Origin of the sequence: Nocardia vinacea (genome assembly GCF_035920345.1) — a bacterium.
Taxonomy (GTDB): Bacteria; Actinomycetota; Actinomycetes; order Mycobacteriales; family Mycobacteriaceae; genus Nocardia; species Nocardia vinacea_A.
Genome location: NZ_CP109149.1, coordinates 5,048,318 through 5,279,003 on the forward strand (window position 1 = coordinate 5,048,318; position 230,686 = coordinate 5,279,003).

Sequence of the window (230,686 nt, forward strand, 5' to 3'; positions counted from 1 at the left end):
GATACCGAGTCATCTCGCATTGAGACTGCCGTGGTGGGAATGGAATGGACCGAGCGCCAACTGCTTGAGGTTGTCGAACGTCGACTCAATAGAAATCTTACGGCAAAATTCGATCTAAAGGGAGGCACTTGGCAGGCATTCTTTGAACGGCCGGAGGATGCCTGGCGAAGCGTACTCGATTACTGCCAGCGGCGACCACGAGATGTTCTCATTTACGCCAGTAATGCAGTAGAAGCAGCTCAGACTGCTGGACATGACCGAATTCTAATAGAGGATGTTCAGCAGGCGAGAAGGCGCTTCTCCGACAACCGTTTTAAGGACCTGGGTGATGAGTACTCGGAAAATTACCCGCGCATAGCGACCGTGCTTTCCCGCTTCTATGGTCTAGGAACGGCATATACATTCGGAGGAGTCGAGTCCTTTATTAGAATGCTTCATAACGATCCGGAAGTATTGAGACTCTGCGGTTCGTGGATTTATGAGAACTCATCTCCCGAGAAATTCATCAGACTACTTTATGACATCGGATTTGTCGGCATACGGAGCGAAGGCAAAGCACCGAAATTTCGCGCGCTCGGACCGATGGATACCAGTCCACCTCCTGTTGCGGATACGACCGATGTAATTATTCACCGATGCTACTGGGATGCTCTAGATCTTCAGGATCGACTAGTTCGCGATCTTTCTGGGAAGAAGGAGTTTGGGAAGATTGGAATTATCGAGGATCTTCCCGGCGGCCTCGACCCCACCGAATATGCTGATAGTATAGAAATGACTATCTCGACGTTGCAAGAGTTGCCATTGGGAACTAGTGGAGCAACGGACTTTGAAGAGGTGGTCGGCGACGTCCTGAAGCTTTGCTTCTTCCGAAGTCTTGTAAATGTTGAAGAGCGAGTCAGAAATCATAATGGGCGAGTAATTCGAGATTGGATTGCGTCGAATCGAGCTACTAGCGGCTTCTGGGAATCGGTACGCTCACGATACGGCGCCAACCAGGTTATCTGGGAATGCAAGAATTACGACGAATTACATGCCGATGACTTCCATCAGCTCGCTTACTACATGACCGAGGCAGCGGGAAGGTTTGTGGTTCTGGTATTTCGCGGCGAGATGAAGCCAAGCTATTACGAACACATGCAGCGGGTGATGGCAAATACTAAAGGACTAATTCTCCCCCTGAACTCTAAAGATCTAATGGTGTTTCTTCGTCAAGCACTCAACGGAAAAATCAAAGAAGATCATATCCAAGATCGTTACGATGGCGTAGTTCGGAAGCTTTCGTAGTTTGCTTATCTGCTTCCAGTCATTGTGGGTCGCAATATTGGCCACCATATGCCCGTGTACCGCACAGGCAATTTCCGATCCCGAGCACATGTTGCTAATGCCGGCAACGTGGCTATTGGAGGTACGCGAGGAATGACAGCTAGGCATATTCCTGGAGATTTTTGGCACGCCGCGACCAGAATGCGCTCAGATGGAGAGATCGTCTTAGGCGACTACGGGCAGCGACCTGTTTTATCTGTTCACCGACAGATAATTCAGGAAAAGGCCGTCAAGATAACACGTATAGGCGACCACGAATTGCAGGCGGCATACGGAGGCAGCCCCACCGATATCGTAGAAGACTACAAGCCACGCACTTTCCTCGGCGAGGCCGAGGATGGCACCAAACTTACCCTGATCGGTGCGCAGGGTGGCTACAATCTCACGGGACTTCATGGATTGGGGCAAGAGTTCAGATGCTACGCAGTAGTGGAAGGCGACCATGTGGACGAATACCAGAGATACTCGCATGCAAGATATCTATTCGATGGCCCCTGGAAGAATGTGGTCATCTCTGACAGAGAATCATTCCACGCTATCGGCGGAGGCGGCCTGGAGGTCTATCGACAAGAAGCATCAACTTGGATTGAAGTGCAAGCGTCCAACGGTGCGAGCCTCAGGGAGTACGAAACCCGTATCTTAATTCCGTTGATGTCATTCTTGGCAGTTGCAGGGCAGTGCAAGATTTCAGTATCAAGGATGAATGTCCGGAGTAACTCAGATTCGCCATGGCTTGAAGTTCATCCATCACGCTCGCCGGAATTCCCGGCGCGCGCCTCTCGTCCTGGCCCCATTCCGATAAAGCATCTCACCCTGGAGCGCGCAGCTAGTTGGATCGATGCCAGCGAGAAGGCGGAGGGTCTGATTGAAGCTCTTGCCGGGCTTGACGAATCGTTGCCCATTGAGACTCAAGTAATTACACTTGCGGCAGTAGCAGAGGGCATGCATCGGAGATTCCATTGCGATAAGGTGGCATTTCCAGAACTGAACAAAGCGCAAAGAAGGGCAGTGCGGAAAGCCGCAAAAGATGCTGCTACCGCACAACTTGCGGAATTTGGAATTAATGACCATGATCGTATCGACCCTGCCTTGGACGGCCCATTGGCCCAGATAAACGATATGAAATTCCGAGAACGTATGCGAGAGTTAGCGGAAGTTGCACGATGCTTTGACCCGGAAATCGTTTCAGATTTCCACGACTGGACAAAATCGGTAGCCGAAATCAGGAACAAGTTCGTGCACCAATTGATGGACGATGACGACGAATGCGAACAACCATGGAATCCGGAAGAGTCGCGGGTCGAGAAGCAAAAGTTCTACAATCTGGCGACTGCGGTCGGATACTCACTTTCGTGGGTTCTCAAACTCAATCTGCTTGCACACGGAGGATTCGAGCGCGGACTAGTCAGTTCCGAGATTTTGCAGTATGAGCCCTACGAGTATTCACGAGCCTATGTTGCCAGTTTAATTTCAGATAGCGCTGCTCGGAGTAAAGGCGGTATTCAGGATTAGCGACCAAGCTTCAAAGATCTAGAGCTTAGGTGGCAAGCCCCGGAGGGGCGCGGCAGCACTTTCTAGTACGGGGGCACCGCTGTTGTGCTGGCTCGGTCCCCATCATCCTGGTGGGTGTGCCGGGGTGCCCGCCTGGGAGCGGAGCGGGAGGGCGGGCGCACCGGGCGGCGCGCGTAGCGCGCCGCTCTTGATTCTGTAGAGGGAAATTCGGCAAGTTCTCTTACTTGGGTTTCCGGCTTCTTTTTCTTCTTTTTCTTTCTCTTCCGGGGGCTCCCAACTCTTCTCACTCTTCTACATGAACCCATCAAGCTTGCGGCACAAAAGATTTCGCGGGACTGATCGGATTCCCCGCACATCCAGCGACGCACCCCGGCAGGCACCTACGGCGCAAGGCTCCAGGAGTGGGGCGCCGAATCCGGCAGGACGGGGAACTCACGCGTGCCGGGATCAGGTGACGAAGGCCCCCTCGCCTCGAGGTCTGTTCTGGAACGGCACCTCCGTGCGTAGGGAAGAGTCCCTTCGCAGCTTGCGCTGGGAGCCTGGATCAGGTCGGTTGCAGCATGATCGCGCGCCCGGTCCAACTGGCCCAGAACCGTCGCGCCGGAACCTCCGAATGCTCGGCACCCCATCGGGACGGGTCGGCGAATCCCGCGATGGTGTCACCGTCGCGGTCTGCCTCGCCGGTAAACACGATCAGGTGTCCGCCCTGGCGTCCGTCTTCAGGCAGTTGCCACGTGCACGAGATGATGCTGGGTATGCCGTCAGCGGCCATACCCTGAAGCGTGGAACGGTCGACCGCTTCGGCAGTACCGGCGAGGCCGTGCCGTGTGGCCAGCGCGACCAGTCCGGCGTGTGTCCAGCCCACCCCGGTGGCATACGCGTTGGTGGCCAACCCCTCTCGGAGTAGTTCACGCTGTAGCGGCACCGGCAGGCCATGGAACCGGAGCAGCATTCGCAGGCACGCAATGCCGCAACACCGATCGCCCCATGTCTGTGGGCCACCATCGGGCCATGGGAAACCGGGGTCATCGGTTTCGTCGTCGGTGAAGTGTTGCGGGAACCGGTGGACATCCAGCGGAAGGCGGTGCAATCTCACTCCGTTCGATCCGGGGTAGCCAGCCCAATGTAGGGCAACATCGCCCCAAGCTGGAGCGAAGGGCCGCGGTTACTGCTCAACAAACGGATCGGACGACCCACGGAGGACGAACCCCGTTCTCGATCGCATCCGCGAGCAGCATCAGGATCAGCTCCCGATATCCGATTCCGACCGCGTGGGCCGCAACCGGCAGATTGCTGTGCCGCTGCACACCGGGAGTCGTGTTCACCTCTAGCGCGTATGCGATACCAGCCGTATCGACCATGTAGTCGATACGGATTGCGCCACGGCACTCCAGGAATCCGTATACCGCCAGCGCACCGAAGGACATCGCGTCGAGGGTGGGCAACGCCAGATCATCGGGAACCTGATAGGTAACCGCTGGGCCATCGCCGCCGCCGAGCTTGGTTTCCTCGTCGTAGTAATCGCGTTCGGTGATCACTTCCAACGGCGGCAACGCTTTCGGCCCGGTCGGAGTGCCGAGCACCGCAACCGTCATCGCACGACCGACGACGAACTCCTCGAGGAAGAATCGGCGAAATCCGCGCTCACGGAATCGATGCGCCGCATTGGCGACTTCGGCCAGAGTCTCGACTCGTTGCAACCCGACGCTAGAGCCGCCGTCGACCGCTTTCAGCATCGCGGGCATCGGGAACACCGGGACCGCCGATTGCGTGATCAGCCCGGAGTCGCGCAGTGTCGGGATGCCGACGTATTTGAACACCGCCTTCGAGGCCAGCTTGTCCGCACCGATACTGCCCGGGAGAACACCCGACGACGTGTAGGGCACGTGCAGGTAGTCCAACAGACCTTGCAGACGGCCATCCTCACCCCAGGGGCCGTGGACGTTCACGTATGCGACGTCGAACGTACGGACCCGCTCAACGAAATCGGCGGCGGTCGGGTCGAGGTGCTCGGCATCGATACCGGACTCGGTGAGGGTTTCCATGATCGCAGTCAGCGACCATTTCTCGTGCGGTGTATTGAGAATGTAGACGCGATCCTCTTCTGAGACCGGCCCGTACAGGACTGCGACGCGCACGCCCTTCAGACTCGCGGGGACGTTGATCATGTCCGGCTCCTTCGGGATGACTGGGGGATCTCTGGAACACATGTCCGAGGCGCGCCGGTTAGAAGCAACCATCGGTCGATCGTGCATGAGGCAATCGAATACGCTGTGTAGGTAGATGATTCGGCCGAGTGGGTGCCCGCACTCCTGGGAACACACTGTTCGGACGCGATCACCGTTCCCCGCCGGATCGCGGCACAATCCCTGCTGGAGTCACCAGATCGCACGCCAATGCGACTGCCTTCGTGTGTCCGCCGAAGTGGGCTAGGTCGGGGGTTAAGATGGCGGAAGCTCCTGCCTTGCAAACGGTTTCGACTATCAGTGTCGTCGGCATATAGGTGTCGGTACCGATGGTGAGCAGTCCGGCTAGCTCATAGCCTTGGCGCTGCGCCAGATGTCTGATCACCTGCTCGTACCGTTGCCGATCCGGTCCGGTGATTTCGAGCAGCAGTAGACCGATTGCCTTGGGTTGCATGGGTCTTCCTTTGCTCGCGCTCTCCGCTCCCACCCCCGTCAGGATGCAACCGCATCGCCGCGCCAAATCTGCTGAGCAGTCTCGTTGTCGAAACCCTCGTCGTCACTGAGGCCCATCAGTGGTGTCCTTCCGGTGAATTCGTGTGCTCGCGGTGGCGGTGGGTTGTTGTCAGGACGGTGTCCACGACGCTGACCGGTTCGACGGTGATCGCGTCCTGTGCGGTCGTGTCGTCGTAATCGGCGCACCAACCGTCTTGGTCCACCTCGGTTATCCCGTTGACGGAGTGGCGGAGTGTGACGCCGTCGACCGGGGCGATAGCGAGTTTCGCTGGGGTCTCTTCGTGGAACTGCGCGAGCAATTTCCATACAGACACGTCGATTTCGCGCCGCTGGCGCTGGATCTCGGACACTCGGCTACGCTCCCGTGGTCGGGACCGGAAGGCTGGTCCGGCGCAGCAAGACGTTCCAGTAGTCCGAGCGCACCGCGTCCCAGAGATCGGTATATCTGGGGAACGCGTCACGCGCTTCCCACAAGTTCGGCGGTCCGTCGAGAATCACCAGGCCCGGCTTTGCGGCGGGCAGTGCTGTTCCGCTGGGCCACCGGTAGGCCGGTGAGGCGTCCGCCCGATTCTGGATGTGGAGCAGCTGGCATTCGCGCCGCACAAGACGCCATGTGGCGACCTTCCGACCGTCCGGTGATTCGGTGGTACGCAGGCGATCTCGGTTCACTACGCCACCTCGTCGTTGGTACGCCCGGTGTCGGAGGACTCGACACCCCGACACCGGGACGATTCGGTCGACGCTGGATCAGTTCCCCACTCCCGGACCGCTTCCGCGAAGAGTTCAACCTTTTCGGCCGGTGCTCCTGTGTAGCTGCGGGGTGGCCCTACGAACGGGTCGCGTTGTTGAAGCTCGTTGTTCGGCATCTGCCGACCTCCGGTGCGTCGACTGCGGCTTAGGTGCGCCCGGCCCCTGAAACAAACTCTCAAGTACTGGGAGAGGGTCGTCTCTCCGGGCGCATATCTAGCTGACCATGGGAGATGTCCGGAAAAATACGAGTTGACGTCCACAGCGCGTCCACAAAACGGCCGGACGCGTTCACGAAACAGCTAGATTCGACGGTATGGACGGTCTCGCCGCTGTCGTCGGCGCACAGCTTCGAGCGGCTCGCGAAGCCGCCGGGGTTTCCCTGGCCGCGCTCGCCGCTCAAATCCCGTACAGCAAGTCCGCGCTCTTCTACTACGAGACCGGACAGCGCACGCAGACACCCGATGTCATAGCGTGGTACGAAAGGCGTTTTGGTGCCATCCAAGACCCTGTAGCAACCTTGCTCAACCTTGGAAAGGCTGATGTGGAACGGCGCTCTTTCCTACGTGTCGGATACTCCACAGCCATCAGCGCATCCGTGTTGCTCCCTGGATGGCTCGACCGGGGGGCATCTGTCGCGTCGGACAAGGCGACCGGTCTTCGGCACATTGGCCAAGCCGATGTAGCCGCGGTACGAGACGTAATGGTGCTGTTCTCCCAGATCGACCAGCGACTTGGCGGCGGACATGGACGGACAGCTGTTGTCCAGTACTTGACCAATGAAGTGACCAGCTACCTGAAAGGGTCCTTTGCCAGCGACGCTGTTCGTCGTGAAATGTTCGCAGCAGCAAGCGAATTGGCATATCTGGCGGGGTGGATGGCGTTCGACAACGACGAGCACGCCGCCGCGCAGCGCTACTTCGCCGCATCGACCAAGCTTTCCGCCGAAGCGAACGATGCCCCACTGACGGGTCACGTACTGCGCGCCATGGCACACCAAGCCATCGACCTGGGTGAACCTCAGCAAGGACTACAGCTCGCCGAAGCATCAGTCAGCGGTACCCGATACCAAGCCGCCTGCCCACGTGAACGCGCGCTCTTAAAGGTTGTGCACGCCAAAGCATTGAGCGCAGCGGGTCAGAAAGCCGAGTCGGCGAAAGCCCTGCTCGAGGCCGAACGTGATCTTGCCGCCGCTTCCGACTCCGATCATGAGCCCGCTCGGGTGTTCTTCTTCTCCGAAGCGAGCCTCGCCCACGAAACCGCGTGCGCGCTACGCGATTCGGGTGACATGGCCGGTGCCGCCGAACAATTCCAGCTCAGCGTCCGCAAACGCAAAGCCACGACGTTTACCCGGACCCATGCGGTAACCCTCGGCTACCTCGGTACCGTGCAGGCCCGCAGCGGCGAACTCGAACAGGCATGCACGACATGGACATCCGCGCTCGACGCAATGGACGGCGTCCAGTCAGGGCGCACCAGGAATGTTGCCCGCGATATACGCGCAACCGTGGCACCGTACCGGCATATTGCGGGTGCGAGCGAGATCGATGAGCGGGCAAAGGAATATCTAGCCGCCAGTGGAATGTAGGACAGGGGTCATATGACAGACGAAGTGTTCGAAGTCGTACCGATCGCGCATGTGATCGGCGGTCGAAGCGAACCGACAGACGATCACTGGGGAGGCACCGAGACAATCATCCGCATAGATGACCCCCGGTTCACCGAAGAGTCCGTTCAGGGTTTGGACGCGTTCAGCCACCTCGAAATCATCTTCCGGTTCCACTTGACCGATCCAACGGACCTGCACTTCGGTGCACGCAGTGCCCGCGACAACCCCGCATGGCCCAAGGTCGGCATCTTCGGGCATCGGAATATGCGGCGCGTCAACTGGCTTGGGGTTTCCCGTGCTCGACTGCTTCGCGTAGACGGCTTAGACCTACACGTAGCCGAGCTGGACGCGGTGGACGGTACTCCCGTGCTGGACATCAAGCCGTGGTTTGCCGAGTTCGGGCCGCGTGGCGAGATCCACCAGGCTCCATGGTCAACCGAGATGCTGAAAGACTACTTCTAAGTGGCGGCCATTGCCCTGAAGCCGAAGCGGCCCCCAACTTCGATGTTGGGGGCCACTTTTCGGTCAACCGCTGGTATGGCTACGGGGGAACCTGCCGCAAGTGTGATGGAAATCACCCCACCTATTCTCCGTCGCTCTAGCGTGCCTTTTGAGTGCGTTCAGTCTTGTTGGGTCGGTTTCGTGCCGTTTGGTGCCGTTCGGTGCCGAATCGTCCGGTTCGGTTCCATTCAGTCGGGTTGGTTCGTTCCGATTCACTCTATGGGGCGAATTCGCGCCAAATTCCGGATAGAACAAGGGTTGTAACCGATTCGCGGGTACACGTCGGGTGCGCGATTGTGCAGGAAGGCTGGACAAGCCTCGTACTGTTGTTCTGTAGAACGATCGCGAGCGGAAGGTGGATGCTTTGTCATTGGCTGTAAACCATTGGTGTGCAAGCAGTTTCGTAACCATCGAGGCGGGTTCTCAAGTGGGAGTATGCTCGATGGTGCCGTCTTGTTTGTGAGCGATACGTGTTAGTGGCGGCCCCCGCGCGATACAGCGCTTGCATTGTCACCGAATCCTTTTCGCGCGTGTAGCGCCCGTGGCGTCGACCCGGCGGTGTCACCCTTCTTCTGAATCCTTGTTCCGGTAGCGGATTTTCCGATGCGGATGCCTTGCTGTTTGCGTGTAATGCGTGCGGCCGGTTGCGGCGTCTTCTACTGGCAGACAAGGAGATTCAGTGCTGAGCAGGTCTATCACGCAGCTGTGCCGATACATGGCATGGAGTGTGATCCACGCGACATGCGTTGGGGTTTCCCAAGATTTGTGTGAACCCAAGTTGCGGGCGTTGCTTGACGCGTGCAGCCGGGACGGGTCCAATGGAAGTGCCAGGGGATGGCTTACGGATCGGTGTTGGGAGAAAGGAGGTTCTTCCCGTGTCGCCGGGTTCCGGCCTGCCCTGGTACGAATCGGTCGATGGGCACCCGATCATGGGTGAGTCCCGATTCACGCGCGGAAGTGTCCGTGCCGCTGAGTGTTGCGCGGTACGTGATGGTGTGGTTTGCCCGCGCGATTTCTGTTGTCCTGCCATGTGCTTGGAGGCTGTGGCCTCGCGTGGACATATGTCCTGGGCAATCGATGGCACACCGCGAGTGTGGGTAGGCCGCACATCTGCGGTTCATCGGGTGACCATGGTTGCTGGAGAAAAGGAGGTGAGAATTATGCGAAACGAATTACATATCGGTAATTCCGGATAAGTTTCGCGAGCTGTCCCCCCGCGCCAACGAGGGGACAGCCGTGAACGAAAAAGAAACTCCAATGCGATTGATGGTCGGTGTTGGAGTCCCCTCTTATCACTTGTCGCAGAAACAGAGGTTCTGCTGTGTCCACAGTAGTGCATGGGGGCGTGCGTGGAAAGTCGGACGGTGCTGTCAGGTCTGGGGAGCTGGCGGGCTGGTGCCCAGGTACTGGGGTGTGTTGCGGGGCGCGTGGTCCGCCGGTTGCGCTGGTCATGAGCCCTTGACGGCGCGGTTGTCGTGCCGTGTCGTGACCGTCTGTGAGGTTGCTGACGGTCTTCTCCGAGACAGATCAGAACAGAACCCAGAAAGGCTAAGCCCTTGACTACTGAATCACTGAAAGATCAAAAGGACCCACGCAAGGAATACCGGTTCCCGGTGCCGTTCGAAAATCATTTCCACGCTGGTCTCTACCAGTTGGGAGAGGTCCGTGCGGATACCGAATATACCGGTGATCCGAACCGGGTGGGACCGCACAAGCGCGACCCGGTGACCGGATTGTTGCAATGGAAGATCACCGTGAGTGATCCCGCCGTACGCAACGCCCGCCGCGCCAGCTACGAAATCACCTTGCTGGCGAATGAGGAACCGGTCCCCACGACAGCGGAGATCGGAAACAACCTCCGGCCGATCACGCTGACCGATGTCACGCTGCAACCCCGCACCGCTGGTCAGAACGAATTCAAGTATCTCGACTACACCGTGCGCGCGACCGGATATGCCCCGGCTCCCGGTCCCCGCTCGAGCGGTTCGGCTGCGAAAAGCGCCTGATCTCAGGCGTTGACACACAAAAGCGGGGTGGGTCCGGCCGTCTGCGTGACCGGACCCACCCCACCCAACCCTGTTGGGCGTCGTAATCGCCTGTAGGGCAAGCAGATTCGCAACATCTCGAAAGGTTTTGTCATGGTCCGTTCAGCGGAATATCAGAAACCCCCGACCGGAACACCAACGGTGTTAGACGATCTCGGCCAAGCGTTGATGTTCACCCTCGAAGCCGCGGTGCTGGGGTTGGTACATGTGCTGTGGTGGGCGTTGCTGTTCCCGATGATCTCGCTCCCCGTCGCGGCCGTGGTGGCGCTGTGGTGGTGGCTGGGCTGGCCGTACGCGGTCGGGGTGGCGGCGTTGTCGGTAGCAGGCTGGGCGTTGTGGTGGGCGTGGTGGCCGAACTCGTGGCGGCGGTGGGTGTGGGGGCGGATGCGGTCGCGGTACCTGACGTGGAAGCGCTACCGGCGCGGGTGGAAGACCCTCACCGCGCTGCACAAGCTGACGACGATCCTCGATACCGGGGTGCTGACACCACGGCTGGCGACGGTCACTATCGGTGATACCGCCGATGAGTTGCTGATCAAGCTGTTGAAGGGGCAGACCGCAGAGCAGTGGGCCAAGCAGGCCGATGCGTTGCGGCACTCGTTCGGCGCGCTGCGGGTCCGCGTGCGGCTCGCGGAACCTGGGTGGGTGCGGGTGCAGGTCATCCACACCGATCGACTCTTGGAACCGGTCGCGTTTCCTCGGGTGGAACCGAAAACCGTTGATCTGGAAGCACTCACGATCGGGTTGACCGAGATGGGCACACCGTGGCGAGTGCGGCTGCTGGGCAATCAGATCTTGGTGGCCGGTGAGACCGGCTCGGGTAAGGGCTCGGTGGTGTGGTCGTTGATCGCCGCGTTGGGTCCAGCTATCCGGGAGGGCTGGGTGGTGTTGTGGATGATCGACCCGAAGGGCGGTATGGAATACGGTGCTGCCCGAAAATGGTTGGCGCGCTTCGCATCCGATAACGGTCCCGGCGCCGTCGCGATACTGCGGGACGCGGTGGAGCTGGTGCAGAAACGCGGAAACACCTACATGGACAAGTGGGAACGCAAGATCACCCCAACCGTGGATGAGCCGCTGGTGGTGGTGCTCATCGATGAGGCCGCGAGCCTGACCGCCTACTACAACGACCGCAAGATCAAAGACGAAATCTCGCGGTTGTTGGGCGTGGTCCTGACCCAGTCCCGCGCGGTCGCGGCTCCGGTCGTGGCGTGCCTTCAGGACCCGAGCAAGGACATCGTTGAGATGAGGCAGCTTTTTCCGTGCCGGTTGGGGCTGCGCATGGCCGAACCAACTCAACCGAACATGCTGTTCGGGCCGTCCGGTCGCGACCGGGGCGCACTGTGCGACGAAATCCCGGAAACGACACCCGGTGTCGCTTACGTCCAAGAAGAAGGCTCCACCGACATCACCCGGGTACGCGCCTACCACGTCACCGACGACGATATCCGCTGGATCATGGCCACATACCCGCTGCTACCCCGCGATACCGAAGGCAAGCCGATCGTGGACATGACCAAACCGGCCGAAACGGACGAAGATCACGGCGGAGCAGCATGAACAAAAGCGATCTGCCTCGATGGTCATCGCCAGCCTCGCGGTAGGCGAACGCCCTGATCAAATACCCCCGATTACCAGGGGAAACACGCACTTGGACAGCGATAGGTAGCCTGGCATAAGCCGCGCGGGGCGACAGTATGAAACATCCTCTGCGAGCGGCATTCTCATTCACCGCGGGTAGCGCATCTGAACTTTCTTGATTCCAGCGCGGGTAGCGCATCCTCGAAAATCTTTCCGGCGCGGGTAGCGCCTGGTGATTGTCGTACCGGCGGCGTCACCCCAATAACTGAAATCTGTTCCGGCAGTGGCTCTTTCGTACTCTGCGGCATCGCGCTGATGTATGCGTTCGATCGGTGCGTCCAGCGCGATGCCTCTCCTACCACGGGACAGGTGAATCTCATGACAGACACGGTCGATAACGACCAGACACACGCCAGCGAGGACGACGAGCAACCACCGCCTCGGCGGGGGCCGTCGTTCGATGAAGTGGCGGTAGAGACCGCGAAACGGTTCGGGGTGTGTATCCGGCCGATGGTCCTCGAACGCACCGACACCATAGCCGGGGCGGTCTCGCATGTTCCGGTGCCGTGCGGCAACACGATGGAAGCGGTGTGCCCGGCCTGTGCGAAGAAAGCGAAGGCGTTGCGGCTGGCCCAGTGCCGGGAAGGCTGGCACCTGGACCACGAGCCCGAAATCCCGCGTGCACGCCCGAGTTTCGATCAGACCGGGCTGATGGCGTACCGGGCGGATCTGATCGCCGAGTGCGAACGGGTCCGCGCCGGGGAAGCCGGGCACCTGGGCGAGATTCCGGTACTGCTCGATGACATCGCGTGGGTGGATAAACAACTGGCCGCGTTGGGGATGCGAGGCAAGACGCCAGCACCCGAATCGGCCGACGCCAGCGACGACGGCACCGCCCCAGACCCAGATTCTGATTCTGATTCTGGGAATGGGAAGCAGGATTCCGGGCATGCTCGGTCGACTCGTCGCCGCCCGGATGTACCGGAGCTGCCGCGCAACCCGATCCAGAACCGCACCATCGGGCGCGAATACGCGGGCAAGTTCAAGCCCTCGATGATGATCACACTCACCCTGCCCAGCTACGGGCACGTGTACCGCGACGACGGCACCCCCATCGACCCCGACACCTACGACTACGACCGGGCGGCGTGGGACGCGATCTGGTTCGCGCGGTTGTTCTCCCGCTGGATACAGAACCTGCGCCGCGTGGCCGGCTGGAACGTGCAGTACTTCGCCAGCGTCGAACCCCAACGACGCGGCGCCCCACATGTCCACATCGCAATCCGCGGCGACATCCCCCACCGGATCATCCGCCAAGTCACCCAAGCCACCTACCACCAAGTGTGGTGGCCACACCCCGCCGAAATGGTCTACGGCAGGGCGCGGGTGCCGCTGTGGGACCGCGACAAGAAAACGTTCGTCGACCCGGACATGCGGACACCGTTGCAAAGCTGGGACGCCGCGATGGAAACCACCTGGGATCACGATGCCCCGGCGCACCTGGTGCGGTTCGGTACACAGGTCCATTCGAAAGGCATCCTCGGCGGCACAGAGGAAGCAAACCGCCACATCGGCTACCTGTGTAAGTACCTCACCAAATCGGTCAGTGAGGTTCTGGAGGCGAAAACTCCTCGGCAACACACCCATTACGACCGGCTACACCAAGCGCTGTGCCGCACTCCATGTTCGGAACGGTGCGCGGTGTGGCTGCTGTACGGGATCGTCCCCAAAGGCGCGAAGTCCAGGATGCAACCCGGCCGCTGCAAGACACGAGCACACCGACGCGAAACCCTGGGCCTGCCCGGTAACCGGGTACTGACCTCGGAACTATGGACCGGGAAAACCCTCGGCGACCACCAAGCCGACCGCATGGAATTCGTCCGCGCCACCCTCGCGGCGGCAGGGATCGACAAACCCGCCCCCGACCCGCACCGCTACACCTGGTCGAAACTCGCACCGGGAACCCGAATCCCGTCACGGGCGCATCTGCTCATGGCCGCCATCGCTCAACGCATCGCCTGGCGCAACGAATACGACCGGGCCATGCTCGCCGCCGAACCTCCACCCGGCCCGGAGAGATCGACCGCCATCCAACACAGCTAATCTGGAGCAATCAAATGAGTATTGATCTTCCTGCCGGGCCGGGGTCTTCTGAACACGCACGATCACGGCCGGTTCGACAGTGGGCCACCACCAAAGCCGCCGCGGCGCACATCTGCGTACATCCCGAAGTGCTGCGCCGCTGGAATCGCAATCGTGACAAGTACCCGTGGCTACCGCGACCCAAGCGGGTCGGAAAGGATTTTCGGTGGGATTTGAACGCGCTCGACGCGGCGCTAGAGGCACGCACCGACGAGTGAACCGCGCCCCTGAGAAGATGCGGCGGTGAGGCGGGGCAGACCGGCCCGCCCTATCGGCGTCCCCGGCACGCCCATGCTGACCGAGTTATCGGCCGGGCACTGGGAAGCGCGGATACTCGTCCGCGACGCCTCCGGCAAGAGGCGTGACCTGAGACGGGTCTCCCCGATCAGGCTCGACACACGCGGCCGAAAGATACCCGACCGCAACGGGTCTCACGCTCTGGATGCGGTGATGGCGGCTGCGGCGGCTATCCGGGTGGACCTCGGCGGGGAACTGTCGGACTCCACCACGGTGCAACAGCTGTGGATTCTGTACCGGGGCTATCTGGTCGAACAGGGCCGCGCGGGCAGCACACTGGAACGCTACGACGTGGCAGCGGAGCTGTTCACCACCGCGTTCGGGCAGCGGCGGCTACTGGAGGTCACCACGTCATCGGTTGAGGCGTTCCTCAAGCAGGTCGGCGCGGTAAAAGGACCGTCTTCGATGCGGACCGGCCGCAATGTCTTGTCGGGCATGTTCCGCTACGCGGTGCGCAAAGATGCCCTCACGGTCAACCCTGTCCGTGAGTCGGAGATGGCGAAGAACGTGGAGGCCAAGGGCCGTACCGGCGGCGCACGTGACATCACCATTGATGAACTGCGGTTCATCCTCGCGGCGGTGCGGACTTCGCAAGTGCCGTGCCCGCGCAAGCTCTCGCGCGCCGAGCGCAGCCGGAATACTCCGGTGAAGGCGTACACCCCGCCCACGGTCGCGGACTACTGTGACAGTGCCGATCTGGCCGACGTGGTAACCCTGCTGGCGGCAACGGGCTTGCGGCGCAGTCAGATTCTCGGCGTCCTCTGGACTGACATAGATCTCGATGCCCGGACTCTGCGCAGTACCGGCAAGGTCGTGCGCGTCAAAGGTGAGGGCCTGGTACGCATAGACCGCGACGACGACCCCAAGAACCGCCGGGGAACAATCGCCCTGCCTGACTTCGCCGTTGAGATGCTCAAGCGGCGCAAAGCGGTACTAGCGGCCCGCAAGCTGGTCGCCCCGCCGGACCCGGACACACCGACACTCGACCTGCTTTTTCCCTCGGCCGTGTGGACGCTGCGCGACCCCCAGAACGTCGGCCACGAATGGCAGCGAGTACGCGAAGCGCTGGGCATGGCCGATGACATCACCGCGCACAGCTTCCGCCACGCCGTCGCGACAATTCTCGATGACGCGGGCCTGTCGGCACGGATCACCGCTGACGTACTCGGCCATGCGGACCCCGCCATGACCCAGCGGCGCTACATGGCACGCGGGCGAACTCACCACGCGGCGGCGGAAGCACTCGAACGCGCCGTCAATGGTCCGGGGAATTAGTTGGGAGTTTGTTGGAGGATTGGCCGCTTCCGGTTCGTCTCACCGAACCAAAAAGCGGCCCTCACCTGCGAAAAGAGTGGAGCTAAGGGGACTCGAACCCCTGACCCCCACACTGCCAGTGTGGTGCGCTACCAGCTGCGCCATAGCCCCGAGTGGGTCGCTGTCGGGTTTCCCTGACTGCCTGAACGAAGTTACACCACTGGCGTGTCGGCAACCAAATCGCCTCGATTCGGGGGTGGCGGAGTGAGTTGTTGGACCGTAGAATCGAACACATGTTCGATTGCGATGATCTCTCATCCGTGGACTTCGGGGGCATGACCGACGAGGGGCTGATCGAGGCCCTGCGGGCGGCGCATGGGTGGGCGGCGATGGCGCAGGCCGCTGAGGTGTTCGCGGCGCGGGAGTTGTATCGACGGCATCGGGCCGAGAGTGCGGAGCCGGGGCCGGGTGGGGTGCGGGCCGGCGAGTTCGCCGCCAGTGAGGCCGCGGTGGCGTTGCAGGTCGACGAGGGGACGGCGGGGGCGTTGATCGATATCGGTCTGGCACTGGAGGATTCATTGCCGCGAACGCGGGCGGCTTTCGCGGCGGGACGGATCGATCTAGCCAAGGTGCGGGTGATCGTGGACAGCACCCGAGCGATCGCCAGGGAGGTGCTGGACGCGCTGGAGCCGCGACTACTCGAGGCGGCGGGACGAAACAATCCGGTGCGGCTGCGGCAGGCGGCGCGGCGGTGGGCGGCGCGACTGGATCCCGGCGGCACGCAGCGCCGGCGGGAACTGCGGCAGGACGAGCGCGACGTTCGGCTGCGAGCGGTGCAAGACAGCATGGCGGTATTCGACGGATTACTGCCCGCGCCGGGGGCACAGACAGTGGCGATGCGACTGCGCGAGATGAGTACGCAGGTGTGCGCATCGGATCCGCGGAATATGCCGCAGCGGCGGGCGGACGCTCTGGTGGCGCTCGCGGATGGTTCCGGACGGCTGAAATGCCAGTGCGGACGCGGTGAGCGTTGTCCGAAGTTCGGTACGCCGATCGAACAGCCGCGCAGACCACTGATCCAGATCGGGATTCCGGCGGACACGCTGCTCGGGATTGAGGAGGCACCGGCATTTCTGGCGGGGTACGGGCCGATCGACGCGGCGCTGGCCCGGATTCTGGCCGAACACGCACGCTTCCAGGTCATACCGGAACGTTCGAACGCCGACGACGATGCGGCCGTTGTCGATGAGGCGATGCAGTGGCGGCCAACGCCGCGACTGGAGCGCGAGGTGCGGGCGGTGGACGGCATGTGCCGCTTTCCCGGATGCGTCATGCCCGCCGCCGAATCCGAACTGGACCACAATCACCCCTTCGACCACCAACGCCCAGGCCGCGGCGGACGCACCATCCGCACCAATCTAGCCACACTCTGCACACGGCACCATCGCCTGAAAACGTTGGCGGACAACAAAAGACTCCCCTGGCGCATCTGGCGCGCCGATCCGGATCGCCTCCAATGGACCGTGCCGACCGGCGATATCCACACCACGATCCGCGAGGGCGCGCGATACCTATTTCCGCGCACCGACACCGACGCCCCCGTTGCCCCCTACACCGGCCACCACAGATCCGAACCGCCCGAAACTCCTCCCGCAATCCCCATCCATCCCGCCGACCGACCAACCGCCGAAGACATCGCCTACCCGCTCGACGGCTACATAGTCGTCCACGGCCAACTCCGGCGAATCCGCCCCGAGGACGAGATCCCCGACGACCACCCCAAGCCAGCCCGGTTCCCCGCCCCCTGACCGGGCGATTCTGCTCCGAGCGGGGCGCCAAGGCTGTCGAGTACCGATCCACCCCGACCGGGTCGCAAGGCCGTCCGGATGCCGCTCCACCCCGAGCAGCACATGGGCCGCCCAGATTCCCGATCCACTCCAAGCGACACACCGGGTACCTATCCCTGAGTGCCGCTCGTGGGGCTGACCGGGCCATTCCGCTCCGAGCGGGGCACCGAGGCCGTCGAGTACCGATCCATTTCGAACGGCTCACGGAGCAGCCCGGATACTCGATCCACCCCGAGCAGCTCGCAGGGCTGCCCAGATGTCCGCTCCACAAGCAACTCGCAGAGACTCCCCGATGCCCAACCAAAGCCGGGGTTGACGCGCGTAAGTGACCACAACCGCGCTCGACAGCCATCGCCACACGTTGCTGTGCGCGATTCCATGCCGCCGTTTGCGACCGCGCATTGCCGTTCGGGACCCGATATCGCCGATCACGACCGGATATGTCCAATTGCGCGTGTGCTGTCGGCAACAGCTATGTGCCTTCGACATCACTCAGGCATGCGAGGCACCGCCGAAGCCCGGCTGGTGACCTGCTGCGCGCCCAGACCGACGTCGGCCACATTGGGAACGCCCAGCGCGAAGCGTCACCGAAAATACTGGCGTGCTGCATCGCTCGGATTCGTTGAAGCTCGAATAGGGTGGAGCAGGCTTCACAAGCACCCCAGCGGATAACAATTTCACCATCCGTACCGCACAGGACGTGCATCGAACCGGCGACGCAACCGGACATACCTCGCTGGATCCAGCGCTCAAACGCGATCCAGATCACTATTTCGTAGTGATCCCGAACACATAACGTAACTATCACGAACGATCGTATATATACATTTTTACGCATTCGAACTGCGCGAATGCCGATAATCCGAAGTTGTGGTCGAGGCAATTCGGACGTTATCTCAACGTGATCTGTCGCGAATTCTTCGCTAGCGTCGTCGGCAGCCCCGGATCAACGCGAGGGGCTCGAACTCGAATCGCTGAACGCCGGTAACCCTGCCCCGCGGTTTCGAGGGTCCCCGACATCGCTGGGGGCAGGGACACGGCGGAAGTCCGCCGAGGCCGAGCGGGCGCAGCCAGGAAACCACATGACTCAGAACCGCAAGCTCACCCGTGCCCTTGGTCTCGCCGCCGTCGCCGGTGCCATCGCCGCCGTTCCGTTCGGCCTGTCCACCGCCACCGCATCGGCCTCCGGCCACAACTGGGACGCCGTTGCCCAGTGCGAGAGCAGTGGCAACTGGAACACCAACACCGGAAACGGCTTCGGCGGCGGCCTGCAGTTCACCCAGAGCACCTGGGCCGCCAATGGCGGCTCGGGCAGCCCCGAGAACGCCAGCCGCGAGGAGCAGATCCGCGTCGCGGAAAATGTGCTCGCCACCCAGGGCCCGGGCGCTTGGCCCGTGTGCGGCGCTTACCTGTAAGCCCGAATAGACCTGACGGGGTCCGTGCCATCGAGCACGGGCCCCGTTGTCGTCAGTACGGTCGAAGACATCAAACGAAATCGCCGGTGCCGGAATTATTTCCAGCAACCAAGTGAACAACCACCGTACAATTCAACCGACCGCACGCTCGACATCGCGATCGAAAACCCCTCCGCGGCGGCAGAATTCATAACTCTCACCCCAGCTCGAGATGCCTGCGACGTCAACCGAGAGTCCCACTCATCGGTACCGCCTATTTCAATTCCGCAAATCGAGCGTTCTTATGGTCCGAAACACCTGCGGGGAGTGATCCATCTCACTACCCTGTGTCCACCCGGCAACTCGTCCTGATCCACGCACGGTTCAGGTCTTTACGAAATGCCGTGGCTAGAAAGGCATCTCGACCATGAGCTCGACCCAGACCGCAGATCCGCCGACCCTGCTCACGGGGCTGTGGCAACGCAAGCTACCGCACTATCCCGATACACCCGCCCGCTCCTGGTATCTGGCCGTCGTGGTCATCGCCTCGATCGCGCTCTACTACCAACTATTCGTCACCGGCGCCGTGGGCAATGAACTCATCGGCTACTTCGACCTGTCCTTCGCCTACTTCGTCTGGATCTTCATCATCGGCGCCGCCTTCGGTGCGGTGGCCTCGGTGCTCGCGGGCGTGCTGGATCGATGGGGTCGGGCGAATATCGTCGCCTACGGCGTGGTGATCTGCTCGCTGCTGACCCTGTTCGCGGTGCCCGCGACGACCACCAAGGAGCAGTACCTGTTCGTGTACTGCCTGGTGAGCATTGTCGAGGGCGCGGTGCTGGTGGCCACACCGGCACTGATCCGCGACTTCTCCCCACAGCTGGACCGGGCATCGGCAATGGGCTTCTGGACGCTCGGACCGGTGATCGGCGCCCTGGTCACCACGCAGATCTCCACCCGCACGCTCGACGCGCATCCGGACTGGCAGTACCACTACCGACTGTGCGGCGTGATCAGCCTCGTCATCGCGGTGGTCGCGGTGGTCGGTTTGCGTGAGCTGAGTCCGCAACTGCGGGACCAGATCATGGTGACATTGCGCGACCGTGCGCTGATCGAGGCCCGTGCCCGCGGGCTGGATGTCAAGGAACTCGAGCAGGGTGTGTGGCGACAGATGTTGCGCCCCAACATCATCGGCTCGGCGTTGGCGATCAGCCTGTTCCTTGCCTTCTTCTACACCATCGTGTCGTTCCTACCGGTGTATATGGCGACGAACTTCGGCTTCAGTCCGGCCAAGGCCAATGCGCTCGGCAACTGGTACTGGGCCGCCAATGCGATAGCGCTGGTGCTGGCCGGGATCGTGTCGGACAGACTCAAGGTGCGCAAGCCGTTCATGATCGTCGGCGCGCTCATCAGCATCGTCGGCATGTACCTGTTCATCGGCTACACCGATCAGCCCGATACCGATTACTACTCGTTCGCAACGGTTTTCGTGGTGATCGCGGTCGGCACGGGCATCGCTTACTCCACCTGGATGGCGAGCTTCACCGAGACGGTCGAGGCCCGTAATCCGGCCGCGACCGCGGTGGGTCTCGCGGTGTGGGGCGGCACGCTGCGCAGCGTCGTCACCGTGGTGCTGTTCGGATTGCTGATCGTGGTGAACGCGGCCGGTCCGCTGGTCAATTACGGACCGCGGCTGTCGGAGATCGCGCACAAATACGCCCAGCAACTCGCGACAATCCAGACGGTCGGCACGGAAACCCTTGCGGCACTGCAGCAGAACCCCAATGATCAGGTCGCACAGGTTACCGCGCTGACCAAACTGACCGGCGCGTCACCGGCCGATATCCAGACGACCGTCGGCCTCAACACCCGCTACCCGCAGGAATTGGCGACGCTGCAGGCGATCGATTCGGCGACACTGGCTTCGCTGACCACGAATCCGGCCGATGCGAACGCAGGTCTGGCAGCGGTCGGACAGGTCGCGAAGAAGTTCGGCATTCCGGTGGATCAGGCGATCGCGCGCCTGCAAGCCGTGCAGCAGATTCCAGCCGCTGACCTCGCGGTGGCGGCGACCGTCGGCCCCAAACTGGCGCAGGCGACTACGCAGTTGCAGTCGGTCGGCACCATTCCGGCCGATGATCAGGCCTACCTGGCCGCGCACGCCAAGGAAGTACAGCAGGCACAAGCCGATTCGCCGAAGCAGTGGGAACGCTGGTGGTGGATCTGCCTGGCCGCACAGGTCGTGTTCCTGCCGTTCGTCTTCCTGATGGCCGGACACTGGAGCCCGAAGAAGGCGGCCGCCGAGGCCAAGGCGCACGATGAACTCGTCGAGCGCGAACTGGCCGCGATCGCGGAGGAAGAGCCGGAGCCGGAACCCGCCGGTTAGTTGCGTCGTGCCGGGCGGTACGGCCGCCCGGCACGATCACTTGGTCAGGTCGACGACCCATTCGTGGTTGTTCACATCGATCTTGTTTTTGCCGTCGAAGACGGCGGGCGTGGCGACCTCGCCATTGGCATCCGTCAGCGCAGCACGTGCCATCTGCGCGTGGATCTTCGCCGCGTCGAGTTTCGCGCCCGAGCTGATGCACTGCACCCCCTCGAGCGAGGCGCCCGATTCCTTGGCGACATTCGCGAGATCGTCATTGCTGAGATCCGCGCCGCCTTCGCCCGGCTGCTTCGAGGTGAACAGCAGCGCATGGAATTTCGAATACACCGGACCCGAACCGGTATCCGCGACACATTCGTTCGCGGCGACCGCACGGGTCGAATAATCCTTGCTATTCGACTTCGGGTCGAGGAATGCCACGAGGTGGTAGCGGACGGCGAGTTTGCCCTCGTCCATCTGCTGCGCGATCTCCTGACCGTAGAGTCGCTCCAGCGCGCCGCAGGACGGGCACAGCGGATCCTCGTACACATCGATGGTCTTCGCCGCGTCCGGGCGACCGAGGAGAATCGTGCCGTTGTTCTGGTCCACGACCGCGCGCACGTCCGCGCTGTGCACCGATCCATAGCCGTCATTGCGGATCGTGGCGTCGTCGCGCCCCCACCGGAACGCGAGGATCACGATCAACACGATGAGCGCGAGCGCCACGCCACCCAGGGCATATGTGGTCGCACTGGACATCGGCCGCGGCGTGTACTTCGATCCCGATTCGCTCACCCCGAATACTCTGCCCCAATCACACGCCACCCCGCGCATGGGGTGCTGCTGGACCACTGATCACCATCGGTGCTTCGGCGACCGCGCCGCAGGCATTGACGAAATAGACGAGGCCGAGCAGTCAGGGCCGCCGCAGCGTCATTGATGCAGGCAAACGTCGACCCTCCGGGGTTGCATGGTGGTCAGACGTCCCAGATCAGCGAGAGGCGTAGTTGTTGCCTCGAGGGTCGGGAGTGGGGGCGTCGTCGAGGCGCTCGGAGCCGTCGGGGCCGTAGGTGTAGGCGGGTGGGCTGTCCGCGATGGCTTCCACTTTCGATTCCACACCGCGTCGGTGCAGTGGTTCCGGGACGAGGGCCCAGATGGCGGCGGCGATGGCGAGTAGTGCGCCGGTCAGGGCGAGGGCGAGGGCGTAGGAGAAATGTTGGGCGACGGCGCCTACTGCGACCGGGCCGATGACGGTGCCGAGGTCGGCGGCCATTTGGAAGCCCGCTAGGACCGGGCCGCCGCGAGCCTTCGGTCCGATGACGTCGGCGACCGCGGCCTGCTGGGCGGGAGTGAACATGCCCGAGCCCAGTCCTGCCACGAATGAGGTCACCAGCAGCCAGGGCAGGTTCGACGCGAGTCCGAGTCCGGCGGTACCGGCCGCGCAGATTAGGGATCCGATGATCAGGAAGGGTTTGCGCCCGAAGCGGTCCGAAAGCCTGCCGGATGCGAAAAGCACCGCCACATTGCCCGCGGCGAACACCGTCAGCGTGACACCGGCCATGCCCGGTTGCTGATGCAGCACTTCGACAACGAGCAGCGGCACGAGCGCCATCCGCACGCCGAATACCGCCGCGCCATTGGCGAAATTCGACAGCAGTACCGCCCGATACTCCGACCGTTCCAGTCCATCCCGGAAGGACATCAGCCGCAGCCCGCCCACCGGTTCCGGTGCGGCCAGGGTCGAATGCCGCAGGTTCACATAGACCACAGCGGTAGCGAGCAACAGCGCCGCCGCGTAGATCAGGAACGGCGCCCGCAATCCGAGCCCGGCAAGCGCACCACCGACCAGCGGCCCGCTCACGGATCCGATCAGAAAACTCGTCGACCACAGCCCGGACACCCGCCCGCGCTGCGCGGGCGGTGACATCCGGATCACCAGTGCCAGCGACGACACCGTGAACATGGTCGACCCGACCCCGCCCGCCGACCGCAAAACTATTAGCTGCCAATAACTCTGGGCGAACGCGCTGGCCCCGGTCGACACCGCGACGATCAACAGGCCCCCGAGATACACCGACCGCTCCCCCAGCCGCTGCACCAACCGCCCACTGACCGGCGCGAACAACAGCCGCATCAACGCAAACGCACTCACAATCGCCGAAGCCGCGGCAACACCGACCCCGAAGCCCCGCGCAAACTGCGGCAACACCGGCGCCACCAGACCGAACCCGACGGCGATAACAAACGATGCCCCGACCAACACCCAGATCTCAACCGGCAGCGCCCTGGAAGCCGCCCCACTCCACCCAGCCCCCGCCCCGCCCTGCTCCCCAACAGAATCCGATGCCCCAACCGATCCCGCCGACCCCCATACCTTCGCCGCTCCCGCTGGCACCGTCGCCCCCGCCAATGCTGCCGAACCCAGCGCCCCTGCCTCCTCCGAACCGGACACCGCCTCAGCTTCCGCCCCCCACACCTTCCCCGGTCCCACCGACCCCGAGGCCGCTGCCTCCCCCGCTGAAGCTCTCGAACCTAGCGACTCCGACGACCCCGCAGTCGATCTATCACTCACCGGACAGCGCCTGCCCGACCACTTCTTCCGCGGCCGCCTGGACCTGGGTCAGGTGTTCGGGGCCCTCGAAGGACTCCGCGTAGATCTTGTACTTGTCTTCGGTGCCGGAGGGGCGGGCGGCGAACCAGGCGTTTTCGGTGGTGACCTTCAGGCCGCCGAGGGGGGCGCCGTTGCCGCGGGCTCGAGTGAGGACCGCGGTGATCGGCTCACCGGCGATCTCCTTTGTGGTGATCATGTCCGGTGTCAACTTCCCGAGCAGTGCTTTCTGTTCCGGAGTCGCGACGGCGTCGATGCGGGCATAGGCCGGACTGCCGTAGCGCTTCTCGAGTTCGACATAGCGCGCGGACGGGCTCTGGCCGGTGACCGCGGCGATCTCGGTGGCCAGCAGGGCGAGCAGGATGCCGTCCTTGTCGGTGGTCCACACGGTGCCGTCCATCCGCAGGAACGATGCGCCCGCACTCTCCTCACCGCCGAAAGCCAGACTGCCGCTGAATAATCCGGGCACGAAGAACTTGAAGCCGACCGGCACCTCGTACACATCGCGCCCGAGCACACTGACCACCCGGTCGATCATCGACGAACTCACCGCCGTCTTGCCGATCTTGGTGAGCGCATCCCAGCCCATCCGGTTCGCGACCAGATATTCGATGGCGACCGCGAGGAAGTGGTTCGGATTCATCAGTCCGCCATCGGGTGTGACGATGCCGTGCCGATCCGCGTCGGCGTCGTTGCCGGTGGAGATGTCGTAGTCGTCCTTGATGGCGATCAGCGAGGCCATCGCATAGCGCGAGGACGGATCCATCCGAATCTTGCCGTCGGAGTCCAGCGTCATGAACCGCCAGGTCGGATCGACGAACGGGTTGACGACCTCGAGTTCGAGGTCGTAGCGCTGCCCGATCTCCTCCCAGTAGTCGACGCTGGCCCCACCCATCGGATCGGCGCCGAGCCGGATCCCGGCGCCGCGAATGGCATCCAGGTTCAACACATTCGGCAGATCCGCGATGTAGTGGTCGAGGTAGTCGTAGCGCTCGACGCAGTTTTCCAGCGCATGGCGAAGCGTGGTCCGCCGCACCCCGGCCAAGCCGTTGCGCAACAGTTCGTTGGCGCGGTTGGCGATCGCGTCGGTGGCCTTGGTATCGGCCGGACCGCCGTGCGGCGGGTTGTATTTGAAGCCGCCGTCGCGCGGCGGATTGTGCGACGGCGTGACGACGATGCCATCGGCCTGATGCTTTGCCCCACCGCGGTTGTGCCGCAACACCGCATGACTCAGCGCGGGCGTCGGGGTGTAGCGATCGCGCGCGTCGATCATCGCGGTCACATCATTGGCGGCGAGCACCTCGAGTGCGGTGGTCCACGCGGGTTCGGACAATGCGTGGGTATCGCGGGCCAGATAGACCGGACCAGTAATCCCCCGCGTGGCACGGTATTCCACGATCGACTGGGTGATGGCCAGGATATGCGCCTCGTTGAACGCGGTATCCAGACTGGAACCCCGATGCCCCGAGGTGCCGAACGCCACCTGCTGCGCCGGCTCCGCCGGATCCGGGATCCGGCTGTAGTAGGCCGTCACCAGACGCGCGATGTCCTCCAGGTCGGTGGGACGCGCGGGTCGCCCGGCTCGATCATGGGCCATGCTCGGGTCTCCCTTCCGTGTCGGCTGCGCCCGGCTCGTCATCAAAATCATGTCCACAACCACTGGGTCGTGGCCGCGGCGACGAACACCGCGGTCAGGCTGGTCACGACGCTGATCACCACATTGCCCACCGCATAGGCGTAGGCACCCTCGGCCGCGAGCCTGATCGTCTCGTAGCCGAATGTGCTGAATGTGGTCAGCGCACCGCAGAAACCTGTTCCCGCGGCGGCCAGCAGCCAGCTGTTCGCGCCGGCGCCGATCAGTCCACCGAGCAACGCCGAACCGACAATGTTAACGGTCAATGTGCCCAGCGGCAGCAGAGATTCGAATCGCGCGGCCATCGCACGGTCGATGAGATACCGCGCAGGCGCGCCGAGCATGCCGCCGGCTAGGACGAGCACCGCCATCATCGGGCGACCCCCAGCGTCGGCTGCCAGATCTCTACTTCGGACAATGCGACATTCACCGCGGCGAGCACCTCGGAATTCTGTTCGACGAAGTCACGCAACCGCTCGGTCTCGTCAATGATCATCACCAGCACGGGTAGGTGTTCGGCCAGATCGAGGATCCGACTGGTGTGGATGCGCGAGGACGCGCCGTAACCTTCCACGCCGCGCCACACGCTGGCACCGGCCAGTCCGGTGTCCCGGGCGCGCCGCACGATCTCGTGGTAGAGGGGCCCGTGTCGCCACTTGTCGTCCTCGTCGAGCAGCAGTGTCAGCCGCGCGGCCGACTGCCACTGTCCCGCCGCCGGACCAGTGCCCGTCGGTGAATCTTTCATCGCCTGACCCCCTTCCGTCGCACTCTCCACTATTCAACTCGTCCGCCGTGCCGTACCAGTAGCCCACCGCGCCAAAACCATGCCGAGCACGACCGCCCCAAGGCCCGCCACCACCGTCCCCCCGAGATAGCCGAGCGCCTCGACCGGCGCACCCGATTCGAGCAGTCTACGAACCTCGAGGCTGTAGGTGGAAAAAGTGGTGAAGCCGCCGAGCACGCCGATACCGAGAAATGGGCGGAGCAGTCTGTGGGCTACCCATACCTCGGTGATCAGAACCATCAGAATTCCGATCGCAAAGCATCCCACGACATTGATCGTGAAGGTCGCCCAGGGGACCCGGTGCGGTTGTGCGGGCCACCACACGCCGATGCCGTAGCGCGCCAGCGCGCCGAGACCACCGCCGAGGGAGATCACCACCAGCACGGACGGCTCGACGGCAGGGTTGCGGGCCCGCTGACCCATGCGCTGACCTCCTGCCGAGCCGAATGTCACCGGCGCAATGCTAACGGTCGGGTCGGCGGAGCCGAACATCCGGGACGACGGCACGCACCATGACCAGCGTCGTTCGTTGACACGGCGGCGGCGAGAACGTACGAATGCCTGGAAGGTTCGGCCGAAGTTCCCACCCAACCCCTACGGACACTGGTCGGGAGCGATGATGGCGGCACGAATGGCGATATCCGAAGCGCCTCGAAAGACGGCGCAAAACGGGCGCCAGCAACTGTTCGGCAGATCGATTCGTGGCAACTGGGGGTCTTCGGTCCGGCGACTCGGTGTCGCGGCATCGGCGGTCGCGCTGGCCGCACTCGGCTATGCGCCGCCCGCCATGGCACAGGCGATCTATCCGATTCCAGAGCCGGACGGTTTCTATTGGGCGCCACCGGATGTGGGCAACTTCCAGCCCGGCGATGTGATCCGCAGTCGGCCGGTGGCCGCGGCGGGCTTTCCAGGCGCGACAGCATGGCAGTTGCTGTACCGGTCGACCGATTCGGCAGGCAATCCCATCGCGGCCATGACTACCCTGCTGCTACCCGCGGGCGGCGGACTCAACCGGCCGCTGGTCTCGTATCAAGCGTTCGTCAATTCGCTCGGCCTGCAGTGCGCGCCGTCGCACAGCCTCTTCGATGGCGGCATGCAAGAGGGGCCCGCGCTGAATCTGCTGCTGGCTCGCGGCTGGGCGGTCGCCGTTCCCGACCACCTCGGGCCGACCAGCGCCTATGGCGCGGCCCGCCTCGGCGGTCGGCTCACCCTGGACGGGATACGCGCGGTAAAGCGTTTCGCGCCAGCCGATCTCGCGGCTAGTCCGGTCGGTATGGCGGGATACTCGGGCGGCGCTATGGCGACCGGATTCGCGGCGGCGATGGCACCGGAGTACGCGCCGGAGCTGCCGATCGTCGGGGTCGCGCAGGGCGGGGTTCCGGTGAATATCGGTAAGCTGGCCCGCGATGTCGGCAGGCAGCCGAGCCCGCTGTTCGGCCTCGGATTCGCTGCCACCGTCGGTCTGGAGCGCGAATATCCGGCCCAGCTCTCGATGGAGCGGTTCCTCAATCCCGAGGGTTGGGCACTGCGCAGCCAGGTTGCGAATGCCTGCACCTCCGAAATCATCGCGGCGGGCGCGAACAAGGACTTCGACGATGTCTTCAACGGCTCGATGTTCGACACCGACGACGCCGCGATCGGGATCCTGCACGAGAACAGCCTGGAGATATATCCCGGTGTACCACGCGCTCCGATCTACGAATGGCACGGCGCCAACGATCAGGTGGATCCGTGGCTGGCCCGCGAGGTGGTGGACCGCTATTGCACGGCGGGCACGCCGGTGCTGTTCGACCTGATTCCGGGCACCGACCACAATGCGGCGATATTCGCCGGTGCGCCACGGGCATTCAACTATCTGTCCGACCGGTTCGCGGGACTCCCGGCCCCGAGCAACTGCTGAGGGATACAACACTGCGCCCGCGTCGATGCTGACGCGGGCGCAGTGCCGTCGGACAGACCTTGAGTGAACACCTCATGCGGCCACCACGGAGCGAGTCTTACGAGCGACCCGTTCGCGGCCCGTCTCGCGTCCGAGTCGTCGAAGCGCATGCGCCGTAGGCGCGAGTCTCGACGGCTCGGACGCGAGACACCGGGGGCCGCGAACACGCGGCGCCCGCGCCGCCAAAAACTCAGTGCACGATTACTGGTTCGCCTTCCGACGGAGCCGGAACCGTATTCGGCATCAGGAATGCGGTGATCACCGCACCGGCCACGAAAATCGCGGTGGCCCACCAGAAGCTGGTCGTGTAGCTCTCGATCTGGGCCTGTGCCACGGCGAGTGGACCCGGCGTATGCGACGACAGGTAGTCCGTCGCGGCCGAGGCGGCGATGGTGCTCAGCAGCGCCGTGCCGATCGAACCGCCGACCTGCTGGCTGGTGTTGATCATCGCCGAGGCGACACCGGCATCCTCGTGGTGTACACCGGCCGTCGCTCCCTGGAAGGCGGTCGACATCGCACCACCGAGACCGAGACCCATCAGGATCAGGGCGGGCAGGATATTCGCGACATAGCCGCTGTCCAAGCTGATCTGGGTCAGCCATGCCATGCCGAACGCGGCGACCAGGAAGCCACCGGCGACCACCATTTTCGGACCGACCTTCGGCAGCAGCAGCGAGGGCACCGTGGTCGAGGAGACGACCATGCCCGCCACCATCGGCAGGAACGCCAGACCGGTCTTGATCGGCGAGTACCCCATGCTCAGCTGCATGTAGTAGGTCAGGAACAGGAAGATCGCGAACATTCCGATGCCCATGACGAATACCGTCAGGAACGAACCGCCGCGAGTGCGGTCCAGCACGATGCGCAGCGGCAACAACGGATTCGCGACCCGGGTCTCGATCCACACGAACACCGCGAGCAGGGCGGCGCCACCGATCAGGAAACCGAGGGTGACCGGGTTGCCCCAGCTGGCCGACTCGGCGTGCGAGAACCCGTAGACGATGCCGAACAGTGCGGCGGTCACCACAACGGTGCCTGGGATGTCGAGCTTGGGCCGTTCGGCGACCACATGCTTGGCCAGCAGCAGCACCGCGCCCACCAGCGCGACCGCAGCAAAGCCGAGGTTCACGAACATCACCCAGCGCCACGAGGCCCATTCGGTGAGCATGCCGCCGAGCAACAGACCGATGGCGCCACCCGCACCGGCGACCGCACCGAAGATGCCGAAGGCCTTGGCGCGCTCACCCGGTTCGGTGAAGGTCACCGTGAGCAGCGACAGTGCGGCGGGCGCGAGCAGCGCACCGAAGACGCCCTGTCCGACGCGGGCCGCGACCAGCATTTCGAAGCTGGTGGCCGCGCCGCCGACCGCGGAGGCGACGGCGAATCCGATCAGGCCGATAATGAAGGTGTTACGTCGGCCGAACAGGTCACTGAGTCGGCCACCGAGCAGCAACAGGCTGCCGAAGGCCAGCGCGTAACCGGTGACGACCCACTGCCGATCGCCATCGCTGAAACCGAGGTCCTGTTGCGCTGCGGGCAGCGCGATATTCACCACGGTCGCGTCGAGCACAACCATGAGCTGAGCCACGCCGAGTACGGCGAGCACCCACCAGCGCAGGGCGTGCGAGCCGCGGCGGCCCGAGTCGGTTTTCTCGGGGGCGGGTGCCCCACGGTCCAACGTGGTAGTCATGTGTCCCCTTTGTCTCGAGGCTTGATCCGGAGAAGGCGCCTCCGCTTACCGAGTTAAGCTAACACAATAACGGAGACATCCCCTCCACTTAATCCCGCTTATTGCTAGGATGTGCCTGTGAATCCCGCCACTACCGTGCCTCCACCTCGGCGTCTACGCGCCGACGCTGCCCGCAATCAGCAGCGCATCGTCGAGGCAGCCCGCCAGCTCTTCGCCGATCACGGCCTGGAGATCACCCTCGATGACGTGGCCGAACGCGCGGGGGTCGGCGTCGGCACCGTCTACCGACGCTTCGCCAACAAGAAGGAATTGATCGCCGAGGTCTTCGAACAGAACGTCGGCGAATTCGCCGTCGCCGCAGAGACCGCGGCCAAGCATCCCGACCCCTGGCTGGGACTGGTCCAGTTCTTCGAGTACGCCTGCACCCATCTGGCCACCAATCGCGGCTTCAGCGAGGTCATGCTCGAACTCGAGGAGGATCTGGAGCGCTTCGCCCAGTTGCGCGACCGGATCAAGCCGACCGTCGCCGCGGTCATCGATCGCGCGCGCGAGGCCGGCGCACTGCAGCCCGATATCGAGCCCTCGGACTTCTTCGCGCTGATCCACATGGTCGACGCGCTCGCCGAGTTCTCCAAGCCGGTGAATCCGAATGCCTGGCAGCGCTATATGGCCATCGCGCTCAACGGCGTTCGCAGCGATGACACGCCGCGCCGACTACTACCGGCACCCCCCTTGACGGATGAGGAAGTCGAACAAGCCAAGTCGTTCGCCTGCGCGGGCCGCAAGCGCTAGCGCAAAAAACCGGGGATATCTAGCGCTCAACTGAGCCAACCCTTACAGTTGGACGCATGACCAACTCGTGGGGGAACTGGGCCGGGGATCAGCAGTGCGCGCCAGCCGCCATCGTCGCCCCGCGCGATACCGAAGAATTGGCCGAGATCATCGGCCGCGCCGCCACCACCGGACAGACAGTACGCGTCGCCGGTGCGGGTCATTCGTTCACCGATGCCGTACTCACCGACGGCATCCTGCTCGACCTCGCGAAGCTGAACCGCATCCTCAATGTGGACCGGGAGACCGGCCGCGTTCGAGTGGAGGCGGGCGTCACCCTCAATGCCGCGAGCAATGCATTGCATCCGCTCGGCCTGGCCTTCCCCAATCTCGGCGATATCGACGTGCAGACCGTCGCGGGCGCGACCGCCACCGCCACCCACGGCACCGGCGCGACCCTGCAAAACCTCTCGGCCGCACAGCAATCCATCGAACTGGTGCTCGCCGACGGCAGCCGAGTCGAGTTGAACGAGGAGTCCGATCCGGACGGCTGGCGCGCGGCGCGAGTCAGCGTCGGGGCGCTCGGCGTGGTCAGTGCGGTCACCCTGCAGATGGTGCCGTCGTTCGTGCTGGAGGGAATCGAGCGGCCGGTGCCGGTCGAGGACGTCCTCACGGATCTGGACGCCTATGTCGACGGCAACCAGCATTTCGAGTTCTACATGTTCGGCCACAGCCCGCTGGCGATGACGAAGCGCAATAACCCCGTCGACCTGCCGGAACAGCCGCGCGGCCGGGCCGCCGACTGGTTCGCCGACATCCTGATGTCCAACTACGCCTTCGACGCGCTGTGCCGACTCGGCAAGCGCCAGCCGCGGCTGGTGCCGTGGATCCATCGCGGCGCGGCGTATGCGGGCAGTTACCGCCGCCAGGTCGACCGCTCCTATCGAGTCTTCGCCTCACCCCGGTTGATTCGCTTCACCGAGATGGAATACGCGATCCCGCGCGAACATTCCGTCGCCGCCATCCGCGAGATCAAGGACCTCGCGACGCGGTTCGATACGCTGATGCCGATCGAGGTGCGCTGGGTCGCCCCCGATGACGCGTTTCTCTCCCCCGCCGGTGGCCGCGAAACCTGCTATATCGCCGTGCACCAGTACCGCGGCATGGACTTCGAGCCGTATTTTCGCGCCTGCGAAGCGGTTTTCGACAAGTACGACGGCCGCCCGCACTGGGGCAAGCGCCACTTCCAGAGCGCCGAGACGTTGCGGCCGCGCTATCCGGACTGGGACCACTTCGCCGAAGTACGCCGCCGCTTCGATCCCAAGGGCCGCTTCGCCAACGCCTACGTCGAGCGGGTACTCGGCTCTGTTTGATTGCAGCGCCTTCGGCGCTGCGTGTTCGCTCGTAAGACTCGCTCCGTTGCGGCTGGGAAGGGCTTGGATTCTTACTGCTTCAGCGCTGTCTGGTGGTTACCCGGGTCCGCTCGTGCACCTCGCGATGCGTCGGGAGCGCGGACTCGGGCGCGAGACGGGCCGCGAACGGTCGCTCGTAAGACTCGCTCCGTGGTGGCCGAGCCGCATGGTTCAGCTGGCGAGTATCTCGGTGACCAGGCGCGGTAAGACGGTGCCGATGGGTTCACGGATGACCTCGGTGGCGATGCTGTCGTAGGGCGTCGGTTCGGCATTGACGATGACCAGATCCGCGCCGCTGTCGACGGCGATCGCGCACATCGATGCGGCGGGCTCCACCTGCAGCGAGGAACCGATGGCCAGGAAGATATCGCTGGCCTCGGCGGTCAGCGCGGCCTTGGTCATGGTGCGGCGATCCATCTGCTGGCCGAACATGATGGTCGCGGATTTCAGGATGCCGCCGCAGGCCGGACACGGCGGATCCGCCTCGCCCGCGGCCACCCGCGCCAGGGTGGCCGCCATGCTCGTCTGGTATTCGCAACCGACACAGACGACTTCGAACATATTGCCGTGGATTTCGATCACCCGGCCGGGTGAGGATCCGGCGCGCTGGTGCAGTCGGTCGATGTTCTGGGTGATGATCGTGATGGTGCGCCCGGCGCGCTCCAGGTCGGCCAGTGCGGCGTGCGCGGCATTGGGTTGGGCCTGCCAGGCCGGATTGTCGCGGCGGGCCAGCCAGGAGCGTTTGCGCAGCTCCGGATCGGCGAGGTAGGCATCGTAGGTCGACAACAGTTCGGCGATGGGGTCTTTCGTCCATACGCCGCGGGGGCCGCGGAAGTCGGGAATGCCGGAATCGGTGGAGATGCCCGCGCCGGTGAGCACGCCGATCCGCCCGTCCCGTTTGCGCCAGTCGGTCGTCACATCGATTCAGCCTAGGGGGCTGCGTTATCAGTGCCCAGGGCACGCGGTCGACAAGCCAAGTTCATGAGAGATTGTTACACTAAGTCTCTCAAGCTCTTGGATGGTTGATCAAAGGAGATCGCAATGACCGCCGCCGCATTCGATGCCGATTCACGGACCGCACCGGAGCGCCGCCCGTTCGCACCGGGTACTCGAATGTGGGACGAAACCGGCCTGATCACCTTCTCCCTCACCGCCGGCTCGGCATTTCTGCTGCAGACCATGGAACCGACCATCGCCGCCGTGGTCGACGAACACTCCACCTTCCGCACCGATCCGCTCGGACGCGCGGTGCGCAGCATCGGTTCGGTGATGATGTGGATCTACGGCGGCGACGAGGCGATCGCCGAAGCGGATCGCCTGCGCAAGATGCACGCCTCGCTCAACACCACCACCCCCGATGGTGTCCGGCACAAGGCGCTGGCCTCCGGCCCGTGGGCCTGGGTGCTGCACACCGGTACCTTCGCCTTCACCGAGAATGCCGAATACTTCGCCCGCCGCCCGCTGACCCCGGCCGAGAAGGACGCGTACTACCAGGAAACGGTGCAGCTCATGCGCAATTTCATGGTGGCACCCAAGGAGGTTCCGGCGAACTACACCGAATTCGAGAAGTTTTTCACGGATATGGTGGAGAACCACCTGCAGGAGACCGGCACCGCGCACGATTACCTGCGGGTGATCCGGTCGATCGCGCCGCCCGAGCAATTGCCGCGTGCATTGCGCCCGGCCTGGAAGCGCATGGTCGCACCGGTCGGTCGGCTGCAGTATTTCGTAACCGTCGGCACCACCCCGGAGGCGGCCCGGCGCAAGCTCGGCCTGACGTGGTCGGAGTCCGATGAGCGCAAGCTGAAGGCGTTGGGCTGGTTCATCGCTCGCACGGTGCCGCTGCTGCCGGAGCGGGTGCGCTACTTCCCGATCGCATACGAGGCGCGGCGGCTCGCGCGCGATCGCGCGCGGCTGCGCAAGGTCATCAATTTGCGTCCCATGTGACGCCTCGCGCGCGTTCACGGCCCGCGGTTGCCGCTCCGGCACCGCGGGCCGCGTCGTATCCAGGCAAAATGCCGATTTCCTGACCGACCGGTTTCTTCTTGATTCATATCCCGCGTGCGGCAACAACTCTCGAGCGACGGGCCTCGAGATGCCTTGGCGGACAAAGTCGCCCCCTCGTCGCGAAACATATTCCACCCGTCCTGGTATACGTATCACGCACCCTGCGACGCAGCCCCGGTGCAGCCGCCCGACAATCCCGACATTGCGCCCAGAACCACGGCACAGCTCCGATTCACCAGCCTGAAAGGTATTCCCGCACATGGCTCACAAGCCCAGCGTGCTGTTCGTCTGTGTCCACAATGCGGGCCGGTCGCAAATGGCCGCCGGATTCCTCGATGCGCTTGCCGGCGACCGCATCGATGCGCACACCGCCGGGAGCGCGCCCGCCGACGTCATCAATCCGGCCGCCGTAGCGGTCATGGCCGAACTCGGTATCGATATCTCGACACACGCGCCGAAGCTGCTGACCGTGGACGCGGTGGCCATGTCCGATGTCGTCGTCACCATGGGTTGCGGCGATGCGTGCCCGTTCTTCCCCGGTATCAGCTACCGCGATTGGATGCTGCCCGATGCGACCGGTGAGGACATCGTCATCGTGCGCTCGATCCGCGACCGGATCCGTATCCTGGTGGAAAATCTGATCGCGGAACTGATCCCGGCCACCGCCTGCTGAGTCCGATTTGTTCAAGACGCCTGCCGAAGTGCCGCATACGCTGCGGATATGACTCCACAACTCAATGTCATCGGCATTGTCGTCAGCGATATGGCCGCCTCACTCGCCTTCTACCGACGCCTGGGTCTCGAGTTCCCGGAGGCGGATGACGGGCATATGGAGGCCCCCTTGCCCGGCGGTATGCGGCTGACGCTGGATACCGAGGCCGTGATCAAGTCGTTCCACTCCGACTGGCAGCCACCGACTTCCGCGGGGCGACTCGGCCTGGCCTTCCAGTGCGCGGACCCCGCCGAGGTCGACGCGGTCTACAGCGAACTCATCGATGCCGGATACCGCGGCGAACTGAAGCCTTGGGACGCCTTCTGGGGCCAGCGCTACGCGACGATCCTGGACCCGGATGGCAGTAGCGTCGATCTGTACGCCCCGCTGTCGGATTGAGCCGTCGCTAGGAGCGGGTGAGCAATTCGCTCAACGGCATGCCGGCCAGTTCGCGCACATCGCGCGCGAGGTGGGCCTGATCGGCGAATCCGGTGCGAAATGCGGTGTCCGCGAGCGGTACTCCGCTGCGGGCGACCGCGAGCGCCCGCTGCAGCCGCAGGATTCGCGCCAATGTTTTGGGCCCGTAGCCGAAGGCCGCGAGCGAGCGTCGGTGCAACACCCGCGCACCGAGCCCCGCGGCCTCGGCCGTCGCCGCGACCGACCATCCGGCGTCCAGCGCATCGACGATTCGCCGCAATACCGGGTCGGGCGGTTCGGTGTCGTTGGCCCGCCGCATTGCGATCGCCTCCAATGCGGCGGTCTGATCCGCTGCCGTCCCGACCTCTTCCGCGAGCCGCCGAGCCGCCGCCGCGGGCCACACATCCGCCAACTCGACCCGTTTATCGCGCAATTCGTGCGCGGGCACCCCGAGCAGTGCGGGCGCGCTGCCCGGTGCGAATCGAATCCCGACCCATCGAGTGCCCGTCGCACCATCGGCCATATACGCCCGGGTGTCCGGTCCAGCCACCAGCAACCTGCCATTGCTCCACAGCAGATCCATGCATCCGTCCGGCAACACCGGTACGGCCGCGGCCACGGTGACATTGGTATTCGTCCACACCACGGCACCCGGGAGCCGCGACGGCCGCTCCCGATATCCCGGCACTACCTCTGCCACGAATCCGAGGCTACCCGCGCCGCCTCGCGCCTCAGCCGAGGAAGGTCAGCAGCCGGTCGGCCAGCCACTGCGGCCGCTCTTCCGGCACGTAGTGACCGCAGTCCGGGATCCGTTCCAGGCGCATATCGTCGGCGTAATCGCGATAGCTGTCCGGCACGCCCTCGGAGAGCGGATCGCAGGCGCCGTTGAGGTGCAGGGTCGGCACCCGCAGCCGCATCATGCGGTAGTGCCGTGCGAAATGCGGTACCTCGTGCAACATCACATTGCGATTGAAGTCGATGGTCGCCGAATGCGCACTCGGTGTGCGCATCCGGGACAGATAGACCGCGGCCTCCGCATCGCTGAAGCGCCCCTGGTGCCGCCACGCGCGCAGACTCCGCTTTGTCAGCACCGTTTGCAGTGCTGACGAACGCCCAAGCGCGGCAAGCGCGTAGACGTGCCACGGTCTGGTGAATACCGCGGGACGCACCCCATCGATAGTCCACGGATGCACACCGGCCAGCGCGACGAACTGGTCGAACCGCTCCGGCCAGTTCAGGCAGGCGCGATACCCCACGACCAGCCCCCAATCACGTCCGACCACCCGCGCTCGATCCACTTCCAACCGATCCAGCAATTCGACGAGATCACGCGCCAAGCGCTCGAACGTATAGCCGTCACCGGATCCTTCGGACCACCCGAGGCCGCGGATATCCGGACATATCACCCGATACCGCTGAGCGAGCGGTGCGATCACGTGCCGCCACTCCCACCAGTGCTGTGGCCAGCCGTGCAGCAAGATGAGCGGTTCACCCGCGCCCGCCTCGGCGTAGTGGATGCGCAGGCCACCGATCTGAACGAAGTGGTGGCGCACGTCAGTCGGGATATCGGCGGAAAGTGCGGTGAGTTCGGCGGAATTCGTCAGCGATGTAGTCACGGGTCTCTCCTGAGTTCGACCAACCCCCGACTCGAAGCTAACATAAGATTTAGAAGTAAGCACACCATGATTTCGAACTAAGAGGATGGCGATGGCGCGGCGCACCTACAACCAGTACTGCGGACTGTCCCGCAGCCTCGATCTCGTCGGCGAACGCTGGACGCTGCTGATCATCCGCGAACTCATGGCGGGCCCGAAGCGCTACACCGACCTCGCCGACGCACTCGACGGCATCGGGACCAGCCTGCTCGCCGCGCGCATCAAACAGCTCGACGACGACGGCCTGATCAGCCGGACCACCCTGCCACCACCGGCAGCGTCGCAGGTGTACGAACTCACCTCGGCCGGTCGGGAACTCGCGGCAGCGCTTGTCCCCCTTGCCATGTGGGGCATGCGGCACCATTTCGACGAACCGCGACGGCCCGAGGAGAGCTACCGCGCCGAATGGACGCTCGTCTTCCTCGCGACACTGATCGACCCGCCCGCCGACATGCGGGCGACGATCCAGTTCCACATCGACAGTTCCGCCGCGGCCATCGTCATCGACGACGGACGAGCCACCGTGACACCCGGTGAACTCGGCAATGCCGATGCCACCGTCACCACCGACCTGCACACCCTCGGTCGCCTCGGCACGCGCCAACTCGATCCGGCGGATGTGGTCGACCGCGTGCACGTCACGGGCGATACCGAACTCACCTTGCGCCTACTGGGATTGGTGATCGGTCACCGATGAATTCCCGGCAGCCGCGTCGCATCGAGCAGACCGGACCATACCGCCGAGGAGGCGCGTCACGCGGGCTGGGCGCGCCCGCGTCACAGCGATTCAGTGCGGGGTGATGCCGCGCGGGACGACCCGGATCAGATAATCGTCGCTCGCGGCGATTTTCGACTCCGGATCCTTACATCCGACGGTGACCTCGGCGCCGGCGGGTGAGGAAAAGGTCCACAGCGTCATCCACTCTTTTCCGCCGATTGTTTCCTGTTTTTTCGTATTGGTGGAACGGAGGTCTTCGTTGCGGCCGGTGCTGTCGGTTACCGCGCAGCGTAGGCTCCCGCTCGCCGCGCCCCAGTCGACGGGCACCTTGATATCCATTACGGCATCGGCGGGAATCGGCACTTTCTTGGTCTCCCCCAACGGAATCCGCACGCCGCCGTCCGGCTCCTCGTTTTCGATGGGCGTCGCACTCACCGAACTCGTTTCCGATGGTGCGGACGAACTCGACGCGGCCGTCGTGGACTTGTCATCGGTGCATCCCGCCACGGTAACGGCAAGTGCCGCCGTCGCCGTCATCCAGATCAGTTTCACAGGTCAACCTCTCTTCGACAGAGCATGACTACAACTTCCAGATGGACGCAGACTACATGGCGCGAAAATCGGCAATTTGTTCGCAAATAAGAGGACTCGGCGGATATCGAAATCTCCGATAGCGTCATATGCCATGACGATGCCCGTCGCATTCAGCACCCTCGATGTCCGCACCGCGGACGGCAATGCCGACGCCTACCTGGCCCGACCCGATGACGGCACCGCCCATCCCGGGGTGCTGTTCAATATGGACGCCTACGGCCTGCGGCCTTGGCTGCGCGAAATGATGCAGGCCATCGCGGCCAACGGCTACACCGTGTTGGCGCCCAATATTTTCTACCGAACCGCGCCCGCGCCGGTGCTCCCGATGCCCGATTCCGCCGATCCGGAAGGGCATGCGAAATTCTTTGTCGCACTGGGCCCGGCGCGGGCGGCGCTCACTCCCGAAAAAGCATTGCAGGACACCCGAACCTATCTCGATTGGCTGGACGCGGCCGACTTCGTGGCACCGGGTCCGGTGGCGGTAACCGGATACTGCATGGGCGGCCGACTCGCCTTGCGCGCGGCGGGCACATTCGGCAATCGCATCGCCGCAGCCGCCAGTTTCCACGGCGGCCGCCTGGCGGTCGACGAACAACCCGACAGTCCGCATCACACCGCCGCGGGCATTACCGCCGAATTGTTGATCGCCCATGCGAGCCAAGATGATTCGATCCCCCCGGAGCAGATCAGCCGTTTGGAAAAGGCCCTCGACGCCGCGCACGTCCGCTATACATCGGTGGTCTACCCAGATACCCGCCACGGTTTCACCATGCGCGACACCCCGGTCTTCGATCAGGCGGCCTACGACCGCCACCTCACCGATCTGCTCGACCTCCTACACCGGGCGTTCCGCAGCGCCTGACGAGAAGGGCAAGATGATCAGTGAGGACAGGAGCGCGAATGGAACTGAGCTACGGCGACGTGAAGGCCGCCGCCGATCGGATCACCGGACATGTGCGGCCGGTCGCCATCGCATCCGGGGACGCGATCGCGACGAACGGCGAGCTGTGGCTGGCACTGGAATTCATGCAGCACACCGGCTCGTTCAAGGCCCGTGGTGCCCGAAACTTCATCCAGGCGCACCAGGACGACGGGACGCTGCCAGATGCGGGCGTGACCATCGCATCCGGTGGAAACGCCGGACTCGCGTGTGCGTGGGCGGCCCGTGAACAGGACGTACGGGCGACGGTATTCCTGCCGACCACCGCGCCGCTGGTGAAGGTCGAGCGGTTGCGCGGTTACGGCGCGGATGTGCGCCTGGTCGGCGCCGAATACGCCGACGCACTCGCCGCCTGTCGCGAATTCGCCGACACCAGTGGCGCTTTGCCCTCACACGCGTACGACAACCCCTACATCGCGGCCGGAGCGGGCACCCTGATGGTGGAGATCCACCACCTGCTTCCCCAACTGGACACCATCGTCGTCGCGGTCGGCGGCGGCGGTCTGTTCGCCGGGGTCGCCACGGCCGCGGATCACTACGGCGTCCGAACGATCGCGGTCGAGCCGGAGCACTGCCGTGCGCTGCACGATGCGATCCAGGCCGGACGGATCGTCGACGCGACGGTCGATTCGGTCGCCGCCGATTCCCTCGGCGCCCGCCGCGCCACCGAATTGGCATTGCACGCGGCCCAGAACTATGACGTGACCTCGGTGCTCGTCCCCGACGCCGACATCATCGCGGCCCGTCTGGCGCTGTGGCAGGACCGCCGACTCGCGGTGGAACACGCCGCCGCAACGGCGGTCGCGGCGCTGACCACCGATGTGTATCACCCCGAGCCCGGTGAGCGGGTCTGCGTCGTACTGTGCGGGGCCAATACCGATCCGGCGGATCTGGCGCGATAAAGCGCACTACGCTCGATATCGACTCGGATGGAGGCACATCATGTCGGTTCAATCCCTGATGGTCCCGATCGGAACGCCCGCTCCGGAGTTCAGCCTGCCCGACCTCGACGGTCAGCTGCACACCCGCGCCGACTATGCGGACGGGCCCGGGCTACTGGTCATCTTCGCCTGCAACCACTGCCCGTATGTGCGGCACCTCGAGTCGAAGCTCGGCGAGGTGCTCGGCACGCTGACCATCCCCACGGTGGCGATCTGCACCAATGACGCCGACGCCTACCCGGATGACGCGCCGGAGCACCTGCGGGCCCAAGCCGATCGCGCCGGTTGGAAATTCCCCTACCTGATCGACGAAACACAACAGGTGGGTCGCGCCTTCCGGGCCGCGTGCACGCCGGACTTCTTCCTCTACGACGCACGCCTCGAACTCGCCTACCGCGGCGCATTCGACGAATCCACCCCGGGCAACGGTAAACCGGTGACCGGCAACGAATTACGCGGTGCGGTCGAGGCAGTACGCACCGGAGCCCCCGCGCCCGAGCCGCATCGGCCGAGCATGGGTTGCTCCATCAAATGGCGCGCCTAGGTGCCGATCACGGCATTCATGATGGTGCCCGCGCTGGTCGCGACGACACCGCCGATCATGGCTCCCGCCACCATCTTCGGCGATTGCAGGCCGCCGCCGGACCACTTCTCCCAGGCGAATCGACCGCCCGCGTAGGTGATGGCGGTAATGCCCGCCAGCAGGATGAACCAGGTGAAATAGCGCACCATCTGCAGGATCTTGTCCGCGAGGGGCGGCGCCTCAGGTGTCGGGTTGCCGAGTTGGGCCAGGACTGCTCCATACGTGTCATGTGCCGCGGCGAGAATCATGCTCACAGTCGTACCCCTCTTCTGATATCGGCGACGCTGGTAAGCGTCTAGCCAGATAATAGCGGCTCGACTCGAGACAGATTGTGCAGCAACCGGATTCAACGACATACCGGTCAGCTGGATTCCGACACGGTTTTGCGATCACGCCGCAGCATGTACAGCGCCATCGCCGATCCCGATATCGTGAGGACAGCGGCTATCGGATAGATCGAACGCAGTCCCGGTCCGTCATCGATGGCCCAGCCGCCGATGCGGCCCGCGCATGCGGCGGCGAGTTGGAATCCGGAGGCATTCACCGCGACCGCCAGTGTGGGTGCCGCGCCCGCGGCGGTCACGACCCGGATCTGCATACCGGGAATAATCGCGAAGGCCAACACACCCAGCACGAAAATCAGTGCCACCGTGATCAATTGAATTTCGGCGACGGCCCAGAGCAGCGCAGGTGTGCTCGCCAGCGCGGCGAGCAGACCCACCAGCGATGGCATCAGCGCCTTATCGGCCAGCCGCCCGCCGAGATAATTGCCGAGCACCGCGCCTGCGCCGTACACCAGCAGCAGCGCGGGAACCACGCCCGCCGCGAAGCCGCTCACCTCAGTGAGCAGCGGGGTGAAGTACGTAAAGACCGTCACCACACCAACATTGCCGAGCGCGGTGAGCGCAATCGCCAATTGCACACGGCGATCGGCGAATACGCGCAGCTCCCCGCGCATCGATCCGCTCGACGGCGCGGGCATCGTCGGCAGGAAACGCAGCACGAGCAGCAGCGCGACGGCCGCGCACACCGCGACCGACACGAATGTCGCACGCCAGCCAAAAGTTTGGCCGATGGCCGCGCCGATCGGAGTGCCGCCGACAATGCCCAGATTCATGCCGAGCGCCACCTGTGCCACCGCCGCTGCCTCACGGCCGGGTTCGGCCGTCGAGACGACCGTCGCGATGGCGACCGCGAAAAACGTTGCCACCACGAGTCCTGCGGCGAATCTGGCCAGCAGCACGGTCGAATAGTTCGGTGCGAGAGCCGAACCCAGATTCGCGACGACCGCCACCGCGACCAAACCGACCACAAGCGGTTTGCGCGGCAGCCGCGCCGTCGCCACGGTCACCACCGGCCCGCCGACGATCATGCCGAGCGCATAGGCGCTCACCAGCAGGCCCGCCGCGGCCACCGACACCCCGAGACCATCGGCCACCTCGGGCAGGATTCCGGCGATTACGAATTCGCCGGTGGTCAGGCTGAAGACCACCAGCATGAGCGCAAAAACAGCAGGACGCATACATCCGCTCCAGATAGTTACAACTCAAATGATTTGAACTATAACTATCATAGTTCGAAGCATGACACTAGACTCGGCGGCATGAAGGAGCAGGCGCCGCCGAATCTCGCCGTGGATACCGAGATCGATCGGGATGTCTGCAAGCTGGTACATCAGTTCACCCACCGCCTCGACGTGCACGTTCGCCGCGTCGCCGAAGCGTTGGATATGACGCCGTCGCAGGTAATCGCCCTGCGTGAACTGTCGGATCCGATTACCGCGCGCGAATTGGCCACCAGAATGTCGTGCGAGCCGTCGAACGCGACCTTCGTACTGGACCGCCTCGAACAGCAGGAGCTGGTTCGGCGGCAACCACATCCGACCGACCGGCGCGCCAAGCAGATCGTGCTGACGGCAGCCGGGAAGCGGCGGCGCGCCGAGGTGCTCGACCTGCTGGGCGCGCAGTCACCACTGACCTCGCTCACCGCCGCTCAGCAGCAGACCCTGCGCGATCTGCTGCAGGTGATGGTGCAGCCGATTGTCTAACCATACGGTCGGACGTACTCTTTAGCTATGACGACTGAGGACAAGCGCCTACTGCGCGGTGCACGGAGTCGCCAGCTCGTGCTGCGCCAAGCGGTCGACACCGCATCCCTCGACGGTCTCGAGGGTTTGAGCTTCGGCAAGTTGGCGACTGATACCGGACTCAGCAAGGCGGGTGTGCAGACCCTGTTCAAGACCAAGGAGACGCTGCAACTCGCGGCGCTCGATTTCGGCCGCGATATGTTCATCGATGCCGTCATCCGTCCCGCCCGCGCGCAACCGCATGGGGTGCAACGACTTCGCGCCCTGATCGAATGCTGGATCGTCTACGCGCAGACACCGCTGTTCGCGGGCGGCTGCTTGCGGGTCGCGAATATGGCGGAGTTCGACAGCCGTCCCGGTCCGGTGCGCGATGCGCTGGTCCGCGAGCAGCGGGAGTGGGTGGCGACCATCGCGCGCGAACTCCGGTATGCCGTCGATGCGGGCGAAATCGCCGATCTGGATATCGATCTCGCCGCCTTCCAGATCGACGCCGTCCTCTGCGCCGCCAATACCGCACTGCGCCTCGGCGAAGTCGATGCGGTGCCCAAGGTCCGTCGAGTTGTCGAAAGCTTCCTCATCCCGGCGAGCTAGGGATCAGGGGCAGTCGGCGGTCTGCTGCAGCTCGATCCTGATCCGGTCGTCGCTGAGGATGAGGGTGCCGTCGCCGGTGGTGGTCCATGTGGGCGCGAGGAGCAGGAATTCGAGTAGCCAGGAGTCCTGGTCGGTGAATTCCGGCGGATAGGACAGCACGGTGGAGAACGGGGATCGGGTTTTCAGTATGCCGCTGTCGGCATCCACCTCGAACATCACGGTATTGGCGCCCGCGTGTGCGGACAGGCGGCGGGTCTCGTCGACGAACCACAGGGTGATCCAGGTGCCGCGGACCAGGAATCGTGGTCGGCCATTCTCGGTGACTGATGAGGAGACGTAGCGGTGGCCCCAGAGATCGGAGTCTTGCATCGGTGGATCGGCCCTTACTCGCAGCGTTCGACAGCCCATCTATCCTGATTCCCCCGCCGAGCCTGCAGAACGGCCCGGTCCACTGAATGAACCGATCAGCGAAGATTCTTCTCGATTTCGCGGGCGGCATGTGCGACCAGCCCGGGCAGATTCGGCGGAAACTGTTGGGACAGTGAGATACAACCGATCGCGGCCGCATCGCACATCCCAGGTTGACGGATTGCCGCTGCGGCACAACAGATCCCGGCTATCAGCTTGTGATGATCGACGGAAACCATTCCGGCATCGACGATTCCGGAGCAGACACGCTGCCATTCGGTAGCCGAATAGGTCGGCGGCGGGACGGTGTTGTCGGCCCGTCCCGCGAAGAGCACCTGCGCCAGCGCGGTGCGATAGACCAACTCCGGATCGACGGTGGTGTTGACGAAGAACTCGGCCCCCTTGATCCCGGAGACCATCCGAACCGCGCCCCCGTCGAGAATGCACACCGCGACAGTCGAATTCGTCAATGCGGACAATACCCGGGCGGGCCGTTGCGCGGCCCGGCGCAGCATAGGCGCGGCCTGCCAATGCCGCCCGAGCTCGGCCATCCGCTCGCCGACGAAATACCGCTGCTCCACCCGCTGCACGGCACCGAGCGCCACCAACTGTTCGGCCAACCGATATGCGGTGGCCTTCGCCAATCCGGTGGTGCGGGCCAGTTGGGACAGTCCACAGCCCTCCGGTGCCGCCGAAATGGCCTCCAGTATCTGGAAACCGGCGTCGAGCACACCGCGGCTCGTTCCGTCAGCCGATGGGCTACCGGCCATCGCGACCGTCCTCCTCCTTGCCGCGGCTCCTATCGGCACACGGCAAGAAAAGATGGTACGCCGGTTGTCGTTCGCAACAAGGCGTTCCGGAACGGGTCAGCTCACGTTGAGGACGACCTTGCCTGGGCCACGCCCCTTTTCGCTCTCCTCTTGTGCGGCTGCGGCCCGCTCGAGCAGGAAGGTCCGCGCCTCCCCCGGCAGCCGGAACGCACCGCTGGCGACACGTTCGGCGACCTGCTCGAGCAGTTCGGTAGGCCGCTGGGGACCGCTGCCCGCGAGGAAGGTGATGCCGAGTTCGCGGGCAGCCGGATCGGCGATCGTCACGATCCGGTCGGTGCCGCCGCGCAATTCGATTGCGGCGGGCAGCACACCGTATCCGGCCGCGTCGAAGACCGCGTCGATGCCGTTCGGCGCGAGTTCGCGCACGCGCTCGGCCAGCCCGGCACCGTAGGTGGTCGGGGTGGCGCCGAGTTCGCGCACAATGTCCTGATTGGCCGCGGATGCGGTGCCGATCACGGTGACGCCCTCGGCCGCGGCCAGCTGCACCGCCATCGACCCGACCGCACCGGACGCACCGTTGATCAGCAGCGTTTCGCCCGGTTGTATTTTCAGTGCCGCCAATGACTTCGCCGCCGCCGACACCGCGACCGGGAGCGATGCGGCGTCCGGCCAGGACAATTCCTCGGGTTTCTTCGCGACGGCATTGCTGAGGGTGTATTCGGCATACGCCGCGACGGCCCAGCCCAGTACCTCGTCGCCGACCGCCACATCCGTGACATCCGGACCGACCGCATCGACCACCCCCGCGATCTCACCACCCGGATACTGCGGAAACACCGGTTCGCCGAAAGACAGGGCGCCGGAACGGATCTTCCAATCCGCTGGATTCACCGCCGTGGTCCGCACCGCGACTCGGACCTGACCCGGGCCCGGTTCCGGGATCGGGATGTCGACGATCTGCAGTACGTCCGGACCGCCGAATTCGTAGAACGCAATCGCCCGCATCGTCCCAGCCTACGGGTCGGACCGCGCGCTTACGGGTAGCGCCGCCGGGTTTTCTCAGGAGAGTCTCATCGAACACCTACCCTTGGTCTCAGAACCGTTCCGTTCAATGACCGGTGGCTGCCCCGCCCGGTCCCAGTCTCACCCGGGCGGTAGGCAGCGCCAACTTCGGCAAGAATCCGAAACGACCTCGAACCTAATCGACGGCTATCTCGTAACTCCTACCACAACGAGCCGACAACGCCGAGGTCATGATGAGCGTCGAACACGTCAACCGTCGAACAATCGTCATCGGAGCAGGGGCCGCGGCAGTTGTCGCAGCCTGTTCTACGAGCGAAAACTCCTCGACGCAGGCCACCTCCAGTTCCACCGCGATACCGACGACGACATCGAGTTCCGTTGCCGCCGAACCTTCGCCGCCCCCGAACGAGGTGCCGGCCGGGCCGGAACCCACCCCCGGCACCGCACTCACCCGCACCTCCGATGTGCCGATCGGGTCCGGGGTGTTACTCGGCGATACCGTCGTCACCCAGCCGAGTCCGGGTAATTACCAAGCTTTTTCGGTGATCTGCACGCATGCGGGCTGTGCCGTCGACACGATCAGCCGCGGCACCATCAATTGCCCTTGTCACGGCAGCAGATTCAATCTCGACGGATCCGTCGCCACCGGTCCGGCCAGCCGGCCGCTTGCCGCGCGCACCATCTCGGTACAGGGCGAATGGATCGTCGCGGGCGCCTTCGCACCGCTACCCGCCGCCCGGCAAGAGGTCCAGGAGCAACCCGCACCGGCACAGCAGGGCGCACCGGAGAACGCCCTCGTCCGCGCCTCCGACGTACCAGTCGGCTCCGGGCTCATCCTCGGCGACACCGTGGTAACGCAACCGAATCTCGGTAATTACCAGGGCTTCTCGGTGATCTGTACGCATCAGGGCTGTGCCCTCAACGAAATCGCGGGCGGCACCATCAACTGTCCGTGTCACGGCAGCAAATTCAATCTCGACGGATCCGTGGCGACCGGTCCGGCAAACGAACCGCTGTCGCGCCGCGAGGTATCGGTACAGGGCGACTGGATCGTCGCGGGCGCACCGGCGACACCGCCGGTCATCAAGCCGTGGTGGTGCGAAATCCCGATATTCGCGCCGGGTAGTGCGGACTGCTGACTATTTCCGCCGCGCTGTTCGGGTGGCTCCGATGGAGGCCGCCACCACGCAGATGACGCCCGCCCATTGCGCCGCGTGCATGATCTGGCCGAGGACAATCAGTCCGGCGAGTGCGGCGGCCGCCGGTTCCAGGCTCATCAGCACGCCGAAGACGCGCGGTGGAATGCGCCGCAGTGCTTCGAGTTCCACGGAATACGGCAGTACCGACGACAGCATCGCGACCGCGAAACCGGCAGCGAGGACCGAGGGCTGGAACAGTGTGGCGCCCGCGTCGGCAATGCCGACCGGGACCATGAGCACACCGCCGAAGGCCATCGCAATGGCCAATCCCCCACCGCCGCTGGTCCGGTCACCGAGTGCGGCACTCAGCAGAATATAGCTCGCCCACAGGGCTCCCGCGGCCAGCGCGAACAGCACACCCGACCAACCGACATCGCCGCCCGCCTTGGTCAGCAGCAGTACGCCGCCACCGGCAAGTACGGCCCACACCGGATCGGTCCAGCGCCGCGAGCCGGCCAGCGCGACGGTGAGCGGCCCCAAGAATTCGAGGGTGACCGCCATACCGAGCGGAATCCGGTCGATGGCCTGGTAGAAGCACAGATTCATGGAGGCGAGCACGGTGCCGTAGCCGAGCACCACCGGTAGCGCCCGCCGCTCGATCCGCAGCGCGGACCGCCAGACCACCAGCAGCACCACCCCGGCGAAGAACAGTCGCAGCGTGACCGCACCCGCGGCCCCGGTGGCGGTGAACAGCTGCTTGGCCAGTGCCGCGCCGACCTGCACGCTGACGATCCCGATCAGCACCAAGGCCGTCGGCGGCACCCCGCCGAGCCCGCGCGCGTGCACCGCGCGCAGGGGCGTCAGCGGCCACGCCGACTTCGGATTCCGTTCGATATCGATCGCGACCACGCGGCGTCCTCCGTCCAAAAGCCCAGCATCCCAGAAACGGTCAGGCCGCCGGGCGAGGACCTGCCAGATCGACGAGATCGATATCCTTCGGCGCGGAATCGCGTTCGCCCGCTTGTGACTTCGCCCGCTTGCCGGCAACGAGATACGCAACGACCAGCAACACGCTCAGCCACACGTAGGTGTTCCCCCACAGGTGTTGCCAAGGCGTCCAAGCCAATTCGCGGCGATTATCGCCCGGCAGCCAGTTCTGCGGCCCGTAGACGAATGCCGCGGTGGTGAGGACGATCGCCACATACCAGCCGATCGCCCGACCGCGCGGCAGCGTGGTCGCGTAACAAACCATCGCGAACAGCGCGGGGGCGATCATCACCCAGTGATGCGACCAGGAGATCGGTGATACCAGCAGCGTGAAGACGGCGTTGATCGACAGCGCAAGTGCGGGCACCTCGGCGGCCTGCCGCATGGCCGGGACCACCAGCGCGAGCAGCGCCGCACTCAGCACCAACCACAGCACGGTGAACAGCGGCTTCTCCACGCCGAATCGGGCGAGCACGGCCTGGATCGACTGGTTGGTATGGAAGGACGAGCCGCTGAGTCCGGAGACATTGCCGAGTCCGCCGAACCAGTAGTTGACCGATTCCTTGGGCAGGATCGCGAAGCTGAGCGCGGTCGTCACCGCACCGGTGATCGCGGCGGTGACCGCGGCGCGATAATCCCGGCGCACCAGGAAGTAGAGCACGAATGCGGCCGGTGTCAGCTTGATCGCGGCGGCAACGCCGACCAGCATGCCGCGCCGCCATTTCGGCTTCGCGGCGAGCGCATCCGCGGCGACCAGCACCATCAGCAGCAGGTTCACCTGTCCGAAGTCCAGGGTGGAGCGGACCGGCTCCAGCAGCATGGCCAGCGGTGTCGCGCAGGAGGTGGCAAGCAGTGCGAGTTGCAACGCGCCACGCTCGGGCCAGCGCCGCCGCGCGACCAGATACAGCGTGACGGCCAGCGCCAGCGTCGAGGAGATGAAAAAGGTGAAGGCCGCGGCATCCCATGGCAGCAGCGCGAACGGGCTCAGCACCAGCGCGGCGAACGGCGGGTAGATGAACGGCAGGCCGATGCCGATGGTGGTCTGCGGCAGCTGGCCGTACATATCCGCGCCGTCGCGCAGCGCCTCGATACCGAGCCGGTACACCTGCAGGTCGATGAACCCACCGGTGATCCGGTGGAAGGGCCACAGCGGCGCCATCAGGCACCAGGCGGCGAAGGCGACGAGCAGTACCGGCACCAGCCACACCGCGCGCCCGAATCGTCGGTTCACGGGCTTCGACCTATCTGGGGTGGTGACACTACTCATCCGCGGCGACTATACCGACCCGCACGAACGCAGCCGAATCCGCGTTGTTGCTCATGGCAATCGGCCAACGCTCAGGACGCTCCGAACAAGCCCAGCAGATCGTTCTTGCCGAACATGGCGGCCGCGGCCCGCGCGGACGGCGTCCCGGCGTCCGGATCCGCACCCGCGGCGAGCAGGGCGCGCAGGATCTCGGTCTCGCCCTTGAAGACCGCACCGGCCAACGGGGTCTGTCCCTTGTCATTGGCTCGATTCGGGTCGGCATCGCGCGCGAGCAGCACCTGGACGGCGTCCTGATGACCGTGGTAGGCGGCCAGCATGAGCAGCGTGTCGCCGTTGTCGTTGGTGAGGTTGACCGGGACTCCGGCATCGAGGTACGCCGTGAGCCGCTCGGCATCGCCGTGCCGAGCTAGATCGAAGATCTTGGTGGCGAGTTCGATGAGGTCCGGGTCCGTCTCGTCATTGCCCATCTGCCAGTACTACCACTCGCGATGCGCCGGAGACGGCAGTTGTCACGGAATGATTCGGCCTGTCGCGGTCGATAACAGTTTCATAACTCGGCGATCGGGTAACCAGTGAACATGACAGTGACGCACAAGCGATTTCACCGCCCCGCCGGTGTCGATCGCGGAACCGCGCTGCTGGCCTCGGCAACCTGCCTGGTTTTTGTGGTCGGCATCGCCACCATCACCCGTTCCTTCCCGACCAGCGCGGCGGCCGCCGGATGCATCGCGGCCGGACTTGCCCTGACACTCGGCATCCTCCCGCACAGTCGGTAGCCGATCCACCAGAACCTCGACTCCACCACCGATACGGCAGGCTTACCGCCGTGCGTGTACTGCTGCTCGGCCCCTTCGAGGTCCGCGATGACGAGGACCGACCGCTCCGGATCGCCGGGGTCAGGGTGCGCGCATTGCTGGCCCGGCTCGCTATCGAACCCGGCCGGGTCGTGCCCGCCGATGCGCTCGCCGATGCGATCTGGGACGGACGCCCGCCGGATAACGGCGCGAATGCGTTGCAGGCCTTGGTGTCTCGAGTCCGGCGCGCGGTCGGCACGGCGCGGGTCGAGGGGCTCGCGCCCGGTTATCGGCTGGTCATCGATCCGGTCGATGTGGATGTCGTCCGGTTCGAACGTCTGGCCGCGGCCGGGCGGGAATCGGATGACCTGGCCGCGCTGCGCGAGGCCAAGTCCCTGTGGCGGGGTCCGGCGCTGACCGAACTGCTGGAGTTGCGGTTCGCGGCCGATGCGGCGGTGCGGTTGGACGAGTTGCGGCTCGGCGCGGCCGAGCATCGGCTCGGGCTGGAAGTCGCCGCGGGCAATGATGTCCTCGACGAAGTGCGCGCGCTTGCCGAGGCGCATCCGCTGACCGAGCGCATCCAGGGTCTGTTGATTCGTGCGCTGTATGCGGCGGGTCGGCAGGTCGACGCGTTGGCCACCTTCGAACGCACCAGGGATCGGCTCGGCGATGAACTCGGCATCGATCCGTCCCCCGAACTGAGCGAACTGCACCTGTCGATTCTGCGGCAGGAATCCGCGGCGCCGCGCCGACGCACCAACCTGCGCGCGCAGGTCACGAGTTTCGTTGGGCGCGAAGATGATGTGGCCGATCTGACGGCGCGACTCTCGGCCGCCCGGCTGATCACCATTGTCGGACCGGGTGGTGCAGGCAAGACTCGACTCGCCGTCGAAGTGGGCGAGCGGGTTTCCGGTGGCGTCTGGCTGGTCGAACTCGCCGCGGTGCGCGATCCCGAACAGGTTGCGTCTGCGGTGCTCACCACGATCGGTGTGCGAGAGGTGGGGTTGCTGGAGCCGTCGGCGGGTGATCCCGTCGATCGGCTGGCGGAATTCCTTGCGCAGCAAGATGTCCTACTGATCTTTGACAATTGCGAACATCTCGTCGATGCGGTCGCCGAGCTCGTCGACCGGCTGCTCGGTGCGTGTCCGGAGCTGCGGGTGCTGGCCACCAGCCGGGAATCACTCGCGGTCGATGGCGAACACATTCACCAGATACATCCGCTGTCGTGGCCCGATGATGCGGCCGCGGCCGAAAGCTTTCCTGCGGTGCGGCTTTTCGTGGAACGCGCGCGAGCGGTCCGTCCGGATTTCGCGCTCGATGCCGGTACCGCCCTCGCCGTGGTCGAGATCTGCCGACGGCTGGACGGTTTGCCGTTGGCGATCGAATTGGCGGCGGCGCGGCTGCGGGCACTTTCGGTCGGCCAGATCGCGGCGAAGCTCGATGATCGGTTCACGCTGCTCGGGCGTGGCAGCCGGACGGCGCAGGCCAGACATCGGACACTGCGCGCGGTCATCGAATGGAGTTGGGCACCACTGTCGGAGCCCGAAGGTGAACTTGTCATGTGGCTGGCGGTCTTTCCGGCCGGTGCGACCCTCGATGCCGTCGACGATCTCGAGTTGCTCACCGGGTTGGTGGACAAGTCGTTGGTCGAACGCGGCGGCGAGCGGTATCGGATGCTCGAGACGATCCGGTCGTATGGGTTGGAACGGCTGGCGGAGTCCGGCCGGGAGGAGGCGGTTCGGGGCAGGCAGGCGCAGTACTTGCTGCGGCTCGCCGAATCGGCGGAGGCCGAACTGCGGTCCGCCGCGCAGCTCGATGCGCTCGCTCGGCTCGATGTCGAGCGCGACAATATCGCCGCCGCATTGCGATTCGCGGTCGACACCGGTGCTGTCGAGTTGGGCATTCGGCTGATCGCTGCGATGTTCTGGTACTGGACGTTGCGCGGGATCCACAGCGAACGGCTGCACTGGATGCGGGCGGTGTTGGAGCTTCGGGGCGAGGTGCCGGACGAGCTGCGGGCATTGCGCGATGTGCTCGATGGGTTGTCGCGATATGAGGGCGGGGCGATCGAGGATGGGATGCGGGCGGTGGCGGCCGGTCTCGAAATCGCAAGGAGCTCAGGTTTACCCAGTGGACCTGCTCGTACGGTGTTGCTGGTAGCGCCCGCATTCCTCGAGGGGCAGGGCCTTTCGGCTTCATGGCAAGGGCTCGTCGGATGGGAGCGGGGTATTGCGCTCTTGCTCGATGGTACGAGCATCGACCAATTGGTCAGTGCGAAAAAGGAATTCGAGTCGGCGGGCGAACGTTTCGGTCTGTCGACGACACTTCAGTCGATCGCGGATGACCAGATGCGCCATGGTGATCTGCTCGAGGCGATCACTTCGCTCACCCGTGCCGCTACGGCCTTCGAAGAGCTCGGCAATGCGGGTGATGCCGCGGCCGTTTGTGCCGAATCGGCCACTGCGCTGGCTCGACTCGGCGAACTCGACCGTGCCGAAGTTGCGCTGGCCCGGGCCGGACAACACGTCGAGGCGGCCGGAGAGCCAGGCACCGCGACGTATGTGCGGCTTGCGCGTGCGGAGTATCTGCTGCGTCGTGGGGATCGGAAAGCGGCACTGCGTGAACTCGAGCGGGCCGAAACCGGTCTCGCGAACACTGCCTTCGGTACTCGAATTCGGGCTCGGAGTGCTGGTTTTCGAGCGCTCATCGCGATTCTCGACGACGATCCGGCACGGGCTCGGCGAGTCCTCGATACGGCGACCAGGGGGCTGATCATCGGTCGAAACGGATCGATGACCACTGCGAGCGGGGCACAAGCAGACGATTTGGCAATGTTCGCGCAACTGTATGCCGCGTTGGCAATGCGCGACGGGAACGCAACCGCCGCGGCCCACTTACTCGGTGCGGCGGCCGCCATGCTCGGCACCGAGGATCGGCGTGGGTACGACAATCTCATCGCACCAGCAGACCGAGCCCGCGAAGCACTCGGTGCTGAAGCCTTCACCACTGCCTGTGAGAGCACAGCGGGCTCGCGACCCACCGCCGCAATCGAATTCCTGCTGTCACAGGCGACATGAACGCCGCTTCTCTTGGCGCAGCAACTCCCCGCCCGAGACTGAGTCAGCTATCGGAATCCACTGGTACGGAATCGGATTCGGGGACCGCACCCGCGACAATCATGCCGAGCAACGCGAGTGCGCGCTCATCGGCCGAATCCTGTTCGGCGTGATAGGCGATGAGGATCTGGCCCGGAGCTCCGTTGACGGCGAACGTTTCGTAGGACAGCGTGAGGTCGCCGACCAGCGGGTTGCGAAAATGTTTGACGCCTGCCGTTTTCGCGCGCACGTCATGACGGGCCCACAGCCGCCGGAAATCCTCGCTCTTCAGCGTCAATTCGCCGACCAGTTCGGTCAGGCGCGGATCGTCGAGGTCGGTGCCCGCGGTGGCACGCAGGCTGGCGACGGTATCCGCGGCAATGCTCGGCCAGTCGGCATAACACGCACGCGCCTGCGGGTCCAGAAAGATCGCTCGCACCATATTGACGCCCTCGGCCGAACAGGAGTTGACCGCGGTGGCCAGTGGATTCGCCGCGAGCACATCCATATGTCGGCCGAGTACCAATGCGGGCGTATTCGGCCAGGAATCCATCAGGCGCAACAGCCCGGGCGCGACCCGCTCGGGCCGTCGCGTTGCCCGCTTGCGCCGGGCCGTCGGCCGCGCCAACTCGCGCAGGTGCGCGACCCCTTCCTCGTCCAACGCGAATACCCGGGCCAATGCCTCGACGACCTGCTCGGACGGATGCTTATCCCGTCCCTGCTCCAGCCGCACGTAGTAGTCCGCGCTCATGCCCGCGAGCATGGCCACTTCCTCGCGGCGCAGTCCGGCCACCCGCCGCTGGCCACCACCCGGAATACCGAACTCCTCCGGACGCGCCAGTTCGCGGCGGGCGCGTAGGAACACGCCCAATCGGTTCTCGGAGTCCATGTACCCGAGGGTAGGACAACCGGGCCGGGCCTGGGTGGCCCCGCTACTACCAGGAAGTCCGCAGCCTGGCGGGTGGCGATCTCGGATACGAACGTGGTGCTCATGACAAACAACCTCGAAGGTCGCACCGCAGTAGTCACCGGCGCATCAAGTGGTATCGGCGCGGCCACCGCCCGACAGCTCGCACACAACGGCGCCCGCGTCGCCCTGCTCGGCCGTCGCAAGGATCGGATCGAAGAACTGGCGGCCGAGATCGGCGGACCGACCCTCGCGGTGGTCGCCGATGTGGCCGATCGGCAGTCAATGCGCGACGCCGCGGCGACGGTGCGCGCGGCATTCGGCCCGGTCGACCTGGTGGTCGCGAATGCGGGCGTCATGCTCGCCGCGCCGTTCGAAGCCGCGGACACCGGCGAATGGGATCAGATGGTGGGTACCAATATCAACGGATTGCTCTACACCGGAAGAGCTTTCATCGATGACCTGCTCGCCGCGGCACGCGCTGGCCGCCGCGCGGATCTGGTACATGTCGGCTCGATCGGCGGGCATACCGTCTTTCCCAACTACGGCGTCTACACCGCGACGAAGGCCGCGGTTGCCCATCTCACTCGCAATCTGCGCGCGGAACTCGGCCCGCGCGGTGTCCGGGTGAAGAACATCGAACCCGGATTCGTCGAAACCGAACTCGGTGCGGGGATGCGCGATGAAGAGCAGCGGGCCGGGCTCACCCAGTGGCGCAATGAACTCGAAATCCTGCGTTCCGACGATATCGCCGATGCGATCGCCTACGCCGTCGCCGCACCGCCGCGGGTCAATGTGGCCGAGCTCATCGTCGTGCCGACCCAGCAGGGCTGAACGGGATGCGGCGGACGTCCTTCCGGACGTCCGCCCGCTCCGTCAGAAGCGCGTTATGACAGCGCTGCCCATCCGTCCCACACCCGTGGGCCGATATCGCCGCGCATACAGGCCAGGCGAAGATCCGCCTGCTCCTGGTACTCCGAATTCGCGGCGGCCGCCTGTGCGGCCATGGTCGCCATCCGGAACTCCCGGATATCGCGCAGCAGGTAGAAGCCGTCCCAGCGCATCACGTCACAGCCGTAGGCCTGGCAGTACTCGGCATACTGCGCATCGGTGATCCAGCCGAACGACGCGCATTCGATCGCCGCATGCACCAGATCCCATTCCGGCGGGCCGATCGATACCAGTCCGGTATCGAGCAGGATCACGCTGTCGTCCTCCGCGACGACCACATTGCCACTCCACGCGGCGCCGTGGATGACGGACCACGGCCGTCCGTTCGGCAGCGCGGCCCAGCGACCCCGAAGTTCCGCCAAATGCCTTCGCAGCCAGGATCTGTCGTCCGTGCTCATGGTGTGCGCGGCTTCGATGCGTTCATCGAGTCCGACGAATGGGGCCACCTGTCCGATTTCCATATCGGTCGGCGGCGCCAGCCCGTGCAGCCGCGTCAGCGCCGCAGCCACCTCCGCGGGTGTGCCAGCGCGGTGCTGCGGCAACTCGTACCAGAAGGTCACCGCGCGACCGTCCACCACCACCGGCTGCGGAAGATCGGAAACCACCTGTGCCACTGGAATTCCGGCGGACTCCAGCCATCGAGCGACATCGACCGCACGCTTGGCGGCACCCTCCTGTCCCGGAGCGCCGATCCGCGCTATCACACCTCCGGGCAGCCGGTAGTCGATCTCGTCCGTCACTCGAAGTAGTTGGGCCCCTGCGGCATTGATGCCCACGCCCGCGCAGGCGACCCGCAGCATCGACCACGTATCGTTACCAAGCCGCATCGCGGTCATCTGCCCATGGTAACGGTTCGATCTGACGAATTGCATTGATTCACAACCAATCTGACTTGCCATGCCCGGCAACCAGGTCGTTTGGATCGCCTCGAGTCTGCTCGAGGTCCACGCCTGGGTACACGGGCCAGAGTCTTCGCATGCGAGCCGAAGATCTTACGGCCGTGGTCATTACGTCCGTCACGGACGCGAACGGCGGCCTGGAAGAAACCCGGATCAGCCCGGAGTCGTCGCTGATCGACGAACTCGGCGCTGAGTCGATCGACCTGTTGGATATGTGGTTTCGCATCCACCGGGACTCCGGTGTGGAGATCTCCGGCACCGATGTCGCCGCGCTGTTGCGAGGTGACATTCCGGACGACGAATTCGCCAAGCGTGGTGGGGTTGGCCCATCTCGAGCGAGTACTACCGCAGTTCCGTCGCGATTCACTGGCCGACCCACTGCGAAATGACCAGGTGCACAGTCCGGTAACCGTAGGCAATCTGATCGATCTGGTGCATTCGCTGGCGGCGCAGCACAGAACCGAGGCTACGCCGCTGGAGGTGGAAACAGAACCCTGATCGCGCGGATTCAGGCTATTGGGGTCACCCGGACCGCGCCGAAATCCCGGCACTCGCACTGGGCATGTGGCGCGGCGAGTCGCTGGCCGGACAGCGATTGGACTCGGAGGTTCCGGGAAAGCGCCGGCTCCGTCACGAGGCGCTCCTCGAATGGGCAGATGCCGATCTGCGCCTCGGCAATCTCAAATCGTTGCGGCCGAGCTGCGCAAGGCACTGTGGAGTGTCGACCCGAGCCCGGCGAGTTGCACGACCTGCTTCTGTGCTCGAAATCCACCGCCTAAATGGCAAATATCTGACTACCTACGGTCTGCTAGCCTGACTCGCCCGGGCCGACCGTGAACGGGACGCTGCGACCGCGGGCGTCCAACCTGCCATCACCCCAACTCGCGCTGCCGTAGGCGTCGACTTCGATGGCGTACTCACCGTCGGCCAGATCAGCTGGTAGCTGCACCGTTGCCGACGGCTGTCGGTCCACGAGGACCAGGTACGTCCGCTGCGGATCGCCGCCGAGCGCTACCAGGAAGATCCGCGCGTACTCGAACTTCTTGCGGGCAGCCGATGCGTTGGCGGCCGACCACGTGATGCCGAGCGCTCGGCGCCCGGTATCGGTGAACTCGACGGCGACTCGCAATGTCGCCTCGCCCTCCAGCCCGGCCTGGTACCGCACGGCTTCCTCCTCGTGTGCCTGCTACGTCGCATTATCTTCCGGGCCGGGTCGGCGGCGCGTAAATTTCAGCCCACGCGGTTTCCAGCTGATCCATGCATATGAAGGGATCACCCAGATATGTGTGTTGCGAGTCGCCAGTGGATCCACAGCGCAGCTTCGGTTGCACTCAGCGTCATGATCGTCCTCGCTGCCGTCTCCTGCGGATCGGATCACGAACACAGAGCACAGGATTCGGCTGTCCCGCAAACGGACAGCCCCGAAGCCACGCGAATCGTGGACATCGTCCGCGGCAAAATGACCGAACTCGATCTCAGCGCAGCCGTATTCGGAGTATGGCGCGGCGATAAGCAGATCGCCTCGGGCGCACTCGGCGGCTCCCCGCTCGGAGTTCCGGCGACACTCGACATGCAGGTGCGAGTCGGCCAGCCGATGGAACCCATGCTCTCGACGGTGCTGCTACAGCTGAACAAGGAAGGCGTCGCTCGGCTCGACGAACCGATTACCAAGTGGGTGCCGGATTTTCCCCGTGCCGACCAGATCACGCCGCGGATGCTCGCCAATGGCACCTCTGGCATCTCGGACTACGTGACCGATCCCGCGTTCCTGAAGACTTTCTACGCGAACCCGATCAAGGGTTTCACCAGCCAGGAGCTCTTCGACCTGGCCAATGCGCGCCCGCCGCTATTCGCACCGGGTTCCAGCTTTTCCTACGCCCACAGTGATTTGGTCGTACTCGGCGTAGTGCTGGAGAAGGCCACCGGCAAGTCGCTCGGCGATCTGATTCAGCAGCGCGTCCTCGATCCGCTCGGTATGAAGCAGAGCCGAGTGATGCTGACGCCGCAGATGGTCGAGCCGAGCCTGCACGGTTACACCAATGAGCGCGGTGTTTTCGAGGACTCCACATTCTGGAATCCCACGGCATTCCTGCACAGCGGCAATATGAACAGCACGGTTCCCGACATCGCTCTATGGGTGCGCGCTCTCGCCGACGGGAAGCTGTTGCCCACCGAAATATTCAAGGAGATGATGGCGCCCTCGACAGCAGGTCTGGGCCCACTCACCAAACAAAAGTTCTTCGCCTACGGCGCCGCCCATATCGACGACTGGCTGTTCATGAACCCGGCATTCGGCGGGTACAACGGTGTGGTCTTCTACGACACGGTTACCAAGACCATGATCGTCCTGTACTGCACGCTCGGCCCCAGGGCCGATGCCAACGTCGACAACGCCATTCCTATCGGCACAGAGCTGGGCAAACTTCTCGTGCCGGACCGCCCGCCGCGTATCTGACGCCAAAATGTTCAGCGGAACGTCGTTTTCAGGTAATCGGTGACGTCGGCACTGCTCGCGGTAGGCCGGGCGAACCCGAGATAGCCGTCCGGACGGACGAAAAATACCGAGCGGTGCCCCGCACGGTAGCTGTGCGCGAATTTTCCGGCGGTATCGCGGATGAGCGGCAGGATCGTCTCGGCGACATCGGCTTGTGGTGCAGCGATGAGATAAGCATCGAGATGACCGTGCGCCGCAACGTTTGCGGCAGCCCTGCGCGCCGGTCGGCGGATGAATGTGCGCGGCATCGCCCGCGACGAAAACCCTTCCGCGACTGTAGGAATCGACGATCCGGTGGCTGATCCGAAATACCGACGACCACCCGATGAATTCGAACGGCACGTTCGACGGCAGCAACAAATCCATCCGCGCGACCTCGGCACCGTTGACATAGAGGATCTGGCCGCGCAATTGGATCGCCGCGTCCAGCACCTGACGCAGTACGCCCATACCCTCGAACACTTCGAGCGTGCGGGGTTGGATACCAACGGCTTTCGCGTACCGGGGCGGTTCCAGCAGTGGGTCGACGATCCGACACGACACTCCCCTGCGGCGCAGCTCGATCACCGCGGTCAGGCCGATCGGACCTGCACCTGCGATGAGTACGGCGGTCTCATCCATCCGACATCACCGTCATGTCATCGACCGGGGGTAGTCGTCTCGGTGGTGCTGGTCGGACTCGCGCCAGTGGTCGCCACATCCTTCCCCGGCAGGGCATCAGCACCGTAGAAGGTCGGCAGCATGCCTTTGACCAGCACCAGGGCGGACCCCTCACCCGACGGAACCGTCGCAAGGTTCGTGGCAACCACGATCGTTAGGTCCGATGCCGGGTCATGGCCCATGAAGGTCATGAAACCCGGGAGCTGACCGTCGTGTCCGATGAGGTGGGTACCGAATCGCACGATGCCGAGGCCGTATCCGGCTTGGTCCGGATTGGCGGGATCGATCGGCTGAATGCTGTCCAACCGAGTCTTCTGCATCTTCGCATCGAGCAGGCCACCGCCGACGAGCGCCTTCACATACGTCGCCATATCGGCGGCCGTCGAGATCGCACCACCGGCGGTCCACGCCCAAGACACGTTGGTATTTGTTTGGTTGCTCGGTTTCAGGGTGCCCGCGAAGGCCTCGGCCTGTTCCGCGGGAGGAAGTGCGTACGTGTCGATGGTGGAAACGTTGGTGCCGAAGGCATAGCCCTGGGGATGCGGATCCGGAATCGAGGAGTCCGTGGGCGCGGGCAGTGATGTGTGCTCGAGGCTCAGCGGTTCGAAGATGCGCTTCTGAAAACTCTCGGCGGCCGTCATTTTCGTGAGCTTCTCGATGACCAGACCGAGCAGGATGAAGTTCGTATTGCTGTATTCGAACTTTTCCCCGGGCTGGAAGTTCACCGGGTGCGCGAACGCGATGGCCAGCAATTCCTCCGGCGTCCATACCTTCTGCGGCTCGTTGTCGAGTGCGGCATTGAACTGCGGGTCGAAGGTGTAACTGTATAGCCCGCTTCGCATTTCGTTCAGCTGAGCAATCGTGATCCGATCACCGTTCGGCACGCCGGGCCAATACTTGTCGATGGGGTCGTCGAGCGAGAGCTTGCCATCCTGCGCCAGCTGCAGGATGGCCGTCGAAGTCATCGTCTTGGTATTACTGCCGACGCGAAAATAGTCGTCGACTTTGATCGGCTCGCTCGTGTCGATGGCTCGGGTACCGAATGCCGCGGCCCAATCGCCTTGCTTCGGCGATTTGACAACCACCACAGCGCCCGGAATGGCATTGTCCTTCATCAGCGTGGTTATCACCGGCCGGATAGCGGCGGCGTATGCGGGCTCGGCACCCGACGTGGTCGATTGCGTGGAAGTTCCGGTGGTGTCCGTCGACGTTCCGCAACCCGTGGCGATCAACAGCCCGGCCGCAACGCACGCGGCGATGCCTGTCCTGTGTCCCATAACGCTCCGTCCGAGGTTTGCTGGAACGTGGCTATGTAGCGCGGTGCAACACTAACTCCGTGCGATACGGTTTCGGGCCGGAATGCCGGGCGACCCGTCAGCTGCTCATTGCCACGTCCTCCGGCAGCGACGCAACGAGTTCCACTCGGACGGTCCGCACGCGCGACGATGCTCCGACCTTTCCGAATTCTCGGCGCGGCCTGCGCCGATGTGATCCGCGTCTCAGGTACCGTGCGACGACCTACGCCCGGGCCATGAGCGGCTCGGTCGGCACAGCGAAAGGCGGGCATGATGGGCGGACTCTCGCGCGGGGCGGCCGGTGTGGCGCTGGCGGCGGCGTGTCTGGCAGTACCGACAACCTTGGCACCCCAAGCGAATGCGATGATCGCCCCGACGCTGTCAGTGGCGATGGTCGGCCCGGCACTCGGTGCGAACAGTGTCGCGGCAGTCGGCTGTGGACAGACGGCGCAGGCGACGGTGCAGCGCCCCGACGGCACTCCGGTGCAAAGCGGTGTCGTCGAATTCACGAGCCGCCTGCCCGGCCTGGGCGGGAATATCGTCGGGACCGTGCCGGTCACCAACGGCACCGCGAGCATCCTCTGGATTCCGGACATCGTGGGCCAGCACATCGTCAGCGCCGTCTACTACGACGGCCTGCCCGACTACCAACCAGCAGCCGGGTACACCACCGTCACCGCAGTAAACCTCGGCGGCGTCTGCGTGTAGTTCCGAACGATCCACCGAAACGACGAAGGCCCGGTCCGTGTGGACCGGGCCTTTTCGTGGAGCTGCCGGGAATCGAACCCGGGTCCTCCGCCGCGTCTTCAGGGCTTCTCCGTGTGCAGTTCGCTAGGTCTCTACTCGGATCTCCGGGTCTCGCGAACAAGCTCGGATGACGATCCCAGTCGCTGTTGGATGTCCCGTCCGACTCCGCGACCGAGCCGGACGGTAATTCCCTCTAGCTGATGCCAGTACCCGGGTCGAGGGACGAACCCGGACTGACAGAGACGACCTGCTACTTAGGCAGCGAGGGCGTACTCGCGCTGATTGGAATCGGCGCTTAATTGGTTGCAACGACGCTTACGGTGGTCTCTTGCCTGCACCGACACGCTTCCCCTAAATCTACGTACGCAGTCGAAACCGTTCAGCCCCGTACGTCCCGACACCTTGTCGGGCTAGTTACTTTAACACTCGGCCATGCCGCGTTCATTCCATTATCCATGCCGCGCGAATCACGCTCCCGACCTGCACGTATGTGGTCGCCCCCCGACCCAGCCCATCGCTGTCACCCGAGTCGGACCAAGATCAATGAGGCGCTGTTTTCGCGCCGGCCCCGGAGCGCTCCACCATGAGCTCGCCTCGACCTTGGTCAGGCGAACTTTGATGGGTGCGACTGGGCGACGGACGAACGGTGATCAGGCCGCAGCGATCAACCCGACCGAGGCCAATGCCAACACCATCCCGACCTGCTGCTGCCGACCCACCCGTTCCCCGAGCAGCACCATTGCCAGCAGGACGGTCGCGGCCGGATACAGCGAACCGATCACGCTCACCAGCGACAGCAGCGAACCGTGGAAGGCATACAGCAGTGCGGCATTCGCGATGGTGTCCAGCACCGCGATATAGGCCGCCAACCGCAGTGGTTCACCGCGCAGCGGCCGGAACTCCCCCGCTGATAAGGCGATCAGCCAGACCATCGGGCTTGCCGCACCGCGTTGGGCCAGCAGCGGCCAGACCCCGGCGCTCGCGTGAGTTTCGTGCAGGAAGACGAACGCGAGTCCGAAGGCCGCGCCAGAGCCGATGGTGAGCAGCGCGACTTTCCTGGTGAAGCGCAGCTCACGCCCGCCGATGATCTCCTCAGTGACGTCATCGGGTGACTCACGGCTCACCAGGTACACCGCGCCGAGTGCAAACACGATGCCGGCGATTGCGAGCGGACCGGGGCGCTCGCCGATCACCAGACCGACCAGCACCGGAATACCCGCCACCAACAGCGCTGTCAGCGGCGACACCACCGCCATCGGACCGCTGGCCAGCGCGGCATAGAACCACCACACCGCGAAGCCGCTCGCCACACCGGCCGCGAGTCCCCACAGCATCGATGCGGTGTCCGGGGTTCCACCGACCAGTGGTAGCAGCGCGAGGACGAACAGCGTCGACATCGGATAGGAGACGACCACGACACGCAGGGCAGTCACCCGTCGCGACGCAACACCACCGAAGAAATCACTCACGCCGTAGCCGACTGCGGCGACCAGCGCAAGGAGGACAGCGGTCAACGCATGCCTTTGATCCGCCGCCCCAGTTCTCGGGTGACCTCGCGCTCGGCGGTGCGCTTGGCCAGATCCTGTCGCTTGTCGTAGTCCTGCTTACCCTTGGCGAGCGCGAGCTCGACCTTGACCTTGCCGTCGGAGAAGTACATCGACAGCGGCACCAATGTCTGGTTGCCCTCACGTGACTTGCCGACCAGCCGCTCGATCTCGCGCTTGTGCAGCAGTAACTTGCGCACCCGGCGCGGGGAGTGGTTGGTCCAGGTCCCGTGGCTGAACTCGGGAATGTGCAGACCCCGCAGCCACACCTCGCCGTTGTCGACGGTCGCGAAGGCGTCCACCAGCGAGGCCTTACCCTCGCGCAGACTCTTGACCTCGGTACCGACCAGCGCGATCCCGGCCTCGTAAATGTCCAGGATCGTGTAGTTGTGCCGCGCCCGGCGGTTGGTCGCGATGACCTTGCGCCCCTGTTCCTTCATAACGGTCAACTCTAAGTTACTCGGCAATCGAATTATTCCGCGCCTGTTGCGCTAGCCACCCGGCCGGACCGCGAGATACAGCAGCAGCACCGCGATGAAGGCCGCGACCAGCAAGACCGTGGTCATGCGTGGTAGGCCGCGGGGACGCGGCGGTGGCGGCGGACGGTGGCGCAGCCAGACGGATTCCACCGCGGGGTCGTGGGTGCCGCGCCGATACGGCGGCGGATCGCCAGGGTCGGTGGACGGCGAGCCGCCCAGGTCGGGCCCGTCGTCGGTGGGGCCATCACCGGATGCCATAACGTGCACGCTAGCCGCCGAACCGCTTCGACGCCGGGCAATTTCATTGCGATTCAGGCAAGTCGGTGCGCGAACGCCGCACTGGCACCACCGCTCGCGAGATCGACGGTGACCACCGTGAGGTCGACGGTGCTCGCGGTGAGGTCCATGACCATGAAGCCGAGCTCGTGATAGTTCTCGAACAGGACGGCGTTGCCGGAGCCGCCGGGATTCAGCTTCGGTTCCGCCGCTACGGTTTTGGCAGCCGCACCGGAGACGAGCTGGCGTGTGCCCTTCGACCCCGCAGTCGGCTCGAGCACCTGCAGCGAATGATCGTGCCCGGAGAGGATGAAGTGGCATTTGCCGACGACATGGTCCTCGAAGAACTGCTTCGCGTGGATGCCGTTGATCGGTGCTACCGAAAGCCCCTCGTAGTGACCAGCGTCACCGTGCGGACCGTTGTTCGCATACGGGTGGTGGGTGCAGGCGATCTTCCACTCAGCGGGTGATTCGGCGATCGCGCGATCGAGCCAGGCGCGCTGCTCGTTCATGAACTGGCCGTCGACCGCCCAGTACGGGTCGAAGATCGGCGGGATGTAGGCGGCGAGCGGATTGACATCCAGCACAAAGAATTCGACCACCGGCTGCTGCTCGGGTATCCGCACCGAGTAGTACCGGCTCGGCATCCACCAGCGTGGCGAATTCGCGTGGTACTCGACCTCGCTGTTGCCGCGCAACAGCCAGCCACCGTCGCCGCCGAGGACCGAACTGTTGTCGTGATTGCCGAGCACCATGAGCCACGGGAAATCCAGTCCCGCATTGGGGTTTTCGAATTTGTCCGTGAACTGGGCATCGACGGCGCTGTAGGGTCCGCTCTCGTAGATATTGTCACCGAGGCCGAGGGCGAGCGAAAACGGTTGGCGGCGATGATAATCCCGCATTGCGTCGGCGACGGCCCACTGGGTGCGGGTGCCGGTGCCCGCATCGCCGGTGACGAGCACCCGCACATTGCGGTCGGTCGGGAAGTCGAATTTGGTGACACCGCTCGCGACCGGAACCGCGTCGGCGGGCGATAGACCGACCAGCGATGCACCTGCCGCTGTGGTGGCCGCACCCGCCAGGAACCCGCGCCGCCCGATCATGCGTTGCTCACTTCTCCGGCCAGGACGGCGAGTACTCCTTCGCCGTACTTGGCCAGTTTGTTCTCACCGACACCGCCGACCGTCCCGAGTTCGGACAGGCTCGCGGGCTTGCGTGCGGCGACCTCCCGCAGCGTCGCGTCGTGGAAGACGACGTAGGCGGGTACGCCCTGCTCCTTGGCCGTCGCGGCCCGCCATTCACGCAGCTTCTCGAACAGCGGCACGTCTGCGGTAGACAGGTCGGCAGCCGGGGACTTGCCCTTCGCCGCCTTGGGTGTCCTCGCCGGTTTGACCGCACGCTCCGGTTCGCGGCGCAGTAGCACTTCCCGGCCGTCGAACAACACCTCGTTGCTGGCCTCGGTGAGGATGAGCACGCCGTAGTCGCCGTGCACGGCGAGTAGTCCCTGTGCGAGCAATTGCCTTATGACACCGCGCCATTCGACATCGCGCAGATCGGTGCCGATGCCGAAGACCTTCAGCTCATGATGATCATGTTGCAGCACTTTGGGATTCGATTTGCCGAGCAGGATATCGACGATATGGCCCGCGCCGAAGCTCTGACCGCGTTCACGTTTCAACCGCAGCACCGTGGAGAGCACCTTTTGCGCGGGGACGGTGCCGTCCCAGGTTTCCGGCGCGGTCAGGCAGGTGTCGCAATTGCCGCACGACTGCCCCGACTGTCCGAAGTAGGCCAGTAGCTGAGTTCGCCTGCAGGACACCGTTTCACACAGCGCGAGCATCGCGTCCAGATGCAGCTGCAGTTGCCTCCGGTGGGTGGCGTCGCCGTCGGAGGAGTCGATCATCTTGCGCTGCTGCACCACATCGGCGAGTCCGTAGACCATCCACGCGGTCGACGGCAGCCCGTCGCGGCCCGCTCGCCCGGTCTCCTGGTAGTAGCCCTCGACGGACTTGGGCAGATCGAGATGGGCGACGAAGCGCACGTCGGGCTTATCGATGCCCATACCGAAGGCGATCGTCGCGACCACGACGAGGCCATCCTCGCGCAGGAATCGTGCCTGGTTGGCCGCGCGGGTGCGCGAGTCCAGGCCCGCGTGATACGGAACCGCCTCGACGCCGTTCTCGGTGAGGAAGGCCGCGGTCTTCTCCACCGAGTTGCGCGACAGGCAGTAGACGATGCCGGCGTCGCCGGCGTGCTCGGCCTTGATGAAGTCCAGCAGCTGCCGATCCGGCCGGTTCTTGGGTTCGATCCGGTACTGGATATTGGGCCGGTCGAAACTGGCGACGAAGCGGCGAGCCGCGCCGAGGTCGAGGCGCTCGATGATCTCGTCGCGGGTCTTCGCCGTCGCGGTCGCGGTGAGCGCGATCCGCGGCACGTCGGGCCAGCGCTCGTGCAGCATCGACAGGCCCAAATAGTCGGGTCGGAAGTCATGGCCCCACTGGGATACGCAATGCGCCTCGTCGATGGCGAACAGCGCCACCTTGCCACGATCCAGCAGGGCGGCGGACGACTCCAGGCGCAGCCGCTCGGGCGCGAGATACAGCAGATCCAATTCCCCCGCGACGAACTGCGCCTCGACCATCCGCCGCTCGTCCGGGAACTGCGTCGAGTTCAGGAATCCGGCGCGCACGCCGAGCGCGCTGAGCGCGTCCACCTGATCCTGCATCAATGCGATCAGCGGTGACACCACCACGCCGACGCCGGGACGCACCAGTGCGGGCACCTGATAGCACAGCGACTTACCGCCGCCCGTCGGCATGAGCACCAGGGCGTCTCCGCCGCCGACCACGTGCTCGACGATCTCCCGCTGATCACCGCGGAAGCTGTCGTAGCCGAACACCCGGCGTAGAACCTCTTGTGCCGCACCGGATTCAGCGACCGGGGCACCGTCGGTCGTTACAGCCGCGAAAGCATCGGGGGTTTCCACGCGGCCCATCCTACGAGCGCCGTCGGACATCGGAACCCCTACATCGGCGCGGATCCCAGGTGACAGGCCGAGTTGTCCACATGTGGACAACCAATTCCGATCGCCGATCGTCGGCGTCGTCGCACACCCACCGACGGCCTCGCACAAGGTACATGGTGCGCGAGGTCGTCATCAGCTTTGCGAGAGTCAGTCCCGAACGTAGTAGCGCAGCGTGCCGTAGGCGGTTATCGCGGCGAATACGATGCCGAGTGGTGCGATGGTCAGGGACACCAGTGCGACGTCCTCACCTGTGATGTGCGGGAAGACATTGCTGTTGAAGAGCGCACCGAGTCCGCGGTTCACCACCAACGGTTGCGCGAGGAACAACCCGACAACCGCCAGAATCGATCCAGCCAAGGCCGCGACCACCGCTTCCAGGAGGAACGGCAACTGCGTGTACCAGCGCGTCGCACCGACCATCCGCATGATGCCGACCTCCTCGCGTCGACTGAACGCCGCGATCTGCACCATATTCGCGATCAACAGCAGTGCGGCCAATGCCTGCAATGCCGCCAACGCGAATGCCGCATTCCGCAGGCCGTCGAACACCCCGACCAAGCGGTCCACGGTGTCCTTGTCGTTGAGTACGCTCTGGATCCCGTCCTTACCGTTGAATGTCTGGTAGATCCGCGGGTACTGATCGGCATCGGTCATCTTCACGCGCAAGGACGCGGGCAGGCGGGTGTCCTTGATCATGTCCAGCATTTCGGGCTGGTCCTTGAAGGTCACCTCGGTGGCTTCCTTCATCGCCTCGTCGCTGTTGATGAACTGGACCGAGACCACACCGTCGGTCTTCTTCAGATCCGACATCAGCTGCTGACACGGATTCAGTGAACAGTCCCGATCGTTCGCCGAGACCAGATCGGAGAGGTAGAGCCGGATCTCGACCCGATCCATGAAGTAGTTCTGGGTCTTATCCGCAATTCGCAGCGCGAGCAGACCGCCACCGAGCATGGTCAGCGATACCGCGGTGGTCAGGATCATCGCGATGGTCATGGTGACATTGCGACGCAGGCCGGTGAGGACCTCGTTGAGCAGGAATCCAGCGCGCATTACCGGCCCACCCCGTAGACGCCGATCGCGTCGTCGCGGATCAGCCGGCCCCGGTCCAACTCCACCACTCGCTTACGCATCGCGTCGACGATGTGATTGTCGTGTGTGGCCATCACCACGGTCGTGCCGATGCGGTTGATCCGCTCCAGCAGCAGCATGATGTCGCCGCTGGTGTCGGGATCGAGGTTGCCGGTCGGCTCATCGGCGAGCAGGACCAGCGGACGGTTCACAAAGGCCCTGGCGATCGCAACACGCTGCTGCTCGCCACCGGACAATTCGTGCGGCAGCCGATCGGCCTTGCCGCCGAGCCCGACCATATCCAGCACCTCGGGCACGGTCCGGTCGATGAACTGGCGCCGCTTGCCGATCACCTCCAGCGCGAACGCCACATTCTGGGCCACGGTCTTCTGCTGCAGCAGCCGGAAGTCCTGGAATACGCAACCCATGCGCTGACGCAACTTCGGCACCTTCCGCCCGGGCAGCCGGTCGACCTGGAAGTCGGCGACCCGGATCTCGCCCGCGGTCGGGGCCTCTTCCTTGAGCAGCAGTCGCATGAAGGTCGACTTGCCCGAACCGGACGGGCCGATGATGAAGACGAATTCGCCCTTGCGCACATCGACGGTGATGTTGTCCAGCGCGGGTCGCGTCGAGGTCTGATACGACTTGGTCACGTTCCGCATAGCGATCACGGTTGGCCAGTGTAACCAGCAACCGTCGCGCAGCCACCAGCTACATCATGGTCAATGACCGGGCGTAGCCGTATTCATCACTACGGGAACGGTATTGAGTTTTTCGGGCGATGTCACGATCGGTTGATCGGGCTTGACGAGCAGGTACAACACGAATGTGGCGACCCATGATGCCATCAGGATCGCCGTGGATCTACGTGGTCTCACTGATTCCCTCCCGGCGCAATGCCGCGGCGACTCGCACCCGCAACTCGCGACCGACCTCGAACTGCTTGCCTGGCAACGTTCGGGCAACCATTCGAATATTCATCTGGTCCACTGTCAGGTCTTCGACGCCCATCACGGTGGGCTCGTCGAGCAGCAGCGGCTTCAATCTGCGGTCCTCGTACGCCTTTGTACCGACCTCGTGCAGGATCTCGTTGATCCTGGTGATGTCGACGCTGGCCGCAACCGGAACGTCGATCGCGGCGCGCGCCCAATCCTTCGAGAGATTGGTCACTTTGACGATCTGGCCGTTGGGCACGGTGATCACCTCACCGTCGGCATTGCGCAGTGTGGTGATCCGCAACGTGACGTCCTCGACCGTACCCTCGGCGTGCTCCGCGGATCCAGTGACAGCGATGCGAACCACATCACCAAATCCGTACTGCCGCTCGGTAATCAGGAAAAATCCGGCAAGAATGTCTTGCACGATCCGCTGTGCGCCGAAGCCGAGTGCGGCGCCGAGTACGGCCGCGGGTGCGACCAGACCGGTGACCGCGAAACCCATCCGCCGCAGCACTTCCATGCCGACCAGGACATAGACGACGGTCAGCACCACCCAGGTGACCACCTGGGCCAGCGCATGGCGATGTTTGGCAGCCTCGGACCGGACGAGCGCGTCGCTGCTGCGGAATCCGGCGTCGATCTTGCGGGTGATCCGATCCCGGATAAAGGTGGCGAAACGGCTGAACAGCACCACGCCGAGGAGCAGCAGGACGATCTCTAGACCGGAGGACCGCAGCCAGGTGGTGAAGTCGGTGGACGTGGAGAAAGCCTGGGGTACGTCCAACTAGCTCGCCTGCTCTCGCATTCGCCAACGAATTCCGGATTCGATGAAACCATCGATATCGCCGTCGAGCACGGCAGTCGGATTGTTGACTTCATAGTTGGTGCGCAGATCCTTGACCATCTGGTACGGATGCAGCACGTAGGAGCGCATCTGGTTACCCCAGGACGCGCCCTCGTTGGTTTTGAGCGCATCCATCTCGGCGCGCTCCTCCTGCCGCTTGCGTTCCAGCAGTTTGGCCTGCAGCACCCGCATGGCCGAAATCTTGTTCTGCAGCTGGGATTTCTCGTTCTGACAGGTCACGACGATGCCGGTCGGGATATGGGTGAGGCGCACCGCGGAGTCGGTGGTGTTGACGCTCTGGCCGCCGGGACCCGAGGACCGGTAGACGTCCACGCGGACCTCGCCCTCGGGAATTTCGATGTGGTCGGTGGTCTCGACCACCGGTAGCACCTCGACCTCGGCGAAGGAGGTCTGGCGGCGGCCCTGATTGTCGAACGGACTGATCCGGACCAGGCGGTGCGTGCCCATTTCCACCGAGAGGGTGCCGTAGGCATACGGCGACTTCACCGCGAAGGTGGCGCTCTTGATGCCCGCCTCTTCGGCGTAGGAGGTGTCGTAGACCTCGACGGAGTACTTGTGCCGGTCCGCCCAGCGGATGTACATGCGCATCAGCATTTCGGCCCAGTCGGCGGCATCCACACCACCTGCGCCGGAGCGGATATTGACCAGCGCCTCACGCTTGTCGTACTCGCCGGAGAGCAGGGTGCGGACCTCCATGGCCTCCACATCGCTGTGCAGCGTGGCCCGCTCGCCATCGGCGTCGGCGAGCGCGGCGACCCTGGCCTCGCCCTCTTCTTCCTCGGCCAATTCATACAGAACGGACAGATCGTCTAGGCGCTGGCGCAGGTCCTCGACCCGGCGCAACTCGCTCTGCGCGTGCGACAGCTCACTGGTGACCTGCTGCGCGTGCTCCTGGTTGTTCCACAGATCGGGATCGGCGGCCTGGTGCTCGAGCTCATCGATCCGTCGACGCAGCTCTTCGACATCGAGGACCGACTCGACGGTCTTGAGCGTGGCGTCGAGTTCGGCGAGGTCAGCGGAGACGTCAGGATGCACGATGCTCAAGCCTACTGGGCGCGGCGAAGACGGTGAAACACGCGGTGGTGTGGGGGTGGCCGTCCTCAGCCGGAGACGGCACGCAGCCCGCCTGGGCGACGGCCGGCGAGGGCGTCGAGGGCGGCCGCGGTGGCTTCGTCGGCGGGGAGATAGACGATGAGCTGCTGGTCGTCATCGGCTGAGAGTTCCAGGGTTTCGTAGGTGAGGCGCAGGTTGCCTGCCTCGGGGTGGGTGAGGCGGGTGGTTCCGGTGGCGGCGGCGAGGCTGGGCACGGATTCCACGCGGCGGGTGAACTCGGCACCGGCGGCGACGGTCAGTTCGTCGGCGAGGGCGGCGATGTGCGGGTCGCTGCGGAACGGGCCTTGTTTCAGTGCGGCGACCAATTCGTCGGCGATGTGGTCCCAGTCGGGAAAGGCGGTGCGGGCGCGCGGGTCGGTGAAGGCGAACAGGGCGAGATTGGCGCGGTGTTCGTGGTCGAGCAGTCCGATCGGCGCCATCAGGCGCTCGAATCCCTCGGTCCAGGCGAGCACCTCGCGCAGTCGGTTGACGACCAGCGCGGGCGCGGGTTCCAGGCGATCGAGGATGGCGCGGACCGCGGGCCGCACCTCGCGCGGCGGTTGCGCACCGCCCATGCAGTTGAAACCCGGATCGGCGCCCTTGGTGAGACGGTGCAGGTGGATGCGTTCGCTCGGCATCAAGGCGAGGGCGTCGGCGAGCGCGGACAGCACCGGTGGCGAGGGTCGGCGGTCGCGTCCCTGCTCGAGGCGTGTGATGTATTCGACGCTCACACCCGCCAGGGTTGCCAGTTCGGCGCGACGCAGGCCGGGGGTTCGGCGGCGCGGTCCGGTGGGCAGGCCGACCTGGGCCGGTGTCACCGCCTCACGGCGGGTGCGCAGAAAAAGACCCAACTCGTTGTCGCTCACTCCTCGAAGGTACAAGCGCGGCCGGCGCCGAGGGTGTCCCTGCTACTACCACTCTTCGCGCGGTCTTCCTGGTGGCGATGCCGGGCAGCAGATTGGGACTCGAACAATTCCTGATCGAAGGAGAACACCATGTCCTTGAAGCTCGCGGTGATCATCGGCAGCGTCCGGGAGGGACGCTTCGCGCCGACCGTGGCCAACTGGTTCGTCGAGGAGGCCGCCCGGCACGGACAGTTCGAGATCGACCTGATCGATCTGGCGGAGGCCGATCTGCCATTGGCGCTGCCCGCGGTTTCCCCAGCGATGGACCCCAACCCGGAACGCCCGGCCGGGATGACCGACCTCAGCAACCGGCTCGGTGAAGCGGATGCGTTCGTCATCCTCACTCCGGATTACAACCGCAGCTACCCGGCCGCGCTGAAGGCCGCCATCGACTGGCACTTCACCCAATGGGACAGCAAGGCAATCGGTTTCGTCGGCTACAGCGGCGCGAGCGGCGGCCTGCTCGCCATCGAACACCTGCGCCAGGTCTTCAACGAACTCAATGCCCACACCGTCCGCAACTACGTCAGCTTCCCTCGCTACTACTTGCTCTTCGACGCCGAAGGCAAACTCCTCGACCCGACCGAACCCGCCGCAGCCGCGCAGTCCATGCTCGACCAACTCCACTGGTGGGCAAGCGCCCTCGCCGCCGCCCGCTCCGTCCCCGCCGCCGCATAGCGGGCACCTCGTGGCTGCCTCGCACAAGGTACGTCCTATGCGAGGTGGGCACTGCTTATGCGACAGCAGGGATGCGTCTGGCGGGGCAGGGGAAGGGCGATAGGGTTCGGGGGTGGCTGACTACTCCTCCGATCTCGAACTTGCGCTGCGATTGGCCGATGAGGCCGATGGGATTACCCGGGCGCGGTTCGGAGCGTTGGATTTGCGGGTCGACGCGAAGCCGGATCTGACGCCGGTGTCGGATGCGGATCTGGCGGTGGAGAAAGCGATACGACAGGTGCTCGGGCAGGAGCGGCCCGGGGATTCGGTGCTCGGTGAGGAGTTCGGCGGTGACGTCGAGTTCAGCGGACGGCAGTGGGTGATCGATCCGATCGATGGCACCAAGAACTTCGTGCGCCGGGTGCCGATTTGGGCGACGCTGATCGCGCTGCTCGAGGACGGCGTTCCGGTGGTCGGCGTGGTGAGCGCGCCCGCATTGGCGCGCCGGTGGTGGGCGGCGGCCGGTTCCGGTGCCTGGGCCCGCGTCGATTCCGATGCGCCGAAACCGATTTCGGTCTCCGCGGTCGGTGAGCTCGGCTCGGCCAGCCTGGCCTTCTCCAGCCTGTCGGGCTGGCGCGAACGCGATCTGCGGGAGAAGTTCCTCGACCTCACCGACGCGGTATGGCGGGTCCGCGGCTACGGCGATTTCTTCACCTACTGCCTGCTCGCCGAGGGCGCGGTCGATATCGCCACCGAACCCGAAGTCTCCCTGTGGGACCTGGCCGCCCTCGACATCCTCGTCCGCGAAGCAGGCGGCCGCTTCACCTCCCTCGCCGGCACCCCCGGCCCCCACGGCGGCGACGCCATAGCCACCAACTCTTTACTCCACGACGCTGTCCTTACAAGGTTGCGCTGAGCCTCGAGAAACTTTCTATCGTCTCGAATCGGCCGGAGTCAGGTCGATGCCCGCGGGCGGACGTAGTCGACGCAAGGTTCCGTCCATGCTCGTGACGAACAGTGCCCACCCGTCACCGTCGCGAGCGATCCGCACGGAGGTCGCGCCGTCCGGCGGGTTGCGCATCGGGCCGGGTTTGATCAGGCCGGTGATGATCGTGCAGCCCGCGCCGGTGGCCGGGTCGATCTGGTAGACGGCGCCCTGGATATGGTCGGCGACGAAGAGCTGACCCGCGCGCGTCGCTTCCATATCGTCGAGCAGCGCAACCAGATCGGGAGCACCGGCGACGACCGTCGCATTGCCGGGATCGTCGAGCGGGACGCGGAAGACGCGCAGGGTCATATTGTCGGTGTAGATCGACTTCCCATCGGGAGCGAGCGCCAATCCGTTGGTCCAGGGCAGGTTGGACCAGGTCTTCGTGTACTCCCCCGTCGAGGGCCGATACCGCGAAATGCCGGTCGGCGGGCCATTGATGCCGATGGTGGCGAATACAAGGTCGCCGTCCGGCAATTCGAGCAGTCCGTTCGGACCGTTCAGCTCGGTGAGCAGAATCGTCACCGCACCGGTATCGATGTCATAGCGTTGCAAGGTGCCCGGCGCCTCCGCCAAACCATCGCCCGTGACGAAGTACACGGACCGCCCGACAACCCGCACACCCGCAGGGTGATCCAGACCGGTTACCAGCTTCGCGAACTTGCCCGCGGCATCGATATGAGCCAGGTACCCGTCGACGATTCCGGTGACATAGAAACCACCAGACCCGTCGGTGTCGAGATTCTCCAGATTGCCGACCCCGCTGACGATCGTCGAAACGTCCCACCCATCCGCACACGACCCGGACGGCGTCTGCGCCCCGGCAGTCGCCGCGGACATGATGCCCGCCGTAATCGCCGCGGTCAGCAGCGTTGCCCTCAGTCGCCGACTCCGCGGCCGTCCTGCCATGCGGCACAACCTAACAGCCGCGCTGGAATGTTGCCCGGGACGGACAGCCCGCCCCGGGCGACTCGACTCACGGAACGAACAACAGCGCGATCATATTGACGACCCCGGAGACGAACTGATCGACAATGCGAAGAACCATGGCATCTCCTTTACTCGTACAGCGGGATTCAGCCTCGACGAAAGGGCGCGGCCGAGCACTGTGGACGGCACCTATGTAGATAGGCGTCGATCGTTCTTCGTTGCGGTCGGGCTCGTGGATGGCCGCAACCGGACCGCTCAGCTCAGATGTTTCGCCGCAGGCCACGTTTCGGACATGGGGGCTCGCGGATTGCGGCAGATGAACAGCGGTTTGCCCTGTTCGTCGTTGTCGATGCCGAGACCGTTGTCGATGTGACCGGCGGTTTCGACTTCGGCGAAGTACCCGGTCAGATTGTCACGATCGACGCCGACGAACGATCACGGCGGAGGCTGTGTCGCTGGGCGGGCCCCACCACCAGTAGGAGTTATGGCCGCTGCCGCTGTGTGGGGTGGGTAATCCGTACTCGCCGCCGAAGCGTTCGATCGCGCCCGCCTCCCCGTAGTTGTCGGTAAGGATGGCGACGTCGGGTCCGAGCGTGGCGCGCACCTCGGCGATTCGGTGCACGAATCGCGGCCAGCCATTGCGCCACTGCCACAACAGATATGGCAGCCAGATCACGATCGTCAACCCGACTGCCATCGGAAAGTACTTGGTGGCGAATATCTTTCGCGGGCCGACGAGCACCAGCGCAAGTACCAGCGCCACCACCGGAAAGATCAGCAGTGCCTTGTTCTGCAACCCGACCCCGACGACCAGCCCGACGCCGAGCCAGCACCGCGACCCCCACCCACCGACACCCACGCGCCCATGTGGCCGCACACAAGCACCTGCACCCTCGCGCTCATCCGGGGGCGAATGCGGTGAGTAGTGCGGCGAAAAGCACAGCGACGACGGATAGCGGTCGTCCGACGACTTTGGGCACTTGTCCAGCCTGACACGGTTCGGCGGCGTATGCTGCACCTCGACGCACTTCTTACTCTGGAGTAAGATAGCCTTACTCAGGAGTAAGATAGCTGGGACAAGACCTCACCCCACCCACCCGAGAAAAACAGGTGATGATGAGCACTCGAGACAGCGCAACGAAGCGACGTCCAGACACGTCCGCGGTCGGCCTGAACCACCCCAAACGGGACTGGATGGGCGCGGCAATGCGGGTGATGACGACCATTACGGGGTCGGAGCTCGCCGAGAAGTACAACCTGCGCAAGCCGATCGAGCGGGTCACCTACGAAGGCACCAAGACCGGTTTCCGCACCCTCGGTGCCGCCACTCGCGCCTTCGGCAAGGTCGCCGGTGGTGGTGCGCCGAAACGCTTGGCGGACAACGAGTCCAAGAGCAAGGACTTCTTCGACCTGACCCCGAGCGACGAGCAGCAGATGATCGTCGAGACGGTGAAGGAATTCGCCGCCGAGATCCTGCGCCCGGCCGCCTACGAGGCCGATAACGCCGCCAAGGCCCCGCGCGACCTACTCGAGCGCGCCGCCGAACTCGGCATCACCCTGATCAATGTGCCCGAGGAGCTGGAAGGCGCGGCCGCCGAGCGCGGCGCGGTCACCAACTCGCTGGTCGCCGAGGCGCTCGCACACGGTGATATGGGTCTGGCCCTGCCGATTCTCGCGCCGAGCGGTGTCGCGGTCGCCCTGTCCCAGTGGGGTACCGACGCGCAGCAGCAGACCTACCTGCCCGCCTTCACCGGCGAGAATGTGCCGCAGGCCTCGGTCGTGATCAACGAGCCGCGCGCGCTGTTCGACCCGTTCGCCCTGCAGACCAAGGCCACCCGCTCCCCCAGCGGCTACCGCCTCAACGGGGTGAAGAGCCTGGTCCCGGCCGCCGGTGATGCCGAACTATTCATCGTGGCCGCCGAGCTCGACGGCCGCCCCGCCCTGTTCATCGTGCCGTCGGACAGCCAGGGTCTGGTCGTGGAGGCCGATCCGAGCATGGGTCTGCGTGCCGCCGGTCTCGGTCGCCTGCTGCTCAACGACGTCGCGGTCGGCACCGACGCCATCCTCGGCGACGGCGATGCCAAGACCCGCGCCGAGGAGTACGCCGACGCGGTGCGGCTGGCCCGCCTCGGCTGGGCCTCGCTGGCCATCGGTACCGGACAGGCCGTGCTCGATTACGTGATTCCGTATGTGAACGAGCGCGAGGCATTCGGCGAACCGATCTCGCACCGCCAGGCGGTCGCGTTCATGGTCGCGAATATGGCAATCGAACTGGATGGCCTGCGCCTGGTGACCCTGCGGGGTGCGTCACGCGCGGAGCAGGGGCTTTCCTATGCCCGCGAGGCGGCACTGGCCCGCAAGCTCGCCACCGACAAGGGCATGCAGATCGGTCTCGACGGCGTGCAGCTGCTCGGCGGCCACGGCTTCACCAAGGAACACCCGGTCGAGCGCTGGTACCGCGATCTGCGGGCCATCGGCGTCGCCGAAGGTGTCGTGCTCGTCTGACCGGCCGGTTCCTTACTTCCAGGAGACATCACCATGATCAATCTCGAACTCCCCAAGAAGCTGCGGGCCAGCGCCAACCAGGCCCATCAGGTCGCCCAGGAAATCTTCCGGCCGATCTCGCGCAAGTACGACCTCGGTGAACACGACTACCCCGTCGAGCTGGACACTATGGCCGCCATGGTCGAGGGCCTCGCCGACTCCGGCACCCAGAAGATCGGCGGCGCGGCCGGTGGCCGTTCCGACGGGGACGAGCACGCCACCGAGCTGCTCGGAAACACCAACGGCGGCAATATGTCCGCGCTGCTGAACGCGCTGGAGACCTCGTGGGGCGATGTCGGCCTGATGCTGTCGATTCCCTACCAGGGGCTGGGCAATGCGGCCATCGCGGCCGTCGCCACCGATGAACAGCTGAAGCGGTTCGGCAAGGTGTGGGCCTCGATGGCCATCACCGAACCGTCCTTCGGCTCCGATTCGGCCGCTGTCACCACCACCGCCGTACTCGACGGCGACGAGTGGGTGCTCAACGGCGAGAAGATCTTCGTGACCGCGGGTCAGCGCTCCACCCACATCGTGGTGTGGGCTTCGGTGGATCGCAGCCTGGGCCGAGCGGCGATCAAGTCGTTCGTCGTGCCGCGCGACGCTCCCGGTCTTTCGGTGGCCCGGCTCGAGCACAAGCTCGGCATCAAGGCCTCCGATACCGCGGTACTGCTGTTGCAGGACTGCCGGATTCCGAAGGACAACATTCTCGGCAGCCCGGAAGTCAACGTGGAGAAGGGTTTTGCCGGGGTCATGCAGACCTTCGACAACACCCGTCCCCTCGTGGCCGCAATGGCGGTCGGTGTCGCGCGGGCGGCGCTGGAGGAGTTGCGCGCCATCCTGAAGGATGCGGGCATCGAGCCGTCCTACGACATCCCGGCCAATAACCAGACTGCGGCCGCCGCCGAATTCCTGCGGATGGAGGCCGATTACGAGGCCGCCTACCTGCTGTCGCTGCGCGCGGCGTGGATGGCGGACAACAAGAAGCCGAACTCCTTGGAAGCCTCGATGTCCAAGGCCAAGGCTGGCCGCACAGGCACCGACGTCACCCTCAAGGCCGTCGAACTCGCGGGCACCATCGGGTACTCCCAGCGCACGCTGCTCGAAAAGTGGAGCCGTGACTCGAAGATCCTCGATATCTTCGAAGGCACCCAGCAGATCCAGCAGCTCATCGTGGCGCGCCGCATCCTCGGCAAGACCAGCGCCGAGCTGAAGTGATGCCGAACTAGCAAGTGCTACAAGGGAAACCGGTGCGAGTGACACGCACCGGTTTTTCTATTCAGAGCGGGTTCGAGGCACCCGCCGTAACCGGTGAAGTAGCGCACGGTATCTTGGCGAGCTGATATTCAGCGGACGAATTCCATCGAGCAGTACCAAGAACCCCAACAGGAGACTGGTTATGCAAAGGCTGGGTTTGATACATCGCTTCACCGCCGCAATCGCGGCAACCACCGCATTCGTCGCCGTCTTCGCGGGTCATGCCGCGGCCGAGCCGGCGACGATCGACTGGAATACGGCCACGCAGCAATTGCGGAAGGCCGCCATCGGCAATCCCGCCGCCGAACAGGCAGTGGACCGGCTGCTGGCATCCGGGCAGGTCGCCACCCAGGTGGCAGTGCCCGCACAGCCGTTCCAGATCCCGGCGCAATCCGATATCGGACGCGGTGACGGGCCGGGTGTCTACGGGTCCGGCGTCGCCCTCGGTTACGACGGGTTGCGATTCGGATTCTTCGGCGGACCGGGCACGATTGCACCGGATCAGGCCGGGGCCAAGCTGCAGATCCTCTGGATCAATCTGTCCAACGGCCGCAGCGGCACCGAGGTGCTCTCCGAGCACAACGACGCCACGGTCGACACCACGATCCGCACCCGTCCGGTCGACACCGGTGGCGGCCTCATCGTCGGCGCGGTCTACGGCACCCTGTTGCACCGCTGGCCCGTCCCGGTCAGCGACGCCAACCCGGACGGTTTCCAGTACAAACTCGCAACCATCTCGGTCCCGTCCTTCGGATCGATCTACAACTGACCATCCGGCACGCGAGCCCGGCACGGATTTCCGTGCCGGGCTTCTGCATCACATCAGCTAACCATTGCCAGCAATTGCGTAACTCCGTAAATTTGCGCTCGTGAGCGTGGAGGACCGACTAGCGAAGCTCGAACGCCGACTCGCGGCCATGGACCTCATCAAGGATGGCAGCGGGCAAGCGAGTGGATCCGCCCCGCAGGGCGGATGGGCGCTGCGGCGGCTTCATGAGGAGTTCGCGAATGCGGACCAGCGCAATGGCGGGGTGATGTTCGCCGGTTCGGGCTCACTACCCAGCACGGAAGAGTTCGACTGGCAAGTCCAGTTCAGCACCGATGACATCGTCGGCTACGACTGGGACGATGCCGCCGAATGCCTCGCCGCCCTTGGTAGTCCGGTCCGCCTGCGCATTCTTCGGGAGATACTTCGGGGCAGCAGAACCGCCGCCGAACTCACAGACCTCGGTGAGGTGGGCACCTCCGGCGAGATCTACCACCACCTCCGTCAACTAGCAGCGACCGGCTGGCTCCACACCGTGGGCCACGGCCACTTCGAAGTCCCCCCGAATCGGGTCGTCGCGCTACTCGTCGCGCTGGCTACCGCACGCAGATGATCGAGACCCGGTGGGAACTGGTGGCGGGAGCCTCTCACGTTTCGCCGCCTCGGTTTCTACCCAGCCCGCCCGGCTTCGGGTGTGATGTGGGTCATAGCGCTGCTACGGTTGGTGAGACAGAACGGTGGTTCAGATCGCTTGGGCGAGTGCCGACGCGAGTTGCTGTAGAGGTGGTCGACGATGAAGTTGGCGCATGCGCTGGAGGTTGTGAAGGCATTCGAGGTGCTGCGGGCGCGCGGGGTCAGCGATCCGAAGAAGCCGCTGGAAACCTTGCGGACGGTGAAGGAATCGAAGGTCTACGGGCCGCAGGCGACCTTGATCCGGCATTCGGCCCGCATCGTGCCCAATGCCCCAGGGCTGGTTGACGAGCGCGGCGAACTGATCTACCGGCAACTCGACGAGCAGTCGACCGCGATCGCTCGCGGGCTGCGACAGGCGAATCTGACCGAGGGGTCCGTGGTCGGTGTGCTCGCCCGCGACCATCGCGGTCTCATCCTTGCCATGGCCGCAGCGGGCAAGCTCGGCGTGCGGGTCGCGCTGATGAATACCGGCTTCGCCAAACCGCAGTTCGCCGAGGTCTGCGCCCGCGAGAAGGTCAAGGCCGTCCTGCACGACAGCGAGTTCCTCGGCCTGCTCGACGCGCTGCCGCCGAATCTGCCGCGCTACCTCACCTGGGTCGACGAGGGCACCGAATTGCCCGAGGGCGCACAGACTTTAGACGATCTCATCGCCGCCAACTCGACCGCGGACCTGCCCGCACCGTCCAAGCCGGGTGGGTTCGTCATCCTCACCAGCGGCACCACCGGCCTGCCGAAGGGGGCACCGCGCAGCAAGGTGACCCCGCTGGCCACCGCGCAGATGGTGGACCGAATCCCGTTCCCGGTCAGGGGAACTCAGGTCATCGTGTCGCCGATCTTCCACAGCACCGGCCTCGGCACCTACCTGGTGGCCTCCGCGATGAGCAATAAAGTGGTGGTGCGCCGCCGTTTCGACGCCGAGGCCACATTGAAGATGGTGGCCGACCACAAGGCCGAAATGCTGGTCGCGGTGCCGACCATGCTGCACCGGATGACCGAACTGGCTCCGGAGATCCGCGCCAAATACGACACCACCTCGCTGAAATGCATTCTGCTCGCGGGTTCGGCGCTGTCGCCGGAGTTGTGCGCCAAGGCCACGCAGATCTTCGGTCCCGTCCTGTACAACCTGTACGGCTCGACCGAATGCGCCGTCGCCACCGTCGCGAACCCGGACGATCTGGCCATCGCACCCGGCACCGTCGGCCGGGCGCCGATCACCTGCGAGGTCCGGCTCTACGACGACAACGACAAGCAGGTCAATGCGATCAATACCACCGCGCGCATCTTCATCCGCAGCGGTGCGCCGTTCGAGGGCTACACCGACGGCAGGCATAAGCAGATCATCGACGGCTATATGTCCAGCGGCGATGTCGGCCACTTCGACGAGCACGGCCTGCTGATGGTGGACGGCCGCGATGACGACATGATCGTCTCCGGCGGCGAGAACGTCTTCCCGCAGGAAGTCGAGAACCTGCTGCTGGAGCGGCCGGATGTGTTCGATGCGGCCGTCGTCGGCGTCGACGACGTGGAATTCGGCAAGCGCCTGCGCGCCTTCGTGGTCCCCGAGGCCGGTCGCTCCCCCGACGGCGAGGAGATCAAGGCCTACGTCAAGGAGAATCTGGCCCGCTACAAGGTGCCGCGCGAGGTGATCTTCCTCGACGATCTGCCCCGCAACCCCACCGGCAAGCTGCTGCGCCGAGTGCTCGTGGAGTACGAAGTCAACGCTTAGACCTGGGCCGTAGGGATAACTGAGATACGTGACACAGCGAGTCACAGATGCTTGCTATTGTTAGCGGCAGCACTGGATCTCGAAGTTGCGGTCCACACCACCCCCGGTCCTGGTGGGTGGACCGCGGAAGGCGTTGACGAATGTCCCTATCCCTGCCTGCGCTGAACGACTCCGTCCGGAAAGCGGGCGATCTCGCCCAGGGCGTGAATGTCATGGTCAAGCGGCGCTTGTTCAATCCGCTCCGACCCGATCACGCGGCACGGTCCGCGTTCAATGTGCTCAAATTCGGCCCATTCGCCGGTGTCGTCATGCACGCGGCGCAGACCAGACCGGATGCGGCGGCCATCGTCGACGAGCGCGGCGAGGTGAGCTTCGGCGAACTCAACGAGAAGTCCAGCGCCCTGGCTCGCGGGCTGGAAGCACAGGGAATCAAGCCTGGTGACGTCGTCGCGCTGCTGGCGCGCGACCATCGCGGCATGGTGCTGAGCCTGCTCGCGACCGGCAAACTCGGCGTGCGCACGGTGCTGATGAATACCGGCTTCGCGAAACCGCAGTTCGCCGATGTGGCCGCGCGCGAGAACGTCAAGGCCGTACTGCACGACAGCGAATTTTTCGACCTGATGAGCGCGATCCCGGCCGAGATCCCCCGGGTGCTTACCTGGGTGGACGAGAAGGACAATGTCGATCCATCGGTCCCGACCATCGAATCGCTGGTCAAGGCCCGCTCCACCGCGCCGCTGCCCGCGCCCGCCAAGCCCGGCGGCATGGTCATCCTGACCAGCGGCACCACCGGCACACCGAAGGGTGCGCCGCGCGACCGGGTCAGCCCGTTCGCCTCGGCCCAGTTCGTCGACCGGGTGCCGCTGCCCAATAACGGGACCATGATCATGGCCGCGCCGATCTTCCACGGCACCGGACTTTCCCAGTTCACCCTGGGCCTTGCCCTCGGCAACCGGGTGATCTTCCAGCAGCGCCGGTTCGATCCGGAGAAGACGCTCGCGAATATCCAGCAGTACCAAGCGGATTCGCTGGTCGTAGTGCCGACCATGCTGCAGCGCATCCTCGATCTCGGCGACGAGGTGCTGGCCAAGTACGACCCGCGCACCATCAAGGTGATCTTCGCGGCGGGTTCGGCCATCGCACCCGATGTAGTCACCCGCACCCTCGACTACTTCGGCGACAGCCTCTACAACCTGTACGGCTCCACGGAATGCGCGGTCATGACTGTCGCGACCCCGGAGGATCTGCGCAAGGCCCCGACCACCGCGGGCAAGGCGCCGGTCGGCATCCGGATCGTGCTGCTGGACGAGAACCGCAAGCCGATCACCGAGCCGAATGTCACCGGCACCATCTTCGTGGACAACGGTTTCGCCTTCACCGGCTACACCGACGGCCGCACCAAGGAGATCGTGGACGGCATGATGTCCAGCGGTGACGTCGGGCATTTCGATGCCGACGGCCTGCTCTACATCGACGGCCGCGACGACGACATGATCGTCTCCGGCGGCGAGAACGTCTTCCCGCTCGAGGTGGAGAACCTGATCGCAGGCCGCGACGATATCTTCGAGGCCGCGGTGGTCGGCGTGGACGATCGCGAATTCGGAAAGCGGTTGCGCGCCTTCGTCGTTCCCGGTCCGGAGTCCAAGCGCGATGCGCAGGAGATCAAGGACTACGTGAAGGCGAATCTGGCGCGGTACAAGGTGCCGCGCGAAGTGATCTTCCTCGATGAGCTTCCGCGCAATGCGACCGGTAAGTTGCTGCGCAAGCCGTTGATCGAGATGGAAATCGACGCGGACTGATTCAAGGCCGAGCCGCACACCTGCGAATTCACCAGGTGTGCGGCTTTTGCTTTTCTTCCAGCTGGAAACTCGATACATCCCGGCTGCCACTCGGGTGGGAATCGGCGGGTAATTCGTCGGTTATCATCAGCGCGTGAGTATCGAGTTCGGCCCGGCCGCTGCGGGGCATCGCAGCGCCGTCGCGCGGATGCGCGGCGCATGTGCCGGTTCGATCTCCGGTGCCATATCCGTTGCGGCACACGGTTGGGCCTCCGATGGGATACCGCCGAGCAGTACCACGCTCGCGCTCCTCGCCGCCGCTTCCGCGGTTGTCGGTGCACTGGTCGCCGGGCTCGCACCGCTGCGCGATACCTCGATCGGGCTGATCTCGGTGCTCGTCGCAGGTCAGCTGCTCGGGCACGTCACCATGGGCTGGAATTCGGGGCATATGCATCACGTCGATGCACAGCTCACGCCCGGTATGGTGGCCGCGCACGTCGTCGCGGCCGTGCTCGCGGCGGTGGTGATCCGAGGTGCGGAGGCCGCGTATCGGATCGGTTGCGCGATGCTCTCGCGGGGGCTGCCGATGCGGTATCACCCGCCCGCGATCCCCGGGCCGGTGTCGCTGCGCCTGACGCATCGCGATCGCGTTGTGCTGCGCATATTCGCCGTGGAATCGCTGCGCACGCGCGGTCCGCCGTTGGCGTTCGGTCACTGATATTCCTTACCCGGTGCACGGGCCCCTGCTTGTGCGTCGTCGTTACCGCGCAACACCTTTGCGAGGGCGAGATTTCACACGACCATATGAAATCTATCCTTGGATTGCTGGTTCGCCGGTCAGCATTGCTGCCGATTCCGGACTCGCCCAGTTGTCGTGCGGAACTCTGTTCACCCGGCCAATGCCGGGATCCGCTGTCCGTCATGAATTTCGGCGTTTGCCGCTTTGCCGTGCGTCCAACGGATTCCGACGACCATTCGCCGATTACGAACGGCCGACGATCTTCCGGGTTCTTCCGAACTCCAGAAACGAATAGCCATGAGCATTACGGACACCAGTCCGCCGGATGCCGAATCGTCGGCTCCGGCAAAGGAAATACGGTCGCGCAACGGCCTCTATCCACTCGCGATGCGGTTGCATTTCTATGCGGGCATCTTCGTCGCACCGTTCATCCTGATCGCCGCGGTCACCGGAGCGCTCTACGCCATCTCCCCGACCCTGGAATCGATTACCTCGCACGACCTGTTGAAGGTCGAGGCGAACGGCGAGATGCGGCCGCTGTCCGAACAGGTCACCGCGGCCGTCGCCACCCAGCCGAATCTGAAGCTGGTCGCGGTGGCGCCGGCCCCCGAGGCCGACGACACCACTCGCGTGCTGTTCGACGACCCGTCGCTCGGCGAGTCCGAACGGCGTGCGGTGTTCGTGAATCCGTATACCGCACAGCCGGTCGGCAGCGATGTGGTCTACGGCAGTTCGGGTGCGCTTCCGATGCGCACTTGGATCGATAGGCTGCACCGGGATCTGCACCTGGGCGAACCGGGACGCATCTACAGCGAACTCGCCGCCTCCTGGCTGTGGGTCGTGGCGCTGGCCGGTCTGGTGCTGTGGATCCGTCGGGTACGCGGACGCCGCAACCGCAACTCCGCCGCCTGGCTGCTGGCACCGGACGGTTCCCAGAAGGGTCGCGGCAGTTCGATGAATTGGCATGGGGCCGTTGGCGTTTGGATCATGCCGGTGATCCTGCTGCTGTCGGCGACCGGGATGACCTGGTCGACCTATGCGGGTGAGAACATCACCGAACTGCGCGAGCAGCTCAGCTGGACCACGCCTGCCGTGAGCACCGCACTGCCGGGTGCGGCCACGCAGGAACATGCCGGAGGCGAGCACCACGGCGGCGGCCATACGCCCGCGCCGGTCGATGTACCGACCCGGATCGCGCAGCTCGATGGGGTTTATGCGGCGGCCCGCGCCAATGGCATCACCCAGGGTTCCGAGATCGCCATTCCGGCCGAGCCCGGCGGCGCATTCGCGGTGAAGGAACGGCGCATGCCCGGCACCTATACCGTCGATGCGGTCGCCGTCGACGGCGCGACCGGCACGGTCACCGACGAACTCGCCTACGCCGACTGGCCGATCATGGCCAAGCTCACCAACTGGGGCATCCAATTCCACATGGGCCTGATGTTCGGGCTGCTCAACCAGTTGCTGCTGCTCGCGGTGATGATCGGGCTGATCGTCGTGCTGGTGCTCGGCTACCTGATGTGGTGGAAGCGGCGGCCGACCCGCGGTGCTTCGCGGTTCGCCATCGGACGCCCCCCACGTCGCGGTGCATTGCGCCAGACCTCGCCGTGGCTCGCGGTGCCCATCGTGGCGGCCGCACTGGTTGTCGGCTGGTTCGTGCCGCTGGTCGGGCTGAGCCTGGTGGCCTTCCTAGCCGTCGACATCATCGTCGGCCTGGTCATGGGCAAGCGCGCCACCGCCTAGTGCCGCGGGATGTTCCCGCACACCGATTCACGTGCCGCGCACATCATCACGCCGCGATGTCATGCGCGGCGCGGACGAAGCGCGCGGGACGCACCAATTGAAACTGCCGGGGCGTGAGGGGCTCCGGCAGTTACCAATTCGACCTACCGAACGTCAGAGGTACGGCCGTTGTATCGCCATGCCTCGAACAGACAGGATTCACCAATCTCATGAAGATCAATAAGTTCGCCCTGGCCGCCGCGTTCATGACCACCGCTGTGGGGATTGCCGCCGGTGCGAGCTCCGCCGAACCGATCGAGGCCGCCGACCCGATCAACTTCACCGCCCAGGCCACCGACACCCAGTCGATCATCACCACCGACTCCGGTTCGCTGATCGTCGAGGACGGCGCGCTGAAGATCAAGGCCGCCAACGGAACAACCGTCGCTGGCACGCCGCTCACCTTCCGGGTCGACGAATTCGAATTCCCGGTCGCGGCCGAAATCGCCGGTAACACAGCAACTCTCACGCCGCAGCTCGATATCGTGCGCGCGACCTACAAGCCGGTCGCACTGCCGTACGAGGACAAGGCGCCCTGGAAGACCGAATACGATCGCGAACAGGCCGCCTGGTCACGCATGACCAGCACCATCGGCATGGGCGCCACCATCGGCACCCTGGTCGGCGGTATCGGCGGCGGCGCAATCGGCTGTGTACTCGGTGGTATCGCCGGTGCAACCGTCGCCTCGGCCACCATCGTCGGCCTATTCGGTCCGTTCATCCCCGCCGCCGCCATCGGCTGCCTAGGCGGCATCGTCGCGGTCGGTGCACTCGGTGTGCTCGCCGGCCAGATCCTGGTGACCGCACCGGTCGCGATCGGTGCCTCGATCCAGTACCTCACCACGGTGAATTCGCCTTTCCAGGGGAAGTAGGCAACGCTCGCCCGATCAGCGCGGACTGTCGGCTCCATTGCGGTTTCGACAGTCCGCACCAGGCGGTCCGTCCCCCGCGCGGCAGCCTGGGGGGCGGACCCCACCGGCTGCCACGGACGGATGAAACAGCCCTGATCGCGTGACCGAATAATGGCCTCACCAGCTAGTCAGGTAGCGTGGTTGGTGAGGAACCGGTACGCCGTTCGGTCTGTGACGGTCAGTGCTGTGGGCCGGGATGTCGTTGCGCCCCTTGAATATTCGCGCTTGGATGGGCTGGCGAGGGGCTAGCAAGTAGCGTCGATACCCAGAAGAGCTTCAGTCCCGTTTGCTAGTGGCACCCTTGGTGTCACGTTGCCCCCGCTTCGCGTTGAGAATCTCCTCAGCCTGACGGCGGCGGGCCTGGACCTGCTTCGGCGACAACTTCACCCTGACCGGGTGCAACACATCCCGCGTAAGTGCACTCACAGCTCGCCCTCCATCACAACGGCGTATATACGCCACATACTACGCACGCTATCGAAGGCAACGTCAACAACGAAGTAGCTCCGCGCGTCAATGATAAGTACCTCGCGTTCCTCCGCGATCTCAGCGAGTTCACCGAGCCTGAGGACTGGAGTTCCCGCCGGTACGACCAGGTCGAGAATGACCGGATCCGCATGCCTCGTCGAGTGCGGCGGAATCTCCACACCACTGGTTGAGAGAAAACCATCCTCGCGAAACTCTACGTCGATAAGCGCCCGTGCCGACTCCTCGTCGACAAGTCCGTAGACTGCTGCATCAGTCTCCCGAGTGACTCGCACGGCTTCCGGCAACGGGTACTTCTGCAGGCCACACCGGATCGTTTCGATCCGACGCTCGAGTTCGACCGTCATCGGGATCTGTCCGCGCATGGCCTGATTGATCCTTTCATATCCGCCAAGCGCATACGCTTCGATTACATCGCGCTCCGTACTGCTCAGTCGATCGACGCCCTGCCCAGCGAGAACGACCTCGGCGAGAGGTACCACGGCGAACCTGCTGTCGGCATCTGTCACGCCTGCATTGTTCCGTAATGACGAGTGTCGTGGTTCAAATCCGCTGGGGCAGAGGTGGACTCGATACACGCAATGGTGCAAGCGCCCAGGGCTGGTCGAAATCTGTCTCTTCCGCTGCGTGGCCGGATTCACGCTGGGATCATTGGCACACTGTCGTTCCACCGATGCAAGGTCTGGTTCGCATTGTTTGCTCGAGTTACGGTGTGGGAGCCGACGCCCGACGACGATCGGCAGTGGGTCATCGATGCGGCGAAGGCCGTTCCTGGGGTGCTGAACGCCTACCACCTCATAGACCCGGAAACCGGCATGGACTGTCGGTCGCGTTCTTCGAGGACGACGTCGATCCCACCGCCGGCCACGGTCCTGCCGCGCTCCGGCGTGATCCGGCCCTCGGCAGATCGCCGTCACCCAGCTCCACGACCGAATTGCGTTGTCGCCCAAATCCTTGGGTTCCAATTGCCCTCTTAACGAGGCCATGTGCGGTCTAGATCGACGAACCGGAACGCAGCATGAGGGGCATATGTCTCGGCGGGGTTCACAGTGTTCAGTTCGCACTGCTGCACTAGCCGTTGTGGCACCAAACCACCGAAGTGTGCCAGGCTCGGCGCGATCACCGCATCGATATCGAGAGCCTGAACCACGTTCACCAGCCGCCCCTCCGGGTCGGTGGTCGCGGCACCGAACGTGACAGTCTTGGCCAAGTCATAGCCGAGTCGCTTTGCTCTGCTACGGATCTGAATCTCATCCCATTCCTGCGAGACCCCGGATATGTCCTTGCGCAGGTAGCCGATCGCGGTGGGTGTCTGCCTCATCGCGCGTTCCCGTTCGTCGAAACCAGTGACCGGCACTCGCGGCACCTCGACGCCCACAACAGCGAGTGCACCAGAATCGCCCGCGCGGCATCAACTTTCGTCTGGCGCTTAGTCAGTGCCATCGTGCCCTCCGTCATCGATGGCGGGATCGAGTAGACCGTCTAGAACATCCAGCAAAGTCCGAAGATCCGGGCCGACACGCACTGGGAGATCGTGTTCGGCCAGTGGGAACGCCAAGCCACGGGCGGCGGCGCGTTCGCGGGGACTCATCGCTGCGGGCGCGAGTTTGCCCGCCTGGACCAGACAGCGTAGCGCGGTCGCCTTGTGCGGGCACATGACAGCACGACAATCCTTGTGCTGCTGCATAATCCGCTGAGATTCGGCCACCGTAAGCAGGTAATTGGGTCGCGCATCAGTGGTGTCCGCTTGCTCCACGTCACGACCCGCCAATCCGTACAGCCTTGACCACCTTCGCATTTCATCCCCTTCGCAGCGATTGGCAGGCCAGCCCGAAGTTGGGAGTCCTCACCAACTCCGGGCGGCCGGTTACGACGCTATGGCCACCACGCGGACACCTGAACTGCGCAGAGGACGTTTGCGCGGACACTTCCAACTCACCGAAACGTCCCATGTCTGTCCCGTATGGTTCTGATATGAGCCAACGCCTCGAATCGGCGATGCTGCGAGCCGAACTCGACTCGGCAATGCTTGCCCAACGGGTCGGAGTGGACGTGAAGACAGTCAATCGGTGGCTCGCCGGACGAATACCTCACCGGCGAACAAGACTCGTGGTAGCTGAGGTACTGAACGAATCAGAGACCACGCTGTGGCCGCAGACACGACCGGACCTGACTGCAGGGGCACCCGCGACGGCCGAAGTGCTCAGCGCGTATGCCCACCGAGCCGATATCCCGAACGACTTGTGGACATCGTTGCTACTCGGAGCTACCGAACGAATCGACATCATCGGGTACGCCTATCCGTTCGTCCTCGAACTGCTACCCAACGCTGCCGACATCATTGCCGGCAAGTGCCGAAGCGGTGTTCGAGTCCGGCTGGGGTTCGCGGACCCTGATTGCGATCACGTCGCAGAGCGAGACAACCTGGAACAGATGCACGGAACACTGCCCGGTCGCATCCGCAATGCACTGAGCATGCTCGGCCAACTGACAGCCACGCCGGGTTGTCAGATCGGATTGCACACGACGCATCTGTACAACTCGGTATTCCGATTCGACGATCGAATGATTGTCACCCCATATCTTGTACGCGCCCGAGGATATCAACACCCAGCGCTCTACCTGAGACAACTTTCCCCATACGGCATATTCTCGTCGTTCGCTGATCAGGTCGAACAGATTTGGGACACTGTTGCCTATTACTCGCTAGGAGTCCCAAATGAGCAGACGGCGTGATTATTACCGAGACCCGAACGCGCCGAAGGCCAACAGTCTGGTCCCAGGCGGCTCGGCGCTGGTTGTCGATGACGATGGTGCGATTCTCATGCAGCGCCGGAGTGACTCCGGCAATTGGTCATTGCCCGGTGGCGTCATGGAGATTGGGGAAACGCTGGAGCAGTGCGTGATTCGTGAGACCAAGGAAGAGTCCGGCTTGGATATCGAGATCACGGGACTGCTCGGTATCTATACCGATCCTGAGCACATCATCGCGTATGCCGATGGCGAGGTGCGCCAAGAGTTCAACATCACGTTCTACGGCCGCGTTGTCGGCGGCCGTATCGCGATCAGTGATGAATCCACAGAGGTTCGCTTTCTCCACCCGGACGAGCTTGCGGATGTGCCGGTGCACGATACCGTCCGGCTCCGGCTACAACACCACATGGAGCAACGCGGCCAGCCATATCTGGGATAGGTCCTTAAAAATGCCCAACGGCTACCGCGAGGTTCAGCCACCTGGCTGTGCGGACGCGCCTTCAACTGGCGCTACTCGCTTCCGAGCAAGTCACCTATGAGTGCGGAACCGGCGAGCGGGATGCCTCCGAAATGCGCAGATCTGCCGGTCGGACGGGATGCCGTAGCTACATGTTCGCTGGGATTCGGAATCTTGGCTGATCCTGGGCGGATTCGGTGGTGGCTGTGAATCTGTCGGTGGCGTGCGGCATCATCTGTGCACGCAGCCATCCACGAATACCGCTCGGAGTGCCACCATGCCGTCCCCACGAACAAAACCACAGCCGTTGTCGGACACTGAGATTCAGCAGATCGCCACGGACATCGCCGGCGGCCGCCCGCCGATGGTGTGGTTCACCGCGGCCGCGGTGGGCGTGCCGGAGGGACGGTCCGGCAAGGTGGTCGAGATCGGTGATCGATCCGAGAGCGACTTCCTGCGGGTCAAGCCGACCGGATCGAAGGATGTACTGTCCTTTTCTCCGACCGAAGTCACGTTGACCAAACCGCCGCGGGATAAAGCGGCAACCACAAGCTCTGCCCAGCCGAAGTCGACAACCAGGAAGGAATCCACTGTGACCCAGCCGTCGACCTTGACGAGCACCGCGACACCGGCCCCCCGGCCGGCCCCGAGCCCAACCCCGCCCGCCCCAGCCCCGAAACCCGTTGCCTCCGCGGCCGAACCGGCCAAATCCGCGACACCCGCAGGCGCCGCGAAGCCCGCGGCGAAGGCGACCGCCGCGCGGAGCAAGGCGAAGGCGCCGGAGGTCACCGTGACGCTCACCGGTACCGCGGATGGCGAATGGTCGGTCGATGTGGCCAGCGGCAAGAAGAAGTCCGTGCGCGGTCTGCCGGTGACCAGCTCCGCGGTGGCGCAGGCGGCCAAGGTGCTGCATCCGGAGGTGGCCGAGGTGGTTGCCGGAATCCTGGAGGCGGCCCGGGTGGTCCAGGAGTCCAAGGTGCAGCAGTTACAGGCGGAGTTAGAGGAAGCGCGGCGACTGCTCGACGAACTCTCGGACTAGACCGCGGTGCTGGCGGATTTACCGTTGGCGTTGTGGGAGCGGCCGCTCGGGCGCCAGATCCGGCGTCCCGAGTCGGCGGTGTTGTGTCGCGGTTCCGCACCGTGGCGCAGATCGTCGTGGAAGGCGTAGCCGAGCGAGTACTCCTTCGCGTGGTACATCGCCGAATCCGCATCCCGGATGAGGTCGTAGATGGTGTCGTCGGAGCTACGTGGGCTGCCGCAGGCCAGGCCGACACTCGCGGTGATCGGAATTTCGCCCGCGCTCAGCTCGAACGGCCGAACGAAGGCGCCGAGTAGTCGCTCCGCGAGCATGGCCGCCTCCTGTCGATCCAGCGGTGCGAGCACCACGAATTCATCGCCGCCGTAGCGGGCCACCACATCGTCGCGCCGAATGATGTGCCGGATCCGGGATGCCGCGTTCGCGATCAACTCGTCGCCGACCGCGTGGCCGTAGCTGTCATTGACCATCTTGAAGCCGTCGAGATCGATGAACAGCAGACACAGCGGCTGCTCGATCCAGTGCTCCTCGTTGCGATTCAGCGCGCGCAGCAGCGCGGACCGGTTCAGCAGGCCGGTGAGCATGTCGTGATCGGCCTGATACTGCGCACGCCGTTCACTGCGCGCACTGCGGACAATCGCGCGCTCGCTGCGCACCAATACACCGATGAGCAGCAGCGCGCACAGTGACGAGACCACCACCCGGTCGAGGGTGTCCAGACTGGAGCCGACCACCGGAATCAGCGAGGCCACGATCAACGCGACGGCGATGAAGCTGGCCCGCTGCCGCGAGTGGTGCGGGTGGATGTGCCGGGGCGCACCGAGACTCGCCATGGTCGGATGCAGCGCGGCGACACCGACGATCGGATAGGCCACCAGCAGCGGCACCAGCAGCAACTCATGCACGACGGGTGCGCGACCGACGGCGTCGAGGCTGTACCCGAAATCGCCGATCAGCACGGCGATCAACCCGAGGTGCAACAGACGCAGCGAGGTCTCCGAACGGGTCGCGGTCGCCATCGAATGCGCGACCAGGGTCAGCAGCAGGGCGTCGAGCACCGGATAGGTTGCGGCCACCACAGTGTTCGCGGTGGTGTCGTGCGACTGCAGGATCGGTGAGATCAGAAAGGTCCACGAGGCCAGCAATGCGCCGAGTCCGATCAGCGCCGAGTCGAGCAGCAGATCGTAGTTGGGCCGGGCCTGGCGCGGGCGCAACCACAGCGCCGCGGCCACGCCGGTGCCGAAATAGCCTGCGAGAGTGAACAGGTCGTCGACCGGATGCAGCGCGTGGCCGTCGACCTCGCGGATGGCCGTGCCCACCGCGAACAGCACGGCCGAGGCCGAAAGCAGATACCAGGGCACCGGCCGCTCGGGACGATATCGCCGCAGGCCGATACAGATCATGGTGAGCGCGCCGAGCACCACGGCAGCCATGGTAAGCAGCGACAACGGCCGGACGTCGATGCAGAGCAGCACCGCGAGACCGACTGCTGTCAGCGCGAGAAGTACTGTGCACCACCGCATTTCGAGGCGGTGCCGAACGATGGTCGGCTGCTCTTCGCGGACGGTCATCAGCCCCCCTTGGTCGCTCCATCCCCAGTGAACCGCGCCGCGTAGTAGGTCTGCGAATCCTCCACCGCGACTTCGACGTTCGCCTCCTGCTCATCGAGCACCGCTCGAATGCTGTCAGCGAACGAAAACCGAGTGTTGTTATACGAGCAGATGTCCCAACCGACCGCCGCGCGCTCGGCCACCAATACCTGGACAACTGATTTGATCATGGCATGAAACGCCGCCCCTTGTCGGGCACTTGGCGCAACAAGGGTGAAACCCGCGTAATAGATCGCATCGCGCGCCGCATGTTCGGGATAACGGGCGGCGAAATACTCCGGACTGATCCACGGGACGGTCTCGAGATGTTTGGTCAAAGTCGTCACGCCGATGGGTTCGCCGGTCGCGGTGCGCGCGACATGTTTGGCAACCCGCGGGTCGATCATCTCCTCGCGAAATTCGGATCGATGCAGCACCTGCCTGGCAATGGCCTTGGTGCGCAAGGGGCCGAAGGCCTCCTCGTACAGCCGGTGGAACATGTCGATCCGGTCGTCCGGAATGGTCGATTCGATAGTGACCTCCAATTCGGGCAGCCCACCCGTCGCCCGACCACCAACCCTCATGAAATCGCTGCGCGATGCTGTCATTGTCGACCCCACGATGTCGTGTGGTACGCCGCGAGCACCAGCGCGCAGGTCGGCGTGCCATCGGAGCGGGCCTCGGTGGTGCAGAGTTGAATCGGGCCGAAACGTTCCGGCCGGTTGCGGGTCATATCGGTCAAACTCGCGCGAATCAGCGTCGCGACCTGCGCCGCCGTCTCCGCCTCGTGCTCGACGAAAAGCCCGGCACCGGAACCATCGTCGCGCAGCACCCAGCCGATGCCCGCCCCCGCGCGCTCGCCCGCCGCATTCGCATGCTGCGCGGCGTAGACACAGTAGAGCCGATCACCCCAGGGAATCGGCTTGCGGACGCGACCGTTTCGGACCAGAACGGCGCGCGGTGGAATGACCGATGACAGGCGGATCAAGTTGGCATCACCTACTCCCAGGTCACGCAGTGCCGCATCGAAGGCCGACATAGCCGTCGGGCCAACCCCTGTCGCCGCGCCGATCTCGATCGTCAGTGGAGCTCCGGAGTCACGCTGATCGCCGCGGTCCGGCCTGCCCATTGGCGGGAGTAGTCGATCGATCCACTGCAGCCCGAGTAGGCCGCCGCATGGGGTTGTCTGAATCATAATGCCCTCCCGTAACCATCGGCCGGATTATTTAGGCCGGTATTGCGTCAAAACCGACTGTGCGTCAAGACGATCGATCACGCATCCACGCGGGGTGAAAGACATGCTCCGGCGGCGTGTCTCGTAGGGTGTGATGCCCAGGGTCGCTGGGATGACATGCGTGGGCACTGGCAACGCGACGAAGTGAGGAATTCGTGCCGAAGTGGGTGGCGCCGGGGCGGGTCAACATCATCGGTGAACACACCGATTACAACGACGGTTTCGTGCTGCCCATCGCATTGCCGCTGGTAGTCGAGTGCCGGGCGGAAGCGCGAACCGACCGCCGGGTCCGGGTGGTCTCGCGACAGCGGCCGGGTGAGACGGTGCTGGTCGCGGTGAGCGAGCTTGCCGCCGAACGGGATCGGGTGCCCGGATGGTCGCGGTATCCGCTGGGCGTTGTGTCCGAATTCGCCCGGCGCGGATATGCGCATGACGGCATCGATCTGGAGTTGGACGGTGCGGTGCCGATCGGCGCCGGATTGTCCTCCTCGGCGGCGCTGTCGTGCGCGGTGGCGGTCGCGCTGCGAGATATGTTCGCGCCCACCGTCACCGATCGGGAGTTGATCGACCTGGCCCGCGCGGCCGAGAACGACTACGCCGGGGTCCCGACCGGACTGCTCGATCAATCCGCATCGATTCTGTGCACGGCGGGGCATGCGTTGTTCCTGGATGTGCGGCGATTGGTCACGCACGACGGTGTCGCGCACGAACAGATTCCGTTCGATCTCGATCGGTTCGGACTGGAGTTGTTGGTGATCGACACCGGACAGCCGCACGCGCTGATCGACGGTGGTTACGCGCGACGGCGCGCCCAATGCGAGGCGGCCGCCGCGGCACTCGACGTACCCGCGCTGCGCGATATCCAATCGGCGGCTGCTGTGGACCGCATCGGCGATGCGGTGCTGCGGCGACGGGCACGACATGTGGTGACCGAGAATGCACGAGTGCTCACGATTGCCGAAAAGTTGCGGGGCGGTGCGGATCCACGCGAGATAGGGCCGATCCTGACCACGGCGCACGAGTCGCTGCGCGATGATTTCGAGGTTTCGACACCAGCACTGGATGCCGCGGTATCCGCCGCGCTCGACGCCGGGGCACACGGCGCGCGCATGGTCGGCGGCGGGTTCGGCGGCAGTGTGATCGCGCTGGTCGATCGAGACAACACCGCATCGGTCGCGGACGCGGTGCGAGATCGGTTCGCGCGATCGGGTTTCGAAGCACCACGCACCTTCGTGGTCGTACCCGGTGCGGGTGCGCACCGCATCGTTTGAGCAATCGTCCAACTTTTGTGCGTGAATGTACCGCGCGCGTACGGCACAATCACGCACAGTAGAACGCGAGACGCCCGGTTTCATCGCCTGGAGGGACGACGCTGTGCCGCTTGCCGATTCGACCGTTTTCACATCGGCGCTGGATGCCGTCTCGGTACAAGCCGAGACGACACTGCGCCTGGACGCGCAGCCCGTCGACTATGCGCTGGTAGCGCTGTATTTCGTCTTCGTAATCGGCATCGGACTGCTGGCCAGGCAGCGGGTCTCGTCGAGTATCGACTTCTTCCTGTCCGGACGATCGCTGCCCGCCTGGGTGACCGGTCTCGCCTTCATCTCCGCCAATCTGGGCGCGGTCGAGATCATGGGCATGTCGGCCAATGGCGCCGAATACGGCTTCCCCACCTTCCACTACTTCTGGATCGGCGCGGTGCCGGCCATGCTGTTCCTCGGCGTGGTGATGATGCCGTTCTACTACGGCTCCAAGGTGCGCAGTGTGCCGGAATTCATGCGGCGGCGCTTCGGCACCGGCGCACATCTGGTGAACGCGTTGAGCTTCGCGATCGCGCAGGTGCTCATTGCCGGGGTGAATCTGTATCTGCTCGGTTCGATTCTGAATGTGCTGCTCGGCTGGCCGCTGTGGGTATCGGTGATCGTCGCCGCCGCGATCGTGCTCTCCTACATCACCCTCGGCGGATTGTCGGCGGCGATCTACAACGAGGTGTTGCAGTTCTTCGTGATCGTCGCCGCGCTGTTGCCGCTGACGCTGGTCGGTCTGCACAAGGCCGGTGGCTGGGATGGGCTGCGGGACAAGGTGATCGCATCCCCCGGCGGTGGCGCGCAGATGGAATCCTGGCCGGGCAATGCACTCAGCGGTTTTTCCGATAACTTCCTTTCGGTGGTCGGCATCGTCTTCGGCCTCGGATTCGTGCTCTCGTTCGGCTACTGGACCACCAACTTCGTCGAGGTGCAGCGCGCACTGGCGACGCATTCCATTTCGGCCGCGCGACGCACCCCGATCATCGGCGCGTATCCGAAGATGTTCATTCCGTTGATCGTGGTGATTCCCGGCATGATCAGCGCCGTGCTGGTACCACAGATGAGCGAGTACAAGGCGGCGGTGACGGCCGATCCGAACTACACCGGTGATGTCACCTATAACCAGGCGCTGCTGTATCTGATGAAGGATGTGCTGCCGAACGGGCTGCTCGGCGTCGGGCTCGCCGGATTGCTCGCGGCATTCATGGCGGGTATGGCAGCCAATATCTCCGCGTTCAATACGGTGTTCAGCTATGACCTGTGGCAGCAGTATGTGCGGCGGGATCGGCCGGACGGGTATTACCTGAGCGTCGGTCGGCTCGCCACGGTCGGCGCGACCGTCGCCGCGATCGGAACCGCGTTCATCGCAGGCAATTTCAGCAATATGATGGACTATCTGCAGACGCTGTTCAGCTTCTTCAACGCACCGCTTTTCGCGACCTTCATTCTCGGTATGTTCTGGAAGCGGATGACGCCGACGGCGGGCTGGATGGGGCTGGTCTGCGGAACCGCCTCGGCCATTGTGGTTTTCATCCTGCACAAGACCGATGTCTTCGAATTGTCCGGTCAGGGTTCGAGTTTCGTCGCGGCTGGCGCGGCGTTCGTCGTGGATATCGTGGTCAGCGTGGCGGTTACCCAGGTGACGCGGTCGAAGCCGGATGCCGAACTGGTCGGGCTGGTGTATTCGGAGACGCCGAAGGAACTGCGGCACGATCCCGACGAGGCGAGTCTGCCCTGGTATCAGCGGCCGCTGCTGCTCGCGGGGATTGCGCTGGTGCTGGTCATCGCACTGAATATCATTGTCGGATAAGGAGGCCAGTCGATGCTTTTCGATATCCGCACCATTGTCGGCGCGCTGCTGGGCAGTTATGCCGTCGTTTTGGTTGTCACCGGACTGGTTCATGACACCGGGGCCGAGGAAGCCAAGACCGGCGGAGTGAATGTGAATCTCTGGGCCGGCCTCGGGATGGGAGCGGTGGCGCTTGCCTTCCTGGTCTGGGTGTTGTTGCGGCCGGTCGCGGTGCCGACCAAGGTGGACACCCAGGTACCCGATGAGGAGTCGCCCACCGAGCCCTGACCGGTCGCGGGCCTGGCGATTTCGCCAGTGTTACGGTCGGGGCATCCGAGATTCGCGAAGCGATTGTAGGGAGATCTTTGAGCCACGCCGACCCGTTCCCGCTCCAGCCTGCACCGATTCACGTACCCGATGCGGTGCTCGCCGATCTGCGGCAGCGGCTCGCGCTGACGCGCTGGCCCGAGGATGTGGGCAATGACGACCGCCACTACGGCGTAGACCGCGGCTACTTGCAAGAACTCGTCGAATACTGGCAGCACGAATACGACTGGCGCAGGGCCGAAGCCGCGATCAACGCCTATGACAACTACCTCGTCGACGTCGATGGCGTTCCGGTGCATTTCCTGCGCAAACCCGGTGTCGGCCCGAATCCGATACCGCTGATCCTCACTCACGGCTGGCCGTGGACGTTCTGGCACTGGTCCAAGGTCATCGACCCGCTCGCCGATCCCGGTGCGTACGGTGGCGATCCCGCCGACGCTTTCGATGTGATTGTGCCGTCTTTCCCCGGTTTCGGCTTCTCCAGTCCGCTGTCGAAGCATCCGGATATGAACTTCTGGAAGGTCGCCGACCTCTGGCACACCCTCATGACCGAAATCCTCGGCTACCCGAAATATGCCGCAGCAGGGTGCGATGTCGGCGCGTTGGTCACCGGTCAGCTCGGCCACAAATACGCCGATGAGCTGTACGCCATCCACATCGGTTCGGGGCAGAAGCTGACGCTGTTCGAGGGTGACCGAGCCTGGGACATAACCGGCGGGCGTCCCATTCCAGACGGCCTGCCCAAGGATGTCTACGACCGAATCATCGAGCTGGAGCGCCGTTTCGGCGTCCACCTCGCGGCGCACGTCCTCGAACCGAGCACCTTGGCCTTCGGCCTCTCCGATTCACCCGCGGGCATGCTCGCCTGGATACTCCAGCGCTGGATGGCATGGAGCGACGACGGCGGCGATATCGAAACCGTCTTCACCAAGGACGATCTGCTCACCCACGCCATGATCTTCTGGGTCACCAATTCCATCGGCACCTCGATCCGCACCTACGCCAATAACAACCGGTACCCCTGGACCCCGTCCCATGACCGCGACCCCGTCATCGAGGCCCCCACCGGTATCACTTTCGTCGGCTACGAGAATCCGCCCGGCGTCACCACCGCCGCCCGCGTCGAGCACTTCCGCGCCGGCGACCGCGGCCCCTGGTACAACCACGTCAACCTCACCGCCCACGACCAAGGCGGCCACTTCATCCCCTGGGAAATCCCGGATCTCTGGACTCGGGACCTCCGCCGCACCTTCCGCGGCCGCCGCTAGGCGGGGGCTTGTAAAGCCGGGAACCAGATGTCGGTGAGGACGTCGGCAGCCTGGTCGGCCGAGACATCGATGGTGCCCTGCATGGCCCAGCGGGTGAAGAAGCGTTCCAGTTGGGCGACAAGGAGTTCGACGCGTAGGCGCGCCTCGTCGCGACGGTCTTCGGGCCAGCGGGCGAGGTAGGAGGTCATGGCATTGGGCAGGGCCAGGATGCCGCGGCGGGCGATTTCGCGGAATTCCGGTTCCAGTGCGGTTGCCTCGTCCCAGGCGGGCAGCAAGTCCTTGTATTCGTGGAACCAGGCGATGGCGCGGGTCACCCAGTCCACGAATTCCGGGCGTGAGCCGGTGTCGAGTACCCGGTCCAAATCCTCGTAGAAGTGCAGTGCGGTCGGCGCGGTGCTCTGTTCGGCAATGGCGCGCAGGATCTCGAGTTTGCTGCTGAAGTGCAGGTAGAAGGTGGCGCGGCTGCAGCCGACGGCGGCGGCGATGTCGTCGACCCGGACCGCCGCATAGCCCCGTTCGGTGAACAGCGCCTTGGCGCCGTCCATCAGTCTGGCGCGGGTCTGCAGCTTCTGTTCGTCGCGCAGGCTCAGTCCGGGCGGGTTCGACTTGGTCGGCATGGTAGACATCATGTCATTCACTAGACACCACGTCTAGTGAGTGCTAATTTGTTGCCTACGTCACTCCACATGCCGCAGGCGGCGCGGGATGGTTCGCCGCACCGGATCCGGTGCCGCCCACGTGACGGCAATCCTTCGGACGAGGACTACGGAATTGACTCACAGCAATCTGCCCAGGGTATGCGTCATCGGCGCGGGCCCCTCCGGAATCACCGCCGCAAAACGCCTGCAGGACTTCGATATTCCCTTCGAGGTCTTCGAGGCGAGCGATGAGGTCGGCGGCAATTGGTATTTCAAGAATCCCAATGGGATGTCTGCCTGCTACCAGTCGCTGCATATCGATACCAGCAAGTTCCGGCTCGCCTTCGAGGACTATCCGGCGCCCGCGGAATGGCCGGACTTCCCGCACCATTCGCAGCTGTTCCAGTACTTCAAGGATTACGTCGACCATTTCGGCTTCCGCGACAAGATCCTGTTCAATACCAAGGTCACCGCGGCCGAGCGGCAGGACGACGGCAGCTGGCTGGTCACCGCGAGCGATGGCCGCACCCGGGCCTACGACGTCCTGATCGTCTGCAATGGCCACCACTGGGATCCGCGCGTTCCGGACTATCCGGGCGAATTCGACGGCGTGCTGATCCACAGTCACGCCTACAACGATCCGTTCGATCCGGTGGATATGCGCGGCAAGAAGGTCGTGGTGGTCGGCATGGGCAATTCCGGTCTGGATATCGCCTCGGAACTGTCGCAGCGCTTCGTCGCCGAGAAGCTCACCGTTTCCGCGCGCCGCGGGGTCTGGGTGCTGCCGAAGTATGTGAACGGCAAGGTCGGCGACAAACAGAGTGTGCCGCCGTGGATTCCGCGCAAGGTCAGCCTGAAGCTCAAGCAGCGCTTCGTGCGCAAGTTCCGCGGCGATATGGAGTTCTACGGACTACCGAAGCCGGATCACAAACCGTTCGAGGCACATCCGTCGGCGAGTGAAGAGTTCCTGCATCGCGCGGGCTGCGGCGATATCGCCTTCAAACCGGCCATTACCGCGCTGGAGGGGCCGCAGGTGCGCTTTGCCGACGGCAGCACCGAGGAGGTGGACGTCATCGTCTGCGCCACCGGCTATCACATCAGCTTCCCGTTCTTCTCGGATCCGAAGCTGGTGCCGGACGAGCAGAACCGCATCCCGCTGTTCAAGCAGATGATGAAGCCGGGTGTGGACAATCTGTTCTACCTCGGTCTGGCCCAACCGCTGCCGACGCTGGTGAATTTCGCCGAACAACAGAGCAAGTTGGTCGCGGCCTATCTGACTGGTAAGTACCTGCCGCCGGCGGAGGCGGAGATGAATGCCGAGATCGAGGGGGCCGAACAGCGCCGCAGCGGACGGTATTACAACTCGCCCCGGCATACGATTCAGGTCGAGTTCGAGCCCTATGTGCGCGACATGAACCGGGAAATGGCAAGGGGCGCAAAGCGAGCCGCCGCCGTTGGCAATGCCCTGCCGGTGCCCGCCAGGGCACTCGAGAACGCGTGAGGTCGGCGCGATGACGACATCAGGATTCTGTACGGACGAATTCGCCGGTGTGCGAAAAGAATTGGCTGACCAGATCGCCTCGGGTGCGGAACTCGGGGCAGCGATCTGCGTGACCGTCGACGGCGAACCGGTCGTCGATATCTGGGGTGGGCACCGCGATCTCGAGCGGACCGTGCCGTGGACCGAGGACACCCTGGTCAACGTCTTCTCCATCAGCAAGACCATGACCGCGCTGTCGGCGCTGCTGCTGGTGGACCGCGGCGAGCTGGATGTGCAGCAGAAGGTCGCGCACTACTGGCCGGAATTCGCCGCGAATGGCAAGGGCGATATCGAGGTTCGCCACCTGCTCGGCCACACCTCCGGAGTCTCGGGTTGGGAGCGGCCGATCGAGCTGGCCGATATCTACGACGCCGAGGCGGCGAGCGCGCGGCTCGCTACCCAGCCGCCGTGGTGGGAGCCGGGCACCGCATCGGGCTATCACGCACTGAACTACGGGCATCTGGTCGGCGAGGTGATCCGTCGAATTACGGGCCGCACCCTCGGCCAGTTCTTCGCCGAAGAACTCGCCGGACCGCTCAATGCCGACTTCCATATCGGCACAGCACCCGAAAATCATCACCGCATCGCACCACTCGTCCCGCCGCCGCTGCTGGAATTCGATATGGCCACGCTCGATCAAGACAGCATCCTGGTCAAGACGCTCACCAGTCCCCTGCTCGATATTCCGGAGGCCAATAGTGCCGCATGGCGGAAGGCCGAGATCGGCGCGGTGAACGGGCACGGCAATGCGCACTCGGTGGCGGCGGTGCAGTCGCTGGTCGCCTGCGGTGGCGAGCTGCGTGGCCGAAGGTTGTTGTCGGAGAAGACAATCGATTTGATCTTCGAACAGCAGTCCGACGGTGCGGATCTGGCGCTGCTGCTGCCGCTGCGCTTCGGCCTCGGTTACGGACTCCCCCAGTCGCAGACCGCGCCGGAGGTACCCGAGGGGAAGGTCTGCTGGTGGGCCGGATTCGGCGGCGCCATCGTGGTCAACGACCTCGATCATCGAGTCACCTTCGCCTACACCATGAACAAGATGGCGCCGGGACTCATCGGCTCCGATCGTGCGAATGCCTATCTGCGCGCGGTGTTTTCGGTGGTGCGCGGATGATGCGGGCACTGCAGCTCACCGAACCCGGTGTGCTCGAACTCCGCAAGGTCGCGGTGCCCGCGATCGGGCCGACGGATCTGCTGCTGCGCGTCGGTGCGGCGGGTATCTGCCATTCCGATCTGCATGTGCTGCATATTCCGTTCAAGATGCGCGAGGATCCGCTGACGCTAGGGCATGAGATCGCGGGCACCATCGAGGCTATCGGCAGTGATGTCGACGGTCGGGTGGTCGGTGAGCGCGGGATCGTCTACCTGTGCTGGTCCTGCGGTGTCTGCCGAGAATGTGTGAGCGGCAATGAGAATGTCTGCCTCGCCGCCGGACGTACCGCCATGCCGCCGTGTCCGGGACTCGGCCCGGATGGTGGCATGGCCGAGTACATCCGCATTCCCGCAAGCGCTTTCGTACCCATCGGGGACCTGGATTTTTTGCAGGCGGCACCGCTGGCCGATGCGGCCCTGTCCAGTTATCACGCCATCGACGGCGCACGAGAGCAGTTGTACCCCGGTTCGGTCGCGGTGGTCATCGGCATCGGCGGACTCGGCCATGTCGCGGTACAGGTCCTCACCGCGATCAGCGCCACGCGGGTGATCGCCGTTGATGTGAACGAGGACAAACTCGCTCTGGCCGCCCGCTGCGGTGCGGCCGAGGGCCTGCTCGCCGGTGCCGATACCGCGCACGAAATCCTGGAACGCACCGACGGCCGCGGGGCCGACGCGGTCTTCGACTTCGTAGGTGTCGATGCGACCGCAAGGCTGGCGGTGGAATCGGTTGCCCCCAATGGCGCGTACCGGATGATCGGACTCGGCGGCGGCGCACCGGAAATCACCGCTGGACCGGCGGGCGGACCCGGCTGGCCGTGGGGCGCTTCGATCCGAAAGTCCTACGGCGGCACCAAATCCGACCTGATCAACTCCGTTGCCCTGGCCCAGTCCGGCCGCCTCACGGTTGAAATCGAACGCTTCGATCTGGCGGACGGCCGCGCAGCCCTCGACCGACTGGAGCGCGGGCTCATCACCGGCCGCGCCGTACTCGTGCCCTGAAGCTATAAGGAAGCCTTCCATGACAAAGCCTTTCGATCCACAGGCATTGGCCGCACAGGCCGTGGCGCGGCTGACCGGCCCCGGCGGGCCATTCGAGATGACAGTCGAAGATGTACTCGGCGCGCCGATTCCGGTGATCAAGGACCGGGTCCGCTCTTTGCGCGAAGTGCTCGCGGGTTCGATCGCACTGGGTGATCGCGACTACTTGGTCACCGAGGACGGGCGAATGTCCTATGCCGAGCACGCTGCTGCGGTCGGCGCGTTGGCTCGTGCGCTGCGGGACCGATACGGCGTCGAAAAGGGCGATCGGATCGGCATTCTCGCGGCCAATACTCCCGAATGGGTCGTGGCATTCTGGGCCGCTCAGACTCTCGGTGCGATCGCGGTCGGCTACAACGCCTGGTGGATGCCGCGCGAAATCGCCTACGGCCTGGAGCACACCAGCCCCGCGGTCCTGATCGTCGATGCGAAACGCGCGGGACAGGTGGCGCAGCTGGACATTCGGGTTCCCGTGCTCACCATGGAGCACGACCTGCCCGCGCTGATCGCCGAATTCGGCGACGGCGAGCTGCCGCATGCTCCGGTGGACGAGGACGATCCCGCGGTCATCCTCTACACCAGCGGCACCAGCGGCCGCCCCAAGGGTGCGGTGCATTCGCATCGAAACCTGGTGGCGGTCATCGACTATCACCGTTTCAACGATGCACTCGCCGCCGCCTTCCAGGGCGGCGTCGACGACGGCAGTCCGAAGGGGCGCCGCTTCCTTCTCACCTCCCCGCTGTTCCACATCGCCAGCCTGCACAATCTGGTACTGCCGCGCATGGTGACCGGCGATACCGCCGTCATCTACCAGGGCGCGTTCGATGCCGAGCGGATACTGCGGCTGATCGAACGGGAGCGGATCAGCAACTGGGGTGCGATGCCGACCATGGCGAGTCGCCTGCTCGAAGTGGATCTGTCGAAGTACGATCTGACCTCGCTGGCCGCCTTCTCGCTCAACTCGGCGCCGTCTTCGGCCGCACTGCAACAGCAACTGCGCGAACAACTTCCGGTTGCCAAGACCGCGCTGGTGACCAGCTACGGCATGACCGAGTGCAGTACCGCGGCGACCATTGCCGCACCGGCCGAACTCGCTGCCTTCCCGGACACCGTCGGCCGACCGGTGATCGGGGTCGACCTGCGGATCCGCGATGCGCTCGGCGAACCCGTCGGCGAAGGCGTCGAGGGTGAGATCTGGGTACGCAGCCCCTATGTGATGCTCGGCTATTGGGCGGACGAGGCCGCAACCGCAGCCGCCATCACCTCCGAGCGCTGGTTGCGCACCGGCGATATCGGTGTCCTGGAGCAGGGCCGACTCCGATTGTCCGGCAGGCGTTCGGATCTCATCCTGCGCGGTGGCGAGAATGTCTACCCGACCGAGGTCGAGCAGTGCCTGGACGAACATCCCGCGGTGCGCGAATCAGCCGTCGTCGGGCTGCCCGATGAGGATCTCGGCCAGGTGGTCGCGGCACTGGTTGTCGTCGAGAATGCTTCCGCTACAACGGAACAGGAACTGGTCGAATTTGCGAAGCAGCGCATCGCGTACTACAAGGTGCCCGCAAAGTGGCGAATCACCACAACGCCCCTGACCCGCAATGCGACCGGCAAGGTCGTGCGCGCCGGGATCGCCGAAACCCTATCCGACTCCGCGGCGGAGTGACGTCATGTACGACACCATCATCAAAGACGGACGGTGGTTCGACGGCACCGGCTCGCCGTCGGCCATCCGCCATCTCGGAATCCGGGAAGGTTCTATTGCCACAGTTTCGGCTGAACCGCTCGACGAGGCCGACTGCCCGCAGGTCATCGATGCCGCCGGCAAATGGGTGATACCCGGCATGATCGATATCCACACCCACTACGACGTCGAGGTGCTGCAGAGTCCGGCGCTGGCCGAATCCATCCGGCACGGCGTCACCACCGTGCTGCTCGGGTCGTGCTCGCTGTCGACGGTGCATGTCGATGCCTCGGACGCCGGTGATCTGTTCGGCCGGGTGGAGGCCATTCCGCGCAAACATGTGATCGCGGCAATGACCGAAATCAAGTCCTGGACTTCGGCGCACGAATATGTCGAGGCGCTGGAGGCACTCCCGCTCGGACCGAACCTGGCCGCCTTCATCGGACATTCCGATATTCGGGCCGCCGAGATGGGACTGGATCGCGCCACCCGCAAGGGGATTCGGCCGACAGATGCCGAATTGGCCGCCATGGCGGCGAAACTCGATGACGCATTGGACGCGGGCTTCGTCGGCATGTCCTCCCAACAGTTGCTGTTCGACAAGCTCGACGGTGAGGTCTGCCGATCACGCACCCTGCCCTCGACCTATGCGACCACCCGAGAACGTCGCAGGCTGAATGCGATCCTGCGGCGTCGCGGCCGCGCACTACAGGGCGGTCCGGATGTGGCCCGGCCGCAAAGTCTCGTCGCGATGGCGGCGAGCAGCCTCGGCATCTTCCGCAAACCACTCAAGGTCAGCCTGCTGTCCGCGGCCGATATCAAGGCGATTCCCGCTGTCGCCCAGATCTTTCCGTTGATTGCGCGGGTGATCGATCGGCTGGGCGGCGACTTCCGCTGGCAGCATCTGCCTGTGCCGTTCGAGGTCTACTCCGACGGTATCGATCTGCCGGTTTTCGAGGAATTCGGTTCGGGCGCGGCGGCACTGCACCTGTCCAACCAGTTGGAGCAGCGCCGGGAGCTACTGCGCGACGAAGGTTATCGACGCCGATTCCGCAAGGATTACGACAAGAAGTTCGGGCCGCGGGTGTGGCATCGCGATTTCTTCGACGCCGAAATCGTGGAGTGTCCGGACGCTTCGGTGATCGGCAAGACCTTCGGTCAGGTCGGGCAGGATCGCGGTGGCCTGCATTCGGTGGACGCATTCCTGGACCTGGTCGTCGAATACGGTGGCAAAGTGCGTTGGCGCACAACGATTTCCAATCATCGGCCGCAGGTGCTCGACAATTTTGCCGCCGATCCGGGTGTGCAACTCGGCTTCTCGGATGCGGGCGCGCACCTGCGGAATATGGCCTTCTACAACTTCGGGCTGCGGTTCCTGCGCAGGGTGTACGACGCCGAGCGCGCCGGCCGGCCGTTCCTGTCCCTCGAACATGCGGTGCATCGCATCACCGGTGAACTCGCTGACTGGTACGGCATCGACGCGGGCCATCTGCGACCCGGCGATCGCGCCGATCTGGTCGTGATCGATCCCGTCCATCTGGACGAGACCGTCGAGGCGTACGCCGAAGCCCCGATCGCCGTATTCGACAACCTGTCGCGCATGGTCAACCGCAATGACGCGACGGTGGTCGCGGTACTCGTCGGCGGGGAGTACGTCTTCGGCGGGGGCGTGGCGGGGCCGGTCCTCGGTGTCCGCCGCACGGGTCGCTTCCTCCGGGCGGGTGCCTGACGTGGCCGGACCGACCGCCCGCTAGTCGATTCGCTTCGCCGCCGGATCCGCGCTAACTTGAGCGTTACTGGCGAACACAAGTGTTCGCCTATCCACTCGCAAGGAGGCGACGTGGCGATCTTCACGCATCGCGGTCGGGATGTTGTCTATGACCGCGTCGGCAGCGGCGCACCGGTCATCCTGCTGCACAATGCGGGCGCCCAGCGCCACATCTGGGACGACCAGGTCGGCGAATTGCGGCACGAGCACGAGGTATTCGCGCTGGATCTGCCCGGTTACGGCGAATCCGACCAACCCGCGGACGGCTATCGCCTCGCCGATTACGTGAGCATGCTCGAGACCTTCCTGGCGGAACAGGAACTCACCGATGTCGTGCTGATCGGCAACTGTCTGGGGGCCGCCACCTCACTGCGCTACACGATGACGCATCCGGACAACGTGCGCGCTCTGGTGCTGTGCAATCCCCTGACCTGGAACACCATGCGCGCCGGACGCCAGTCCGGACTGGCGTGGGTCGACGCCAGACTCCCGCTGGCGCCGGTGGCCCGCAGGGTGGCGCTGCCGGATGCGGTCATCTCCCGGATCGTCGCCGACCAACTCGGCGCGAACGGGCGGCGGCGCAATCTGCACCACTCGCCGCGTCTCATGGCGCATTGGGGCGATAAGGGCCGGTTACAGGCGCTGCACGGCCTGGTGCAGGACTTCCCGTCCTATGCCGAACTAGATGTTTTCACCCCCGGCCCCGGATTCCCGCCGATCTGCACCATCTGGGGTGAGCAGAACCGCATCCTGTCGGCCCGCGCCGGCGCCCGACTCGACGACACACTGCATCCGCACACCCGAATTCGGCTCACGGAATGCGGTCACCTGCCTATGGTGGAGGATTCAGAGACCGTAACGAACATCATCATCACCTTTCTGTCCAGTCCGGAGGTACGGCCGTTCGGCGCGACGGAACACCCGGTCAAACCTTGATTCCGAGTGTTGATCTTGTTGTTTGACGGCGCCGAACGCGGTTACCCGAACCTCAGCCATCGAGGAAAGGGACGTCATGTTGCTACGCCGATTTGCCCGACCACTGCTGGCGACCGCGTTCGTCGCCGATGGGGTCGACGCGCTGGTCCACCCCGAGCCGCGCACCCAAGCGGCATCGGCCCTGGTCCAGCAGGGACAGCAGTCGCTGCCCGACAATATCGCCGCGAAATTGCCATCGGATCCGGGGACGTTCGTGCGGATCAATGCGCTCACCCAGGTCTCGGCCGGTGTGCTGCTTGCCCTCGGTAAGTTTCCGCGCCTGGCCTCGCTCACGCTGGCCGCGACGGTGATTCCCGCTACGGTCACCGAACAGGATTTCTGGGCGGAGAAGGATCCGGAACGCAAGGCGGCCAAGCGCAAAGCCTTCGTCAAGGATGTGAGTCTGCTCGGCGGTCTGATGATCGCCAGCGCGGATACCGAGGGCAGGCCGTCACTCGGCTGGCGGGGTCGACGTGCCGCGAGCAATGCCACTGCGGCGGTTTCGGCCGCATTGCCATTCACCGCAACGGATTCGGCCACCGGCGACGCATTGCGCCGCCATGCGCGCGATGCCGCCGTGCGGGCCCGCGAACTCGGCGATGTCGCGCAGGAGCGGGGCTCCGATATCGCGGAGACGGTCAAGGAACACGGTCCGGAATGGGCCGAGCTGGCCAAGGAACGCGGTGCGAAGTGGGCCGAGAAGGCGGCGGAACTCGCGGAGATCGCCAAGGAGCGCGGCCCGGAACTCGCCTCGACGGCGCGGGAGCGCGGTGTGCACTTCGCCGAACTCGCCAAGGAACGCGGCCCGGAACTCGCCTCGACCGCACGCGGACGCGGTGCCGAACTCTCGGACAAAGCACAGAAACGTAGCGCGCGGTTGGCCGAGAAGGCCCAGCACCGTGGCATCGAACTCACGGAGCTCGCCAAGGAACGTGGGCCCGGAATCGCCGCGACCGCACGGGAACGCGGCGCGCACCTCGCCGAAATAGCACAGCACCGCGGTGCCGAGATCGCCGAAATAGCACAGCACCGCGGCACCGAGATCGCCGAAATAGCACAGCACCGCGCCGCCGAGATCGCCGAACTCGCGAGGGAACGCGGGCCGGAACTCGCCTCGACCGCCCGCGGACGCGGTGCGGAACTCTCGGAAAAGGCGCAGAAGCGCGGCGCGCGGTTGGCCGAGAAGGCGGAGCGGCGTGCCAAGAAGGCGCAGCCGCGGGTCGACAGGGCTCTGCGCCGTCTCGATAAGGCTCAGGAGCAGGCGGTACTGGCGCAGGAACGGATCGCGAAGGCGCGGGCCCGCGTGGAGGCGCGGCGCGGCTGAATCGCGCGAACCCTACACCGGGGCGGCACATCCCGGTGTAGGGTCCGCGAGCGCCGCGGCCAAGGAACCGACGCGGCGGAAGTTCGTGGCAAGTCCGGTGAGCTCGATCGCTCGATCGACACAGCGCACCGTGGTGATCAAAACCATTCGGCGGTCGGCCTTTCCGGCCGCCATCTGGGCCTCGATCAGGGTTGCCAGTCCGGCGGCGGCGAAGAAGGTGACCGGGGACAGGTCGACGACCATGATCGAGCCCCGAGAACCGAAGGCGCGCAATAGTTTGTCCCTTAGTCGCGGCGCGGTCCACAGATCGACCTCGCCCGTGACGACCACCAGCGTGACATCGCCACGCGGATGGCTCACCGTGCATTGGATGATTCGAGCTCCGGGCACGGTCGAAATATCGACGCGCTCACCGTGTTCCGTTTTGTCACGGTCAGCGGGTCTACCTGCCGGATAAGCGAAATGGGTCGACATGCGCTAGCTCCTGCGGTCCGATCAGACCTGTCACACAAGTCAAGCAGGGTCGGCCGGGTCTGTACAGGGATCCTGCGCGTCACACGGTAACGGATGCGAAAAATTTCCGGGAACCAGGGCATGGGGCCGTACGACTAAATGTTCATGCAGCACACAGCACTGCTGGCCTTGGCCGTTGGCACCATTGTCATCACCGGATGTTCGACCACGGTCACCGAATCCGCGCCCACCACACCCGCCGCTGCGACCGAGGGCGTCACGAAATATCCCGTCGCCGTGGCGAACTGCGGTAGGAGCTACACCTTCACCGAGGCACCGAAGCGGGTCGTGGTGATGAACGGCGGCTCCATCGGCGAGGTTTCGGCGTTGGTCGCTCTCGGTGTCGCAGACCGCGTCGTCGCCAATGCCCAGTCCTACGGCTCCTCCGATGTGTCCGGCCGCGCCGATGCCATCGCGGCCCTGCCGACCGGCGGTATCACGCCGAACAACCTGCAGGACATCCCTCGCGAGGCCATGCTCGCCCAGCATCCCGATCTCGTCATCTCCACCGGAGGTGGCGGGTTCTCCGCCGATCAAGGTTTCGCCACCCGCGCCGAGCTGTCCAGTGCGGGTGCCAATACCTATGTGCCCCGGGCCAATTGCGGTGTAACCGGTGCGATCACCGGCACGCCTACCATCGAGGACAGCTACGCCATGCTGCGTGATTTCGGCACGATCTTCGATGTACCCGGCCGCGCCGAACAGCTCATCGAAAACACCGAGCGCAAGATCGCCGAGACGTCCGCACGGGTGGCCGGACAGCCCAAGAAGAATGTGCTGCTCATCTTCCCGGGGATGGACATGGGCGATGGGGGCGACTTTTCGGCCATTGCGGCGGGAGGCATCTGGAACGACATTATCGACAAGGCCGATGCGGTGAATCCGTTCAACCGCACGGACGGCACCACTTTTGTGACGATCAGCAAGGAACAGCTCGCCGTCACCCCGATCGACGGGCTCATCGTGGTCGACTACCGCAATCCCGATATCGATGGCGCGGCCAAGCGGATCCTCGACCAGTTCCCGCAGTGGAACGCGAGCAAGAACACCGACTACACGGTGCTCTCGGATTCGATCTACCTCGGTCCGAGCAATGACATCGCGGTCGACAAAATCGCCAGACTCGTACACCCCGAACAGTTCTGATGACGAGCACACTTCGACGGCCACGGTCATCAGTGACAACACCCCTGCCCATCGCGATTGCCGTCTCGCTGGCAATTCTGTTCGTTGTCATGCTGGTGTCCATCGGCGCGGGATCGGTCACGGTCTCTATCGGCGATACCTGCCGAGTCATCTTCGCCCATTTATCCAGCAGGTCACCGGATGTCGGGTTCACCGTCGACCAGATCGTCTGGAACTATCGCCTGCCCCGGGTCATCCTCGCCGCACTTTGCGGCTGCGGCCTGGCGATTTCGGGCGTGATTCTGCAAGCGCTGGTGAACAATGCGCTCGCCGACCCGTATGTGCTCGGTTTGTCCTCCGGCGCCTCGCTCGGTGCGGTGACCGTAATCGTGACCGCGGGTGCGGCACTGGGCGGTATCGGCGTCTCGGCCGCCGCTTTCATCGGCGCAATCGGCACCGCCGCAGTGGTTTTCGCGCTTGGACAACGGCGCGGCACCCTGGTTCCGACCCGTCTGGTGCTGGCCGGTGTCGCCATCGGATATCTACTGCTGGCGGCGACGAACTATCTCCAGCTGCGTGCCACCCCGAACGAGCTTCGCGCGGTGATGTTCTGGACCATGGGCAGTGTCTCCGGCGCGAGTTGGTCCCGACTCGGACCGGTGACGCTGGTGGTCCTCGTGGTCGTCGCCGTTGTGCTGGCCTTCGGCCGTCGCCTCAATGTGCTCGGCACCGGCGATGAACAGGCGACCGCGCTCGGTGTCGACGTCCGCACCACCCGGATCATTTTGCTGGTCCTGGCCTCGCTGCTGACCGGCGTGCTGATCGCGGTCGCGGGCGGAATCGGCTTCGTAGGCTTGATGATTCCGCATCTGATACGTCTGGCTTTCGGCATGGACCACCGTCGGGTACTCCCCCTTGCCGCTCTGCTCGGCGCGGCATACCTGGTCTTGGTCGACCTGCTGTCGCGAACCATCGACGCTCCCAACGAACTCCCGCTCGGCATCTTCACCGCCGCCTTCGGCGCGCCGTTCTTCCTCTGGTTACTCCGGCGCGAAGGAGGTCCCGCATGACCGGGCACCCCGCCCATACCTCGGGCGCCCCGCGCACTGGGTGCCCGGTGGAGACACAGGGTGCCCGGATCGCCGAGTTGTCGGTGGTGGGGGTGACGATCGCATTCGGGGGCGCGCGGGTGCTGGATGGGGTGACGTTGCAGGCGTTACCGGGGACGTTCGTCGGGGTGGTGGGGCCGAATGGGAGCGGGAAGACGACGCTGTTGCGCATCATTTATCGCTCGCTGCGGCCGCAGCAGGGCATGGTGCTGATCGACGACACCGATATCAGTGCGATGTCGGTGCGTGCAGCCGCGCGCACCACCGCTGCAGTGCTCCAGAATGGTTCGGGCGCACCGGAATTGACGGTCGCGGAGCTGATCGGGCTCGGTCGTAATCCGCATCATGCGCTGTTCAGCCGGGATAGCGCCGCCGATCATGCGGCGATCGCGGATGCCATGGCGCGCACCGGTGTCACCGACTACGCCGAACGCCCGATCGGCTCGCTATCGGGTGGTGAGCGTCAGCGAGTGCTGCTGGCAAGGGCACTCGCACAGCAACCGCGCCTGCTCGTCCTCGACGAACTGACCAACCATCTCGACGTGCGCGCCCGATTCGAACTGCTCGATCTGGTCCGCTCGACCGGCATTACGACGCTGGCCGTGCTGCACGAATTGGATCTGGCGGTGCGCTGCTGTGATCAGCTGGTCGTGCTCGATCACGGTAAGGTCGTCGCGGCGGGTGCGGTGCTCGAGGTCATGACCCCCGAGCTGCTGCGGAATGTCTTCGGTGTCAATGCCACTGCCGAGCTACACGATGACGGCGTTGTCCGATTGCATTACGCTGCAGAGCCTTTGGCCGCCCGCCAAGTAGCCGCTCCCCGTGTGGATTCGTACTGACCAGAAGCCCGGAGTCAGCCGTTCCCACTTTACCGGCGATCCGATTGCGTTACGCCACAGAGCCTTTGGTCGCACGCTGCACAGCCGCTCCCCCGGTTGAGATTCGTAGTCAGCGGAAGCCGGAAGTCAACCGTTCGCGCGGCCGCTACCGACGACCGATTGCATCACGCCGCACAGCCTTCGGCTGCCCGCGAAACAGCCACTCCCCGCTGAGGTTTCGTGCTCAGCGGAAGCCGTCAGCCGTTCGCGCGGCGCTTACCGCCGAAGCGCGTTGCGGCGACGAGGTCTTCGCGCGCGCGTGCCACTCGAGAACGCACCGTCCCCACCGGACACCCGCACACCGCCGCCGCCTCGGCGTACGACAACCCGAGCACCTGCGTCAGCACCAATGCCTCGCGCCGCTCCACGGACAAGTCCTCGAGCAACAGTTTGAGCTCGACAATGTCGGCGAGCCCATCGTGCCGACCCATCTGACGGTCGGCCGCAGCCACCCAATCGACACCCTGCGCGATGCTCGGCCGGGCCACAGCCATCCGCACCTGATCGACGACGACGCGACGCGCGATGGACAGCAACCAAGTTCGGGCGCTGGAACGACCCTCGAAGCGCTTGATGCTGCCCAGCGCGCGCAGATACGTCTCCTGCGTCAGATCATCGGCACGCGACAGCTCGGTGAGATGCGCCAGCAACCGCCAGACATCCTTCTGGGTGGCCCGGATAAAAGCTTCCAGAGCTTGTCGATCCCCACGCGCCGCCGCTAGTGCCAGCTGAGTCGTCTCGTCATCCTCGGCGGGCGTCGGCATGGGGTCGACAATAACCCCTGTGCGACCGCGGGAACTTTGTGGTGCCGGCAGACGACAACTGGACGTGGAGTGCAAGGTATGCCGGACCGCGCTGTCGGCCCGGATCGATGGCGAACGCGAAACCGTGCCCGCGGTACGCGTCGACGAACACCTGGAACAGTGCGCGGAGTGCTGTTGCTGGTACGCGGCCGCCGTGGAAACCTCGCGCCTGCTGCGCGGCGGTTCGGCGTACGCACCCGACCTCACCGGCGCCATTTTTGCCGCCGCCGACCTGGAGCGACCACGTACATCACGGTGGCAGACTTCACTTTCCGGGGTCGGCTTATCCGAGTCGACCAGGCTGCTGCTCGGCCTGCTCGGTGTCGCGCAGTGCGCGCTGGCGATCGGTCAGTTCGCCGGATTCGACTTCGGTATGACCCACCACCACGGCGCCGAAATGACCAGGCACCTGATGAACGAGTCGACGGCATGGAGCCTGGCGATCGGCATCGGATTCATCTACTGCGCACTGCGGCCCTACGCCACCTCCGGTGTGCTCCCGGTGCTCGGCGTGCTGGTGACAGTGCTTACGGCCTTTGTCATCGGTGATCTGCGTTCGGGTGTCGTGCCGGTTTCCCGGGTGCTCTCGCACGGCATTCTGGTCGCCGCGCTGGTGCTGGTCGTGGTGGTGCATCGCACTCGACGACCGGAAACCTCACCGCCGGCCCGGACCAGCAATCCCGTGCGCACCGAACTCGTCCTGCCGCCCGGCGCGCGATTCGGCCGCCGCACCCGCCATCTCCGCTCGACCCAAGATCCTGCCGCCTGAGACCGAACGGAATCGAATGAACACAGCATTGCGCAGCGATTCGATGAGGGGTGGCGATCGGGCGGCGGGTGGGTCCGATCTCGCCACCCGTCCCGAGGCTGCGACCACCCGCATTTCGCTCGCGGTATCCGGAATGACCTGTGCCGCCTGCGCGAATCGAGTGGAGCGCAAACTCAACAAAATCGACGACGTACTCGCTTCGGTGAACTACGCGACCGGCGTCGCCACCATCGATGCTGCCGAGGATATTTCGGCCGATCAGCTCTGCGCCGAGGTGGTCGCGGCCGGCTATGGCGCTGAGCCGATCACCGATAGCACCGGACCCATATCGTCCGCCCCCGAGGAAGCGGCGGTCCGGGATCTGTTCCGCCGCTTGGTCCTCGCGCTACTGCTGTTCTTCCCTCTCGCCGATCTGTCGGTGATGTTCGCAATGGTCCCGGCCACCAGGATCACCGGCTGGCAGATCATCCTGACCGTGCTGGCGCTGCCCGTTGTGGTGTGGGCGGCCGCGCCATTCCATCGAAAGGCCTTGGCGGGCGCGAAGAATTTCACCGCGAGCATGGACACCCTGGTATCCGTCGGCGTGACGACCGCGACGCTGTGGTCGCTGGACACCATGTTCCTGCACGCGGACCGGACCGACATCCCGGACGGCGTTTGGGACGCGTTCTGGTCCGGCGATTCGATCTATCTCGAAGCCGCCGCGGGCGTCACTACATTCGTACTCGCCGGACGGTATTTCGAGGCCAAGGCCAAGCGTTCGGCGGGCAGTGCATTGCGGGCGCTCGCCGCGCTCGGCGCCCGCGAGGTCACGGTGCTGACTCGCGGCAATCGCGAAATGCGGGTCCCCATCGGCGAACTCGTCGAGGGACAGCGATTCGTGGTGCGTCCCGGTGAGACCATCGCCACCGACGGCCTCGTGGTTTCCGGCGAGTCGAGCGTGGATGCCAGCGCCATGACCGGCGAATCCATTCCGGTCGAAGTGACCGAGGGGATGGCGGTGATCGGCGGCACCACCGCACTCACCGGTCGGCTGATCGTGGAGGCGGCCGCGGTGGGCAGGGATACGAAGCTCTCCGGCATGATCCGATTGGTCGAGCAGGCGCAGACCGGGAAGGCGCGCATGCAACGGGTGGCCGACCGGGTCTCTTCGGTCTTCGTGCCGTTCGTCTTCGCCGTGGCGGCAGGCACTTTCGCAACCTGGTGGCTGCTCGGTTCCGGTGTGGACCGGGCCGCCTCGCCCGCCCTTGCGGTGCTCGTGATCGCGTGTCCGTGCGCGCTGGGGCTGGCGATTCCGACGGCGCTGATGGTGGCCTCCGGGCGCGGTGCGCAACTGGGCATCTTCATCAAGGGACATCAGGCGCTCGAGGCCACTCGCGATGTGGACACGGTGGTGCTGGACAAGACCGGCACTGTCACCAATGGCGTGATGAGCGTCGTCGGGGTGACCGTGACGGATTCGGTGACCGAGGACGAGGTATTGCGATTGGCGGGGGCGGTAGAGGCGGCCTCTGAACACGCCGTCGCCGCAGCCATCACCCGGCACGCGAATGCGGTGCTCGACGAACTGCCGGAGGTCGAATCCTTCACAGCGCTACCGGGTTTGGGTGCGCGCGGTCTGGTGGCCGGTCGCGAGGTAGTGGTCGGCCGCCTGCGCCTGCTGAACGATCGCGGTATCGATGTGCCGCAGACACTGAGTCGTGCTGTGCGCCGAGAGGAACGCGCGGGACGCACCGTGGTGCTCGTGGTGATCGACGGGGCGGCCCGCGCGGTGATCGCGGTCGCCGATACCGTGAAGGACACCGCCGCCGATGCCATCGCCCGGCTGCACGCACTCGGTCTGCGCGTCATGATGTTCACCGGTGACAATGCCTACGCCGCGCAGTCGGTCGCGGATGAGATCGGCATCGATGAGGTTGTCGCCGAACTGCTTCCGGAGGGCAAGGTCGAATTGATCGCCCGCATGCGGGAGCAGGGGCGCCGGATCGTCATGGTCGGCGACGGCATCAATGACGGCGCCGCGCTGGCCACCGCCGACCTCGGGATGGCCATCGGGGCGGGTACCGATGTCGCGATCGCGGCCGCCGATGTCATTTTGGTCCGCGACGATCTCGCGGCCGTTGCCGATGCCATCGGACTCGCGCACGCCACCCTGCGCACCATCAAGGGAAATCTGGTGTGGGCCTTCGGTTATAACGTGGTCGCCATCCCGGTGGCCGTGCTCGGCCTGCTGAATCCGTTGATCGCCGGGGCGGCCATGGCGTTCTCGTCGTTCTTCGTCGTCTCGAACAGCCTGCGGCTGCGGCGGGTTCGGTTCGCGCGCTGAATCAGCGACGCGACTGCGCCAACTTCTCCAACATGGCGTTGTAGGCGGCGAGTTCGGAGTCTCCGTACTCGTCGTCCTTGCGATCGGTGCGCACCGCGGTGCGGCGATCCTGGGCCACCCACTGCGTCAGCAGCGCACCGACCACGAGCAGGATCGGGATTTCGCCGGAGACCCAGGCAATTCCACCGCCGACCCGCTGATCAGCCATCAGATCCATATGCCAGGGCAACTGGAGTTGTTCGTAGAAGCGCGCGCCGATGATGGTATTCATCGACATCACCGCGACGCCGAAGAAGGCGTGAAAAGGCATGATGGCGAACAACATACCGAGCCGACCCAGATGCGGCAGGCGGCGCGGACCCGGGTCGATGCCGATGATGGCCCAGTAGAACAGATAGCCGATGATCAGGAAGTGCACGTTCATCAGGACGTGCCCCCAGTGGTAGCGGATCAGGTTCTGGAACAGCGGCGTGAAGTACAGGCCGTAGAGCGAGAGCACGAATGCCGTGATCGCGGTGCCGGGGTGGGCCAGCACGGCGGTCGGGCGGGAATGCAGAATCCACAGAACCCATTCGCGCACACCGGGAACCGCGTCCTTGGGTGCGGCGGGGACGGTGCGCAGCAGCAGGGTCACCGGCGCACCGAGCACCAGCAGCACCGGTACGAACATATTGAGCGCCATATGCGTGATCATGTGCATGCTGAACATGGCGTAGCCGTAGGTGCCGATGCCCGACGATGTCGAAATCAGCAGGGCCGCACAGCCGCTCGTCCACGACAGCGTGCGCCATGGCGACCAGGCGTCGCCGCGCTGCCGCAGCCGCAGCACCCCGGTGGCGTACCACGCGATACCGGCGAGAGCGGCGGTACCGAGGACGATATCGAAGCGCCACATGGTCATCAGCCGCCAGAGGTCGGCCTGCCCCGGCAGATCGAAACCGAGGAACACCTCCTGCGCGGTGAACGAGCGATCGGCGAAGGCCGGAGCCGGTTGGACGGCCATCGACACCAGGGCGGCCGTCGCCACTACGGACAGCGCGCCGGTACCTGAGATCAAGGCACTCGAATCATGTTCGGCGGCAATCCTTCTCAGCATGATCGCGATGACGACAGCCGACCCGACGACCACCAGGGCGAGCCGACCGTAGCCGGTGCTGAACAGCGCCGACCACGGCAGCAGGATGGCACCGAGCACCAACCCGCTGAGCGTTGCCGCGGCGACACACAACGACCCGATGAGCACGTATCGCCGAACCGCGGTCGCTACCTGGAAACCGTTCCGCCGCACCTGCGCCGCCACACACCACGCCAGCCCCGGCAGCACCGAGACCGCCAGTTGGAAGATGATCATCGCGCCGGTGCCGAAGTCGTGGTTCGGCCCCTCCCCCGCATTGCCGACCATTGCGGGCGGTAGCACCGCGATCAGCGCCAGCACGGTCGGCACCACTAGCCCGGTCCACGCCAACGTCAGCCGCGTCACCAGCGCGACGACGCCGGCCAGCACCGCGACCACGATCCAGGCCTTCGGCTTCTCGCTCGCATCGATCAGCACGCCGATCGCACCCCGCTCGAGCGCGGAACTCATCGACAACCCGGCTACATTCGCCGCACTCACCGGGATCAGGACCAGCGCCGAGACGAGCCACATCAGACTCGCCCGCTCCGCCACCCGGACCCCGGCATACCCGTCCACGTCGACCCGACCGTGCGCGGTGACAACGGTGCAGCAGAGTGCGTAAATCAACGCGCCGAGGGTGAGCGCGCCCGCCAGCGCGGCGACCACCCGCAGCGCGACATAAAGCAGGACATCCAGGAACCCGGGATAGGCGATACCCGCCGACCGGTAGGGCATATCACCGGCCGCGAGCACCGAAAGCAGCACGAGCGCACCGGCGACGAGCACCGCGATCAGCCAGAAGAGGCGGTCGGGCGAGCGCTTGACCTGCACGTATTCCACCAATCCTCGATACCGGAGATCCGCGACGGGCAATGGATGCGCCAGCCCTCGCACACAGGTCGGTCGCGGCCCGATGCTAGTTCCCGGGCCGCGACCGATGCGGCGCACCTCACATGGTGCGCGTTTGTGGCGTTCGAAGCGACGCCGGATTTTGTGTGCGCGGGGAGCCGAGCGCAACCGGAATATGCTGGTAGCCACGCAAATTCGCCAATCCACGGTGCGGCGCGTCACCCACGATCCGAAGATCCGGGAACCGCTCGTACAAAGTCCGCAGGGCGATCGCGCCCTCCATCCGGGCCAGGCTGGCGCCGAGACAGGCGTGCACACCGCTGCTGAACGACAGGTGGTCTTTGGCATTCGGGCGGTCGATATCGAAGGTGTTCGGATCCGCGAATACCGCCGGATCCCGATTGGCGGAGCCGAGCAGCAGCGAGATCATCTCCCCCTCGGCGATCCGCATGCCCACGATCTCGGTGTCGCACAGGGCCGTTCGACTCGTCATCTGCACCGGACTGTCGAAGCGCAGCATCTCCTCGATCGCACCGGGCCAGCGTTCCGGATCGGCACGCAGCAGTTCGAGCTGGTCCGGATGCTGATGCAGCAGCATCGCCCCATTGCCGATCAGATTGACGGTCGTCTCGAAACCGGCGCCCGCGACAAGCGTTGCGGTGGACATGAGTTCGGGCGCGCTCAGCTGACCGCCGATGGCGAGATCACTCAAAATATTGTCACCCGGATCGGTGCGCAGCCGCTCGATATGCCCGACCAGGAAGTCCTGACCGCTCCGCAGCGCGGCCACCGCTCGACGGAACACCGACCACGAAACCCCGATATCCAGCAGCGGTGCGCCTGCGTGCCCGACCTCGAGCATGAAGTCGCGTTTCTCGGCCGGCACGCCCAGGATTTCGGTAATGATCGCGATCGGCAGCCGGACGGCGAAATCCCCGATCAGATCGGCCCGATCACGTCCGGCCAGACCGTCGAGCAGTTCGTCGGTCACCTCGACGATCCGGTCGTGCAGCCGGTCGACCGCGCGCGGGGTGAAGGCCTGCGCGACGGTTTTGCGGTATCTGGTGTGCTCCGGCGGGTCGACCACCAGCATGGACGGCGGTTCGACCGGACTGGCCAGTTTCAGATCGCTGGCCCGCATCAGCGCACGCATCGGTCGTGGCAGTTGCAGGCTCTCGGGCGGTGTCGCACCGAATTTCTTGTCGCGCAGGATATTCCGGCAGATCTCGTGATCGGCGCTGGCCCAGGTGAACGGGGTGCGCACTATGCGCCCTCGAGCACGGATCCGGTCGCCGTAGGGATATGGATTCTCCCTCGCCCGCGGGTCCGAGAGCAGCACGCCCAGCGGATCACCGCGCCGCGCCTGCAGCCGAAGGAACAGTCCCGGCGTGCCGTGCAGCATCGCCCATCGCATCAAGCTCTTCATCGCGCTTCAACGTCCCCGATCGGCCGCGTCCCCAATTGACGTATTTTCACGCTACGGCGCGCGTGACCGGCGCACATCCCACCGTGGTCGCAGCCGGACTCATACCGTGGCAGCAGACATGACGGCGGCAATGGGGCAAAGCGCGCATGTCGGAGATCGAAAAGGCGCATAATTCGGACAAGGCTGCTCAGCGATCGGAAGGTGGCGACGGCCCGTGAGTACCACTACTCAACTCGAGGTAGTTCGGCCCTATCCGCAGCGGGTCGGGCCGAAGGGCTCCTATTTCTGGAAAATGATCACGACCACCGATCCGAAGGTGCTCGGGGTCATGTATCTGACCACCGCGATGACCTTCTTCTTCATCGGTGGTCTCATCGCGCTGCTGATGCGCGGCGAGCTGGCACGCCCAGGTATGCAGTTCCTGTCGACCGAGCAGTTCAACCAGCTGTTCACCATGCACGGCACGATCATGCTGCTGTTCTATGCGACGCCGATCCTGTTCGGCTTCGCCAACTGCGTACTGCCGCTGCAGATCGGTGCGCCGGATGTTGCGTTCCCCCGACTCAATGCCCTCAGTTACTGGCTGTACCTGTTCGGCGCGACCATCGCCACGGCGGGCTTCGTCACGCCCGGCGGCGCCGCCGACTTCGGCTGGACCGGCTACACGCCGCTGAGCACCATCGAGCACGCGCCAACAGCGGGCGCGGATCTGTGGATCATGGGCTTGGCGATCTCGGGTCTGGGCACCATTCTCGGCGGCGTCAATATGATCACCACGGTGATCTGCCTGCGCTGTCCGGGCATGACCATGTTCCGGATGCCGATCTTCACCTGGAATATCCTGGTCACCAGCATCCTGATCCTGCTCGCCTTCCCGATTCTGACCGCCGCGCTGATGGCGCTGGCCTTCGACCGTCACCTCGGCGGGCATATCTACGATCCGGCCACCGGCGGCGTCCTGCTGTGGCAGCACCTGTTCTGGTTCTTCGGCCATCCCGAGGTGTATATCGTCGCGCTGCCGTTCTTCGGGATCGTCACCGAGATCTTCCCGGTCTTCAGCCGCAAGCCGCTGTTCGGTTACACCACACTGGTTTACGCGACGCTGTCCATCGGCGCGCTGTCGATCGCGGTGTGGGCGCACCACATGTACGCCACCGGCGCCGTGCTGCTGCCGTACTTCTCGTTCATGACCTTCCTGATCGCCGTCCCGACCGGTGTGAAGTTCTTCAACTGGATCGGCACCATGTGGCGCGGCCAGCTGACCTTCGAGACGCCGATGCTGTTCTCGGTCGGCTTCCTGGTGACGTTCCTGTTCGGTGGTCTGTCCGGTGTCATCCTTGCCAGCCCGCCGCTGGACTTCCACGTCACCGACTCGTACTTCGTCGTCGCGCACTTCCATTACGTGCTCTTCGGCACCATCGTGTTCGCTACGTTCGCGGGCATCTATTTCTGGTTCCCGAAGATGACCGGCCGACTGCTCGATGAGCGCCTCGGCAAGTGGCACTTCTGGACCACACTCGTCGGCTTCCACCTGACCTTCCTGGTGCAGCACTGGCTGGGCGCCGAAGGCATGCCGCGCCGCTACGCCGACTATCTGCCCGGCGACGGATTCACCGCGCTCAATACGGTTTCCACCATCGGCGCATTCGTCCTCGGTGCGTCGATGCTGCCGTTCATCTGGAACGTGTTCAAGAGCTACCGCTACGGCGAAGTGGTCACCGTCGATGATCCGTGGGGTTACGGCAACTCGCTGGAGTGGGCCACCACCTGCCCGCCGCCGCGACACAACTTCTACGAACTGCCCCGAATCCGTTCCGAGCGACCGGCATTCGAGCTGCACTATCCGCATATGGTCGACCGCATGCGCAGCGAATTGCACGTCGGCTGGGGCTCGGGCGCCAAACACGCCGCGGCGGTCGCGGAACAGCACACGGCGGAGGCTCCCGCGTCGGAGTCCTGACGCTGGTTACCGCGCGGCAGCTTCCTGTAGGTCAGCTGCCGACCGTCGCAGGTGAACAGCGGCGGCGGCGAATAATGCGAGCGTGAGCCAGATGTATCCGTTGTGGACGAGTGTCGTGAGGTGGCTTCCCACGGGATAGTCGTAAATGCTGCTCATCGTCGGGTCGAAGAAGGCGATCACACCACCCGATGCGACCGCCGCTGCGATGAGCAGGCCGATCGACGCGACCACACCGCGCCTGCGCAGGGCGAGATCAGCCAGATAGACCAGCAGCGGTGCGAGCCAGACCCAGTGATGGGCCCAGCTGTACGGAGACACCGCGGTGGTGGTGAGTCCGACCAGTACCACCGCGGGCAGTTCGTTTCCGGTCAGCGACAGCCGCCGTGCCAGGTACAGGCAGGCCGCCGCGATGGCGAAAGCACCTGCCAGCCAGAGCAATTGGTGCACACCCTCGACGCCGATGGTCCGCGCGAGCAGGCCGCGCAGCGATTCGTTGCGTGGATTCTCCGGCACACCGACGCGCTTGGGGTCGGCGAATGCGCCGCTCCAGAAGGTCAGCGAATCCTTGGGCATGGCCGCGAGACCGATCAGAACGGTCGCCACGAACGCACCGATGGCCGTCCCAGCGGCCCGATACCTGCGGGTGACCAGCAGATAGACCACGAAGAAGGCGGGGGTGAGTTTGATGCCCGCCGCAATCCCGGTCAGCACGCCCTTCCAGCGCGACGTATCCGGCAGTGCCATATCGGCGATGACCAGCAACAGCAGGAAGATATTGATCTGACCGAAGGCCATGGTCTCGCGCACCGGCTCGCACCACATCAGCAGTCCGGCGATCGGCACGCCCAGCAGCACCAGCCGCAGGTCGCGCCGATAGCCGAGCATCGACAGTGCCGCCCACACCGACGCCGTCAGCATGGCGAAGTTGCCGAACGCACCGACATAGGTGAAGACATCACCGTGCAGATTGACCAGCGGCACGAACAGCAGCGCGGCGAACGGTGTGTAGACGAACTCCCATACGCCGCGGGTATGGCCCAGCAGGGGCGTGTCGTAGATGGAGGCGCCGTCGACCACCCGGTGCCCGGCGATCTGATAGACGCCCAGATCCATCAGATGCATCATCACCTGCATCGTTTCGCGCACCTGGTGGATGTAGTACACACCGGCGACCATCCCGAGGACCGAGATCACCCAGAACGCGGTTGTGGGGATGGTGCGGCGTTCGGGCTCGGTCGGCGCCGCGGTCGGCGCCGCCGCATTCTCGATCGTCGATACAGGCACGCTCATCTCCCAGCAATCGGGGTCCGGACTCGCCGCCCCACGGTAGTGGCACTCCGCGTGCGGCGCACACCGCTCAGTAACACCGGTACTGTCCTCGGATGACTGCTGGCGGCTCATCGCGGATGTACGACGGACGGCCCGTCGCCGACCGCCGTGCGCAGCGGCGAGAGCAGTTTCTGGCCGCCGCGGTCGCGGTATTCGGGGAGAGCGGCTACCAGAACAGTTCGATTACCGCGCTGTGCCGGGCGGCCGGACTGGCGCGCAGCCAGTTCTATGAGCATTTCGAGAACCGCGAGGATCTGTTGATCGCGGTGTACGACCGGATCCAGACCGAGGCCAGGCAGGCGGTCACCGCCGCGACGGATGCGGCGGCGGCATCGGGTGATGCGGTCGGTCTGGCGCAGGCGGCGGTGCGGGCCTATGCGGAGTCGATCGGTCGTGACCCGCGCGTGGCCCGGATCGCGCATGTGGAGGTCGTCGGGGTCGGTGAGCGGGTCGAGCAGCGCAGGATGGAGCAGCGAGCGCTGTGGATGGACTTCTTCGCGGACCAGATGCGGCGAGCGCTCGGACCCGATTTCGTGCCACCCGGTGGGTTCCACACCGCCGTGACCGGATATTTCGGCGCACTGCTCGCGCTGGTACACCAGTGGAGCACCGATGACGCGCAGACCGACCTCGCCGGGATCACCGAGGTACTGACCCGATTCCTGATCAGCCTGATGACACCGTGATTCAGCGCCTCGACCGGATATTCTCGCGCACCGCCGCGATATTCGGATAGCCGTTGACCGCCATCAGCAGATCGGCCTCCGCCAGGATCATCCGCAGCACGTGCACCAGACCCGAAACCCCGCCCAGCGCAAGGCCGTACACGTACGGGCGGCCGATGCCGACCATCGTCGCGCCCAGGCCGAGCGCCTTGATCACATCGCTGCCCGACCGCACACCGGAATCGAACAGCACCGGCACCCGGTCGGCGACGGCATCGACCACCCCGGGCAGCGTCTCCAGCGAGCTGAGACCGCCATTGGCTTGGCGCCCACCGTGATTCGAGCAGAAGATGCCGTCAACGCCCGCATCGATCGCGCGGCGCGCGTCATCGGGATGGGAGATGCCCTTGAGGACGATCGGCAGTTCGGTCAGCGATCGAAGCCACTCGAGATCGTCCCAGGTGAGCGAATTTCCGAAGGTCTGCACCCAGTGCAGCACGATGGACTGCGGATCGTCCGAGCCGACCATCTTCTGGAAGACGGGGTCGGAGGTGTAGTTCTTCAGCACGTGCCCGCGCAGCTGCGGGAAGTTCCCGATCGACAGATCACGCGGCCGCCAGCCCGGAACCCAGCTGTCCAAGGTGACCGCGATGCCGCGATATCCGGCGGCCTCGGCCCGGCTCACCAGACTCGCGGCCAGGTCTCGATTCTTCGGCGTGTACAGCTGGAAGAAGCTCGGCGTCGCACCAGCGTGGCCGATGACCTCCTCCAGCGGATCCTCCATGAGCGTCGAGAAGACCGCGGGCACACCGGATTTCGACGCCGCTTCAGCAACAGCGATATCGCCGTGCTTATCGCCGACCAAGCCGATCACGCCGACCGGGGACATGAAGATCGGGCTGGGGAAGGTGAGTCCCCAGGCGTGCACCGACAGGTCGCGCTGCGTCGCACCGACGAGCATCCGCGGGACCACACCCCAGTCCTCGAAGGCCTCGACGTTGCGCCGCTGGGTCAGCTCGTCACCGGCTCCGCCCGCGATATAGGAGTACAGCGTTGCGGGCAGCGCGGCCGAGGCCTTCGCCTCGAGCGTCGCGAAGTCCATCGGGAACTCCGGGGCATGCCCGCCGAGGGCCGCGAAGTAGATCTCGTTCTGATAGTCCGCGAACGCCACTGTTCTGCCCTTCGGTAGGGTCGATCGGAGGGGTAGCCTCCGCTTGCCGGAATATTAGACGCTAATGTCCATGATCAACCGCGAAACATTCGACCACGGCACGGCGAAGGGGTCTGTGCTATGTGTGTCACAGTGCCGGGGTGTTCGAACCGTATGACCTGCGCATCGAGGTCCGATGGCCGTACCTGCTGTAGCGCGAGTAACCGCTGGAGCGACGGGTAATCCGGGAGCAGCTGACAGATTGTGAGAACCGCGCCGTGAATCTCGACTACCTCGATAGACCTGGTGACCACGACCTTCTGGTGGCTAATCAGATCAAGAGCCCGCCACTACGCCGCCTGGTGCAGCTGACGCTCGGACTGTCCACCGAGTCCATGGACCTGCTCACGGCACTCACCGACCGATTACGAACCGCGGAGGGCGCGCTGGCCGACCCGGCAACCACCGGTGAGTTCTAGAACTAGCCTCGCGAGCCGTGATCACAGTGGGCAGAGGCATCCGCACTCGGCGCCGACTTCACCATCGCCGACCTCCAGCACGCCACAGCCAGCGCCAGCGCGGCAGCTCCGCGATCACCGTGAGCACCGCCAGCACACCGACCAAGACGGCGAGCCACACCGGCCAGGCAACCCAGGCGGCGATGACCGCCGCGACCAGTTGCAGCACTATCAGCGCGATGGTGCCCCACCCTGGTACAGCGACGAGCACCTGTTTCTTGTCACCGGGCGTGGCGAACACGGTGGGCAGCCCAATCAGGACAACAACTGAAAGCACAGCTAGCACAACCGAATGCCCGGCCAACGCCCAAGGCGTCGCGATCCAGGCGATGAGCTCGGTCGCAAAACGCAGTACCGACGCAATCCGGCCCTGACCCGTGAGATTCGGACACGGACGCCAGCGTGCCATGCACTGTGTCCCGATGCTTGGTGAAGCCCCGGGCCGAAGGGGATGGTCCGGGGCTTCACTGGAGATTATCGCTCGAATTGGTCGCCGGGTTAACCGCGCGCAACGGTGTGTCATGCCAGTCGAGCCGGAAGCCTTTGGCGCGAGTGGTTGGCCCTGCTAGTGGCCGTGCGGAGGGACGAGCCCGTGCTTGTGTGCATACACGACTGCATGAATGCGGTCGCGCACACCGAGTTTCGCCAGCACCCGGGATACGTGTGTCTTGACCGTCTCTTCGCCGACACCGAGCGCCCCGGCGATCTCGGCATTGCTGCGCGCGTCTGCCAGGAGCAGCAACACTTCTCGTTCCCGGGCGGTGAGTTGTTCCACCGCGGGTGGGGTGTCGGGCGGGGCGAGCGTGCCCGCGAACCGCGATATCAACCGTCGGGTCATCGACGGATCGATCAGCGCGTCACCACGGGCCGCGATCCGGATGGCGGCGACCAATTCCTCGGGCGGGAGGCTTTTCAGTAGGAACCCGCTGGCGCCGGACTGCAGTGCGCGATAGAGGTTGGCATCGCTGTCGTAGGTGGTGAGCACGAGTACGCGGGTGCCGCCCGCCGCGACAATGGCCGCGGTGGCAGCGAGCCCGTCCAGCTTCGGCATACGCACATCCAGAATCGCGACGTCCGGGCGTAGCCGCGCGGTTTCGGTGATGGCGCTGCGGCCGTCGCCGACCTCGGCGACGCATTCGAGATCGGTCTGACTGTCGACGACCGCGCGCAGTCCGGAGCGGAACATGCTGTGGTCGTCGGCGATCAATACGCGGACCGGTGCGTTCACGAACCTCCGATCGGCAGGGAAACCCTGGTGTGCCAATGGTTTTGCGCGCCGTCCGGACCGAATCGCAGGTCGCCGCCGAATAATTCGGCACGTTGGCGAATACCGCTGAGTCCACGGTGCTCCGCTGTATCGCCCAATGCGGCCGTGTCGGCGAGCGGATTGATCGACTCCAGCACCACCCGGTTCGGCTGATAGTCCACGATCAGCTGTGCGTGCGCGCCGTCGCCATGGCGCAGCGCATTGGTCAGCATCTCCTGCACGATGCGATACAGCGTCAGGTTCAGCGAATCCGGCAGCTGGACGGCCGCACCGCGCACGGTGAATTCAACGGCCAGACCGGCCGCGCGCACCCGCTCCAGCAGATCCTCGATATCAGCGAGTCCGGGCTGCCGCTGGCCGTCCTCCTCGCGTCCGTGTAGCAGATCGAGCTGGCGGCGCAGGTCGACCATGGCCGCGCGGCTACTCGACTCCACCGCGGTCAGCGATCGAGTGGCGGCGGCATTACCGGTGTCGGCCATGGCGATTCGGGCCGCACCGGCGTGGATGCCGATGGCGCTGACGTGATGGGAGATCACATCGTGCAGATCCCTGGCAATGGCAGCGCGTTCCTCGGCGACGGCGCGGGCGAGTGCGGTCCGCTGCTCCTGTTCGCGCAATTTGGCCTGCTGCTCGAGATCGGCGATGTACGCGCCCCGTGCTGCCGTATACCGGCCGACCAGCCACGGCACCGCGCCGACCGATACCGTCGAGGCCAGCAGCAGCCGCCAATCGTGCGAGGTATTGCTGCTGATCAGCAGATGTGCGCTCGCAAAGCCCGCGGACATTGTGCTGACGGTCAGCACCGATTTCGGACCGACCATCCAGGCGCCCGCCCGATATCCCGCCACCAGGAATCCGACATCGGCGAAGCGTGCGGCGAAGCCGTGCCGGTGCAGCATCAGGGCCTCGGCGAGTCGCAGCGCCACCTGGATCAAGGCCACGGCACCGGCGGTACGCGGCGGCGCGGCCAGTGCGAGATCGGCCGCGACGATGGCGATCAGCACCGCGGTGGCCTGCCACGGGGCCACCGAGAAAATGCCGTTCAACGTCAACATCGCGGCATCGACCGCCGCGGCCACCCCCGCGACCACCAGCGATTGGCGGGCCAGCGATCTGCTCACATCCAACAGTTCGCACCACCTTCGCACAGTCCGGGTCGAGCCGTCCGCGGGCGATCCTACCCAGCGCTCGCCCGTATTCCTCGGACCGAACTCTGCCCGGGCGCCAGGCGCGGCACATCCCCCGCCCGGGGGATCGCGAATCCCTCGTCAGCGCGATGTTTGCCCAGGCCAGCGCCCGTAACGTGGCGGTGAAGCAGCAGAGCGGAGGAGCCATCGTGATCGGTGCGCAGCTATTCATCTACGCCATACCGGCGTTCGCCGTACTCATGTTCGTGGAGTGGATCGACTATCGCCGCGACCCGGATCGCCCGGCCAACGGCCACTCCGGACGCGATATGGCCTCCAATATCACCACCTACCTGCTCGGCCGATTCCTGAAGCCGGTGCTGCAGTATCTGATTCCGTTCTCGGCGGTGGTGGTCGCGGCCGCGATCACTCCGCTGCACCTGTCGCCGACCACATGGTGGGTGTGGGTGCTCGGGCTGGTGGTCACCGACTTCTGCTATTACTGGGCCCACCGCGCCGACCATCGGATGCGGCTGCTGTGGACCGCGCACAGCGTCCACCACTCCAGTCAGTACTTCAATCTGTCCACCGCCATCCGCCTGCCGTGGGTGCATCCGGCGGCCACCATCGTGCGCGGATTCGCCTGGGTACCAGCGGCTTTGATCGGCCTGCCCGCGTGGATGATCTTCCTGCTGCAGACCATCGGGCTGCTCTATCAGTTCCCGATCCACACCCAGCGCATCCGGACCCTGCCGCGCCCGATCGAGTTCCTGTTCAACACTCCGGCTCACCACCGCATCCACCACGGTTCGAATCAGCCGTATATCGATAAGAACTACGGCGGCGTCTTCATCATCTGGGACCGGCTCTTCGGCAGCTTCGCCGCGGAGAGCGAACCCATCCGCTACGGCCTCACCAAGAACATCGGCACCGATAATCCACTGAAGGTGAACTATCACGAGCTCGGTGCGCTGATCAGCGATGTGCGCCATGCGAATACGTGGCGCGGGCGGCTCGGCTACATCTTCGGCCCGCCCGGTTGGGCCGAAGCGGCGCGGGCCGACGACGTGCGTGTCATCCCCGCCGATTCAACCCGTGAGGGATCGATCGCCGCATAGCGAGAACCTCGATGTGCGCTGCGTCGCGCTCGACTGCACGCCTATGGATCTCGACCACGGCGGCACGGTCCGATCAGGTTCGGCGGTGCGGGGCCCGGCCGCGGGCGTCGTACGCCTGCCGAGCCTGTTCGACCTTGTCCAGGTTGACCGACCATTCGGCGAGTGCGGCAAACAGCGGTGCGAGACTGCGTCCCAACTCGGTGATCTCGTACTCCACCCGTGGTGGGACCTCAGGGTAATAGGTGCGCACGACAAGTCCATCACGTTCCAGTTGCCGTAGCCGCTGGGTCATCACCTTGGACGTGATCGTGGTGATGCGGCGTTCCAGTTCCACGAACCGCTGCCGCCCGAAAGTGTTGAGCGTCCACAGAATCGGCGTGGTCCACCGACTGAAGACGACATCGACCACCGGAGCGATCGGGCAAGCCCGCTCCGGAGCCACTTCTGCTGTGATGTCGATCACTGCACCCGTCACTTTCCTCTAGGTACCTACTGTCCTTTCGAAAGTACCGTTCCCGAGGTCCACACAAGAGACCTCGATACAGGAGACGAACATGATTGTGGTGACGGGCGCGACAGGGAATGTCGGACGGCCACTCGTACAAGCCCTCATCGACGCAGGCGAGCAAGTGACAGCCGTCTCACGAAGGGGGACCGCCGCGTCTGCCGGCGTTCGGTCCCTCCGGGCCGACTTGGCCGAGCCGGAGAGCCTCGAGCCCGCCCTCCACGGTGCGAAAGCTCTGTTCCTGCTGACCTCCCCCGACTTTATGGCGAACGGCAATCTCGGTGATGTCATGAACGTCGTTGTGGCGTCCAGCGTTCGACGGGTCGTATTGCTGTCGTCTCACGGTGTCGGCACACAACGCCACTCCGCGCATCTGGAGGACGCCGTAAAAGAGTCGGAGCTGGAATGGATCATGTTGCGCCCGGGCAACTTCGACTCCAACGCGCTCCAATGGGCCGACTCGGTCCGCAGACAAAGAGTGGTCGCAGCTCCGTTCGGCGACGTCGCGGTGCCGAGCATCGACCCTGCCGATATCGCCGAAGTCGCCGCCGTCGCGCTGCTCGAACCAGGCCATGCGGGCGGGATCTATACGTTGACCGGACCGGAACCGACCTCGCCCCGAGGGCAGGCCGCAGCGATCGGGAACGCCTTGGGCGAGCCGGTCCGGTTCGTCGAGCAGAGCCGCGCGCAGGCACGCGCCCAAATGTTGGGGTACATGCCAGAACCGGTTGTCGAGGCCACCCTCGACGCTCTGGGCACGCCGTTGGCCTCCGAGCAGCGCGTCAGTCCCGATGTGGAGCGTCTGCTCGGCCGCCCGCCCCGCTCCTTCGCCGAATGGGCGGCAAGCAACATCTCGGCTTTCGGCTAGATCGAGTGAATGAATATGCGGATGGCGGTGATTCGTCGACTGTCGGGGGCGAAGTCGATGAAGGCGACGCCCTGGGCCGATTCCAGTCGGACGCTGGCACTCACGGTTCGGCCTGCAGCGATCAGCTTGTCCCACTGCATATTCCGAGCCCGATTGGTGAACTCCTCCAGCGAAATCCTGGTCCCGGCCGGAAGTTCGATGATCGCGCGTTCGCTGAGCAGGCGACGAACCCGCGAGATATCCGTGGCCGCCGCGGCCGAGAGCACCTGGGCCGCAGCGTGTTTGCCCGATCGGCCGATACCGCGCATTGCCTGCATCATGCCGAGCATGCCGTCGAATCCTTGATTCGCGATCAGCTGCGGGCCCAATTTCAGTGCCGCGCCGAGTCCGGGCAGTCCGGTGCGCAGTAACTGCACGATCATCGCGGCCAGCTCCCAATGAGCGGCCAGCCGGGTGATTTTCCAGACGCCGTCTTCCTCGACGAGGTCGTAGCGCAGGTGCATGGGCACCGCTACGGTGGCGCCGGTCGACATGGTGGTGCGGATCAGCAGGTCGCGGACCACGGTGGACAGGCCGACGAAGTCGTGGTCGACCCGGAAGGCAATGGTGTTGGGGCCGATGAAAGTGTCGTAGAACCGTTCGATCGCCGCGCGGCCGATATGCGGGCGGGAACCGACCGGATCATTGACGGTGGCATCGGCGGTGAACAGGTCGACCCAGGCCGCCTTGTCGTGTGCCGCCACCGCACGCGGTGACGCCTGGACGGCCGCGATCAGGTCCTTGGCTGTGGAATCCAGCGGCATGACAATTCCTCCTAGCTACTGCGTCACATGGTAGAACATGTTCTAATTTCGGCGCCGGGGGTTCGGTAAGAAGTGCTCGGCGCCCTGCCCGACAAGGACGCCTATGGACTGGTACACCGGCAACACCGCCTACGACACCGTGCTGACGATCGGCTTCGCGTTCGCGGCATTCGTGCTGATCGGCGGCCTTTTCGCACAGAGTCCCTACGGCCGTTTCGGCACCACCGAGATGGGCTTCAACCTCAATCCGAGGCTCGGCTGGTGGTTGATGGAGATTCCCGCGACGGTGGTCTTCGCGGCGTTCTATCTAACCGGCCCCGACCGCTTCGAGCCGACTGCGCTGGTGCTCGCGGCCATCTGGCTGCTGCACTACGGCAACCGCGGCTGGTTCTTCCCGCTTTCGATCCGACAGGTCCCGGGCAAGCGCAGCAGCTTCAATGTCTCGGTGATCGCCGCGGGCATGTTCGTCACAGCGCTGCACGGCTACCTCAACGGCGCCCTCTTCAGCCACGACTACCTGCACCAATACGGCACCGACTGGCTGATCGATCCGCGCTTCCTGACCGGTCTGGTCAGCTACCTCGGCGGCTTCGCGCTGCTGGTCAGCTCCGAATCGATCGTGCGCAATCTGCGCGATAAGGACAATCCGGGTGCGACCGAATACCGCATCCCGCACGGCGCGGGTTTCCGCTTCGTCAGCAGCCCCGCTTATCTCGCCGAGCTGATCGCCTGGGCCGGGTTCGCACTGCTCACCTGGTCCCTGGCGGGTGTGGTGATCTTCTTGATCACTGCGGGGAATCTGGTGCCGCGCGCCTTTGCCACGCACAAGTGGTATCGCGAGAAGTTCGCCGACTATCCGGCCGATCGAAAGGCTTTGATTCCCTTCGTTATCTGAAGGGTCATACAGTGACGCGATGGCGATCATCGATGCGTGGGCCCAGCATCCGACGGTACGGCTGCTCCAGCACGAAATGCTGGACTCGCTACGCCGCTGGACCGGCGACACCATCCCGGACCAGCCGCCGCCCGTCTCCATGACGCTCGCCGCCATGGACGCCGGCGGCGTCGATACCGCATTGATCAGCGCGTGGTACGGGCCGGAGGGCGTGCTGATCTCCAACGACGACGTGGCCGGATTCGTCGCGGAATCCGGTGGGCGCTTGGTCGGCGTCGCATCGGTGGACCTGCGCAAACCGATGGTCGCGGTGCGCGAGCTCCGTCGTGCGGTCACCGAGCTCGGGATGAAGGCGCTGCGGATCGTGCCGTGGCTGTGGGGCCTGCCGCCGAACGACCGGCGCTACTACCCGCTCTACGCCGAATGCGTCGATCTGGGAATTCCGTTCTGTACACAAGTCGGGCACACCGGCCCGCTGCGCACCTCCGAAACCGGCCGCCCGATCCCATATCTCGACGATGTCGCACTGGAGTTCCCCGAACTTGTGATCGTCGGCGGGCACATCGGCTATCCGTGGACCACCGAAATGATCGCGATGGCAACGAAATACCCGAACGTCTACATCGACACCTCCGCCTACACAGTGCGCAGGTACCCACCGGAGCTCGTGGCATACCTGAAGTCCCACGGCCGCGGCAAGGTCCTCTTCGGCACCAACTACCCGATGATCCCGCCCCAGCGCGCCCTCGCAGGCCTCGACGACCTCGCCCTTGACGACGAAGGCCGCGACCTGTTCCTCTCCGGCAACGCCACCCGCATCTTCGGCCTCACCAAGCCCGACTAGGTCTTGTCTCGAAGTGGGGGCGTCCATCACTGTTCGGCGCGTCTGGTCAGATCTTTGCGCCGGACCAGCGGTTTAGTCCGCCGTGTTGGGACACGACAGGCGTTAAAGCGCTTGGGCACCCCAGACTGCATGTGAGCCGGAGTCTCCGACGCGGTATACCTGCGTGGTCGCCGCGCCGCCCGCGGCGATAGCCAATACCGCGGCCAGCACGGTGACCACGCGCCCCACCGGACGCCCACGCTCATCGCGCAGATGGACGACGATTAGCAAAGCAGTGACGAGCAGTAGCGGCACGACGTAGTAGATCATCGTGTTGCCGAGGTCGGCATGCTTATCGATGGCGGAGGATCCGCCGAGCTTGTGCTGGAACCACTGCCCAGCCTCGGTCGTCACCGGTGTCAGGGCTACGGTGATCGCGGCAAGCGCCGTGACCAGCCAGATCAGCCGCCGACGAGCCGCGGGCCACACCGCCGACAAGATGAGCAGCGCCGCGGTCAGCGGTACGAAGACCACGATGAGGTGCACCAGCAGCACGTGGGCGGGTAACCCGTTGATCGTCGACATGAGGCAACTCCCGGAGTTCGTGACCGCGGCGGCGGATGCGGCCCAAAGTATCTCCCTCACCTAACGGTTCAGCGCGCTACGCGGTTCATCCGGGCCCATGAGTCCGGGCGGCGCCGGGCGGCGTCACTGCCCGCGCCACAGCCGATCAGTCCCCCTCGGCAACCTCCGCCGCCTCACCCACCGGATAGAAGCGGTGCACCGTGAGCGCCGCCGCGAGCAGCCGCGAGCCATTGGGCTCGCTCGGATCGATGCCGGTGAGTTCGGCGATGCGCTTGAGCCGGTAGCTGAAGGTATTGGGGTGCACGTGCACTTCGGCGGCTGCCGCCTTCCGATCTGACCCGTGCCGCAGATGCGCCTCCAGCGCCTCGAACAGGTGCGAGCGCAACAGCAGCGGGGCAATGCGGTCGGCCAGTCGGTCCCGGGCCGGGCCCGGCCGGGTCAGCTGATACTCGAGCAGTAGATCATCCAGGTCGTACAGTCCGCTCGGCCGGTTGAGCAACCGGGCGAGTTCGGCCAGATCGGTCGCCTCCTGCACCGCATGCGGCAGCAGATCCCGTTCGACTGCGCGACGTTCGGCCAGGAAGACATCGACGCCGAACTGTTCGGTGAGTTCGGCGGCCAGCCGCTCATACTCCTTGGATTCGGATCCGCTCGGCAACAGCGCGATTCCGGTCGTGCCGTCGAACGTGCTCAAGGCCTTGGTTCCGGCGATGCCGTCCAATGCCCGCTGCAGCACCCGGATTCGGCGCCGGGTGAGCAGATCGGCGACCACGATCGGGTGATCGTCCGGGCGGATGTGGATGGCGAGCACCGTATAGCGTTCCGCGAGAACGACATCCGCGCGCGCCGCCAGTTCCTCCGCGGGCTGGCCACGCAACAGGGCCGAACACAGCGCCCGCCGCGCCTCGCGTTCGGCGTGGTAGATCGACTGCTCCACATCGGTATACGCCTCCACTACGGCGACATTGATATCCCGCAGCAGATCGAGCAGCCGAGCGCCGAAGGCGATCAGATCGTTCATATCCTCGGGCGTGGCCACCGCCGCCGCCTCCTGCAGGATCACCCGACCGGAGCCGTGCACGGCATGCATCAACAGCCCCAACGGAATTCGGTCCTCGGCATGCCGCTCGGCCACCGGACCGACGAATTCGATCACCTCGGCCCCGGTGAACACCCGCTGCTCCTGGGTCGCGCGCAGGAAAGCCTGGCCGCATCCGGCGATCGCGGGCAGCACCTCGCCGGTGAAATGCCCGTCCGGCAGGTCCGCGGCCGGTGGCGTGGAGCCCAGGCCCGCCTCGAGCATGCGTTCGGCGATTTCGGGTAACCGACGGACCAGTCGGGCGATTATCGGCGCGTCTCCGGACAGCTGGGGCAGAAGAACGGACATGACTTGCACGTTACCCAACGATGCCATTTATCGATAAATCTCGTAACCGCTCGACTTTGTCTCCGAACACAAGATTTTCGCGGATTCTTCTCGCCCGCGTGCAGTGACAGCAGCCCTCACATGACGCTGCTCACCTGCGCGTTCCCATGTCCTACCGGGTGACGACGGTCACCGTCAAATCGCGGTTCGGAGAAAAATACCCGACTCAATTGTGTTTCGGGACAATTATTTTCCCACCCCCGAATTGCTACGTTGAGTATCGGTATTCCGGCGTCATTTCAAATAAACCACCATGCCGGTGCACCCTCGAAAGGATGTACAGGAATGAGCGTGCAGGCCGACGCCGGATGGGAATCGGCGCACCCGATTGCCGAAATATTTCGTTCTGGTCGGCCGCTACAGCCGGAGCTGGATCGGTTCTATCGGCCACCCGCCGGATTCGCACGCTTCGCCCCCGGCACCATCCTGCGGACACGCCAAGTCGAGCTGGCGCTGTTCGGCCGTGTACCACTGAGGTTTTCGGCCTGGCAGCTGCTGTACCGCACCAGCAACTTGCACGGCACCGCGGAGGCGGCGGTGACCACGGTGCTGCTGCCGTGGGGCGCCGACCCGCGCGAGCCGCGGCCGCTGGTCTCGTTCCAGTGCGCCATCGACGGCGTCAGCTCGAAATGTCTGCCTTCGTACGCACTGCGGCACGGTGCGCGGGCACTCGGCTCGATTCCGCAGATCGAACTGCCCGTCATCACCTACGCACTGGCCCGCGGCTGGGCGATCTCGGTGCCCGATCACGGCGGGCTGGCCGGACATTTCGGCGTGCCACGCGAACCCGGCTACCGATCCCTCGACGCCATCCGGGCGAGCCTGCGCTTCGCACCGCTCGGCCTGAGCGAGGCGACTCCCGTTGCGCTGTGGGGTTATTCGGGCGGTGGTCTCGCCACGGCGTGGGCCGCGGAACTGGCCGCCGGATACGCACCGGAACTCGATATCGTCGGCGCGGTCGCCGGCTCACCGGTCGGCGATCCAGGTTCGGCCTTCGCACGGTTGAACGGCACCTTCTTCGCCGGTTTTTCGACGGTGTGCGTGGCCGGACTGCGCCGCGCCTACGCGGATCTGGATCGCATCCTGCGCGCCCATGTGAAGACCGAATTCCTCGATCTGCTCACCGATGCCGAATCGCGGACCACACTGCATCTGCTGTTCCGCTTGATGGGCAAAAACGTCGACGACTACAGCCACCGCACCTTCGCCGACCTGCTCGCCGAACCCGGCCTGCAGCAGATCATGGCCGATATTCGTCCCGGCGTGCAGGCGCCCGCCATGCCTATGCTGGTCATCCAGGGCGTCAACGACGAGCTCATCGCCGTCGACGATATCGACCAGCACGTCGCCCGCTACACCGTCCGCGGCGCGCATGTGCACTATCTGCGCGACCGCCTGAGCCTGCATATGCCGCTGTTGTTCATCGGCGCGCCGGTCACCATGAACTGGCTGGCGGATCGATTCGACCATCGTCCGTTGCCCGCGGCGGGCACGAAAACGGTGTGGTCGGTGGCCTTCACGAAGCGAGAGGCACTGGGCCACTTGCGTTTCGCCGTACTCTTCGTGCGCATGCTCGCAGGCAGACCGATCCGGCAGTTCCATCGGTAGGCGGCGGGCATGACAGTTGTCATGCCGGACCCGTGATGGTTGGCAGATTTGTAGCCGAGCGCCGATCCGTAACGTCGTTTCGCGTAGGGCACAGCCGAATTACCAGCCAGGAGCACCCGAATGACGACCACCGCACAGCCTGCGGCTGAGCCGACCGCCGCGCCGCGCTTCAGCCCGATCCGCGTACTGGCCCCGATCGCCCGTGATGTCGCGGTGCCGATCGGCGCGTACTTCCTGCTGACCGGCCTCGGCTACAGCGACTTCGCCGGCCTGCTCGCAGGCACCCTGTTCTCGGGTGCGGTGCTGATCATCGAGACGATCCGTTCGCGCCGCCTCGAGCCGTTCGCCGCGATCATGCTCGGCGTCTTCGCCTTCGGTCTGATCGGTTCGCTCATCAGCGGCGATCCCCGCATGATGATCGTCAAGGATTCCGCGGGTACCGCGATCGTCGGTATCGCCTTCCTGATCAGCACCATGGTCGGCAAACCGCTGACCTACCTGTCCGCGCGCAAGGCACTCGCGGCCGCCGGACCGGCCAAACTCGCCGAATTCGAGGCGTCCTACCAGGCGAATCCGGCCAAGCGCCGCGGCTTCAACACCTTGGCCATGGCCTGGGGCGTCGGCCTCGTCGCCGAAGCCGCGGTCCGCATCCTGCTGGCCTATCAGCTCCCCATCCACACCATGGCCTGGCTCTCGCCGGTCCTGTCGGTCATCTTCTTCACCCCGCTGATCGCCCTGAGCGTCCGCTTCGTCAAGCGCGCCCGCCGCGCCTGATTCCCGCTACTTCCGCCGCCGGTCCCGATATTCGGGGTCGGCGGCGAGGTCTTCCCAGAACTCGACATAGGCCTGTTCGTGCAGGATGCCGAGCCGCAGGATGCGTGCGCGGGAAACCGCCCGCGCCTTGTCACTCGGGTCGATATCGGCGTGCAGCGATCGATAAAGTTCGAGGAGGCGACGATGCTCCGCGGCCTCGCTGTTCGCCAGGGCGACCACATCGCCCGGCGCGCCCAGATCCGCGAAGAAGAGTTTGAGCTGTGCCGGATCCCGGGTCTCGGCGGGCGGGCTCTGCGGATCGGCGAGCCAGCGCTTCAGCTCCGCCCGGCCCTTATCGGTCAGATGGAAGAGTCGACGCCGCCGCCCACCGTGCTCGGCCTCCTCGTCGAGCAACCCCTGCTCGGCCAGGCGCATGGGAATCCGATAGAGCTGCGCATGCGGCACCGGCCAGAAGTAGTCGACACTCTCCTCGAGCTTGGCCTTCAACTCATAGGGCGTCAGCGGTCCGTGCCGGGCGATGAGCCCGAGCACGATGTGGTCCTGCGGCCCGAGATCCGCCATGGCTTCTCCATCCCATTGACACCGTCTCAATGAGACTATAAGTTACTACCATCGAGACCGTATCAATGAGACTATTGAGGAGTAATGGTGCGCGACTTCGGCATCACCCTGTTCGACGAATGGACCGCGATGTGGAACGGCGACCTGGCGCTCGCGGACAAGATCATGGCCCCCGAATTCACCCTCCGCTACGCCCAGCCGGGCGCCGGCGACTACGACGATATCCACGACCCGCGGACCTTCGTCGCCAAGATCGCCGAAGTCCACGAACAGCGTCCCGGGGTCCGATTCACACCCCAGGGCGAACCGGTCGTCGAAATAGACGACACCCGAACGGGATTCGTCGCAAGGCCGTACGGTGCGGCGTTCACCGGACCGAACGGCGAGCAGGTCGACGTGAGCGGCACCGATATCCTGCGCTTCACCGCCGGGCTGATCACCGAGGTCTGGTCGGTCTCCGGCGGCGTGGCCGGCCGCAGCTACTACTGACTCAGGGCCATCGGCGGGAGGTACTCACCGACCAGGGTACGCCGCCACAGCATGTGCTCCTGCTGGAGTTCGGCGCGAGTCGCGAAGCGGTACAGGTAGATTCGCGCCCGCACATACGTCGGTGGCGAGTCGGGGAAGGGGCAGCGGCGCAGTAATCGCAGCGTCGCGGGGTCGTTGCGCAGCAGTCGCTCGACGAAAGCGAGCAGCCAGCTGCGGGCGTAGGACGGGGAGATCGCGGCGAACCACATCAGCCAGTCCAGCCTGAGGTGGTACGGCGCCCATTGCCGTGGCCATCGGCGCGGATCCCCCGGCTTACCCTTGAACTCGTACTCCCGCCACCGTGTCTGGTCGGTGAGCTCCTCCTCGTCGGTGCCCTCGAACACCACCTCCTCGCGGCTGCGGCCGATACTGCCGAACGCGCCATAGGTATTGACCAGGTGCATGGGGTTGAAGGACGCATTCATTCGCTGCTGGCGCGAGAGCAGATTGCGAGCGGGCCAGTAGCTCAGGAACACCACCACGACGGTGCACGCGAGCACCAGACCGGCGAACCACGGCGGCGCCGCGGGCATCGACGGCGGACCCGGTACGGGCAGTATCGCTTTCGCCGAGGACACATCGATCACAGTGGCGGCCAATAGGATCGTCACCCAGTTCAACCAGGCGAAGTTGCCGGAAAGCACCAGCCACAGCTGCGTGACGATGATGAACGCGGCGGCCACGCTCGCCACCGGCTGCGGCGCGAAAAGTCCCCAGGGCACAACGAGTTGAGCGAAATGGTTGGCCGCCACCTCCACGCGATGCAGAGGTTTGGGCAGGCGGTGGAAGAACCAGCTCAGCGGGCCGGGCATCGGCTGGGTCTCGTGGTGGTAGTACAGGCAGGTCAGATCCCGCCAGCAGGAATCGCCCCGCATCTTGATCAGACCGGCACCGAACTCCACCCGGAACAGCAGCCACCGCGCCAACCACAACACCAGCACCGGCGGCGCGACCCGATCATTGCCGAGGAAGATCGCCAAGAATCCGGCCTCCAGCAGCAGCGACTCCCATCCGAACGCATACCACGCCTGCCCCACATTGACGATCGACAGGTACAGCGCCCACAGCACCGCCCACATCAGCATCGCCGCCCACAGCGGCACCAGATTCAGCGCACCGGCCACCACTGCGGCCGCCAGCGCCGCACCGAACCAGGCGACCACGGCGAAGAACCGGTCCGAATAGTGGAAATGAAAGATGCTGGGCGACCGGCGAAATTCGACCCGCCGGACGAATCGGGGCACCGGCAACATCCCCTTCGCACCGATGAGTGCCCGGAACTGCCGCGCCGCCGCGACGAAGGCGATCAGATAGATGACGGCCAGACCGTGCTGGAAAACCAGTCTGCCCAACCAGTACTCGGATTCGGTGAACGATGGCATGCCCGCTCCTTCGGACCGCTACCCCCGCCGATACGGCGCCCGCCCCGCGGGTAGCAATGGCTCGGGTCGATCGGATTGCCGCGGAATCGGCAGCGTCACCGCGACATTGCCGAGCGTCGTAAAGCGACCGTGATGACGCAGGACGAACGAATCTCCGGACAGCAGTCGATAAGTCGCGGAATCGCCGGTGATCTCGACGGCTAGGCCACTACCGCGCCAGATGATCCGGAAGGCCAGGCGCTCGATATTCGCGGGAAGTCGTGGTGCGAAACTCAATTCACCACCGTGGTCGCGCATGCCGCCGAAACCGAAGACGCAGCAGAGCCAGGCTCCGGCGAGTGAGGCCATATGCAGGCCGTTGGCGACATTGTGATGCAGATCATGCAGGTCGGTCAGTGCGGCTTCGGCGAAATAGTCGAAGGCGAGCGAGAGGTGGCCGACCTCGGCGGCCATAACGGACTGGCCGGCGGCCGACAGCGAGGAGTCGCGGACGGTCAATGCCTCGTAGTAATCGAAGTTGCGCGCCTTCTGCTCCGGGGTGAAAGCGTTGGGGCACAAGTACATTGCCAAGCTCAGGTCGGCCTGTTTGACGACCTGCTTGCGATACAGATCGAAGTACGGGTAATGCAGCATCAGCGGATACTTCTCCGGCGGAGTCGCGGCGAAGTCCCAGCGGGCATGTTCGGTGAAGCCCTCGGATTGTTCGTGCACCCCGAGTTTCTCGTTATAGGGCAGGTACATACATTTGGCGCGGTCGCGCCAGCCGCGGATCTCCTCCGCGTCGACCTCCAACTGCTCGGCGATATCCGGTTGGCGCACACAGGCTTCGGCGGCTTCGTCGAGGTTCCGCTGCGCCATCAGATTCGTATAGATGTTGTTGTCGGCGAGTGCGGAGTATTCGTCGGGACCCGTCACGCCGTCGATCCGGAAGTTCCCCGCCGTGTCGTAATGGCCCTGGCTCACCCACGAGCGCGCGGTCTCCACCAAAAGCTCGACACCGCAGCCTCTTTCGAAGTGCTCATCGCCGGTCGCGGCGAGATATCGGACCACCGCATCGGCGATATCGGCATTGACGTGCACCGCCGCCGTACCGGTCGGCCAGTAGCCGGAACCCTCGTCGCCGTTGATGGAGCGCCACGGGAACATCGCTCCGGTGTGGCCGAGTTCGTGTGCGCGCCGCCGGGCCCGGTCGAGGGTGGCGTGCCGCCAGCGCAGTGCGTCGCCCGCCGCCATCGGCATCGTGTAGGTCAATACCGGCAACACGAAAGTCTCTGTGTCCCAGAATGAATGGCCGTCATAGCCCGGCCCGGTCAGCCCCTTGGACGGTATCGCGCGCGACTCACCGCGTGCGCCCGCCTGCAGTACGTGGAACAGCGCGAATCGTACGGCCTGCTGGAGTTCCGGATCCCCGTCGATCTCGATATCGGCGGTGGACCAGAAGTTGTCCAGGTACTCACGCTGCCGGGCCAGCAAGGTATCCCAGCCGGTCTCGAGGCCGGCCGCCAATGCCGCGTCCACCTGGGCACGCAGCGCCGGTACCGAGCGTCGACTCGACCATCCGTAGCCGAGATACTTCGTCAACCGCACGCGCCGGCCCTTCGCGACATCGACCGCGATCGTCAAGCGCGCCAGATCCTCCTCGGCGTGCACGCTGCAGCGCGGGGTCGCGTCGACCTCGAGTTCGTGGTCCATGGCCACGGCCATGTGCAGTCCGGAGCGCCGGGTGTGGTGCACGAGCACCGCGGCGAAATCACGGGCCGCGCAGAAGTCCGCCACCAGCGGACGGTCGAGCGCGACGGCAAGCCGAGGATCGTTATGCGAAGTCGGAACCGGTTCATTGGCAAGCAGATCCGATTGGATGACCAGCTCGAGATCGTCGTCGAGCGGTTCGACCTCGTAGCGGATCGCGGCCAGGGCACGTTCGGTGAACGACACCAGCCGCTCCGAGCGGATGCGCACGCACCGACCGGTCGGCGAGGTCCAGACCGTGTTGCGCCGCAGCGTGCCGGACCGGAAGTCCAGCACCCGTTCGTGTTCGACGGCCTCGCCGTAGCGCATATCCATCGGCTCGTCCTCGACGAGCAGCCGGATGATCTTCCCGTCGGTCACATTGACGACGGTCTGCCCCTCCTCCGGATAGCCGTATCCCGCTTCGGCATAAGGCAATTGGCGTTTCTCGTAGAAGCCGTTGAGGTAGGTCCCCGGCTTGCCGACCGGCTCCCCCTCCTCAAAAGTGCCGCGCAGCCCGAGATGCCCGTTGGCGAGCGCGAAGATCGACTCGGTTCGGTGCAATGCCTCGAGATCCAGTCCACACCAAGGCAAGTGCCATGGCGCGATCTCGAAGCCACGGCAGTCGGTAGTCATTGCGGTGGCCCGAGCTCGGCCAGATCGGTGACGACCACATCCGCACCCGCCCGACGCAATGCCTCGGCCTGCGTGCCATCACGCACTCGATCGACGCCGACCACATATCCGAAGTCCGCGGCCCGACCGGCCGTCACCCCGGCGATGGCATCCTCGAATGCCGCGGCCTGCTCCGGCTTGGCGTCCAGTGCCTCCGCGGCCGCGAGAAATGCGTCCGGCGCGGGTTTGCCGCGCAGGCCGCGGCCTGCGATCTCGACCCCGTCGATACACACATCGACGAACCGGGTCAGATCCGCGACCGCCAACACCTCATGGGCATTCGCCGAAGCGGTGACCACACCCGTCCGCAACCCGGCCTCGCGTGCCCCGTTCAGATAGGCCAGCGACCCCGGATAGACGTGTACCCCGTCGCGTTCGAGCACCGACAGGAGCAGCCGATTCTTCCGATTACCGAGCCCGTGCACGGTCGGCTCCCCCTCCGCCGCATCGGGTTCCCCCTCCGGCAGCGTGATCCCGCGCGACTTCAGGAACTCCCGGATACCGTCCGCCCGCGAGCGGCCGTCCACATAGCCCAGATAGTCCGCGTCGGTGAACGGGTGGAACGGGCCGGGGCTGCGACCGGCCAGAAACTCGTCGAAGACCGCCTTCCACGCCCGCCGGTGCACCGCCGCGGTATCGGTCAACACACCGTCGAGGTCGAACAGCGCCACCGAGATCGTTTCGGGCAATCCGAGCCCCCGGAGATCATGGCTGGGCGTCATATCCCAGCGGTACCCGAGGACGGCACCGGCAAACGGCGCGACTAGTCGAGCAATTGATCGTCGAGGATGTCGGTATCGGTGCCGACGGATCCCACGCGCATCGCGACGGCGGTGACCAGGGCGTGCACCAGGGCGGTGAAGGCGGTCAGGGAGCGCAGGACGGTGAGCGAGCCGGTCCCGACATAGAAGGTCACATCGGCGATGCGGGCCAGTGGGGAGGACGCGTCATCGGTGAGTGCGATGGTGATGGCGCCGCGGCGACGTGCCGATTCGACCGCACGCACGGTGTCGCTGCTGTAGCGCCGGATCGATACCGCGATGAGGGCGTCGCCGGGTTCGATATCACGTAGTTCGTCGGTCAGCACCCGGGCGGTCGCCCCGAGCTGGCGGACCCGGTGGCGCACCAGCTGCAGCTGGTACGTGGCGGCATAGGCGATCGCGAGACAGCGCCGCAGCCCGATGACGTGCACGGTCGAGGCATGCGCCAGCGTCTCGACCGCCCGATCCCAGTCGCCGCGATCGATCCGCCCGAAGGTACGGGACATATTGTTGGTGTCGTATTCGGTTATCGCGGTGAAGAACTCGTCGTTCGAGCTCGGCGGTGGCGCGTCGGCGGGTCTACGCACCAGATACGCCTCGGCGGCGAGTTGTCTGCGGCAGAGTTCGACCAGGCCGGGATAGCCGGGCAGGCCCAGCATGGTCGCGAATCGCACCAGCGAGGAACGGTGCACGCCCGCGAGTTCGGCGCTCTGGCCGATGCTGCGGAATGCGGTTCCCTCCGGATCGTCCAATACCAGCCTGGCTATGCGCTGTTGGCCGTCGGCCAGTTCGGGAAGGCGCTGCTGCAGGAGGGCGCGCAGTTCCTGATAGGTGGTGGGAGCGCTGTCCCGCACGGTGAGCCTCGCGATCATTCGGGGTACTCGAACGATAGGCCGTCACAATAACTGACGGTCCGTCTGGTTCTAGTGCCCCCGGGCAATCACGTTCAACCCACAGGTTTCTACCAGCTTTCGGGGCTATGCGAATGGGTCTCCTTGCTGTGAGGTCAGCTTCCGCATCCGGAGCCCGGACCACGGATCGTTGACCAGTGCATCGGTGAGGCCGTCGAAATTGTGCGCATGCTCGACCGTCACGCCTACGAAGACCATGGGTTGGGTCCGCCATTCGGATCGAAGCTGTTGAAGTTGGCCAGTTGCCGGGTCGACCGCTGCAACGCCTGCAGAAGAATCGGGTCGTTCTGCTGGTGGTAATAGTTCGTGGCCGCTTGCTGGTGCTGGAGCGCCAGTTGCCGTCCGATGTGTTGGCGAGTATCGCGCCCGGCGTCGCGCCATTCGTCCTGGGTGATGGTTCTGAGCTGATGTTCGTTGCTGTTCATGACCCGCTGCACGAACTGGTGATCTACGGCGTTCGGGTTCATCGGTGCAGTGGAGTGCCGCACGAAATTGTCCGCAGCGACCACGGCCTGCCCCGCGAATGCCGGCAGCGCGGCGACGCCTTGGTGGTTCTCCACCGCGTACCCCGCGGCGAGCGCCTTCTGTAAGGGCGCGAAGCCGTTCGGGTTGTAGTCTTTCATGCTGGCCTTCTGGACGGCCAACGCGCGCTGGGCATCGATCGCCTGCTGATCGGTCGCACCCATCGCCAGCAGAATCGGAGCGATCATCGAGTCCGGGACCTTGCTGTCGCCCAGACCGTCCAGAACATTTCCGACACCGAGAGCGGACCTGATTCCGCCGTCTATTCCGTCCAATCGCCCGGCGGCCTTGACCCGCCAGTTCCCGCGGGCAGCGTGGTTGTACTCCTGCAATTGCCGCACCATCGGCGAGACGGCGATGTTGTTGAGATCCATCCGCTTCTTCCTGCGCGACAGCGGGTTCAACGGGCCAACCGTGGCCCCGAGGAGCCACGCGGTCGCGGGTGACGCATTGATCGTGTTCAGCATGCCCATCCCGGACATCAGCCCGCCGTGCAGCGAACCGCCGGCCCGAGCATCACCCATGCCGAGTGCCGATCCCCCGCCACCTCCACCTCCAGGGCGCGCTCCAGACCCCTGCACGGCGAGCGCGAACCGGTTGGCGATCCAGTCATTGCCCCGGTCGAGGCTGCGGCTCAGCCGTTTCAGCTGGGAGACGGCGACGATCTCGACGGTGCCCGCGATGACGATCACCGCCATGGTCTGTCCCTTCGCCTGTGCGAACAGATTGCCCATGAACAACACGTAGATGCCGAGGAAGACGGTGTAGGCGGTCATTCGGCCCGCCGCGACAATGCCGTCGACGAGATTGCGGACCAGAAAGGTCTGCGTCGGTCCGTAGACGAATCCGCCTGCGGCGAAACCGAATATCGACATGAACCCGTGATAGATCGCGTCCAGTGCGGCCTTGATGACCCTGATGCCGAGCACCACCGCGAAGACCAACAGGATGCCGCCGCAGATCAACAGCATCAGACCGGTACCGACCTGACCCATGGTCGGATTCTGGGCCTTGGCGTAGGCGGCTGAATCACCGCAGCTCTGCATGCCCTTGCGAACCCGATCATCGTCGCCCGCGATCATCCCCGCGGACCAGGCCGACCGGCAGGCCGGTTGCTCGTCGACCACATGCCCGAAATTCCACACCTGCACCGGGCGGCGGGCGAAGTTGTCCGCCAGATCGCGCTGCATGGTCGCCACCAGTTGGTTCGGATTCGGGTTGTTGTTGCCGTTCAGCCCGGCCGCCACCGAAATTCCCAAATCCCTACCCTGGGCGAGCAATCCGTCCGAGGACAGCACATCGCCGAGCGGCTCGGCCAGGAATACCGGACCGAGCACCGCGACACCGAGCATCGTGACGATCTGCAGCACCGCCTTGGCGTGATAGCCACGCAACCAGAACCAGGCGACGCAGAACGCGCCGATCGTGGCGGCGGTGATCAGCAGCATCGGTGTCGCGATCTGACCGGTCAGCCGGTCGGCGACGCCGGTCAATGCCGAGCCGAACATATTGAGCCACTGGAAGCTCAGCGCATTGCCGATCAACCAGATCGCGGTCGTCACGATGGCGATATAGCCGATGAATTCGAAGCCGAGGATCGCCCAGAGGATCGTCGAGCCCGGGTTCAGCACCCCGCCGTGGTCGGTCGCGAAGGCATAGTTCGCCAGCGGCACCCCGGACGAATCGCGGATATGCATCCAGCTGAGGCCGTCGATTTCGGAGACACTGCTGCCGGTCGCCGCGGACAGGTACTGCGCATTGGCCACCGCGCCGACGAGTCCGGGAAAGACAAATAGGACGAAGATCACGGCCAGCACCCAGCCGACGCGTCGCCGCCAACGAATTACAGGGGACATGACGGGGCGCGGACAGCACCCCTTCGGATCCTCGGATCCCCACCTCGGCCGGACCGGCCGCCTCTTCGACCGTCTGGCCACACCCCTCAGCATGACGCAACTATTGTTGCGTGACAACACCTTTAGGAAACTAATTGTTCACCAAGTGTCCATTTCCTACTGACGCGCGCCGCGCGCACGATTCACTCGCCACGACCACCGCGGGGCATGAGTCAGGGTCGGGAAATGACCTGGGCGGCCCGCGCGCCGATCCCCCGAAAGCGCCCCGACCAGCGGGTATCTCTAGGCACGACGCTCACGAACTCAGTAGGGAACAGATAGCGTGACATCATCCGAGATCGTCTCGACTCCAGTTCCACAGGCACCCAAGGGGTTTCCGCTCCTGGGCACGCGTTGCCGCTGATGCGGGATCCGCTGGGATTCCTCGCATCGCTGCCGTCGGGTGGCGACGGCGTGGTGCGGGTGTAGCTCGGCCCGTTCGGTGCGGTGCTGGTGCGCGATCCGGGATTGACCCAACAGGTGTTGCGCGACGACCTGAGGGTTCGATTTCGACGCCTGGATCCTATGGGCGCGTCGACACTGCTCCCGCTAGTGGGAGATAGCGGGAGCAGTGTCAGTTCATCTCGCTCTACAGCTACCGATCATCAGGGCTGATCGGCGACGGCAACGGACGTTTTCAGGGGTGCGCCGAACCAGTCGGAGAGCGCTGCGCGCAGCGCGGGCTCGGCGGTGTCGGTCGGCTCGTCGATGGTTGCGGCCCAGGCGACGTAAGCGTCCGGGCGGATCAGCAGAGCGTCGGCCGGCCGGTGATCGGTTTCGGCGGTGTGGATTTCGACGCGATGCTGCCAGTCTCGGGCTATCTCACGAAGCTCCGGTCGGTCGGCGAGGACGAGCAGGATCGGTCGTGCGGTGTGCATGAGTTCCGCGACGCTGGTTTCGCCTCGGTCGGTGTGCAGGGTGAGATCGGGTGCGAAGGTGCCGGTCAACGGGTGCTCGTTGGGATTGGGTAGCGGGTAGCGGATGTCCGTGCCCGCGATCAGGGCGCCCACGCGGCGCAATGGCTGCTCGTCGAGCAGCAGTTCCTGGAAGACCTTTCGAAGTGCTTCGGCGGCCGGATCTTGTCCGCGCCGCAGTGCCACCTGGGCCCGTGTATGTAGCAGTGTCCGCGCGCCGGCCAGGTGGCGTTCGTCGTGATAGGTGTCCAGCAGACCGTCCGGCGCCCAGCCCTCGATGTCGGCGGCCAGTTTCCAGGCCAGGTTGACCGTGTCGAGCATGCCCGCATTGATCGCCACACCCGTGGCGGGGAACAGGTGGGCCGCATCGCCGGCCAGCAGGATCCGCCCGGCGCGGTACCGTTCGGCCAGCCGATCCTTGAAGGTGAAGCGCGACAGCCGAATCGGTTCTCCGAGTGGTAGATCCGCGCCGAGCACCCGGCGGACGCTGTCCTGGAACTCGGCCAGGGTCATCGGTTCATCGTCGTCGTATTCGGTGGACTCGTCTTCGGTGGTGAAGAGCCCGAGCAGTTCGGGAGTGGTCGACCCGTTCGCGAACATACCGCGGTCTGTTTGCGTGAATCCCGCACGTATCCTGCCGAACCCCGGGACATCGAGGTCGCCGTTGTCGAGCACGGTCACCGAATCGTGCACGGTGACCTGGACCAGCCGATTGACCTCCGGATAGGTGGTGCCGGGGAATGCGATGCCCGCCATATCGCGGATCCGGCTGCGCCCGCCGTCGCAGCCCACCAGGTATCGGGCGGTCACTCGGTACGGCCCGTCCGGCCCGTGCACGTCCGCGGTCACCGTGGCGTCGTCCTGGCTCACCCCCACCACCTCGTGTCCGCGGTGGATGTCGACGCCCAGTTCAGTGACCCGTTCGGCGAGCACACGCTCCAGCCGCTGCTGTGGGAGCGGCAGCGCGTGCAGCGGGGGATCCGGCAGGCGCGTCAAGTCCACGTGCACACCGCCGAACGGGAAGCGCGGAGCCGGAATGGGGTCGGTGTTGGCCGCTTCACAGCGTTCCAGCAGGCCGCGGTAGCGCAGCAGTTCCAGGATCCGCCCGCCGATACCACCGGCCTTCGGGATGTCTCGGGGTTGCGCCTTCCGCTCCAACACCAGCGGTCGCACACCGCTCAGCCGCAGCTCGGCGGCCAGCATCAACCCGGTCGGGCCCGCACCCACGATGATCACATCGGTGTCGGTCACATGCATTCGGTTACTTCCCATCTCACACAGGTTCTGGCCTCGGCCAGCGATTCTGCAGCACGACCCGGGTCTTGCCGCAATCCCCCGGATGCGTTATATGTTGAGAAGGGAAATGAGTGGGTGCGCCCCGTTTCCTAATCGCGGGGGTTTTTGAACCGACCGGCGAATCCGCGCAGCGGGAGGTCCGCACTGGTCAGCAGTCCCGGCGGGGCGGCGACAACGGACGCGATCGCGTTGAGTGCGGGCAATCCGGTGACGGTCATGCCGATCGACGCGAAGTTGTCCGGATCGGAGAGGTCGACGCCGGGCTTCGGGAGAATCATGTGCTTGTTGTAAATGCACGGATCGCCCTTGATCCGAGTTATGTAGCAGCCCTTGATATTCCAACTCGGGTCGGTGTACGGGGTCATCTGCCACTCCAGATGCGTCTCGATCCTCGGAACGCCGTCGACCATGCCCTGGTACTTGATGTGATTACCCCCGAGCGACCCCTTCGGGAGCCGGTACCAGCCCAGGTCGACATCCTTGGTGCAGGCGCCGAGTTCATAGGTGAACTTCACCTCGTCGAGTTCCAGACCGAAGCAGTCGGCCATCATCAGCACGCTGTCGGCGAAGACGCTGGTGTATTTCTCCAGCTTGCCGGGGATGCTCGGGTCGTCGACAGGTGACCCGTAGCCGACCTCGATCCAGGTCTCCTTCGAGTGGTGGCACGACACGTCGACGGATTCGAGGGTGATGATGTTCTCGATCTCGGCGACGTCGGCGGAACACACCACACCGAGGATCTGGTTCAGGCCCGGGTTCATGCCGGTGCCGTAGAAGGTCGAGCCACCCTTCGCACACGCCTCGCTCAGGAGCGAGGTCACCGGCTTACCCGACGGATGCGGGTGGTTGGTGTCGCGATGCCAACCGGTGATCCAGTCCGCGGTGGTGACGATGTCGATGCCCGCTTCGAGCACCTTGACATAGAGATCCTCGTCGGGGAATACGCCGTGGAAGGTGAGCACATCGGGTGCGGCGGCGATGATCTCGTCGACCGAGCCGGTCGCGATGACGCCGTTCGGCGCCAGACCGGCGATCTCGCCGGCGTCGCGGCCGATCTTCTCCGGTGTGTAGCAATGCAATCCGACGAGTTCGAGATCCGGATGGTTGCCGATTCGTTTGATCATCTCGGTTCCGACATTGCCGGTGGCGACTTGGAACACCCGGATCGGCGCTTTGGTTGGTGCGTTCATTGATGCCTGCTTTTCTGGATGCGTTGATCGTGCGTCGGGATCGGGTAGAACTGCTCGGCCCAGGTGCGGATGGCGGTGAAGCCCTCGTACTCACTTCCGGACAGTGCCGGTGGATCCGAGTAGCGCTGGTGCTGCCAGATATTGACGTCCTGGGTGAACTGGCGAATGACCTCTTGGGCGAACGCCTGAGCTCTCTGCTCGGCCTTCGCCGGATCAGAGCTGGACCGACGGCCGATGTACACGCCGAAACGAACATCGCAGGTGCTGTCGTCGACCGGGGTGACCGCCGTAATGGTCCGGTTGTCCACCATGCCCCAACTCTTGGTCACCGCGACGCCCAGTCCGCCGTTGATCGCCTCGACGCCACTGTTGACATCCTCGATGGACTGCCCGTCGTCGCCTTCGAAGGTGATGGTGAAGTCGACGTAGGACACCGGTTCGTCGAAGTCGTGCCGAGTGAATACCGGCACGATCGGCGTCTGGTGCACGAACTTGAAATGTGCGAAGTCGACACCGTTTTCGAGCACGTACTGCGGATGAAGTTCCAGTCGCTCACGGAACAGAGTGGCCTGCGGGTAGTAGTCGGCCGAGCTGCTGTCGTCGCCGAATCCGGTGAATACGTCGGGCACTTCGAAGAAGGGCGAGCGGCCGTCGACGTCGTGCCAGATGTAGACCGATTCGTTGCGCTCGACGACCGGGTGGGTGCGGATGCGCCTACCCCGGTTGGGATGTTTCTCGTACGGAATGCAGACGTTGCGGCCCTCGTGGTCCCACTGCCAGCCATGAAAGGGGCATTCGATGACATCGCCCTCGACATGGCCGCCGAATCCGAGATGAGCGCCCAGGTGCTCGCAGTACGCATCCATCACCGTCAGCAGGCCCGACTGCGCCCGCCATGCCACCAACTCCCGGCCGAAGTACGTCATCCGGTGGACCGCGCCGACGCCGATCTCGGCCGACCACGCGACTTGGAACCATCCCGTTGGCTTCATCGATAGCGGCGGTTTCGCCATCTCGCGTCCTCTCCTGCAGCGCCCGAATCACAGTGCCTGCTGTGAAATTATCACAGTGGGTACTGTGAAACTATGAAAAGCGGCTCGGCGGGGAGAGATTCGAATGCGGCTCGGTGCGCTCCACCAGCTAACATCTGGAAAGTGACCGACCGGGACGCCTCTGAGCGACGCACGAATCGCCGCGGCGATGCCACCCGGGAGAACATGCTGAAAGCGGCGGTGAAATCGCTGGCCACCGGCGATCCGGGGGCCGTGTCGGCCAGCAAGATCGCCCGCGAGATCGGCGCCACCTGGGGTGCGGTCAAATATCAGTTCGGCGATAACGACGGACTCTGGGCCGCCGTGCTGCACTACACGGCCGAGCGGCGAGCTGACATGCTCACCTTCACCGACACCGCGGCCCCGCTTCGCCAGCGCGTCGCCGGCATCATCGACACCCTCTACGCGGGACTCACCTCCCCCGACTCCCGGGCGATCGAGAACCTACGTGCCGCATTGCCGCGCGACCACACCGAACTCGAACAGCTCTACCCCCGCACCGCCGCCGAACTCGCATCCTGGGGCCAGGGTTGGCTCGAGACGTGCCAAAACGCCTTCGCAGGCCTCGGCGTGGACCCTGCGCGCGTAGAGGAGATCGCAGCGCTCATCCCAGGCGCCATGCGCGGCATCAACTCCGAACGCCAACTCGGCACCTACTCAGACCTCGACAAGGCCCGGCGCGGACTGACCAACGCCATCGTCGCCTACCTCGAAGATTCGGGCCGATCGACGGTTTGATCGATCACCCGAGCCGGATCGGGAGTCTGGCCACGGTTGCCGATGCGCGCTCTAGCACCAACGAAAAACGGCCCGGAACATTTCTGTTCCGGGCCGTTTTCCCTTGTAGCGGGGACAGGATTTGAACCTGCGACCTCTGGGTTATGAGCCCAGCGAGCTACCGAGCTGCTCCACCCCGCGTCGGTAAACACAACATTACACACGTCTACGCACGGAAGGCAAATCGCTTACCTTTCAGGGGGTTTGCCCTGGTCAGCGGGTCGGACGCGGGGCGGCGGCGAGCGTCGCGAGGTTGCGCACAGGCGGTTCCGAGAGGGCGATAACGGGCAGCTGCCGAATCCGTCCACCGAACCCGACCAAGGGCGGCGGCGAAAGTCACCCAGAACGCAGCAGGCCGGTTGACCAATGGTTTCAAACGTGACCTGGGCCACTATTTCGTAGTGATCCCGAACACATAACGGTGCTATAACCGACCGTCCAGAATCCATTCTTATGGCATTTGCGACCTGCGCAAACACTGGTATACCCATTATTCGCATCACGCAATGGGGAAGTTATCAAGATGTGATCTGCCGAGATTTCTTCGTTACCGTCGGTTCACGGCCCGGATCAAACGTGATGGGCTCGAACTCGAACCGCCGAACACCGGCGACCCTGTCCCGCGGTTCGAGGATCCCCGACACACCTGGGGGCAGGGACTCGGATTTCGCATTACCGGGGGCGGTGGGCGCAGGGAGGGAATACAACATGTCGAAGCACCGAAAGCTCAGCACCCGCGCCCTCGGCTATGCCGCTGTCACCGGCGCAATCGTTGCCGTCCCGTTCGGTCTTTCCACCGGCACCGCAGCCGCCGCCCCGACCCACAATTGGGATGGCGTCGCGCAGTGCGAAAGCGGTGGCAACTGGGGTATCAACACCGGAAACGGCTACTACGGCGGTCTGCAGTTCTCGCAGAGCACCTGGGCGGCCAACGGTGGCGCCGGTTCCGCCAATCATGCCAGCAAAGAAGAGCAGATCCGGGTGGCCGAGAATGTGCTCGCCACCCAGGGTGCGGGCGCCTGGCCGGTCTGCGGTCAGTACCTGCGTACCGGCGAGTCCGAGCCGAGCGCCCCGGCCGTCGTCGAGCCGGAGCCCGCCGCCCCCGCCGAAGCCGCCCCTGCCCCGGCCACCAATGTCAAGTCCGCCATCGAGCAGGCCAAGTCCGCGGGCTACCAGCTGGCCAAGCAGAACGGCCTCGAGGGCCAGTACCAGCAGCTGCTGGACCAGAACGGTGTACTGATCGACTCGTTCGGTCGCTGACGTAAGAATCCGACGTCACTCGGCAACGGCGCCGAGATCGGCGTCGGCTCGACGTCGATGAGAACGGCCCCGCCACCCGAAACGGGTGACGGGGCCGTTCTCATCGGATCAGCGACCGGCGTCCTGATACGCCTTCACCGCAGCGTCCAGCTCCTCCAGCGCCTTGCCGAAGTCCTGGAAGTTCCCGGACTTCATGGAATTTCGCACACTCTCGATCTTCTTGCTCAGCTCCGCGGCCGCGGCATCCTTGGCAGCGGATCCGGTCGCCGGCGGCGGCGTAGTGCCCTGAGTCGGCGGTGTCGTGCCCTGCGTCGGTGGCGTGGCGCCGTGATCCGTCGGTGGCGTGGTACCCGGTTTCGGCCTGCTCGCCGGATCACCGCCGAACGGGGTGGCCAGCGAACCGGTACCCGGGAGCACCTGATTCAGCGCATCGGCCAGGGTGGAGGCGAAGCCGACCTTCACACTGCCCGCCACATCGCGATAGCTCACCAGTACCCGCAGCAGCTGCGGGAAGGTGGAACTGCCCGCCCCGGTATTTCGCTCGTTGTAAAACGGCTCCACATAAAGGATTCCGCCGTCGGCGATCGGCAAGGTCAGCAGATTGCCATATCTGATCTTGTTCGAGTTCGACAGCAGTGTTTTCTGACTGGAGACTTCAGGCGCCGTCGTCATACTGTTCTGCGTTTGCTGCGGACCCTGCGTCTGCGTATCGGTCGGCAATTGCAAGATCGTGAATTTGCCGTAGCCGTCCGGATCCGATCGCACCGAAATATAGGCGGACAGGAACTGCCGGTTGTAGCCGACCATAGCGCTGGTCAGATTGAATACCGGCTTATTGTTCGCCGACGCATCACCCAGCAGCACGTAATACGGTGGCTGATTGAAGGTGCCGCCCTCGGTAGTCGGATCGCTCGGTACCGACCAGAAAGCGTTGTTGGTGAAGAACTCTCGCGGATTGTCCACGTGGTACTTGGTCAGCATTTCGCGCTGCACCTTGAACAGATCCTCGGGATAGCGGAAGTGCGCGCGCAGTTCCGGTGAGATCTCGCTCTCCGGCTTGACCGCGCCAGGGAAGACACCGCGCCAGGCCTTCAGCACCGGGTCGGTGGAGTCCACCTCGTAGAGGGTCACCGTGCCGTCGTAGGCGTCGACGGTGGCCTTCACCGAGTTGCGGATGTAGCTGACCTCCTTGCGCGGCAACAGCCTTCCGGTCTTCTTATCGATGCTGTCCTCGACCGCGCCCTCCAGCGAGGTGGTCTGCGCGTACGGGTAGTTGTCCAGCGTGGTGTACGCGTCGACAATCCACTGGATCCGGCCGTTGACAACTGCCGGATAGGCATTGCCGTCGGTGGTCAGCCACGGCGCGACCTTCTGCACCCGCTCGCGCGGACTGCGATTGAAGATGATCTTGGAGTTGTCCCCGATGGCCGAGGAGAACAGCAGATTGCGCTCGGTGTACTTGGCCGCGAAGGCCAACCGGTTGAACCAGTTCCCGATCGACACGCCACCCTTGCCGCTGTAGGTGAATTGCGCTGTGTCGGAATCGTATTCGCGCGGCTGCGAACCGTTCACGGCGCCGACGATCGCGTAGTCCGGATTGGACTGCGAGATCAGCTCGCCGTAGTAGACGCGTGGCTGGTCGACCTTGATCTGCTGCTGGTCGGTCGAGTTGAACAGGTCGCTGACCAGGAAGATCGGATAGCCGCTGTCACTGCTGCCGCCGGTATTGGCGTTGGGGTCCTCGTACTGCGGCCGGTTGACCCGGTTGGCGGGCGCCGCGACGAAGCCGTTGCCGTGGGTGTAGACGGTGTGCTTGTTGATCCAGTCGGTCTGATTACCGCTCAGCGCCGACGGGTGCAGTTCGCGGGCGGCCACGATGTAGTCCTGGGTATCGCCGTTGAGGGCGTAGCGGTCGATATCCAGCGACTCCGGGAAGCCGTAGAAGTTCTTCAGCTGCTTGAGCTGAGTGAAGGTGGGCGACAAGATATTCGGGTCGAGCAGGCGGGCATTGCCGATGGTCGCCGCGTCGACCGGAACTTCCAGCGGGCTCTTCGAACTGTCGCCCTTGTAGTCCTTGTACTCGATCTTGTCCGAGGTGATGCCGAACGCCTGTCTGGTCGCGGCGATATTGCGTTCGATGTATTCACTCTCTTTGTCCGCGGCGTTCGGGCGCACCGAGAACTGCTCGACGACCAGCGGCCATACCGCGCCCACCAGGACCGAGGAGAGCACGAGCAGCGCGGCCGCCATCGCGGGCACCCGCAGATCGCGCAGCACGATACCGGCGAAGAAGGCGATCGCACAGATCACCGCGATGGACAGCAGGATCAGCTTCGCGGGCAGCACGGCGTTGATATCGGTGTAGGAACCACCGGTGAAGGTCGGCTCCTTACGACTGCTCGACAGCAGCTCGTAGCGGTCGAACCAGTAGGCAATCGCCTTGAGCAGCACGAAGATTCCGGCGATCACCGCGAGCTGGATGCGCGCGGGTCGGGTCAGCGTGCCCTCGCGCCCGGTCAGGCGCAGACCGCCGAAGACATAGTGCGTCACCAGGCTGGCGAAAAATGCGATGACCACCGCGACGAACAGCCAGTTCAGCACCATCCGGTAGAACGGCAGATCGAAGGCATAGAACCCGACATCGAGGCCGAACTGCGGATCCTTCTGGCCGAACGAGTCGCCATTGAGGAACAGCTGCACGGTCACCCAATTCGACTGCGCCACCAGACCGGACAGCACGCCGAGCAGCAGCGGGATGCCGATGCCGAACAGCTTGAGCCGGCTCATCACCGTGGTGCGGTAGCGCGCGATCGGATCGTTCGGCCCCGCCACCGGCACGAATACCGGCCTGGTCCGGTAGGCCAGCAGCAGCGCCAACCAGACGACGAGACCGACGAACAGCGCGACGACGATGAACAACAGGATCCGCGTGCGCAGCACGGTGAGATAGACGTTGCGGAAACCGACCTCGCCGAACCACAACCAGTTCGTATAGGTGTCGGTAAACCGCGGTCCCAGCAGCAGCAGCGCCGCCAGAATGATGGCCGCCACCAGCAGCACTCGGCTGCGTCGGGACAACGAAGGTAAGCCGGTGGGGGGCCGCATGCCCACGATGCCACTCTCCAAGGTCCGGCGGCGCGCGCGCCGATGTTCTCGGCCGTGACACCGCAGTCCGATGTTGCAGATGGTCCAAAGCGGACCGTTTCGGCCCACTCTACGGAATCGGGCTGTGACAGTGGCAGCGCCTTCGGCGCTGCGTGTGCTCTGTCTAATTTGCCGCGCCTCCGGCGCGGCGTGTTCGCGGCCCCCTGGTGTCTCGCGTCCGAGTCGTCGAGACTCGCGCCTGCGGCGCATGCGCTTCGACGACTCGGACGCGAGACGGGCCGCGAACGGGTCGCTCGTAAAACTCGCTCCGTCGTGGTTCCGAGATCACCCTGCCCTCGCTGCATACACATGGTTGCTGGTGGAAGGATGTCCAGTGTGACCGCTGATCTGCACGCCGAACTCGTCCTCGCCCGTTCCGTCCGTGAAGTGGCGGAATTCGCCGATGCCGAGGGTTGGGGCAGACCGCCGCAGATGTTCGCGCTGGTGCCGACGGCCGATCTGGTCGCGGCCGAGCCCGGGTTGCTCGATCAGCTGGATCAGGGCAGCGAGCTGACTCCCATCGCGCAGGAGTCGTTCCCGGAAGACATCACCGGCGGATCGATGGCGCTGGACGAATTCCTCGCGACCACCAGTTGGCCCGAGGCCGTGAGCGGCTGTGTGCTCGTCCAGGAGATCGTCGTGCTGCCGCCGGATGCCGAGAGCACCCTCGACGATGCGCTCACCCCGCTGCTCGCCGATCACGAGGCCGCCGACGCCGCCGCGCGCGCCGCAGCCGAGACGCATCCGGGGCGGCGCACGGCCCGGCTGTTCGCCGCGGTACTTCGCACCGGCGCGGATCTGTGCCTGCTGCAGGTCAAGCCCGAGGACGATGTCGACGACTTCGGCGATCTCGACCTGCGCACCTATCCGAATCTGGCGCCCAACCTCATCGAGGCACTGCACCACACAATGGAGTGATCAGCCGCAGGAGACGGTCTCCCGACCCGCGTTGATGTCGTTGAGGGATTGCACTGCACCGCTGAGGTTTTCGACCTTCACCAAGCGCAGGCCGTCGGGTGTGCGCTGTTTGGCCTCATTGCAGTTGGCGGCCGGAACCAGGAAGGTCTCCGCACCGGCGTCGCGCGCGGCCATCATCTTGTACTGGATGCCGCCGATCGGGCCGACCTTGCCGTCCTGATCGATCGTTCCGGTCCCGGCGACGAACTTGCCGCCGTCCAGTTCACCGGGGGTGAGCTTATCGATCAGCGCGAGGCTGAACATCAGACCGGCCGACGGCCCACCGATATCGGCGAGATTGAACGAGACCTCCATCGGCGGGCGCGCACCCTCGGTCGGGGTCAGGCCGAGGTAGCCCTTGTTCGCGTCGTCGGGGCGGGCGGCCAGGGTAATGGTCGCGGTTTGTTCGGTGTTCTCACGCCGGTAGGTCACGGTGATCTGCGCGCCGGGCGCCTGTGAGGACACCGCGGCGACGACATCCTTGGGCGCGGTCATCGGTGCGCCGTTGACGCTGACCAGTTCGTCACCGGCGCGCAGCGTCTCCTTGGCCGGGCCGTCGTCGGAGACCTTGCGCACCAGCACCACCGTCGGCAGGTTCATGAAGTGCAGCGCCGCCACCTCGGCATTGCCCTCGGAATCCTTGAAGTCCTGCTGGTTGGACTTGTCGATCTCCTCGCGCGGGACGCCGGGCGGGTACACCTCGGCGCGCGGAACCAGGCCGTGCTCACCGCTGACCCAGAACCCGAACGCCTCGAAGATGTTGAGTCCGTCGCGCACCGAGACCGTCGTCATATTCAGGTGACCGGTCACCGGGTCCACTTCGGCGCCGCGGACGTCGACGACCTGCTTGCCGTCGACCGAGCCGAGGGTATTGAACGTGGGTCCCGGCCCGAGTGCGACGAAGGGCACAGTGAGCAGACTGCCCACCACACCGAGGACGAGCACCGGGATCAGGGCGGCCACCAGGGTCAGGATCCGACGATTCACCTGGACCACAGTAATGATCGCCGCCGCGCCGGGTCGTGCGAGGCGCATATTTACCGGCGTACGCGTGCCGGAGATTTCGCGCCGCGCGAACATCGACCCCCTACACCACACGCGTAATGTTTGGGGTATGAGTGACCTCCCCTTCGGATTCTCGAACCGCGATGACGACGACCGCAACCGCGGCGACGAGCCGAGCGGTGCCGGGGCGAACGATCCGTTCGGCTTAGGTGGGGCAGGCGCGGGCGGCTTCGATCCGGCCCAGCTCGGACAGATGCTCACCTCGCTCGGACAGATGCTCAGTGGGATGGGACAGCCGGGGTCGGCGCAGTCCGGCCCGGTCAACTACGACGTGGCCAAGCGGTTGGCCCGCCAGCAGCTCGGCACGAGCGTGACGCCGGTATCCGAAAGCACGGTCAAGGCCGTCGCCGATGCCGCGCACCTGGCCGAACTGTGGCTGGACGGCGCGACCACATTGCCCGCGGGCGCCCCCAGAACCGCGGCCTGGACCGCCAACGATTGGATCGAGGAAACGCTGCCGACCTGGAAGCGGCTTTGTGATCCGGTGGCCGAGCAGATCTCCGGCATGTGGACCGCACAGTTGCCGGAGGAGGCGCGCGAGTTCGCCGGTCCGATGGTCGGCATGCTCGGGCAGATGGGCGGACTCGCCTTCGGCTCCCAGCTCGGGCAGGCCCTCGGCCAACTCGCCAAGGAGGTGCTGACCTCCACCGATATCGGACTGCCGCTCGGCCCGACCGGCACCGCGGCGCTGCTGCCCGCGGCCATCTCGGAGTTCAGCGCCGGACTCGAGCAGCCGGAAAGCGAGATCCTGGTCTTCCTCGCGGCCCGCGAGGCCGCCCACCAGCGCCTGTTCGGACATGTGCCGTGGCTGCGTCAGCAGGTGCTCGGCGCGGTCGAGGACTATGCGCGCGGCATCAAGATGGACTTCTCCGCACTGGAGTCGGCGGCCCAGAATATCGACCCGATGTCGCTGACCGATCCCTCGAAGCTCGAGGAGATCCTGTCCCAGGGCGCGTTCGAACCGCAGACCACCCCGGAACAGAAGCAGGCCCTGGAGCGGCTGGAAACGCTGCTGGCCCTGATCGAGGGCTGGGTGCAGGTCGTGGTCACCGAGGCGATCGGTGACCGCCTGCCGGGAGCGGGTGCACTCGCCGAGACCCTGATCCGCCGCCGTGCCACCGGCGGTCCGGCCGAGCAGACATTCGCGACGTTGGTCGGACTCGAGCTGCGGCCCCGCAAGCTGCGCGAGGCGGCGGCGCTGTGGCGGCGGCTGACCGCCGATGCGGGCATCGACGCGAGGGACGCCATCTGGGCGCATCCGGATCTGCTGCCGGATTCCAATGATCTGGACTCCTCCGCGGGCTTCATCGATTCGGTGATCGGCGGCGGCGTGGACGCCTTCGACGATCCGCTGGCCCAGTTGGCCGAAACCGAGGCACGCGAAAAGGCCGAACGCGAGGCCGCGAAGGGTGACGGTGAATCCGGCCCCAACCTCGGCAAGGACACCGACGCGTCCTGAGACGTGTCCTGTTGATAAGCGCGAATTCCTGTGGATTACTGCAGGTTTCGCGCTGATTCGCCGGTGACCCGATCCGCATACTGCTGCCATGACGACGAGGCGGATGTGCGGGCCGATGCTGGCGCCGCGAGTGACGGTATTGGTGCGGTCGTCCGGGGTCGTGCAGTTGGGGTGGGATCCGGAGCGGGCGCTGCTACTCGATCGGACCGCATTGGATACCGACACCGTGCTGGCGTTTCTGCGGCTGCTGGACGGCATGCACAGTCGCCCGCAGGTCATCTGGCGGGCCGGGGAATGTGGGATCGAACCCGAGGACGCGGCGGAGCTGCTGAATCGCATCGGTGACGCAGGGCTGCTGCTGCATCCGGATCCGCGGCTGGGGCGGGTGCGTTCGGTGCGGGTGCACGGGCTCGGGCCGCTCTCGGATGCGGTCGCGACCGGGTTGCGGCGGCTCGGACTGCGCCCGATCCGATCGCGCGGCTACCGCGGCGACAGTTCGGTGCTGGATTGGCACGGTGAACTCGTGGTGCTGGCCGATTCGCTCGTCATCGAACCGCGCCTGGCCAATGAGCTGGTGCTGCACGGGATTCCGCATCTGCAGGTCCGGATTCGCGATGGCAACAAGGGTATCGTCGGTCCGCTGGTCTTTCCCGGCCTGACGAGCTGTCTGCGCTGCCTCGACCTGACCCGCTGCGAGTACGACCCGGAGTGGCCGCAGCTGGCGAGCCAATTGCTCGGTCGGGTCGGGCACGCATCACCTGCCGGAATCCTGGCGACGGCGGCTTTGCTGCTCGGCGAACTCGAAGCGATCATGCACTGTTCCCCCGAGCGTCAACTCGACACCATGAACACCACGATCGAACTCGAACTCGATACGCACCGGATCTCGCGCCGGGAATGGCCGCCGCACGACGGCTGCGGATGCCGCCGAATTCTCGCTGGTAGCACTGGATGAGGGTGTCGATTCTTACAGTCCGCCAAGCAGAGACATCAAGATTGGCGTGGCGATTGCACGGGTCCGTCCGCCATGATGGGTACGTGTCTGAGATCGTGCGCCGTCGCTCGTCCCGCAATGCCAAGTTAGCCAAGATTCCGCTGGGTATCGCCGGACGAGCCGCTGTCGGGTTCGGTAAGAAGCTGGCCGGTGGCGATAAGGGGGAGATCAACGCCCAGTTGAACCAGAAGGCCGCCGAGCAATTGTTCACCGTGCTCGGTGAGCTCAAGGGCGGTGCGATGAAGTTCGGTCAGGCGCTGAGCGTCATGGAGGCCGCGGTTCCCGAGGAGTTCGGCGAGCACTATCGCGAGGCACTCACCAAACTGCAGGCCGCCGCGCCGCCGATGCCCGCCGAGACCGTGCACCGGGTCCTGGACCAGCAGCTCGGCACCCAGTGGCGGCAGCGCTTTCAATCCTTCGACGACACCCCCGCGGCATCGGCGAGCATCGGCCAGGTGCACAAGGCGGTGTGGTCCGATGGCCGGACCGTCGCGGTGAAGGTGCAGTATCCGGGCGCCGACCAGGCGCTGCGCGCCGACCTCAAGACACTGTCGCGGATGACCGGTCTGATCGCCTCGGTGATTCCGGGCGCGGATGTGAAGCCGCTGCTGGCCGAGATCACCGAGCGCACCGAGGAGGAACTCGACTACCGCAACGAGGCCGCCAACCAGCGCACCTTCGCCAAGGCCTTCGATGGACATCCGGAGATCGTGGTGCCGAAGGTGGTGGCCAGCGCGCCGAAGGTGATCGTGACCGAATGGTTGGACGGCACTCCGGTCTCACAGATCATCAAGCAGGGGGCCGAGGATCCGGAGGGCACGCGGGCGCTGCGCAATCGGGTCGCCGCATTGATGGGCAAATTCCACTTTTCCTCGCCGGAGACCGTGGGTCTGCTGCACGCCGATCCGCATCCCGGCAACTTCATGATGCTGCCCGACGGCAAACTGGCCGTCATCGATTTCGGTGCCTGCGCGCCCATGCCGGACGGCTTCCCCGAGGTCCTCGGCCGGATGCTGGCCCTGGAACTCGACGAACGCTTCGATGAACTGGTCGAGCTCATGTACGACAACGGCTGGGTGATTCCGGGCCGGACCGTTACCGATCAGGAGATCGCCGACTACCTGCGGCCGTTCACCGACCCGATCCAGACCGATTCGTTCCACTTCACCCGCAGGTGGATGCAGCGGGTGGCCGGTAAGGCCTCCGAGTTCAGCAGTCCGGATATGAAAACCGCGCGGGCACTGCAACTGCCCGCGCAGTACGTGATGATCTTCCGGGTGCTCGGCGGTTCGGTCGGCATCCTGGCCCAGCTCGATGCGGAGCTGCCGTTCATGCAATTGGTGCGGGCGTGGATGCCCGGCTTCCGTGAGGAGCGCTCCGCCAGCTGAAAGCCGAAAAAGTTTGGCCGAGAACGCAAACGAGCCGCCCACCGGATCTCACGGTGAGCGGCTTGTTTGCTTTCTCGTTCCTGGGCCCTGCCCGAATCCGAACCGGCCGGATAGGCCTCAGCGACCGGAGGGAGGGAATCGCAGATCTCATACCGAGATCGCGACCTTGCGTGGACGTCCACGCGGGCGCTTGCGGGCGATCACGACACCCTGGTCGAAGATCTCACCGCCCCAGACACCCCACGGCTCGCGCCGATCCATGGCCGCGGTCAGGCAGCCCTTTCGGATGGGGCAAGACGCGCACAGCGCCTTGGCCTGCTCCAACTGGACCGGGCTCTCGGCGAACCAGAGATCGGGATCTCCGGCTCGACAAGGCAGGACCTTTGTGACCTCCCGGGGGCGGGTGGGCCGTGCCACGGTTCGGCATGTCACGTCAGTAGTGGCTTGTGGCCTCTCTGCGGTGAACACGTCGTTCTCCTTCAGCTCGTTTGCAGCGGTACGTTCGTTCGTTCCGCGAAACCGAGGCCGGTGATGGCTGAAGGGCCGGTAAAAAAATACTGGCCACGGTTTCGCTTCGGGCGATCCGTGGCCAGGAGGTCGGGGAGTGTTCCCTACCTAGTTCGACATCTCTGTCGAATCCTGATCACGGTCGCTGGGTGTGCGGTGCGGCGGAGGCGTGCCTGCAGATCTGCCGGTGCATATCCGGCCTCAACTGCGAAGACGCCGGCTTCTGCCGTGTGGGCAAATGCCGGGTGCCAGCCCGCGCTGGGCTTGTCCTGAATGACGACGCAAATCGGGGAATGCATGCTCATGGCTTTGCCGTGATCCCCGCGTACGTCGACACCGGACAGACCGATCCCCGGCAAAGCGACTGCTTGCAGGTCGCGCACATGAGCGCTGCTTGCGAGGATCCCCCGGGAGGCGGACATAACGGGCGCAGCATTCACCGCAACGCCAGTGGCGCTGAAGTTCGTATTGCCATTCATCGGTCTGCCTCCCTCCTGTACTCGTGTCGGTAACTCTGCGCGCCGAGATGACCTCCCGGTGCGTGAATCCCACCATATGTGTTGCCGCTCATTGCGACAACCTATTTTCTACCTGCGGTTTTGTGGGCTTGACCGCAGCCGTGATGCCACTATCGATAACACCTCGGCACCGTATTGCTCGAGCTTCTTCGCCCCGATTCCCGGGATCGCGGCGAGCGCGTTGTCATCGGCGGGCAGTTGCTCGGCGATCGCGGTGAGTGTGGTGTCGGTGAAGATCACGAACTCACGCACCCGCAGATCCTGCGCTTTCTCCTCCCGCCACGCCTGCAGCGCCGCGAGTAGCTCGGCATCGAGTTCGGCCGGGCAGCGGCGGCAGCGGCCGAGCATGGTGGCGTAGGTGCCGATCAGCGGTTTGGCACACACCCGGCAGGTCGGGCGCACACCATTCGAGGCGCTATCGGCAACCGGCGCGGCGATTCGCGAGGCCGGCGAGTCGTCGGGCACCAGGCCGTTGAGGAATCGGGAGCGCCGCCGCGTGCGCCTACTGCCCTCGCTACGGGAGAGCGCCCAGGAAAGTTGCAGATATTCGCGGGCCCTGGTCACACCGACGTAGAGCAGTCGCCGTTCCTCTTCGAGGGCGGCCTGATCGGCGACCGAACCGTCGTCGCCGAGCACATGCGCGATCGGCAGCGTGCCGTCGGCGACGCCGACAAGGAATACCGCATCCCACTCCAGGCCCTTCGCCGCATGCAACGACGCGAGGGTTACGCCCTGGACGGTCGGTGGATGCCTGGCCTCGGCGCGCGCGGCGAACTCGCGCAGCAGGCCGATCAGGTCGAGTGCGTCGTCTTGGTCGACCAACTCTTCGGTCAGGCGCACCAGCGCCATCAACGATTCCCAGCGCTCGCGCGCCTGAGCGCCCGCGGGTTCGGTTGCGGTGAGACCGACCGGCGCGAGTGCGGCGCGCACCAAGGTAACCAAGGCCTTACCACTGCGGGACTGGTCGGGCAGATCCTCGCGAGCGGCCACCTGACGCAATGCAGATATGGCTTGCCTAACCTCATTTCGCGCGAAAAAGCCTTCGCCACCACGGACTTGATAGGCGATGCCGAGTTCGGTCAGCGCCTGTTCATAGGCCTCGGACTGCGCGTTGATCCGATAGAGCACCGCGATCTCGGCGGCTGGTGTGCCCGCGGCGATCAGCTTCTTGATCGACCGCGCGACCGCGTGGGCCTCGGCCGGGCCGTCGTCGAATTCGGCGAAAACCGGTTCCGGGCCGTCGTCACGCTGGCCGACCAGTTGCAGTCGGGTGCCCGCGATGCGACCGCGGGCGGCGCCGATCACCCGGTTGGCCAGTGCGACCACCTGTGGTGTGGAGCGATAGTCGCGTTCCAAGCGGACCACCGTCGCCTCCGGAAAGCGGCGGGAGAAGTCGAGCAGATAGCTCGGGGTGGCACCGGTGAACGAGTAGATCGTCTGGTTCGCGTCACCGACCACGGTCAGATCGTCCCGGTCGCCGAGCCAGGCATCGAGCACACGCTGCTGCAGTGGCGTGACGTCCTGATATTCGTCGACCACGAAACTGCGGTAGCGCCCGCGGAATTCGTCGGCCACCGATGGGTAGTCCTCCAGCGCGGCGGCGGTGTGCAGCAGCAGATCGTCGAAGTCGAGCAGCAGACCGTCCGGTGTCGCCTTCAACTTCTCGTAGCCGCTGTAGGCCGCCGCGACCCGCATCGGATCGTAGGGCGGTTCGCGACGGTGTTTGGCCACGGCCGCCGGATAGTCCTCCGGTGCGATGAGAGTGGCCTTCGCCCATTCGATTTCGGTGAGCAGATCGCGGACGGCTTCGGTGCGCGAGGACAACCCGGCCTGATGTGCGGCCTGTGCCACGACCGGGAATTTGCGATCGAGCAACTGCCACGGCACATCGCCGACGATCTGCGGCCAGAAGTACTTGAGCTGGCGCAGCGCGGCGGCGTGGAACGTACGGGCCTGCACCTGGTTGGCCTCGCCACCGAGGCCGAGCGCGCGCAGGCGGTTGCGCATCTCCCCCGCTGCGCGGGCGGTGAATGTCACCGCGAGCACTTGGTCGGCTTTGACGTGTCCGGCGGAAACCAAGTGCGCGATGCGATGGGTGATGGTCCTGGTTTTGCCGGTACCGGCACCGGCGAGCACACAGACCGGACCCCGTGGCGCGCGGACTGCCGCGGCTTGTTCGGGGTCCAGCGAGTCCAACTCCGGGCGGGTGGGCTCGCTTGTACTGGTTGCCGACACGACACACATCATGGCAGTGCCCGCCGACAAGTCGTGCCACAAGGGATCCGGTCCGGATCGGATTCCGCCGCTTCGCAGGCTCGGTCGCGCGACTAGCGATCGCGTAGGCGCCGCAGTGCACCCGCGAATGCGCTCGTATCGCCGTCGAGCGGCGCGAAGAATTCGTGATCGCAGTTCTCGACCGCGACTATCGCCCGATTCGCCAGCGCCACACCAGCTTCGGTGGGGGCGAGAGCCTTGGCCCTGCGGTCGTGTGGATGGTCGCGGCGCTCCAGCAGCCCCTTCTGCTCGAGTGCGCGCAACACCTGAGAGGTCATCATCGGGTCGGTGGCGGCGTGAGCAGCCAGATCGCGTTGTATCACCGGTTCGTCGCGACCGGCGGCGAGGTAGGTCAGCGCGGCCAGCAGGACGAACTGCACGTGGGTGAGATCGAAGGGGGCAAGGGCCGCGCGCTGAGCGGCCTGCCAGCGATTGGTCACCTGCCAGAGCAAGAGGCCGGGACTTTCATCGGCCTCGGCGAATCGGCTGCGCAGACCGCGATCCTCACTCATACGCCTCCCCTATCACTGATCATCGCCTGTTCGATCGCCGCGAAATCGTGCGCGGTCAGTTCGACCAGTCCACGGCGCAACACCATGCCCCAATTCGGCGTGCTCGTCAGATCCAGTTCACCGCGCAGTTCGTCGATGGGGATCTCACGAGCATCGGTTCGATAGTGCACCGCGCGCCGCCACGGCTGGAAGCAGCCGCCATCCTGCGGATCCGCCTGCCAGACCGGCTGGTCCTCGATGGTGCCGATGGCGGTGAAGGACCTTATCGGCGCACCGCTGCGCATGCCTTCGCGCGGCGAGTAATAGAGGAATCCGTCGCCGGGACGCATGCGCTCGAGCGGCGTCCGCTTGCCGTGGTTGACCTGGGCGATCCCCAGTTCGACACCGCGTCGGACATGTTCCCGGGAGACCACACCCAGCCAGTACTTGGTCGTCGCAGTAGCAGTCATGGATTTAGTATGCGCGCATACTAAATCCATTCGCAAGTCCCGATTCGGAGTTCGGTGGAACAGGATCGGGCCGTCAAATGTTGAACGGTCCGTGACTGACGTGACCCCCACCTTGACGATGTACTCGACCACCTGGTGTGGCTATTGCCGACGGCTGAAGACGCAGTTGGACGAGTCCGGTATCAGCTATGTCGAGATCGATATCGAAGAGGATCCCGCATCGGCCGAGTTCGTCGGCAGTGTGAACGGCGGCAACCATGTGGTGCCGACGGTGAAGTTCGCGGATGGGTCCACGGCGACGAACCCGTCGCTGGCCGCGGTCAAGCAGACATTGGCCGCCCTGGCCTGATCAGGCTGCAATTGATCCGTGCGGACCGATCGGCCCGCACGGAGCTTTTGCGTGTCTTCGATCAGAGCGCGGCCCAGGACTCCACGATGGTGCGCGCGATGGAGATCGAACCCGGCAGCAGTAGCCGCGCACCCTGGTTCTGGGCGGACCAGTCACCGACGGCCAGCGCCTCGCGCACCTCGGCCCGGGTGAACCAGTGGGCCTCGGCAATCTCGCCGTCCGAAAAGATCAGCGGCTGATCGGGGTCCGCGATGGCCGCGAAGCCGAGCATGAGCGAGCGCGGGAACGGCCACGGCTGGCTGCCCAGGTAGCTGATGTCGCGCACGTCGAGCCCGACCTCCTCGCGCATCTCGCGCTCGACGCACCGCTCAAGCGACTCCCCCGCCTCCACGAATCCAGCGAGCAGGGAGAACAGAGTCTTCGGCCAGGTGTGCTGGCGGGCCAGCAGGACCCGATCGCCGCCGTCGTGGATCAGGCAGATGACGGCGGGATCAATCCGGGGGAACTCCTCGTGGCCATTCTCGGTGACCCGCGACCAACCACCCTTTGTCGAAACGGATGCGGTGCCGTCGGCAGCATTGAATCCGGCCTTGTCATGCCAGTTCAGCAGGGCCATAGCGGAGGTGAGCAGGTCGGCGGTGAGATCGTCGAGACCGCCCGCCATGGCGCGCAGATCGGTCAGCGTGCCCTGCAGTTCGGCATCCCGCACGGCCCACACCTGCTTGCCGCCATGGATGCCGAGGAAGACCGCGGCCGGACTCGGCTCGGCGGACAGCTCGACTGCCGGTTCCAGTACCAGCGCACCGTCGTCGAAGCGGAACTGCCCGCGCTTATTGATCCGGAGCAACTCGGCCTCGGCCCAGCCCTCCTTCAGCGACTGTTCGTCGGCCCGGATCTCCTCGGCCCGGTCGAGCACTGAACGCGAAAGCAGTGGAACACCATTGAGCTGAAATCCAGAGGCCACGGTTCGAGACTATCGCGCCGACATTACCGGCCTGCGTGCCGGATGTAGAGCAGCTTGTCGGTCGCCTCCAGTGCGTCCACCTCGGCCTCGCCCACCCGGATCAGCTCGCCGCCGCGCACCACACCGAGCACGATATCGCCGAGGTGGCGTGGGGAGCCGCCCACCTCGGACGGTTCCACATCGCGTTCGGCGACCGCGAAGCCCTGTTCGGGGGTCAGCAGATCCTCGATCATCTCCACCACGGTCGGGGTGGTGGTGGCGATGCCGAGCAGCCGGCCCGCCGTCTCGGAGGACACCACCACCGAATCGGCACCGGACTGGCGCAGCAGATGGGTGTTCTCCGCCTCGCGGATGGCGACCACGATCTTGGCGTTCTTATTGAGCTCGCGCGCCGTGAGAGTCACCAGGACGGCGGTGTCGTCCCGGTTGGTGGCGACCACGACCGAGAAGGCCCGCTGCGCACCGGCCAACCGGAGCACATCGGACTGGGTGGCAGAACCGTGCACCGTCACCAGGCCCACATTCGCCGCCGCCTCCAGCGCGACGGCATCGGTATCGACCACGACGATATCGGCGGGCTGTACGCCGTCGCCGAGCATGGCATCGATCGCGGTGCGGCCCTTCGTCCCGTATCCGACGACCACGGTGTGATTTCGCACGCTGCGCCTCCAACGCTGAATCTTGAATGCCTGCCGGGAGCGCTCGGTGAGCACGCCGATGGTGGTACCGACGAGCACGATGAGGAAGAGCACGCGCAGCGGGGTGATGATGACGATATTGGCCAGCCTGGCCTCGGCGGTCACCGGCGCGATATCGCCGTAACCGGTGGTCGACAGCGATACCGTCGCGTAGTAGAAGGCGTCGAGGAACGACAGCTCGTCACCGGAATTGTCGTGGTACCCACCGCGACCGAAGTACACAACCAGCGCCGCGGCGAACAGCAGGCCGATCGCGAACAACACCCGGCGCACCAGCGAAGCCCATGGGCTGGTCTGGATTTCGGGGATGCGCAGCACCCCGACCAACGCGAAATCCGGACGAGTGGAAAGTCCGACACTGCGTGCATGATCACCGAACACCGGACCCACCCGCCCCTGTCCTCGCCGATCCCACGGCGTCGGCCGTCTGCGGCGTTGCTTGTCCCTCCGGCACGCACGGCAGCCTACCGGGTCCCGGCGGCGACGCTTGGCGCCGACGCGAACGGTTGGTGAATCTCTGGATCATTCCGAGGGCGTCGGCGCCGCATTCCTGATCAGCTCGGCCAGTTCGTCCGAGCCGGGTAGTTCGGCGGGCGCGATGGTGCGTCCGGTGCGCACGTAATGGAATGCGGCGCCGATGCGTTCGAGCATTTCCGCTTCGGTGCCGTGATCGCGTGCCGCCATCAACCTGGCCCAGGCCAGACGGTAGACGGCCAGCTGCATGGCGACCGCGGGCTCGTCGGCGGGTGCGGGTTCGGCGCCGGTTTTCCAGTCGACCACGATCCAGCCGCCACCGGGCCCGGCGAAGACCGCGTCCATCCGGCCGCGGATCACCGTGCCCGCGATGGAGGTTTCGAAGGGGATCTCCACTTCGAGCGGGCTGCGATGGGCCCATGGCGAGTTGAGGAAGGACTCCTGCATGGTGACCAGCTCGGTGTCCAGGCCCGCGTCGGCGGCGGTGTTGTCGGCGGCGCCGGGAAGTTCGTCGAAGCCGAGCAGGCGGTCGGTGGCGAACCAGCGCTGCACCCAGGCGTGGAAGGCGGTGCCGCGGCGGGCCAGTGGATTCGGCGGGAACGGCAGTGGGCGGCGCAGGCGGGCGGCGAGCTTGGCTGGGTCGGCGCGCATTTCGACGAGGGCGGTTGCGGCGATCTGGCCCGGGAGTTCGACCTCCTGGGCGATGGCATGGTCGGCTTCGAATTCGGCGAGGAGGGCATCGACATCGGCGGACCAGCCGTCGGGATCGTCGGGATCGGGCGCGTGGTCGGCGGAATGGCCGTGGGGCGGTGTGGGTTCGGAGGTCGATGAGCCGAACTCGTTCGGGGGTGACTCGAATTCGTCGAAGGGTGGTTCGCCCTCGTCTGAGGGGGGCTCGAATTCGTCGAAAGGCGGTTCGAAATCGCTGAGGGGGGGCTCGAACTTGTCGGAGGCTGGATCGAAGTCGTGTGGGGGCAGTGGGAATTCGTCCGGGCTATGCAAATCCGGCGCGCCAGGGGCACTCGTGGGTGGTTCGTAGGAGTCGTCGAACGGTGCGGGCGCATCGGGGAAGTCGGGCGGGGGAACGTCGGCATAAGGGTCGGCCTGCGGTGCGACCGCGGCGGGATCGTCGGGGCGGCCGGCCGTTGTTTTCGGGTCGGCGAAGTTGTCGGTGGCAGGGTCTACAGTCGGTGTCATGTCGATGTCATGGGGCGCGCGGTCCACGAAATCGGCTGAGGCAGTGGCTTTGTCGCGGGTTGTGGGCTGGACCGTGCGGCTCGTCGCGGTGACACCTGCGGCGGATTGTGCCGCGAGTTCGGCGAGGGCGGCGCGGACGAGGGACGCACCCTGTTCGATGGGATCGCGGCGATTGCCCAGGGGGTCACGGGGCCATTCGGCGGTTGCGGGGTTATCGGTGAATGGGTTGACGGCATCGACATCGGGGGCGTCGTCCCAGCGGTCGATGGTGACTGCACCATTGGCCGGGCTGTCGGGGGCTTCGCTGGCATGTTTGAGTTCCAGCAGGAAGTCCGATGGGCCCTTCGGGGTGGTGCCGGTTTCGGCCCAGTGGTGGGCGGAAACGAATAGGACGCGTTCGGTTCTGGTGAGGGCGACATAGAACAGGCGGCGGTCTTCGTCGATGCGGCGGCGGTCCAGGGATTCCTTGTGGGACTTGATCGCTCGTTCCAGCTCGGCGCGGTCGTAGAGGTCAGCGAGGTCGAGTACGGGGACGCCCTCGGCGGCATCGTCCTGTCTGCGGTCACCGCGCAGGGAGGTGGGGAGTTCGGCGAGTGCGCCGAGCCAGGTGCCCGAGGCCGCGCCGGAGGGGAAGACGCCGCGGGTTACGTGCGGTACCGCGACGATCTCCCATTCCAGGCCCTTGGCCGCGTGCACGGTCAGCACCTGGACGCGGTCCCGCGCAACCTCGACTTCGCCCGGTTCCAGGCCGTTCTCGACGGATTCGGCGGCGGCGAGGAAAGCGAGCAGGCCGCCGAGCGAGGCGCCGGAATCGCTGGCATAGCCGGCGACCACCTCGGCGAAGGCGTCCAGATGTTCACGTCCGGCACCGGCGCCGAGCATGGCGCGGCGGGCCTGGGTTTCCACGCCTACGCCGATGGTGCGCTCCACATCCGCCACCAGTTCAGCGAGCGGCTGACCGCTGCGCTCGCGTAATGCGGCGAGTTCTCGGCCCAATGCGACGATGCGTTTGAATCCGGACTCCGAATACTGTTCCGGCGGCCCGGGATCGGCGATCGCATCGGCCAGCCCGGCCTGTTCGGCCGGTTCGGGCGCCACCTCGCGCAGTGCCTCGGCCAGCGCGGTCGAATCGGTGATTTCATCGACTTCATTGCCGTGCAGACGGCTGATCGACAGATCCCTGGCGCGGCGGGCGAGCGCGGCGAGGTCCGCGACGCCGATGCGCCAGCGGGCGCCGGTCAGGATGCGCATGGCGGCACTGCCCGCACCGGGTTCGGCGACGAGCCGCAGTGTCGCGACAATATCGGCGACCTCGGGGGTGGCAAGCAGACCGCCGAGGCCGACGATTTCCACCGGAAGTCCTTGTTCGCGTAGGGCTTCCGCGAGCGGGGCGGCATCGGCATTGCGTCGTACCAGTACGGCCGAGGTCGGCGGCGGCTCCCCTGCTTCGCGTTTCGCCGCCCATTTCGCAGCGATCCGGACCGCCACCCAATTCCGTTCGTCGGCAACGGTTTCGGTGAGTGCCAGCGCGACTACACCCGGTTCGGCATCGGGTTTCGCGCGCAGTGCGTCGACGGTTACCCCACCGCTGTCGATGGCATTGCGACGCAATGGTTCGGCGACCAGATTCGCCAGGGCAAGTGCCTCCGGCGGGTTCCGCCAGCTGGTCAGCAGTGGCAGGATCGGCGCGGGAATGCCTGGGGCGCTGGGGAAATCGGTGGCGAACCTGGGCAGGTTGGCGGCGGATGCGCCCCGCCAGCCGTAGATCGATTGCATCGGGTCACCGACCGCGGTCACCGCCAGCCGCTGTTCGGCACGGCTGCTTGCTCTGTGCTCGTCCTCCGACTGACGCCCCTGCGTCGCATCGCCGTGAACGCCGGGTCCGTCGCGACGAGCGTCGGAGTCACCCCCGCGAACATCAGACCCGCTCCGGCGAGCGTCGAGGTCCATCGGCGAACGCGAATCCGACGCAGGCCTATCGGCCCCGGTGTCGGCGGTGGACTGCGGGGTATCGGCGGGTTTTCGTGGGCGCTTGGCGTGCGGTTGCGGGGACAATCCGCCGAAAAGCGAGGCGAGCAGGATGCGTTGGGCGTGGCCGGTGTCCTGGTATTCGTCGAGCAGGACCAGGCGGAAGCGGGCGCGTTCCGCCGCGGCAACCTCGGTATGTTCGGCGGCGAGGCGGGCGGCCAGGGACATCTGGGCGCCGAAATCGAGTGCGCCACGGCGGCGTAGGGCCTCGGCGAGCTGTTTGACCAGGGGCAGCAGGGCGACACGTTCGTGCTGCACCTGGACGATATTCTGCAGGGCCTGGCTCGGTCCGCCGCGTTGACGTGGGCCGGCGGGCAGGGTGTGGACCAGTTTTTCGAGTTCGGTGTGGGCCTCGGCGAGTTCTTCGGGTTCCACCAGATGTTCGGCGAGTTGGCCGGACAGCGCGAGGACCGCCTCGGTCACCGAGACCGGGGTGCGGTCGGTATCGAGGTCACCGTCCCAGTTGCGGACGACCTGGTGGGCGAGCTGCCAGAGCTGGGTTTCGGTCAGCAGCGTCGCGGCGGGTTCCACGGGCAGCAGCAGGCCGTGCTGGGTGAGCAGTCGGCCCGCGTAGGAGTGGTAGGTGCTGATCTCGGGTTCGACGCCGGAAAGTTGGGCGCGCAGCTCACCGCCGGTATCGAGGTCGCGCAGCAGCGGTGAACCGGCCAGCCGGGCCAGCCGGGTGCGGATACGGGAGGTCAACTGCTGGGCGGCTTTTCGGGTGAAGGTCAGGCCGAGTACCTCGTCGGGCAGGACGAGACGATTGGCGACCATCCACACCACGCGGGCGGCCATGGTCTCGGTTTTCCCCGCGCCCGCACCTGCGACGACCAGGGTCGGTCCCGGTGGGGCCGCAATTACCGCGGCCTGCTCCTCGGTGGGTGGTGGCAGGCCGAGCGCCTCCGCGAGCCGGTTCGGCGATACGGCGCCGTTCATTCGTCGGTCACCTGCCTTCCGGTGTCCTGGACGGGGCAGCTGCCCGCGACCGAACAGTGCCTGCAGCCATCGTTGCGCATGGCGAGGTAGCTCGGGCCCTGGGTTGCGGCCGCCGCATCGTGAATCGTGCCACGCCATTTGTCCAGTGCCTCGGCGTCGAGCGGAGGTTGCATCCGCTGTGTGGCGCCCTCCTTGCTGCTGGGCTTGGCGACGTAGACCAGTCGCGCACCGCCGGGTTCGCCCGTGGTGCTGTGCGGTTCTCCCGCAACGGGGCCGAATTCGCCAGCGGTAGCGTCGGACTCGCCGTTGGACGGGGCCGTTTCGCCTGTGGCAGGGGCGGATTCATCCTGCGCCCGACCGGATTCGGAGGTGGGCTCGCCGAGGCTGATGTCGAGTGCGCCTGCTGCCGCGGCAACCTGGTAGGTCGCTAGCTGCGCGTGGTCGGCGGCGGCCTGCTTGGTGACCGGCGACTTCCCGGTCTTCACATCGACGATGACGAACCGGCCGAAGGCATCGCGCTCCAGTCGGTCGACCCGGCCGCGAATCCGCACGGCGGGTTCGTCTTCCGTGCGAGGGGGAAGTACACAGTCGACCGGGACCTCCACACCGGCCTGGGTCAATTCACCGCGGGTATTTTGCACCCACGCCATGAAGGTCTCCAGCATGGCCTCGGTGCGGCGCAGTTCCTGACGGGAATGCCAGCCGGTGCCGGGATCGATGGCCTGCCATGCCTTATCCAATGCCGCGCGGACCTGCGATTCGGGCACCTTGCCAGCCAGTGCCTGGACGAGGGTGTGGACCAGATTGCCCTTGACGGCGTGGGGGTTGTCGCCATCGGTGCCGCCGTGACGTTCCAGTGCCCAGCGCAGCGGGCAGGTGCGCAGTAGCTCGACGGTGGACGGAGAGAGGGCAACCGCGGTCTCGTCGTCATCCCAGAGGGAACGCGACGAGCTGAGATCGGCTGTGCCATACCACTCGTCGGGATGTGTACCCGGCACCCGGGCGTGGGCCAGCCGGGCGAGTTCGTGGGCGGCGCGACGTCTGCGGTCCGGTTCGGTCTCGGAATCGCAGACGACACCGCGCAATTCGGCCACCAGCGCATGCATGACCAGGGCGCGGCCCGGGTCGGCGACCGGGAGCGCGCCGGGTTCGCTGTCGTCATCGTGGCCGAGAAGTTCGGCGAGGAACCGCGAGGGTACGAGATCACGTTCACCCGAAACCGATTCCACGGCGGTGACGAGCAGCGAGCGCCGGGCCCGGCTGCAGGCGACCAACAGCAGTCTGCGCTCCTCGGCCATGATCGGGGCCGCGCGGCTCACCACTTCGCCCGCGTCGACGATGCCCGCGGTGAGGTCGACCAGATCCTCGGTCTGCAGCAGGGTGCCGCGCGGGCGCGGATTCGGCCAAATACCTTCCTGCACAGCGGCAACCGCGACCACATCCCACTGCCGGCCCGCGGACGCGTGCGCGCTGAGCAGCGCGACCGCCTCCCCCGCCGTGGTAAGCGATCTGGTGTCGTGCGGAATCTCCTGCTGCACAAGGAATTCGACAAAGCCCTCGATGCTCGCGCGGGGCAACCGATCCACGTAAGCGGCTGCGGCATCGAATAATCCGACAGCGGCATCGAGATCGCGATCGGCCTGCATACCCGCCGCGCCACCGCGTTCGGACTGCGCCACCCACCGACGCTCCAGCCGCGACCCGGTCCACAGCGCCCACAGCACATCCTCGAGACCGGCGCCGCGCCGCCGAGTCTTGATTGCCCGGTCGAGCGCGTCGAACACCCGCTTCAGCGGCGCCCCCTCGACATCGGTGAGCCGCTCCATAATTCGACGATCCGCGCGGCCGACCAGCAGGTCACGCAGCACCTCCGCGGAAGACTTGTCGACATATGCGCGCCATGGGGAATCGCTGTCGTCCGATTCGGTTGTCGACGGGACCCCTTCCGGATCGCCGCTGCTCCGGCCGGAAGCATCCGTGCTCCCCTGTTCGATTCGTAGCGAATTCCGCTCGGCCTCGTCCGCGCGCCGCTCAGCGCCATCCGCACTCCGCCCGGCCTCGTCGACGTCCCACTCCGAGGCATATGTGCCCAGTTCAACGTCACCAGCGCCGCGCTCGGCATCGTCATCCGCGTGCCGCTCAGCGCCACCTGCGGCCAGTGTGGCGTCATCAACGGCCACCTCGGCCGCGCCCCGGCTTCGATTGGAGGCATCTGCGCGTTGCGGTGCCGCGCTGACGTGTTCGAGGTCATCGACATCGGGCTCGGAATCTTCGACGTCCGATTCGGACTGGTCGCTCTGCCATTCCATATCTCGACTACTGAATTCCGGTTCGATGCCATACCAGTCGGCATCGTCGGTGATCCGCTCGACTTGGCTGATATTCCGTTCGGCCGTCGTGACATTCCGTTCTGCGCTGTCCGCCCCGAAGCCCTCCTCATCCGGCGGGAACGCCTCCTCATCCGGCGGAAAACCCTCAGCAGCCCAATCGGATTCGTCACCCGACGCGGAACTCACACGCGCACGTGCGGCCTTGATTTCGCTGCGTGCGGACTCGAGCACACTGCGGCGAATACCGCGACGTAACCGGCGCAGAGTGATCTGATCGGCGCCGCCGAGGGGGCCGGCAAGCAGATCCAACGCGTCTTCCGCCGAGAACATTGCCTCGGCCGAACGTCGACGCCCGCGCCGCTGCGCATCCTCGGCGAGCACCGCGCGCAGTGCGAGCAGCATCCAGGCCGCACCGCGCCGACGGGCCAGTGGCGCGTCGAGTGCGGGCTGTTGTACGGGCACTCCGGCCGCCAAAAGGGCGCGGCGCAGCGGAGCCAGTGACAATGGCACCGAGCGGACGATCACCGCCATGCGCGACCACGGCACACCATCGGTGAGATGGGCGCGGCGCAAATGGTCGGCGATCAGGGCAGCTTCCTTCGCCGGGGTCGCCAGTACCCGCACGCGCACCTCGGTGTCGTCGGCCTTCGGTGCCGTCGTGTGCTCGGGTGCCGAAAAACGTTGTGGCGCACTGCCGGGCAACTTGGCCGCGATCCGCGCGACGGCCAGTTCCACCGCGCCGCCCGATCGGTAGTTGTCCCGCAGGATGATTCGCTGCCCATCCGGCGCGGCGAGTTCGGCGACGAAGCGCGAATCCGCACCGCGGAAGGCGAATACACCTTGATCCGGATCGCCCGCCACGACCGCCGTATGGGCGGCCGTACCCATCACCCGCACCAGAAGCGCGGCCTGCGGATCCAGATGCTGGGCATCGTCGACCAGCAGGTATCGGATCCGATTCCGTTCCGCGGCAAGCAGATCGGCGTCTCCGGCCAGCGCGTCCAGTGCGGCACCGACGAGTTCGGCCGCATCCAGCGCCGGTGCGGTTGCCTCGGGCGCTTCCACCCCGACCGACCAGCGCAACAGCATCGCCTGCTCGTAGCGGACCGCGAATTTGCCCGCCGCCACCCATTCCGGCCGACCGTGCTCGCGGCCGAGCCGCACCAGATCCTCGGGTCCGAGGCCGCGTTCGGTGGCCCGCAGCATGAGATCGCGCAACTGCTCGGCGAATCCGCCGAGCCCCAGGGCGGGCTGCAGCCGTTCCGGCCACAGACCGCTCGCCCCGGCCGCAATATCGATCAGGTCGCCGCGCAGCATTTCGCGCAGCACGGCATCCTGCTCGGCACCGGTCAGCAAACGCGGCGGCGGATTGCCGTGTGCGCTCGCATGTCTGCGCAGCACCGAGAACGCGTAGGAATGCAGTGTGCGCACCAGCGGTTCCCTGGTGGCGCCGGGTACCCCGCCCTCGGCGGCGTCGGGATCGGTCAGCCGGGCGGTAATGGCGTCGCGCACCGTGCTCGCCGCCTGCTTCGAATGGGTCAGTACCAGCACCGATTCCGGATCGGCCCCCACGGCGATGCGCTCGGCGGCCAGATCGATCAGCAGTGCCGTCTTGCCGGTTCCCGGTCCGCCGAGCACCTGCCACGGCCGCCAGTCCGGCCGGATCGGGCCGACCGTCGCCGCGGCATCGAGCAGCGCGCGGACATCGGCACCCCAGGTCCGAGCCGGGGGTGCCGCCACATTCCGGCGAACAAGTCGCACCGCGCTATCCGATCGCACCACGCGGGCTATTGCAACAGACACCTCCGACACGCCACGCGGGCGATTCACCGATCGGTGAGGTCCGACACACGCCTGGATCTGCGACGGATTTCCAGATGCGTCAATATGAGACTTGTGTCGCCTCTCCATGTATATCGGTTCGGCCCCGCCGACGGGCCGAAAGTCCTGGCCCTGCACGGTGTCACCGGCCACGGCAAACGCTGGGAGGAACTGGCCACCCGACATCTGCCCGAGGTCCGGCTCATCGCCCCCGACCTGCGCGGACACGGTCGCTCGACCGCATTGCCGCCGTGGAACTTCGAGACCATCGTGGAGGATCTGGTCGAACTGCTCACTGCGGAAACCGACGAACCGGTGGTCGTCGTCGCGCACTCCTTCGGCGGTGCCTGTGCGCTGCACCTGGCGCATCGGCATCCGCACCTGGTGCGCAAGCTGATCCTGCTCGATTCGGCGATCGCGCTGGAGCCGGAGCGCCTGATGGATATCGCACTGTCCAGTCTGGCCTCACCGGACTACGACACCGTCGAGCACGCCCGCCAGGACAAAGTCGCGACCGGCTGGGGCGAGGTGGAGCCGCGCCTGCTCGATGCCGAACTCATCGAACATCTGATGCCCACCGCCGACGGCCGGGTCGGCTGGCGGATCAGTCTGCCCGCCGTCAACTCCTACTGGGGTCAGCTGGCCCGGCACTATGTGCTGCCGCCCGCTGGCCTGCCGACGATCCTGGTGCAGGCCATGAAGGTGCTGCCGCCCTTCGTCACCCCGGAGTTCCGCGCCGCCCTCACCACGCACCTGGGCGAGAATCTGACCGTGCTCGAATGGGACTGCGACCATATGGTCGCCCAGGCCCGGCCGGCCGAGACCGCGGCGCTGATCCGATCGGCGCTGTAGTCGCCGATGGCCACCACCGATGCCGAGGTCGAGCGGGTGCGCGCGCTGGTCGCGACCGTGCCTGTGGGCCGGGTCGTCACCTACGGCGATATCGCCGCGGCGGCCGGATTGTCCACCCCGCGCACGGTCGGCTGGATCATGCGCACCGACTCCGCCGATCTGCCATGGCATCGGGTGATCGGCGCGGGCGGTAAGCCCGCCGCGCATCTGGCCGATCGTCAGTTGCGCCTGCTGGCCGCCGAGGGCGTGCCGATCCGAGACGGCCGAGTAGACCTGCGCGCCGCGCGTTTTCCGCTCCCGTAAACGGCCCCGCCGCGGTCGATCGGCGGTTAACGTTGAAACATGTCCACCCGCCTGGCGTGTGTCGTCTTCGATGCCGACCGGCCCCGGTTCGTCGCGGATTTCTGGGCCGAGTTGCTTGGCTGGACGGTGACGATCGACCGCCCCGACGAGGTCGATGTGGCGGCCCCCGATCCGGACGGCCTCGATCTGGCCCTGACCTTCCTGCCCGAGGCGCGCGCCAAGGACCGTAAGAACCGGATGCATCTGGATCTGGCCAGTCGCTCGCTCGATCATCAGCGGGTGCAGGTGGACCGCGCATTGGCGCTGGGCGCCCGGCACGTCGATATCGGCCAGGGCGCGGTGCCGTGGGTGGTGCTGGCCGATCCGGAGGGCAACGAGTTCTGCGTGCTGGAGCCGCGCGAGGAGTACGTGGATACCGGTGCGGTCGCCGCCATCGTGATCGATACGCACGATCCGGCGCGGCTGGCCGAATTCTGGTCCACCGCCTCCGGCTGGCCGATCGCCTACGGCGGTGCGCGGGTGGCCGGGCTCCGCTCGGCGACGGGGCTCGGATCCTGGCTGGAGTTCGTCCAGACGCGGGATGTGAAGAGCGGCCGCAATCGACTGCGTCTGGACCTGGCGTCCTTCCCCGCCGACGATCCGGCCGCCGAGGTGGCCCGACTACGCGCGGCGGGCGCGACCCAGATCGATGCCGACGGCGTGCCCGGGGTGGTGCTCGCCGATCCGGAGACGAACGAGTTCTGCCTGCGCCGACCGACGCCGGACTATTCGACGGTCTAGACCCTGCGACCGCTGGAACCAGACCGCCCTACCCAGATCTGTACACCCGACGAATTAGCATGTCGGCCATGTCCTCTCTCGCGCCAGGCGCTGACCGGTGACCACCGCCGACGCGATCGTGCTCGCGGGCGGACGCGCCAGCCGCATGGGGGGCGTCGATAAGCCCGCCATCATCATCGGCGGTCGATCCATGCTCGATGCGGCCCTGGCCGCGGTGGCGCCGTGTGCGCGGACCGTGGTGGTCGGACCGCATCGGCCCGAATTGGACGCGCGGATCGTGCAGGTGCGCGAGGTGCCGCCGGGTTCGGGTCCGGTCGCCGCGGTGGGAGCCGGATTGCGCGCGCTCGGCCCGACCGCCGCGCCGCTGGTGGTGGTGCTCGCGGCGGATCTGCCGTTCCTGTCGCAGACGACGGTGGCGGAGCTGATCCGACGCGGCATCGAATCCGGCGCCGACGCGGTCTTCGCGGCCGACGAATCCGGTCGGCCGCAGTATCTGATCGGCGTGTGGCGACGGACGGCGCTGACGGAAGCACTGACGCGGCTGGATTCGCTGATCAATCAGCCGATGAAGGCGCTGATCCCGGCCGACACCGTCACCGTCGCCATGCCCGGTATCGCCGATTGCGATACCGAGGAGCAGGTGCGCAGGGCCAGGATGGCTTGGGACGCCACTGCCGTCGGTGCGCCTCGTCCGGCACCGGCAGCCGCGGTTTCCACAACGCCGCTGCCGCTCGACGAGGCACGGGATATCCTGCGTACCAACATCTCTCGACTCACCGAGTATCGGACCGAACTGGCTTCCGTGCGCGGTGCTACCCTCGCCGCTCCGCTGACAGCCGTCGCAGCGCTGCCGCGCTTCGATGTCTCCGCCATGGACGGATACGCGGTCGCCGGTGACGGACCATGGCGTCTGCGGCGCGATATCGGGTTCGCGGGCGGTCGGCGGCCGGTCGGGCTGCTGCCCGGTGAGGCGGTGCGGATCGCCACCGGCGCACATGTGCCAGACGGCACCACGCGGGTGCTCCGTGACGAATACGCGCGGATCGAAAACGATGAAATGCTGTACCAGCACGAGGATTCCCCGCTGCGCGACGATATTCGCCGTCGCGGCGAGGACCGGGCACCGGGCGATCTCGTTGCGCCCGAGGGCACACCGGTTACGGCCGGGCTGATTTCCGCCGCGGCCAGTGTGGAGGTGACCGAGGCGATGGTGCGCGGCCCGGTGCGGGCCCGCATCATCATGACCGGCGACGAGATCCGCAGCACCGGCCCGCTGCAGACCGGTCAGACCCGCGACTCGATCGGGCCGATCCTACCGGATGTGCTGTCCTGGTATGGAATTCGCGCGATCGATCGGGTGCACCTGCGCGATACTCCGCGCGGCTTCGACGAGGTGCTCGGCGCGGCGGACGATTGCGATCTGCTGGTTATCGTCGGTGCGACCGGTGGCGGCGCGGCGGACCAGTTGCGCGGGGCGATTGCCCGTGCCGAAGCTCGAATCCTGGTCCACCGCTTGAAATTGCGTCCGGGCGGCTCCACTGTTGTCGCCGAATTATCCAGCGGTACAACCGTTCTCGGCCTACCTGGAAATCCATTCGCGGCCGTGGCCGTACTGATGGCCCTGTCCCCCGCGGTCGTCGAGGGCCGAACCGGCGGCCATCCGCTTCGACCGCTGATCGGGCCACTGCGCAATGCGAGCGCGGTCTCCGGACCCGTTACCCGCATCGTCCCTGCTCGGCTCGCCCCATACGGCGGTTGGCTCGGCGATCCGCAGATCCGTACCACCCATCTGGGCGGCCTCGTCGACCGTGACGGCCTGGTCGTCGTCCCCGCCGAGGCCACCGACAACGACCTCGTCGAATTCCTCCCACTCCAGGTGTAAATAATCGAAATTTTTCTTCCACTGATGATGTCCGCTCGCTATTGTGTGTTGGTTAGGCGAATACAACATCACTTCGGAAAGGACCGAGTGGAGATGGCTGAAAAGTCGAAGAAAGCGCCTAAGAAAATGCCCAAGCAGATGGAACGGCAGCAGCAACAGCAGCGCCAGGACCCGGGCACGAACCGATCCGGATCGATCAGCGATCGCGACCGTGACGAGCAGCGGCGGGAGCCGAGCTCGGAACGGCGAGGCACTGAGCAGCGACGACCCGGACAGCACTGATCTGAAACGGGCCGCCGGTTCCTCCACGTGAGCCGGCGGCCCGCTTGTGCGCGGCCCGGATCGTTGCGCGCGGTCTCCGGGTTCGGAGCCGTCGGGAAACTATTCACGGCACTACATTCCAGCCGATCGATCCATAAATCTGGACGTGCCCTTTCGAACGCGTCACACGCGGGTCTAATTACACCGCCGATGGCCACGCCCGGCGAGTTACCTTTTGCCGTAGAAAATTCTGCGTGCTCATCGAAGCGAGTCGAACGGCGACTCCCGTGCACAAGTAATCATTTCGACTCGCCCGTTGGCGGAGTCACGCGCCGAGGCGCAGAAGCGCTGGGCTGTCGGGAGTGCGACGGGTGGGATCAGGGATGGGAACTGCTTCCAGGAGGTTGCGTGTGTAGTCGGCCCGGGGGGATGCGAATACCTCGGCGACGGGTCCGGTTTCGACAACGGCACCCTCGCGTAGGACCACGACGCGGTCGGCGACCTGGTGGACCACCGCGAGGTCGTGGCTGATGAACAGGCAGGCGAAGCCGTATTCGGCGCGTAGGTCGGCGAACAGGTCAAGGACCTGGGCTTGAACCGACACGTCGAGGGCGCTGGTCGGTTCGTCGGCGACGAGCAGCCGGGGTGCCAGGGCCAGGGCCCGGGCCAGGGCGACCCGCTGGCGTTGGCCGCCGGAGAGTTCGCCGGGGCGGCGGGTGGCGTAATCGCGTGGGAGACGGACGGATTCGAGGAGGTCGCCCACCTTGGTCCGCAGGAGCGTGCCGGAGGCGACACGGTGCACCTGGAGCGGTTCACCGATGGTGTCCTCGATACTGCGCCGTGGGTCTAGTGACGCGGTGACGTCCTGATGGACCAGCGCGACATGCTTACGCAGGGCCCGCAACTCCCGATTCGGCAGCCCGGTCAGCGAAACCCCCTGCAGCTCAACCTCTCCGGAATGCGCTGGTACCAGACCGAGCGCAGTGCGGCCGAGTGTGCTCTTGCCGGAACCGGATTCGCCGACCAGGCCGATCACCTCGCGTGGTGCGACGGTGAGCGAGACATTACGCAAGGCGTGGAAGTCCTTGGTGCCGCCACGGTTGCGGTAGACGACGGTCAAGTCGTCGATGCGCAGCACTGGCCGTGATTCCGACGTATCGGCAACCGCTGCCCCCGCATCCATGTCGCCGCGATTCACCGACACAGCCTCCTGGTCGCGGTTCACCGCTGCGGCCTTCTCGTCGCCCCCGACCACCGACGCGGAATTCCTCGCACCCCGTCGATCGATCTCGTGCGGACCTGTGCCCCCAGTCGAGCGCATGACCTCTGGCAGGCGTGGGACAGCGCCGAGTAGCGACCGCGTGTATTCCGCACGCGGATCAGCGAACAAGGCGTGCACCGGCTGCTGTTCGACAACCTTGCCCGCGCGCATCACCACCACATGATCGGCGATCTCGGCGACGACCCCGAGGTTGTGCGTGATGAAAAGGATTGCTGTGCCGTGGGTCCGCTGGAGGGCGCGCAGCAACTCCAGGATCTCGGCCTGCACCGTGACATCCAGCGCGGTGGTCGGCTCATCGGCGATGAGCACATCCGGCTCGCCGGACAACGCCAGCGCGATCACCACGCGCTGCTTCTGGCCGCCGGAGAGCTGATGCGGATACCATTCGACACGACGCTCGGGCTCCGGAATGTCCACCATGCGAAGCAATTCCACGGCCCGCGCCTTGGCATCCGGCTTCGAGATCGGGCCGTGTGCGCGCAACGCCTGCACGAGCTGGGTGCCGATCTTCTGCACTGGGTTCAGCGCGGTCTGCGGCTCCTGGAACACCATCGCGGCCCGGGTGCCTCGCAGGGCGCGCAGTTCCGGCTCACGCGCGCCGATGATTTCGGTCTCGGCGAGGCGAATCGATCCGGACGGGACCGCGCCATCGGGCAGCAGCCCGAGTACGGCACGGGCGGTAATCGACTTGCCGGAGCCGGATTCGCCGACAAGCGCGACGACCTCACCGCGGCGGATCTGGAAGCCGACACCGTCGACGACGGTGCGGTTGCCGAAGCGCACCACCAGATCCCGGATATCCACCAGTATTTCGGAACTCATCCGATCCTCCTCGCCCGGCCCAATGCCTGGGCGATCAATAGGAATCCGAGCGTCAACCCGGCTACCACCACCAGCGGACCGATCGCGAAGGCGGCATTGGCGTCCAGATTCGAAATCGATTCGGCGATGATCGAACCGAGCGACGGGTCCGGCGGACGCACTCCGATTCCGATGAAACTCATTGCGCCCTCGACGAATACCGCCACCGACATGGACAGTGCCAACTGCACCGAAAGCGGTTCGACAACGTTGGGCAGCACGTGTTTGCGCAAGTTCCACCAGCTATCCGCACCGATCACCTCGGCTGCCTCGACGAACGGCTGTTCGCGCACCTGCAGGATCGCGGTGCGAATCTGCCTGCCGAACACCGGAATCTCCACCGCGATTATCACCGCGATCACCGCATGGATACCGGGTCCGGTAATCGCGGCCAACGCGATGGCGAAGATGAGCGACGGGAACGCGAGGATCACGTCGAAAATGCGCTGTGCCACGACATCCGCGACCGGGTTACTGCTGGCGAGCAGTCCGGCGAGTGCACCGGCCAACGCGCCGAGCGGGACGGCGACGAAGACGATGATCAGGTCGATCCGGATGCCGTACAGCACACGCGCGAAGACATCCCGGTTCAGGTGGTCGGTGCCGAGCCAGTGATCTCCGCTGGGGCCCAAGAGATTTGCGCCCGGTATCTGGACGATCGGATCGTATAGAGCGAGGACACCCGCCAAGATTCCGGCGAGCGCGATGACCACCACGAGGCTCAGCCCGAGCAGGCCCTGTCCACTGCGGAAAGCGATTCGCAATGTACCCGCCGCGCGATCCGTAGAACTTACGGTCATGACCTGGCCCCGATTCGAATGCGCGGATCGAGATAGGCGTGGGCGATATCGGTGACCAACTGGATCGTCACGAAAACCACGACGGACAGCAGCAGGAGCACCTGCACCACCGGATAATCGCGCCTGCTGATCCCCTGCTCGACCAATTGCCCGATGCCCGGCCAGGCGAAGGCGGCCTCCACCAGTACCGCACCGCCGAGCAGCTGCCCGGTCTGCAGGCCGAGTGCGGTCAGCATGGTCGGCACGGCATTGCGCAGCGCACCCCGAGTCACGATCTGCCAGTGCGAGATCCCCTGTGAGCGCGCGGTCAGCACATACGGTTTGCCCAATTCGGTGCGCAGCGATTCGGTGAGGAACCGCGTGAGCGCCGCACCCACCGGCAACGCGAGACAGATCGAAGGCAGCAGCAAGTACTGCACGGCGATATCGGGACGCGCGATGAAACCCTCCGGCGGCACCCCACCGGCGGGCAACACCGGAATCGCGACCGCGAAGACAAGCACCAGCAGCACACCGGTCACGAAGGTCGGCAGCGCCACCGCGACGGTATTCGCCGCAGCGACGAGCGCATTGAACCAGCGATTCGGCCATGCCACCGAGACGACACCGACCGCAACGCTGACCACCACCGCGAGCAGCAGCGCCGCACCGGTCAGCACCAGGGTATTGGTCAGGCCCCGGCCGACGAGATCGGCGATCCGGCCGCCGATGATGTAGGAGCGGCCGAGATCGAAGGTGCACAGGTTCTCGAGCCAGGTCACGTACTGCGCCGGAATCGATCGGTCGAGTCCGAGCTGATGACGGATGGCGGCAATCGTCTCCGGCGAGGCATCGGGGCCCGCCAGCGTCAGCGCCGGATCACCGGGAACCAGCCGCAGCAGCAGAAAGATCAGCACCGAGGCGGCGAACAGGACGAGTACCGCGGAAGGTAAGCGGCGCAACAGATATCGGGTCATGACAGGAATGCGTCGGTGAGCACGGTTTCGCGGCGCTTGGTCCAGTCCAGCCCGTGCACCTTGCGCGAGGTGGCGGCCTGCTGGAGGTGCACACCGATTTCGATGAGGAACAGACCGTCCAGCAGCTGATCGCTGACCTTCCGGTAGGCCTGCACCGCCTCGGCACTGGTGCCCTGTTTGACCTGCCATGCCGCATCGGCCGCACTGACGTAGGCCGGGGATTCGTAGTGCGAGGCGTTCTTTCGCGCATTGAACGGGTAGGCGCTGACGGTAAGCGTGGACGGCGTGAACTGCGCCCAGGAATGCGTGGTGACCCACAGCCCCGGGAATTCCGCGCCGATGAGCCTTTTCACGAAGGTCGCCGATTCGATCGGGTCGAGGGTGACCTCGATGCCGATTTCGGCGAGATTGGCCTGCACGATCTGTGCGGTCGCCTCGTAGTACGGGAGGCTGGTGTCATAGGACAGCGTCAGCTTCGGCGGTTTGCTGGTCTGCGCCAGAATCTGCTCGGCCTTGGCGATATCTCGGCTGAAGGTCTTGTTCCGCGCGTCGTCGAAGGCGGGCGAAGTCTTGGGCCACGGCAGATTCACCGGATAGCCGGCATTGCGGAATACCTCGGAGATGATCCGTTCGCGGTCGATGGCGTAGGCGATGGCCTGGCGCACCTTTACATCCGCGAGTGCGGGCTCGGCGACATTCGCGCCGACATAGATCTGCAGTTCGGCGCCCTCGTAGGTGATGGTGCTGAATCCCGCACTCTTGGCGAAGTTTTCGTTGTCGCGGTAGTTGAGTCCGTTCGCGACGGCGATCTGCCCCGACTTGAGCGCGTTCACCAGCGCCTGGGTATCCGGAATGATCGAAATCTCGACCCGATCCAGATAGGGCCGGTCCGGGATCCGGTACAGCTCATTACGCTCGAAGACCAGCAGCGAATTCGGGGTGCGCTGGGTCAGTTCGAACGGTCCGGTGCCGATGAACTTGTCGGCGGTGGTCGCCTCCGCGATGGTCTCACTGTCCAGAATCGGCGCGGTGTCCAGCAGATCGAAGATATTGCCGAGCGGATGCGCGAACTTCAGCACGATCCGGTTCGGTCCGACGATGTCGTATTCGGTGATCGCGGCAGCCGTGCTCTTGAGTTGGGCAGACCATTTCGGATCCGCATAGGTGCGCAGCGAGAATTCGACGTCCTTGGCGGTGAACTGCCTGCCGCTGTGGAACTTCACATCGTCGCGCAGGTCCAGCGTGAGCGAGAGTCCGTCGTCGGCGAGGGTCCATGATTTCGCCAGCAACGGTGCCGGTTCCAGTTTGTCGTGCGGATACCGCACCAGCGACTCGTAGACGAGGCCGATGAGCGCGGGCACCGTTCCGCTATTGGTGAGCAGGTTGGCCGGGATGATATCGGTCGGCCAGCCGACCTTCAGCGTGCCGCCACGCACCGGCTGCGCATTGTCGTCACTGCCCGCCTTCTGCTCACTCACCGCGGAGGAGCAGGCCGCCAGCGCACCCGCGCCGAGGATCGCGAAGGCGGCGATGCCGGTATTGCGCAGGAAGTTACGGCGGCCCACACCTTGGTCGGCGCCCACGCCGGGGGAAGAACTCATCTGACAAATCCTCGAGAGACAGATCGATCCCGGGGATACGGAACCGATTTCGGTGCGCCGACGGCACCGGACGGGAAGGAATCAGCATTGGCGTACGCGCGATCAAAGGCGCGTCAGCAACGCGGCGAGCGACACGAACAGCAGGGTTCCTGCGCGCACTCGGCGTGCGGTGCGCAGGGCGTAGTCGTGGGCATGCTGGCGAAATTAACAGCCGACCCACCACTCGGTCAGCGGTTAGGCGCACCGTGCGCAAAAGGCTGGTGACCTGGGCGGGTAGCGGCTTTGACTGGAATGATGCCTGCTCCATCCCACGCTCGCGGTTATGAAGGTTTCACCGGCGCCATCGGCCGCACCACCGCCGATTCCACGCCCGAATGGACCTATCCGCCCACCGCTCCCGAGGGTGCACCGAACATTATCGTGATGCTGATTGATGATGACGACATGGGATACAGCGATTTGACGTCCTCCTCGCCCCTGAAGTGAAGGGCAGAGATTTCTACCGCTAGGCGGCAGTTGGTTCCTGCTTCGCGGACCGGCTGACGCCGAGGTCTCCACAGGCGGTCACCGCACGTCCCGCGGCGAGAATGTTCTTGGCAGCGTTCACGTCCGAGTTCTCCCTGTACCCGCACATGGTGCACCGGAAGCGCGCTTGACTCTCACGGCTCCCAGAGTCCACATGCAGGCAGCGAGAACACGTTTGCGAGGTGAATGCCGCGGGTATCTTCACGATCCTGGTGCCCGTGTACCGGGCGACGTTCCGTAGGGCCAGCTCGAACTGGTGCCAGCCCTTGGCAAGAATGGCTTTGTTGAGACCAGCCTTCTGGCGCACATTCTTGCCAGGCTCGGCCGCCGTGCCCTTCGCCGAGACGGTCATGTTGCGGGCGCGCAGATCCTCGAGCACGACCAGACAGTGCTCGGATGCCAACTCGTGCGCTACCTGGTTGTTGAAGTCGGCCCGCCGGTCCCGCTCCCGCCTGCGGATCTCCCGCAAAGCGGCGATCGTCTTCCGCCGGTTCGCGGACCCTTTCTTCTGACGAGATAGCCTGCGCTGCAACCGGCGATACCGCTCGGCTTCGCCCGCCGTCGTGAACGCTCGGTCGAACATCGCACCATCCGAGCAGGCCACCGCTACAGCAACACCGCGATCCACACCCACCGCCGTGGTAGACGGATGCTGTGTCGCTGTCTGAACGCCGTCGTCGACGAGGAACGACACATACCAGTGCCGCCCGTCGCGGCTGACGGTGGCTGAGCGGACACTGCCGCCCAGGGCACGAGACCACCGGAACCGAACCCAACCGAGCTTCGGCAGCTTACACCGCCCCCACTTACGGCCAAGGCGCTCCACGACGATCTTGCCACCCTCGGGAAACCGAAACGACGGACACCAACGCCGACCCGACCGCCACCGCACACGAAACGTGCCATGCGTCTTACATGCCTTCTCCAAGTCCATCAGCGTTTGCTGAAGGCAATGTCCCGGAGCCTGTTTCAGCCACTCGTGCTCGGTCTTGGCGTCGGCGAGTTCCCTCGCCTGCTGCTGGTAGCCGACCCAGGCATCACGCCGCCGGTACTCACGCCGCTGCTCGAGCGCGGTGTTCCACACCGCCCGACACGCCGCTCCGGTTTCCTCCGCAAGCGCAGCCTGCTCTGAGGTGAACGCCACCCGATACCTACGTCCGGTCAGCATCGCCTCACCGGAGCTTCCGATGCTCGACAGAACGCTTGATCACCCCGAGCCGAACCCCACCAACCGTCGCAACGAAATACGAGTTCGCCGACAGGCGCGCCGATGACGCTGCGCCAGCACTCCAGGCACAAGACGACGTGAAACGCGCACGGGCACACAACATTCGAGTTGCTGCGAACCGTCACGGACACCCTGAAAGTTATACCGCGACTCGCCAAAAATCGCAAATATGTTCGAAACTGGGCCGAGTGGGCTGACGGATCGATGCGGAGGTGTACGCGGGCATGGCCGCAGCATCGGCCAGCGCCTGGGCCGCATCCTCGACACCCTCGAGCAACTCAGCGAACTCGATAACGCCATCGTCCTGTTTCACCTCGGACAACGGCGACACCGCGTCCCGAACTGCGCGATCAGGTGCAGCTCGTCGGCATGTCACCGTGGACCGGTATTTCCGTCGGTGTCGATGCCCGCGGCCCGGTCTCCTGGGAGCTGCGCGAGCGTCGCGGCACCTTCCGCTACACCGGCGACCTGCGCGCGATCACCTACACCCCGGGCCCGATCCAGGTGCCACAGCAGACCATCGAGGCGGTGGAACGCGAGGCGGAGTTCGTCGCCGAATGAACCGGATGCGCGGGCGGTGCGGATTTCCGGCGGCATCGCCCGTCCGATACCGTTGACCAGGGACAACACCCCACTCCGCCCGACCGAAGGATGCACCTGATGGACGACAGTTCACTGATCTGGGACGACGGTGCGCTGGTCACCATCGACCAGCGCGAACTGCCGCACGAGGTGCGCGAGCTGCGGCTCAGCACGGTCGAGCAGGTGATCGACGCCATCAAGACGCTGGCCATCCGCGGTGCGCCCGCGATCGGCATCGCCGGTGCGTTCGGCGTGGTCATCGCCACCGCCGCGCACACCACCGACGGTGTCGTGGACGTGGCGCGGGCCGAGGCGGATGCCGCGCGAATCGCGGAAGCCCGGCCCACGGCGGTCAATCTAGCCTGGGCGGTGCGGCGGGTGCTGACCAAGGTGCCGCTCGGTGCCGATGAGGTACTCGCCGAAACCCTGGCCATGCTCGCCGAGGACGGCCGGGTCAACCGGACCGCCGCGACCCATGCCGCCGATCTCGTGCAGCGGCTCTGCCCGGACCGGCCGCTGCGGGTGCTCACGCACTGCAATACCGGGCGGCTGGCGACCAGCGCCTTCGGCACCGCGATCGGGGCGATGCGGGTGCTGTCGGAGCGCGGCGCGATCGAGAATGTCCTGGTAGACGAGACCAGGCCGCTCTTGCAGGGCGCCCGGCTGACGGCCTGGGAACTGGCCGAAGCGGGCATACCGCACCGGCTCACCATCGATTCGGCCGCCGCCTGGGCGATGGCGACCGGTCAGGTGGACTGTGTGCTGGTCGGCGCGGACCGCGTGACCGCCAACGGCGATGTCGCGAACAAGATCGGCACCTATGGCCTCGCCATCGCGGCCCACCACCATGGCATTCCGTTCATCGTGGTGGCGCCGGAGTCGACGCGCGATCCGAAGACGGCGACCGGTGCCGATATCGTCGTCGAACAGCGAGCGACAGCCGAGGTGACCGGATTCGGGGGTGTCACAACCGCTCCCGGCGATACCGAGGCTTTCAACCCGGCCTTCGATGTGACGCCCGCCGAGTTGGTGACGGCGGTAGTTACCGAACTAGGTGTCGTATACGGCGCGAATGCCGAGGGTGATCCGGATGCGGCCATCGCCGAGTTCGCACGCGAGTTGTACGGGCGGGGCTGGATGCCGGGCACGGCGGGCAATATCTCGGTGCGCACCGGCGATACCGCGGTGATCACCGGCAGCGGTTTGTCCAAGGGCGAATTGACCGGCGCGGATATGGTGACCGTCCGCATCGCCGACTCCGCGCCGACACCGAATCAGCAGCGGAAGCCTTCGGCGGAGACCACAATTCACACGGCGGTGTACCGAACCACCGGTGCCGCAGCCGTTGTCCACATTCATCCGCCCTACGCGACGGCAGCCGCGACGCGCTCCAGCTCCTCCGACGCACTGACCACCCTGCGGATCACCGACTACGAACTCATCAAAGGTCTGGTGGCCAAGGAGCCGGACGGTACCTATCCGACCGTCCTCGATCTGCCCGTCTTCCCGAACTGGTCCGAGGTCACGCGCATAGGCGCGGATATCGAGGCCTACCTGCTCGAAAACCCCACCGCGGCACCAGTATTGGCGATCGCGGGACATGGGATCACGACGTGGGGAGACAATCTTTCCCAGGCACGCGACCGCGCCGAATGCCTCGAGGCCCTGTGTGAGCTGGTGGCCCGCACCGGCCGTCGGCAGGCTTTCGCCGCGCGCAATCCGAACGAGACCCTCGAGATTGGACTGACATCATGACGCTGTTGCAGGTTATGGCCGCCGACGATGCCGACAATGTACTGCTGCGCACCACCGACGATGCCGTGATCGGCGCCGAATTGGCCGCCCGCGGTATCACTTTCGACCGCTGGCCGGTGCTGGACAATGCCACCGAGACCGCCTCGGATGAACTGCTCGCCGAATACGACGACCGCGTGGCCGAACTCAATGCCTCCGGCCGCTACAAGCATATTGACATCGCCCGCATCCACCCCGACGACGCGAATCCGGAGTGGCCGCAGATCGCCAACGGCGCGCGGGAGAAGTTCCTGAACGAGCATCGGCATGCCGAGGACGAGGTGCGGTTCTTCGCGGCCGGACGCGGCTGCTTCTATCTGCATCTGGGTGACGAGGTCGTGGCGGCGGTATGCGAAGGCGGAGACCTGCTTTCGGTCCCCGCAGGCACACTGCACTGGTTCGATATGGGCACCCGCCCCGACTTCATCGCCATCCGCTTCTTCGAAGAGGCAGACGGCTGGGTCGGCGATTTCACCGGTGACCCCATCAGCTCGGGTTTCCCGACCCTCGATCAGCTGCTGACGGCCCCGTGATCGCCACCGTAGTCATCGATATCGAGGGCACCACCAGCCCGACCAGGTCGGTACGCGAGGACCTCTACGGCTACACCCGCGCCCGCCTGCCCGAATGGCTGGCCGAAAACCGCACGGCCGCGGCCGCTCCCATTATCGCGGCCACCCGCGAACTCGCCGGCCGACCCGATGCCGACACCGACGAGGTCGCCGCGATCCTGCGCGACTGGCTCGGCTCCGATGTGAAGGCCGAACCGCTCAAGGCCGCACAGGGCATCATCTGCGCCGAGGGCTTCCGCAACGGCGCGCTGCACGGGGAGTTCTTTCCGGACGTCCCACCCGCCATCGCCACCTGGCACGCCGCCGGTCTGCGGCTCTATGTCTACTCCTCGGGATCGGTACGCAACCAACAGGATTGGTTCACCTTCGCCCGCGGCGGTGAGCTGTCCGCACTGATCAGCGGCTACTTCGACCTGTCCAGCGCGGGCCCGAAACGCGAACCCGCCTCCTACGAAAAGATCGCGAGCGCCATCGGCACCCCCGCCGACCGCATCCTGTTCCTGTCCGACCACCCCGACGAACTCGATGCCGCCGTCACCGCGGGTTGGTCGGTGACCGGTGTCCACCGTCCCGGTGAACCGAATCCCCCGCGCCCCCCGCATCACTGGATCTCTTCGTTCGCGGAACTTACGCTGCCCTGAGATATTCGTCTGCCGCAGGGGTCAAGCGCCGGAGATGCCGATCGACGGGCGGACCGTGCCCAGGCGGCCGTGCTCAACGGTTGCGAAGATGCGCCGCGCGTGTACAGCCGCCGGATTGATGGACCAGGGGGCCAGGGCGGTGGTGAACATGAGTTCACACCAGGACAGCGCGGGCACATCACCCGCGGCCAGGGTTGCGATAAGCGACATTTCGCTGTCCCGGCCCGACCAAGCGGCGAGTAGCCAGGCGGCGTCGAGGCGGCCGAGGAATTCCTCGGCGTCCTCGGGTGCGCCGTGCGGGGTGTCAACGGCCAAATGGACCACAGCGGCGATGGCGTGGCGCATTTTGGCATCCAATCCGACGGCGTCGTGCAGCAGCAGCGCTTCCAGTGCGGCACGCAACTCGACGCCGGGATCGACCGCCGTTTGGGCGGTGCCACGAGCATTGCGGATCATGGAATGCCTCCCGTTTTCGATTTTCCGATGACCGGATCAAATACGTTCGGTTCGGCGCTGTCCCGATAATTGGTGATATCCGGCGCACCCCAGGAGGTATCCACACTGGTCAGTGACTACCACATAGGCTCCGGATGCCGAGGAAGAATTGAATCTTACCCGGATGATTGCCCGAATCCACCCGGAACAGTTGGGCATCGAGTCGATAACACGCCCCGGAGCCGAGGTCGCGCACATGCATGGGCCGATCCCGGCCGTAAGTGGTACCGCCCGCCGCCCACATTCTTCGAAATTCCGGATACCCGCCGAGTTCGTCGAGGAATTCGGTGGACCAGGCGGTATCGCCGGACTGACCGATCAGTCCGCGCAGCCAGTCGACGGTGAGCGCGGCCTCGCACTCCCATTCGACCATGACCTTTTTGGACAGTTCGTTGCCGAAGAACCAGCGGAGCACATTCACGTCGTCGACCAGACCGGGAAATGCGGCGGCGTAGGAGTCATTACAGGACAGGACATTCCACCGGGTATCGACATAGCCCGCCGCATTCGGCTCGTGCAGGCGCAGTCCGTCGCGCATATCCGTGCCGATCTCATCGCGTAGTTCGAGTACGGAGGGAAATCCGTCCACCCCTAATCCAGCCAGATCGAAAAACAGTCTGCGTTCGGCATCGGTGAGCGGCGCGATCCGATCCAGATATCCGATCAGCGCATTCACCACCGTTCTGGTGGGATGTTCCCGATCGCCGCCCTCGAGGTGGGTGATATAGCTGGCGCTCACGCCAGCGGCGAATGCCAGCTTTTCGCGCGAAATACGTCGATCGTCGCGCAGTCTGCGCAACTCACCCCCGAACGTGGGCGGGCGCACTGGAGTCCCGTCGCCGCCATCGGTCGACCTGCTTGGCACAGCAATCCACTCCTATGAAGCTGTAGAGGTATCAACAAAGTCGGGTAGTCCTGCACAGAGGGCGAGCCGATCCGATATTAAACGAAGGGTTTGCTCTAATTTCCGACCAACGCCCGCGTGTCGGGGCCCGCCACGCGGACATCTGGTCCGCATCCGAATGTGCTGAAGCAGCAATAATATTCGCGCCGAGCGGCCGATAGAACCAGCTCGCGGCGGCGACCACCGTCTCGATGCGGCGGGTCCGGGCCTCCGGGCGCTTCGCCGCGTTCACCCGTGACGAGTTCGCGGCGGACCGAAAACGACAACGCATCGAATGCCGCAAGCACCTCGGCGTGTGCCCGCGGCCGGAGCCGCTGACACCCGACGGTTGGCAAACTGACAGCGAATGGATCGGCGGCGCGCAGGATGGCTTCGCGCGGGACGATTCGACCACCGCGCGTGGGTGCGGAATCGGCCCTCCGATCCCTCGCCGGATGTGTTAACAAATGTAAACCGCCTGAGAACCGGCGGTTTCCAAAGCATCACCGGCTAGCCCCCGAAACACCATCCGCGGGCCGCATTTCAGCCGGTCAAAGCGGATCAGCCCTGGTCACATCGATGTCTTCAGCATTTCGGGGCAATCGCGCGGTGACCGCCACGTTGCGTTGACCTCACACCTCACGATCGCGGCGTGCGGGCTGTGAGAGATTCGTTTGGACGTGCGTCGTGACCTCCTTACAGTCGGTGCAACAGCCCGATTTCACAGCTCGAAGGGGGCGTCGTGGTTAATTCGCGCACTCAGGCTTCCGCGTCCTCCGATTCGGCCGATCGGCAATCTACCGACGCAAGTGACGCACTGCTGCGTCTCGGCAAGTATTTCCACCGGGGCGAGGTCTCGGCGGATCAGCGCAGCCTGCATCAGGTGGGCGGGCGCAGTGCCGACGAGTTCTATCGGGATCGCTGGTCGCACGACAAGGTGGTGCGCTCCACGCACGGGGTCAACTGCACCGGGTCCTGCTCCTGGAAGATCTACGTCAAGGACGGCGTGATCACCTGGGAATCGCAGCAGACGGACTATCCCTCGGTCGGCGCGGACAAGCCGGAATACGAACCGCGCGGCTGCCCGCGCGGCGCGTCCTTCTCCTGGTACACCTACTCCCCCGCGCGTGTGCGCTACCCGTATGTGCGCGGCGTGCTGCTCGAGCTCTACCGCGAGGCGAAGGAGCGGCTCAAGGATCCGGTGCTGGCCTGGGAATCCATTGTCGAGGATCCGGAAAAGGCCAAGCGCTACAAGTCTTCTCGCGGTAAGGGCGGATTCGTCCGCGCGGAGTGGTGGGAGGCCGCCGAAATCGCCGCCGCCGCGCACGTGCACACGATCAAGAAGTACGGGCCCGACCGGGTGGCCGGATTCTCCCCCATTCCGGCCATGTCGATGGTCAGCCATGCCGTCGGCGCACGGTTCATTTCGATGCTCGGCGGCTCGATGCTGTCGTTCTACGACTGGTACGCCGACCTGCCGGTGGCCTCCCCGCAGGTATTCGGCGACCAGACCGATGTGCCGGAATCGGCCGACTGGTTCGACGCGAGTTACCTCATCATGTGGGGTTCGAATGTCCCGGTGACCCGGACCCCGGACGCGCACTACATGACCGAGGCCCGCTACCGCGGTCAGAAGGTCGTCGTGGTCTCACCCGACTATGCGGACAACACCAAGTTCGCCGATGAATGGGTGCCCGCGCGACCGGGAACCGATGCGGCCCTTGCCATGTCGATGGGCCATGTCATCCTCAAGGAATTCTTCGTCGAGCGCAGCACGCCGCGGTTCCTCGACTACGTCAAGCGCTACACCGATCTGCCGTTCCTGGTGTGCCTCGACGATCCGGAGGGCTGGGACGCCAATGGCAACTACCACCATGATGGTGCGCTGCCCGGCAAATTCCTCACCGCCGCCGATCTCGGCCACACCGACGAGACCGCCGAGCACAAGATGGTGCTGCTCGATGCCGAGGGCAATCCGGTGGTGCCCAACGGTTCACTCGGACATCGCTTCACCGCGGGTGATGCGGGCAAGTGGAATCTGGATCTCGAGGGCGTCGATCCGCTGCTGACCCTGCACGACCGAGCCGACCAGCACCCGGTCGCGGTGCAGCTGCCGCGCTTCGATACCGATACCGCGGGCGTTCTGGTGCGCGGCGTACCGACGATCACCGTCGCGGGTAAGCGGGTCACCACGGTGTTCGACCTGCTGCTCGCGCAGTACGGCGTGGGACGCAACGGGCTGCCCGGCATGTGGCCGACCGGCTACGACGATGCCGCGGAGCCCTACACCCCGGCCTGGCAGGAAGCCATTACCGGCGTACCCGCCGCACAGGCGCAGCGGATCGCCCGCGAATTCGCCGACAACGCCGATAAATCCGGCGGCCGCTCGATGATCCTGATGGGTGCGGGCACCAACCACTGGTTCCACTCCGACCAGATCTACCGCTCCTTCTTCACGCTGACCCTGCTCACGGGCTGTCAGGGCGTCAACGGCGGCGGCTGGGCGCATTACGTCGGTCAGGAGAAGTGCCGTCCGGTAACCGGTTGGTCCACCCTGGCTTTCGGCCTGGACTGGCAGCGACCGCCGCGTCAGATGCAGGGCACGGTGTTCTGGTACCTCAGCAATGACCAGTGGCGCTACGACCCGTTCACCGCGCAGTCCTTCGCTTCCCCGCTGAGCACCGGGAAATTCGCGGGCCGCACCGCCGCGGACAATATCGCGCTGGCCAGTCGCCTCGGCTGGATGCCGAGTTATCCGACGTTCGACCGCAATCCGCTGGACCTGGCGGACGAGGCCGAGGCCGCGGGCAAGACCGCGCCCGAACACGTGGTGGACGGGCTCAAATCCGGTGACCTGCGCTTTGCCTGCGAGGATCCCGATGCGCCGGAGAACTTTCCACGCTGCCTGACCGTGTGGCGCGCGAATCTGCTCGGCTCCTCCGGTAAGGGCAACGAGTACTTCCACAAGCACCTGCTCGGCGCGGACTCCAATCTGCAGACCACCGATGTCGCGGGTGTGCGGCCGCAGGAGTTGGTCTGGCGTGAGGAGGCACCGAGCGGGAAGCTGGATCTGCTGCTTTCGCTGGACTTCCGGATGACCAGCACCACGCTGTTCTCCGATATCGTGCTGCCCGCCGCCACCTGGTACGAGAAGCACGATCTGTCCTCCACCGATATGCACCCGTTCGTGCATGCCTTCTCCCCGGCCATCTCCCCGCCGTGGGAGGCCAAGACGGACTTCGAGGCATTCCACCGGATCGCGCGTGGATTCTCCTGGATGGCCGAGAAGCATTTGGGCAAGCGCAAAGATATCGTCGCGGTGCCGCTGCAGCACGATTCGCCGGACGCGCTGGCGCAGGCCGGTGGGCGCGTACTGGACTGGAAAGCCGGTGAGTGCGAACCGATTCCGGGTAAGACCATGCCGAAACTGGTCGTGGTCGAGCGGGACTACCCGAAGCTCGCGGAGAAGATGGCCGCACTCGGGCCGCTGATCGATACGCTCGGCGTCACCACCAAGGGCGTCACCACGCATCCAAACGAAGAGGTGGCCTACCTCGCCGGGGTGAACGGCACCGTGGTTTCCGGTGTGGCCCAGGGACGTCCGTCGCTGGCCAAGGACACCCACGCGGCCGAGGCGATCCTCGCGCTCTCCGGCACCACCAACGGCAGGCTCGCGGTCGAAGGCTTCCAAGCGCTGGAGCGGCGCACCGGAACCGAGCTGGCCGATCTCGCTGCCGAGCACGAGGGCAAGCGAATCACCTTCGCGGACACGCAATCCCGGCCGGTACCGGTGATCACCTCGCCGGAGTGGTCGGGCAGCGAGACCGGCGGACGGCGGTATTCGCCGTTCACCATCAATACCGAACGACTCAAGCCATGGCACACCCTGACCGGGCGCCAGCACTTCTACCTCGATCACGACTGGATGGCCGAACTCGGCGAGCAGCTACCGGTATTCCGGCCGCCGCTCGATATGAGCGCGCTGTTCAGTGAGCCAGGGGTGGGGTCCGTCGGTGACAACGGCGTCACCGTTCGGTACCTGACCCCGCATTCCAAGTGGTCCATCCACTCGGCGTACCAGGACAACCTGCACATGCTGACGCTCTCGCGCGGCGGGCAGTCGATCTGGATGTCGGATCGGGACGCCGCGAAAATCGGTGTGTCGGACAATGATTGGATCGAGGCGGTCAACCGCAACGGTGTGGTTGTCGCGCGCGCCATCGTCAGCCACCGGATGCCCGAGGGCACGGTATTCATGTACCACGCCCAGGACCGTGCGGTGGACGTGCCGCGCATCGAGGGCGCGCCGGGCGGATTCGATTGGGGTGCACCGGATAAGCAGCCCGGCAAGGGTAAGCGCGGCGGCATTCACAACGCGCTGACCCGCATCATGATCAAGCCATCGCATCTCATCGGCGGTTACGCGCAGCAGTCCTTCGCGCTGAATTACCACGGCCCCACCGGAAATCAGCGCGACGAGGTCACGACAATTCGCCGTCGCTCACAGGAAGTGGAGTACTGACATGAGCGCGACGAGGTCACACTGCGCCATCAGCCGCCGCTCGCAGGAAGTGGAGTACTGACATGCGTGTCATGGCACAGATGGCCATGGTGATGAACCTGGACAAGTGCATCGGGTGTCACACCTGCAGCGTCACCTGCAAGCAGGCGTGGACCAACCGCGGCGGCACCGAGTACATGTGGTTCAACAATGTGGAAACCCGTCCCGGACAGGGTTATCCACGGCAGTACCAGGACCAGGAGAAGTGGAAGGGCGGCTGGACGCTCAACAAGCGCGGCAAGCTGACCCTCAAGTCGGGCTCACGACTGAAGCGGCTGCTCAATATCTTCGCCAATCCGGATCTGCCCACGGTCTCGGACTACTACGAGCCGTGGAGCTACGACTACGACAACCTGCTGTCCGCGCCCGCCATGGACACCAGTCCGGTCGCGCGGCCGAAATCGCTGATCACCGGCCAGGATACGAAGATCACCTGGGGCGCCAACTGGGATGACGACCTGGGCTCCGGACCGGAGCAGGTCGGCAAGGACCCGCTGCTGGCCAAGCTGTCGGATCAGGTGAAGCTGGAGTTCGAACAGACCTTCATGTTCTACCTGCCGCGGATCTGCGAGCACTGCCTCAATCCGTCGTGTGTGGCCTCGTGCCCGTCGGGTGCGATCTACAAGCGGTCCGAGGACGGCATTGTGCTCGTCGACCAGGACAAATGCCGTGGCTGGCGACAGTGCGTCAGCGGTTGCCCGTACAAGAAGATCTACTTCAACCACAAGACGGGCAAAGCGGAGAAATGCACGTTCTGCTACCCGCGCGTGGAAGTCGGTATTCCGACGGTCTGTTCGGAGACCTGCGTCGGGCGGCTGCGCTACATCGGCGTCATGCTGTACGACGCGGATGCCGTGGAGGCGGCGGCCTCGGTCACCGAAACCAAGGATCTGTATCCCTCACAGCTCGGGGTGTTCCTCAATCCGCATGATCCGAGGGTGATCGCGGAGGCCGAGCGAGTCGGGATCTCGCCGGAGTGGATCGAGGCCGCGCAGAATTCGCCGGTCTACAAATTGATCGTCGATTACCAGATCGCGCTGCCGCTGCATCCGGAATACCGCACCATGCCGATGGTTTGGTATGTGCCGCCGCTGTCGCCGGTGGTGGATGTGCTCTCCGAGACCGGCCACGATGCGGAGGACGCGTCGAATCTGTTCGGCGCCATCGACGCACTGCGCATTCCGGTCGAGTACCTGGCCGAGCTGTTCACCGCCGGTGAGATCGGGCCGGTGCGAGCCTCGCTGCAGCGGCTGGCGGCCATGCGGTCGTTCATGCGCTCGGTGAATCTCGGTATTGAGCCGGATCCGTCGATCGCACCCTCGGTGCGGTTGGAGCCGGAGGAGATCGAGGCGATGTACCGGCTGCTGGCCATCGCGAAATACGAGCACCGGTATGTGATTCCGCACGGCGCGACTTCGCAGGCGCACGAACTGGATTCGCTGGCGACCGGCTGCAGCCTGGACACCGACGGCGGGCCGGGTATGACGGCATTCGACACGATGGTGGAGAAATTCCATCTGACCGATGCCAATGACGCTGCGCCGGAGGAAAAATCGAACCGGATCAATCTGTTGAACTGGGATGGGCGCAACACCGACGGACTGCTGCCGACCGCGCGCAATGGCAATGCGGGCAATGGGCACGGTGCGAACGGGACCGATGGTTCGGACGGGACCGATGGTTCGGCGAAAAACGGTGCGGCCACGAATGGTTCGACACCAGCCGCCAACGGCTCGACCAACGGTTCCGTCACGCCGACGCCGACCGGAGCGACCAAATGAATCCGCTGACACCCGGAGGCGCATGATGGCACTGCTGAAAGTGCGCCGCAGGCCCGAGCCTGTCGCTCAGCTGTCCGAGCGCGATTGCCGCCTGGTGTGGCGGATCGCCGCGCTACTGCTCGACTATCCGAGCGAGCAGTTGTTGGCGACCGTCGACCAGATCGATGATGCCGCAATGCAATTGCCGGACGTGGTGGGCGCGCCGCTGCTGGAATTCGTTCACCACCTGCGCGCCACCCCGCCGATCACGCTGGCCCAGCAGTACGTCGAAACCTTCGATCTGCGCCGCCGTTCCAGCATGCACCTGACGTTCTACGCCTACGGCGACACCCGCAAACGCGGTATGGCGCTGTTGCGGTTCAAGCACGCCTACCGACACGCCGGTGTCGAACTCGGTGACGAGGAGTTGCCCGACCACCTGCCGGTGCTGCTGGAATTCGCCGCGACCGTCGACCCGATCGGCGGGGAACGTCTGCTGGGCGAACACGTTCCGGTGATCGAGCTCCTGCGACTTTCCCTGGCAGACAACGGATCCCCGTACGCCGGAGTGCTGGCGGCCGTGGTCGCCACCCTGCCGCCGCTGACCACTGCGGACCGGCGTCGCATCGCCGAACTCGCCGCCCAGGGCCCGCCCGAGGAAGAGGTCGGCCTCGACCCCTTCGCCATGGACCCCTCGCTGTTCGACGGATCGGAAGCCCGCCGATGACCACCACCTTCTGGATGACGCTGCCCTACGTGGCCTTCACCTCGTTCGTGCTCGGCCACCTGTGGCGCTACCGCAACGACCAATTCGGTTGGACCACACGGTCTTCCCAGATCTACGAGAGCCGCCTGCTGCGGCTGGGCAGCCCGCTGTTCCACTTCGGCATGCTCGGCGTCATCGGCGGGCACGTGCTCGGCGTGCTGATCCCGGAATCCTGGACCGATGCCGTCGGCATCTCCGAGCACACCTACCACGTGGTCGCGGTCGCGGCGGGTTCGGTCGCCGGACTCGCGGTCATCCTCGGCGTCGGCATCCTGCTCTACCGCCGCATCACCGTTCCCGCCGTGCGAAAGGCCACCACACGCAATGACCAGCTCATGTATGTGCTGCTGGCCGCCGCGCTGATCACCGGTCTGCTCAATACCTGGGGCAGCAATCTGCTGTGGGGTACCTACAACTATCGCGAGACCGTATCCCCGTGGTTCCGTAGCCTTTTCACGGTCCATCCGGAGCCCGAGCTGATGGTCGGCACCCCGTGGACCTTCCAGCTGCACGGTCTCGTCGTGCTGACGCTCATCGCCATCTGGCCCTACACCCGTCTGGTCCACATGTTCAGCGCGCCCGTCGGCTACCTGACCCGGCCGTACATCGTGTACCGCGCAAAGGAATCCAACGCCCCGGACAAGCGTCGCTACGCGCGCGCCTGGGATGCCCCCGTCACGCCCGAAACCTGGCGCTGACCCCCGAGTTCGGGTCCTCTCACCCGATGCCCCGCAGCCCCGTCCGCCCTGACCGGGAGGGCGGGGCTGTGTCTTTTCCCAGCAAACACGCCCGTCGAATCCCGAGGACGCGCCGACGGCCGTAGCGACGCTTCGTCACGAAACTTGTCGGTGCCCTGGTCGACAATGTGGTATGGCCTATGACAAAGTGCTCGCCGATCGGATCCGGGAGCTGATCGACCCGACACCCGACGTGAGCGAAAAGAAAATGTTCGGCGGTCTCGCCTTCCTGATCAACGGCAATATGGCGGTAGCAGCGAGCCGGACGGGCGGTCTCCTCGTCCGCGTCGACCCGGAGGAGAGCACCACCCTGCTCGCCCGCGAATATGTCGGCGCGATGGTGATGGGCGGTCGCGAAATGAACAATTGGCTGCGGGTCGACGGCGCGGCCGTCGCCGATGACGAAGCGCTCGATGAATGGATCGACCGCGGCATCAGCTACGCGCGTTCGCTGCCGCCGAAGGAGAAATAACGGTTCAGTGGACCAGACGGCGGAAGGTGAGTTTGTCGAATTCCCGACCGTATTCGTCCACCGCGACCACATCCATTTCGCTGGCGAAGACGCCGGGGCGGACATCCACGCGCAGGAACGAGTAGTTGCGGAACCGTACCCGCGACCAAGGTGCCGCCTCGTCCTGTTTGCCGCCGGATGCGGTCCAGACATAGCTGTTCGGGACCGTCGTATCCGGTAATTCGTGGCCCCGGAACGTTTCCTGCGAACCGGGCTGGAAGTCGTAGCGCGGTCGGCCGCCACCGCCAACGGTGTAGTAGACCGTGCCGTCCGTATCCGGGTAGACGATCGAATTGTCCGCGGCGATCCTTGTCGCGGCGCCGGCGCGGATCGGATCCGTGCGTTCGTAGACGTGATTATGGCCCTGCAGCACCAGATCCACCTGATACCGGTCGAACAATCCGGCCCACGCATCCCGCACGCCGCCGTCGCTGGCATGGGCGTCGGTGGTCGAGTATGCGCAGTGGTGGAAGAAGCAGACCAGGAAGTCGATATTCGGGTCCGCGCGGTAGGCGGCGAGGGTGCGCTCCACCCAACTCGTCTGCGCCCCACCGGAATACCCCGTATTGGCCTTGATCTCATAGCTGATGTCATTGGCGTCCAGCGAGAGCACAGCGACATTGCCGTAGGTGAACGAATACGCCGACGGGCAGCCCGCCGGGCCGTTGCCGGGGAAGTCCAGCCGGGCCAGATGTCCGCCGTAGCCGTGCTGGCCGTAGGTCGCTTCCATATCGTGGTTGCCGGTGGCGAACATCCACGGCGTCTCGGCGGCGCTGCGTTCGATGGCCCCGAAGTAGACATCCCAGACGTAGGGGTTGTACTTGTCGAAACCGGATTCGAGCTTCGCGCCGTTGGCGACGAATTCGTTCGGCTTGCCCCCGCCGGACGGGTCGGCATAGGCGATATCACCGGCGAGAATGTGGAAATCCGGTTTGGCGGCGGCGATTTGGCGCAGCACATTGCTCGCGTGCGGTGCGTTCGGATCGTTATCGGCCTTGTAGTACTTATCGTCGTAGTCGCCTGGCACGGTGCCCTGCGGCAGCGTCGGCGTCTCGTCGGTGCCCTGATCGCCCATCATGGTGAACCGGAACGGCAGGATCGCGCTGCGCGCACTCGGCATCGCGGGCGCGGCGGCACGGATATCGCCGGTGAATCCGTCGGAGGTGCGCCAGCGATAGAAGTGCGGCACGCGTCCGGGTAGGCCGTCGACCGGGGCGTGCACGTAGAACTGTTCGGCCGCGAGGACACCGCCGTCGGCGGAAGGGACCTGGGTGAGCAGATTGCGCACCTCGGCCTCGACGGTGCCGCCGAGCGCGGGCGTCGGGCCGTGGTCCAGGAAGACCTTGGTACCGGCCGGTGGCCGGGAGAGCTGACCGGCGAACCGGAGCTGACTCGTCGCATCCGGGCCGTATCCGACATGCCGACCGCCGACCGCGAGCTGCGCGTCCTCGGCGTAGGCGCGCCTGCCGAACGGTGAGGTTCCGACGGTCGCGATGGCGGCGGCCGCCGCGGTACCCCGCAACACATTTCGCCGGGAGACCGGGTGCCGACGTAGGTAGTTCCGGTGCCACTCGTGCTGCTCGTCCATGGTCATATGGGCGGCATTAACGGCGGGAATTCCGGTATCCGGCAGATCGCCAGCGGGGTTCAACGGATTCGTCGGCACGGCACCGATGCTCTACGGCCCCGGCATATCACGCAACCCGACACCGCTTCCCACCTACGAACAGTTCATGAACTCTGGTCTGGAGTTATGGCAACGCCCGAGACCGCGCACCCCGCCAGATAGCCAGGCACCCAACACAAGGGTGCCTGGCTACGACAAGGGGTGCCCGGAGGTGCCGGCGCTGCGCCGGTCGAGCCCTGGCCCGCGCGACACGATAGCCGGGCAATTCACACAAAACGAACGAATGCCCCAGCGACAGTGGCGATCTCGCCCTTTTCTGACGGCATCTTCGGGGACTAAGCTGCGGCGATGACGCCATATACGCGTGCGGCGGCCGCGGCGGTCGTCCTGGGCGGTTCTGTATTCGGTGCCGCGACCGCACATGCGACGCCCGGAACCGATATCACCGCGGTCACCCTCGCCCAGGCACAGATTCCAGCGGGCCTGCTGCCGTTCGTCGCGGGCACCGACCTCGTCGTCCGTGAAATCACCATCGCCCCAGGCGGTTCCACCGGCTGGCACTATCACTACGGTCCAGTCTTCGGCTTCGTCCGCTCGGGCACCCTCACCCACCCAGGCCCCGACTGTGTGGCTCCGGTCTTCCACACCGGCGATTTCATCTACGAACCCGAGGGCGCCTGGAACGTGCACATCGGCCGCAATCTCGGCCCCGACCCGCTCGTCCTCGACGTCGTCTACGCGCCGCCGACAGGAAAGCCGCTCTTCGAAGACGCCGACGCTCCCGACTGCGCCTAGTCAGCGCGGCGACCGCTGCCGCACCAGCGGCAGGTACACCTCGTCGATGATTTCGATGAGCACATCATCGGGTGCGGTGGGGACCCCGCGCAACACGAATTCGTTGCGTAACAAGACGATTGCCACGGTAGCGACCCGTGGATGCAGGGCCTCCGGTGCGGCCTCGCCGCGGGCGACCGCGCGGCCGAGAATGGTCAGCCAGGTAGCGGCACCGGAGTCCGTGGAGTGCTCGGGTAGCTGCGCGAGCAGTTCCGCCGCGCCACCGGCCGCCGCCAATAAGTCGCGCATGACCGCGCCGAGGGCGGAACTCCAGTGGCGGTTGGCGCGGCGCAGCATCTCGAGTACGTCCTCGCGCAGATTGCCGGTATCGGGGGGCTGAACGGCGGTGGTCAGCTGGCGGTAGGCGGCGATGCCGAGTGCGAGTCGATTCGGCCAGCGGCGGTAGATGGCGTTTTTGTTGGTGCCCGCGCGGGCCGCGACCTTGTCCATGGTCAGTCCGGCGTATCCCGATTCGGTTAGTTCGTCTGCTGCGGCGCGCAGGATCGCCTCCTCGAGCGCTGTACCGCGCCGCCGCGTTTGCCCGGGTTGTTCCACGCCTGCCACCTTTCCCCAATGGGAACTCATCGTACCTTCCGACATGAGCATGACACCTATACACTGACCAGTTAAGGTACGTCACGTACCTTAAATATGTTCGATCGAAGGAATGCACCATGCGCGCAAAGGGCATCAGCTACAGCACCGGCTTCCTCGGCAAAAGCGGGCTGTCCCGGCAGCCGTTCCACGCGGCCGAGGTCGAGCGGGAACTCCGCATAATCCGAGATGACCTGCACTGCAACGCAATACGCGTGATGGGCGGCGACCCGGATCGGATCGAGCTCGCCGCGACCTACGCCGCCGAACTCGGCCTCGAGGTCTGGTTCTCGCCCTATCCGCTGGAGCTCGACCCCGAGGAGGTGCTCACGCTGTTCGCCGACTGCGCCGAGCGCGCGGAACGCCTGCGACGACATGGGGCCGAGGTCGTCTTCGTGGCCGGCGCCGAACTGAGCCTGATGAACCACGGATTCCTACCCGGCAGCAATATCGACGAGCGGCTCGAGCTACTGCTGCGACCGGATCGGCTGCGCGAGCAGATCGGCGAAGTCAGCGCGCGGGTCAATGAATTCCTCGGCAAAGCGGTCGCGGTGGTCCGGGAACACTTCGGCGGGAAGATCACCTATGCCGCGGTGCCGCTCGAGCGCGTCGACTGGGCGCCCTTCGATATCGCCTCGGTGGATCTGTATCGGTCCGCCGAGATCGCCGACCGGTTCGCCGATGGCGTCGGAACCCTTGTCGCACAGGGCAAGCCGCTCGCGATCACCGAATTCGGCGCGGCCACCTTCCACGGTGCGGGCGATCGCGGCGCACTCGGACTGGAGATCGTCGAACACGACCCGCATACCGGCGCGCCACTGCGCGTGAACGGCCATTACCGTCGCGACGAGGCGGGCCAAGCCGCTTACATCCGCGAGCTGTTGGAGATCTTCGACGCCAAGAGCGTGGACAGCACCTTCGTCTTCACCCTCGCCCTGCACGACCACCCGCACCGCCCCGATGGCGACCCACGCGACGACCTGGACCTGGCCAGCTACGGCATCGTCAAGGTCCTCGAAAACCGCTGCGGCGCCACCTATCCGGACCTGCCATGGGAACCGAAGGCCGCATTCCACACCCTCGCCGACTACTACCGAGAGCACTGAAATGTCACTGATCCCGATGGTTGTTCTCCAGAGTCCGCATGGGGTACCGATCCGAGTTGTCGGAAACCACTGTCGCGGTCAACTCGTCGGCGGCGAGTCGGAATTCGAGAAGACAGCGTTGGTCGGTCAGGTCGGTGACCGTGTCCAGAATCAGGCCATGCGGCGCGGCGAGCGTGCGGAACTCATCGATCCGGCGCTCGCGGCCGCCATACATTACGAGCATGGCCAGGTTGAATTCGCTGGCGGCCCCCAGGCCTCCGACTGGTTCGATGATCAGCACACGCCCAGCCGGGTAGGCGGCCTCGACGCAACGGTTCAGGATGCGGTGCGCGTGCTCGTCATCCCAGTCGTGGAGGATGTCAACCAACAGATAGGCTTGCGCACCTGCCGGGAGCGGGTCGAAGAAGCTGCCCGCCGTGACCTGCGTGCGCCCGTCGAGATCATGCGCGCTGAAGGTGTGATGAGCTTGGGCGGCAGTCGGTTCGAGATCGACCAGATGGCCGTGCATTCGAGGGTGGGCGGCCAAGATCGCGGCGAGCAGACTGCCCTGGCCGCCACCGACGTCGACGATGCTGGAAAACCGGGACCAATCGAAACCAGCGACGATGCGTGGGATCTGCTCACGAAACCGGTGGGCCATCTGCCGGTCGAATGACTCACGCAGGTAAGGATATTCAGCAAGGTCGGCCCAGAAGTCCTGCCCATAGCGGCGCGCGTAAGCCGCCTGCCCGGTGGTGATGCTGTGGGCGAGTTCGACGAACGCCAACTCGGCGCGGCCGCCCGCGGCGTCCAGATGCAGCAGATCGATCAGGCCATTGCCGGCATCGGCACACAGGTTCGTTCCGTACCCGGTCGTCCGGTAGCCGGTGGAAGTCCGCTCGACGACTCCGAGGGTCGCCAGATGGCCCAACAGGAGATCGAGCGCGACTGGAGCAACAGTGAGCTCGACCGCGAGCTCATCGACACAAGCGCCATCACCGAGAAGCCGATCCGGCAGTCCCAAGGTCACCGCAACCCGCAGCGCCATCGGCGTAGCCAACCCAGCCATACGACAGATCGAGTCCGTATCGTCATTGCGTCCCACGAGGATCCACTGTGCACGTCAACCGAAAAGAATGCTCTGATCGGTACGGCGGCGGCGGTCGATGTGGCGTGCTGTGGCGTAACTCCAAGCGGCACTATGCAACTCGGCTTCGGCCTCCACGCTGACCGAACCGATGCCTCCGCTGCTTACGAGACAGTTCATATCTGTCACCTGATCACAGGTATCTACCACCGCGACCTCGGCAGACCGGCGGCATCGTGCGCCCCCAGCCTTAGATGGCGATTCCCAGGTCTCAATGGCGGCTGCGGTCGGCAGTGGAGCCGCTATCGCGTCCAGAAGTCCTCGGGTTGGCGGCCTGGCCGGAATCCGAAGTGCTCGACCATTGCCACTGCCTCCGGGAAATTGTCGGCGAGCGCTTCTGGGACGTGGGCGTCGCTGCCGAATGTGACTGCGCGCCCGCCCTCTTCGCGCCACCATTGCGGAATCCAGGGCCAGAGTCTGCGGGTGTTCATCTCCAACGCTCTCCCACTGTCGGCGATGGCTCGCATCGCCAAACGGAAGCCGTCCTCGAAGCGGCGCGGGTCGAATGGGCCGACATCCACGGTTGGCCAGGCTCGTACCGCGTAGTCGATGTGGCTGAAAACTGTGAAGGAGTCGGATCCCGCGACCATGTGCGGGATCTCGTCGAGGTAGGCCGACATCACGTCATCCGGCGGCCACAGCCGAAACAGGGTGTTGGGCTCACTGCGGTCGTCGCCGATCTGGAGCGTGTGCAGCGAACCGTTCACGCGGTCCAACGCGGTCAGGTCGAGCAACTGAGCCGCCTGTTCATCGAAGAGGTGTGGTTGTCCGAACTCCACGCCGGTAAGGATGCGTAGTTCCGGGAACCGGAGACGACAGCGCTCGACGCAGTCGAGGTAGCCCGCAACATCCAGCACCGGAGGGCGGATGTAGCCGCCCGGGCTGAGCAGGTGACGTTGGTGTGGCATGAGGTCCTCGGGACCGGTGCGCCATGCGTCGTCGAAATCGAGATGTTCGGTGAAGACGACCGCGGGCAGACCGATCGCGACGGCGTGCTCGCAGGTTCGTTGCATCCGGCCTGAGGCCTTCGACGCGGGACCGCCAGTGTCCCAGGACCATTCGCTGTGAACATGGCTGTCTGCTGGAAGCATCACCCGTCGAGCTTTGCACTCGGTGCCGGCCCCCGACCCGCTCGTCCTCGACGTCGTCTACGCGCCGCCCACGGGTAACCGCTCTTCGAAGACGCCGGCGCCCCGACTGCGCGTAGTTAGCTCGGCGCCCCAGCCGGACCAGCGGAAGGTACACCTCGTGGGCGATTTCGATGGACACCTCCGCGGGTGCGGTGGGTACCGTGCGCAGCACGAATTCGTTGCGCAACAAGATGATTGCCACGGTGGCGACCCGTGGATACAGGGTCTCCGATGCGGCCTCGAACCGCCGACCGGCGGTGGATCGACCGGCCGGTAGCTCAGTCGGCCGCGATCTCCAGTAACGCGTCGGCCACCGACTGTGGCTCGGTGATCATCAGGTCGTGCCCGGTGTCGATGTCCCACAGGCGCCCCGATGCCCGGGCATTCTCGACCAGCACCGGGTCACGAGTGGCCAGCGTCGAGGTGCAGATGATGTGGTACTGCGGCAGCGCCCACAGGGCGTCCTCGTTACCCAGATCGAGTTTGTCCTCGAAGCACCGCCACGGGTGAGCGGTGAGCCGCGCCTGCATCCACGCCAGGTCCGTAGCATCCGTGACGCCATAGAAAAGGCCTGCGTTCTCGGTCGGGAGCAGGACCAACTCGACCCCGTCGACGGTCTCACCGAGCGGCCGGGTCGCCTCGATGATCGGGCCTGCGACATCGACAAGGGACTGGCCGTCGACCGGATTGGCGGCATCCAGATATACGAGCCGGCCGACCCGCTCGACGGCACGGTCCGCGGCACCGGTGATAACCATGCCGCCGTAGCTGTGGCCGACGAGGATCACGTCCCGCAGATCCTCGTAGTGCAACAGCGACGCCACATCCTGAATATGAGTGTCCAAACCGATACCCGCGAGGCGCAGATGCGCCCGCTCGGCCAGCCCTGACAGAGTCGGCGCGTACACCTCATGGCCCGCCCCGCGCAGCAGCCGTGCCACCTGCCGATAGCACCACCCGCCGTGCCCACCACCATGTACCAGCACAAATGTAGCCATCGCAGCTCCTGGAAATCTAATTCTCAATTGCGAGAGTGTTGTATCAAGTAATCGGATTATCCGAGTTGCGCTGCGATCGAACAACGGACGGTAGACGCCGGTTTCGCCGACCCCGCCAGGTATACTCGAACATAAGTTCGAATCGAGAGGTTCTGGATGCGGGCGTTACGTCGAGCCGAGATTGCCGGGTTACTGGCCAGCGATATCGTCGCGCACCTGGCCACGATCGACGCGGCCGGATATCCGCATGTCACACCGATATGGTTTCTGTGGGATCAGCAGGCCTTTCGGCTGACCAGTTGGGCGGGGCGGCCGCATTTGCGGCGGATTCTGGCGAACCCGCGGGTCGGGTTGGTAATCGATCGGGAGGTGGTGGGTTCGCGGGACGGCGGGCAACGGCCGAATCGACAGGTGCGGGTGATCGGGGATGCCGAACTGACCATTGATGCGGATGGTGTGTGGACCCAGCGCATCTGGGAGAAGTACGGCAGTGGGCCGGTGCTGGGCGAGGTGGAGCGTGCGCGGATGCTGATCACGATTACCCCCGATCGCTTCGTCGCCATCGCGAGCGTCTGACCTGCGCGAAAATCTCTTCAGAAAATTTCGCGGAGATATGTCGAAGGCGTCGGAACGGCTCCGACCAAAGGGTGACAGTAGGTCACAACCAACCCAAGGAGCCCACCATGTCGGTCAACACGTTCTTCTGGTTCGACAGCGACGCCGAAGAAGCCGCCACCCGCTACACCGCGCTGATCCCCAACTCCCGCATCGTCGAGGTCAATCGCCACCCCGATGGTTCGGTGTTCATCGTCTCGATCGAACTCGACGGTCACCCGTACACCCTGATGAACGGCGGTCCCGGACATCCGTTCACGGATGCCGCATCGATCCAGGTGGTCGTCGATACCCAGGCCGAGGTCGATCGCCTGTGGGACGCCCTGGTGGACGGTGGTGAACCCGGCCCCTGCGGCTGGCTGACCGACCGCTACGGCCTGTCCTGGCAGGTTGTCCCTGCGGCCCTGCTCACCCTCATGGACGGTGCGAACCCCACAAAGACCGGCGCGGTCGCCACGGCGCTGCGGTCCATGACCAAGCTGGATATCAAGGTGCTGCAGGACGCGTACGACAACGCGTGAGACCCGGACACCCCGTCCGATAGCCGGGCACCCGAACCGAGGTGCCCGGCTAGGGTGCCCGGGTATGCGCAGCGCAAGGCTGGAAGTCCTACACGGACTGGCTGGCCACCAACCGGGCCGTGCTGAAAGGCGCGAACAAAATTACCGACGCCACACTCCGCGACCCGTTCGAGGGGATCGGCAAACCCGAGCCGCTACGCCACCACCTTGCTGGGCACTGGTCACGGCGCATCACCCACGAGCATCGGTTGATCTACTACGTGACAGACACTGAAATCGTTGTGGTACAAGTCGGTTCACACTACGAAGACTGACGAGTAACCAACTGGGCCCCGAAGCCCGTGAATTCAACGCCCTCCGGGATGTCGCCGCCGACCGCCGTCGTATGGCCTGATCAGGATGCCGAAACGACCTCCGCGAAGACATCGTCGAGGTTGCTCGCGGTGAGTCCGAAGGTCTCCCGGGTGGTGGTGTCGTCGACGGTGAACTCGCGATGCGACATGTGGTAGGTCTCGAACAATTCGGCCCAGAACGGGTCGGTGTGGCCGAGGAGGGTCAGTTCGCGGTCCGTCATCACCTCGAGCCGCGGCTTCGGGGCATCCGCTGTTGCGGCGAAGCGCTCGGCGGCCGCACGCAGGGTGCTGGTAATGGTCGGCGCGAGCCAGGCCTGCCCCCAAGCGCTTTCGCTGCGCGCGACCGCGACGAGTGCGGCGGCCGCGTCACCGATCGCGGTGTAGGAGTGCGGCAGATCCAGGTCCTGCGGTACCAGAGCGAGTTGGCCCGCAATCACTTTCGGCTGCACCAGCAGCGAGAACAGCGATACCGCACCGCGGCCGAGGAATTGGCCCGCCCTGACCTCGGTGACCCGCACCCGGCCCGCATCGTGCGCCGCCTTGGCGTCGAGCCACATCCGCGCGCGCACCCGGCCCTTGGCTCCGGTGGCCGCCAGGGGTGTGTCGTCGGTGACCACACCGTCCACCGGGCCGTAGCCGTAAAGGTTGCCGAGCATTACGTAGTTCGCACCGGATTGCTCCGCGGCCGACAGTATGGCCCCGAACAGTGGCGGTACCGCCTCCGGCCAGGTGTGATACGCGGGCATCGCGGTATTGAATACGGCGTCCGCGCCCTTGACGAGATCGGTGAGCGCGGTCGCGTCCACGGCATCGGTTGCGATTAGCTCGATATCGGGATGCTGCGGGCCGGTCCCACTGCGGCTGATCATCCGCACCTGATCGCCGGATTCGGCCAACCGGACCGCGGTTGCCGAGGCGGTGGCGCCCCGGCCGATGATGACATGCGAAGGCATGCGACTTCCCTTCTGAGGCAAGATCATTCACGCAACCAAGGCGATTTGCCGATCGCGTGCCATCAACATTGCCGGGCGCGGGAGCGCTAGACTAGTGGCCGGTCAGCCATCTATCCCAAGGATCCAGCCATGAAGACCGTTGCCGTTGTCGCCGTCGCGCCGGTGAAGCCCTTCGAACTCGCCATGCCCGGAACCATGCTCGGCACGGTGATGGTGGACGGTGAGCCGTGTTACCGGATGGTGGTGTGCACCGCCGAACCCGGCGTTGTTCCCGGCGCACTGGGCGGCTTCGATGTCGTGGTGCCGCGCGGACTGGATGCGCTCGACGAGGCGGATACCGTCATCGTGCCGAGTACCGGCAGTCGCGGCACCGCCGATGCGGCCACCATTGCGGCACTGCGCAGGGCCGTCGACCAAGGCAAACGTGTCACTTCGATCTGTAGTGGCGCATTCGTATTGGCTCAGGCCGGGTTGTTGTCCGGCCGCACCGCGACCACGCACTGGGGACTGGCCGACGAACTCGCCGCGATGTTCCCGGAGGTTACGGTGCGCACCGATGCCCTGTTCATAGAGGACGGACCGGTGACCACCGCCGCCGGTGCCGCCGCCGGAATCGACCTGTGCCTGCACCTGATTCGCACCGACTACGGTGCGACGGTCGCCAATGCCGCCGCCCGCGCCGCTGTGGTGACACCGGTACGCCCCGGCGGCCAAGCCCAATTCGTCGACTCGCCACTGCCCCCCGAGAACGGCCTCACCCTCTCGGCCACCCGTACCTGGGCCCTGGAACGCCTAGACACTCCCCTGTCCCTGGACGATCTGGCCACCCACGCCCGCACCAGCGTGCGCACCCTCACCCGCCGCTTCCACGAGGAAACCGGCCTCAGCCCCCAGAAATGGCTACTGCACCAACGCATTCAGCGCGCCCGCGAACTCCTCGAATCCACCACTTTGCCCATGGACCAGGTAGCCCGCCACAGCGGCATCGGCTCCGCGGAATCCCTGCGCCAACACATGATCCGCCACGTAGGCCTCCCCCCGAGCGCCTACCGCGCCTCCTTCACCCGCACCCCGCGCCGATCCGCATGAGCGAACCCGACGCGGCTATGCCTGATTGACAGTCAGCTCCGGCACGACAGAGCGAAACCCGGTGTCCTGACTCACCACCGGCCATCCGTGTGCGATCGCAGTTGCCCGGCAGATTGCCTGGCCCGGAAAGCCGCTGAACAGCGCTGGGCTCAGCCGAATCCGGCCGATGCGGTCCTGCCTTGATACACCAACCGCCGCCGAGCGCCGGTGTCATGGATGGTCGGTAGAGTGAGCTCGACCGCTATCCAGGCTGTACCAGGAGGCATTCGGTGAATGCGAAATCGTTCGTGAACGGGTTCAACTCGGTGACGCTGACCTTGACGAATGCGCCCTTGGTTGGGTCGCTCATGCGCAAGAGCTTCGTCGAGATCAGTTACGTGGGCCGCCGTTCCGGCAAAACCTTCAGCACGCCCGTGAACTACCGCCGTTCCGGCGATTCGATCGTCATCGGAGTTGCATTCCCGGATCGAAAGAGTTGGTGGCGCAACTTCACCGATGAAGGCGGCCCGATCACGCTGCACCTCGAGGGCGGCGACCGGCGTGGTCACGCGCTCGCAAGTCGTGACGAGCGCGGGCGGGTCACGGTGCGTGTTCGCCTGGACGATTCGATCCAGTGACATCGTCCGGAACCAGCCGACGAGTACCAGTCCCGGTGACAGCGAATATCAGCGCTCGTACTGCGTCGCCTATGCGCTACGCCCCGCTGACTTCCGCAGGGAATGTATTGGCCCGCATCAGTTCTCGGGCGGCAGCACGGTAGCGGTCGGCGATCAGGCGGACCACGGCGGGGTGAACGCCGATGGGTTCCGCAACACCATCAGCTCCTGCCTCGTGCAGGCGCTGCTGGAACAGGCCATGCGCCAGCAGATACGAGGCGATGAAGACGCGCCGCGCACCCGACTCGCGAAGTTCGGCAACGACTTCCGGTACGCGCGGGACTCCGGTGGCGACGTAGCCGATGCGGACCGGGACATCCAGATGTTCGGCCAGCATGCCCGCCGCGCGCCGAACATCCTGGCGCGCACGGGCATCCGATGATCCGGCCGCCGCGAAGACCACCGCGTCACCCGGACGCCAGCCGGCAGCGCGCAGTCGCATGGCCATAATGCGGGCCATTGCCGGATCCGGTCCCATCGCCGGTGTCACCGCGACCTCGGGATGACCACTCTCGGCCACCTCCCGCGGCACATCCTGATACACGTGGTATCCGGAGGCGAGAAAGGCCGGAACCACGACGGCGGGAACGGATTCCCCTTGGGCGTCGGTCAGATCGCGCAGAACCTCGGACGGCGACGGACCGAGCACGTCCACGAAAGCGGTACGTACCCAGGGCTTCTCGGCCGCCTCTGGCCCGCGAGCGACGGCGCGATGTTCACAAACCGGAGCCACGGAGGTATCGGCTTCGCCGGCTGCCATCCCTCCGAGCTCTCGTGTCACCGCCTCGGCGAGCGCGGCGATCATCTGCACACCCCTGGTACTCCTGGTGCCGTGTGCGACCAGGACCAGGGCCGGAGCCGTCACCAGCTCCCCGCAGGCTGTGCGTACCTCGGCGCGCGGGCCGGGGTGCCGATGCCCGCTACCGGCGCACGGCCGTTAGCGACGGTGCGCGGAAAGTCATCGGCGCAATCCGCGGCGTCCAGCGCCAGTCGGTAGCCCCGCTTGACCACGGTCTGAATGGCTTTCGGCGTGCCGAGCCCGGCGCGCAGCCGCGCGATCGCGGTCTCCACGGCATGGGTGTCGTCACCGCCGCCGGGCAGCGCGGCAAGCAGATCCTCCCGGGAAACTACCCGGCCGGGCTGCCGCGCCAGCGAGCGCATCAGTGCCATCGGCGCTGGCGCGAGCTGACGCACCGAACCGTCGACCACCACACACGCCCCGCGCACGCTGATGGTGTGTCCGGCGGCCTGAATTCGATTGGCGCGCCGCGGCAATTCCTCGGCTACGTGCCGGGCGAGCGCACCGAGGCGCGCGCGTCCCGGCATCGAAGTCGCCACACCCAGCTCCTCCAGCGGAGCCGCGGTGATCGGTCCGACGCAGGCGGGCAGCACCCGTCCGCGCAGCGCGTGCAGCACGCCCTCCAGCAGTCCGGTTTCCTTGGCGCGCATCAACATCGACGCCACGGCGGGCGCGCTGGTGAAGGTCACGCAGTCCAGGCTGGAGGTGATGATGGCCTCGATCAGGTTGTCCATCGGACCCTGATCGTCCGGCGGCACCCAGCGATACACCGGCACCGCGACGACATCCGCACCGGCACAACGCAATACCTCACAGAAGTCGGGTACCGGCTCCCATTCGGTTGTCGCGCCGTGCAATTGGACCGCGATCCGCACACCCTCCACGCCCTCGGCGAGCAGGTGGTCGAGCACCTCGGCGGAAGATTCCGACGCGGGAGACCATTCCTCGCGGAGTTCGGCGGCGCGGATCGCGCCCTTGGCCTTCGGCCCACGCGCCAGCATCCTGGTGGACGACAGCGTCAGCCGCAGATCCTCGGCAATACCCCAGCCCTCGGCCGCTTCCATCCAGCCGCGAAATCCGATGCCGGTGGTAGCCACCACGATCTGCGGCGGATCGGCCACGAGATCGCGGGTAACCCGCTCCAGTTCGGTGTCGTCGGCCAGCGGAATGATGCGGATGGCAGGAGCGGCGACGATACCGGCGCCCCGTCGGGTGAGCAGCGTGGCGAACTCATCGGCCCGCCTGGCGGCCGTGACGCCGACCGTGAAACCGGCCAGACAGGCGCCCGTATCGATTGTTGTCATGCCGATCCACCATCCGTGGCGACGAGACCGGCATCGACCGGCTCATTGGAAACCGAAACGATGCCGTCCTCGACGCGCACCGCGTATACCGGCAGCGTCGCCGAATCGTCGTCCAGGCAGCGCCCGTCCAGGAGCGAGAATGCCTGCTTCAGCAGCGGCGAGGCCACGACCGGAATACCGGCGCGGTCACCGACGATCCCGCGCGACATCACTGCCGCCCGGCCGATCGGATCGATATTGCCGACGGCGGCGAGGGTCCCATCGGTCATCAGGAAGAGAGCGGCCTGTCGGCCACCCTTCAGCAACACCGCGACGCCGCGGCCGGGAATCAGGTAGTCGAGTCGGCACGCCTGCGTCCAACCCGTGGTGGTAGCTGTGGCAATGCCGGGGGTATCCATCACGGTCATCGGTGTCATCCTCCAAACGCCTTACCCATTGGTACAGGCGCCCTGTTTCTTCGGGGTTAAGCGGCTATTGCCCGCGTGTGGCGACCGGGATTTCCGGCATGCCGAGCAACACAGGGACCTTCCGCTCCCCGGTCGCATCGAACGAAATGGTCGGATCGGCCTCTTCGGGGGCATTGACAAAGGACACGAAGCGCGACAGCTTCTCCTCGTCGTCGAGCACCGCGGCCCATTCGTCGCGATAGCCAGCGACATGCTGGGCCATGGCCGCCTCCAGATCGTCGGCGATGCCGAGGCTGTCCTCGCAGATGACCTGCTTGAGATAGTCGATACCGCCCTCGAGCGCCTCCTGCCACGGCGCGGTGCGCTGCAACCGGTCGGCGGTGCGGACGTAGAACATCAGGTACCGGTCGATGTACTTGATCAGCGTCTCGTCGTCCAGATCACCAGCGAGAAGCACCGCATGCTTCGGGGTCAGACCGCCGTTGCCGCCGACATACAGGTTCCAGCCGTGCTCGGTCGCGATGACACCGACGTCCTTGCCGCGGGCCTCTGCGCATTCCCTGGCGCAGCCCGAGACGGCCAGCTTCAGCTTGTGCGGCGACCGCAATCCGCGGTAGCGCTTCTCCAGCAACACGGCCATACCGACCGAATCCTGCTGACCGTAGCGGCACCAGGTGGAGCCGACGCAGCTCTTCACGGTGCGCAGCGACTTGCCGTACGCGTGCCCGGATTCCATGCCGACATCGACAAGGCGCTTCCAGATCAGCGGCAGCTGTTCGACACGTGCGCCGAACAGGTCGATCCGCTGACCGCCGGTGACCTTGACGTACAGGTCGAATTCCTTGGCGATCTGGCCGATGGTGATCAGCTGATCCGGGGTGACCTCGCCGCCGGGCATCCGCGGCACCACCGAGTAGGTGCCGTTCTTCTGCAAATTCGCCAGGAAGTGGTCGTTGGTGTCCTGCAGCGCGGCCTGTTCACCGTCGAGGATGTGATCGCTCGAGGTCGAGGCCAGGATGGAGGCGACCGTCGGCTTGCAGATATCGCAGCCGGAGCCCTTACCGTGCTTGGCGATCAGGCCGGAGAAGGTGCGGATGCCGGTGACCTGGACGATCTGGAACAGCTCGGCGCGCGACTGCGAGAAGTGCTCGCACAGCGCCTTGGACATCTCGACGCCGGACTGCTCCAGCAGCTTCTTGAGCATGGGAACACAACCGCCGCAAGAGGTTCCGGCGGACGTGCACTTCTTGATGCCCGGGATATCGCAGGCGCCCTCTTCGATGGCCCCGCAGATCGCACCCTTGGACACGTTGTTGCAGGAGCAGATCTGGGCATCGTCGGGCAGTGCGTCGGCACCGAGTTCGGCACCGGCGGGCGAGATCAGCGTGGCCGGTTCGGCGGGCAGCGGACGCCCGACCAGCGGACGCAGCGCCGAGTACGCGGTCGCGTCGCCGACCAGGATGCCGCCCAACAGGATCTGCGCGTCATCGGAGACAACGAGTTTCGCGTAGGTGCCCTTGGCGGCGTCGTGCAGTACAACCGATAGCGCGCCCTCGGTGGTGCCGTGCGCATCACCGAAGCTGGCGACATCGACGCCGAGCAGCTTCAGCTTGGTCGACATATCCGCACCGGGGAATTCGCCCGCACCACCGAGCAATCGGTCCGCGACGATCTCGGCGGTGGTGTAGCCGGGGGCGACCAGGCCGTAGCAAACACCTTCCACCGCGGCACATTCGCCGATGGCATAGATATTCGGATCCGAGGTCTGCAGACCGAGATCGGTAACGATGCCGCCGCGCGGGCCGACCTCGATGCCGCTGTCGCGGGCGATCTGGTCGCGCGGGCGGACACCGGCGGAGAAGACCACGAGTCCGGCGTCGATCACCGTGTCATCGGAGAGCGTAACCTTCAGGCGCTCAGCCGATTCCGCGTCCGTGATGGTCTCGATCGATGCGGTCCCGACACCGGTGTGCACCTGCAGCCCGAGATCGGTGACCAGCTTCTCCAGGATGGCGCCACCACCCTCGTCGACCTGAGCGGGCATCAGACGGGGGTTGAACTCCACGACATGCGGCGTCATGCCGAGCAGGCGCAGCGCGTTGGCCGCTTCCAGGCCCAGCAGACCACCACCGACGACCACACCGGCCGCACCGGGGCCTGCCGCGGCAGCGGCCGCACGGATGCCGTCGAGGTCATCGATGGTCCGGTAGACGAAGCACTCCGACAGATCGTGACCGGGCACCGGCGGCACGAACGGGTACGAACCGGTCGCCAGCACCAGCGCGTCGTAGGCGATGGTGTCGCCCGCCGAGGTGGTGACCTTGCGTGCCTCGCGGTCGATGGACTGCGCGGACTGGCCCAGCCGCAGCTCGACCAGCGCGTCACCGGCGTATTCGTTACCGGGCAGCGCCAAAGCGGTGGGATCCCAGTTGCCGACGTACGACGAAAGTCCGACTCGGTCGTAGGCGGGCAGCTGCTCCTCGCTGAGGATGACGACCTGCCACTGGCCTGCCTCGTCCCGGGACCGCAGCGCCTCCACGAACCGGTGCCCGACCATGCCGTGGCCGACGACCACGACGGTCTTGCGCTGGGTGGGGTCGACTGTCGAGTTCATGACTGTCCTCCGTTGATGGTTCGGCGTCAGGCTCGGGCCGACGTACTGGTGGACTGGGACGGGTTGCCTGCTTCGGCTTCGAGGACGAGCGCCTCGGCCTGCGTGACGATCTCGGAGTCGACGACGCCGCTCGGCCGGCGCAGGAACACCAGCCAGGTCACCGCGGCGCAGGCCACATAGAAGGCCATGAAGACCCAGAAGGCGGTGGTCGCCGATTTGGTCGAGGCGTAGGAGGAGCGCAGTACCAGGTTGATCGCGACACCGCCGAGCGCACCGATGGCGCCGACGAAACCGATGAGCGCACCGGAAGTGTTCTGCGACCAGGCGGCCTGGGCGGACGGACTCGAGTCCAGGCTCTTGGATTTGGCGTCGAAGACCGACGGGATGATCTTGGTGACGGCTCCGTTGCCGATACCCGACACCACGAACAACGCGATGAATCCGGCGACCAGCGCGACCATCGCCGAACCGCTCGGCACGCCGCCGCTGCGGTCACCCGCGGTGCTCGCCACGCCGACCAGCACCGCGGCCGCGGTCATCGCGGCGAAGGTGTAGAAGGTGACCCGGCTGCCGCCGATCCGGTCGGCCAGCTTGCCGCCGTACGGCCGGGCCAGCGAACCGAGCAGCGGGCCGATGAAGGCGATCTGCGCGGCATGCAGTGCGGCCTGCGCGACGGTGTCGCCACCGGCCTTGAAGCTGATCTGCAGCACCTGACCGAAGGCGAAGCTGTAGCCGATGAACGAACCGAAGGTGCCGATGTAGAGGAAGGCGATCGCCCAGGACTGCGGCACCTTGAGGGCCGTGATCATGTAGGAGAGATCGGCCTTCTGGTTCTTCAGGTTGTCCATGAACAGCGCGGCGCCGACACCGGCCAGCGCGACGAGCACGAGGTAGATCGCGCAGATCAGCGAGGCGTAGCCATTGCCGAGGGTGGCGATGACGAGCAGACCGACGAGCTGGATGACGGGCACGCCGATATTTCCGCCGCCCGCGTTCAGCCCGAGCGCCCAACCCTTCAGCCGCTGCGGGTAGAAGGCATTGATATTGGTCATCGAGGAGGCGAAGTTGCCGCCACCGAATCCGGCGAATGCGGCCACGACCAGGAAGGTTGTGTACGAGGTGCCCGGCTGATTGATGAAGTACAGCGTGAGCAGCGTCGGAATGAGCAGCAGTGTCGCACTGAAGATGGTCCAGTTGCGACCGCCGAAGCGCGCAGTGGCCACGGTATACGGAATGCGCAGAAACGCACCGACCAGCGTCGGCATGGCGACCAGGAAGAACTTGCCCGCCGGATCGATGCCGAACTTATCGGTGGGCATGAACAGCACCATGACCGACCAGATGGACCACACCGAGAACCCGACGTGCTCGGCGAAGACCGACCAGATCAGATTCCGCTTGGCGACGTCTTTGCCACCGGCCTCCCAGGCCGCGACATCCTCGGCATCCCAATGCTCGATGTTGTGGTTACGCGTCAGCGTGCTCAACAGGGGCCTCCCAAAATCGGTTAGCCCCACGGTAGGAAACGGGTATTGCCGAAATGCTGCCCCAAATGACCGTCAAATCAACGGTTGCTCACGATTCCCCGGAAAGCCGGGTGAGCTTCAACGAAATGTTTCGCGCATGTGACACACCGGTTTCCACACGTCACAAACAGCCGATCTTCGAATTACCGGCCGGTGAGGTGTGACGCGGACAGCATGCTCGACGTCACACCACCTCGCAACTCGAACGGCGCGATCAATTCCAGGTGTCTTCGAGCATGCGCGGCTTGCAGGCCTGCCATGCACCGGTGAGCAGCACCAGCACCGCGATGACGAGCATCGCGAACGGTGCGGCCCAGCCCTCGGTCGCGCTGTGCAACATGCCGAACAGCACCGGACCGACGCAGGCCACCGCATATCCGACGCCCTGGGTGAAGCCCGACAGCGCGGCCGAACCCTGCGGGGTCCTGGTGCGCATATTGATCAGCGTCAGTGCCATCGGGAAGGTGCTCGGGCCGAGGCCCAACAGCACGACCCACAGCAACGGCACAGTCATCGGTGCGATCAGCAGTCCGACGAATGCGGTGAAAAAGAAGACGGCACAACCCACTACGAACGGGAACGGATTGCGGAACCGCGCGACCACCGTCGGTGCGGTGAACGCCGACACCAGCCCGACCAGCGCGAACACACCGACCATGGTTCCGCCGAACCCGGCACTCGCGCCCGCCTCGGACAGGATCTTGGGCAGCCAGGTGAACATGGCGTAGGTGGTCAGCGAGGTCATACCGAACATGCCCGCCATCCCCCAGGCCACCGGCGAACGCCAGACCTTGCCCTTGGGCTCCTCGGTCCGCGACGGCAGCGCTGTGCTGTCGACCCGATCGTGACCGCGGCGATCGCGCAGCACACCGAGCCACGGCAGCGCGGCCGCGAAGCCGAGAATCGCCCACAGCCCCAGGGAGATACGCCAGCCGTGCGCGTCGGCAACCGGCACCGCGATCAGCGCGGGCACCACGGTGCCGAGCTGGACCATGGTGATGTACAGCGAGCTGACCACCGCGAGACGATCCGGGAAATATCGCTTGACCAGCGGCGGAATCACCACGTTGCCGATACCCATACCGCCGAGGGCCAGCGCGGAGAAGATCAGCAGTTCGGCGGTGCCGCCGACCACCGCGCGGATCAGCAAGCCGAGTCCGGCCATCAGCATCGCGACGAGTGCGGTGCGCTCGAGCCCGATCCGGCGCACGAAAACCGGGGTGAGCAGACCCGAAACCGCGAACATCAGGGTCGGGATCATGCCGAAGACGCCGACGACGGCCGTCGAGTAACCGATATCGGCGCCGATGCGCTCGGCCAGCGGCGAGAATGCGGTGACGGCGACCCGGAGGGTGAGCGCGGACATCACAATGGCGGCGAGGACGAGCAGTCGGCCTTCCGTCAGTGCACGTTTGCGCCGCTCGACCCGGGCGTATTCCGGGCGAGTCGTGGTTTCCGGGAGAGTTGCAGTCACCGCGAAATCATAGGATGACCACATGATAGGAGGCAAGATTTGTGATGGGCGGTACTCTGATGCCGTGCAACCCGTCCGGCGGACCAGCCTCATTGCCCAGGTAACCGAGCAGCTGCGTGCCGAAATTCGTTCCGGCCGTTGGTCTATCGGCTCCCGAATCCCCACCGAACCGGAGCTCACCGAGCTCACCGGAACCGGGCGGAATACGGTACGCGAGGCAGTGCAGGCGCTGGTCCATGCCGGGATGCTGGAGCGTCGCCAAGGCTCGGGCACCTATGTCATCGCGGCCTCGGAGGTCGGTGGCACCCTCGCGAAGTACTTCGCCGACGCGGAGGAACGCGATGTACTGGAGCTGCGCATGGCCGTGGACACCAATGCCGCGGCCTTGGCCGCGCGCCGTCGCGACGAGACCGATATCGCGAATCTGCGCCGGCTACTGGAGGAACGCAGCCAGCAGCACTGGGATGAACAGAATCTCGCGGCCATCGAGGCCGATGTGGAACTGCACCGCGCGATCGTCGTCGCCAGCCATAACGCGGTATATCTGGAGTTCTACGATTCGCTGCTGCCGATTATCGAACAGGTGATCCGGGCGCGAAGCGCGAAATCCGACGATGCCTACGATGCGGAGCACAATGAATTGGTGCAGGCCGTTATCGATGGCGATCCGGATCGAGCGGCGCAGGCCGCGCGGTGCTTCCTCGCATCGCTGATCGCCGAATATCCGGACCGCTAGACTTCTGGTCAACCGACCGAAAACCCCGCCGCTCGACAAGGTAACCAATAGGTCACCGACCCGCTCGGCGCCGTGTGAGTCGGATTTGGCTGGAACGTCACTCAGCGCCATTCACACGCAACAACCGACTCTTACCTTTGTCTCGACCGCAGCTCGGCGAACCCACCGAGCCAGATCGAGAGGAAGCCGATGACTGCCGCAGTAGCTGCCACCGGCCAGCAGTCGGACACCCCAGTATTCACGCATCAGAAAAAGGGGCGCTGGCTGGATCACTGGGAGCCGGACAACACCGAATTCTGGGAATCGGATGGCAAACTCACCGCCCGCAAGAACCTGATCTTCTCCGTCTTCGCCGAGAATCTCGGCTTCAGCGTCTGGGTCATCTGGGGCACCGTGGTGACCAGCATGGGCCTGGCGGGCTTCGACTTCCTGGCCGGACTCGGCAAGGGCAACCCGACCGCGGTGAGCAATGCCCTGCTGCTGACCTCGACCCCGACGCTTGTCGGTGCGGCACTGCGCATTCCGTACACCTTCGCCATCCCTAAATTCGGCGGGCGAGCGTTCACGGCATTCAGCGCGGCCATGCTGCTCATCCCGACGCTGGGCCTCGCCTACTTCGTGAACCAGCCCGGCACCCCCATGTGGGTGTTCATGGTGCTTGCCGCACTGGCCGGTTTCGGCGGCGGTAACTTCTCGTCTTCGATGGCCAATATCTCGTTCTTCTTCCCGGAGGGGAAGAAGGGTGCGGCCCTCGGAATCAACGCCGCGGGTGGCAATCTCGGTGTGGCGCAGACCCAGTTGGTGCTGCCACTGCTGATCACCCTCGGCACGCACATCATGGCCAAGGACGCGGCGGGCTACCGCTTCGGTATCACGCTGTCGGTGCTGGTCTGGGTGCCGTTCATCCTGATCGCCATGTTCGGCGCACTGCGATACATGGACAGCATCAGCACGGCCAAGGCCGACGGCAAGTCCTACAAGCTGGCGCTGACCAATAAGCACACCTGGGTCATGTCGTTCCTCTACATCGGCACCTTCGGTTCGTTCATCGGCTTCTCCTTCGCCTTCCCGACGCTGATCAAGGCCAACTTCCCGGATCTGGCCAAGATCGGCTGGATCACCACCCTCGGTAATCTCGCCTTCCTCGGCGCGCTGGTCGGCTCGTTCAGCCGTCCGTTCGGCGGCTGGATCTCCGATAAGGTCGGCGGCGCCAAGATGACCATCTTCGTCTTCGGCGGTATGTCGATCGCATGCGTGCTGATCATGGCCGGCTTGCAGGCCAAGAGCTTCCCGCTCTACCTGATCGCCTTCCTGGTGCTGTTCGTGCTGACCGGTATCGGCAACGGCTCGACCTACCGGATGATCCCGTCCATCTTCAGCGCCGAAGCCAAGAAGTACGCATCCGAACACGGACTCGACCTCACCGACGCCGCCGCCTCGGCCAAGCGCCAAGCAGGTGCCGCGATCGGTGTAATCGGCGCGATCGGCGCCTCCGGCGGCTACCTGCTCCAGCAGGCACTTCGCCTGTCCAACATCAACTTCCACAGTATGAACCCGGCCTTCTGGGCCTACGCCGGTGCCTTCCTGGTCATGGCCGCGGTCACCTGGTTCTTCTACCTGCGCTCCTCGTTCGCCGTGGCCCGCGTCCCCTCACTGGCCTACGCCAACGTGTAACCACATCACCGCTAGACCCGAATGCCGCGCTGGACGAGGTCCCCAGCGCGGCATTCGGCCGTCCACGAGTCGAATCACATTGCTATGGTGGATATCACGCCGAATCAGTAGGCAGCACCAGGGGGCTCCGGCGAGATGGCACACATCCGCATCACCACCCGCGACTGAGCAGGGATCGCATTTGGCGGTCTCGGTCCGTCAACTGCGCCAGCACTTTACGCTGGAAAGCAGCCTCACACCGGGAGGGTGGGCATTGGATAATTCCGAGGGGGCGGGGGAACCGGTGTTCCGGACCGCACGATTGGCGGATCTCGACGATATCGCCGCGCTGGAGCGAGAACATTTCGGCGACCTGTGCTACCCGTATGTGACGCTGCGGCAACTGTTCGACCTGCACGGACCCGATTGGGTGGTGGCCGAAATCGGCGGCAGAGTGCGCGGCTACGCACTCGTCGGCGTCGGTACCCGCCGCCGCGGCTGGGTGATGGGTCTCGCGGTCGCGCCCAACTACCGCAATCGGGGCCTCGGCCGCGCGCTGCTGGACCGGGCAGTCACGAGTTGCCGGACCGCACAGGCGGATTCGGTATACCTCACAGTGCGACCGACCGATCAGCGCACGGTCAAGCTGTACAAGAACGCGGGATTCCGTTGGGCCGGATACGAACAGCGCTACTTCGGCGCCGACGAACCCCGAGATGTGCTGGTACACCGCATCGATCACTGGCCTACTACCTCGCGGTTCCCCGGACCGAACGACAAGCGATGGCTCAAGGGCGGTCGCGCACCGGATTGATAGTCGAATCACGTTGGTATGGTGGGTATCACGTCGAATGTGACGGCTGCACCCGGGGGAACACACGATGACCGAATACGCGGGCCTATCCCAACTACCACCTGCCACCGCCGAGAAGGCGGTCAATTCGATGACCATGCTGATCGATCGACATGCCGACCGGTATGCCGGTGAGATCGCCGAATACTTCCAACAGGCCGGAGCCGGATCCGAACAGCGACTCCTCGACTCCTTCAACACCCACGTCGAGACATTGGAACTCGACTACGACCCGGTGAAGATTTCCCAGCCCGGCGACAGCCTGGTCTTCTCCCATATCTACACGGCGGCACAGGAACCCGCCGCGGACGGCGACGGACGACTGCCCGCCCTGACGGCGCTTCTCGCCGCCGAGGTCGAATTCCGCGGACCACGACGGCTGAGCCGCACCCAGAACACCCGGATCGCCGAAATCTATGAGCATCTCGGCCGCGCGCTGGTCGCCGCCGACCTGCCGCACCATGCCGTGCTGGCCTTCAAACGCGCGGTGGGACTGCACCGGGTCGAGGAGGACTTCGACGCACAGGACCGCTGCGGGCACGCCTTGGCGCAAGCTCGTTGCCGCGCCGTCGATCAGGTCTGGAAGCGGATCCCACACTGGACCCTCGAAGTGCTGTGCGGCTACGGTTTTCGGCCGTTCCGGCTGCTCGGCTGGATCGCCGCCGTACTGCTCATCGGCACCGTCGTGCTGTGGGCCACCGACGGCCAGCCGATCCCGACCGCGCTGCACATGTGCCTGATCAACTACCTGAATCCACTCGGCATCGGCGATCTCGAGGACATCAGGGGCGCCGGGCGGACACTCCTGATCGTCGAGGCCTACGCCGGACTCGTGCTCAATTCGCTGTTCTTCGCACTGCTGGTCCGGCGATGGTTCCGGATCTGATCGCACCCCGGAGGCTAATCCGCGCTGTAGTCCTCGGTGCCGATCCTGGTGTGCCGCACCGCATCCAGTGTCGCCACCAGCACCCGATTGTGCAGCTGATCGATCAATGCCCGCCGTCCCGCGGTGAAATCCGGATCGGTATTCAGCTGGGTCCACAGCCCGCGCAGCGCCGGCGGCGAATGCGCGCCGGGCACCCACAGATGTGCCAGGTGGTGCAGCACCGGGGCCAGCACCGCCACCGACTCCGCACTGCCCGGCGGGTACAGATCGGACTGCTCCAGCGCCGCGGCGGTGACCGACAGCAGCCAATCGTGCACCGCGAGATCCTCGCAGAACCGCTGTACATCAGCCAGTTCCGCCTCGGTGCGCACCGTGATCAACGCGGTGCGGACCGTATCGTTCTGCAACCGGAACCACACAACCGGCTGCGCCGGATCACCGATCCGCGCCGCCCAGCGCAGCCTGGTCGTCCCCGATTGCACCGGCGTGTGCTGATCGAGGCGGTGATCCATCCGAATGCGGCCGAGCAGCCGGTTGGCGATCGACGCGAGATCGAGGGTGGCCACCGGCGGCGGGCCCGCGGCCAGGAAGCCTTCGGCCAGCCGGGCGCCGGTTTCGGCGGTGACCTTGGTGATCACCTCGGACACCCCGACCTGGCTCAGGTAGTGGGACCACGTCCGGCGCTGATCGCCGGCGGCGCGCACGACTCTGGTCTGCGCCGAACTCTGCAGCACCCGTCCGCCGACCACGACCGCATGCGTTGCCACCGTGCCGATCGCCCGCACATCGGGATGCGAAGGAGCGGCCAACCGGCAATCCACACCCTCGGCGGTGGTCGGCGAAACCGCGAGCGACATCGGCCGCTCCCGCCACAGCATCGGACGGCCCGGCACCAGCTCGAGCAGTTCCTCGAGATCACCGCGTGGCAGCGGCGTCGCCGCGGGCAGCAGGCAGGTGTCCACCTCACCGAATACGATCAGGGGTCCGGCGGGTGTCCTGGTCTGTGCCGCACCAGCGCGCACCAGCAGCCGCACGGCTCGGCCACGACGCAGCTGCCTGAGATGCGGCGTCGAGCGGGCCGTGCGCATTCGGCGCGCGGCCGAATCGTTCGGTTCGTTCACGTCAGGATCCGTCCAGCAGGAAATGGGTGAGGCGTTCGGTCACCTTGCGCGATACGTCGATACCCTCCTCGTTGCCCCTGGCGACGATCTGATCCACTACTTCGTCGTCGAGTTGGATGTGATCGAGTATTACCCGCACCGCGTGCTCGATACCCAGATATCGCTGCGGCAGCAGCGAAAGTGACCGATATGCGGCAAAAGGTTTGGCCCGCGGATTCAGCTGGACCACCGCGGGCATCTCCCACCAACTGCTCGGCCATGGCATACCCGCCTCCCACGGCTGCGGCTCGACCACCGGCATACCGTCGAAGCGCAGCATGCCCAGTCGCAGCAACTGCCAGATGGAGGCCAGATACGGGCAGGACCATTTGGTGAAGACTTCCTTGCGCCCGTTCACCTTTCGGGTCTGTTTGCTCCACATTTCGACATCGAGGAAAATCGAATGCTCGCGCCGCCCGAACTCCTCGGCCGGTTCGTACGGCTCGTCGTGCATGGCCTGCTCCGAGGGATCATCGGAGGCGCGTCGGCCATTGCACAGCCAGCCGGATTCCGCGGTGGGCGGTCTGCGTCCGTTCGCGCCCTCGGGCGGTTCGGCCACGATGCGGGCGCGGACCAACTCGGCCAGTTCGATACGCGGCGCGCTCACCGCGCCGTATTCGGCGGCCGGAACTTCCCAGCAGCCCGCCTCGCGCGCCAAATAGTCGATGCTCAAACCACATTCGTCGGCATTGCGCAGCAACTTGTCGAGGATTTCGCCGGGATTGGTATCGGACCGGAAATAGTCGTCGACCAGAAAGCAGGTGCTCACCCTGGCGCGCGGACCGAATTCGATTTTCGCGGCCTCGGTGAATGCCGTGACCAGCGGCACGATCCGACGAAACTGCGTGCGAATCTTCTCCTCGCCATTGGCCAGATCGTGCATATAGAAATGTCCGACCTCGATCGAAACATGGGACAGCGGCACCTTGGCGACGCGCGGGTGCTCGGTGGCCTCGCTGTAGCCTGCGGCATGCTCCATGTGCTCGAAATCCTTTCCAGGATGGTGTTCTCGAGTTCGGTCGATTCAGATCCGGCGCCAGGTGGCTCTGTCGAGCACGCGATCGGCGAGCGTGTCGAAGGCCTCGACGGTTGCCTTATTGGCAATTTCCTTCTGCACGTCGATGTCCAGGATCAGCTGTTCGCGCCATTGCAATACCGGCTCGACCGGGGTCTCGCCGAGCATCGCGCTCGCACCGACCTTGTTCGTCGATGCCAGCCGTTTCAACATGGAGTCCTGCTGATGCAACCAAGCCGCCTGCGGCCCAGGGGATTCGGTCGCCTCGTTCAATTGCGGTACCGCGGTGCGCACGTACCTGAGGTTGTCCAGCAGCACCTCGGGATCATGGCCCGCGCCCGCGCCGCAATCGAGGATCCCGTACTGCCCGCGCACCAGACCATGTGCGGCGATGATGTGCTGGCGGGTCCACCGATGAAATACCAACCAGCGCACTGGTATCGCGGACAACTGCGGCAAAGCCGTTGCCTTCAGGGCGATTTCCATCGCCACCGAACGCCCCGCGCTGAGATCGACAATGCAGACGTCGAAATCCTGATCCAATTCGAGCAGCAACTTGGCGCAATTGTCGAGGGTGTGGTCAACGATCTTGGTGAACTCCGCGCCACCTGCATCGCCGGGCAATAGGAACAGCTTGCCGGTTCGCGTGCGCATCTTGCGTAATTCGCGTCGATCGGTGTTGTCTCGCACGTCGATTCGCGCGGCGACGCCCGCCTTGCCGAGCAAGTAGGAATGCAGGCCGTCGCCAGTGGAGATACCGCGCTCCACACCGCTGATCTCGAAAAGCGCACCCGCGGTAGGGGAACCGAAATCGAAATCCAGATAGGCGACCCGCTTACCCCGCACACACATCCGATAGGCGAGATTGCAGCTGGTCACCGAGCGGCCGGTGCCGCCCTTGTCGGAGGTCGCGAACACGATCATGCGCTAGGGGTTCCTTGTCGCGTCGCGGCGGGCGGCGGCCAGTCGGTCGAGTTCACGCAGCGCGTCGAGGGCGTGCACGAAAGTGGTCGCGGAATCCTCGCGCACCAACCGCCTGGCCTGATCGATATGGTCCTCCACGCGATCGAGCGCGGCCCGATTGCCCGAGGTGTCATCGATGCTCACACCGAGCATCTCCTGATCGAATCGATGCTCGGCGGTATTCAGCATGACCCGCGCGACGTCCTGCAGATCCGGCCAGTTGGGCGGCGGTTCACGATAGGTACGGTCCGCGGCCACCAGACATTCGACGACGCGCTCGGTCATGTACCAGGACGGCCTGGTTACCTCGGCATCGCCGTTCTCCCCGAACGCGCCCGCCGGATCGTCCCACAGTCCGGGCGCACCGGCCCGCAGCATGCGCCGATCCAGATGCTCCATCACCGATTTGGCCAATTCCATCAGCTTGTCGCGGGCCGCGACATTGTTGGACAGCCTGGCCGCCTGCAGCATTCGCTTGAGCAACACCGCCGAGAAGTCCGAAACCTCCCATTGCAGCGTCGGTCCGTCCCCGACGCCCTCACTGCCCCGCAGGGTCAGTCGTACACCGGGCGTGTGCAGCGCGACCGCGGGGTCCTCGCGCATGGTCCGGCGAATGATCCGGCCCCGGCCGGCCAATTCGTCGAAAATGGCCACGGCCCTTGTCAAGTCGTCATCGGAGGCGGTGCGCGCGACGAGATCCTGGATCAGCACGGCGGATACGATGAGACTGAAGTAGTCCGACTGCTCGCCGTCGGAGGTGCGCCACGGAATATCCTCCAGCGGCCAACTGCCCGAGCCGAACCGCGCGACCGTCGACCAATAGCGCTGGGTCAACTCCCAGCGGGTACGCAGGGCCTGGGCCAGCCGGTGCTGTTTCTCGTCGAGCAGACCGAGCTCACCGGTGCGCGGAGAGACCAAGTCGTTGATGCCGTCCAGCGCGACGACCGTGAAATAGAGATACGGGCGCGGATCGGCGACGCCTTTCTCACTCGCGATCTGCTCCTCGACGAAGTCGACCTCGGTGGCGTCGCGCACCACACCCCAACTCCACCCGCATTCGAACAGCAGATTCTCGTCCTCGAGCTCCTTGACCGATTTCTCCTGGCCCAGGGTGACGTCACTGCGCAGCCGCGCGCGTACCCGTTCCAGACTGCGCCGCACACCGTCGACCATGGCCTGCTCGGGTTCACCGGTCTGGTTCAACATCCCCAGAATCGCCTGTCCCTCAGGGGATTTCGGCTTAACGGTATTGACGACGAAACTGCGGACCAGTCCGGTCATCGCCGCGGTGAGCCGCGCACTGAGCTGCCCGGAGAGGATATCGATCCGCTGCGTCAGTTCCCCTGGTCGAGCCCAACCGCGGAAAGTGCGCAGGAAGCGCAGGCCCGCCATACAGACGGTCAGCGACATCGAGTACGAGTCGACGACCTCGATACCGCGCTGCGCCGTATTGGGTTCACGCTCATCGGCGGAGCGCAGATAACTGCCCGCGGAGAAGTTCGGCTGCCCGTCGTCACGTGTGTTCTGCTCGATGTAGCGCTCGAGCAGCCAGACCACGAAGCTGCCGATCTGCTTCGGACCGCCGAGCGGTTCGAGGACCGAACTGACGTCGTCCTCCATGCGATCCGGATTGTCCAGTGCGAAGATATCGATCTCGGTGGCCGGATACAGCAGGCAGAGCAACTGTTCGGAATCGCTGATAGAGTTGGCATCCATCCGACCGCCCCAGCGCCAGTCCTTGCCATCCCAGCACGCGGCCAGCATGGCGCGCCACACGTCCAGAATCTGTTGCCTCGGTTGGATTCTCACCTGCTGCCGTCCTCACCCCAAGTCGCAGGCGCGCCGCTCCTCACCGCGTCCACGAACGTCAAATTAGCACGGGCACAACGCTTACGCTGGCTCCACGAGGGTCCGATCCGGTTCCATTCCGGCATCGTCGGAACCGGTCGCGGGGCCGTCCGAGCACGGGCAACCACACAGCATCCCGGTGGCCCGAAAAGCAGGTAAACAACGCCGCCTGAGGCGGTTGTCCGAGCATAGAGCACCCGATGCAGCGCACGGCGCAGATCGGGTAACCGTACGATCGCGCGGTCGGGACGGAACTCAGAGCATCAAGCGAACCATGTCGGCGGTACGCGCCAATCCGGGAAACGCCTCGGGGGTCGAGCGGGGGTGCAGCGCATGTACAGCAAGCCGAAACATCACCGCTCGCAACAACATCTGCGGCCACTCGGGTAAATCGGACCAGCGGTCGAGCAGGCCGTCGTCGGCGCCGCCCCAAGCGAGTGCGTCGACGACGATGACACCGGCAGCCCATGGCGCCGGACGCCAGTACGGGGTGATGTCTGTGAGACCGGGTGTGAAGACCCCGGCGAAAAGTACCGTGCCGAACAGGTCTCCGTGCACCAGTTGCGCGGGGGTTTGGACCGGTTTGCGCAGTGTGGCGAGTTGGCCGATCAGTTCCATACTGCGTTGGCCATCGGGGGAGGTTGCCGGGGTGATGCCACCGGCGCGCAGACTTCGCAGCGGTACCGCCTCCCAAGCCGCCCGGTCGGCGGCGACGAAGACGTCGACATCGACCCAGGGGGCGACCGGCGGCTGGACCAGGAACCGTGGTCGCTCGAGCTCCGCCGTGGCCTTATGTAGTCGCAGTGATACCGACACGACCTCGTCGTAACGTGGCTCGGGTACACCCTCCAGGTAGGTATCGGCACGCCAACCGGAAACTACGTAGCGGCCGTCGGTGGCGCGCACGGGACGGGCCAGGCGTAGACCGTCCACCTTCAGGGTTTCGCGGACCTTCGCCGACCACGCCGCCCTGGCATGATCGGCGATCGGGCTCAACACCACGTCACCGAGCCGCCAGCCGCCGTCCCAGTCTCCCAGCGAAACCGGCGTCACTTCGCGCAGACCGAACGTGGCGCGCACGTGCTCGGGAGGTTCCACAGAAGTCACGGCCGTACGGTACCTGTGTTGAATTTGGCACGCCTGCGGCGCGCCGTGTTGTTGGCCGCGCCTCCGGCGCGGCGTGTTCGCGGCCCCTTCTGTCTCGC

General features: G+C 65.1%; 206 protein-coding genes, 2 tRNA genes, 1 other RNA gene and 3 pseudogenes (1 of these 212 only partly in view). 103 read left to right on the top strand and 109 right to left on the bottom strand.

Annotation, left to right across the window (positions count from 1 at the left end):
- On the top strand, positions 1-1,284 hold the 3' portion of the coding sequence (locus tag OIE68_RS23095; protein WP_327101422.1) for a P-loop ATPase, Sll1717 family. The gene continues 816 nt to the left of window position 1, outside the view; only the last 1,284 of its 2,100 coding nucleotides appear in the window; the start codon falls outside the window, past its left edge; it ends in the stop codon at positions 1,282-1,284.
- A gap of 54 nt (positions 1,285-1,338) precedes the next feature.
- Complete coding sequence (locus OIE68_RS23100; RefSeq protein ID WP_327101423.1) at positions 1,339-2,835, top strand: HEPN domain-containing protein; 1,497 nt, start codon at positions 1,339-1,341, stop codon at positions 2,833-2,835.
- Between the two features lie 544 nt (positions 2,836-3,379).
- Here the strand turns inward: OIE68_RS23100 and OIE68_RS23105 are convergent.
- The 5 genes from OIE68_RS23105 to OIE68_RS23125 all read right to left on the bottom strand — a co-directional run bounded on the left by OIE68_RS23105 (position 3,380) and on the right by OIE68_RS23125 (position 6,203).
- Positions 3,380-3,931 carry a cysteine peptidase family C39 domain-containing protein gene (locus OIE68_RS23105; protein ID WP_327101424.1) on the bottom strand — a complete coding sequence of 184 codons (552 nt, stop codon included), beginning with the start codon at positions 3,929-3,931 and terminating at the stop codon, positions 3,380-3,382.
- Positions 3,932-4,007: 76 nt separating this feature from the next.
- On the bottom strand, positions 4,008-5,003 hold the full coding sequence (locus tag OIE68_RS23110; RefSeq protein ID WP_327101425.1) for a hypothetical protein: 996 nt from the start codon (positions 5,001-5,003) through the stop codon (positions 4,008-4,010).
- 169 nt (positions 5,004-5,172) lie between these two features.
- Positions 5,173-5,475, bottom strand: a complete 303-nt coding sequence (locus tag OIE68_RS23115) for a hypothetical protein (protein ID WP_327101426.1) — start codon at positions 5,473-5,475, stop codon at positions 5,173-5,175.
- A 115-nt stretch (positions 5,476-5,590) separates the two neighbouring features.
- Entirely contained in the window at positions 5,591-5,884 is a 294-nt protein-coding gene (locus OIE68_RS23120) for a hypothetical protein (RefSeq protein ID WP_327101427.1), read from the bottom strand.
- Between the two features lie 4 nt (positions 5,885-5,888).
- On the bottom strand, positions 5,889-6,203 hold the full coding sequence (locus tag OIE68_RS23125) for a hypothetical protein (protein WP_327101428.1): 315 nt from the start codon (positions 6,201-6,203) through the stop codon (positions 5,889-5,891).
- A 394-nt stretch (positions 6,204-6,597) separates the two neighbouring features.
- On the opposite strand from OIE68_RS23125, the gene OIE68_RS23130 reads away from it, so the two are divergent.
- From OIE68_RS23130 to OIE68_RS23160, 7 genes are all read left to right on the top strand, one after another.
- The gene (locus OIE68_RS23130; protein WP_327101429.1) at positions 6,598-7,869 is read left to right on the top strand and encodes a helix-turn-helix transcriptional regulator; all 1,272 of its coding nucleotides are present in this window, start codon (positions 6,598-6,600) and stop codon (positions 7,867-7,869) included.
- 12 nt (positions 7,870-7,881) lie between these two features.
- Positions 7,882-8,352 carry an SAM-dependent methyltransferase gene (locus OIE68_RS23135; protein ID WP_327101430.1) on the top strand — a complete coding sequence of 157 codons (471 nt, stop codon included), beginning with the start codon at positions 7,882-7,884 and terminating at the stop codon, positions 8,350-8,352.
- A 1,595-nt stretch (positions 8,353-9,947) separates the two neighbouring features.
- Entirely contained in the window at positions 9,948-10,397 is a 450-nt protein-coding gene (locus OIE68_RS23140) for a hypothetical protein (RefSeq protein WP_327101431.1), read from the top strand.
- A 132-nt stretch (positions 10,398-10,529) separates the two neighbouring features.
- Positions 10,530-11,996: an FtsK/SpoIIIE domain-containing protein gene (locus OIE68_RS23145; protein ID WP_327101432.1), complete on the top strand. Its 1,467-nt coding sequence runs from the start codon at positions 10,530-10,532 to the stop codon at positions 11,994-11,996.
- 399 nt (positions 11,997-12,395) lie between these two features.
- Complete coding sequence (locus OIE68_RS23150) at positions 12,396-14,120, top strand: replication initiator (protein ID WP_327101433.1); 1,725 nt, start codon at positions 12,396-12,398, stop codon at positions 14,118-14,120.
- 14 nt (positions 14,121-14,134) lie between these two features.
- Entirely contained in the window at positions 14,135-14,377 is a 243-nt protein-coding gene (locus OIE68_RS23155; RefSeq protein ID WP_157187294.1) for a hypothetical protein, read from the top strand.
- A 73-nt stretch (positions 14,378-14,450) separates the two neighbouring features.
- Complete coding sequence (locus OIE68_RS23160; protein ID WP_327101764.1) at positions 14,451-15,731, top strand: site-specific integrase; 1,281 nt, start codon at positions 14,451-14,453, stop codon at positions 15,729-15,731.
- Between the two features lie 77 nt (positions 15,732-15,808).
- Here the strand turns inward: OIE68_RS23160 and OIE68_RS23165 are convergent.
- Positions 15,809-15,881 (bottom strand) — tRNA-Ala (locus OIE68_RS23165).
- Between the two features lie 122 nt (positions 15,882-16,003).
- On the opposite strand from OIE68_RS23165, the gene OIE68_RS23170 reads away from it, so the two are divergent.
- From OIE68_RS23170 to OIE68_RS23180, 3 genes are all read left to right on the top strand, one after another.
- A complete protein-coding gene (locus OIE68_RS23170; RefSeq protein WP_327101434.1) occupies positions 16,004-17,518 on the top strand; it encodes an HNH endonuclease signature motif containing protein in 1,515 nt (504 codons plus the stop codon).
- Positions 17,519-18,639: 1,121 nt separating this feature from the next.
- Entirely contained in the window at positions 18,640-18,972 is a 333-nt protein-coding gene (locus tag OIE68_RS23175; RefSeq protein ID WP_327101435.1) for a transglycosylase family protein, read from the top strand.
- A gap of 406 nt (positions 18,973-19,378) precedes the next feature.
- On the top strand, positions 19,379-21,337 hold the full coding sequence (locus OIE68_RS23180) for an MFS transporter (protein WP_327101436.1): 1,959 nt from the start codon (positions 19,379-19,381) through the stop codon (positions 21,335-21,337).
- 36 nt (positions 21,338-21,373) lie between these two features.
- On the opposite strand, the gene OIE68_RS23185 is transcribed toward OIE68_RS23180, so the two are convergent.
- The 6 genes from OIE68_RS23185 to crcB all read right to left on the bottom strand — a co-directional run bounded on the left by OIE68_RS23185 (position 21,374) and on the right by crcB (position 26,794).
- Entirely contained in the window at positions 21,374-22,111 is a 738-nt protein-coding gene (locus OIE68_RS23185) for a DsbA family protein (protein WP_327101437.1), read from the bottom strand.
- Positions 22,112-22,307: 196 nt separating this feature from the next.
- Positions 22,308-23,597 (bottom strand): MFS transporter, encoded by a 1,290-nt coding sequence (locus OIE68_RS23190; protein ID WP_327101765.1) that lies wholly within the window; start codon positions 23,595-23,597, stop codon positions 22,308-22,310.
- A 283-nt stretch (positions 23,598-23,880) separates the two neighbouring features.
- Positions 23,881-25,521 (bottom strand): phosphoglucomutase (alpha-D-glucose-1,6-bisphosphate-dependent), encoded by a 1,641-nt coding sequence (pgm, locus tag OIE68_RS23195; RefSeq protein WP_327101438.1) that lies wholly within the window; start codon positions 25,519-25,521, stop codon positions 23,881-23,883.
- Positions 25,522-25,568: 47 nt separating this feature from the next.
- Complete coding sequence (locus OIE68_RS23200) at positions 25,569-25,931, bottom strand: CrcB family protein (RefSeq protein WP_327101439.1); 363 nt, start codon at positions 25,929-25,931, stop codon at positions 25,569-25,571.
- The gene (locus tag OIE68_RS23205) at positions 25,928-26,302 is read right to left on the bottom strand and encodes a DUF190 domain-containing protein (RefSeq protein WP_327101440.1); all 375 of its coding nucleotides are present in this window, start codon (positions 26,300-26,302) and stop codon (positions 25,928-25,930) included. The genes OIE68_RS23200 and OIE68_RS23205 overlap by 4 nt, the downstream gene beginning before the upstream one ends.
- A gap of 33 nt (positions 26,303-26,335) precedes the next feature.
- Positions 26,336-26,794, bottom strand: coding sequence for a fluoride efflux transporter CrcB (crcB, locus tag OIE68_RS23210; RefSeq protein WP_327101441.1), 459 nt, complete (start codon positions 26,792-26,794; stop codon positions 26,336-26,338).
- A 178-nt stretch (positions 26,795-26,972) separates the two neighbouring features.
- Between crcB and OIE68_RS23215 the strand changes: the two genes are divergently transcribed.
- A complete protein-coding gene (locus OIE68_RS23215; RefSeq protein ID WP_419150738.1) occupies positions 26,973-28,241 on the top strand; it encodes a lipase family protein in 1,269 nt (422 codons plus the stop codon).
- Between the two features lie 229 nt (positions 28,242-28,470).
- On the opposite strand, the gene OIE68_RS23220 is transcribed toward OIE68_RS23215, so the two are convergent.
- Positions 28,471-29,970, bottom strand: coding sequence for an MFS transporter (locus OIE68_RS23220; RefSeq protein ID WP_327101442.1), 1,500 nt, complete (start codon positions 29,968-29,970; stop codon positions 28,471-28,473).
- A 117-nt stretch (positions 29,971-30,087) separates the two neighbouring features.
- Between OIE68_RS23220 and OIE68_RS23225 the strand changes: the two genes are divergently transcribed.
- Both OIE68_RS23225 and OIE68_RS23230 read left to right on the top strand, forming a co-directional pair.
- On the top strand, positions 30,088-30,762 hold the full coding sequence (locus OIE68_RS23225) for a TetR/AcrR family transcriptional regulator (protein WP_327101443.1): 675 nt from the start codon (positions 30,088-30,090) through the stop codon (positions 30,760-30,762).
- 56 nt (positions 30,763-30,818) lie between these two features.
- Positions 30,819-32,114, top strand: a complete 1,296-nt coding sequence (locus tag OIE68_RS23230) for a D-arabinono-1,4-lactone oxidase (protein WP_327101444.1) — start codon at positions 30,819-30,821, stop codon at positions 32,112-32,114.
- 210 nt (positions 32,115-32,324) lie between these two features.
- Here the strand turns inward: OIE68_RS23230 and OIE68_RS23235 are convergent, their stop codons facing one another.
- Positions 32,325-33,071 (bottom strand): Sir2 family NAD-dependent protein deacetylase, encoded by a 747-nt coding sequence (locus OIE68_RS23235; RefSeq protein WP_327101445.1) that lies wholly within the window; start codon positions 33,069-33,071, stop codon positions 32,325-32,327.
- Between the two features lie 123 nt (positions 33,072-33,194).
- Between OIE68_RS23235 and OIE68_RS23240 the strand changes: the two genes are divergently transcribed.
- The 3 genes from OIE68_RS23240 (at position 33,195) to OIE68_RS23250 (ending at position 35,271) form a co-directional block, all read left to right on the top strand.
- A complete protein-coding gene (locus tag OIE68_RS23240; protein ID WP_327101446.1) occupies positions 33,195-34,100 on the top strand; it encodes an oxygenase MpaB family protein in 906 nt (301 codons plus the stop codon).
- Positions 34,101-34,419: 319 nt separating this feature from the next.
- Positions 34,420-34,833: an arsenate reductase ArsC gene (locus tag OIE68_RS23245; protein ID WP_327101447.1), complete on the top strand. Its 414-nt coding sequence runs from the start codon at positions 34,420-34,422 to the stop codon at positions 34,831-34,833.
- Positions 34,834-34,881: 48 nt separating this feature from the next.
- Positions 34,882-35,271: a VOC family protein gene (locus OIE68_RS23250; RefSeq protein WP_327101448.1), complete on the top strand. Its 390-nt coding sequence runs from the start codon at positions 34,882-34,884 to the stop codon at positions 35,269-35,271.
- A 7-nt stretch (positions 35,272-35,278) separates the two neighbouring features.
- On the opposite strand, the gene OIE68_RS23255 is transcribed toward OIE68_RS23250, so the two are convergent.
- Both OIE68_RS23255 and OIE68_RS23260 read right to left on the bottom strand, forming a co-directional pair.
- Positions 35,279-35,989, bottom strand: a complete 711-nt coding sequence (locus OIE68_RS23255) for a helix-turn-helix transcriptional regulator (protein WP_327101449.1) — start codon at positions 35,987-35,989, stop codon at positions 35,279-35,281.
- 31 nt (positions 35,990-36,020) lie between these two features.
- Positions 36,021-36,905: an alpha/beta hydrolase gene (locus OIE68_RS23260; protein WP_327101450.1), complete on the bottom strand. Its 885-nt coding sequence runs from the start codon at positions 36,903-36,905 to the stop codon at positions 36,021-36,023.
- Positions 36,906-36,996: 91 nt separating this feature from the next.
- Between OIE68_RS23260 and OIE68_RS23265 the strand changes: the two genes are divergently transcribed.
- A complete protein-coding gene (locus OIE68_RS23265; RefSeq protein WP_327101451.1) occupies positions 36,997-37,641 on the top strand; it encodes a winged helix-turn-helix transcriptional regulator in 645 nt (214 codons plus the stop codon).
- 90 nt (positions 37,642-37,731) lie between these two features.
- Here the strand turns inward: OIE68_RS23265 and OIE68_RS23270 are convergent, their stop codons facing one another.
- Entirely contained in the window at positions 37,732-38,214 is a 483-nt protein-coding gene (locus tag OIE68_RS23270; RefSeq protein ID WP_327101452.1) for a hypothetical protein, read from the bottom strand.
- A gap of 133 nt (positions 38,215-38,347) precedes the next feature.
- Here OIE68_RS23270 and OIE68_RS23275 point away from each other — a divergent pair, with 133 nt between their 5' ends.
- Genes OIE68_RS23275 through OIE68_RS23285 form a run of 3 tightly spaced genes read left to right on the top strand, consistent with a single transcriptional unit; the run spans position 38,348 to position 40,681 of the window.
- A complete protein-coding gene (locus OIE68_RS23275) occupies positions 38,348-39,118 on the top strand; it encodes a dienelactone hydrolase family protein (protein WP_327101453.1) in 771 nt (256 codons plus the stop codon).
- A gap of 38 nt (positions 39,119-39,156) precedes the next feature.
- Positions 39,157-40,098, top strand: a complete 942-nt coding sequence (locus OIE68_RS23280; protein ID WP_327101454.1) for a threonine/serine dehydratase — start codon at positions 39,157-39,159, stop codon at positions 40,096-40,098.
- Between the two features lie 40 nt (positions 40,099-40,138).
- Positions 40,139-40,681, top strand: a complete 543-nt coding sequence (locus OIE68_RS23285) for a thioredoxin family protein (RefSeq protein ID WP_327101455.1) — start codon at positions 40,139-40,141, stop codon at positions 40,679-40,681.
- Here OIE68_RS23285 and OIE68_RS23290 read toward each other — a convergent pair.
- Both OIE68_RS23290 and OIE68_RS23295 read right to left on the bottom strand, forming a co-directional pair.
- Positions 40,678-40,968, bottom strand: coding sequence for a hypothetical protein (locus OIE68_RS23290; RefSeq protein ID WP_174415132.1), 291 nt, complete (start codon positions 40,966-40,968; stop codon positions 40,678-40,680). The genes OIE68_RS23285 and OIE68_RS23290 overlap by 4 nt on opposite strands.
- A gap of 113 nt (positions 40,969-41,081) precedes the next feature.
- On the bottom strand, positions 41,082-42,242 hold the full coding sequence (locus OIE68_RS23295; RefSeq protein ID WP_327101456.1) for an MFS transporter: 1,161 nt from the start codon (positions 42,240-42,242) through the stop codon (positions 41,082-41,084).
- An 81-nt stretch (positions 42,243-42,323) separates the two neighbouring features.
- On the opposite strand from OIE68_RS23295, the gene OIE68_RS23300 reads away from it, so the two are divergent.
- Together OIE68_RS23300 and OIE68_RS23305 are read left to right on the top strand one after the other, a co-directional pair.
- On the top strand, positions 42,324-42,767 hold the full coding sequence (locus tag OIE68_RS23300; RefSeq protein ID WP_327101457.1) for a MarR family winged helix-turn-helix transcriptional regulator: 444 nt from the start codon (positions 42,324-42,326) through the stop codon (positions 42,765-42,767).
- A gap of 27 nt (positions 42,768-42,794) precedes the next feature.
- Entirely contained in the window at positions 42,795-43,397 is a 603-nt protein-coding gene (locus tag OIE68_RS23305) for a TetR/AcrR family transcriptional regulator (RefSeq protein WP_327101458.1), read from the top strand.
- Positions 43,398-43,400: 3 nt separating this feature from the next.
- On the opposite strand, the gene OIE68_RS23310 is transcribed toward OIE68_RS23305, so the two are convergent.
- The 3 genes from OIE68_RS23310 to OIE68_RS23320 form a co-directional block, all read right to left on the bottom strand.
- On the bottom strand, positions 43,401-43,766 hold the full coding sequence (locus OIE68_RS23310) for an META domain-containing protein (RefSeq protein ID WP_327101459.1): 366 nt from the start codon (positions 43,764-43,766) through the stop codon (positions 43,401-43,403).
- A gap of 95 nt (positions 43,767-43,861) precedes the next feature.
- Positions 43,862-44,575 (bottom strand): helix-turn-helix domain-containing protein, encoded by a 714-nt coding sequence (locus OIE68_RS23315; RefSeq protein WP_327101460.1) that lies wholly within the window; start codon positions 44,573-44,575, stop codon positions 43,862-43,864.
- Between the two features lie 96 nt (positions 44,576-44,671).
- Complete coding sequence (locus tag OIE68_RS23320) at positions 44,672-45,580, bottom strand: NADP-dependent oxidoreductase (RefSeq protein ID WP_327101461.1); 909 nt, start codon at positions 45,578-45,580, stop codon at positions 44,672-44,674.
- A 251-nt stretch (positions 45,581-45,831) separates the two neighbouring features.
- Here OIE68_RS23320 and OIE68_RS23325 point away from each other — a divergent pair, with 251 nt between their 5' ends.
- Positions 45,832-46,737: a Rieske (2Fe-2S) protein gene (locus OIE68_RS23325; RefSeq protein ID WP_327101462.1), complete on the top strand. Its 906-nt coding sequence runs from the start codon at positions 45,832-45,834 to the stop codon at positions 46,735-46,737.
- On the opposite strand, the gene OIE68_RS23330 is transcribed toward OIE68_RS23325, so the two are convergent.
- From OIE68_RS23330 to OIE68_RS23340, 3 genes are all read right to left on the bottom strand, one after another.
- A complete protein-coding gene (locus tag OIE68_RS23330; RefSeq protein ID WP_327101463.1) occupies positions 46,738-47,646 on the bottom strand; it encodes an EamA family transporter in 909 nt (302 codons plus the stop codon). It abuts the gene before it with no gap.
- 40 nt (positions 47,647-47,686) lie between these two features.
- Entirely contained in the window at positions 47,687-48,991 is a 1,305-nt protein-coding gene (locus tag OIE68_RS23335) for a glycosyltransferase 87 family protein (RefSeq protein WP_327101464.1), read from the bottom strand.
- A 71-nt stretch (positions 48,992-49,062) separates the two neighbouring features.
- Entirely contained in the window at positions 49,063-49,458 is a 396-nt protein-coding gene (locus tag OIE68_RS23340) for an ankyrin repeat domain-containing protein (protein WP_040694299.1), read from the bottom strand.
- A gap of 111 nt (positions 49,459-49,569) precedes the next feature.
- Between OIE68_RS23340 and OIE68_RS23345 the strand changes: the two genes are divergently transcribed.
- Together OIE68_RS23345 and OIE68_RS23350 are read left to right on the top strand one after the other, a co-directional pair.
- A complete protein-coding gene (locus OIE68_RS23345; RefSeq protein WP_327101465.1) occupies positions 49,570-49,767 on the top strand; it encodes a hypothetical protein in 198 nt (65 codons plus the stop codon).
- A 50-nt stretch (positions 49,768-49,817) separates the two neighbouring features.
- The gene (locus OIE68_RS23350; protein ID WP_327101466.1) at positions 49,818-52,862 is read left to right on the top strand and encodes a BTAD domain-containing putative transcriptional regulator; all 3,045 of its coding nucleotides are present in this window, start codon (positions 49,818-49,820) and stop codon (positions 52,860-52,862) included.
- 43 nt (positions 52,863-52,905) lie between these two features.
- On the opposite strand, the gene OIE68_RS23355 is transcribed toward OIE68_RS23350, so the two are convergent.
- Positions 52,906-53,769 carry a helix-turn-helix transcriptional regulator gene (locus OIE68_RS23355; RefSeq protein ID WP_327101467.1) on the bottom strand — a complete coding sequence of 288 codons (864 nt, stop codon included), beginning with the start codon at positions 53,767-53,769 and terminating at the stop codon, positions 52,906-52,908.
- Between the two features lie 102 nt (positions 53,770-53,871).
- Here OIE68_RS23355 and OIE68_RS23360 point away from each other — a divergent pair, with 102 nt between their 5' ends.
- Positions 53,872-54,621: an SDR family oxidoreductase gene (locus OIE68_RS23360; protein ID WP_327101468.1), complete on the top strand. Its 750-nt coding sequence runs from the start codon at positions 53,872-53,874 to the stop codon at positions 54,619-54,621.
- 53 nt (positions 54,622-54,674) lie between these two features.
- On the opposite strand, the gene OIE68_RS23365 is transcribed toward OIE68_RS23360, so the two are convergent.
- Positions 54,675-55,574 carry an aminoglycoside phosphotransferase family protein gene (locus tag OIE68_RS23365; RefSeq protein ID WP_327101469.1) on the bottom strand — a complete coding sequence of 300 codons (900 nt, stop codon included), beginning with the start codon at positions 55,572-55,574 and terminating at the stop codon, positions 54,675-54,677.
- Positions 55,575-55,714: 140 nt separating this feature from the next.
- Here OIE68_RS23365 and OIE68_RS23370 point away from each other — a divergent pair, with 140 nt between their 5' ends.
- Positions 55,715-56,026 carry a hypothetical protein gene (locus tag OIE68_RS23370; RefSeq protein WP_327101470.1) on the top strand — a complete coding sequence of 104 codons (312 nt, stop codon included), beginning with the start codon at positions 55,715-55,717 and terminating at the stop codon, positions 56,024-56,026.
- 419 nt (positions 56,027-56,445) lie between these two features.
- On the opposite strand, the gene OIE68_RS23375 is transcribed toward OIE68_RS23370, so the two are convergent.
- On the bottom strand, positions 56,446-56,802 hold the full coding sequence (locus tag OIE68_RS23375) for a hypothetical protein (RefSeq protein WP_327101471.1): 357 nt from the start codon (positions 56,800-56,802) through the stop codon (positions 56,446-56,448).
- A 174-nt stretch (positions 56,803-56,976) separates the two neighbouring features.
- Between OIE68_RS23375 and OIE68_RS23380 the strand changes: the two genes are divergently transcribed.
- Positions 56,977-58,092, top strand: a complete 1,116-nt coding sequence (locus tag OIE68_RS23380) for a serine hydrolase domain-containing protein (RefSeq protein ID WP_329412802.1) — start codon at positions 56,977-56,979, stop codon at positions 58,090-58,092.
- Positions 58,093-58,103: 11 nt separating this feature from the next.
- Here OIE68_RS23380 and OIE68_RS47140 read toward each other — a convergent pair whose 3' ends face one another.
- The 3 genes and pseudogenes from OIE68_RS47140 to OIE68_RS23390 all read right to left on the bottom strand — a co-directional run bounded on the left by OIE68_RS47140 (position 58,104) and on the right by OIE68_RS23390 (position 60,068).
- Complete coding sequence (locus OIE68_RS47140; RefSeq protein WP_419150865.1) at positions 58,104-58,379, bottom strand: hypothetical protein; 276 nt, start codon at positions 58,377-58,379, stop codon at positions 58,104-58,106.
- Positions 58,342-58,752, bottom strand: a pseudogene (locus OIE68_RS47145) (FAD-dependent monooxygenase); the annotation flags it as partial. The gene OIE68_RS47140 and the pseudogene OIE68_RS47145, both read right to left, overlap by 38 nt.
- A 17-nt stretch (positions 58,753-58,769) precedes the next feature.
- Positions 58,770-60,068 carry a serine hydrolase domain-containing protein gene (locus OIE68_RS23390; RefSeq protein WP_327101473.1) on the bottom strand — a complete coding sequence of 433 codons (1,299 nt, stop codon included), beginning with the start codon at positions 60,066-60,068 and terminating at the stop codon, positions 58,770-58,772.
- Positions 60,069-60,359: 291 nt separating this feature from the next.
- Here OIE68_RS23390 and OIE68_RS23395 point away from each other — a divergent pair, with 291 nt between their 5' ends.
- Positions 60,360-60,794, top strand: a complete 435-nt coding sequence (locus OIE68_RS23395) for a hypothetical protein (RefSeq protein ID WP_327101474.1) — start codon at positions 60,360-60,362, stop codon at positions 60,792-60,794.
- 54 nt (positions 60,795-60,848) lie between these two features.
- On the opposite strand, the gene ssrA is transcribed toward OIE68_RS23395, so the two are convergent.
- From ssrA to OIE68_RS23450, 11 genes are all read right to left on the bottom strand, one after another.
- Positions 60,849-61,220: a transfer-messenger RNA gene (ssrA, locus tag OIE68_RS23400) on the bottom strand.
- Between the two features lie 263 nt (positions 61,221-61,483).
- On the bottom strand, positions 61,484-62,347 hold the full coding sequence (locus OIE68_RS23405) for a DMT family transporter (protein ID WP_327101475.1): 864 nt from the start codon (positions 62,345-62,347) through the stop codon (positions 61,484-61,486).
- Complete coding sequence (smpB, locus tag OIE68_RS23410; RefSeq protein WP_227996102.1) at positions 62,344-62,817, bottom strand: SsrA-binding protein SmpB; 474 nt, start codon at positions 62,815-62,817, stop codon at positions 62,344-62,346. The genes OIE68_RS23405 and smpB overlap by 4 nt, the downstream gene beginning before the upstream one ends.
- Before the next feature lie 51 nt (positions 62,818-62,868).
- On the bottom strand, positions 62,869-63,114 hold the full coding sequence (locus tag OIE68_RS23415; protein WP_327101476.1) for a hypothetical protein: 246 nt from the start codon (positions 63,112-63,114) through the stop codon (positions 62,869-62,871).
- A gap of 53 nt (positions 63,115-63,167) precedes the next feature.
- A complete protein-coding gene (locus OIE68_RS23420; RefSeq protein WP_327101477.1) occupies positions 63,168-64,235 on the bottom strand; it encodes a metallophosphoesterase in 1,068 nt (355 codons plus the stop codon).
- Positions 64,232-66,118 (bottom strand): DNA helicase RecQ, encoded by a 1,887-nt coding sequence (gene recQ / locus OIE68_RS23425; RefSeq protein ID WP_327101478.1) that lies wholly within the window; start codon positions 66,116-66,118, stop codon positions 64,232-64,234. The genes OIE68_RS23420 and recQ overlap by 4 nt, the downstream gene beginning before the upstream one ends.
- A 186-nt stretch (positions 66,119-66,304) precedes the next feature.
- Positions 66,305-67,210, bottom strand: a complete 906-nt coding sequence (gene ftsX / locus OIE68_RS23430) for a permease-like cell division protein FtsX (RefSeq protein WP_327101479.1) — start codon at positions 67,208-67,210, stop codon at positions 66,305-66,307.
- Positions 67,210-67,890, bottom strand: coding sequence for a cell division ATP-binding protein FtsE (ftsE, locus tag OIE68_RS23435; RefSeq protein WP_397054728.1), 681 nt, complete (start codon positions 67,888-67,890; stop codon positions 67,210-67,212). Before ftsE ends, ftsX begins: the two co-directional genes overlap by 1 nt.
- A 202-nt stretch (positions 67,891-68,092) precedes the next feature.
- Entirely contained in the window at positions 68,093-68,950 is an 858-nt protein-coding gene (locus tag OIE68_RS23440) for a mechanosensitive ion channel family protein (RefSeq protein WP_327101481.1), read from the bottom strand.
- Positions 68,951-70,066, bottom strand: coding sequence for a peptide chain release factor 2 (gene prfB / locus OIE68_RS23445; protein WP_327101482.1), 1,116 nt, complete (start codon positions 70,064-70,066; stop codon positions 68,951-68,953).
- Between the two features lie 65 nt (positions 70,067-70,131).
- A complete protein-coding gene (locus OIE68_RS23450; RefSeq protein WP_327101483.1) occupies positions 70,132-70,989 on the bottom strand; it encodes a helix-turn-helix transcriptional regulator in 858 nt (285 codons plus the stop codon).
- A gap of 129 nt (positions 70,990-71,118) precedes the next feature.
- Between OIE68_RS23450 and OIE68_RS23455 the strand changes: the two genes are divergently transcribed.
- Together OIE68_RS23455 and hisN are read left to right on the top strand one after the other, a co-directional pair.
- On the top strand, positions 71,119-71,706 hold the full coding sequence (locus tag OIE68_RS23455) for an NAD(P)H-dependent oxidoreductase (protein ID WP_327101484.1): 588 nt from the start codon (positions 71,119-71,121) through the stop codon (positions 71,704-71,706).
- A gap of 112 nt (positions 71,707-71,818) precedes the next feature.
- Positions 71,819-72,601, top strand: coding sequence for a histidinol-phosphatase (hisN, locus tag OIE68_RS23460; protein ID WP_327101485.1), 783 nt, complete (start codon positions 71,819-71,821; stop codon positions 72,599-72,601).
- A gap of 15 nt (positions 72,602-72,616) precedes the next feature.
- Here hisN and OIE68_RS23465 read toward each other — a convergent pair whose 3' ends face one another.
- Positions 72,617-73,582, bottom strand: a complete 966-nt coding sequence (locus tag OIE68_RS23465) for an SMP-30/gluconolactonase/LRE family protein (protein WP_327101486.1) — start codon at positions 73,580-73,582, stop codon at positions 72,617-72,619.
- Between the two features lie 433 nt (positions 73,583-74,015).
- Entirely contained in the window at positions 74,016-74,462 is a 447-nt protein-coding gene (locus tag OIE68_RS23470) for a hypothetical protein (protein WP_327101487.1), read from the bottom strand.
- A gap of 251 nt (positions 74,463-74,713) precedes the next feature.
- On the opposite strand from OIE68_RS23470, the gene OIE68_RS23475 reads away from it, so the two are divergent.
- The 9 genes from OIE68_RS23475 to OIE68_RS23515 all read left to right on the top strand — a co-directional run bounded on the left by OIE68_RS23475 (position 74,714) and on the right by OIE68_RS23515 (position 85,757).
- The gene (locus OIE68_RS23475) at positions 74,714-76,108 is read left to right on the top strand and encodes an acyl-CoA dehydrogenase family protein (RefSeq protein ID WP_419150739.1); all 1,395 of its coding nucleotides are present in this window, start codon (positions 74,714-74,716) and stop codon (positions 76,106-76,108) included.
- Positions 76,109-76,141: 33 nt separating this feature from the next.
- The gene (locus tag OIE68_RS23480; RefSeq protein WP_327101489.1) at positions 76,142-77,362 is read left to right on the top strand and encodes an acyl-CoA dehydrogenase family protein; all 1,221 of its coding nucleotides are present in this window, start codon (positions 76,142-76,144) and stop codon (positions 77,360-77,362) included.
- Between the two features lie 181 nt (positions 77,363-77,543).
- Entirely contained in the window at positions 77,544-78,170 is a 627-nt protein-coding gene (locus OIE68_RS23485) for a hypothetical protein (protein ID WP_327101490.1), read from the top strand.
- Between the two features lie 100 nt (positions 78,171-78,270).
- Complete coding sequence (locus OIE68_RS23490; protein WP_327101491.1) at positions 78,271-78,780, top strand: helix-turn-helix domain-containing protein; 510 nt, start codon at positions 78,271-78,273, stop codon at positions 78,778-78,780.
- A gap of 180 nt (positions 78,781-78,960) precedes the next feature.
- Positions 78,961-80,586, top strand: coding sequence for an acyl-CoA synthetase (locus OIE68_RS23495; protein WP_327101492.1), 1,626 nt, complete (start codon positions 78,961-78,963; stop codon positions 80,584-80,586).
- A gap of 140 nt (positions 80,587-80,726) precedes the next feature.
- Positions 80,727-82,385, top strand: coding sequence for an acyl-CoA synthetase (locus OIE68_RS23500; RefSeq protein ID WP_327101493.1), 1,659 nt, complete (start codon positions 80,727-80,729; stop codon positions 82,383-82,385).
- Positions 82,386-82,518: 133 nt separating this feature from the next.
- Positions 82,519-83,082: a hypothetical protein gene (locus OIE68_RS23505; RefSeq protein WP_327101494.1), complete on the top strand. Its 564-nt coding sequence runs from the start codon at positions 82,519-82,521 to the stop codon at positions 83,080-83,082.
- 318 nt (positions 83,083-83,400) lie between these two features.
- Complete coding sequence (locus OIE68_RS23510; protein WP_327101495.1) at positions 83,401-84,846, top strand: PepSY domain-containing protein; 1,446 nt, start codon at positions 83,401-83,403, stop codon at positions 84,844-84,846.
- Between the two features lie 209 nt (positions 84,847-85,055).
- Complete coding sequence (locus OIE68_RS23515) at positions 85,056-85,757, top strand: hypothetical protein (protein ID WP_327101496.1); 702 nt, start codon at positions 85,056-85,058, stop codon at positions 85,755-85,757.
- 461 nt (positions 85,758-86,218) lie between these two features.
- On the opposite strand, the gene OIE68_RS23520 is transcribed toward OIE68_RS23515, so the two are convergent.
- The 3 genes from OIE68_RS23520 to OIE68_RS23530 all read right to left on the bottom strand — a co-directional run bounded on the left by OIE68_RS23520 (position 86,219) and on the right by OIE68_RS23530 (position 88,080).
- A complete protein-coding gene (locus tag OIE68_RS23520) occupies positions 86,219-86,791 on the bottom strand; it encodes an ADP-ribosyltransferase (protein ID WP_327101497.1) in 573 nt (190 codons plus the stop codon).
- Positions 86,792-87,255: 464 nt separating this feature from the next.
- Entirely contained in the window at positions 87,256-87,639 is a 384-nt protein-coding gene (locus tag OIE68_RS23525) for a hypothetical protein (RefSeq protein WP_327101498.1), read from the bottom strand.
- Positions 87,640-87,711: 72 nt separating this feature from the next.
- Positions 87,712-88,080 (bottom strand): hypothetical protein, encoded by a 369-nt coding sequence (locus OIE68_RS23530; protein ID WP_327101499.1) that lies wholly within the window; start codon positions 88,078-88,080, stop codon positions 87,712-87,714.
- 443 nt (positions 88,081-88,523) lie between these two features.
- On the opposite strand from OIE68_RS23530, the gene OIE68_RS23535 reads away from it, so the two are divergent.
- From OIE68_RS23535 to OIE68_RS23545, 3 genes are all read left to right on the top strand, one after another.
- The gene (locus tag OIE68_RS23535; RefSeq protein WP_327101500.1) at positions 88,524-89,018 is read left to right on the top strand and encodes a hypothetical protein; all 495 of its coding nucleotides are present in this window, start codon (positions 88,524-88,526) and stop codon (positions 89,016-89,018) included.
- Positions 89,002-89,475 carry an NUDIX domain-containing protein gene (locus OIE68_RS23540; RefSeq protein ID WP_327101501.1) on the top strand — a complete coding sequence of 158 codons (474 nt, stop codon included), beginning with the start codon at positions 89,002-89,004 and terminating at the stop codon, positions 89,473-89,475. The genes OIE68_RS23535 and OIE68_RS23540 overlap by 17 nt, the downstream gene beginning before the upstream one ends.
- Positions 89,476-89,800: 325 nt before the next feature.
- Positions 89,801-90,532: a DUF6319 family protein gene (locus OIE68_RS23545; RefSeq protein ID WP_327101502.1), complete on the top strand. Its 732-nt coding sequence runs from the start codon at positions 89,801-89,803 to the stop codon at positions 90,530-90,532.
- Here the strand turns inward: OIE68_RS23545 and OIE68_RS23550 are convergent.
- The 3 genes from OIE68_RS23550 to OIE68_RS23560 are packed head-to-tail and all read right to left on the bottom strand — an operon-like array spanning position 90,529 to position 93,313.
- Positions 90,529-92,100, bottom strand: a complete 1,572-nt coding sequence (locus OIE68_RS23550; RefSeq protein WP_327101503.1) for a GGDEF domain-containing protein — start codon at positions 92,098-92,100, stop codon at positions 90,529-90,531. The two genes, OIE68_RS23545 and OIE68_RS23550, sit on opposite strands and share 4 nt — an antisense overlap.
- Positions 92,100-92,702: a hypothetical protein gene (locus OIE68_RS23555; RefSeq protein WP_327101504.1), complete on the bottom strand. Its 603-nt coding sequence runs from the start codon at positions 92,700-92,702 to the stop codon at positions 92,100-92,102. The genes OIE68_RS23550 and OIE68_RS23555 overlap by 1 nt, the downstream gene beginning before the upstream one ends.
- A 20-nt stretch (positions 92,703-92,722) precedes the next feature.
- The gene (locus OIE68_RS23560) at positions 92,723-93,313 is read right to left on the bottom strand and encodes a pyruvoyl-dependent arginine decarboxylase (RefSeq protein ID WP_327101505.1); all 591 of its coding nucleotides are present in this window, start codon (positions 93,311-93,313) and stop codon (positions 92,723-92,725) included.
- A 194-nt stretch (positions 93,314-93,507) separates the two neighbouring features.
- Between OIE68_RS23560 and galK the strand changes: the two genes are divergently transcribed.
- The 4 genes from galK (at position 93,508) to OIE68_RS23580 (ending at position 98,043) form a co-directional block, all read left to right on the top strand.
- Complete coding sequence (gene galK / locus OIE68_RS23565; protein WP_327101506.1) at positions 93,508-94,623, top strand: galactokinase; 1,116 nt, start codon at positions 93,508-93,510, stop codon at positions 94,621-94,623.
- Between the two features lie 139 nt (positions 94,624-94,762).
- The gene (locus OIE68_RS23570) at positions 94,763-96,469 is read left to right on the top strand and encodes a sodium:solute symporter family protein (protein WP_327101767.1); all 1,707 of its coding nucleotides are present in this window, start codon (positions 94,763-94,765) and stop codon (positions 96,467-96,469) included.
- Positions 96,470-96,481: 12 nt separating this feature from the next.
- On the top strand, positions 96,482-96,736 hold the full coding sequence (locus tag OIE68_RS23575; protein ID WP_327101507.1) for a hypothetical protein: 255 nt from the start codon (positions 96,482-96,484) through the stop codon (positions 96,734-96,736).
- Positions 96,737-96,813: 77 nt separating this feature from the next.
- On the top strand, positions 96,814-98,043 hold the full coding sequence (locus OIE68_RS23580) for an epoxide hydrolase (protein WP_327101508.1): 1,230 nt from the start codon (positions 96,814-96,816) through the stop codon (positions 98,041-98,043).
- On the opposite strand, the gene OIE68_RS23585 is transcribed toward OIE68_RS23580, so the two are convergent.
- Positions 98,040-98,660 carry a TetR/AcrR family transcriptional regulator gene (locus tag OIE68_RS23585; protein ID WP_327101509.1) on the bottom strand — a complete coding sequence of 207 codons (621 nt, stop codon included), beginning with the start codon at positions 98,658-98,660 and terminating at the stop codon, positions 98,040-98,042. The two genes, OIE68_RS23580 and OIE68_RS23585, sit on opposite strands and share 4 nt — an antisense overlap.
- 154 nt (positions 98,661-98,814) lie before the next feature.
- Here OIE68_RS23585 and OIE68_RS23590 point away from each other — a divergent pair, with 154 nt between their 5' ends.
- The 7 genes from OIE68_RS23590 (at position 98,815) to OIE68_RS23620 (ending at position 108,156) form a co-directional block, all read left to right on the top strand.
- A complete protein-coding gene (locus OIE68_RS23590) occupies positions 98,815-100,182 on the top strand; it encodes a flavin-containing monooxygenase (RefSeq protein ID WP_327101510.1) in 1,368 nt (455 codons plus the stop codon).
- Positions 100,183-100,192: 10 nt separating this feature from the next.
- Entirely contained in the window at positions 100,193-101,332 is a 1,140-nt protein-coding gene (locus tag OIE68_RS23595) for a serine hydrolase domain-containing protein (protein ID WP_327101511.1), read from the top strand.
- Positions 101,332-102,372, top strand: a complete 1,041-nt coding sequence (locus OIE68_RS23600) for an NAD(P)-dependent alcohol dehydrogenase (RefSeq protein WP_327101768.1) — start codon at positions 101,332-101,334, stop codon at positions 102,370-102,372. The genes OIE68_RS23595 and OIE68_RS23600 overlap by 1 nt, the downstream gene beginning before the upstream one ends.
- Positions 102,373-102,391: 19 nt before the next feature.
- Positions 102,392-104,071, top strand: coding sequence for a class I adenylate-forming enzyme family protein (locus OIE68_RS23605; protein WP_327101512.1), 1,680 nt, complete (start codon positions 102,392-102,394; stop codon positions 104,069-104,071).
- A 4-nt stretch (positions 104,072-104,075) separates the two neighbouring features.
- A complete protein-coding gene (locus tag OIE68_RS23610) occupies positions 104,076-105,818 on the top strand; it encodes an N-acyl-D-amino-acid deacylase family protein (RefSeq protein ID WP_327101513.1) in 1,743 nt (580 codons plus the stop codon).
- Between the two features lie 111 nt (positions 105,819-105,929).
- Positions 105,930-106,793 (top strand): alpha/beta hydrolase, encoded by an 864-nt coding sequence (locus tag OIE68_RS23615; protein WP_327101514.1) that lies wholly within the window; start codon positions 105,930-105,932, stop codon positions 106,791-106,793.
- A gap of 76 nt (positions 106,794-106,869) precedes the next feature.
- A complete protein-coding gene (locus OIE68_RS23620) occupies positions 106,870-108,156 on the top strand; it encodes a DoxX family protein (RefSeq protein WP_327101515.1) in 1,287 nt (428 codons plus the stop codon).
- Positions 108,157-108,168: 12 nt separating this feature from the next.
- Here OIE68_RS23620 and OIE68_RS23625 read toward each other — a convergent pair whose 3' ends face one another.
- Entirely contained in the window at positions 108,169-108,630 is a 462-nt protein-coding gene (locus tag OIE68_RS23625) for an STAS domain-containing protein (RefSeq protein ID WP_327101516.1), read from the bottom strand.
- A 144-nt stretch (positions 108,631-108,774) separates the two neighbouring features.
- Between OIE68_RS23625 and OIE68_RS23630 the strand changes: the two genes are divergently transcribed.
- Genes OIE68_RS23630 through OIE68_RS23640 form a run of 3 tightly spaced genes read left to right on the top strand, consistent with a single transcriptional unit; the run spans position 108,775 to position 111,742 of the window.
- Positions 108,775-109,815 carry an ABC transporter substrate-binding protein gene (locus tag OIE68_RS23630; RefSeq protein WP_327101517.1) on the top strand — a complete coding sequence of 347 codons (1,041 nt, stop codon included), beginning with the start codon at positions 108,775-108,777 and terminating at the stop codon, positions 109,813-109,815.
- Between the two features lie 32 nt (positions 109,816-109,847).
- Positions 109,848-110,864, top strand: a complete 1,017-nt coding sequence (locus OIE68_RS23635; RefSeq protein WP_327101518.1) for an iron ABC transporter permease — start codon at positions 109,848-109,850, stop codon at positions 110,862-110,864.
- Positions 110,861-111,742, top strand: coding sequence for an ABC transporter ATP-binding protein (locus tag OIE68_RS23640; RefSeq protein WP_327101519.1), 882 nt, complete (start codon positions 110,861-110,863; stop codon positions 111,740-111,742). The genes OIE68_RS23635 and OIE68_RS23640 overlap by 4 nt, the downstream gene beginning before the upstream one ends.
- Before the next feature lie 236 nt (positions 111,743-111,978).
- Here OIE68_RS23640 and sigC read toward each other — a convergent pair whose 3' ends face one another.
- Positions 111,979-112,545, bottom strand: coding sequence for an RNA polymerase sigma factor SigC (sigC, locus tag OIE68_RS23645; protein WP_327101520.1), 567 nt, complete (start codon positions 112,543-112,545; stop codon positions 111,979-111,981).
- A 64-nt stretch (positions 112,546-112,609) separates the two neighbouring features.
- Between sigC and OIE68_RS23650 the strand changes: the two genes are divergently transcribed.
- Both OIE68_RS23650 and OIE68_RS23655 read left to right on the top strand, forming a co-directional pair.
- A complete protein-coding gene (locus OIE68_RS23650; RefSeq protein WP_327101521.1) occupies positions 112,610-113,353 on the top strand; it encodes a zf-HC2 domain-containing protein in 744 nt (247 codons plus the stop codon).
- 16 nt (positions 113,354-113,369) lie between these two features.
- Positions 113,370-115,679, top strand: a complete 2,310-nt coding sequence (locus OIE68_RS23655) for a heavy metal translocating P-type ATPase (RefSeq protein ID WP_327101522.1) — start codon at positions 113,370-113,372, stop codon at positions 115,677-115,679.
- Position 115,680: 1 nt separating this feature from the next.
- On the opposite strand, the gene OIE68_RS23660 is transcribed toward OIE68_RS23655, so the two are convergent.
- Positions 115,681-117,636: a cytochrome c oxidase assembly protein gene (locus OIE68_RS23660; protein WP_327101523.1), complete on the bottom strand. Its 1,956-nt coding sequence runs from the start codon at positions 117,634-117,636 to the stop codon at positions 115,681-115,683.
- Between the two features lie 109 nt (positions 117,637-117,745).
- Positions 117,746-119,071, bottom strand: coding sequence for a cytochrome P450 (locus OIE68_RS23665; RefSeq protein WP_327101524.1), 1,326 nt, complete (start codon positions 119,069-119,071; stop codon positions 117,746-117,748).
- Positions 119,072-119,285: 214 nt separating this feature from the next.
- On the opposite strand from OIE68_RS23665, the gene ctaD reads away from it, so the two are divergent.
- Entirely contained in the window at positions 119,286-121,031 is a 1,746-nt protein-coding gene (gene ctaD / locus OIE68_RS23670; protein ID WP_327101525.1) for a cytochrome c oxidase subunit I, read from the top strand.
- Between the two features lie 6 nt (positions 121,032-121,037).
- Here the strand turns inward: ctaD and OIE68_RS23675 are convergent, their stop codons facing one another.
- Positions 121,038-122,321 carry a glycosyltransferase 87 family protein gene (locus tag OIE68_RS23675; protein ID WP_419150740.1) on the bottom strand — a complete coding sequence of 428 codons (1,284 nt, stop codon included), beginning with the start codon at positions 122,319-122,321 and terminating at the stop codon, positions 121,038-121,040.
- 92 nt (positions 122,322-122,413) lie between these two features.
- Here OIE68_RS23675 and OIE68_RS23680 point away from each other — a divergent pair, with 92 nt between their 5' ends.
- Positions 122,414-123,046, top strand: a complete 633-nt coding sequence (locus OIE68_RS23680; RefSeq protein WP_327101527.1) for a TetR/AcrR family transcriptional regulator — start codon at positions 122,414-122,416, stop codon at positions 123,044-123,046.
- 1 nt (position 123,047) lies between these two features.
- Here the strand turns inward: OIE68_RS23680 and OIE68_RS23685 are convergent, their stop codons facing one another.
- Complete coding sequence (locus OIE68_RS23685) at positions 123,048-124,196, bottom strand: alpha-hydroxy-acid oxidizing protein (protein WP_327101528.1); 1,149 nt, start codon at positions 124,194-124,196, stop codon at positions 123,048-123,050.
- 302 nt (positions 124,197-124,498) lie between these two features.
- On the opposite strand from OIE68_RS23685, the gene OIE68_RS23690 reads away from it, so the two are divergent.
- Positions 124,499-124,654, top strand: a complete 156-nt coding sequence (locus OIE68_RS23690) for a hypothetical protein (protein WP_327101529.1) — start codon at positions 124,499-124,501, stop codon at positions 124,652-124,654.
- Between the two features lie 58 nt (positions 124,655-124,712).
- On the opposite strand, the gene OIE68_RS23695 is transcribed toward OIE68_RS23690, so the two are convergent.
- From OIE68_RS23695 to OIE68_RS23705, 3 genes are all read right to left on the bottom strand, one after another.
- Positions 124,713-124,934 (bottom strand): hypothetical protein, encoded by a 222-nt coding sequence (locus OIE68_RS23695; protein WP_327101530.1) that lies wholly within the window; start codon positions 124,932-124,934, stop codon positions 124,713-124,715.
- Between the two features lie 324 nt (positions 124,935-125,258).
- Positions 125,259-125,921: a response regulator transcription factor gene (locus OIE68_RS23700; RefSeq protein ID WP_327101531.1), complete on the bottom strand. Its 663-nt coding sequence runs from the start codon at positions 125,919-125,921 to the stop codon at positions 125,259-125,261.
- On the bottom strand, positions 125,918-127,081 hold the full coding sequence (locus OIE68_RS23705) for a sensor histidine kinase (RefSeq protein WP_327101769.1): 1,164 nt from the start codon (positions 127,079-127,081) through the stop codon (positions 125,918-125,920). The genes OIE68_RS23700 and OIE68_RS23705 overlap by 4 nt, the downstream gene beginning before the upstream one ends.
- A gap of 212 nt (positions 127,082-127,293) precedes the next feature.
- Between OIE68_RS23705 and OIE68_RS23710 the strand changes: the two genes are divergently transcribed.
- Complete coding sequence (locus OIE68_RS23710; protein ID WP_419150788.1) at positions 127,294-128,205, top strand: sterol desaturase family protein; 912 nt, start codon at positions 127,294-127,296, stop codon at positions 128,203-128,205.
- A 73-nt stretch (positions 128,206-128,278) separates the two neighbouring features.
- On the opposite strand, the gene OIE68_RS23715 is transcribed toward OIE68_RS23710, so the two are convergent.
- Complete coding sequence (locus OIE68_RS23715; protein WP_327101533.1) at positions 128,279-128,680, bottom strand: helix-turn-helix domain-containing protein; 402 nt, start codon at positions 128,678-128,680, stop codon at positions 128,279-128,281.
- A 79-nt stretch (positions 128,681-128,759) separates the two neighbouring features.
- Here OIE68_RS23715 and OIE68_RS23720 point away from each other — a divergent pair, with 79 nt between their 5' ends.
- Positions 128,760-129,578, top strand: a complete 819-nt coding sequence (locus OIE68_RS23720) for an NAD(P)H-binding protein (RefSeq protein WP_327101534.1) — start codon at positions 128,760-128,762, stop codon at positions 129,576-129,578.
- Here the strand turns inward: OIE68_RS23720 and OIE68_RS23725 are convergent.
- Positions 129,575-130,381 carry a nuclear transport factor 2 family protein gene (locus tag OIE68_RS23725; protein WP_327101535.1) on the bottom strand — a complete coding sequence of 269 codons (807 nt, stop codon included), beginning with the start codon at positions 130,379-130,381 and terminating at the stop codon, positions 129,575-129,577. The two genes, OIE68_RS23720 and OIE68_RS23725, sit on opposite strands and share 4 nt — an antisense overlap.
- A 103-nt stretch (positions 130,382-130,484) precedes the next feature.
- On the opposite strand from OIE68_RS23725, the gene OIE68_RS23730 reads away from it, so the two are divergent.
- The gene (locus OIE68_RS23730; protein ID WP_327101536.1) at positions 130,485-131,276 is read left to right on the top strand and encodes a 3-oxo-5-alpha-steroid 4-dehydrogenase; all 792 of its coding nucleotides are present in this window, start codon (positions 130,485-130,487) and stop codon (positions 131,274-131,276) included.
- Between the two features lie 19 nt (positions 131,277-131,295).
- The gene (locus OIE68_RS23735; protein ID WP_327093328.1) at positions 131,296-132,120 is read left to right on the top strand and encodes an amidohydrolase family protein; all 825 of its coding nucleotides are present in this window, start codon (positions 131,296-131,298) and stop codon (positions 132,118-132,120) included.
- 102 nt (positions 132,121-132,222) lie between these two features.
- On the opposite strand, the gene OIE68_RS23740 is transcribed toward OIE68_RS23735, so the two are convergent.
- Positions 132,223-132,684, bottom strand: a complete 462-nt coding sequence (locus OIE68_RS23740) for a DUF2231 domain-containing protein (protein WP_327093329.1) — start codon at positions 132,682-132,684, stop codon at positions 132,223-132,225.
- 145 nt (positions 132,685-132,829) lie between these two features.
- Positions 132,830-134,071 (bottom strand): helix-turn-helix domain-containing protein, encoded by a 1,242-nt coding sequence (locus tag OIE68_RS23745; RefSeq protein ID WP_327093330.1) that lies wholly within the window; start codon positions 134,069-134,071, stop codon positions 132,830-132,832.
- 324 nt (positions 134,072-134,395) lie between these two features.
- Here OIE68_RS23745 and OIE68_RS23750 point away from each other — a divergent pair, with 324 nt between their 5' ends.
- The gene (locus tag OIE68_RS23750; RefSeq protein ID WP_327093331.1) at positions 134,396-135,718 is read left to right on the top strand and encodes a lipase family protein; all 1,323 of its coding nucleotides are present in this window, start codon (positions 134,396-134,398) and stop codon (positions 135,716-135,718) included.
- A gap of 120 nt (positions 135,719-135,838) precedes the next feature.
- Positions 135,839-136,492 (top strand): VC0807 family protein, encoded by a 654-nt coding sequence (locus OIE68_RS23755; protein ID WP_327093332.1) that lies wholly within the window; start codon positions 135,839-135,841, stop codon positions 136,490-136,492.
- A gap of 6 nt (positions 136,493-136,498) precedes the next feature.
- On the opposite strand, the gene OIE68_RS23760 is transcribed toward OIE68_RS23755, so the two are convergent.
- The gene (locus tag OIE68_RS23760; RefSeq protein WP_327093333.1) at positions 136,499-137,053 is read right to left on the bottom strand and encodes a PadR family transcriptional regulator; all 555 of its coding nucleotides are present in this window, start codon (positions 137,051-137,053) and stop codon (positions 136,499-136,501) included.
- A gap of 87 nt (positions 137,054-137,140) precedes the next feature.
- Here OIE68_RS23760 and OIE68_RS23765 point away from each other — a divergent pair, with 87 nt between their 5' ends.
- Complete coding sequence (locus tag OIE68_RS23765; RefSeq protein WP_327093335.1) at positions 137,141-137,542, top strand: nuclear transport factor 2 family protein; 402 nt, start codon at positions 137,141-137,143, stop codon at positions 137,540-137,542.
- Here the strand turns inward: OIE68_RS23765 and OIE68_RS23770 are convergent.
- From OIE68_RS23770 to OIE68_RS23805, 8 genes are all read right to left on the bottom strand, one after another.
- Positions 137,536-138,963 carry a lipase maturation factor family protein gene (locus tag OIE68_RS23770; RefSeq protein WP_327093336.1) on the bottom strand — a complete coding sequence of 476 codons (1,428 nt, stop codon included), beginning with the start codon at positions 138,961-138,963 and terminating at the stop codon, positions 137,536-137,538. The two genes, OIE68_RS23765 and OIE68_RS23770, sit on opposite strands and share 7 nt — an antisense overlap.
- Positions 138,964-138,981: 18 nt before the next feature.
- Positions 138,982-141,327: a glycoside hydrolase family 65 protein gene (locus OIE68_RS23775; protein WP_327093337.1), complete on the bottom strand. Its 2,346-nt coding sequence runs from the start codon at positions 141,325-141,327 to the stop codon at positions 138,982-138,984.
- Positions 141,324-142,088: a beta-phosphoglucomutase family hydrolase gene (locus OIE68_RS23780; protein ID WP_327093338.1), complete on the bottom strand. Its 765-nt coding sequence runs from the start codon at positions 142,086-142,088 to the stop codon at positions 141,324-141,326. The genes OIE68_RS23775 and OIE68_RS23780 overlap by 4 nt, the downstream gene beginning before the upstream one ends.
- Before the next feature lie 41 nt (positions 142,089-142,129).
- Positions 142,130-142,999, bottom strand: coding sequence for a MurR/RpiR family transcriptional regulator (locus OIE68_RS23785; protein WP_327093339.1), 870 nt, complete (start codon positions 142,997-142,999; stop codon positions 142,130-142,132).
- Between the two features lie 224 nt (positions 143,000-143,223).
- Positions 143,224-145,416 (bottom strand): hypothetical protein, encoded by a 2,193-nt coding sequence (locus tag OIE68_RS23790; protein ID WP_327093340.1) that lies wholly within the window; start codon positions 145,414-145,416, stop codon positions 143,224-143,226.
- A gap of 644 nt (positions 145,417-146,060) precedes the next feature.
- Complete coding sequence (locus OIE68_RS23795) at positions 146,061-147,641, bottom strand: FAD-dependent monooxygenase (RefSeq protein WP_327093341.1); 1,581 nt, start codon at positions 147,639-147,641, stop codon at positions 146,061-146,063.
- A gap of 113 nt (positions 147,642-147,754) precedes the next feature.
- The gene (locus OIE68_RS23800; RefSeq protein WP_327093342.1) at positions 147,755-148,855 is read right to left on the bottom strand and encodes a dihydrodipicolinate reductase; all 1,101 of its coding nucleotides are present in this window, start codon (positions 148,853-148,855) and stop codon (positions 147,755-147,757) included.
- Positions 148,852-149,868 (bottom strand): Rieske 2Fe-2S domain-containing protein, encoded by a 1,017-nt coding sequence (locus OIE68_RS23805; RefSeq protein ID WP_327093343.1) that lies wholly within the window; start codon positions 149,866-149,868, stop codon positions 148,852-148,854. Before OIE68_RS23805 ends, OIE68_RS23800 begins: the two co-directional genes overlap by 4 nt.
- 204 nt (positions 149,869-150,072) lie before the next feature.
- Here OIE68_RS23805 and OIE68_RS23810 point away from each other — a divergent pair, with 204 nt between their 5' ends.
- Positions 150,073-150,645, top strand: coding sequence for a TetR/AcrR family transcriptional regulator (locus OIE68_RS23810; RefSeq protein WP_327101770.1), 573 nt, complete (start codon positions 150,073-150,075; stop codon positions 150,643-150,645).
- A gap of 106 nt (positions 150,646-150,751) precedes the next feature.
- On the opposite strand, the gene OIE68_RS23815 is transcribed toward OIE68_RS23810, so the two are convergent.
- A tRNA-Met gene (locus OIE68_RS23815) sits at positions 150,752-150,825 on the bottom strand.
- A 567-nt stretch (positions 150,826-151,392) separates the two neighbouring features.
- Between OIE68_RS23815 and OIE68_RS23820 the strand changes: the two genes are divergently transcribed.
- Entirely contained in the window at positions 151,393-151,944 is a 552-nt protein-coding gene (locus OIE68_RS23820; protein ID WP_327093344.1) for a transglycosylase family protein, read from the top strand.
- 108 nt (positions 151,945-152,052) lie between these two features.
- Here the strand turns inward: OIE68_RS23820 and OIE68_RS23825 are convergent, their stop codons facing one another.
- Positions 152,053-155,055 (bottom strand): UPF0182 family protein, encoded by a 3,003-nt coding sequence (locus OIE68_RS23825; RefSeq protein WP_327093345.1) that lies wholly within the window; start codon positions 155,053-155,055, stop codon positions 152,053-152,055.
- A 360-nt stretch (positions 155,056-155,415) separates the two neighbouring features.
- Between OIE68_RS23825 and OIE68_RS23830 the strand changes: the two genes are divergently transcribed.
- On the top strand, positions 155,416-156,006 hold the full coding sequence (locus OIE68_RS23830) for a PPA1309 family protein (RefSeq protein WP_327093346.1): 591 nt from the start codon (positions 155,416-155,418) through the stop codon (positions 156,004-156,006).
- On the opposite strand, the gene OIE68_RS23835 is transcribed toward OIE68_RS23830, so the two are convergent.
- Entirely contained in the window at positions 156,007-157,032 is a 1,026-nt protein-coding gene (locus OIE68_RS23835; protein WP_327101771.1) for a PDZ domain-containing protein, read from the bottom strand. It abuts the gene before it with no gap.
- A gap of 127 nt (positions 157,033-157,159) precedes the next feature.
- Here OIE68_RS23835 and OIE68_RS23840 point away from each other — a divergent pair, with 127 nt between their 5' ends.
- From OIE68_RS23840 to OIE68_RS23850, 3 genes are all read left to right on the top strand, one after another.
- Positions 157,160-158,569, top strand: a complete 1,410-nt coding sequence (locus OIE68_RS23840) for a zinc-dependent metalloprotease (RefSeq protein WP_327093347.1) — start codon at positions 157,160-157,162, stop codon at positions 158,567-158,569.
- Positions 158,570-158,657: 88 nt separating this feature from the next.
- Complete coding sequence (locus OIE68_RS23845; RefSeq protein ID WP_327093348.1) at positions 158,658-159,524, top strand: hypothetical protein; 867 nt, start codon at positions 158,658-158,660, stop codon at positions 159,522-159,524.
- 83 nt (positions 159,525-159,607) lie between these two features.
- Positions 159,608-160,951 (top strand): ABC1 kinase family protein, encoded by a 1,344-nt coding sequence (locus tag OIE68_RS23850; protein ID WP_327093349.1) that lies wholly within the window; start codon positions 159,608-159,610, stop codon positions 160,949-160,951.
- Positions 160,952-161,098: 147 nt separating this feature from the next.
- On the opposite strand, the gene OIE68_RS23855 is transcribed toward OIE68_RS23850, so the two are convergent.
- The 4 genes from OIE68_RS23855 to OIE68_RS23870 form a co-directional block, all read right to left on the bottom strand.
- A complete protein-coding gene (locus tag OIE68_RS23855; RefSeq protein WP_373864748.1) occupies positions 161,099-161,419 on the bottom strand; it encodes a WhiB family transcriptional regulator in 321 nt (106 codons plus the stop codon).
- Between the two features lie 626 nt (positions 161,420-162,045).
- Positions 162,046-164,223: an ATP-dependent DNA helicase UvrD2 gene (locus OIE68_RS23860; protein WP_419150554.1), complete on the bottom strand. Its 2,178-nt coding sequence runs from the start codon at positions 164,221-164,223 to the stop codon at positions 162,046-162,048.
- 80 nt (positions 164,224-164,303) lie between these two features.
- Entirely contained in the window at positions 164,304-164,762 is a 459-nt protein-coding gene (locus OIE68_RS23865; protein ID WP_327093350.1) for a MarR family winged helix-turn-helix transcriptional regulator, read from the bottom strand.
- Complete coding sequence (locus OIE68_RS23870) at positions 164,759-165,211, bottom strand: EVE domain-containing protein (protein WP_327093351.1); 453 nt, start codon at positions 165,209-165,211, stop codon at positions 164,759-164,761. Before OIE68_RS23870 ends, OIE68_RS23865 begins: the two co-directional genes overlap by 4 nt.
- Positions 165,212-165,329: 118 nt before the next feature.
- On the opposite strand from OIE68_RS23870, the gene OIE68_RS23875 reads away from it, so the two are divergent.
- On the top strand, positions 165,330-165,560 hold the full coding sequence (locus tag OIE68_RS23875; RefSeq protein ID WP_327101773.1) for a mycoredoxin: 231 nt from the start codon (positions 165,330-165,332) through the stop codon (positions 165,558-165,560).
- Between the two features lie 61 nt (positions 165,561-165,621).
- Here OIE68_RS23875 and nudC read toward each other — a convergent pair whose 3' ends face one another.
- The 4 genes from nudC to OIE68_RS23895 form a co-directional block, all read right to left on the bottom strand.
- Positions 165,622-166,524, bottom strand: coding sequence for an NAD(+) diphosphatase (nudC, locus tag OIE68_RS23880; RefSeq protein WP_327093352.1), 903 nt, complete (start codon positions 166,522-166,524; stop codon positions 165,622-165,624).
- Positions 166,525-166,547: 23 nt separating this feature from the next.
- Positions 166,548-167,603: a potassium channel family protein gene (locus tag OIE68_RS23885; protein ID WP_327093353.1), complete on the bottom strand. Its 1,056-nt coding sequence runs from the start codon at positions 167,601-167,603 to the stop codon at positions 166,548-166,550.
- A 141-nt stretch (positions 167,604-167,744) separates the two neighbouring features.
- Positions 167,745-171,857, bottom strand: coding sequence for an ATP-dependent helicase (locus tag OIE68_RS23890; protein ID WP_327093354.1), 4,113 nt, complete (start codon positions 171,855-171,857; stop codon positions 167,745-167,747).
- Positions 171,854-175,966: a PD-(D/E)XK nuclease family protein gene (locus tag OIE68_RS23895; RefSeq protein ID WP_327101774.1), complete on the bottom strand. Its 4,113-nt coding sequence runs from the start codon at positions 175,964-175,966 to the stop codon at positions 171,854-171,856. The genes OIE68_RS23890 and OIE68_RS23895 overlap by 4 nt, the downstream gene beginning before the upstream one ends.
- A 108-nt stretch (positions 175,967-176,074) precedes the next feature.
- On the opposite strand from OIE68_RS23895, the gene OIE68_RS23900 reads away from it, so the two are divergent.
- From OIE68_RS23900 to OIE68_RS23915, 4 genes are all read left to right on the top strand, one after another.
- Positions 176,075-176,860: an alpha/beta hydrolase gene (locus OIE68_RS23900; protein ID WP_327093355.1), complete on the top strand. Its 786-nt coding sequence runs from the start codon at positions 176,075-176,077 to the stop codon at positions 176,858-176,860.
- 6 nt (positions 176,861-176,866) lie between these two features.
- Positions 176,867-177,163 carry an MGMT family protein gene (locus tag OIE68_RS23905; RefSeq protein ID WP_327093356.1) on the top strand — a complete coding sequence of 99 codons (297 nt, stop codon included), beginning with the start codon at positions 176,867-176,869 and terminating at the stop codon, positions 177,161-177,163.
- A 39-nt stretch (positions 177,164-177,202) separates the two neighbouring features.
- Positions 177,203-177,943 (top strand): VOC family protein, encoded by a 741-nt coding sequence (locus OIE68_RS23910; RefSeq protein ID WP_327093357.1) that lies wholly within the window; start codon positions 177,203-177,205, stop codon positions 177,941-177,943.
- Between the two features lie 97 nt (positions 177,944-178,040).
- Complete coding sequence (locus OIE68_RS23915) at positions 178,041-179,825, top strand: NTP transferase domain-containing protein (RefSeq protein ID WP_327093358.1); 1,785 nt, start codon at positions 178,041-178,043, stop codon at positions 179,823-179,825.
- A 586-nt stretch (positions 179,826-180,411) separates the two neighbouring features.
- Here the strand turns inward: OIE68_RS23915 and OIE68_RS23920 are convergent.
- The 4 genes from OIE68_RS23920 to OIE68_RS23935 are packed head-to-tail and all read right to left on the bottom strand — an operon-like array spanning position 180,412 to position 185,586.
- Positions 180,412-182,190, bottom strand: coding sequence for an ABC transporter ATP-binding protein (locus OIE68_RS23920; protein WP_327093359.1), 1,779 nt, complete (start codon positions 182,188-182,190; stop codon positions 180,412-180,414).
- Positions 182,187-183,029, bottom strand: a complete 843-nt coding sequence (locus tag OIE68_RS23925) for an ABC transporter permease (RefSeq protein WP_327093360.1) — start codon at positions 183,027-183,029, stop codon at positions 182,187-182,189. The genes OIE68_RS23920 and OIE68_RS23925 overlap by 4 nt, the downstream gene beginning before the upstream one ends.
- Positions 183,026-183,985: an ABC transporter permease gene (locus OIE68_RS23930; RefSeq protein WP_327093361.1), complete on the bottom strand. Its 960-nt coding sequence runs from the start codon at positions 183,983-183,985 to the stop codon at positions 183,026-183,028. The genes OIE68_RS23925 and OIE68_RS23930 overlap by 4 nt, the downstream gene beginning before the upstream one ends.
- Entirely contained in the window at positions 183,982-185,586 is a 1,605-nt protein-coding gene (locus tag OIE68_RS23935) for an ABC transporter substrate-binding protein (RefSeq protein ID WP_327093362.1), read from the bottom strand. Before OIE68_RS23935 ends, OIE68_RS23930 begins: the two co-directional genes overlap by 4 nt.
- Positions 185,587-185,880: 294 nt before the next feature.
- Here OIE68_RS23935 and OIE68_RS23940 point away from each other — a divergent pair, with 294 nt between their 5' ends.
- Complete coding sequence (locus OIE68_RS23940; RefSeq protein WP_327102051.1) at positions 185,881-186,072, top strand: hypothetical protein; 192 nt, start codon at positions 185,881-185,883, stop codon at positions 186,070-186,072.
- 19 nt (positions 186,073-186,091) lie between these two features.
- On the opposite strand, the gene OIE68_RS23945 is transcribed toward OIE68_RS23940, so the two are convergent.
- Positions 186,092-187,279: a transposase gene (locus OIE68_RS23945; RefSeq protein WP_327093363.1), complete on the bottom strand. Its 1,188-nt coding sequence runs from the start codon at positions 187,277-187,279 to the stop codon at positions 186,092-186,094.
- 199 nt (positions 187,280-187,478) lie between these two features.
- Positions 187,479-187,661: a hypothetical protein gene (locus tag OIE68_RS23955; protein ID WP_327093364.1), complete on the bottom strand. Its 183-nt coding sequence runs from the start codon at positions 187,659-187,661 to the stop codon at positions 187,479-187,481.
- 20 nt (positions 187,662-187,681) lie between these two features.
- On the opposite strand from OIE68_RS23955, the pseudogene OIE68_RS23960 reads away from it, so the two are divergent.
- The 4 genes and pseudogenes from OIE68_RS23960 to mtnC all read left to right on the top strand — a co-directional run.
- Positions 187,682-187,900 (top strand): annotated as a pseudogene (locus tag OIE68_RS23960) (hypothetical protein); the annotation flags it as partial.
- A gap of 99 nt (positions 187,901-187,999) precedes the next feature.
- The gene (mtnA, locus tag OIE68_RS23965) at positions 188,000-189,676 is read left to right on the top strand and encodes an S-methyl-5-thioribose-1-phosphate isomerase (RefSeq protein WP_327093365.1); all 1,677 of its coding nucleotides are present in this window, start codon (positions 188,000-188,002) and stop codon (positions 189,674-189,676) included.
- Complete coding sequence (locus OIE68_RS23970; RefSeq protein WP_327093366.1) at positions 189,673-190,248, top strand: cupin; 576 nt, start codon at positions 189,673-189,675, stop codon at positions 190,246-190,248. The genes mtnA and OIE68_RS23970 overlap by 4 nt, the downstream gene beginning before the upstream one ends.
- Complete coding sequence (mtnC, locus tag OIE68_RS23975; protein ID WP_327093367.1) at positions 190,245-190,928, top strand: acireductone synthase; 684 nt, start codon at positions 190,245-190,247, stop codon at positions 190,926-190,928. The genes OIE68_RS23970 and mtnC overlap by 4 nt, the downstream gene beginning before the upstream one ends.
- A gap of 21 nt (positions 190,929-190,949) precedes the next feature.
- Here mtnC and OIE68_RS23980 read toward each other — a convergent pair whose 3' ends face one another.
- Entirely contained in the window at positions 190,950-191,384 is a 435-nt protein-coding gene (locus tag OIE68_RS23980) for a hypothetical protein (RefSeq protein WP_327093368.1), read from the bottom strand.
- Positions 191,385-191,493: 109 nt separating this feature from the next.
- Positions 191,494-192,288 (bottom strand): helix-turn-helix transcriptional regulator, encoded by a 795-nt coding sequence (locus tag OIE68_RS23985; protein WP_327093369.1) that lies wholly within the window; start codon positions 192,286-192,288, stop codon positions 191,494-191,496.
- 760 nt (positions 192,289-193,048) lie between these two features.
- Between OIE68_RS23985 and OIE68_RS23990 the strand changes: the two genes are divergently transcribed.
- From OIE68_RS23990 to OIE68_RS24010, 5 genes are all read left to right on the top strand, one after another.
- The gene (locus OIE68_RS23990; RefSeq protein WP_327093370.1) at positions 193,049-196,828 is read left to right on the top strand and encodes a nitrate reductase subunit alpha; all 3,780 of its coding nucleotides are present in this window, start codon (positions 193,049-193,051) and stop codon (positions 196,826-196,828) included.
- A 62-nt stretch (positions 196,829-196,890) separates the two neighbouring features.
- Positions 196,891-198,648 carry a nitrate reductase subunit beta gene (gene narH / locus OIE68_RS23995; RefSeq protein ID WP_327093371.1) on the top strand — a complete coding sequence of 586 codons (1,758 nt, stop codon included), beginning with the start codon at positions 196,891-196,893 and terminating at the stop codon, positions 198,646-198,648.
- A 25-nt stretch (positions 198,649-198,673) separates the two neighbouring features.
- Positions 198,674-199,354, top strand: coding sequence for a nitrate reductase molybdenum cofactor assembly chaperone (gene narJ, locus OIE68_RS24000; protein WP_327093372.1), 681 nt, complete (start codon positions 198,674-198,676; stop codon positions 199,352-199,354).
- A complete protein-coding gene (narI, locus tag OIE68_RS24005) occupies positions 199,351-200,091 on the top strand; it encodes a respiratory nitrate reductase subunit gamma (RefSeq protein ID WP_040694786.1) in 741 nt (246 codons plus the stop codon). The genes narJ and narI overlap by 4 nt, the downstream gene beginning before the upstream one ends.
- 172 nt (positions 200,092-200,263) lie before the next feature.
- Positions 200,264-200,602 carry a TfoX/Sxy family protein gene (locus OIE68_RS24010; protein ID WP_040694787.1) on the top strand — a complete coding sequence of 113 codons (339 nt, stop codon included), beginning with the start codon at positions 200,264-200,266 and terminating at the stop codon, positions 200,600-200,602.
- 4 nt (positions 200,603-200,606) lie between these two features.
- On the opposite strand, the gene OIE68_RS24015 is transcribed toward OIE68_RS24010, so the two are convergent.
- Entirely contained in the window at positions 200,607-202,307 is a 1,701-nt protein-coding gene (locus OIE68_RS24015) for a metallophosphoesterase (protein WP_327093373.1), read from the bottom strand.
- A gap of 309 nt (positions 202,308-202,616) precedes the next feature.
- Between OIE68_RS24015 and OIE68_RS24020 the strand changes: the two genes are divergently transcribed.
- Complete coding sequence (locus OIE68_RS24020; RefSeq protein WP_327093374.1) at positions 202,617-203,063, top strand: cupin domain-containing protein; 447 nt, start codon at positions 202,617-202,619, stop codon at positions 203,061-203,063.
- Here OIE68_RS24020 and OIE68_RS24025 read toward each other — a convergent pair whose 3' ends face one another.
- A complete protein-coding gene (locus tag OIE68_RS24025; protein ID WP_327093375.1) occupies positions 203,064-203,657 on the bottom strand; it encodes a TetR/AcrR family transcriptional regulator in 594 nt (197 codons plus the stop codon).
- A gap of 119 nt (positions 203,658-203,776) precedes the next feature.
- Here OIE68_RS24025 and OIE68_RS24030 point away from each other — a divergent pair, with 119 nt between their 5' ends.
- Complete coding sequence (locus OIE68_RS24030) at positions 203,777-204,802, top strand: hypothetical protein (protein ID WP_327093376.1); 1,026 nt, start codon at positions 203,777-203,779, stop codon at positions 204,800-204,802.
- Between the two features lie 4 nt (positions 204,803-204,806).
- On the opposite strand, the gene OIE68_RS24035 is transcribed toward OIE68_RS24030, so the two are convergent.
- The 3 genes from OIE68_RS24035 to OIE68_RS24045 all read right to left on the bottom strand — a co-directional run bounded on the left by OIE68_RS24035 (position 204,807) and on the right by OIE68_RS24045 (position 208,056).
- Complete coding sequence (locus OIE68_RS24035; RefSeq protein ID WP_327093377.1) at positions 204,807-205,850, bottom strand: methyltransferase; 1,044 nt, start codon at positions 205,848-205,850, stop codon at positions 204,807-204,809.
- 320 nt (positions 205,851-206,170) lie between these two features.
- Positions 206,171-207,019: a PHP domain-containing protein gene (locus OIE68_RS24040; protein ID WP_327101775.1), complete on the bottom strand. Its 849-nt coding sequence runs from the start codon at positions 207,017-207,019 to the stop codon at positions 206,171-206,173.
- A 317-nt stretch (positions 207,020-207,336) separates the two neighbouring features.
- On the bottom strand, positions 207,337-208,056 hold the full coding sequence (locus OIE68_RS24045; RefSeq protein WP_327093378.1) for an alpha/beta hydrolase: 720 nt from the start codon (positions 208,054-208,056) through the stop codon (positions 207,337-207,339).
- A gap of 156 nt (positions 208,057-208,212) precedes the next feature.
- Here OIE68_RS24045 and OIE68_RS24050 point away from each other — a divergent pair, with 156 nt between their 5' ends.
- The 3 genes and pseudogenes from OIE68_RS24050 to OIE68_RS24060 all read left to right on the top strand — a co-directional run.
- Positions 208,213-208,632 carry a pyridoxamine 5'-phosphate oxidase family protein gene (locus tag OIE68_RS24050; protein WP_327093379.1) on the top strand — a complete coding sequence of 140 codons (420 nt, stop codon included), beginning with the start codon at positions 208,213-208,215 and terminating at the stop codon, positions 208,630-208,632.
- Positions 208,633-208,739: 107 nt separating this feature from the next.
- Positions 208,740-209,192, top strand: a complete 453-nt coding sequence (locus OIE68_RS24055; RefSeq protein ID WP_327093380.1) for a VOC family protein — start codon at positions 208,740-208,742, stop codon at positions 209,190-209,192.
- An 83-nt stretch (positions 209,193-209,275) separates the two neighbouring features.
- Positions 209,276-209,506 (top strand): annotated as a pseudogene (locus OIE68_RS24060) (Txe/YoeB family addiction module toxin); the annotation flags it as partial.
- Positions 209,507-209,586: 80 nt separating this feature from the next.
- Here the strand turns inward: OIE68_RS24060 and OIE68_RS24065 are convergent.
- Positions 209,587-210,498: an NAD-dependent epimerase/dehydratase family protein gene (locus OIE68_RS24065; RefSeq protein WP_327093381.1), complete on the bottom strand. Its 912-nt coding sequence runs from the start codon at positions 210,496-210,498 to the stop codon at positions 209,587-209,589.
- A gap of 129 nt (positions 210,499-210,627) precedes the next feature.
- On the opposite strand from OIE68_RS24065, the gene OIE68_RS24070 reads away from it, so the two are divergent.
- Together OIE68_RS24070 and OIE68_RS24075 are read left to right on the top strand one after the other, a co-directional pair.
- Positions 210,628-211,587 (top strand): GlxA family transcriptional regulator, encoded by a 960-nt coding sequence (locus tag OIE68_RS24070; protein WP_327093382.1) that lies wholly within the window; start codon positions 210,628-210,630, stop codon positions 211,585-211,587.
- Between the two features lie 347 nt (positions 211,588-211,934).
- Positions 211,935-212,204 carry a hypothetical protein gene (locus OIE68_RS24075; RefSeq protein ID WP_419150789.1) on the top strand — a complete coding sequence of 90 codons (270 nt, stop codon included), beginning with the start codon at positions 211,935-211,937 and terminating at the stop codon, positions 212,202-212,204.
- 76 nt (positions 212,205-212,280) lie between these two features.
- On the opposite strand, the gene OIE68_RS24080 is transcribed toward OIE68_RS24075, so the two are convergent.
- The 6 genes from OIE68_RS24080 to OIE68_RS24105 all read right to left on the bottom strand — a co-directional run bounded on the left by OIE68_RS24080 (position 212,281) and on the right by OIE68_RS24105 (position 220,367).
- Positions 212,281-213,108, bottom strand: coding sequence for a sirohydrochlorin chelatase (locus OIE68_RS24080; RefSeq protein ID WP_327093384.1), 828 nt, complete (start codon positions 213,106-213,108; stop codon positions 212,281-212,283).
- Positions 213,105-214,346, bottom strand: a complete 1,242-nt coding sequence (locus tag OIE68_RS24085; RefSeq protein ID WP_327093385.1) for a uroporphyrinogen-III synthase — start codon at positions 214,344-214,346, stop codon at positions 213,105-213,107. Before OIE68_RS24085 ends, OIE68_RS24080 begins: the two co-directional genes overlap by 4 nt.
- Entirely contained in the window at positions 214,343-214,753 is a 411-nt protein-coding gene (gene nirD / locus OIE68_RS24090; protein WP_327093386.1) for a nitrite reductase small subunit NirD, read from the bottom strand. The genes OIE68_RS24085 and nirD overlap by 4 nt, the downstream gene beginning before the upstream one ends.
- 64 nt (positions 214,754-214,817) lie before the next feature.
- Positions 214,818-217,367, bottom strand: a complete 2,550-nt coding sequence (gene nirB / locus OIE68_RS24095) for a nitrite reductase large subunit NirB (RefSeq protein ID WP_327093387.1) — start codon at positions 217,365-217,367, stop codon at positions 214,818-214,820.
- Between the two features lie 26 nt (positions 217,368-217,393).
- Positions 217,394-218,857 carry a nitrate/nitrite transporter gene (locus tag OIE68_RS24100; RefSeq protein ID WP_327101776.1) on the bottom strand — a complete coding sequence of 488 codons (1,464 nt, stop codon included), beginning with the start codon at positions 218,855-218,857 and terminating at the stop codon, positions 217,394-217,396.
- Positions 218,858-219,107: 250 nt separating this feature from the next.
- Positions 219,108-220,367: an MFS transporter gene (locus OIE68_RS24105; protein ID WP_327093388.1), complete on the bottom strand. Its 1,260-nt coding sequence runs from the start codon at positions 220,365-220,367 to the stop codon at positions 219,108-219,110.
- A 64-nt stretch (positions 220,368-220,431) separates the two neighbouring features.
- Here OIE68_RS24105 and OIE68_RS24110 point away from each other — a divergent pair, with 64 nt between their 5' ends.
- The 4 genes from OIE68_RS24110 (at position 220,432) to OIE68_RS24125 (ending at position 224,495) form a co-directional block, all read left to right on the top strand.
- Positions 220,432-221,103 (top strand): FadR/GntR family transcriptional regulator, encoded by a 672-nt coding sequence (locus OIE68_RS24110; protein WP_327093389.1) that lies wholly within the window; start codon positions 220,432-220,434, stop codon positions 221,101-221,103.
- Positions 221,104-221,292: 189 nt separating this feature from the next.
- Positions 221,293-222,777, top strand: a complete 1,485-nt coding sequence (locus tag OIE68_RS24115; protein WP_327093390.1) for an MFS transporter — start codon at positions 221,293-221,295, stop codon at positions 222,775-222,777.
- 253 nt (positions 222,778-223,030) lie between these two features.
- Positions 223,031-223,570 (top strand): GNAT family N-acetyltransferase, encoded by a 540-nt coding sequence (locus OIE68_RS24120; protein WP_327093391.1) that lies wholly within the window; start codon positions 223,031-223,033, stop codon positions 223,568-223,570.
- A 67-nt stretch (positions 223,571-223,637) separates the two neighbouring features.
- Positions 223,638-224,495: a hypothetical protein gene (locus OIE68_RS24125; protein ID WP_327093392.1), complete on the top strand. Its 858-nt coding sequence runs from the start codon at positions 223,638-223,640 to the stop codon at positions 224,493-224,495.
- A gap of 14 nt (positions 224,496-224,509) precedes the next feature.
- Here the strand turns inward: OIE68_RS24125 and OIE68_RS24130 are convergent, their stop codons facing one another.
- The 5 genes from OIE68_RS24130 to OIE68_RS24150 form a co-directional block, all read right to left on the bottom strand.
- Positions 224,510-225,616, bottom strand: a complete 1,107-nt coding sequence (locus OIE68_RS24130; protein ID WP_327093393.1) for an SCO2521 family protein — start codon at positions 225,614-225,616, stop codon at positions 224,510-224,512.
- Position 225,617: 1 nt separating this feature from the next.
- The gene (locus tag OIE68_RS24135; RefSeq protein WP_040694812.1) at positions 225,618-226,634 is read right to left on the bottom strand and encodes an SCO2522 family protein; all 1,017 of its coding nucleotides are present in this window, start codon (positions 226,632-226,634) and stop codon (positions 225,618-225,620) included.
- A gap of 45 nt (positions 226,635-226,679) precedes the next feature.
- A complete protein-coding gene (locus tag OIE68_RS24140; protein ID WP_327093394.1) occupies positions 226,680-227,594 on the bottom strand; it encodes an SCO2523 family variant P-loop protein in 915 nt (304 codons plus the stop codon).
- Between the two features lie 3 nt (positions 227,595-227,597).
- Positions 227,598-229,442: an SCO2524 family protein gene (locus OIE68_RS24145; RefSeq protein ID WP_327093395.1), complete on the bottom strand. Its 1,845-nt coding sequence runs from the start codon at positions 229,440-229,442 to the stop codon at positions 227,598-227,600.
- Between the two features lie 294 nt (positions 229,443-229,736).
- Positions 229,737-230,588 (bottom strand): TIGR02569 family protein, encoded by an 852-nt coding sequence (locus OIE68_RS24150; RefSeq protein WP_040694815.1) that lies wholly within the window; start codon positions 230,586-230,588, stop codon positions 229,737-229,739.
- Positions 230,589-230,686 lie beyond the last annotated feature (98 nt).

What these genes read in the sequence shown, in the direction of transcription:
- OIE68_RS23110 (WP_327101425.1), bottom strand. Translation starts at nt 5,003, where the DNA reads ATGATCAACGTCCCCGCGAGTCTGAAGGGCGTGCGCGTCGCAGTCCTG.
- OIE68_RS23115 (WP_327101426.1), bottom strand. Translation starts at nt 5,475, where the DNA reads ATGCAACCCAAGGCAATCGGTCTACTGCTGCTCGAAATCACCGGACCG.
- OIE68_RS23130 (WP_327101429.1), top strand. Translation starts at nt 6,598, where the DNA reads ATGGACGGTCTCGCCGCTGTCGTCGGCGCACAGCTTCGAGCGGCTCGC.
- OIE68_RS23135 (WP_327101430.1), top strand. Translation starts at nt 7,882, where the DNA reads ATGACAGACGAAGTGTTCGAAGTCGTACCGATCGCGCATGTGATCGGC.
- OIE68_RS23145 (WP_327101432.1), top strand. Translation starts at nt 10,530, where the DNA reads ATGGTCCGTTCAGCGGAATATCAGAAACCCCCGACCGGAACACCAACG.
- OIE68_RS23150 (WP_327101433.1), top strand. Translation starts at nt 12,396, where the DNA reads ATGACAGACACGGTCGATAACGACCAGACACACGCCAGCGAGGACGAC.
- OIE68_RS23155 (WP_157187294.1), top strand. Translation starts at nt 14,135, where the DNA reads ATGAGTATTGATCTTCCTGCCGGGCCGGGGTCTTCTGAACACGCACGA.
- OIE68_RS23160 (WP_327101764.1), top strand. Translation starts at nt 14,451, where the DNA reads ATGCTGACCGAGTTATCGGCCGGGCACTGGGAAGCGCGGATACTCGTC.
- OIE68_RS23170 (WP_327101434.1), top strand. Translation starts at nt 16,004, where the DNA reads ATGTTCGATTGCGATGATCTCTCATCCGTGGACTTCGGGGGCATGACC.
- OIE68_RS23175 (WP_327101435.1), top strand. Translation starts at nt 18,640, where the DNA reads ATGACTCAGAACCGCAAGCTCACCCGTGCCCTTGGTCTCGCCGCCGTC.
- OIE68_RS23180 (WP_327101436.1), top strand. Translation starts at nt 19,379, where the DNA reads ATGAGCTCGACCCAGACCGCAGATCCGCCGACCCTGCTCACGGGGCTG.
- pgm (WP_327101438.1), bottom strand. Translation starts at nt 25,521, where the DNA reads ATGGCCCATGATCGAGCCGGGCGACCCGCGCGTCCCACCGACCTGGAG.
- OIE68_RS23200 (WP_327101439.1), bottom strand. Translation starts at nt 25,931, where the DNA reads ATGATGGCGGTGCTCGTCCTAGCCGGCGGCATGCTCGGCGCGCCTGCG.
- OIE68_RS23205 (WP_327101440.1), bottom strand. Translation starts at nt 26,302, where the DNA reads ATGAAAGATTCACCGACGGGCACTGGTCCGGCGGCGGGACAGTGGCAG.
- OIE68_RS23215 (WP_419150738.1), top strand. Translation starts at nt 26,973, where the DNA reads ATGGCGATATCCGAAGCGCCTCGAAAGACGGCGCAAAACGGGCGCCAG.
- OIE68_RS23220 (WP_327101442.1), bottom strand. Translation starts at nt 29,970, where the DNA reads ATGACTACCACGTTGGACCGTGGGGCACCCGCCCCCGAGAAAACCGAC.
- OIE68_RS23230 (WP_327101444.1), top strand. Translation starts at nt 30,819, where the DNA reads ATGACCAACTCGTGGGGGAACTGGGCCGGGGATCAGCAGTGCGCGCCA.
- OIE68_RS23240 (WP_327101446.1), top strand. Translation starts at nt 33,195, where the DNA reads ATGACCGCCGCCGCATTCGATGCCGATTCACGGACCGCACCGGAGCGC.
- OIE68_RS23245 (WP_327101447.1), top strand. Translation starts at nt 34,420, where the DNA reads ATGGCTCACAAGCCCAGCGTGCTGTTCGTCTGTGTCCACAATGCGGGC.
- OIE68_RS23250 (WP_327101448.1), top strand. Translation starts at nt 34,882, where the DNA reads ATGACTCCACAACTCAATGTCATCGGCATTGTCGTCAGCGATATGGCC.
- OIE68_RS23265 (WP_327101451.1), top strand. Translation starts at nt 36,997, where the DNA reads ATGGCGCGGCGCACCTACAACCAGTACTGCGGACTGTCCCGCAGCCTC.
- OIE68_RS23275 (WP_327101453.1), top strand. Translation starts at nt 38,348, where the DNA reads ATGACGATGCCCGTCGCATTCAGCACCCTCGATGTCCGCACCGCGGAC.
- OIE68_RS23280 (WP_327101454.1), top strand. Translation starts at nt 39,157, where the DNA reads ATGGAACTGAGCTACGGCGACGTGAAGGCCGCCGCCGATCGGATCACC.
- OIE68_RS23285 (WP_327101455.1), top strand. Translation starts at nt 40,139, where the DNA reads ATGTCGGTTCAATCCCTGATGGTCCCGATCGGAACGCCCGCTCCGGAG.
- OIE68_RS23290 (WP_174415132.1), bottom strand. Translation starts at nt 40,968, where the DNA reads ATGATTCTCGCCGCGGCACATGACACGTATGGAGCAGTCCTGGCCCAA.
- OIE68_RS23295 (WP_327101456.1), bottom strand. Translation starts at nt 42,242, where the DNA reads ATGCGTCCTGCTGTTTTTGCGCTCATGCTGGTGGTCTTCAGCCTGACC.
- OIE68_RS23300 (WP_327101457.1), top strand. Translation starts at nt 42,324, where the DNA reads ATGAAGGAGCAGGCGCCGCCGAATCTCGCCGTGGATACCGAGATCGAT.
- OIE68_RS23305 (WP_327101458.1), top strand. Translation starts at nt 42,795, where the DNA reads ATGACGACTGAGGACAAGCGCCTACTGCGCGGTGCACGGAGTCGCCAG.
- OIE68_RS23310 (WP_327101459.1), bottom strand. Translation starts at nt 43,766, where the DNA reads ATGCAAGACTCCGATCTCTGGGGCCACCGCTACGTCTCCTCATCAGTC.
- OIE68_RS23315 (WP_327101460.1), bottom strand. Translation starts at nt 44,575, where the DNA reads ATGGCCGGTAGCCCATCGGCTGACGGAACGAGCCGCGGTGTGCTCGAC.
- OIE68_RS23320 (WP_327101461.1), bottom strand. Translation starts at nt 45,580, where the DNA reads ATGCGGGCGATTGCGTTCTACGAATTCGGCGGTCCGGACGTACTGCAG.
- OIE68_RS23325 (WP_327101462.1), top strand. Translation starts at nt 45,832, where the DNA reads ATGAGCGTCGAACACGTCAACCGTCGAACAATCGTCATCGGAGCAGGG.
- OIE68_RS23335 (WP_327101464.1), bottom strand. Translation starts at nt 48,991, where the DNA reads ATGAGTAGTGTCACCACCCCAGATAGGTCGAAGCCCGTGAACCGACGA.
- OIE68_RS23340 (WP_040694299.1), bottom strand. Translation starts at nt 49,458, where the DNA reads ATGGGCAATGACGAGACGGACCCGGACCTCATCGAACTCGCCACCAAG.
- OIE68_RS23345 (WP_327101465.1), top strand. Translation starts at nt 49,570, where the DNA reads ATGACAGTGACGCACAAGCGATTTCACCGCCCCGCCGGTGTCGATCGC.
- OIE68_RS23355 (WP_327101467.1), bottom strand. Translation starts at nt 53,769, where the DNA reads ATGGACTCCGAGAACCGATTGGGCGTGTTCCTACGCGCCCGCCGCGAA.
- OIE68_RS23360 (WP_327101468.1), top strand. Translation starts at nt 53,872, where the DNA reads ATGACAAACAACCTCGAAGGTCGCACCGCAGTAGTCACCGGCGCATCA.
- OIE68_RS23365 (WP_327101469.1), bottom strand. Translation starts at nt 55,574, where the DNA reads ATGACCGCGATGCGGCTTGGTAACGATACGTGGTCGATGCTGCGGGTC.
- OIE68_RS23370 (WP_327101470.1), top strand. Translation starts at nt 55,715, where the DNA reads ATGCGAGCCGAAGATCTTACGGCCGTGGTCATTACGTCCGTCACGGAC.
- OIE68_RS23380 (WP_329412802.1), top strand. Translation starts at nt 56,977, where the DNA reads ATGATCGTCCTCGCTGCCGTCTCCTGCGGATCGGATCACGAACACAGA.
- OIE68_RS47140 (WP_419150865.1), bottom strand. Translation starts at nt 58,379, where the DNA reads ATGCCGCGCACATTCATCCGCCGACCGGCGCGCAGGGCTGCCGCAAAC.
- OIE68_RS23390 (WP_327101473.1), bottom strand. Translation starts at nt 60,068, where the DNA reads ATGGGACACAGGACAGGCATCGCCGCGTGCGTTGCGGCCGGGCTGTTG.
- OIE68_RS23395 (WP_327101474.1), top strand. Translation starts at nt 60,360, where the DNA reads ATGGGCGGACTCTCGCGCGGGGCGGCCGGTGTGGCGCTGGCGGCGGCG.
- smpB (WP_227996102.1), bottom strand. Translation starts at nt 62,817, where the DNA reads ATGAAGGAACAGGGGCGCAAGGTCATCGCGACCAACCGCCGGGCGCGG.
- OIE68_RS23415 (WP_327101476.1), bottom strand. Translation starts at nt 63,114, where the DNA reads ATGGCATCCGGTGATGGCCCCACCGACGACGGGCCCGACCTGGGCGGC.
- OIE68_RS23420 (WP_327101477.1), bottom strand. Translation starts at nt 64,235, where the DNA reads ATGATCGGGCGGCGCGGGTTCCTGGCGGGTGCGGCCACCACAGCGGCA.
- ftsX (WP_327101479.1), bottom strand. Translation starts at nt 67,210, where the DNA reads ATGCGCGCTGGATTCCTGCTCAACGAGGTCCTCACCGGCCTGCGTCGC.
- ftsE (WP_397054728.1), bottom strand. Translation starts at nt 67,890, where the DNA reads ATGCGGAACGTGACCAAGTCGTATCAGACCTCGACGCGACCCGCGCTG.
- OIE68_RS23455 (WP_327101484.1), top strand. Translation starts at nt 71,119, where the DNA reads ATGTCCTTGAAGCTCGCGGTGATCATCGGCAGCGTCCGGGAGGGACGC.
- OIE68_RS23465 (WP_327101486.1), bottom strand. Translation starts at nt 73,582, where the DNA reads ATGGCAGGACGGCCGCGGAGTCGGCGACTGAGGGCAACGCTGCTGACC.
- OIE68_RS23480 (WP_327101489.1), top strand. Translation starts at nt 76,142, where the DNA reads ATGATCAATCTCGAACTCCCCAAGAAGCTGCGGGCCAGCGCCAACCAG.
- OIE68_RS23485 (WP_327101490.1), top strand. Translation starts at nt 77,544, where the DNA reads ATGCAAAGGCTGGGTTTGATACATCGCTTCACCGCCGCAATCGCGGCA.
- OIE68_RS23495 (WP_327101492.1), top strand. Translation starts at nt 78,961, where the DNA reads ATGAAGTTGGCGCATGCGCTGGAGGTTGTGAAGGCATTCGAGGTGCTG.
- OIE68_RS23500 (WP_327101493.1), top strand. Translation starts at nt 80,727, where the DNA reads ATGTCCCTATCCCTGCCTGCGCTGAACGACTCCGTCCGGAAAGCGGGC.
- OIE68_RS23510 (WP_327101495.1), top strand. Translation starts at nt 83,401, where the DNA reads ATGAGCATTACGGACACCAGTCCGCCGGATGCCGAATCGTCGGCTCCG.
- OIE68_RS23515 (WP_327101496.1), top strand. Translation starts at nt 85,056, where the DNA reads ATGAAGATCAATAAGTTCGCCCTGGCCGCCGCGTTCATGACCACCGCT.
- OIE68_RS23530 (WP_327101499.1), bottom strand. Translation starts at nt 88,080, where the DNA reads ATGCGAAGGTGGTCAAGGCTGTACGGATTGGCGGGTCGTGACGTGGAG.
- OIE68_RS23540 (WP_327101501.1), top strand. Translation starts at nt 89,002, where the DNA reads ATGAGCAGACGGCGTGATTATTACCGAGACCCGAACGCGCCGAAGGCC.
- OIE68_RS23550 (WP_327101503.1), bottom strand. Translation starts at nt 92,100, where the DNA reads ATGACCGTCCGCGAAGAGCAGCCGACCATCGTTCGGCACCGCCTCGAA.
- OIE68_RS23555 (WP_327101504.1), bottom strand. Translation starts at nt 92,702, where the DNA reads ATGAGGGTTGGTGGTCGGGCGACGGGTGGGCTGCCCGAATTGGAGGTC.
- OIE68_RS23560 (WP_327101505.1), bottom strand. Translation starts at nt 93,313, where the DNA reads ATGATTCAGACAACCCCATGCGGCGGCCTACTCGGGCTGCAGTGGATC.
- OIE68_RS23575 (WP_327101507.1), top strand. Translation starts at nt 96,482, where the DNA reads ATGCTTTTCGATATCCGCACCATTGTCGGCGCGCTGCTGGGCAGTTAT.
- OIE68_RS23585 (WP_327101509.1), bottom strand. Translation starts at nt 98,660, where the DNA reads ATGCCGACCAAGTCGAACCCGCCCGGACTGAGCCTGCGCGACGAACAG.
- OIE68_RS23595 (WP_327101511.1), top strand. Translation starts at nt 100,193, where the DNA reads ATGACGACATCAGGATTCTGTACGGACGAATTCGCCGGTGTGCGAAAA.
- OIE68_RS23600 (WP_327101768.1), top strand. Translation starts at nt 101,332, where the DNA reads ATGCGGGCACTGCAGCTCACCGAACCCGGTGTGCTCGAACTCCGCAAG.
- OIE68_RS23605 (WP_327101512.1), top strand. Translation starts at nt 102,392, where the DNA reads ATGACAAAGCCTTTCGATCCACAGGCATTGGCCGCACAGGCCGTGGCG.
- OIE68_RS23610 (WP_327101513.1), top strand. Translation starts at nt 104,076, where the DNA reads ATGTACGACACCATCATCAAAGACGGACGGTGGTTCGACGGCACCGGC.
- OIE68_RS23620 (WP_327101515.1), top strand. Translation starts at nt 106,870, where the DNA reads ATGTTGCTACGCCGATTTGCCCGACCACTGCTGGCGACCGCGTTCGTC.
- OIE68_RS23625 (WP_327101516.1), bottom strand. Translation starts at nt 108,630, where the DNA reads ATGTCGACCCATTTCGCTTATCCGGCAGGTAGACCCGCTGACCGTGAC.
- OIE68_RS23630 (WP_327101517.1), top strand. Translation starts at nt 108,775, where the DNA reads ATGCAGCACACAGCACTGCTGGCCTTGGCCGTTGGCACCATTGTCATC.
- OIE68_RS23640 (WP_327101519.1), top strand. Translation starts at nt 110,861, where the DNA reads ATGACCGGGCACCCCGCCCATACCTCGGGCGCCCCGCGCACTGGGTGC.
- sigC (WP_327101520.1), bottom strand. Translation starts at nt 112,545, where the DNA reads ATGCCGACGCCCGCCGAGGATGACGAGACGACTCAGCTGGCACTAGCG.
- OIE68_RS23655 (WP_327101522.1), top strand. Translation starts at nt 113,370, where the DNA reads ATGAACACAGCATTGCGCAGCGATTCGATGAGGGGTGGCGATCGGGCG.
- OIE68_RS23665 (WP_327101524.1), bottom strand. Translation starts at nt 119,071, where the DNA reads ATGAAGAGCTTGATGCGATGGGCGATGCTGCACGGCACGCCGGGACTG.
- OIE68_RS23675 (WP_419150740.1), bottom strand. Translation starts at nt 122,321, where the DNA reads ATGAGCGTGCCTGTATCGACGATCGAGAATGCGGCGGCGCCGACCGCG.
- OIE68_RS23680 (WP_327101527.1), top strand. Translation starts at nt 122,414, where the DNA reads ATGACTGCTGGCGGCTCATCGCGGATGTACGACGGACGGCCCGTCGCC.
- OIE68_RS23720 (WP_327101534.1), top strand. Translation starts at nt 128,760, where the DNA reads ATGATTGTGGTGACGGGCGCGACAGGGAATGTCGGACGGCCACTCGTA.
- OIE68_RS23725 (WP_327101535.1), bottom strand. Translation starts at nt 130,381, where the DNA reads ATGCCGCTGGATTCCACAGCCAAGGACCTGATCGCGGCCGTCCAGGCG.
- OIE68_RS23730 (WP_327101536.1), top strand. Translation starts at nt 130,485, where the DNA reads ATGGACTGGTACACCGGCAACACCGCCTACGACACCGTGCTGACGATC.
- OIE68_RS23735 (WP_327093328.1), top strand. Translation starts at nt 131,296, where the DNA reads ATGGCGATCATCGATGCGTGGGCCCAGCATCCGACGGTACGGCTGCTC.
- OIE68_RS23740 (WP_327093329.1), bottom strand. Translation starts at nt 132,684, where the DNA reads ATGTCGACGATCAACGGGTTACCCGCCCACGTGCTGCTGGTGCACCTC.
- OIE68_RS23745 (WP_327093330.1), bottom strand. Translation starts at nt 134,071, where the DNA reads ATGTCCGTTCTTCTGCCCCAGCTGTCCGGAGACGCGCCGATAATCGCC.
- OIE68_RS23750 (WP_327093331.1), top strand. Translation starts at nt 134,396, where the DNA reads ATGAGCGTGCAGGCCGACGCCGGATGGGAATCGGCGCACCCGATTGCC.
- OIE68_RS23755 (WP_327093332.1), top strand. Translation starts at nt 135,839, where the DNA reads ATGACGACCACCGCACAGCCTGCGGCTGAGCCGACCGCCGCGCCGCGC.
- OIE68_RS23760 (WP_327093333.1), bottom strand. Translation starts at nt 137,053, where the DNA reads ATGGCGGATCTCGGGCCGCAGGACCACATCGTGCTCGGGCTCATCGCC.
- OIE68_RS23770 (WP_327093336.1), bottom strand. Translation starts at nt 138,963, where the DNA reads ATGCCATCGTTCACCGAATCCGAGTACTGGTTGGGCAGACTGGTTTTC.
- OIE68_RS23775 (WP_327093337.1), bottom strand. Translation starts at nt 141,327, where the DNA reads ATGACTACCGACTGCCGTGGCTTCGAGATCGCGCCATGGCACTTGCCT.
- OIE68_RS23780 (WP_327093338.1), bottom strand. Translation starts at nt 142,088, where the DNA reads ATGACGCCCAGCCATGATCTCCGGGGGCTCGGATTGCCCGAAACGATC.
- OIE68_RS23785 (WP_327093339.1), bottom strand. Translation starts at nt 142,999, where the DNA reads ATGATCGCGAGGCTCACCGTGCGGGACAGCGCTCCCACCACCTATCAG.
- OIE68_RS23790 (WP_327093340.1), bottom strand. Translation starts at nt 145,416, where the DNA reads ATGTCCCCTGTAATTCGTTGGCGGCGACGCGTCGGCTGGGTGCTGGCC.
- OIE68_RS23795 (WP_327093341.1), bottom strand. Translation starts at nt 147,641, where the DNA reads ATGGGAAGTAACCGAATGCATGTGACCGACACCGATGTGATCATCGTG.
- OIE68_RS23800 (WP_327093342.1), bottom strand. Translation starts at nt 148,855, where the DNA reads ATGAACGCACCAACCAAAGCGCCGATCCGGGTGTTCCAAGTCGCCACC.
- OIE68_RS23805 (WP_327093343.1), bottom strand. Translation starts at nt 149,868, where the DNA reads ATGGCGAAACCGCCGCTATCGATGAAGCCAACGGGATGGTTCCAAGTC.
- OIE68_RS23810 (WP_327101770.1), top strand. Translation starts at nt 150,073, where the DNA reads ATGCTGAAAGCGGCGGTGAAATCGCTGGCCACCGGCGATCCGGGGGCC.
- OIE68_RS23820 (WP_327093344.1), top strand. Translation starts at nt 151,393, where the DNA reads ATGTCGAAGCACCGAAAGCTCAGCACCCGCGCCCTCGGCTATGCCGCT.
- OIE68_RS23830 (WP_327093346.1), top strand. Translation starts at nt 155,416, where the DNA reads ATGTCCAGTGTGACCGCTGATCTGCACGCCGAACTCGTCCTCGCCCGT.
- OIE68_RS23840 (WP_327093347.1), top strand. Translation starts at nt 157,160, where the DNA reads ATGAGTGACCTCCCCTTCGGATTCTCGAACCGCGATGACGACGACCGC.
- OIE68_RS23845 (WP_327093348.1), top strand. Translation starts at nt 158,658, where the DNA reads ATGACGACGAGGCGGATGTGCGGGCCGATGCTGGCGCCGCGAGTGACG.
- OIE68_RS23860 (WP_419150554.1), bottom strand. Translation starts at nt 164,223, where the DNA reads ATGATGTGTGTCGTGTCGGCAACCAGTACAAGCGAGCCCACCCGCCCG.
- OIE68_RS23865 (WP_327093350.1), bottom strand. Translation starts at nt 164,762, where the DNA reads ATGAGTGAGGATCGCGGTCTGCGCAGCCGATTCGCCGAGGCCGATGAA.
- OIE68_RS23870 (WP_327093351.1), bottom strand. Translation starts at nt 165,211, where the DNA reads ATGACTGCTACTGCGACGACCAAGTACTGGCTGGGTGTGGTCTCCCGG.
- OIE68_RS23875 (WP_327101773.1), top strand. Translation starts at nt 165,330, where the DNA reads ATGTACTCGACCACCTGGTGTGGCTATTGCCGACGGCTGAAGACGCAG.
- OIE68_RS23890 (WP_327093354.1), bottom strand. Translation starts at nt 171,857, where the DNA reads ATGAACGGCGCCGTATCGCCGAACCGGCTCGCGGAGGCGCTCGGCCTG.
- OIE68_RS23900 (WP_327093355.1), top strand. Translation starts at nt 176,075, where the DNA reads ATGAGACTTGTGTCGCCTCTCCATGTATATCGGTTCGGCCCCGCCGAC.
- OIE68_RS23905 (WP_327093356.1), top strand. Translation starts at nt 176,867, where the DNA reads ATGGCCACCACCGATGCCGAGGTCGAGCGGGTGCGCGCGCTGGTCGCG.
- OIE68_RS23910 (WP_327093357.1), top strand. Translation starts at nt 177,203, where the DNA reads ATGTCCACCCGCCTGGCGTGTGTCGTCTTCGATGCCGACCGGCCCCGG.
- OIE68_RS23920 (WP_327093359.1), bottom strand. Translation starts at nt 182,190, where the DNA reads ATGAGTTCCGAAATACTGGTGGATATCCGGGATCTGGTGGTGCGCTTC.
- OIE68_RS23925 (WP_327093360.1), bottom strand. Translation starts at nt 183,029, where the DNA reads ATGACCGTAAGTTCTACGGATCGCGCGGCGGGTACATTGCGAATCGCT.
- OIE68_RS23930 (WP_327093361.1), bottom strand. Translation starts at nt 183,985, where the DNA reads ATGACCCGATATCTGTTGCGCCGCTTACCTTCCGCGGTACTCGTCCTG.
- OIE68_RS23935 (WP_327093362.1), bottom strand. Translation starts at nt 185,586, where the DNA reads ATGAGTTCTTCCCCCGGCGTGGGCGCCGACCAAGGTGTGGGCCGCCGT.
- OIE68_RS23940 (WP_327102051.1), top strand. Translation starts at nt 185,881, where the DNA reads ATGCCTGCTCCATCCCACGCTCGCGGTTATGAAGGTTTCACCGGCGCC.
- OIE68_RS23945 (WP_327093363.1), bottom strand. Translation starts at nt 187,279, where the DNA reads ATGCTGACCGGACGTAGGTATCGGGTGGCGTTCACCTCAGAGCAGGCT.
- mtnA (WP_327093365.1), top strand. Translation starts at nt 188,000, where the DNA reads ATGGACGACAGTTCACTGATCTGGGACGACGGTGCGCTGGTCACCATC.
- OIE68_RS23970 (WP_327093366.1), top strand. Translation starts at nt 189,673, where the DNA reads ATGACGCTGTTGCAGGTTATGGCCGCCGACGATGCCGACAATGTACTG.
- OIE68_RS23980 (WP_327093368.1), bottom strand. Translation starts at nt 191,384, where the DNA reads ATGATCCGCAATGCTCGTGGCACCGCCCAAACGGCGGTCGATCCCGGC.
- narH (WP_327093371.1), top strand. Translation starts at nt 196,891, where the DNA reads ATGCGTGTCATGGCACAGATGGCCATGGTGATGAACCTGGACAAGTGC.
- narJ (WP_327093372.1), top strand. Translation starts at nt 198,674, where the DNA reads ATGGCACTGCTGAAAGTGCGCCGCAGGCCCGAGCCTGTCGCTCAGCTG.
- narI (WP_040694786.1), top strand. Translation starts at nt 199,351, where the DNA reads ATGACCACCACCTTCTGGATGACGCTGCCCTACGTGGCCTTCACCTCG.
- OIE68_RS24010 (WP_040694787.1), top strand. Translation starts at nt 200,264, where the DNA reads ATGGCCTATGACAAAGTGCTCGCCGATCGGATCCGGGAGCTGATCGAC.
- OIE68_RS24020 (WP_327093374.1), top strand. Translation starts at nt 202,617, where the DNA reads ATGACGCCATATACGCGTGCGGCGGCCGCGGCGGTCGTCCTGGGCGGT.
- OIE68_RS24030 (WP_327093376.1), top strand. Translation starts at nt 203,777, where the DNA reads ATGCGCGCAAAGGGCATCAGCTACAGCACCGGCTTCCTCGGCAAAAGC.
- OIE68_RS24035 (WP_327093377.1), bottom strand. Translation starts at nt 205,850, where the DNA reads ATGGCTGGGTTGGCTACGCCGATGGCGCTGCGGGTTGCGGTGACCTTG.
- OIE68_RS24040 (WP_327101775.1), bottom strand. Translation starts at nt 207,019, where the DNA reads ATGCTTCCAGCAGACAGCCATGTTCACAGCGAATGGTCCTGGGACACT.
- OIE68_RS24045 (WP_327093378.1), bottom strand. Translation starts at nt 208,056, where the DNA reads ATGGCTACATTTGTGCTGGTACATGGTGGTGGGCACGGCGGGTGGTGC.
- OIE68_RS24050 (WP_327093379.1), top strand. Translation starts at nt 208,213, where the DNA reads ATGCGGGCGTTACGTCGAGCCGAGATTGCCGGGTTACTGGCCAGCGAT.
- OIE68_RS24055 (WP_327093380.1), top strand. Translation starts at nt 208,740, where the DNA reads ATGTCGGTCAACACGTTCTTCTGGTTCGACAGCGACGCCGAAGAAGCC.
- OIE68_RS24065 (WP_327093381.1), bottom strand. Translation starts at nt 210,498, where the DNA reads ATGCCTTCGCATGTCATCATCGGCCGGGGCGCCACCGCCTCGGCAACC.
- OIE68_RS24070 (WP_327093382.1), top strand. Translation starts at nt 210,628, where the DNA reads ATGAAGACCGTTGCCGTTGTCGCCGTCGCGCCGGTGAAGCCCTTCGAA.
- OIE68_RS24075 (WP_419150789.1), top strand. Translation starts at nt 211,935, where the DNA reads ATGCGCAAGAGCTTCGTCGAGATCAGTTACGTGGGCCGCCGTTCCGGC.
- OIE68_RS24085 (WP_327093385.1), bottom strand. Translation starts at nt 214,346, where the DNA reads ATGACAACAATCGATACGGGCGCCTGTCTGGCCGGTTTCACGGTCGGC.
- nirD (WP_327093386.1), bottom strand. Translation starts at nt 214,753, where the DNA reads ATGACCGTGATGGATACCCCCGGCATTGCCACAGCTACCACCACGGGT.
- nirB (WP_327093387.1), bottom strand. Translation starts at nt 217,367, where the DNA reads ATGAACTCGACAGTCGACCCCACCCAGCGCAAGACCGTCGTGGTCGTC.
- OIE68_RS24115 (WP_327093390.1), top strand. Translation starts at nt 221,293, where the DNA reads ATGACTGCCGCAGTAGCTGCCACCGGCCAGCAGTCGGACACCCCAGTA.
- OIE68_RS24125 (WP_327093392.1), top strand. Translation starts at nt 223,638, where the DNA reads ATGACCGAATACGCGGGCCTATCCCAACTACCACCTGCCACCGCCGAG.
- OIE68_RS24135 (WP_040694812.1), bottom strand. Translation starts at nt 226,634, where the DNA reads ATGGAGCATGCCGCAGGCTACAGCGAGGCCACCGAGCACCCGCGCGTC.
- OIE68_RS24140 (WP_327093394.1), bottom strand. Translation starts at nt 227,594, where the DNA reads ATGATCGTGTTCGCGACCTCCGACAAGGGCGGCACCGGCCGCTCGGTG.